The organism is Methylophaga thalassica MP, from assembly GCF_000214595.1.
Taxonomy (GTDB): domain Bacteria; phylum Pseudomonadota; class Gammaproteobacteria; order Nitrosococcales; family Methylophagaceae; genus Methylophaga; species Methylophaga thalassica.
In genome coordinates this window covers 459,717-690,402 of sequence record NZ_AFIG01000001.1, presented here as the reverse complement: position 1 = coordinate 690,402, position 230,686 = coordinate 459,717, and the positions used below count along the sequence as shown (strand labels likewise).

General features: G+C 44.1%; 217 protein-coding genes and 3 tRNA genes (1 of these 220 running past the window's edge). 101 read left to right on the top strand and 119 right to left on the bottom strand.

What is annotated here, in order from left to right:
• Positions 1-15: 15 nt before the first annotated feature.
• From MAMP_RS03265 to MAMP_RS03255, 3 genes are read right to left on the bottom strand one after another with little or no spacing between them, the layout of a single operon-like run.
• On the bottom strand, positions 16-678 hold the full coding sequence (locus MAMP_RS03265; RefSeq protein ID WP_007144561.1) for a lysophospholipid acyltransferase family protein: 663 nt from the start codon (positions 676-678) through the stop codon (positions 16-18).
• 4 nt (positions 679-682) lie between these two features.
• On the bottom strand, positions 683-1,306 hold the full coding sequence (locus tag MAMP_RS03260; protein WP_007144560.1) for an L-threonylcarbamoyladenylate synthase: 624 nt from the start codon (positions 1,304-1,306) through the stop codon (positions 683-685).
• Positions 1,307-1,335: 29 nt separating this feature from the next.
• Positions 1,336-2,169 carry a PHP domain-containing protein gene (locus MAMP_RS03255; RefSeq protein WP_007144559.1) on the bottom strand — a complete coding sequence of 278 codons (834 nt, stop codon included), beginning with the start codon at positions 2,167-2,169 and terminating at the stop codon, positions 1,336-1,338.
• A gap of 53 nt (positions 2,170-2,222) precedes the next feature.
• On the opposite strand from MAMP_RS03255, the gene MAMP_RS03250 reads away from it, so the two are divergent.
• The 4 genes from MAMP_RS03250 to MAMP_RS03235 are packed head-to-tail and all read left to right on the top strand — an operon-like array spanning position 2,223 to position 5,607.
• Positions 2,223-2,801: a septation protein A gene (locus MAMP_RS03250; RefSeq protein ID WP_007144558.1), complete on the top strand. Its 579-nt coding sequence runs from the start codon at positions 2,223-2,225 to the stop codon at positions 2,799-2,801.
• A 13-nt stretch (positions 2,802-2,814) separates the two neighbouring features.
• Positions 2,815-3,114, top strand: a complete 300-nt coding sequence (locus MAMP_RS03245; RefSeq protein ID WP_007144557.1) for a YciI family protein — start codon at positions 2,815-2,817, stop codon at positions 3,112-3,114.
• A complete protein-coding gene (locus MAMP_RS03240; protein WP_007144556.1) occupies positions 3,111-3,380 on the top strand; it encodes a BolA family protein in 270 nt (89 codons plus the stop codon). Before MAMP_RS03245 ends, MAMP_RS03240 begins: the two co-directional genes overlap by 4 nt.
• 7 nt (positions 3,381-3,387) lie before the next feature.
• Positions 3,388-5,607, top strand: coding sequence for a PilZ domain-containing protein (locus tag MAMP_RS03235; protein WP_007144555.1), 2,220 nt, complete (start codon positions 3,388-3,390; stop codon positions 5,605-5,607).
• On the opposite strand, the gene MAMP_RS03230 is transcribed toward MAMP_RS03235, so the two are convergent.
• From MAMP_RS03230 to MAMP_RS03190, 9 genes are all read right to left on the bottom strand, one after another.
• The gene (locus tag MAMP_RS03230; RefSeq protein WP_007144554.1) at positions 5,581-6,729 is read right to left on the bottom strand and encodes an alpha-hydroxy acid oxidase; all 1,149 of its coding nucleotides are present in this window, start codon (positions 6,727-6,729) and stop codon (positions 5,581-5,583) included. The two genes, MAMP_RS03235 and MAMP_RS03230, sit on opposite strands and share 27 nt — an antisense overlap.
• Before the next feature lie 21 nt (positions 6,730-6,750).
• Positions 6,751-7,431 (bottom strand): Fe2+-dependent dioxygenase, encoded by a 681-nt coding sequence (locus tag MAMP_RS03225; RefSeq protein ID WP_007144553.1) that lies wholly within the window; start codon positions 7,429-7,431, stop codon positions 6,751-6,753.
• An 81-nt stretch (positions 7,432-7,512) separates the two neighbouring features.
• Positions 7,513-9,777, bottom strand: coding sequence for a TonB-dependent receptor (locus tag MAMP_RS03220; RefSeq protein WP_007144552.1), 2,265 nt, complete (start codon positions 9,775-9,777; stop codon positions 7,513-7,515).
• Between the two features lie 289 nt (positions 9,778-10,066).
• A complete protein-coding gene (gene pmbA / locus MAMP_RS03215) occupies positions 10,067-11,401 on the bottom strand; it encodes a metalloprotease PmbA (protein WP_007144551.1) in 1,335 nt (444 codons plus the stop codon).
• Positions 11,402-11,459: 58 nt separating this feature from the next.
• Positions 11,460-12,218 (bottom strand): HesA/MoeB/ThiF family protein, encoded by a 759-nt coding sequence (locus MAMP_RS03210; RefSeq protein ID WP_007144550.1) that lies wholly within the window; start codon positions 12,216-12,218, stop codon positions 11,460-11,462.
• A 31-nt stretch (positions 12,219-12,249) separates the two neighbouring features.
• Complete coding sequence (gene prmC, locus MAMP_RS03205) at positions 12,250-13,086, bottom strand: peptide chain release factor N(5)-glutamine methyltransferase (protein ID WP_007144549.1); 837 nt, start codon at positions 13,084-13,086, stop codon at positions 12,250-12,252.
• A complete protein-coding gene (locus tag MAMP_RS03200) occupies positions 13,086-14,081 on the bottom strand; it encodes a response regulator (RefSeq protein ID WP_007144548.1) in 996 nt (331 codons plus the stop codon). Before MAMP_RS03200 ends, prmC begins: the two co-directional genes overlap by 1 nt.
• An 18-nt stretch (positions 14,082-14,099) precedes the next feature.
• Entirely contained in the window at positions 14,100-14,411 is a 312-nt protein-coding gene (locus tag MAMP_RS03195; protein ID WP_007144547.1) for a DUF3301 domain-containing protein, read from the bottom strand.
• On the bottom strand, positions 14,408-15,130 hold the full coding sequence (locus MAMP_RS03190) for a 16S rRNA (uracil(1498)-N(3))-methyltransferase (protein ID WP_007144546.1): 723 nt from the start codon (positions 15,128-15,130) through the stop codon (positions 14,408-14,410). The genes MAMP_RS03195 and MAMP_RS03190 overlap by 4 nt, the downstream gene beginning before the upstream one ends.
• Before the next feature lie 103 nt (positions 15,131-15,233).
• Here MAMP_RS03190 and MAMP_RS03185 point away from each other — a divergent pair, with 103 nt between their 5' ends.
• The 8 genes from MAMP_RS03185 to MAMP_RS03150 all read left to right on the top strand — a co-directional run bounded on the left by MAMP_RS03185 (position 15,234) and on the right by MAMP_RS03150 (position 23,878).
• Entirely contained in the window at positions 15,234-16,031 is a 798-nt protein-coding gene (locus MAMP_RS03185; RefSeq protein ID WP_007144545.1) for an inositol monophosphatase family protein, read from the top strand.
• Complete coding sequence (gene pgeF / locus MAMP_RS03180) at positions 16,024-16,773, top strand: peptidoglycan editing factor PgeF (protein ID WP_007144544.1); 750 nt, start codon at positions 16,024-16,026, stop codon at positions 16,771-16,773. The genes MAMP_RS03185 and pgeF overlap by 8 nt, the downstream gene beginning before the upstream one ends.
• Positions 16,774-16,812: 39 nt before the next feature.
• Entirely contained in the window at positions 16,813-17,625 is an 813-nt protein-coding gene (locus tag MAMP_RS03175; protein WP_007144543.1) for a ZIP family metal transporter, read from the top strand.
• Positions 17,626-17,627: 2 nt separating this feature from the next.
• Positions 17,628-18,659, top strand: a complete 1,032-nt coding sequence (waaF, locus tag MAMP_RS03170) for a lipopolysaccharide heptosyltransferase II (protein ID WP_040576163.1) — start codon at positions 17,628-17,630, stop codon at positions 18,657-18,659.
• Positions 18,656-20,155 carry a hypothetical protein gene (locus MAMP_RS03165; RefSeq protein WP_007144541.1) on the top strand — a complete coding sequence of 500 codons (1,500 nt, stop codon included), beginning with the start codon at positions 18,656-18,658 and terminating at the stop codon, positions 20,153-20,155. Before waaF ends, MAMP_RS03165 begins: the two co-directional genes overlap by 4 nt.
• Entirely contained in the window at positions 20,145-21,263 is a 1,119-nt protein-coding gene (locus MAMP_RS03160) for a glycosyltransferase (RefSeq protein ID WP_007144540.1), read from the top strand. Before MAMP_RS03165 ends, MAMP_RS03160 begins: the two co-directional genes overlap by 11 nt.
• An 88-nt stretch (positions 21,264-21,351) precedes the next feature.
• Complete coding sequence (locus MAMP_RS03155) at positions 21,352-22,074, top strand: lipopolysaccharide kinase InaA family protein (protein WP_007144539.1); 723 nt, start codon at positions 21,352-21,354, stop codon at positions 22,072-22,074.
• 64 nt (positions 22,075-22,138) lie between these two features.
• Positions 22,139-23,878, top strand: coding sequence for a carbamoyltransferase family protein (locus MAMP_RS03150; protein ID WP_007144538.1), 1,740 nt, complete (start codon positions 22,139-22,141; stop codon positions 23,876-23,878).
• Here the strand turns inward: MAMP_RS03150 and MAMP_RS03145 are convergent.
• The 6 genes from MAMP_RS03145 to rfaP are packed head-to-tail and all read right to left on the bottom strand — an operon-like array spanning position 23,866 to position 29,885.
• Positions 23,866-24,894: a CgeB family protein gene (locus MAMP_RS03145; RefSeq protein WP_007144537.1), complete on the bottom strand. Its 1,029-nt coding sequence runs from the start codon at positions 24,892-24,894 to the stop codon at positions 23,866-23,868. The two genes, MAMP_RS03150 and MAMP_RS03145, sit on opposite strands and share 13 nt — an antisense overlap.
• Positions 24,895-24,918: 24 nt before the next feature.
• Entirely contained in the window at positions 24,919-25,518 is a 600-nt protein-coding gene (locus MAMP_RS03140; protein WP_007144536.1) for a YrbL family protein, read from the bottom strand.
• Positions 25,511-26,545 (bottom strand): UDP-glucose 4-epimerase GalE, encoded by a 1,035-nt coding sequence (gene galE / locus MAMP_RS03135; RefSeq protein WP_040576162.1) that lies wholly within the window; start codon positions 26,543-26,545, stop codon positions 25,511-25,513. Before galE ends, MAMP_RS03140 begins: the two co-directional genes overlap by 8 nt.
• Positions 26,463-27,680: a glycosyltransferase family 4 protein gene (locus MAMP_RS03130; RefSeq protein WP_083821441.1), complete on the bottom strand. Its 1,218-nt coding sequence runs from the start codon at positions 27,678-27,680 to the stop codon at positions 26,463-26,465. Before MAMP_RS03130 ends, galE begins: the two co-directional genes overlap by 83 nt.
• Positions 27,677-29,095, bottom strand: a complete 1,419-nt coding sequence (locus MAMP_RS03125; RefSeq protein WP_007144533.1) for a lipopolysaccharide kinase InaA family protein — start codon at positions 29,093-29,095, stop codon at positions 27,677-27,679. Before MAMP_RS03125 ends, MAMP_RS03130 begins: the two co-directional genes overlap by 4 nt.
• The gene (rfaP, locus tag MAMP_RS03120; protein ID WP_007144532.1) at positions 29,085-29,885 is read right to left on the bottom strand and encodes a lipopolysaccharide core heptose(I) kinase RfaP; all 801 of its coding nucleotides are present in this window, start codon (positions 29,883-29,885) and stop codon (positions 29,085-29,087) included. The genes MAMP_RS03125 and rfaP overlap by 11 nt, the downstream gene beginning before the upstream one ends.
• A gap of 128 nt (positions 29,886-30,013) precedes the next feature.
• Between rfaP and MAMP_RS03115 the strand changes: the two genes are divergently transcribed.
• Genes MAMP_RS03115 through MAMP_RS03105 form a run of 3 tightly spaced genes read left to right on the top strand, consistent with a single transcriptional unit; the run spans position 30,014 to position 32,570 of the window.
• The gene (locus MAMP_RS03115; protein ID WP_007144531.1) at positions 30,014-30,568 is read left to right on the top strand and encodes a D-sedoheptulose-7-phosphate isomerase; all 555 of its coding nucleotides are present in this window, start codon (positions 30,014-30,016) and stop codon (positions 30,566-30,568) included.
• A gap of 8 nt (positions 30,569-30,576) precedes the next feature.
• Positions 30,577-31,767, top strand: a complete 1,191-nt coding sequence (locus MAMP_RS03110) for an FAD-dependent oxidoreductase (RefSeq protein ID WP_007144530.1) — start codon at positions 30,577-30,579, stop codon at positions 31,765-31,767.
• Positions 31,767-32,570 carry an aldo/keto reductase gene (locus MAMP_RS03105; protein ID WP_007144529.1) on the top strand — a complete coding sequence of 268 codons (804 nt, stop codon included), beginning with the start codon at positions 31,767-31,769 and terminating at the stop codon, positions 32,568-32,570. Before MAMP_RS03110 ends, MAMP_RS03105 begins: the two co-directional genes overlap by 1 nt.
• Positions 32,571-32,573: 3 nt before the next feature.
• Here MAMP_RS03105 and MAMP_RS03100 read toward each other — a convergent pair whose 3' ends face one another.
• Genes MAMP_RS03100 through MAMP_RS03080 form a run of 5 tightly spaced genes read right to left on the bottom strand, consistent with a single transcriptional unit; the run spans position 32,574 to position 36,827 of the window.
• The gene (locus tag MAMP_RS03100; protein ID WP_040576161.1) at positions 32,574-32,984 is read right to left on the bottom strand and encodes a hypothetical protein; all 411 of its coding nucleotides are present in this window, start codon (positions 32,982-32,984) and stop codon (positions 32,574-32,576) included.
• A gap of 10 nt (positions 32,985-32,994) precedes the next feature.
• The gene (gene hldE, locus MAMP_RS03095) at positions 32,995-34,437 is read right to left on the bottom strand and encodes a bifunctional D-glycero-beta-D-manno-heptose-7-phosphate kinase/D-glycero-beta-D-manno-heptose 1-phosphate adenylyltransferase HldE (protein ID WP_007144527.1); all 1,443 of its coding nucleotides are present in this window, start codon (positions 34,435-34,437) and stop codon (positions 32,995-32,997) included.
• Positions 34,438-34,475: 38 nt separating this feature from the next.
• Positions 34,476-35,513, bottom strand: a complete 1,038-nt coding sequence (gene waaC / locus MAMP_RS03090) for a lipopolysaccharide heptosyltransferase I (protein WP_007144526.1) — start codon at positions 35,511-35,513, stop codon at positions 34,476-34,478.
• Positions 35,514-35,520: 7 nt separating this feature from the next.
• The gene (locus MAMP_RS03085; RefSeq protein ID WP_040576159.1) at positions 35,521-36,468 is read right to left on the bottom strand and encodes a homoserine kinase; all 948 of its coding nucleotides are present in this window, start codon (positions 36,466-36,468) and stop codon (positions 35,521-35,523) included.
• A 26-nt stretch (positions 36,469-36,494) separates the two neighbouring features.
• The gene (locus MAMP_RS03080) at positions 36,495-36,827 is read right to left on the bottom strand and encodes a DUF2782 domain-containing protein (RefSeq protein WP_007144524.1); all 333 of its coding nucleotides are present in this window, start codon (positions 36,825-36,827) and stop codon (positions 36,495-36,497) included.
• 95 nt (positions 36,828-36,922) lie between these two features.
• Here MAMP_RS03080 and polA point away from each other — a divergent pair, with 95 nt between their 5' ends.
• The gene (gene polA, locus MAMP_RS03075; protein WP_040576157.1) at positions 36,923-39,673 is read left to right on the top strand and encodes a DNA polymerase I; all 2,751 of its coding nucleotides are present in this window, start codon (positions 36,923-36,925) and stop codon (positions 39,671-39,673) included.
• Positions 39,674-40,281: 608 nt separating this feature from the next.
• On the opposite strand, the gene xerC is transcribed toward polA, so the two are convergent.
• Genes xerC through lptM form a run of 5 tightly spaced genes read right to left on the bottom strand, consistent with a single transcriptional unit; the run spans position 40,282 to position 44,107 of the window.
• Positions 40,282-41,193, bottom strand: coding sequence for a tyrosine recombinase XerC (xerC, locus tag MAMP_RS03070; protein ID WP_007144520.1), 912 nt, complete (start codon positions 41,191-41,193; stop codon positions 40,282-40,284).
• The gene (locus MAMP_RS03065; RefSeq protein WP_007144519.1) at positions 41,183-41,893 is read right to left on the bottom strand and encodes a DUF484 family protein; all 711 of its coding nucleotides are present in this window, start codon (positions 41,891-41,893) and stop codon (positions 41,183-41,185) included. The genes xerC and MAMP_RS03065 overlap by 11 nt, the downstream gene beginning before the upstream one ends.
• Positions 41,869-42,717: a diaminopimelate epimerase gene (dapF, locus tag MAMP_RS03060; protein WP_007144518.1), complete on the bottom strand. Its 849-nt coding sequence runs from the start codon at positions 42,715-42,717 to the stop codon at positions 41,869-41,871. The genes MAMP_RS03065 and dapF overlap by 25 nt, the downstream gene beginning before the upstream one ends.
• Positions 42,718-42,720: 3 nt before the next feature.
• The gene (gene lysA / locus MAMP_RS03055) at positions 42,721-43,971 is read right to left on the bottom strand and encodes a diaminopimelate decarboxylase (RefSeq protein ID WP_007144517.1); all 1,251 of its coding nucleotides are present in this window, start codon (positions 43,969-43,971) and stop codon (positions 42,721-42,723) included.
• Between the two features lie 7 nt (positions 43,972-43,978).
• Entirely contained in the window at positions 43,979-44,107 is a 129-nt protein-coding gene (lptM, locus tag MAMP_RS15835; protein ID WP_007144516.1) for an LPS translocon maturation chaperone LptM, read from the bottom strand.
• Positions 44,108-44,248: 141 nt separating this feature from the next.
• On the opposite strand from lptM, the gene pilB reads away from it, so the two are divergent.
• Genes pilB through MAMP_RS03025 form a run of 6 tightly spaced genes read left to right on the top strand, consistent with a single transcriptional unit; the run spans position 44,249 to position 49,720 of the window.
• Complete coding sequence (pilB, locus tag MAMP_RS03050) at positions 44,249-45,967, top strand: type IV-A pilus assembly ATPase PilB (protein WP_007144515.1); 1,719 nt, start codon at positions 44,249-44,251, stop codon at positions 45,965-45,967.
• Between the two features lie 3 nt (positions 45,968-45,970).
• A complete protein-coding gene (locus tag MAMP_RS03045) occupies positions 45,971-47,212 on the top strand; it encodes a type II secretion system F family protein (protein ID WP_007144514.1) in 1,242 nt (413 codons plus the stop codon).
• Between the two features lie 2 nt (positions 47,213-47,214).
• Positions 47,215-48,084 carry a prepilin peptidase gene (locus tag MAMP_RS03040; protein ID WP_007144513.1) on the top strand — a complete coding sequence of 290 codons (870 nt, stop codon included), beginning with the start codon at positions 47,215-47,217 and terminating at the stop codon, positions 48,082-48,084.
• Complete coding sequence (gene coaE, locus MAMP_RS03035; RefSeq protein ID WP_007144512.1) at positions 48,084-48,686, top strand: dephospho-CoA kinase; 603 nt, start codon at positions 48,084-48,086, stop codon at positions 48,684-48,686. The genes MAMP_RS03040 and coaE overlap by 1 nt, the downstream gene beginning before the upstream one ends.
• A gap of 27 nt (positions 48,687-48,713) precedes the next feature.
• Positions 48,714-49,526 carry a cell division protein ZapD gene (zapD, locus tag MAMP_RS03030; RefSeq protein WP_007144511.1) on the top strand — a complete coding sequence of 271 codons (813 nt, stop codon included), beginning with the start codon at positions 48,714-48,716 and terminating at the stop codon, positions 49,524-49,526.
• A gap of 2 nt (positions 49,527-49,528) precedes the next feature.
• Positions 49,529-49,720, top strand: coding sequence for a DNA gyrase inhibitor YacG (locus MAMP_RS03025; RefSeq protein WP_040576155.1), 192 nt, complete (start codon positions 49,529-49,531; stop codon positions 49,718-49,720).
• Between the two features lie 2 nt (positions 49,721-49,722).
• Here the strand turns inward: MAMP_RS03025 and nadA are convergent, their stop codons facing one another.
• From nadA to MAMP_RS02995, 6 genes are all read right to left on the bottom strand, one after another.
• Positions 49,723-50,799, bottom strand: coding sequence for a quinolinate synthase NadA (nadA, locus tag MAMP_RS03020; RefSeq protein WP_007144509.1), 1,077 nt, complete (start codon positions 50,797-50,799; stop codon positions 49,723-49,725).
• A 4-nt stretch (positions 50,800-50,803) separates the two neighbouring features.
• On the bottom strand, positions 50,804-51,211 hold the full coding sequence (gene mutT / locus MAMP_RS03015) for an 8-oxo-dGTP diphosphatase MutT (RefSeq protein WP_007144508.1): 408 nt from the start codon (positions 51,209-51,211) through the stop codon (positions 50,804-50,806).
• A gap of 6 nt (positions 51,212-51,217) precedes the next feature.
• On the bottom strand, positions 51,218-51,409 hold the full coding sequence (locus tag MAMP_RS03010) for a zinc-finger domain-containing protein (protein WP_007144507.1): 192 nt from the start codon (positions 51,407-51,409) through the stop codon (positions 51,218-51,220).
• A gap of 16 nt (positions 51,410-51,425) precedes the next feature.
• Positions 51,426-53,207 carry an aspartate--tRNA ligase gene (aspS, locus tag MAMP_RS03005; protein WP_007144506.1) on the bottom strand — a complete coding sequence of 594 codons (1,782 nt, stop codon included), beginning with the start codon at positions 53,205-53,207 and terminating at the stop codon, positions 51,426-51,428.
• Between the two features lie 71 nt (positions 53,208-53,278).
• On the bottom strand, positions 53,279-53,923 hold the full coding sequence (locus tag MAMP_RS03000; RefSeq protein WP_040576154.1) for a DUF502 domain-containing protein: 645 nt from the start codon (positions 53,921-53,923) through the stop codon (positions 53,279-53,281).
• A 23-nt stretch (positions 53,924-53,946) separates the two neighbouring features.
• The gene (locus tag MAMP_RS02995; protein WP_007144503.1) at positions 53,947-54,219 is read right to left on the bottom strand and encodes an FmdB family zinc ribbon protein; all 273 of its coding nucleotides are present in this window, start codon (positions 54,217-54,219) and stop codon (positions 53,947-53,949) included.
• Positions 54,220-54,377: 158 nt separating this feature from the next.
• Here MAMP_RS02995 and MAMP_RS02990 point away from each other — a divergent pair, with 158 nt between their 5' ends.
• The 7 genes from MAMP_RS02990 to MAMP_RS02960 all read left to right on the top strand — a co-directional run bounded on the left by MAMP_RS02990 (position 54,378) and on the right by MAMP_RS02960 (position 60,571).
• Entirely contained in the window at positions 54,378-56,147 is a 1,770-nt protein-coding gene (locus tag MAMP_RS02990; protein ID WP_007144502.1) for an ABCB family ABC transporter ATP-binding protein/permease, read from the top strand.
• Positions 56,148-56,347: 200 nt separating this feature from the next.
• Positions 56,348-56,791, top strand: a complete 444-nt coding sequence (locus tag MAMP_RS02985; RefSeq protein WP_007144501.1) for a plastocyanin/azurin family copper-binding protein — start codon at positions 56,348-56,350, stop codon at positions 56,789-56,791.
• Between the two features lie 184 nt (positions 56,792-56,975).
• Positions 56,976-57,572: a ubiquinol-cytochrome c reductase iron-sulfur subunit gene (petA, locus tag MAMP_RS02980; protein WP_007144500.1), complete on the top strand. Its 597-nt coding sequence runs from the start codon at positions 56,976-56,978 to the stop codon at positions 57,570-57,572.
• Complete coding sequence (locus tag MAMP_RS02975; RefSeq protein WP_007144499.1) at positions 57,572-58,798, top strand: cytochrome b; 1,227 nt, start codon at positions 57,572-57,574, stop codon at positions 58,796-58,798. The genes petA and MAMP_RS02975 overlap by 1 nt, the downstream gene beginning before the upstream one ends.
• The gene (locus MAMP_RS02970) at positions 58,798-59,502 is read left to right on the top strand and encodes a cytochrome c1 (RefSeq protein ID WP_007144498.1); all 705 of its coding nucleotides are present in this window, start codon (positions 58,798-58,800) and stop codon (positions 59,500-59,502) included. Before MAMP_RS02975 ends, MAMP_RS02970 begins: the two co-directional genes overlap by 1 nt.
• A gap of 43 nt (positions 59,503-59,545) precedes the next feature.
• Positions 59,546-60,163: a glutathione S-transferase N-terminal domain-containing protein gene (locus tag MAMP_RS02965; protein ID WP_007144497.1), complete on the top strand. Its 618-nt coding sequence runs from the start codon at positions 59,546-59,548 to the stop codon at positions 60,161-60,163.
• A 3-nt stretch (positions 60,164-60,166) separates the two neighbouring features.
• The gene (locus tag MAMP_RS02960) at positions 60,167-60,571 is read left to right on the top strand and encodes a ClpXP protease specificity-enhancing factor (RefSeq protein WP_007144496.1); all 405 of its coding nucleotides are present in this window, start codon (positions 60,167-60,169) and stop codon (positions 60,569-60,571) included.
• A 1-nt stretch (position 60,572) separates the two neighbouring features.
• On the opposite strand, the gene MAMP_RS02955 is transcribed toward MAMP_RS02960, so the two are convergent.
• Genes MAMP_RS02955 through MAMP_RS02945 form a run of 3 tightly spaced genes read right to left on the bottom strand, consistent with a single transcriptional unit; the run spans position 60,573 to position 64,160 of the window.
• Entirely contained in the window at positions 60,573-61,949 is a 1,377-nt protein-coding gene (locus tag MAMP_RS02955; RefSeq protein ID WP_007144495.1) for a sigma-54-dependent transcriptional regulator, read from the bottom strand.
• 12 nt (positions 61,950-61,961) lie between these two features.
• Positions 61,962-63,419 (bottom strand): ATP-binding protein, encoded by a 1,458-nt coding sequence (locus MAMP_RS02950; RefSeq protein WP_007144494.1) that lies wholly within the window; start codon positions 63,417-63,419, stop codon positions 61,962-61,964.
• A 60-nt stretch (positions 63,420-63,479) separates the two neighbouring features.
• Positions 63,480-64,160 carry a hypothetical protein gene (locus MAMP_RS02945; protein WP_139031825.1) on the bottom strand — a complete coding sequence of 227 codons (681 nt, stop codon included), beginning with the start codon at positions 64,158-64,160 and terminating at the stop codon, positions 63,480-63,482.
• A gap of 76 nt (positions 64,161-64,236) precedes the next feature.
• On the opposite strand from MAMP_RS02945, the gene MAMP_RS02940 reads away from it, so the two are divergent.
• Complete coding sequence (locus tag MAMP_RS02940) at positions 64,237-64,704, top strand: DUF302 domain-containing protein (RefSeq protein WP_007144492.1); 468 nt, start codon at positions 64,237-64,239, stop codon at positions 64,702-64,704.
• 28 nt (positions 64,705-64,732) lie between these two features.
• Here the strand turns inward: MAMP_RS02940 and MAMP_RS02935 are convergent, their stop codons facing one another.
• The 3 genes from MAMP_RS02935 to gltX form a co-directional block, all read right to left on the bottom strand.
• Positions 64,733-65,614: a quinoprotein dehydrogenase-associated putative ABC transporter substrate-binding protein gene (locus MAMP_RS02935; protein WP_007144491.1), complete on the bottom strand. Its 882-nt coding sequence runs from the start codon at positions 65,612-65,614 to the stop codon at positions 64,733-64,735.
• Between the two features lie 139 nt (positions 65,615-65,753).
• Positions 65,754-67,532 (bottom strand): methanol/ethanol family PQQ-dependent dehydrogenase, encoded by a 1,779-nt coding sequence (locus MAMP_RS02930; protein WP_007144490.1) that lies wholly within the window; start codon positions 67,530-67,532, stop codon positions 65,754-65,756.
• A gap of 222 nt (positions 67,533-67,754) precedes the next feature.
• Positions 67,755-69,158, bottom strand: coding sequence for a glutamate--tRNA ligase (gltX, locus tag MAMP_RS02925; protein ID WP_007144489.1), 1,404 nt, complete (start codon positions 69,156-69,158; stop codon positions 67,755-67,757).
• A 255-nt stretch (positions 69,159-69,413) separates the two neighbouring features.
• Between gltX and MAMP_RS02920 the strand changes: the two genes are divergently transcribed.
• Positions 69,414-70,211, top strand: coding sequence for a quinoprotein dehydrogenase-associated SoxYZ-like carrier (locus MAMP_RS02920; RefSeq protein ID WP_007144488.1), 798 nt, complete (start codon positions 69,414-69,416; stop codon positions 70,209-70,211).
• Positions 70,212-70,265: 54 nt separating this feature from the next.
• Here the strand turns inward: MAMP_RS02920 and MAMP_RS02915 are convergent, their stop codons facing one another.
• On the bottom strand, positions 70,266-70,622 hold the full coding sequence (locus MAMP_RS02915; RefSeq protein WP_007144487.1) for a hypothetical protein: 357 nt from the start codon (positions 70,620-70,622) through the stop codon (positions 70,266-70,268).
• A 237-nt stretch (positions 70,623-70,859) separates the two neighbouring features.
• On the opposite strand from MAMP_RS02915, the gene MAMP_RS02910 reads away from it, so the two are divergent.
• From MAMP_RS02910 to htpX, 5 genes are read left to right on the top strand one after another with little or no spacing between them, the layout of a single operon-like run.
• On the top strand, positions 70,860-71,726 hold the full coding sequence (locus MAMP_RS02910; RefSeq protein ID WP_007144486.1) for an NAD(P)-dependent methylenetetrahydromethanopterin dehydrogenase: 867 nt from the start codon (positions 70,860-70,862) through the stop codon (positions 71,724-71,726).
• Entirely contained in the window at positions 71,723-72,757 is a 1,035-nt protein-coding gene (locus MAMP_RS02905; protein ID WP_007144485.1) for a beta-ribofuranosylaminobenzene 5'-phosphate synthase family protein, read from the top strand. Before MAMP_RS02910 ends, MAMP_RS02905 begins: the two co-directional genes overlap by 4 nt.
• Positions 72,758-72,812: 55 nt before the next feature.
• Complete coding sequence (locus MAMP_RS02900) at positions 72,813-73,718, top strand: NAD(P)-dependent methylenetetrahydromethanopterin dehydrogenase (protein WP_007144484.1); 906 nt, start codon at positions 72,813-72,815, stop codon at positions 73,716-73,718.
• Positions 73,719-73,730: 12 nt separating this feature from the next.
• Positions 73,731-74,846: an ATP-grasp domain-containing protein gene (locus tag MAMP_RS02895; protein WP_040576152.1), complete on the top strand. Its 1,116-nt coding sequence runs from the start codon at positions 73,731-73,733 to the stop codon at positions 74,844-74,846.
• 56 nt (positions 74,847-74,902) lie between these two features.
• Positions 74,903-75,784: a protease HtpX gene (gene htpX / locus MAMP_RS02890; RefSeq protein WP_007144482.1), complete on the top strand. Its 882-nt coding sequence runs from the start codon at positions 74,903-74,905 to the stop codon at positions 75,782-75,784.
• 40 nt (positions 75,785-75,824) lie between these two features.
• Here htpX and MAMP_RS02885 read toward each other — a convergent pair whose 3' ends face one another.
• From MAMP_RS02885 to glyQ, 5 genes are read right to left on the bottom strand one after another with little or no spacing between them, the layout of a single operon-like run.
• Complete coding sequence (locus tag MAMP_RS02885) at positions 75,825-77,906, bottom strand: EAL domain-containing protein (protein ID WP_007144481.1); 2,082 nt, start codon at positions 77,904-77,906, stop codon at positions 75,825-75,827.
• A 10-nt stretch (positions 77,907-77,916) separates the two neighbouring features.
• Entirely contained in the window at positions 77,917-78,660 is a 744-nt protein-coding gene (locus MAMP_RS02880; protein WP_007144480.1) for a lysophospholipid acyltransferase family protein, read from the bottom strand.
• A complete protein-coding gene (gene gmhB, locus MAMP_RS02875; RefSeq protein ID WP_007144479.1) occupies positions 78,657-79,199 on the bottom strand; it encodes a D-glycero-beta-D-manno-heptose 1,7-bisphosphate 7-phosphatase in 543 nt (180 codons plus the stop codon). Before gmhB ends, MAMP_RS02880 begins: the two co-directional genes overlap by 4 nt.
• An 11-nt stretch (positions 79,200-79,210) precedes the next feature.
• Entirely contained in the window at positions 79,211-81,292 is a 2,082-nt protein-coding gene (gene glyS / locus MAMP_RS02870) for a glycine--tRNA ligase subunit beta (protein WP_007144478.1), read from the bottom strand.
• Entirely contained in the window at positions 81,289-82,227 is a 939-nt protein-coding gene (glyQ, locus tag MAMP_RS02865; protein ID WP_007144477.1) for a glycine--tRNA ligase subunit alpha, read from the bottom strand. Before glyQ ends, glyS begins: the two co-directional genes overlap by 4 nt.
• Before the next feature lie 182 nt (positions 82,228-82,409).
• Between glyQ and gshB the strand changes: the two genes are divergently transcribed.
• The 3 genes from gshB to MAMP_RS02850 are packed head-to-tail and all read left to right on the top strand — an operon-like array spanning position 82,410 to position 85,434.
• A complete protein-coding gene (gshB, locus tag MAMP_RS02860; protein ID WP_007144476.1) occupies positions 82,410-83,357 on the top strand; it encodes a glutathione synthase in 948 nt (315 codons plus the stop codon).
• Entirely contained in the window at positions 83,354-84,409 is a 1,056-nt protein-coding gene (locus MAMP_RS02855; protein ID WP_007144475.1) for an FAD:protein FMN transferase, read from the top strand. The genes gshB and MAMP_RS02855 overlap by 4 nt, the downstream gene beginning before the upstream one ends.
• A 2-nt stretch (positions 84,410-84,411) precedes the next feature.
• Positions 84,412-85,434, top strand: coding sequence for an energy transducer TonB (locus tag MAMP_RS02850; protein WP_007144474.1), 1,023 nt, complete (start codon positions 84,412-84,414; stop codon positions 85,432-85,434).
• Positions 85,435-85,468: 34 nt separating this feature from the next.
• On the opposite strand, the gene MAMP_RS02845 is transcribed toward MAMP_RS02850, so the two are convergent.
• The 3 genes from MAMP_RS02845 to uvrA all read right to left on the bottom strand — a co-directional run bounded on the left by MAMP_RS02845 (position 85,469) and on the right by uvrA (position 89,497).
• Positions 85,469-85,903, bottom strand: coding sequence for a host attachment protein (locus MAMP_RS02845; RefSeq protein ID WP_007144473.1), 435 nt, complete (start codon positions 85,901-85,903; stop codon positions 85,469-85,471).
• Positions 85,904-86,054: 151 nt separating this feature from the next.
• Entirely contained in the window at positions 86,055-86,678 is a 624-nt protein-coding gene (locus tag MAMP_RS02840; protein ID WP_007144472.1) for a CYTH domain-containing protein, read from the bottom strand.
• The gene (uvrA, locus tag MAMP_RS02835) at positions 86,675-89,497 is read right to left on the bottom strand and encodes an excinuclease ABC subunit UvrA (protein ID WP_040576347.1); all 2,823 of its coding nucleotides are present in this window, start codon (positions 89,495-89,497) and stop codon (positions 86,675-86,677) included. Before uvrA ends, MAMP_RS02840 begins: the two co-directional genes overlap by 4 nt.
• A 74-nt stretch (positions 89,498-89,571) precedes the next feature.
• Here uvrA and MAMP_RS02830 point away from each other — a divergent pair, with 74 nt between their 5' ends.
• Positions 89,572-90,957 carry an MFS transporter gene (locus MAMP_RS02830; RefSeq protein ID WP_040576151.1) on the top strand — a complete coding sequence of 462 codons (1,386 nt, stop codon included), beginning with the start codon at positions 89,572-89,574 and terminating at the stop codon, positions 90,955-90,957.
• A 12-nt stretch (positions 90,958-90,969) separates the two neighbouring features.
• On the opposite strand, the gene MAMP_RS16600 is transcribed toward MAMP_RS02830, so the two are convergent.
• Both MAMP_RS16600 and MAMP_RS02825 read right to left on the bottom strand, forming a co-directional pair.
• Complete coding sequence (locus MAMP_RS16600; RefSeq protein ID WP_406564504.1) at positions 90,970-91,266, bottom strand: MFS transporter; 297 nt, start codon at positions 91,264-91,266, stop codon at positions 90,970-90,972.
• A gap of 22 nt (positions 91,267-91,288) precedes the next feature.
• Positions 91,289-92,113: an MFS transporter gene (locus tag MAMP_RS02825; protein WP_007144468.1), complete on the bottom strand. Its 825-nt coding sequence runs from the start codon at positions 92,111-92,113 to the stop codon at positions 91,289-91,291.
• A gap of 74 nt (positions 92,114-92,187) precedes the next feature.
• Between MAMP_RS02825 and MAMP_RS02820 the strand changes: the two genes are divergently transcribed.
• Both MAMP_RS02820 and MAMP_RS02815 read left to right on the top strand, forming a co-directional pair.
• Positions 92,188-92,937 (top strand): IclR family transcriptional regulator, encoded by a 750-nt coding sequence (locus MAMP_RS02820; protein ID WP_007144467.1) that lies wholly within the window; start codon positions 92,188-92,190, stop codon positions 92,935-92,937.
• A 258-nt stretch (positions 92,938-93,195) separates the two neighbouring features.
• Complete coding sequence (locus MAMP_RS02815; RefSeq protein WP_007144466.1) at positions 93,196-93,708, top strand: single-stranded DNA-binding protein; 513 nt, start codon at positions 93,196-93,198, stop codon at positions 93,706-93,708.
• A gap of 70 nt (positions 93,709-93,778) precedes the next feature.
• Here the strand turns inward: MAMP_RS02815 and MAMP_RS02810 are convergent, their stop codons facing one another.
• A complete protein-coding gene (locus MAMP_RS02810) occupies positions 93,779-94,696 on the bottom strand; it encodes a histone deacetylase family protein (protein WP_007144465.1) in 918 nt (305 codons plus the stop codon).
• A gap of 68 nt (positions 94,697-94,764) precedes the next feature.
• Between MAMP_RS02810 and MAMP_RS02805 the strand changes: the two genes are divergently transcribed.
• Together MAMP_RS02805 and ppnN are read left to right on the top strand one after the other, a co-directional pair.
• On the top strand, positions 94,765-97,443 hold the full coding sequence (locus MAMP_RS02805) for a bifunctional acetate--CoA ligase family protein/GNAT family N-acetyltransferase (RefSeq protein WP_007144464.1): 2,679 nt from the start codon (positions 94,765-94,767) through the stop codon (positions 97,441-97,443).
• 89 nt (positions 97,444-97,532) lie between these two features.
• Positions 97,533-98,891 (top strand): nucleotide 5'-monophosphate nucleosidase PpnN, encoded by a 1,359-nt coding sequence (ppnN, locus tag MAMP_RS02800; RefSeq protein ID WP_007144463.1) that lies wholly within the window; start codon positions 97,533-97,535, stop codon positions 98,889-98,891.
• Positions 98,892-99,056: 165 nt separating this feature from the next.
• On the opposite strand, the gene MAMP_RS02795 is transcribed toward ppnN, so the two are convergent.
• Positions 99,057-100,601: an AmpG family muropeptide MFS transporter gene (locus MAMP_RS02795; protein ID WP_237701189.1), complete on the bottom strand. Its 1,545-nt coding sequence runs from the start codon at positions 100,599-100,601 to the stop codon at positions 99,057-99,059.
• Positions 100,602-100,765: 164 nt separating this feature from the next.
• Here MAMP_RS02795 and dinB point away from each other — a divergent pair, with 164 nt between their 5' ends.
• Positions 100,766-101,854 carry a DNA polymerase IV gene (gene dinB, locus MAMP_RS02790; RefSeq protein WP_007144461.1) on the top strand — a complete coding sequence of 363 codons (1,089 nt, stop codon included), beginning with the start codon at positions 100,766-100,768 and terminating at the stop codon, positions 101,852-101,854.
• 99 nt (positions 101,855-101,953) lie between these two features.
• On the opposite strand, the gene MAMP_RS02785 is transcribed toward dinB, so the two are convergent.
• Positions 101,954-102,301: a cupin domain-containing protein gene (locus MAMP_RS02785; RefSeq protein ID WP_007144460.1), complete on the bottom strand. Its 348-nt coding sequence runs from the start codon at positions 102,299-102,301 to the stop codon at positions 101,954-101,956.
• A 178-nt stretch (positions 102,302-102,479) separates the two neighbouring features.
• Here MAMP_RS02785 and recQ point away from each other — a divergent pair, with 178 nt between their 5' ends.
• Complete coding sequence (gene recQ / locus MAMP_RS02780) at positions 102,480-104,606, top strand: DNA helicase RecQ (RefSeq protein ID WP_007144459.1); 2,127 nt, start codon at positions 102,480-102,482, stop codon at positions 104,604-104,606.
• Between the two features lie 13 nt (positions 104,607-104,619).
• On the opposite strand, the gene MAMP_RS16010 is transcribed toward recQ, so the two are convergent.
• Together MAMP_RS16010 and MAMP_RS02775 are read right to left on the bottom strand one after the other, a co-directional pair.
• Positions 104,620-104,796 carry a DUF6435 family protein gene (locus MAMP_RS16010; RefSeq protein WP_007144458.1) on the bottom strand — a complete coding sequence of 59 codons (177 nt, stop codon included), beginning with the start codon at positions 104,794-104,796 and terminating at the stop codon, positions 104,620-104,622.
• A gap of 60 nt (positions 104,797-104,856) precedes the next feature.
• Positions 104,857-105,636, bottom strand: a complete 780-nt coding sequence (locus MAMP_RS02775; RefSeq protein ID WP_007144457.1) for an exodeoxyribonuclease III — start codon at positions 105,634-105,636, stop codon at positions 104,857-104,859.
• Positions 105,637-105,769: 133 nt separating this feature from the next.
• On the opposite strand from MAMP_RS02775, the gene rpsT reads away from it, so the two are divergent.
• Positions 105,770-106,030, top strand: coding sequence for a 30S ribosomal protein S20 (gene rpsT / locus MAMP_RS02770; RefSeq protein WP_007144456.1), 261 nt, complete (start codon positions 105,770-105,772; stop codon positions 106,028-106,030).
• Positions 106,031-106,107: 77 nt separating this feature from the next.
• Here the strand turns inward: rpsT and proB are convergent, their stop codons facing one another.
• The 4 genes from proB to rplU form a co-directional block, all read right to left on the bottom strand.
• Positions 106,108-107,238, bottom strand: coding sequence for a glutamate 5-kinase (gene proB / locus MAMP_RS02765; RefSeq protein ID WP_007144455.1), 1,131 nt, complete (start codon positions 107,236-107,238; stop codon positions 106,108-106,110).
• 6 nt (positions 107,239-107,244) lie between these two features.
• Entirely contained in the window at positions 107,245-108,309 is a 1,065-nt protein-coding gene (cgtA, locus tag MAMP_RS02760) for an Obg family GTPase CgtA (protein WP_007144454.1), read from the bottom strand.
• 119 nt (positions 108,310-108,428) lie between these two features.
• Positions 108,429-108,686 carry a 50S ribosomal protein L27 gene (gene rpmA / locus MAMP_RS02755; protein WP_007144453.1) on the bottom strand — a complete coding sequence of 86 codons (258 nt, stop codon included), beginning with the start codon at positions 108,684-108,686 and terminating at the stop codon, positions 108,429-108,431.
• A gap of 23 nt (positions 108,687-108,709) precedes the next feature.
• Positions 108,710-109,021, bottom strand: coding sequence for a 50S ribosomal protein L21 (rplU, locus tag MAMP_RS02750; RefSeq protein WP_007144452.1), 312 nt, complete (start codon positions 109,019-109,021; stop codon positions 108,710-108,712).
• A 168-nt stretch (positions 109,022-109,189) separates the two neighbouring features.
• Between rplU and ispB the strand changes: the two genes are divergently transcribed.
• The 8 genes from ispB (at position 109,190) to MAMP_RS02710 (ending at position 115,970) form a co-directional block, all read left to right on the top strand.
• Positions 109,190-110,158 carry an octaprenyl diphosphate synthase gene (gene ispB / locus MAMP_RS02745; protein ID WP_040576147.1) on the top strand — a complete coding sequence of 323 codons (969 nt, stop codon included), beginning with the start codon at positions 109,190-109,192 and terminating at the stop codon, positions 110,156-110,158.
• Between the two features lie 93 nt (positions 110,159-110,251).
• Positions 110,252-111,334 (top strand): HD domain-containing phosphohydrolase, encoded by a 1,083-nt coding sequence (locus MAMP_RS02740; protein WP_007144450.1) that lies wholly within the window; start codon positions 110,252-110,254, stop codon positions 111,332-111,334.
• Positions 111,335-111,388: 54 nt separating this feature from the next.
• Positions 111,389-111,691 carry a (2Fe-2S) ferredoxin domain-containing protein gene (locus MAMP_RS02735; RefSeq protein ID WP_007144449.1) on the top strand — a complete coding sequence of 101 codons (303 nt, stop codon included), beginning with the start codon at positions 111,389-111,391 and terminating at the stop codon, positions 111,689-111,691.
• On the top strand, positions 111,688-112,533 hold the full coding sequence (gene hpnD, locus MAMP_RS02730; RefSeq protein WP_007144448.1) for a presqualene diphosphate synthase HpnD: 846 nt from the start codon (positions 111,688-111,690) through the stop codon (positions 112,531-112,533). Before MAMP_RS02735 ends, hpnD begins: the two co-directional genes overlap by 4 nt.
• On the top strand, positions 112,533-113,807 hold the full coding sequence (gene hpnE / locus MAMP_RS02725; RefSeq protein WP_007144447.1) for a hydroxysqualene dehydroxylase HpnE: 1,275 nt from the start codon (positions 112,533-112,535) through the stop codon (positions 113,805-113,807). Before hpnD ends, hpnE begins: the two co-directional genes overlap by 1 nt.
• A gap of 57 nt (positions 113,808-113,864) precedes the next feature.
• Positions 113,865-114,221: a hypothetical protein gene (locus MAMP_RS02720; RefSeq protein WP_007144446.1), complete on the top strand. Its 357-nt coding sequence runs from the start codon at positions 113,865-113,867 to the stop codon at positions 114,219-114,221.
• A 33-nt stretch (positions 114,222-114,254) separates the two neighbouring features.
• Positions 114,255-114,944: an SDR family NAD(P)-dependent oxidoreductase gene (locus MAMP_RS02715; protein WP_007144445.1), complete on the top strand. Its 690-nt coding sequence runs from the start codon at positions 114,255-114,257 to the stop codon at positions 114,942-114,944.
• Between the two features lie 108 nt (positions 114,945-115,052).
• Complete coding sequence (locus MAMP_RS02710; RefSeq protein ID WP_007144444.1) at positions 115,053-115,970, top strand: GGDEF domain-containing protein; 918 nt, start codon at positions 115,053-115,055, stop codon at positions 115,968-115,970.
• A 28-nt stretch (positions 115,971-115,998) separates the two neighbouring features.
• On the opposite strand, the gene rluB is transcribed toward MAMP_RS02710, so the two are convergent.
• The 12 genes from rluB to MAMP_RS02650 all read right to left on the bottom strand — a co-directional run bounded on the left by rluB (position 115,999) and on the right by MAMP_RS02650 (position 128,511).
• Entirely contained in the window at positions 115,999-116,898 is a 900-nt protein-coding gene (rluB, locus tag MAMP_RS02705) for a 23S rRNA pseudouridine(2605) synthase RluB (RefSeq protein WP_007144443.1), read from the bottom strand.
• Positions 116,899-116,919: 21 nt separating this feature from the next.
• Positions 116,920-118,137 carry a tryptophan--tRNA ligase gene (locus MAMP_RS02700; RefSeq protein ID WP_007144442.1) on the bottom strand — a complete coding sequence of 406 codons (1,218 nt, stop codon included), beginning with the start codon at positions 118,135-118,137 and terminating at the stop codon, positions 116,920-116,922.
• A gap of 31 nt (positions 118,138-118,168) precedes the next feature.
• Complete coding sequence (locus tag MAMP_RS02695; protein ID WP_007144441.1) at positions 118,169-118,846, bottom strand: site-2 protease family protein; 678 nt, start codon at positions 118,844-118,846, stop codon at positions 118,169-118,171.
• Positions 118,839-120,110: a serine--tRNA ligase gene (serS, locus tag MAMP_RS02690; RefSeq protein WP_007144440.1), complete on the bottom strand. Its 1,272-nt coding sequence runs from the start codon at positions 120,108-120,110 to the stop codon at positions 118,839-118,841. The genes MAMP_RS02695 and serS overlap by 8 nt, the downstream gene beginning before the upstream one ends.
• A gap of 4 nt (positions 120,111-120,114) precedes the next feature.
• Positions 120,115-120,417, bottom strand: coding sequence for a DUF190 domain-containing protein (locus tag MAMP_RS02685; RefSeq protein WP_007144439.1), 303 nt, complete (start codon positions 120,415-120,417; stop codon positions 120,115-120,117).
• Entirely contained in the window at positions 120,414-120,779 is a 366-nt protein-coding gene (crcB, locus tag MAMP_RS02680) for a fluoride efflux transporter CrcB (protein ID WP_007144438.1), read from the bottom strand. Before crcB ends, MAMP_RS02685 begins: the two co-directional genes overlap by 4 nt.
• Before the next feature lie 148 nt (positions 120,780-120,927).
• Positions 120,928-121,968, bottom strand: coding sequence for a class II fructose-bisphosphate aldolase (gene fba, locus MAMP_RS02675; RefSeq protein ID WP_007144437.1), 1,041 nt, complete (start codon positions 121,966-121,968; stop codon positions 120,928-120,930).
• Positions 121,969-122,003: 35 nt separating this feature from the next.
• Positions 122,004-123,458 carry a pyruvate kinase gene (gene pyk, locus MAMP_RS02670; protein WP_007144436.1) on the bottom strand — a complete coding sequence of 485 codons (1,455 nt, stop codon included), beginning with the start codon at positions 123,456-123,458 and terminating at the stop codon, positions 122,004-122,006.
• Positions 123,459-123,469: 11 nt separating this feature from the next.
• Complete coding sequence (locus MAMP_RS02665) at positions 123,470-124,657, bottom strand: phosphoglycerate kinase (protein ID WP_007144435.1); 1,188 nt, start codon at positions 124,655-124,657, stop codon at positions 123,470-123,472.
• A 131-nt stretch (positions 124,658-124,788) separates the two neighbouring features.
• Positions 124,789-125,787 carry a type I glyceraldehyde-3-phosphate dehydrogenase gene (gap, locus tag MAMP_RS02660; RefSeq protein WP_007144434.1) on the bottom strand — a complete coding sequence of 333 codons (999 nt, stop codon included), beginning with the start codon at positions 125,785-125,787 and terminating at the stop codon, positions 124,789-124,791.
• Positions 125,788-125,941: 154 nt separating this feature from the next.
• Complete coding sequence (gene tkt / locus MAMP_RS02655) at positions 125,942-127,930, bottom strand: transketolase (RefSeq protein WP_007144433.1); 1,989 nt, start codon at positions 127,928-127,930, stop codon at positions 125,942-125,944.
• A gap of 26 nt (positions 127,931-127,956) precedes the next feature.
• Positions 127,957-128,511: a thioredoxin family protein gene (locus MAMP_RS02650; RefSeq protein ID WP_007144432.1), complete on the bottom strand. Its 555-nt coding sequence runs from the start codon at positions 128,509-128,511 to the stop codon at positions 127,957-127,959.
• 374 nt (positions 128,512-128,885) lie between these two features.
• On the opposite strand from MAMP_RS02650, the gene mrcB reads away from it, so the two are divergent.
• Positions 128,886-131,240, top strand: coding sequence for a penicillin-binding protein 1B (gene mrcB, locus MAMP_RS02645; RefSeq protein WP_007144430.1), 2,355 nt, complete (start codon positions 128,886-128,888; stop codon positions 131,238-131,240).
• A gap of 12 nt (positions 131,241-131,252) precedes the next feature.
• Positions 131,253-131,807 (top strand): tetratricopeptide repeat protein, encoded by a 555-nt coding sequence (locus MAMP_RS02640; protein WP_007144429.1) that lies wholly within the window; start codon positions 131,253-131,255, stop codon positions 131,805-131,807.
• Here the strand turns inward: MAMP_RS02640 and MAMP_RS02635 are convergent.
• The 11 genes from MAMP_RS02635 to MAMP_RS02585 form a co-directional block, all read right to left on the bottom strand.
• Positions 131,804-135,337 (bottom strand): transporter substrate-binding domain-containing protein, encoded by a 3,534-nt coding sequence (locus MAMP_RS02635; protein ID WP_007144428.1) that lies wholly within the window; start codon positions 135,335-135,337, stop codon positions 131,804-131,806. The genes MAMP_RS02640 and MAMP_RS02635 overlap by 4 nt on opposite strands.
• An 11-nt stretch (positions 135,338-135,348) precedes the next feature.
• Positions 135,349-136,398: an HD domain-containing phosphohydrolase gene (locus MAMP_RS02630; protein WP_007144427.1), complete on the bottom strand. Its 1,050-nt coding sequence runs from the start codon at positions 136,396-136,398 to the stop codon at positions 135,349-135,351.
• Positions 136,399-136,537: 139 nt separating this feature from the next.
• Positions 136,538-137,344, bottom strand: coding sequence for a 4-hydroxy-tetrahydrodipicolinate reductase (dapB, locus tag MAMP_RS02625; protein WP_007144426.1), 807 nt, complete (start codon positions 137,342-137,344; stop codon positions 136,538-136,540).
• A gap of 44 nt (positions 137,345-137,388) precedes the next feature.
• Entirely contained in the window at positions 137,389-138,501 is a 1,113-nt protein-coding gene (gene dnaJ, locus MAMP_RS02620) for a molecular chaperone DnaJ (RefSeq protein WP_007144425.1), read from the bottom strand.
• 90 nt (positions 138,502-138,591) lie between these two features.
• Positions 138,592-140,511, bottom strand: a complete 1,920-nt coding sequence (gene dnaK, locus MAMP_RS02615) for a molecular chaperone DnaK (RefSeq protein WP_007144424.1) — start codon at positions 140,509-140,511, stop codon at positions 138,592-138,594.
• A gap of 99 nt (positions 140,512-140,610) precedes the next feature.
• Positions 140,611-141,150: a nucleotide exchange factor GrpE gene (gene grpE / locus MAMP_RS02610; RefSeq protein ID WP_007144423.1), complete on the bottom strand. Its 540-nt coding sequence runs from the start codon at positions 141,148-141,150 to the stop codon at positions 140,611-140,613.
• A gap of 674 nt (positions 141,151-141,824) precedes the next feature.
• Complete coding sequence (locus MAMP_RS02605; protein WP_040576145.1) at positions 141,825-142,214, bottom strand: hypothetical protein; 390 nt, start codon at positions 142,212-142,214, stop codon at positions 141,825-141,827.
• Positions 142,215-142,297: 83 nt separating this feature from the next.
• The gene (locus tag MAMP_RS02600) at positions 142,298-142,702 is read right to left on the bottom strand and encodes a hypothetical protein (protein ID WP_007144421.1); all 405 of its coding nucleotides are present in this window, start codon (positions 142,700-142,702) and stop codon (positions 142,298-142,300) included.
• 19 nt (positions 142,703-142,721) lie between these two features.
• Positions 142,722-143,465 carry a DNA polymerase III subunit epsilon gene (gene dnaQ / locus MAMP_RS02595; protein WP_007144420.1) on the bottom strand — a complete coding sequence of 248 codons (744 nt, stop codon included), beginning with the start codon at positions 143,463-143,465 and terminating at the stop codon, positions 142,722-142,724.
• Positions 143,466-143,474: 9 nt separating this feature from the next.
• Complete coding sequence (gene rnhA, locus MAMP_RS02590) at positions 143,475-143,918, bottom strand: ribonuclease HI (protein ID WP_007144419.1); 444 nt, start codon at positions 143,916-143,918, stop codon at positions 143,475-143,477.
• The gene (locus MAMP_RS02585) at positions 143,905-144,636 is read right to left on the bottom strand and encodes a class I SAM-dependent methyltransferase (protein WP_007144418.1); all 732 of its coding nucleotides are present in this window, start codon (positions 144,634-144,636) and stop codon (positions 143,905-143,907) included. The genes rnhA and MAMP_RS02585 overlap by 14 nt, the downstream gene beginning before the upstream one ends.
• 26 nt (positions 144,637-144,662) lie before the next feature.
• Between MAMP_RS02585 and gloB the strand changes: the two genes are divergently transcribed.
• On the top strand, positions 144,663-145,433 hold the full coding sequence (gene gloB / locus MAMP_RS02580) for a hydroxyacylglutathione hydrolase (protein WP_007144417.1): 771 nt from the start codon (positions 144,663-144,665) through the stop codon (positions 145,431-145,433).
• Here the strand turns inward: gloB and MAMP_RS02575 are convergent.
• From MAMP_RS02575 to MAMP_RS02555, 5 genes are all read right to left on the bottom strand, one after another.
• Positions 145,430-146,251, bottom strand: coding sequence for a mechanosensitive ion channel family protein (locus MAMP_RS02575; protein ID WP_007144416.1), 822 nt, complete (start codon positions 146,249-146,251; stop codon positions 145,430-145,432). The two genes, gloB and MAMP_RS02575, sit on opposite strands and share 4 nt — an antisense overlap.
• A 1-nt stretch (position 146,252) precedes the next feature.
• Entirely contained in the window at positions 146,253-147,275 is a 1,023-nt protein-coding gene (locus MAMP_RS02570; protein WP_007144415.1) for a quinone-dependent dihydroorotate dehydrogenase, read from the bottom strand.
• Positions 147,276-148,076 carry a DUF2797 domain-containing protein gene (locus tag MAMP_RS02565; protein WP_040576343.1) on the bottom strand — a complete coding sequence of 267 codons (801 nt, stop codon included), beginning with the start codon at positions 148,074-148,076 and terminating at the stop codon, positions 147,276-147,278.
• Positions 148,077-148,171: 95 nt separating this feature from the next.
• Positions 148,172-149,032, bottom strand: a complete 861-nt coding sequence (locus MAMP_RS02560; RefSeq protein ID WP_007144413.1) for a mechanosensitive ion channel family protein — start codon at positions 149,030-149,032, stop codon at positions 148,172-148,174.
• 18 nt (positions 149,033-149,050) lie between these two features.
• Positions 149,051-149,848, bottom strand: coding sequence for a hypothetical protein (locus MAMP_RS02555; protein WP_007144412.1), 798 nt, complete (start codon positions 149,846-149,848; stop codon positions 149,051-149,053).
• Positions 149,849-149,928: 80 nt separating this feature from the next.
• Here MAMP_RS02555 and MAMP_RS02550 point away from each other — a divergent pair, with 80 nt between their 5' ends.
• From MAMP_RS02550 to MAMP_RS02540, 3 genes are all read left to right on the top strand, one after another.
• Complete coding sequence (locus MAMP_RS02550) at positions 149,929-151,509, top strand: lytic transglycosylase (protein WP_237701188.1); 1,581 nt, start codon at positions 149,929-149,931, stop codon at positions 151,507-151,509.
• A 6-nt stretch (positions 151,510-151,515) separates the two neighbouring features.
• Positions 151,516-151,995 carry a tRNA (uridine(34)/cytosine(34)/5-carboxymethylaminomethyluridine(34)-2'-O)-methyltransferase TrmL gene (gene trmL, locus MAMP_RS02545; RefSeq protein ID WP_007144410.1) on the top strand — a complete coding sequence of 160 codons (480 nt, stop codon included), beginning with the start codon at positions 151,516-151,518 and terminating at the stop codon, positions 151,993-151,995.
• Between the two features lie 249 nt (positions 151,996-152,244).
• Positions 152,245-156,516, top strand: coding sequence for an EAL domain-containing protein (locus MAMP_RS02540; RefSeq protein ID WP_083821435.1), 4,272 nt, complete (start codon positions 152,245-152,247; stop codon positions 156,514-156,516).
• Here the strand turns inward: MAMP_RS02540 and MAMP_RS02535 are convergent.
• The 3 genes from MAMP_RS02535 to MAMP_RS02525 are packed head-to-tail and all read right to left on the bottom strand — an operon-like array spanning position 156,503 to position 158,332.
• A complete protein-coding gene (locus tag MAMP_RS02535) occupies positions 156,503-157,450 on the bottom strand; it encodes a YncE family protein (protein ID WP_007144408.1) in 948 nt (315 codons plus the stop codon). The two genes, MAMP_RS02540 and MAMP_RS02535, sit on opposite strands and share 14 nt — an antisense overlap.
• Complete coding sequence (locus MAMP_RS02530; protein WP_007144407.1) at positions 157,451-157,972, bottom strand: SRPBCC family protein; 522 nt, start codon at positions 157,970-157,972, stop codon at positions 157,451-157,453.
• A 39-nt stretch (positions 157,973-158,011) separates the two neighbouring features.
• The gene (locus MAMP_RS02525; RefSeq protein ID WP_007144406.1) at positions 158,012-158,332 is read right to left on the bottom strand and encodes a hypothetical protein; all 321 of its coding nucleotides are present in this window, start codon (positions 158,330-158,332) and stop codon (positions 158,012-158,014) included.
• 196 nt (positions 158,333-158,528) lie between these two features.
• Here MAMP_RS02525 and MAMP_RS02520 point away from each other — a divergent pair, with 196 nt between their 5' ends.
• The 12 genes from MAMP_RS02520 (at position 158,529) to MAMP_RS02465 (ending at position 169,617) form a co-directional block, all read left to right on the top strand.
• Positions 158,529-159,515, top strand: a complete 987-nt coding sequence (locus tag MAMP_RS02520) for a sensor histidine kinase (protein WP_007144405.1) — start codon at positions 158,529-158,531, stop codon at positions 159,513-159,515.
• Positions 159,516-159,525: 10 nt separating this feature from the next.
• Positions 159,526-160,170 carry a response regulator transcription factor gene (locus MAMP_RS02515; RefSeq protein ID WP_007144404.1) on the top strand — a complete coding sequence of 215 codons (645 nt, stop codon included), beginning with the start codon at positions 159,526-159,528 and terminating at the stop codon, positions 160,168-160,170.
• A 274-nt stretch (positions 160,171-160,444) separates the two neighbouring features.
• Positions 160,445-162,328: a methanol/ethanol family PQQ-dependent dehydrogenase gene (locus MAMP_RS02510; RefSeq protein ID WP_007144403.1), complete on the top strand. Its 1,884-nt coding sequence runs from the start codon at positions 160,445-160,447 to the stop codon at positions 162,326-162,328.
• Positions 162,329-162,423: 95 nt separating this feature from the next.
• Positions 162,424-163,269: a methanol oxidation system protein MoxJ gene (moxJ, locus tag MAMP_RS02505; protein ID WP_007144402.1), complete on the top strand. Its 846-nt coding sequence runs from the start codon at positions 162,424-162,426 to the stop codon at positions 163,267-163,269.
• A 45-nt stretch (positions 163,270-163,314) separates the two neighbouring features.
• Positions 163,315-163,899 carry a cytochrome c(L), periplasmic gene (gene moxG / locus MAMP_RS02500; RefSeq protein ID WP_007144401.1) on the top strand — a complete coding sequence of 195 codons (585 nt, stop codon included), beginning with the start codon at positions 163,315-163,317 and terminating at the stop codon, positions 163,897-163,899.
• A gap of 72 nt (positions 163,900-163,971) precedes the next feature.
• The gene (locus tag MAMP_RS02495; RefSeq protein WP_007144400.1) at positions 163,972-164,244 is read left to right on the top strand and encodes a methanol dehydrogenase; all 273 of its coding nucleotides are present in this window, start codon (positions 163,972-163,974) and stop codon (positions 164,242-164,244) included.
• 68 nt (positions 164,245-164,312) lie between these two features.
• Complete coding sequence (locus tag MAMP_RS02490; protein ID WP_007144399.1) at positions 164,313-165,347, top strand: AAA family ATPase; 1,035 nt, start codon at positions 164,313-164,315, stop codon at positions 165,345-165,347.
• Complete coding sequence (locus MAMP_RS02485; RefSeq protein WP_007144398.1) at positions 165,344-166,150, top strand: DUF58 domain-containing protein; 807 nt, start codon at positions 165,344-165,346, stop codon at positions 166,148-166,150. Before MAMP_RS02490 ends, MAMP_RS02485 begins: the two co-directional genes overlap by 4 nt.
• 10 nt (positions 166,151-166,160) lie before the next feature.
• The gene (locus MAMP_RS02480; protein ID WP_007144397.1) at positions 166,161-167,102 is read left to right on the top strand and encodes a hypothetical protein; all 942 of its coding nucleotides are present in this window, start codon (positions 166,161-166,163) and stop codon (positions 167,100-167,102) included.
• The gene (locus tag MAMP_RS02475; protein WP_007144396.1) at positions 167,099-168,079 is read left to right on the top strand and encodes a vWA domain-containing protein; all 981 of its coding nucleotides are present in this window, start codon (positions 167,099-167,101) and stop codon (positions 168,077-168,079) included. The genes MAMP_RS02480 and MAMP_RS02475 overlap by 4 nt, the downstream gene beginning before the upstream one ends.
• A complete protein-coding gene (locus MAMP_RS02470) occupies positions 168,076-168,645 on the top strand; it encodes a hypothetical protein (RefSeq protein ID WP_007144395.1) in 570 nt (189 codons plus the stop codon). Before MAMP_RS02475 ends, MAMP_RS02470 begins: the two co-directional genes overlap by 4 nt.
• A gap of 9 nt (positions 168,646-168,654) precedes the next feature.
• Positions 168,655-169,617 carry a vWA domain-containing protein gene (locus MAMP_RS02465; RefSeq protein ID WP_007144394.1) on the top strand — a complete coding sequence of 321 codons (963 nt, stop codon included), beginning with the start codon at positions 168,655-168,657 and terminating at the stop codon, positions 169,615-169,617.
• 64 nt (positions 169,618-169,681) lie between these two features.
• On the opposite strand, the gene MAMP_RS02460 is transcribed toward MAMP_RS02465, so the two are convergent.
• Complete coding sequence (locus MAMP_RS02460) at positions 169,682-170,077, bottom strand: winged helix-turn-helix transcriptional regulator (protein WP_007144393.1); 396 nt, start codon at positions 170,075-170,077, stop codon at positions 169,682-169,684.
• A gap of 127 nt (positions 170,078-170,204) precedes the next feature.
• Here MAMP_RS02460 and MAMP_RS02455 point away from each other — a divergent pair, with 127 nt between their 5' ends.
• Together MAMP_RS02455 and MAMP_RS02450 are read left to right on the top strand one after the other, a co-directional pair.
• Positions 170,205-170,816 carry an NAD(P)-dependent oxidoreductase gene (locus tag MAMP_RS02455; protein ID WP_007144392.1) on the top strand — a complete coding sequence of 204 codons (612 nt, stop codon included), beginning with the start codon at positions 170,205-170,207 and terminating at the stop codon, positions 170,814-170,816.
• Positions 170,817-170,836: 20 nt separating this feature from the next.
• Positions 170,837-171,316 (top strand): nuclear transport factor 2 family protein, encoded by a 480-nt coding sequence (locus tag MAMP_RS02450; RefSeq protein ID WP_007144391.1) that lies wholly within the window; start codon positions 170,837-170,839, stop codon positions 171,314-171,316.
• A gap of 132 nt (positions 171,317-171,448) precedes the next feature.
• Here MAMP_RS02450 and MAMP_RS02445 read toward each other — a convergent pair.
• The 10 genes from MAMP_RS02445 to MAMP_RS02400 form a co-directional block, all read right to left on the bottom strand.
• Positions 171,449-171,525, bottom strand: a tRNA-Met gene (locus tag MAMP_RS02445).
• A 58-nt stretch (positions 171,526-171,583) separates the two neighbouring features.
• Positions 171,584-172,633 (bottom strand): phospholipase A, encoded by a 1,050-nt coding sequence (locus tag MAMP_RS02440; protein WP_007144390.1) that lies wholly within the window; start codon positions 172,631-172,633, stop codon positions 171,584-171,586.
• 53 nt (positions 172,634-172,686) lie between these two features.
• A complete protein-coding gene (ychF, locus tag MAMP_RS02435; RefSeq protein WP_007144389.1) occupies positions 172,687-173,778 on the bottom strand; it encodes a redox-regulated ATPase YchF in 1,092 nt (363 codons plus the stop codon).
• Between the two features lie 8 nt (positions 173,779-173,786).
• Positions 173,787-174,359: an aminoacyl-tRNA hydrolase gene (gene pth / locus MAMP_RS02430; RefSeq protein ID WP_007144388.1), complete on the bottom strand. Its 573-nt coding sequence runs from the start codon at positions 174,357-174,359 to the stop codon at positions 173,787-173,789.
• A gap of 7 nt (positions 174,360-174,366) precedes the next feature.
• Positions 174,367-175,038: a 50S ribosomal protein L25/general stress protein Ctc gene (locus tag MAMP_RS02425; RefSeq protein WP_040576141.1), complete on the bottom strand. Its 672-nt coding sequence runs from the start codon at positions 175,036-175,038 to the stop codon at positions 174,367-174,369.
• A 108-nt stretch (positions 175,039-175,146) separates the two neighbouring features.
• Positions 175,147-176,082 carry a ribose-phosphate diphosphokinase gene (locus MAMP_RS02420; protein ID WP_177207333.1) on the bottom strand — a complete coding sequence of 312 codons (936 nt, stop codon included), beginning with the start codon at positions 176,080-176,082 and terminating at the stop codon, positions 175,147-175,149.
• 90 nt (positions 176,083-176,172) lie between these two features.
• A tRNA-Gln gene (locus tag MAMP_RS02415) sits at positions 176,173-176,247 on the bottom strand.
• A 41-nt stretch (positions 176,248-176,288) separates the two neighbouring features.
• Positions 176,289-177,128 (bottom strand): 4-(cytidine 5'-diphospho)-2-C-methyl-D-erythritol kinase, encoded by an 840-nt coding sequence (gene ispE, locus MAMP_RS02410; protein ID WP_007144385.1) that lies wholly within the window; start codon positions 177,126-177,128, stop codon positions 176,289-176,291.
• On the bottom strand, positions 177,125-177,724 hold the full coding sequence (lolB, locus tag MAMP_RS02405; protein ID WP_007144384.1) for a lipoprotein insertase outer membrane protein LolB: 600 nt from the start codon (positions 177,722-177,724) through the stop codon (positions 177,125-177,127). The genes ispE and lolB overlap by 4 nt, the downstream gene beginning before the upstream one ends.
• Positions 177,721-179,625, bottom strand: a complete 1,905-nt coding sequence (locus MAMP_RS02400; protein ID WP_007144382.1) for a tetratricopeptide repeat protein — start codon at positions 179,623-179,625, stop codon at positions 177,721-177,723. Before MAMP_RS02400 ends, lolB begins: the two co-directional genes overlap by 4 nt.
• On the opposite strand from MAMP_RS02400, the gene hemA reads away from it, so the two are divergent.
• On the top strand, positions 179,620-180,879 hold the full coding sequence (gene hemA / locus MAMP_RS02395; protein ID WP_007144383.1) for a glutamyl-tRNA reductase: 1,260 nt from the start codon (positions 179,620-179,622) through the stop codon (positions 180,877-180,879). The genes MAMP_RS02400 and hemA overlap by 6 nt on opposite strands.
• Entirely contained in the window at positions 180,876-181,964 is a 1,089-nt protein-coding gene (gene prfA / locus MAMP_RS02390; protein ID WP_007144381.1) for a peptide chain release factor 1, read from the top strand. Before hemA ends, prfA begins: the two co-directional genes overlap by 4 nt.
• Here the strand turns inward: prfA and hemF are convergent.
• The 3 genes from hemF to purD form a co-directional block, all read right to left on the bottom strand.
• Positions 181,961-182,869: an oxygen-dependent coproporphyrinogen oxidase gene (gene hemF / locus MAMP_RS02385; protein ID WP_007144380.1), complete on the bottom strand. Its 909-nt coding sequence runs from the start codon at positions 182,867-182,869 to the stop codon at positions 181,961-181,963. The genes prfA and hemF overlap by 4 nt on opposite strands.
• Positions 182,866-183,417 carry a Sua5/YciO/YrdC/YwlC family protein gene (locus MAMP_RS02380; RefSeq protein ID WP_007144379.1) on the bottom strand — a complete coding sequence of 184 codons (552 nt, stop codon included), beginning with the start codon at positions 183,415-183,417 and terminating at the stop codon, positions 182,866-182,868. Before MAMP_RS02380 ends, hemF begins: the two co-directional genes overlap by 4 nt.
• Before the next feature lie 101 nt (positions 183,418-183,518).
• Positions 183,519-184,805: a phosphoribosylamine--glycine ligase gene (purD, locus tag MAMP_RS02375; protein ID WP_007144378.1), complete on the bottom strand. Its 1,287-nt coding sequence runs from the start codon at positions 184,803-184,805 to the stop codon at positions 183,519-183,521.
• A gap of 224 nt (positions 184,806-185,029) precedes the next feature.
• On the opposite strand from purD, the gene hemN reads away from it, so the two are divergent.
• From hemN to MAMP_RS02350, 5 genes are all read left to right on the top strand, one after another.
• Positions 185,030-186,409 (top strand): oxygen-independent coproporphyrinogen III oxidase, encoded by a 1,380-nt coding sequence (gene hemN / locus MAMP_RS02370; protein ID WP_007144376.1) that lies wholly within the window; start codon positions 185,030-185,032, stop codon positions 186,407-186,409.
• A gap of 5 nt (positions 186,410-186,414) precedes the next feature.
• A complete protein-coding gene (locus MAMP_RS02365; RefSeq protein ID WP_007144375.1) occupies positions 186,415-188,148 on the top strand; it encodes a chloride channel protein in 1,734 nt (577 codons plus the stop codon).
• A 52-nt stretch (positions 188,149-188,200) separates the two neighbouring features.
• Positions 188,201-188,288: transfer RNA gene (locus MAMP_RS02360), tRNA-Leu, on the top strand.
• A gap of 62 nt (positions 188,289-188,350) precedes the next feature.
• The gene (locus MAMP_RS02355) at positions 188,351-189,178 is read left to right on the top strand and encodes a DNA-methyltransferase (RefSeq protein ID WP_202796101.1); all 828 of its coding nucleotides are present in this window, start codon (positions 188,351-188,353) and stop codon (positions 189,176-189,178) included.
• Positions 189,179-189,190: 12 nt separating this feature from the next.
• Entirely contained in the window at positions 189,191-190,060 is an 870-nt protein-coding gene (locus MAMP_RS02350) for a DNA adenine methylase (protein ID WP_007144372.1), read from the top strand.
• Here the strand turns inward: MAMP_RS02350 and MAMP_RS02345 are convergent.
• Both MAMP_RS02345 and MAMP_RS02340 read right to left on the bottom strand, forming a co-directional pair.
• Positions 190,050-192,062, bottom strand: coding sequence for a hypothetical protein (locus tag MAMP_RS02345; protein WP_007144371.1), 2,013 nt, complete (start codon positions 192,060-192,062; stop codon positions 190,050-190,052). The two genes, MAMP_RS02350 and MAMP_RS02345, sit on opposite strands and share 11 nt — an antisense overlap.
• A gap of 151 nt (positions 192,063-192,213) precedes the next feature.
• Entirely contained in the window at positions 192,214-192,432 is a 219-nt protein-coding gene (locus MAMP_RS02340) for a hypothetical protein (RefSeq protein ID WP_007144370.1), read from the bottom strand.
• A 111-nt stretch (positions 192,433-192,543) separates the two neighbouring features.
• On the opposite strand from MAMP_RS02340, the gene MAMP_RS15605 reads away from it, so the two are divergent.
• From MAMP_RS15605 to MAMP_RS02320, 4 genes are all read left to right on the top strand, one after another.
• Positions 192,544-193,041 carry a hypothetical protein gene (locus tag MAMP_RS15605; protein ID WP_007144369.1) on the top strand — a complete coding sequence of 166 codons (498 nt, stop codon included), beginning with the start codon at positions 192,544-192,546 and terminating at the stop codon, positions 193,039-193,041.
• Positions 193,042-193,461: 420 nt separating this feature from the next.
• The gene (locus MAMP_RS16500; RefSeq protein WP_007144367.1) at positions 193,462-193,590 is read left to right on the top strand and encodes a hypothetical protein; all 129 of its coding nucleotides are present in this window, start codon (positions 193,462-193,464) and stop codon (positions 193,588-193,590) included.
• Between the two features lie 199 nt (positions 193,591-193,789).
• The gene (locus tag MAMP_RS02325) at positions 193,790-194,026 is read left to right on the top strand and encodes a hypothetical protein (protein WP_007144366.1); all 237 of its coding nucleotides are present in this window, start codon (positions 193,790-193,792) and stop codon (positions 194,024-194,026) included.
• Positions 194,027-194,118: 92 nt separating this feature from the next.
• Positions 194,119-195,285 (top strand): site-specific integrase, encoded by a 1,167-nt coding sequence (locus MAMP_RS02320; RefSeq protein WP_007144365.1) that lies wholly within the window; start codon positions 194,119-194,121, stop codon positions 195,283-195,285.
• Positions 195,286-195,717: 432 nt separating this feature from the next.
• Here MAMP_RS02320 and MAMP_RS02315 read toward each other — a convergent pair whose 3' ends face one another.
• Positions 195,718-198,234 (bottom strand): DUF5906 domain-containing protein, encoded by a 2,517-nt coding sequence (locus MAMP_RS02315; protein ID WP_007144364.1) that lies wholly within the window; start codon positions 198,232-198,234, stop codon positions 195,718-195,720.
• A 305-nt stretch (positions 198,235-198,539) separates the two neighbouring features.
• Between MAMP_RS02315 and MAMP_RS02310 the strand changes: the two genes are divergently transcribed.
• Positions 198,540-198,848, top strand: a complete 309-nt coding sequence (locus tag MAMP_RS02310; protein ID WP_007144363.1) for a hypothetical protein — start codon at positions 198,540-198,542, stop codon at positions 198,846-198,848.
• A 358-nt stretch (positions 198,849-199,206) separates the two neighbouring features.
• On the opposite strand, the gene MAMP_RS02305 is transcribed toward MAMP_RS02310, so the two are convergent.
• On the bottom strand, positions 199,207-200,838 hold the full coding sequence (locus MAMP_RS02305) for a methyl-accepting chemotaxis protein (protein WP_007144362.1): 1,632 nt from the start codon (positions 200,836-200,838) through the stop codon (positions 199,207-199,209).
• Positions 200,839-201,094: 256 nt separating this feature from the next.
• Here MAMP_RS02305 and MAMP_RS02300 point away from each other — a divergent pair, with 256 nt between their 5' ends.
• From MAMP_RS02300 to MAMP_RS02290, 3 genes are all read left to right on the top strand, one after another.
• Positions 201,095-202,510 carry a hypothetical protein gene (locus MAMP_RS02300; RefSeq protein ID WP_007144361.1) on the top strand — a complete coding sequence of 472 codons (1,416 nt, stop codon included), beginning with the start codon at positions 201,095-201,097 and terminating at the stop codon, positions 202,508-202,510.
• A gap of 142 nt (positions 202,511-202,652) precedes the next feature.
• Complete coding sequence (locus MAMP_RS02295; RefSeq protein WP_139031823.1) at positions 202,653-203,021, top strand: SH3 domain-containing protein; 369 nt, start codon at positions 202,653-202,655, stop codon at positions 203,019-203,021.
• 301 nt (positions 203,022-203,322) lie between these two features.
• Entirely contained in the window at positions 203,323-205,008 is a 1,686-nt protein-coding gene (locus tag MAMP_RS02290; RefSeq protein ID WP_007144359.1) for a protein adenylyltransferase SelO, read from the top strand.
• 89 nt (positions 205,009-205,097) lie between these two features.
• Here MAMP_RS02290 and MAMP_RS02285 read toward each other — a convergent pair whose 3' ends face one another.
• The 4 genes from MAMP_RS02285 to MAMP_RS02270 form a co-directional block, all read right to left on the bottom strand.
• Positions 205,098-208,931, bottom strand: coding sequence for a hypothetical protein (locus MAMP_RS02285; RefSeq protein WP_007144358.1), 3,834 nt, complete (start codon positions 208,929-208,931; stop codon positions 205,098-205,100).
• A gap of 193 nt (positions 208,932-209,124) precedes the next feature.
• Positions 209,125-210,984, bottom strand: coding sequence for a M48 family metalloprotease (locus MAMP_RS02280; RefSeq protein WP_007144357.1), 1,860 nt, complete (start codon positions 210,982-210,984; stop codon positions 209,125-209,127).
• 96 nt (positions 210,985-211,080) lie between these two features.
• Positions 211,081-212,190 (bottom strand): Fic family protein, encoded by a 1,110-nt coding sequence (locus MAMP_RS02275; protein WP_007144356.1) that lies wholly within the window; start codon positions 212,188-212,190, stop codon positions 211,081-211,083.
• A gap of 203 nt (positions 212,191-212,393) precedes the next feature.
• Entirely contained in the window at positions 212,394-212,711 is a 318-nt protein-coding gene (locus tag MAMP_RS02270; RefSeq protein ID WP_007144355.1) for an HPF/RaiA family ribosome-associated protein, read from the bottom strand.
• A gap of 182 nt (positions 212,712-212,893) precedes the next feature.
• Between MAMP_RS02270 and MAMP_RS02265 the strand changes: the two genes are divergently transcribed.
• From MAMP_RS02265 to MAMP_RS02225, 10 genes are all read left to right on the top strand, one after another.
• Positions 212,894-214,210 carry a PQQ-dependent sugar dehydrogenase gene (locus MAMP_RS02265; protein ID WP_007144354.1) on the top strand — a complete coding sequence of 439 codons (1,317 nt, stop codon included), beginning with the start codon at positions 212,894-212,896 and terminating at the stop codon, positions 214,208-214,210.
• 137 nt (positions 214,211-214,347) lie between these two features.
• Positions 214,348-214,989, top strand: a complete 642-nt coding sequence (locus MAMP_RS02260) for a hypothetical protein (protein ID WP_007144353.1) — start codon at positions 214,348-214,350, stop codon at positions 214,987-214,989.
• Positions 214,979-216,214 carry a hypothetical protein gene (locus tag MAMP_RS02255; protein ID WP_007144352.1) on the top strand — a complete coding sequence of 412 codons (1,236 nt, stop codon included), beginning with the start codon at positions 214,979-214,981 and terminating at the stop codon, positions 216,212-216,214. The genes MAMP_RS02260 and MAMP_RS02255 overlap by 11 nt, the downstream gene beginning before the upstream one ends.
• Before the next feature lie 8 nt (positions 216,215-216,222).
• A complete protein-coding gene (locus MAMP_RS02250) occupies positions 216,223-217,668 on the top strand; it encodes a coiled-coil domain-containing protein (RefSeq protein ID WP_007144351.1) in 1,446 nt (481 codons plus the stop codon).
• On the top strand, positions 217,655-219,661 hold the full coding sequence (locus MAMP_RS02245; protein ID WP_007144350.1) for an SUMF1/EgtB/PvdO family nonheme iron enzyme: 2,007 nt from the start codon (positions 217,655-217,657) through the stop codon (positions 219,659-219,661). Before MAMP_RS02250 ends, MAMP_RS02245 begins: the two co-directional genes overlap by 14 nt.
• A gap of 1 nt (position 219,662) precedes the next feature.
• The gene (locus MAMP_RS16235) at positions 219,663-219,803 is read left to right on the top strand and encodes a hypothetical protein (RefSeq protein ID WP_007144349.1); all 141 of its coding nucleotides are present in this window, start codon (positions 219,663-219,665) and stop codon (positions 219,801-219,803) included.
• 3 nt (positions 219,804-219,806) lie between these two features.
• Positions 219,807-220,586, top strand: coding sequence for a MotA/TolQ/ExbB proton channel family protein (locus tag MAMP_RS02240; protein WP_007144348.1), 780 nt, complete (start codon positions 219,807-219,809; stop codon positions 220,584-220,586).
• 6 nt (positions 220,587-220,592) lie between these two features.
• Positions 220,593-221,654: a vWA domain-containing protein gene (locus MAMP_RS02235; protein ID WP_007144347.1), complete on the top strand. Its 1,062-nt coding sequence runs from the start codon at positions 220,593-220,595 to the stop codon at positions 221,652-221,654.
• Complete coding sequence (locus MAMP_RS02230) at positions 221,651-222,604, top strand: hypothetical protein (RefSeq protein WP_007144346.1); 954 nt, start codon at positions 221,651-221,653, stop codon at positions 222,602-222,604. Before MAMP_RS02235 ends, MAMP_RS02230 begins: the two co-directional genes overlap by 4 nt.
• A gap of 923 nt (positions 222,605-223,527) precedes the next feature.
• Complete coding sequence (locus MAMP_RS02225) at positions 223,528-223,932, top strand: GFA family protein (protein ID WP_007144345.1); 405 nt, start codon at positions 223,528-223,530, stop codon at positions 223,930-223,932.
• A 53-nt stretch (positions 223,933-223,985) separates the two neighbouring features.
• Here MAMP_RS02225 and fliB read toward each other — a convergent pair whose 3' ends face one another.
• Positions 223,986-225,206, bottom strand: a complete 1,221-nt coding sequence (gene fliB, locus MAMP_RS02220) for a flagellin lysine-N-methylase (protein ID WP_007144344.1) — start codon at positions 225,204-225,206, stop codon at positions 223,986-223,988.
• 316 nt (positions 225,207-225,522) lie between these two features.
• Between fliB and MAMP_RS02215 the strand changes: the two genes are divergently transcribed.
• Positions 225,523-225,870 (top strand): hypothetical protein, encoded by a 348-nt coding sequence (locus MAMP_RS02215; protein ID WP_007144343.1) that lies wholly within the window; start codon positions 225,523-225,525, stop codon positions 225,868-225,870.
• Positions 225,871-225,875: 5 nt separating this feature from the next.
• Here the strand turns inward: MAMP_RS02215 and MAMP_RS02210 are convergent, their stop codons facing one another.
• The 5 genes in view from MAMP_RS02210 to MAMP_RS02190 are tightly spaced (at most 44 nt apart) and all read right to left on the bottom strand, a layout consistent with a single transcriptional unit that may run on beyond the window.
• The gene (locus MAMP_RS02210; protein WP_007144342.1) at positions 225,876-226,436 is read right to left on the bottom strand and encodes a PqiC family protein; all 561 of its coding nucleotides are present in this window, start codon (positions 226,434-226,436) and stop codon (positions 225,876-225,878) included.
• Between the two features lie 15 nt (positions 226,437-226,451).
• Positions 226,452-228,122, bottom strand: a complete 1,671-nt coding sequence (gene pqiB / locus MAMP_RS02205) for an intermembrane transport protein PqiB (RefSeq protein ID WP_007144341.1) — start codon at positions 228,120-228,122, stop codon at positions 226,452-226,454.
• Positions 228,119-229,429, bottom strand: coding sequence for a paraquat-inducible protein A (locus MAMP_RS02200; RefSeq protein WP_007144340.1), 1,311 nt, complete (start codon positions 229,427-229,429; stop codon positions 228,119-228,121). Before MAMP_RS02200 ends, pqiB begins: the two co-directional genes overlap by 4 nt.
• A 44-nt stretch (positions 229,430-229,473) precedes the next feature.
• Positions 229,474-230,673, bottom strand: a complete 1,200-nt coding sequence (locus MAMP_RS02195) for a BaiN/RdsA family NAD(P)/FAD-dependent oxidoreductase (RefSeq protein ID WP_007144339.1) — start codon at positions 230,671-230,673, stop codon at positions 229,474-229,476.
• A gap of 3 nt (positions 230,674-230,676) precedes the next feature.
• Positions 230,677-230,686 carry the 3' end of a YehS family protein gene (locus tag MAMP_RS02190; RefSeq protein ID WP_007144338.1) on the bottom strand. The gene runs 503 nt beyond the window's last position, so 10 of the gene's 513 nt are visible here — the last part of the coding sequence; its start codon lies off the right edge, out of view; it ends in the stop codon at positions 230,677-230,679.

The window sequence follows — 230,686 nt, the reverse complement described above, 5'->3', positions numbered from 1 at the left end:
TAAAAATCAAGAGAGCTAATGCGGATGTTTTTGCAACGTTTCGATATAGCTTGTTAATTGAGCTTTAAGCTCATCGATTTCCTGCAAAGGTGATAAAGGTTTGCCAACACGGATCTGAACATGGCTGGGAACAAAGGGCGCGAGTAACACCTGTCCTTGCGCTGTAATCCCATCCAATCGCACCGGATAAATTGGTGTTTTTGTCCATATTGCCAAGCGAATGACACCTGCTTTTATTGGTCTTGGTGGGTCGGTATCTAAATGAATTTTGCCATGCGGAAATAAGGCGATGATTTCTCCCTGCTCCAAAGCGCGTCTCGCTGCACGAAGTGCTTGTTCTGCCCGGCCTTGGCGATCAACAGGAATACAACCAGCGGCTTTGAAAATCCAGTGAAGTACAGGTCGATGATATTCTTCAGCCGCAATTAAAAACCGTAATGGCCGGCGACTAGCCGCAATTAATAATAGGGGATCGAGGCCAGAAACATGATTAGCAGCAACAATCGCGGGACCGTGTTCTGGCAAGGGTAAAATCAGGCCGGGATGGCGATGTAACACTTTACATAGAATACGAGTAAGACCATCCAGCCAATTCACATAAATACCACCCCAGTCAGCGCGTGACTGAGATAGACAGATAGCAAAAAAGACCAATAAGAGAATAAGCGTTAGCCACATCTGCTTAACTCTCGAATGGGGTTGTATCTCCCATACCATATCGGGTGACTTCAGGTAAGTCATCGACAAATTCAACCACGGTGGTTGGCTCGGCACCGCAGGCACCGCCATCAATAATTAAATCCACCTGTTTACCAATGGCATCGACAATATCTTCGGCATCCGTCATGGGCATATCATCGCCCGGCAAAATCAGGGTTGAACTCATTAACGGTTCATTCAGTTCTTCCAGCAGTGCCAACGCAATCGTGTGTTCCGGAATGCGTAAACCAATGGTTTTACGTTTGGGATGCTGTAACTTGCGAGGCACTTCTTTGGTGGCCGGTAAAACAAAGGTATATGGCCCTGGCGTATAGGCTTTTAATAAACGAAACACCGCATTATTGAATTTGGCATAGGTCGAGAGTTCTGATAAATCACGACACACCAAGGTGAAGTTATGATCGGCATCTAACTGACGGATTCGACGCAGACGTTCCATTGCATCGTTATCACCAATCTGACAGCCCAATGCATAACCTGAATCCGTTGGATACACAATCAGCCCACCACGCCGAATAATTTCGCAAGCCTGTTTGATCAGTCTTACCTGAGGGTTGTCTGGATGTATTTGAAAAAACTGGCTCATATAAAATCACACTTCTAAAGATTGAGGGCTCAATTCACCCATGTCGACCAGATGGGTGTCACATTTGGCGGCAACGCCGTCATTTTACCTAGTTCAGTATAGCTATTATCCGGGCTATGGAAGTCTGAACCTGCTGAAGCTAACAAATCAAACTCGGTTGCCAACCTTGCCATTGTTCTGACTTCCTCTGGATGCTGCGCACCAGAGGCAACCTCGATTCCTGAACCACCCAATGCTTTGAATTCTGCCACGAGTTTCCGGCGTTTTGTTGCGGTCATTTTGTAACGTGCAGGGTGAGCAATAACGGCCTGCCCGCCCGCGCCGGTAATCCAGTTGACGGTATCTTCAAGACTGGCCCAATGCCCCGTGACATAACCTGGTTTATTACGAACCAGAAAACGCTTAAAGACATCTTTCATATCTTTTGCGTAGCCTTTTTCAACTAAAAAGCGGGCAAAATGCACCCGGCCAAGCATCGTTTCAGAGGCATACTGGCTGGCGCCTTCATAAGCACCAGGAATGCCGGCTTTATCTAATCGAGTCGCAATATCTATCGCACGCTGACGGCGATAATCTCGCAATGCTGATAAACCTTGTTGCAAAACTTCATTATCGATATCTATCTGCAGTCCCACGATATGCACTGTGGCACCATGCCAGCTGACGGAAATTTCCACGCCGGGAATCAAAACCACATCCTGCAACTGAGCCTCTGCCATCGCCTGTCTTATGCCCTCTGTTCCATCATGGTCGGTCAACGCAAGGTGCGTGACGCCCTGTTGTTTAGCGCGAGCCACTAAGGTTTCGGGCGACAGCGAGCCATCAGAGGCAGTGGAATGAGTATGTAAGTCAAACTGAGTCATAAGTAGTATTTTACGATAGAATGCAGTCATCCTGCTTGAAGTGAAAAAACGAAATGAAATTATTCTTCGATTTCCTCCCCATCGTATTATTTTTTGTGGCTTATAAGTTTGGCGGCGGAGACTACACATTTAATGGTGTTACCTACCAATTAGAAGGCATTTATGTCGCCACAGCAGTCATGATTGTGGTGAGCTTATTACAGGTATGTATTTCCTGGTTGCTGTTCAGAAAAGTGGAACGTGCGCATTTAATTACCCTGGTCTTAGTTTTGGTATTGGGTGGGCTGACATTGTGGTTACACAATCCAGATTTTATTAAGTGGAAACCGACAGCGGTCAACTGGTTATTCGCATTAGTCTTTATTGGCGCTTATCTGTTCACGGATAAATCCCTTTTAGAACGAATGATGGCGGATCATATTCAACTCCCTCCCAAAATATGGACTCGTTTAAATCTGGCCTGGGTCGCATTTTTTGTCTTATCCGGCTTGGTTAACCTTTATGTCGCTTTCAATTTTGATGAAGCCACCTGGGTGAACTTCAAATTATTCGGCATGCTGGGGCTGACCGTTGTTTTTGTTGTGGCGCAGTCAATTTACCTGGCAAAACATGCTGTAGAAGTGAAAAAATAGGAATTGTGAAACTATGTTATACGCCATTATCAGCGAAGATCATCCAGACAGTCTGAGCAAACGTCTTGCTGCCAGACCTGCTCATTTAGAACGTCTTCAGGCTTTACAGGATCAAGGGCGTTTAGTGCTGGCAGGTCCTCATCCTGCTGTTGACAGTGAAACACCCGGCGATGCTGGCTTTAGTGGCAGTCTGGTCGTGGCTGAGTTTGATAGTCTGGAACAAGCACAAATATGGGCGGCAGATGATCCCTATATTGATGCCGAGGTCTACGCTAAAGTCACCGTTAAACCCTTTAAAAAAGTCTTACCATGAGCACCATTGACGAAATCAAAACTGCACTGCAAGCACTCTCCCCTGAAGTCATTGAAATTGAGGATGACAGTGATAAACACGCAGGTCATGCCGGCAACACGGGTGGTGGTCACTATAACCTGCTGATTGTCAGTGACGCTTTTACTGGCTTATCCCTCATCAAGCGTCATCGCCTCGTTTTTGAACACGTGGATACACTGATGAAGTCAAAAATTCATGCCTTAAGCATTCAGGCAAAAACCCCTGCCGAATACCAGCCTCAGTAATACTGTCATGGCTGAAAGTGCTGATCTCAAGCAAAAAAACCAAGCCTTTTTGCAAGGATTAGAGAAACAGCGTCTAAATAAAGACTGTCTGCGAATCATTGATTTAAGAGGTAAAGTCAGCGGTGAATGTCAGGCATACGAGTTTGGTGGTCGTCGCCACTATCTTGATGACAGAGCTTATCTGCTGGTTAAACAGCTGATGAATCGCACTCAGGGGCGCTACACAGTAGCTGTCTACGAAGCTGTATTGAAGACCATCAAACAACTAGAGCAAACAAATACACTCGAAGAATCAGTAGAAACGAATAAACCAACCATTCAACGTCTGATATTGGATGAAAATTTCTCCCGCACAGAACAACGACTCAACTTCAGTACGCCGGTCAAACTTCGTATCGCCGATGTTTTATACAGCGGCCACACCGTCAATATCTCCTTAACGGCGATACGGGTCACGTTAAAACGCAGTTACACATTGCACAAGGGTGACTCAGTCAGTGTTGAGTTCAGTGAACTATCAGAAAAACACCGACTGTCATTCCTCTCTGCTCAGCGCTACATCATATTAAAGCTGGAGCACGATGAAGCCTATTCAACACTGATCCTGACCCAGGAAAATACCGACACTGAATTTACTCAGTGGATGTCTGGGTTCATTGAGCAGCAAGCCAAGCAACGGCATATTGATACCGAGTATGAGGTACTCAATTTACAGAAAGCCTTTTATCGGCGCCTTTGGGTCAATCACCTTGCGTACCCGGTATTATGGCAAGTACAACATGCTGACTACCCAGATTATCAGGCTATTTTTTGCGGTGTAGAAGCAGAATGGCAGACACAACAATGGCAAACCAGCCTGAGCACGCTGATTGAAAGTCTGCCGGCACCCGATCAAAAACAACAAGAAAAACTACTGATTTTGATGGGTAAAAAACAGGTATGTTTCTCGCCATTAAAATCAGAAAAGCAAGTCATTGCGTTACTCCACAATGCCGCAATCAATCATCAACAGCTGTTCCTGATGCTCAGAAGTCCGATCCAGATTGACGAAATCTTGTCTACGACCTCAATAAGCGCTTTAAAAGAAGAGATGCCAGGCCATGCTCAACAGTTAGCCAATAATCTGAATCGCCCACAATACGCCATTCGTTTGATTGATTTACAACAATCACTTACACCGTATATTGCTGATGCCCAAAAAGGAATCGCAGCTCAACCCGAATGCTATGACATTCCTATATGGGAATTAAATGACTTACCGACACCTTATGCGTTGAGTCATATCATTAAACGTCAGGTTCAGCGCTATCAAATTCGCACCCCAGTTGCCATTCATATCAATGAACAACAATGGGAAACCACCAGCATTGATGTTTCAAGTCATGGTTTATCTGTCACGTTGCCACTCAGTATTGAGGTAAGTCTGGATAAAGTGGTTTATGTGGACTTCCCTCGTTGGCAAAGCCAGACTAAAAAAGTCAGTTTGCAACGCATCCCGTATCAACTTAAGAATAAGAAACGTTGGAAAAATCGTTATCAACTCGGCTTTGAACGTATTCATGAACACTGTTCCTCGAGTCAGGACCAGTTTTTTAACCACGTTATTGCCAGCAACCAGCAACAATTGAAGCAAAATCAGGATGATCTCCTTCAAGGCCATGAAAGTCGCTTGTTCATACCTTCCCTTCTCGACACAGCAGAATCGATTCCTTTATTTTTAGGTGCTGATGAATCAGGCCAAAGACGCATCTATATCGTTGGCTGCACTGAACTCAACAATGCGCATCAGCAATCGGATAACTTTTGGTTATCGATGGAAGTTCACCTGGCAGAACTTCATGAGCAAGTTAAAAACTTTCAAGCAAAAGAGGGAGAATCGCTCAATACAGCGCTATATGGATTCGGAAATAGCCAGGATCAATGGCAATGGATGTTTGATCACCAATTTATTGCACAACACGATAAAGATCGGTTTCTACAGCGGGCACTCACCGCTAAGCAATTTTATGCCTTTCAATGTTATATCAGCCCAATCAGTCGTCGGGAAGCCGACAAACAAACTGATCTGTTACCACAACTGAATCAACAGCGTAGTAAACAAGCCCATCGTATAAAACATATTCGCCAGCAGCTCAGTGAATTATTCGCTATCGCTGAACTGACTGACATTACACCGTTAATTCAGCTAGTGTATGCAAACTCATCTGCTTCGGAGCACATCCCATAAATAATCAGGGCTAAGCGCAGCAACAGAATCACAGCCCAGTTGTGCCATAGTCATTTCTAACTCGGCACGATACAAATGTATCAGATGAGCCACACCCAGGCTGCCTGCAACCGCAAGCGCATATAATTGCGGGCGTCCCAATAATACGGCATCAGCGCCTAATGCCAGTGCTTTAGCAATATCATTACCAGAGCGAATACCACTGTCGACAATCAGTGGCATTGCATCGTTACCTAATGCCTTTTTAATGTCTGGCAAAACACTTAGGGGGGAGACCGCATCCACCAATACCCGACTGCCATGATTTGAGATCACCACCGCATCAGCGCCTTTTTGTTGAGCCGTTAAAACATCAATCGGGGCTAAAAGTCCCTTAACGATCACAGGCAGTGAGGTCTGTTGTTTTATCCAATCCAGTGTTGCCCAATCGGTTTCTTGTTGGGCCAGGCTGGATTGAAACACAATGTGTTTATCCAGCACATGACTGGTGTATTTTTCCTGAGAATCTGACACTAAATTAACAGCAGTCACGCCCTCAGGTAATTGAAATTCTGAACGCTTGTATTGGGCATCCACGGTCCAGACGATAGCTTGATAGCCCGCCTTAACGGCGCGTTCAATCAGTTGTTTGTTTTGCTCAATATCCGCTTGCCAATACAGTTGAAACCATAACGGGGCAGCTTCAATCTGCATTTCTGCTGCAGTGGCATAAAAGGTCTCAGCAATATCTTCCAATCGTCTGCTGGCTAAAGAGCTGACTACCAAGCCTGTTTGTAATGCTGCTGCAGCTTGCGCCATCGCCAACTCGCCCTGCGGATGCACTAAACCATGATAAGCAATAGGTGCAAGCAACATCGGATAGGCATGTAACTGACCTAATAAATGACTTTCAGCACTGCCCTGATGAATAGGCTTTAATCGACGAGGCAACCATTGCCAGCGTTCAAATGCCTGTCGGTTTATTTGGTCCTGACTGGGTTTATCAGCGCCTTCCTGAATATAAGCCCAAATATCATCGGCAATAAAGTCTTTTGCCAGGATTTCATAATCAACCGCACGACTGATACTGGTCGGAATAGCCGATAACGCGGCTTGCAGAATATGCTTAGTTTGCTCAGCCATAGGGGATTGTTCCATTCAACTTTATGTCTGTGACCAGTGACGTAACAGATTATGATAAAGATGGGTTAACGAGGCGATCGACTCACTTTCAGGATGATCCATGATCAAAGTCTGGATGTTTTGATCAAGCTCGTACAACATCTGTCTCTGTTCACTGCTTGCCACCAAACTTTGCGACCAGAAAAAAGCGGCCAGGCGGATACCTTCTGTAACAGGTTCAACCCGGTGCATACTATTTGCCGGATAGACAATAGCATCCCCAGCTGCGAGCTTAACGCGTTCCTCACCATAACTATGCTGAATAACCAACTCACCGCCTTCATATTGCTCAGGCTCACTAAAGAAGACCGTGGTAGACACATCACTGCGTAATTTAATACTTGAATTAGGCAGGGTTAATAAAGCGTTATCAACATGATTGCCATAGGCGCCGCCACTTTCGTACCGATTAAACAAGGGCGGTAATACTTTCGCCGGTAAGACGGCAGACATAAAATGAGGATGAGCCCCCAAGCGGTCAAGAATCAGATCGCCAATCTGTTGAGCAACCTGACTGTCTCGACTTAACTGCAAATTAGTTTTCACATTGATGGCAACATGCCCCGCCGTCTGTCGCCCATCATTCCATGTCTCTTGCATCAGCGCCTGCCGACATTTTTCAGCTTCCTCTGAACTCAACAGACCTTTGATAGGAATAAGCATAATAAGTGACACCCTTATAGCAAAAAAGCTTTGCCATCATGATGATGGCAAAGCTATAGAGAGTATAACTAAATGTGGCGTTTAAAAATCGAGTTTCAAGGTAGCCACCGCAGATCGACCCGCAGCGATCGTTGCATAATGTGAAGCATAAGCTGATGTGTAATATTCTTTATCAAATAAATTAAAGATATTCAGCTGCACAGACACATCATTATTGATCACATAGTTTGCCATGGCATCATAACGCGCATAGCCTGCGACACCTTTTTCAATTAATACACTTGTATCACTTCCATAAGTATAGCCACCAACCACATCACTTTGTGCGTATAAACCAAGTCCAGCATTAAATTTTGGTGTGAACTGATAGTTAGTCCATAAGGTAAAGCTATGTCGTGGCGTATTAGGAGCGGCTTCCCCTTCACCTGCATTGGGACCACGTCTTCCAAGCCCTAGATTCTCTTGCTCACTATCCATATAGGTATACCCAGCGAACACATCCCATTTTGATGTTAATCGACCATTAGCGCTGAATTCAAACCCATCTATGTTTTTTTTGCCTGCCATCTCAGCATTACCTTCATCATTGGTGATTCTGAAGTTATCAATTTCACTTCTAAAAATGGCAAATGTTGTTGATAATTGCTCATTAAAGAAATTCCATTTTGTTCCAATTTCATACGATTTGGTTTTCTCAGGTTCTAACTGTGCCGTAATATCTGAATCCGCCGCATTAGACTCTCTACCTTGGCCTAGAAATGAATTACCAGGCGTCGTTGCTGTTGAGTATGATGTATAAATGCTGCCATTGTCTGCTGGCTTGAAAACAAGACCAATTTGATAATTCCACAGATTATCCTTACTCGTCACATCAGCGACACCAGGTGCAGATTGATAACTAGAATCATAATGATCATAACGAATCCCTCCGTTAACTAACCATTGTGGAGTGAGCTCTAAGGTGTCAAACACATAAGCAGACATAGTTTTTGTCTCATAGTGTCGTGGGTCACCATAGGTATAATCAAATAACCAAGGGTCATTCGGTGACGGATTGCTCAGGCTAGTACAGGTATAACTACTGGCAGCCCCCGCCCCATTAGGACAGCTATTGTCGCCTGGCTGGATGGCTGTCGACTGGATCTCTGATCGTTCACGCGAAAGCTCCACGCCTGATGAATAATTATGTTTAATGAAACTGGTTTCAAACTTACCGGTTAGCTCAGTCAAGTTTTGCACCGTTTCAGTTTCACTATAGCGCGCATTACCTCTACGCCAGACTAATCCGTTGGCGACATTACCCTTGCTATCATCAGGCTGTGTCCAAATGTAATCCTGCTTTGACTTTGAGTAACGCAACGTGTTCTTTATGCTTGTGTTTGAATTGATATCGTGTTCGATAATGCCAGTCAGTTGATCAGTTTCTTCATCACGATCATCACGTTGTGTTAAACCATACCAGTTATTTCTATCGCCGCCAGTTGTCGGACGAAGTGAGTGTGTTCCAGAAGTAAGCGTTCCACTTGCGACTTCATAAGGAATACCACCATCTGGAATATCATTTGTTTTTAAGTGATACCAAGCAAGGGTGACCCGTGTTGGTGAATCCATACCTAATGTAATAGATGGTGCAACACCCCAACGTTTATTTTCAGGGCCATCTCTGCCCGGTACATCTTCAGTCAGCCCCATTGCATTCAGACGAACAGCAACACCGTTATCAAAATATTGGTTCATATCTACCGTAGTTCGCAAATGTTCATCGGTTCCTAGACCCACTTCAGCATGTCTAAAGTCTTCCGATTTAGGCAATTTGGTAGTGATATTGATGCTACCGCCAGCGCCGGCACGACCACTAAACGCAGAATCGGCCCCTTTAATGACTTCAATTTGTTCTGTATTGAATGTTTCACGCGAACCTGCCGCAATGTCACGTAGCCCATCAACTGAAACACTATTCTGACTATCTACACCACGAATAAAGGGGCGATCTCCCAAAGGATTCCCCCCTTCTGCCGCACCAAAGGTAATTCCAGGAACAGTTCGAAGCGCATCTTGCAAGCTGGTAGACCCTGTATCACTAATTATTGCTTGCGGGATAACGTTAACTGTTTTAGGTGTATCAACCAACGGAGCGGTGAATTTATTTGAGGATGAATATTCGGTATTGAACTGGTTTTCTTTCTTACCTACAACACTAATACTATCTAGATCAATTTCGTTATCAGTAACACTATTATCAGCCATAACAACCGGTGTAAGTGGTAGTGATAATAAAAAAGCGGTGATCGTAGGATGAACCGATTTATTTAATACAGGACGTCGTGAGGGGAATTTATTTTTCATATTGCTCGTATTTAGTAAAGATAAACCAAACGCGTTGTCACGCCAGAAGGAACGAAACTTTACCTTTAACTAAATCTAAATGCAACACATTCTCAATTAGATTTAAAATCTTTTCCTGTTATTAGCAAATAACAGCAGCTCTTTTACACATGATGTTTATTGACAACAGTTAGCTTTAAGCTAGACAAACACCCGTCGTTGTTTAACATTAGAACTGCATATTAGCTGCGTTAAATTATCAGTGATACGGAATTGGGCCTTAATCTCTATTGAGAGCTTGCAATTCCATTTAAGAGGCAGCAATCATCATTTTTTCGAGCAACACTGAACCACAACGGGTATTGCCTCGTATATCCACATCACTGCCTACGTCCACAATCCCCATAAACATGTCTTGCAAGTTACTGGCGATGGTAAATTCATCAACCGGATATTGGATTTGACCGTTCTCAACCCAAAACCCCGCTGCACCTTGTGAATAGTCACCATTCACAATATTGACGCCCATGCCCATGGTTTCCGTGACGATAATGCCCTTATCCATCTGCTTTATCAGCGCCGCTAAATCAGCATCAGTACTGCTATCAATGGTTAAATTATGTACACCACCCGCATTTCCGGTTGTTTGCATGCCTAAGCGTCGGGCAGCATAACTGTCGAGCACATAGCCTTGCAGTACACCATCCAATATGATGTCACGGTTTTGTGTCGCCACGCCTTCACCATCAAAACTGGCACTGCCTAATGCTTTAAGAATATGCGGTTGCTCATGCACATGAATAAATTCAGGAAAAATTTGCTCGCCTTTTTTGTCCAGCAAAAAAGAAGCTTTACGGTATAAAGCACCACCACGGATAGCAGAGATTAACTGGCCAAATAAAGAAGGGGCCATTTGCGCAGTAAAAATCACCGGATAACTTCCGGTTTTCACTTCACCGGCACCTAATCTTGATAACGTCCGTTCAGCGGCCTTTAAACCAATCGACTCGGCACTAGCCAGATCGTTAGCATCGCGTTTAATGTCATACCAATAATCACGCTGCATGCCTCGCTCATCTTGAGCAATCAGCGTCGCAGACAGACTATGACGACTGCTTTGTGTTGCTCCGATAAAACCATGACTGTTTGCATAAACACGTTGTCCACTATGACTGGAAACGGTGGCGCCTTCTGAGTTTGAAATCCGACTATCGCTATCAAGACCGGCCTGTTCGCACAATGTCGCTATATCAATGGCTTTATCCACATCAATTGCCCAGGGGTGATAAAGCGATAATTCCGGAAACGCTGTGGCCATTAAATTTGCATCGGCAAGCCCTGCCGCTTCATCCGCCTGAGTATGTTTAGCAATATTACAAGCCGCTTTGACTGCTTCAGCAATAGCCGCTTCACTTAAGTCAGATGTGCTGGATGAGGCTTTGCTGTGTCCGAAATACACCGTGATGCCCAAGCCAGTATCGTTATTGTGCTCCAGCGTTTCGACTTCACGTTGGCGGACCGTGACCGATAATCCTTCACTATGGCTGATGCCCACTTCAGCAGCACTGGCCCCCTGCTTTTTGGCTTCAGTTAATGCCATTTCAGCGGCACGTTCTAATTCAACGGTGTTTGTCATTTGACTCATCTGTGTTCAAATCCTCGACTTATTTGTCTTTCTCAATGGTTTGAGATGCCTTATCGGCTTATATTCTGTGGTGACTATCGGAGCAAACCGGGCAGCTTGGATCTGGCCTGAGTTTTATTTCTCGCCAACTCATGGAAAGCCCATCCAGCAGTAATAAACGCCCCGTTAAAGGTGTCCCAATTTTTGCCAGTAGTTTTAATGTTTCCGCGGCCTGCGTTCCGCCAATCATCGCGAGCATAGGGGCAAACACACCACTCTCAGAGCAGGTTTCCTGTAATTCGCCTTTGTCTTCATACAAGCAGCGGTAGCATGGTGAATCAGCCTGTCGTGGATCATAGACTGTCACTTGTCCGTCAAAACGAATCGCTGCTCCTGATACCAGGGGAATCTTGTTTTCCCTGCTGACTTCGTTTAAGAAAAAACGTGTCTCAAAATTATCGGTACAGTCTACGATCACATCGACATCCCTAGATGCCGCCAGCATAGCGGGTTTATCCAGTCGTTTATCGATCATATCAATCCTGATATCAGGATTTAAGGCATGTAATTGTTCTGCCGCCGATTCAACTTTTTTTCGACCGATATTTTGATGGGTGTGAACAATCTGTCTTTGCAGATTAGCTAATTCCACCACATCATCATCAACTAAAGTTAAATGACCCACACCAGAGCCCGCTAAATACATGGAAACAGGCGCGCCTAGCCCACCTAACCCAATGATCATCACATGGCCGTCCAGCAGACGCTGCTGCCCTTCAATATCCATTTGCGACAATAAAATATGGCGACTGTAGCGTAATAATTGTTCGTCATTCATCAGTGATTAGACTCAATAGCGTAGTGCAGCATTATAACGTGAGTTGGCCCATCACGGCCCGGTCGTTTCCGCCAAAATCCTGGTGTGCTGAAATATGAGAAAAGCCCGCGGCGGAAAAAAGCTGTTGCACAGCCACAGACTGATCATAACCATGTTCCACCAGCAACCAGCCATTTGGACGCAAACAGTTTGCCGCCTGCTGGGTAATAAGTCGTATATCGTCCAACCCGTCCGGGCCAGAAATGAGCGCAGAAAGAGGTTCAAATCGCACATCACCTTGCTGCAAATGCGGATCATCCGCTTCGATATAGGGTGGATTTGATATCACCATATCAAATTGATTTTGCTGACAGGCCGTCAGCCAGAAAGCCTGCATAAAATGCACGTTATCTAATTTGTGTTTACGTGCATTTGCCTGAGCTAATTGCACTGCAGGCAGATGAAAGTCCGTGGCAAACATGGTGATATCCGGCCGCTCATCTGCGATGGATAAAGCAATGGCCCCGCTGCCTGTACCCAGATCAATAATTTTCATGCCGGCTTCTACTTTCGCCAAGGCCAGTGCGACTAATAATTCAGTATCCGGCCGAGGAATCAGTGTTGAATCATTTACGTCAAGCTCCAACGACCAGAACCCTCGCGAGCCCGTGATGTGGGCTATCGGTTCACCGTTCTTTCGGCGCTCAATAAATTGTTTAAATTGTTGCCATTGGCTTTCTGTGAGATCGCTTTCGGCATCCAGTAATAATCGTGTTGGAGAACAGTCCAGAAGATGACACAGAAGATACTGTATATCGATATCTGGACTGATTGAACTGCGTAAACAGGCACGGCCATAGGCCTGAGCTTCACGTATAGAGGGCAACATTAAATAAACACAAACAACAAGGCTAATATTGCTATAACGCCGGTTCCGATACTGATATTACGCTGCATGGTCAGTTGTGCATGAAGCTGAGCCCATTGTTCTTGATGACTGTTATCAAACTCCTGCTTCATCGCCGTCACTTGATTGCGGATAAGCGGCAGGATTTTTTCATTGACTAAGCGTTCCAGACTTTTTGCGACCAATGGATTTAAATCATGCTTAAGCTGCCTTAACACCGACTCACGCACGATATTTTGTTGTTTATCCAACCATTTCCCAGCATGCTGATCCAGAGCCCGATCAATACTCGAACTCAAATCCATATCTTTAAGCGCCTGTTGTAAAACTGGTTCAGCCGTTATCGTAACCAGCTCATTCAATTGCACTGACAGTGATTGTTTCAGATCAGAAAACTGTTGTTGCGTCAGTTCTTTCACCAACTGAGTAATCTCAGCTGCCCCTAATTGAGATTCCGTTGTAGTCTTTTCCGGCAGTTGGATTTGTTGCAAACGCATATCAAGATCGTTCATCAACTCAGCTTTAAGCGAAGTCACTATGGCCTCAATATCAAGCTGTTGTGGTTCGACTCCTGAAGGGCTCATCTCCGGTAACTCTATTGTTCTGAGCTCAATCTCATCTAATATGGCGGCCACCTTATCTGCCTCAGGTGGCTTACTCAACACAGCAGAGGCACCGGCATCAAAGGCTTTTTTCTGATCGGCTTCGGTTTCATTACCGGTACAAATAACGACCGGAATCCGTCCCCATTGTGAATGCTGTTTTAGCTGAGCAGTGGCTGTGAGTCCATCCATTGCTGCCATCATCACATCCATAAAAATGAGATCAGGCAGTTTGTCGGTAGTTTGCAGCCAGTGCATGGCTTCTTCAGCACTCCCCAGTTCAATACTGTTGAAGCTGTGGTCACGTAATAGCTTACTCAACGTCATTCTGGCAACGCGAGAATCATCCACCACCAATGCCGTAAATTTAGACATGTTTATCCTCTGATGTGATTAACCGACCCGAAACGCATCCATGCTAATCGACTCCACTTTTTTCCCCATCATAATGACTTCCCCCCGATAGCGCTGCTGCATATCGCTGGCAAATTCAAAAAAATAATAACGCTGTAACTGTATTCGTCCTTGGCGGTTACGTTTAAAACGGATTTTACACCAGAACACCGTATCATTTAAGAAGGCGACTCCGGTATTGGCACAATAAGATTTTGCGGCTATCGTAGCCCGCTCAGCCACGCCACGACTGTCCCACCAAAACCAGGCGAGGCTACCGAGAATAATCAGTAGTAAACCACTATCATTCATCCCAGATCACCCCATAATGTTTGTGCAACAGCTAAAGCTGCCACCGCAGCTGTTTCTGTGCGAAGAATACGAGGACCAAACTGTACTGCTTGATAGCCGGCGTTTTTTGCCATCTCAATTTCAGTATCTGACAAACCACCCTCTGGCCCAATTAACATGGTCAGGGACGCCGGTTTGCTCAATTCAGAAAATCCTTTTTGTGCCAAAGGATCCAACACTAAGTTCAACTCATCTTTATAGTCAGCAAGCACTGTTGAATAGGTTTGAACGGCCGTTAACTCAGGCAGGAAACTGCGTCCAGACTGCTCACAGGCACTGACCATAACGCCTGTCCAGTGATTAAAACGCTTATCAGCACGATCACCACTTAACTGCACATTACAACGTTCGGTAATCACCGGAACAATCTTTTTCACACCCAGTTCCACCGCTTTCTGAATGGCAAAATCCATGCGTTCACCACGAGAAATGCCTTGTAGCAGGGTAATGTCTAGTGGTGATTCTTTCTGCGTTTCTACAAGCTGACCAAGACAAACGCGTGACTGTCGTTTTTCAACAAGAGTTAATTCTGCCTCATACTCCATACCCTGCCCGTTAAACAAACGGATATTTGCTCCAGGTTTCAGACGCAGTACCTGAACAGCATGACGATGCACGTCATCAGGCAAGACAAATTCTGATTCAGAAGATGACAATATTTCAGTATAAAATCGGGGCATTCGCATGGTGTTGAAGTCAAAAAGCTACTAAAGTGACTAGCAGTTTACAGATTGTCATCGATAGATTGAATCAAATTCCTTTTTTCGCTGTTATACTCAAGACATGAATATAGACCGGCAACAAATTCAGCAACTTGTCAGGGACGTGGCCTCCACAACCCTTTTGCCCTATATCAATAATGTCAGCCGTGACTATAAAAAGGACGGTAGTATCGTCACAGCCGCGGATAGTGCGGTGCAAAGCTCATTAACAAAACAGCTTGCTGAGTTGCATCCTGATATCGCTTTGCTCGGCGAAGAAATGTCTACTGAACAGCAGCAACAACTATTTGATTCCGGCAAACCAATCTGGTGTCTTGATCCTGTGGACGGTACCAGCAACTTTGCTTCAGGTTTACCGTTTTACTCCATCTCACTGGCCCTGATTGAACAAGGTGAAGTGACCTTTGCCATGGTATTGGATCCCTCTCGTAATGAGAGTTTCACCGCTATTCGCGGTCAGGGCGCTTGGCTGAATGATGAACCACTGCGTCTGACCTCACCTAATCTTAGCCTCGACAACACCATCGCGTTTGTCGACTTTAAGCGTTTACCCCCAGCCTTAGCCTCTAAAATCGTGGCAGATCGCCCTTTTGCCTCGCAGCGAAATCTGGGCTCTATCGCGTTGGAGTTATGCTGGTTGGCGGCTGGCCGTGGACATATTTATCTGCATGGTAGTCAGCAAATCTGGGACTATGCCGCCGGCGACTTAATTTTAGAAGAAGCAGGTGGTTTTGCTTCTACTCTGTATGGCGCTCCTTCGTTTCGTTACACCTTACAGCCACGTTCATCATGTGCCGCCATTGATGAACACTTATTTCAGGTTTGGCAAAGCTACTTACTGGATGCGGTGAATGGTTAGAAAAACGCTGGAATTTATTACGCCAGACTGGACCATGCCCGACCATATTCAGGCATACACAACAACCAGAAAGGGCGGTATCAGCCCTAGCCCATACGATAGCTTTAATATTGCCAATCACGTTAACGATACGCCTGAGAATGTGGAAAAAAACCGCGCGGCACTTAACTCTGCCCTAAAACTGCCAGCCTCCCCGCTATGGCTGCAACAAACACACAGCACTCAGGTAATTAATAGTCAGGATTGGCAGGAAGGCATCGAAGCGGATGCGATTTACTCAAATCAAACCAATCACGTCTGCGCGATTATGACCGCTGACTGTCTACCATTATTGCTCAGTAATGCATCTGGTACTGAAATTGCCGCAGTCCATGCCGGCTGGCGAGGTTTAGCCGATGGCATTATTGAAAAAACCTTAGCGCAATTTGATGCTGCCGCAGAACATATTTATGCCTGGTTGGGGCCTGCCATCGGTCCGGAAAAATTCGAAGTGGGTTTAGATGTCTATGAGGCATTTATCAGTCACGATCCGATGGCTGAAGTCGCTTTTCAGCAAAGCGATGACAGTCATTTCTTGGCCGATATCTATCAACTCGCCCGCCTGAGATTGAGACAGCATGGTGTCTCGCAATTATTCGGTGGCAATTATTGTACGATGACTGACGCTTCCCGTTTTTTCTCCTATCGACGGGATGGAGAGACTGGTCGTATGGTTTCGCTTATCTGGATCAGCAATAAATAAGGTATCATTAGCGGCTTAATTCAGCCTTGTTGGATCATTATGGAATTACTCATCTGGATCATTGTTTTTAGTCTGGTAGGCGGACTTTTGAGCGTTGTTGTGGCTTCATCGTTTTTATTATTGCCTGAAAAACATCGCACACTGGCCGTGCCACACCTTGTTAGTTTTGCGATAGGCGCGATGCTCGGCGCTTCTTTCTTGGGTTTAATTCCACATGCTATTGAGCATGAGTATGCCATTGATGCGCATGCTATCGGTTTAACATTACTTCTCGGTTTACTCAGTTTTTTTGCACTAGAGAAAATGGTGTTATGGCGACACTGTCATACTCATCATGGTCATGAACATATTCCTGAACTGGACAGACCTGATCATCATGGTGGTCATCACCATAATCACAAGCATAAATCGGCTGGCCCGTTAATTCTGATTGGCGATACGATACATAACTTTGTGGATGGTATCTTAATCACCGCAGCGTTTCTGACTGACGTACATCTTGGGGTGGTCACCGCCTTAGCTATTGCAGCTCATGAAATCCCACAAGAATTGGGCGACTTTGTCATTTTATTACACAGTGGATTTAGCCGAAAAAAAGCCCTCTATTACAATATCTTGTCGAGTTTAGGTACATTAGCCGGCGCGTTAATTGGTTACTTTGCGTTATCCGGTATGCAGCATTTCCTGCCTTATGTTCTGCTGGTTGCCGCATCCAGCTTCATTTATGTGGCTGTTGCCGATTTAATTCCTGGCCTGCACGAAAAGGTCAAACCTATTGAATCTTTACAGCAAATCAGTTTGATTGCTCTCGGTGTCGTGTTTATTTATATCGCTCATAGCACATTACATTAGTCATGTCGGGAAGGAACCCCAATAAAAAGATCTTAATTGTCGGCCCATCTTGGGTGGGTGACATGGTCATGGCGCAATCACTTTTTATTGCGTTAAAGCAACAAGATCCAGCGGTTATCATCGATGTCCTCGCGATGGACTGGACACGACCATTGTTGCAGCGTATGCCTGAAGTTAACAACGCCATCAGTATGCCAATATCTCATGGTATCTTTGCTTGGAAAATGCGTAGAGAATTAGGTCTCTCTCTGCGTGATAAACATTACGATCAGGCGATTGTTTTACCCAACTCATGGAAATCAGCGCTTATTCCCTGGTTTGCCAAAATCCCTGTAAGAACGGGTTGGCGTGGCGAATATCGTTATGGCTTACTGAATGATGCCCGAAAACTGGACAAAAAAGCTTTACCGATGATGGTTCAGCGCTTTGTTGCTTTGGCACATCCAGCATCACAGTCACAGATAAAACCGACTTATCAAGCACCGTTGATGATTGGTGAGCCCCCAAATGAAGTCATTAATCCTAAACGCCAGTCTGTTCAGCAAAAACGACTTATCCTTTGTCCTGGTGCAGAATTTGGGCCAGCCAAACAATGGCCGACATCGCATTATGCAGCGCTAGCAGACTCTTTTCTTACGTCAGGATGGCAAGTATTAATTCTTGGCTCCAAGGCGGATATCAGCACGGCAGACGAAATCGTCAGTCTTTGTCGGGATAAGTCTGATAATTTAATCAGCCTTGCTGGTCAGACACAGTTAGAAGAAGCCATAGACTTATTAGGCACTGCAGATTACGTTGTTTCCAATGATTCAGGCTTAATGCATATTGCTGCGGCGTTACAGGTGCCATTAGTAGTAGTTTATGGTCCAACATCACCCGCATTCACTCCCCCCTTAGCCAACAACGCTAATATCATCCAGATTGATATAGACTGTAGCCCATGCTTTAAACGCACCTGCCCTCTGGGGCATCATAACTGTATGAAACAACTTTCTGTTGAAACTGTTATTGAACAAATAAAAACAACAAAATGAAATCGCTAAACTCGTTTTTTTCAGAACTTAATAATAACCAGTTACGCTTATTTACGGCGTTATTTAGTCTTCTACTTTCCATATTGGCATTCACCAATGATCAGCTAATCAACAGTGATGGTGTTTTGTACATGAATATGGCAAAAGCCTATATTGACGGGGGACTTACAGCCACAGCATCAATGTATGACTGGCCGTTTTTTTCCATGTTGATTGCAAAGTTTCATCAATTTAGCGGTTTCAAACTGGAGTTTAGCGGTCAGCTAATCAATAGCCTGCTTTTTGTCGTTTTCACCGATGCACTTTTTCTTATCGCCAGCAAGCTACTCACAACCCAGCGATACGTCTTTATTGCGGCGTTGCTCATTCTGTGCTTTTCCACCTTAAATGACTATCGCAGTTATATTATTCGAGATATTGGTTATTGGGCTTTTATATCTATATCCATGTATCGAACCATTATTTTTCTGGAAAAACCCAGCTGGTTAAATGGCTTTTACTGGCAATTATCCAACTTGTTAGCCATGTTATTTCGTGTTGAAGCTATCACTATTATTCTGGCAACACCTCTCTTCATCCTCTTCCAACTAGGTGTTAAAGAGGGCTCAAAAGCCAGTGTCAAGCTTTGTTCATTCTTCCTGTTCGCTGGAGTAATAAGTGCTGTCACCTTTACCCAACAGCAAGGACTAATGAATGCATTTGGTAAAGTCCTTAGCGTGACGCAATTTCTAGACTACTCAGCCATTACTGATGAATTTCATACTAAAACAGCCATTCTCGGTAATGAATTATTGAATCAGTATTCTGAAAGATACAGCGGGATGATTTTGGCTTCAGGCCTAGTTTATATGTTACTGGCAAAAATCATTACTGGCTTATCACCTCTTAATCTTATTTTATTTGTCTTCGCGAGACTTCAGCACAAAAAGAGCTCATCTGATGCTAAGACTCGGCGTTTTTTACTTTTTTTCGTCGGTATAAACGTCGTCATTTTGCTTTCCTTCCTATTTAAACATTACTTCATGAGTACGCGTTATGCTGTCATGCTAATCACTGCTCTGATGTTACTAATGCTACCATCCATGTGCAGACTAATAGATGAGTACTGGCAAGCAAAAAATAAAGTTGCGCTTGTATTAATTTCGCTATTGCTTCTAGCCAGTCTGATTGATTCATGCACGACGAGTGTAACCAAAGGCTATATAAAAGAAACGGCGATCTGGGCAAGCCAACATTTGCCAGAAAATAGCCGAGTTCTCACCAATGATATTTTTATTGATTTTTATTTCCATGAAAATGAGCCAAAGACGCAGTTAAACCTTGATAGAACTCTGCAAACTAACAACCAGTTCGATTATTTTATTACTGTCGAGAAGCGTTCTCATGCAGAGAGGAAAAAGCATTATGCCAACTGGAATTTGATTCCCATTCATCACACTGAGAATGCTAGAGGTGATAAAGCTGTCGTATATAAGGTAGTGAACATTGACAACTAAGCCTCGCCATATACTGCAGCTATGTCATAGCTATGATCCTCCTTTTGATGATTGCGCGCGGCAATACGCATCATTATTCAAAGACTCTAGTTTCCAGGTCACTACTGTCTTTTTAACAGGCTCTCCTCAAGCTGACTTATTAAAAAAAACACTTTCTGATGAAGTCATTTTTCTTGAAAGCCCAAAGCATAAGCTCAAAGGTCTTAAGTTATCATTACTAAACCGTGTTAAGGCAATATCTAAACAAAAACAATACGAACTTTGTATTGCACACAGAACAAAACCCACTTATTTGGCCCTCATTGCCACACAACTTCCTGTAGTGAGTATTCACCATGCATTTGGTGACTTTGACCGTTTAGGAAGAAGGCTTTTTACAAAGCTATTCACATCTCGCTTATTGCTGATTGGAGTATCTAAGGCTGTATCAGAGGATATAAAGCAGCACCTACCAAACTTCCCTACAGATAGAATCGAAACTTTATACAATAGAGTTGATGTAGAAAATTCAAGAAAAGAACTATTTGATAGAACTCAAGCCAGAGAAATACTAGGTATTGCTCCTGAATCTTATGTTATTGGTAATGTAGGCAGATTACATCCTGATAAAGACCAGAAAACACTCATTCAGGCATTCGCCAAGGCAAAGAGCTCTTTGCCAAGTAATGCCTTATTAATCATTATTGGGAAGGGCAAACTTCAACAACAACTTCATGATCTGGCTCACTCACTTAATGTAGAAGAAAACGTCAAATTCATTGGATATATCAAAGATGCGAAGCGTTATTTTACAGCCTTCGATATTTTTGTATTGACCTCTGACAAAGAACCTTTTGGTATGGTCGTGTTGGAAGCAATGGTTGCAAACATTGCAGTAATTTGCAGTGATTGTGGTGGAGCAAGGGAAATTGTAGAAAATTCTGGACTTTTGTTTCCTTTCGCATCTTCTGAAAAGTTAGCCGAGCTCCTGATTCATACAGCCAATAATAAAGATTCGGTTTATAACCATCAGGCATCGAGTACAAAATTACAGACTTACTTTTCTGATGAAGCTGGGAAGAAATCATTTTGGAATTTAGAGCAAATACAGAAAATACTGTTACCTTGACTACTGTATTTATGATAATTAATTGGTATTTAAGAATAGTAGAATATAGTGCATAACAAACAGCTCCAATTAATCAGGTCGTATAAAAATGGCAAAAATAAAACAAGAAAACAGATATGACTTTGAGACGATATGGCAACTGGATACAGACTGGTTCGAACCGCCAAATCATAGACGCGGCGGCTGGAGTGGCGTGGTTAAATATGTATTGAAAACAGCAAATGGCGCGGTTGATGTGTTCATCAAACGTCAGGAGAATCACCGCACTAAAACATGGTGTCATCCACTAAAAGGCATTCATACCTTTCAAAAGGAATATAACAATATTCTCAGGCTGACAGCAAAACATATTCCGACACTCGAGCCCGTCTATTTTTCATGTGACAAGTCAAGGGCGATACTAGTAACAAAAGAACTGACTGGTTACCAATCTCTGGAAAACATTTCTCCTTTAAGTCTATCAAGTGTATCTCGTAAACAGTTGCTGAAAGCAGTCGCCCATGTGTTAGCAGATATGCATCAGGCACATTTTCAGCATAACTCACTTTATCCCAAACATATTTTTGCCAAGCCAATCAGCAGTGGTTGGGATATAAAAATAATCGATTTGGAGAAAATGAAACGTACATTGTTCGTACGGCAATCGATGATGAGGGATCTGGGCACATTAGAACGTCATGCTAATCAAGACTGGTCGAAGAAAGATCGCGTTTTCTTTTTACAGCAGTACTTCAACGAGCAACCGTTATCTAAAAAAACCAGACAACTTATACAGAAGCTTGCTAAGCCCAAAAAAGCAAAACGTCATTAGTCGTGTTGGCCGACTGCATGCGATATACTTACACACTGTTTAACTCAAAGACATATATCACATCATGATCGTTTTAGGTTTGTCTGGCGCGGTAAATCACGACGCCTCCGCTGCTTTGTATATTGATGGAAAGCTTGTAGCTGCTGCTGAAGAGGAACGCTTCCTACGTGACAAGCATGCCAAAGGAAAAATGCCCTACGAGGCAACTAAATTTTGTTTGGAACAGGCTGGTATTCGTCCCGATCAGATTGATATTGTGGCCTTCCCTTATGCCGAGATTGGCCTGAAATCACCCGCCCGCTGGCATTATGCTAAACGTCATTGGTATGCTCCAGACCGAGCACTTACCGCCTTATTCAGTGGCAATCGTCGATATTGGCGTAATCACCGAAATGTGATGAAGTTATTAGACGATCTAGGTATCGGTGCGAAACGCGTTAAATTTGTTCCCGTTGAACATCATTTAGCTCATGCCAGCAGTGCTTACCATCTAAGCGGTTTCAAAGAAAAAACAGCCATTATCGGTATCGATGGTAAGGGTGAATATGCCACCACGTTCTTTGGTTATGGTGAAAATGGCAAGATTCATAAAGTCAAAGAATTCTATGATCCGGATTCGCTTGGTGGGGTTTATGGAGCACTGACTGAATACCTTGGTTTTGAAATGCTGGATGGCGAGTTCAAAGTGATGGGTATGGCCCCTTACGGTGATCCTAAACGTTTCGATTTTTCACGCTTGATTGACTACAAAGACGGTGAATTCAAAGTCAATACAAAACTAGTGAACGTTGTAGGTACCCGCCGTTTCAAAAAGAACGGCAAAGGTTACTTTTTCAGCCCTGAATTAATTGAATGGCTCGGGCCAATGCGTGAAGGTGATGAAAAAGACGAGCCTTACATCGACTATGCCGCCAGTATCCAAGATCTGTTAGAAAAGACAGCCTTAAAACTCATTGATTTTTATCTCGGTGACATTATTAAAGAGACCGGCAAAATTGCTTATGCAGGCGGTGTTGCATTAAACGTCAAACTGAATCAACGTATTATCGCCATGCCTGGCGTTAAAGAACTGTTTGTACAACCGGCTGCAAGTGATGCGGGTACGGCCATTGGTGCGGCCAGCTATGCTTCACAATTAGCGGGGGTACCAGTAGAAAAAATGGAACATGTCTACTTAGGACCTGCGTATACAACAGAACAATGTATTGAAGCATGTGAGCAATACGAGCAGCCAGTCAAATGGCAACGAATGACTAATGTTACTGCAGAAACAGCCAAAATTCTGGCTGATGGTAATCCGGTTTCCTGGTTTCAGGGACATATGGAGTTCGGACCTCGCGCTTTAGGTAACCGCAGTATTCTCGGCTCACCCAGCCATCCTGGGGTTGCTGATAGAATTAATGCCCAAATCAAATACCGTGAACGCTGGCGTCCATTCTGTCCGAGTATGCTAGATACAATCGCACCAGAAATACTACAGACGGATCACCCTAGTCCGTATATGACATTTACGTTTGATGTGGCAGAAAGCTGGAAATCACGCATTCCAGAAGTCGTACATGAAGATGGAACAGCCCGTGCTCAGATTGTTACAAAGGCCACCAACCCTCGTTATTACTCACTGCTTCAGGAAATGGAGAAGCTTACCGGTAATGGCGTGGTTTTAAACACCTCTCTGAATCGTCGTGGGGAGCCAATGGTATGCAGCCCCACAGATGCATTAAATATGTTCTTTGGCTCAGACTTAGAATACTTAGTCATGGAAGATATCTTAATTACTAAAGATGATCATCAACCCATATAACTCAACATATGCTGGGTACGTTTATCCCAAGTGAACTGTTGACGTATTTTCTGTTGTCCCCGTTTAGCTATGGCTAAACGGGCTTCATCATTACTTAAATAATAAGCGACTTTCTCTACCAGTTCTTTTGAACCCTTGAATGTTTCAATTTCCAGACCGATGTCGAATAACTCGGCAACTTCATCACAGTAATCTGTCAGCACAAAACACCCTGCAGCCATTGCTTCAAAAATCCTCAGATTAACTCCCGTTTCAGCCGCATAAAATGGTCCTCTAGTGATATTTAATACTATCTTTGACCCCATTAGATGCTGATGTAAAGCCTCTCCCCACACAGGTTTATCATCTATTTTTTCTTGCAGTTTCTTGGATAAGATGGCTTCGTTACGCCCCCAACGAGCACCTTTTATCGAGACATAATCAACAATATGCTCCAGCATAAAACAACGTCTAAGATCGGCACTGCCAACAAATAACACTTCATGCTGAAACTTTCCTGATTGCCGTTCAATAAGGTTAGCCCCAAAAGGTGAAAATATCGCATCGATATCCATGCGATTGAAAAACTCTGTCACTACTTTTGAGAATGAAAAGACTCGGTCATAAATACGCACCTCATTCTCAATAAAATATATAAACTCTCGACGTTTTGTGTAGAGGTTACAGCTATCAGTATCGTACAAATAGAGTTCTATATTTCTAGATTTTGCAATATCTTTAAGCTGTTCGGGATTAATAAAACGATACACAAAACCTATAACAAAAATAACTTCAGGTTTCACCTCATCAAGCACTGTTAAAAACGACGATAAGGCTTTTTTGGGTAAGTAATAAAAACTCTTCTTCTCTGAAAATTTTCGTTTTACTTTTGCCAGAGCTGAGCGAGGCTTATATAAATTGATCTGTTTTAGTTTCGCTAAATCATAATATTCTGAATTGTCGATACAAGCATGAATGTCTCGGCCAAGGGTAGCCCCACCAATTCCATCCAGAATTAAGATTTTTTTCTCAGTCACGTACCAATGTCCCTATCTTGATTTTTATATATTGGAAATAATTTTCTTCGTGTTCGATTGGTTAGTAAACTTCTTTGATAATAAACCTTTAAACTTTCCCCATTTCCGTTCAATTTTCTTTCTGCCGAAAAAACGAACATAACTACTAATCGGTACGATGTCCGAGTTACCTATATTATCGATAATCAAAAATCTCACGCCGTCGTTTCGCAACTGCAAAACCATATTTTTAGGCTTAAGCGTCATGGTAATAATATTCTGCTCTAGCAAGTCCCACTTCAATTTAATCAGCGCCTGACCAATGGATTCGACTAACTCTGGTGTCGAGCTCAGATTATCCAGATAAAACGCCAAAGTTTTGGACACTTGCCCATCATCATCACGAATTAAATCGAAGACAGCGCCAGGCCCCATATTCGTTTCTTCGTTACCGTAAAACTGCGGTAAGCTGATCCAATCAATATTTCGGCGCTGCAGGAACCGATAATAAGCCTGTTCTCGACGAGTCTCTTCCTCACCCCGTAAAACAACGACCTTCACACATTTTGAATCATCGTCAGGATGGACATGGACTTCTCTATGTAATCCTTTTCCGACTAATGTAGCGGCCGATAATTCAAGCATCGCCATATCCATTAGGGTTTTGACTTTGCCAGCGCCAGGCATCCGTCACCATATCATCCAGTGTTTTCTCAGCGGTCCATCCCAATAGTGATTTTGCTAAGGCCGGATCGGCATAATTAATTGCCACATCTCCCGCACGGCGGTCGACAATTTTATAATTCACTTGCTTGCCCGATGCCTGTTCAAAAGCAGCGATCACTTCAAGTACGCTGTATCCCTGCCCCGTGCCCAGATTCACCGCTTTACAGCAGGGTGCTGTCGCATCCGATTCCAGCCAGTTCAGCGCCTCAAGGTGTCCCCGAGCCAAATCCATCACATGAATATAGTCTCGAACACCTGTGCCATCAACGGTGTCATAGTCGCCTCCAAAAACGGATAAGCACTCTCTTTTACCAATGGCTGTTTGCGTGACATAAGGCATCAGATTATTTGGAATAGCACTGGGATCTTCACCAATAAGACCAGACTCGTGTGCACCAGCTGGGTTAAAGTAACGTAATAACACCACACTAAGTTGATCTGGCGTCGCCTTGACCATATCTGCCAGAATTTCTTCTATCATCAGTTTGGTACGGCCATAAGGATTCGTTGCCGAAGTCGGAAACGTTTCATTTACGGGCATTGAAGCAGGATCGCCATAGACGGTGGCTGATGAACTGAATACAAAATTTTTCACAGAAAATTGCTGCATCACCTCTAATAAAACAAAGGTGGCATCCAGATTATTTTGGTAATACATCAAAGGAAAAGCACAGGACTCACCCACGGCTTTTAATCCTGCCAGATGAATGACGGCATCAATAGGATGGCTATTAAAAATACCTTGTAAAGCCGCTTTATCCCGACAATCTGCTTTGTAAAAGGCGATTTTTTTCCCTGTAATCTGGCCGACCCTATCAATCGCTACAGAGGAGCTATTACTAAGATTATCCACGACCACGACTTCAAAGCCCGCTTCCAATAACACTACACAAATATGCGAACCAATATATCCTGCACCGCCGGTAACCAAGACCGTTGTTGTCATTGTTTTTTCCTTTTTGTTTTGCCTGTGACCTAATCACTGCGGCTGCCTGTTGCGGCATACTGTACAAATCTTCCGTCGCAGCATAGTGCAAAGCGTGCTCAGACCATTGTTGTAATTTATGTTTATCTAACATTTCAACAAGATCTAAGGCTGTTTGCTGTGCACTATCGGCATTCTTAATAACCAGACCGGCATCGGCCCTAATCACATGTTTGGTATAACCACATACATCGGAAACTAAGCTTGGCAGACCTGCTACCATGGCTTCCAGGATCACCGTCCCCGTATTTTCCTTTCTGGCAGGATGAATTAACAAGTCAGCCGCCAGCAAAAAGCGTGGAATATCAGAGCGCCCACCAAGAAACTTCACTTGCTTATCAATACCGTATTGCTGGGCCTGACGCTGTAAATAACGGTTATCGCCATCGCCGATAATCATCAGTTTAGTTTGTTGTTTAATGGCATCCGGTAAATTTGCCAAGGCGGCTATTGCCCGGTCAACACCTTTTGTTTTAAAGCCCGTGCCTACCATCAACAGTAACCACTCATCAGCCGAGATATTAAACTCATCTCTCACCTGCTGGCGAATAAGCTCTGTATTTTGTGGCCGTTTTCTATCACGGTCAATCCCTGGAGGTAAGCTGACTAAACGATCTTTTGGTGTGCCGTAATGATCTTCGAACAGTGTTTGTTGCACATCGGAAATCATCATAGATACGGTATTCGACTGTTTGCCAAAAACGGCTTCTTCACAGGCTTTATAAAACTTCACACGCCCTGAAAACTGTAATAGCCCGTGCAAAGGATGAGACCTTATCCGGTCAATATAACAAGGGTCTGCGGCATAATAGACATCAAGCTCAGGCATTTTATTAAAACCAATCACCAGGTCATAAGCACCCTGATGTAATTGTGGTAATACCTGATCTATATACGATTGCAACCTGGCATGGTTGCTCCACCCATGAGTCTCAATAATCTGCACATTAAATGGCTTAGGCACTTCCCCTTGCCACTCCATAACATAAACATCGACCGTATCATCGGCTTGCAGACAGCAGCGCATGATGTTCATGAAATCACGGGCGAGCCCGCCAAAAGGAAAATACTTATACAAACAGACAGCGTATTTCATAAACGTATTTTTTGTCTTTGTAGCATCACTCTGAAAAAAGCCTCCAGCTCAGGATTCTCCCAGTTTTTCAGGAAGCGTTTTTTATCTTGCACGTTAGCCATGACTGCCTGTTTTTTATTGGTATATTCTCGCATGGCATCTAAATCGATTAGCCAGACTTTGCCTTGTGTATCCAATAACAAATTTTGTGCTTTCATATCGCCATGACCCAACTGCGCTATTTCAAGGCCAGCGAAAATGTTTTGAATCTGATGCACTTCAGACTCGATAGGCATTCGCTGTTGATAGACATCCAACAACTCCTCAGCCTCCCGATATTCACTAATAAAATAAGCTATACGTCTCAATGGACCAAAGCGCTGCTCAATAAAAGCGAGAGGCATTGTTGTCGGAATGCCCATAAACATCAGTAAGTTTGCATTACGCCAGGATATAGCAGCTCGGCTTGGTCGCCAGCAACGGCTAAGTGCATGACCAAGACTTTTAATATTGTAACGTTTAATCACAACATCAAGGCCGCCCATCTGAGTGCGTATCACCGTAGCGGTATTACCGGCCTTTAATATCTGTGCATCAGTGAATAATGCTTCAATATCGTCAACTGACTGAATCTGACTTTGTTGCCAGAATTCACGTTTGGCAGCGACCTGCCAGCGAAAGTTCTGTTGATAAAAGGTCATCGTGCATGGGCGAAAGCACTTCTTAAGATACTGTGACTTTCTTTTTTGCCAAACCTTTTCCAGCCTTGTTGTAAACTGCTGCTGTTCATCCTCAGTGTATTCCCAGCCACGACCGTGATAATACATCTCGATCAGTGGTTTTAGTGTCATGTGTTCCTGTAGTGAGAATTGAGCAATGAGTCGCGCCAGATTGGTTAAACTGGTGTCCTTATCAAGTGCCTTGCCATCGTTTGATTGTTTAACAGAACCCAGGTCAAGCAGCACAAGTTGATGACCATTGAGTAATAGATTATCAAGATGAATATCGTCTTGATAAAGCCCATCCAGATGCAGAGTCAACATTAACGTTGATAACAATTTCAAACGTTCTGGAGATGAATCACCAAGCTGAAAACGCTGACTGTTTTCAATAAATTGATATATCAGTGCAGAACCATGAGCTTCCTTAACCGTCGCTAATAATGCCGGCGTGTTTACCTCACTATCTTTTACCGCATTAATACCCTGAATTTCTCGCTGAAAGTCTTTCTGCGCTTTGCCTTCACTCGCGAAAAGTTTAATGATTACAGCCTTTCCAGCACTGTCTAATGCCTTAATCACTAAACGGCGCCCAGGCAAATCACGAAGAACCTGCTGGCATTGAAACGTTTGCTGCTGCAGCTGTAACTCAAAATACAGCTCAGGCCGAGTTACAGGATTGATGATGGCATTGATAACTGACATTTTATTCAGCATATAAGGTATCTGCCCGCTGTTTAACCTGCTGCCACAAATCAGCCTGTTGGGTTAATGCCTCACGCAAAGGTAGCTGAGTGTAAGTTTTGATAAACCGAAATAAATCACGTTGTGTCAGCGGCACGGCATAAGCCGAGAAGTATAAGCTACCCAGATCTTTTATTTGCCAGCGACGCGGGACTTTTTGTCGGATCTGAGCACGGTGAAGATCGATAAGATAGATTGGCATTGTTGGCTGATAAATATTCGTCTCAGCAAATGACTTATCCAACAAAAAATGACAAAGATAAAAATCCCGATGGTTCATGCCATTTTTATGCATAGTCCCTGCGATATGGGCCAACTTCTGAATTAACTGGTATTTACTTGTGAATGATGGCGGCGTATTTCGCCACTGTTGGCCCAGATATTCCAGACTCATCGTGTCGGTTAAATCATCGGTAATCACAAATGAATGACGCTTCGCCGGATTCCAGCCTTTTTCACCGTAACCGGCTAGGGTCATTGTATCCAGATCATGAGACTGTAAAAACTGCACCGCCTGCCATTCATTACGGGCACTGATGATCGGCAAACGTAATGACAGCAGGTTCTTTACAATTTCAGCCCAGCCAACGCCCTGATGATATTTAAGAAAATAGCTGCGCTGCCCTACCTCAAAACGTAATGTTCGCCGCCCCTCTTTATCACGAAAAATCTCACCCGGCATGGTCTGTAACCAGATAAATATGGCTTTATCCTGCCAGGCGTCAGCTAATTCTTCACGTAGATAGAGAGTGTATGTTTTCATTCAGTTTTATGATGTGATTCAGTCAAACTCAGTTATGGCTTAAAACCGCCAGTCAGTCTGAATTTTGTTAAACTGTCGATGTCAAAAAGTGAGATGTTATCATCACTACACCAGTTTAAGGGGAAGCCGTGTCATTTAAAGCCACCATCACACGCCATCAGGCGATGATCGAAAGTCTGTTTGCACTTGAACCACAAGTCACAGCACTTGCTGCTCGTATTGCAAGCTGTGTGAAACAAGGCAATAAAATTCTGTTCTTTGGCAATGGTGGCAGCGCGTCTGATGCGCAACATTTAGCTGCCGAATTTGTGGTTCGTTATCACAAAGATCGTCGTCCCTATGGTGCCATCGCCTTAACAACAGATACGTCTATTCTGACTGCTCACAGTAACGATTATCAGTTTGATACCGTATTTGATCGCCAAATTGCTGCTTTAGGCCGTCCGGGTGATATTGCGATTGGTTTATCCACATCCGGTAATAGCGGTAATGTCATTAACGGTATTAAAACCGCAAAAGAAATGGGCATTTGGAGCTGTGCGTTTACTGGTGAAGGTGGCGGGCAATTAGCTGAAATAGCTGATGAATGTATTGCCGTCCCAGTCAAAGAAACGGCACGCGTACAGGAAGGACATATTCTGATCGGTCACTGGCTGTGTGAAACCCTCGACGAAACAGACTAAATTTATTCATGACGCAAACCACACTTAACACCGATGTTGTCATTATCGGCGCAGGTATTGCTGGCCTGTGGCTTCATCATCGCCTTAACGATATGGGTATTCACGCCATCTTGCTGGAACACGGACACATTGGCCAAGGACAAACTCTCAGCTCACAGGGCATTATTCATGGTGGCAGTAAATATGCCCTTAATGGTGTGTTATCCAAAGCCGCGCAGGTCATTAGCACCATGCCTGCCCGTTGGAAAAGCGCATTAAATGGTGAAGGTGATATTGATCTCCGCTCAGTGAGAAAACTGGCGGATCATCAATTGTTATGGTCTAAAGACAAGCTGTCCTCAAAAATGGTGTCGTTTTTTGCCAGCAAAGCTTTAAGTAGTCGGATGCAACGGGTAGAGAAACGCGAGGCACCGGCATTATTTCAGGATACCGGCTTTAAAGGCACGCTCTATCAGCTTGATGAGCCTGTGTTAGATATTCCAAGTCTGCTAACAAAGATCACTGAAAAGTGGCACTCACGTATGCTTTTAGTACCTAAAGACCGTCAATATCATTGGCAGCGCACAGGGCAAAAAGTAGAAACGGTTCAGATTGGTGATATGACAATCCATGCAAAGCAGTTTGTTTTGACCGCAGGCGAAGGCAATGAAGCCCTGCTGCAATCATTAGGTATCAAACAGCCTGCGATGCAACGTCGCCCCTTGCAGATGGTGTTATGCAAAAGTCATGACTCAACTCAGCCATTACCAACGATCTATGCTCATAGCCTGGGAAGTGGTTCCAAGCCGATAGCAACGATTTCCAGCCATAAAACACAACAAGGCGAGACCGTATGGTACATCGGCGGTAATATTGCCGAAGAAGGTGTCGGTAAATCCCGGAATGATTTGATTGCTGAAGCGCAGCAACTACTCAACAATATTCTGCCCTGGTTTAAACTCCCAGATCTGGATTGGGCAACACATGCCGTTAACCGGGCTGAGCCCAAACAATCCAGTCTGACTCGGCCGGATAATGCCTTTATTGATTCACAACAGAATATTCATATTTGCTGGCCAACCAAATTAGCCTTGGCACCTGATTTAGCCGATCAGGTACTGAAAGCGATTAATGTCGACTCCATAGAAAAACAGACATACGACAATCCTGACTTTCCTCATCCAGAAATCGCTAAACCGTTATGGGACAGAGCATTCTGATGACCTATTTAGAACGAAGAAATCCGATAGCGGATACTGGACTAAGCGTATCCCCACTGGGGATGGGCACCGTTAAAATCGGTCGTGATAAAGCAGTGAAATATCCTGATGGTTTTCAGATTCCTGATGATGAACAAGTGATGACATTACTTGAACAAGCCTGGGAATCCGGCATCAATCTGATTGACACGGCACCGGCTTATGGACGCAGTGAACAACGTCTCGGACAGTTATTAAAAAAAGTCCGGCGCGAGTGGATCATTGCCACCAAAGCCGGTGAATATTTTGATGCAGAAACAGGTGAATCGCATTATGACTTCACCCCTGAATCACTGATGAAAAGCATTGAAAACAGTTTAAAAACCCTGCAGCGAGATGAATTAGATATTGTATTGATTCACTCTGATGGCAATGATGAACAGATTATTCGTCATCATGGTGCGCTGGAAGTCTTAGCTGACTTAAAACAACGCGGCTGGATTCGCGCCAGTGGCATGTCGACTAAGACCGTCACAGGCGGTCTATTAACGTTGGAACAGTCCGATATCGCCATGGTGATGCATAATCTGCAATATCAGGAAGAACGGTCGGTGATTGAACAAGCCGCCAAACTTAATAAAGGCATTTTTATTAAAAAGGCTTTGGGCAGCGGTCATCTTGCAAAAAATTCAGCCGATGATAATGTTCAGGCAAACTTCGACTTTATCTTTAATGAACCAGCAGTCAGTAGTGTGATTATCGGTACGATTAACCCTGACCATCTGCGTGACAATGTACATAAAGCTATTAAGGCTTTAATTTAAATATTAAACCCAAAGTCTAAGACTAAAAATAACTCTGTAATTAGGCCTTAATTGACGACATTCTCTTTGCCACTGTGTATAGACCTGGTTCATGGTTTCAGTAGCGTTTAATGACTTATAGTTGTGGATATATTCATTAATTTCTTGGAATAATCGAGCCACTGAATCTGCAGATTTTGGATGTTTCATTGCATACAAATCTGATGATAAAGCTGACAACTCAGTGATATCTTTTTTTATGAAAAACTTAATTTCATGGCTTTCTTGAATGAAATCTATACCAAGTATGATTTTCTTTACTTGATTTCTTATCTCCTCAAATTTAGCCATTCTTGAAACTACTATTCCAGAGTGAATTCCTGCGAGGACACCGACTATGATGCTTATAAAAATATTCAGTACTAAGTCATTCATAGGACATATATCACTTGCCTGATATTTTATTCACTATAGCCGTCGTTGAGCAGTTTTCCACCAGCCCCATCACTTTGACTTCACCGCCGTAAGCTTCAACGATTTCCCAGCCAACGACACCTTGTTTGTCGTAGTCGCCCCCTTTCACCAGAATGTCTGGTTGAATCAGGCGCAATAACTCTTCTGGTGTATCACCGGGGAAACAGGTCACCCAGTCCACATCCGCCAGTCCGGCAAGCACCGTTAAGCGTCTGTCTGCAGTATTAATTGGGCGGCCTTCACCCTTTAATTTTGTAACTGATTCATCGGTATTAATAGCAACAATCAGGCGGTCACCCAATGCTCTGGCCTGCTGTAGATAAGTCACATGTCCGGCATGCAAAATATCAAAACAGCCATTGGTAAATACGACTTTCTCACCACGTTTTTTGGCTTGTTCTACCGCCATTTTTAACTGTTCGACCGTGACCGCACCACCAATACAGTGATCCGTGTTGTTAATGCCCTGATGACGTTCATATTCCTGACGCAGCTCAGGTTCACTGACCGTAGAGGTTCCTAGTTTTGTGACAACAATACTGGCAGCCACATTAGCTAATGTCACCGCCTGCTCAAGGCTTACACCAGCCGCTAATGCCGTGGCTAATGTTGAAATCACGGTATCGCCTGCACCTGTGACGTCGGCGACCTCTTTGGCGATAGCGGGTAAGTGGAATTCCGGCTGTTCCGCCTGAACCAGCGTCATACCATGTTCACTACGAGTAATCAGAATCGCTTTAATATTCAGTGTTTTAATCAGCGTCTGCGCTTTACTGATAAGATCCTGTTCTGATTCTACTGCACCGACAACCGCTTCAAATTCACTCATATTCGGTGTAATCAGATCGGCGCCACGATATTTAGTAAAGTCATCGCCTTTAGGATCAACCAGTACGGTAATTTGCTTGTTTCTGGCTTTTTCAATCCAGTACTGAGGGTGAGCTAAGGTGCCCTTGTTATAGTCTGACAGGACAATCACTTTCGCATTGTCAGTGACATGCTCTGCTAAGTGCTCCATATCCTGAGCCACTTGTTCAGTAAAGCGTTTTTCAAAGTCGAGACGAATCAGTTGTTGATGACTGCTAATAACTCGCGATTTGATAATTGTGCAGGCATGAGCGGCTTGATGGAACAGACAATTCACACCCACCGCATGAAGTTTTTGTTTGAGAACATTGGCGGCTTCATCGGCACCGGTAATGCCCGTAATATTGCATTGCGCACCAAGCGAAGCAATATTCATGGCTACGTTAGCCGCGCCGCCCGGCACATCTTCCAAGCGGTCCACATTCACTACCGGCACCGGGGCTTCAGGTGAAATACGGCTAGCTTTGCCATAGTAAAAACGATCGAGCATCAAGTCACCAATAACAGCAATGCGAGCTTGATGGAATTCAGGAAAATCAAATTTCATAATGCGGTTTTATCACGCCAGAATAGAAGTCAGAGGCGTTATTGTGCTTGTAAAACGGCAGCGAGTCTATTCCAGACTTGGTCTGGTTGCATCTCAGCCATACACACCGGCATACCGGATTTCGCCTCTGGCAAAGGGCAACGACGTTTATAACAAGGTGAACACGACATTCCTGTAATCAAGTGTTGCTGATTATGACCGGCGGTACCAATCAGATGGGTATCTGTTGAGCCATATAAGGTAATCGCCGGTTTATCCATCATCGCGGCCATATGCGCAAGACCAGTATCGCTACAGAGAGCCGCTTTTGCGCCTTGCATAATAGCCACGACATTATCAAGTGGTAACCGGGGCAAGGTATAAGCATGGTCACTCACAGCGGCAATCTGCAATGCACGTTGATACTCTTCATCATTCCCTGATGGAATCACCACAGAATACCCAGCCTCAACGGCTTTTAATGTGAGCGCCTGCCAATGTTGCACTGGCCATAATTTAGTTAACCAGCTCGCATTGTGAACCAGCATCACATACTTTTTGGGTAACTCAAATGCTAATTGCGGCAACTGGCAATGCGCTAAATCCACACCGTAGTCTGGCTCAGTGTCAGGCTGCGGATAATCAAGGGCTTTCGCCATGATCTGACGCATACGCTCAACCGCGTGTTGGTTAGGATTCACATTGATTTTATGACGGTAGGCTAGATAAGCTGGCTTCTCACGACAACTGTATTTATCCAGACCCGCAACAGGGCCCTTTCTTAACAGGCTGACCAACGCACTTTTCAGATTGTTTTGCATATCAATCACAAGGTCATAGTCATCGAGATTTAATGCTTTATAAAAATGTCCAATCTCGCCATTGAACAAATGACCGAACCAATTCTGACGCCAGCGCCGATGTGATGTGGTGATGACACGTTTTACACGAGGATGCCACTGCGGTACGGCGGCAAAAGCACTATCAACCACCCAATCAAATTCAATATCTGGGAATACTTGAGCGGCATCAGTGAGCGCCGGCAGAGCATGCATCAGATCGCCCATTGAAGTCAGTTTAATTATCAGAACGCGCATCAGCTGTTTAGTTAAAATCCAGCGTTAGAGGATGCTCACGGTGATACTTGAGAATGGATAAAAACGCATCCGGGTTTTTAATTTGAGTCAGCTCACCTTCACGGGGAAAGAGTTGATCCTGTAATCGAGACAGCCAGAAACGCAGTGCTGCTGCCCGACAAACCATATTCCAGTTAGCCTGCTCAGATTCTGTTAATGCCCTTTTCTGCAGGTAGTGTGTCATAAGCGACTGATAACGTGTGGCTTCGGGTAAACCATCCTCACCGACACACCAGTCATTAACGGCAACAGCCAAGTCATAAAGTAAATATTCATCACTGGCAAAGTAAAAGTCGATAATGCCACTTAGTTTGTTACCTTCAAATAAAGCATTGTCACGAAACAAGTCTGAATGCGTAACCCCTTCAGGGAGACCTAACGTCGCATAACCTTGCTGATGAGCAAGTTCATTTTCCAATATGCTCGTTCTTTCATCATCCAACTGAGGCAATAGCTGTTGTGCCGTTTGCTGCCGCCACTCAGGGCCGCGTTCAGAAGGCCGTCGTGATTGAAACGACTGTCCAACTAAATGCATATCAGCCATCACAGCACCAATTTGTGCGCATTGTTCAATGGTGGCGGTGGCATTGACACCTCTACCAGGTAATCGCACAACTAAAGCCGCGGGTTTACCGCACAATTTTTTGAGATAATGCCCCTGACTATCCGCTTCAGGATGGGCAGAAGGAATGTCGTTCATGTAGAAAAACGTCATCACATCTAGAAAATACGCTAACTCACCAAAGGTGTGTTGCTCAAATAAAGTGAGCACATACTCACCTTTGCTTGTGGTGACAAAATAATTGGTATTCTCGATGCCGTCACTGATGCCCTGATAGGACACCAATTCTCCGACCGAATAATCACTTAGAAACGCGACTAAATCGTCGCGCTCGACTTCAGTATAAACTGACATTAAAAGAACTCAGATAAATAAACGACTTACCACTCCAATAGAATCCAGTTTGGCACGGCACCAGAGTCCAGCTCAAAGCTTTTTGTCTCCAGAGAACCGTCACCATCAGAATCCATCAAGTAATAAGGTTTGCCGATAGATGGCGTGACTTTAATCATATAAAGTTGACCGTTCATACGATATTCTTCAACCGTACGGTCATCTTCCTGAATAATATTAATATCGGGCTCCATGCTTTCACCGCTTTGTAATGGCTCAGGAATCACAGGTGGTTTTTCCATCACTGATTTTTCATCTGCCCAAACTTGGGTTGTCATTACCAGGGTAACTGCGCATACAATAGCGAATTTGTTAAACATGTGGATGCTCCGTGTCATTTGGCACTAAAGATAGCATTTCCGCTGCTTGGAGAAAAGCAGTCTGTTCCCTATTATCCAATTGGTCGTTATAACTTATGAGTCAATCTGCCCCTTTCGTTCTGGTCGACGGTTCTTCTTACCTTTATCGCGCATTTCATGCCATGTTCAAAGCCGATCTCCGAAACTCCGCCGGTGAACCAACTGGGGCTGTCAGAGGCGTGACCGCAATGTTACGTCGATTACTGGCCGATTATCCCAATAGTCCAATTGCCGTCATCTTTGATGCGAAAGGCAAAACCTTCCGTGATGAACTTTTTGCTGAATATAAGGCGCAGCGTCCGCCGATGCCGGATGGCTTACGTTCGCAAGTGCAGCCTGTACACGACATTATTAAAGCGATGGGCCTGCCACTACTGGTCATTGATGGGGTCGAGGCAGATGATGTCATTGGCACATTTGCACGTCAGGCCACTGAAAAAGGCCTGGATGTTGTGATCAGTACGGGTGACAAAGATATGGCGCAGTTGGTTAACCAGCATGTCACACTGGTGAATACCATGACAGAAACCGTGCTAGATATCGAAGGTGTGAAAGAAAAGTTTGGTCTGCCACCAGAACTGATTATCGACTTTCTGGCATTAATGGGCGACAAGGTGGATAACATTCCCGGTGTGCCCGGTGTCGGTGAAAAAACGGCATTGAGTCTGTTACAAAACCTAGGCAGCCTGAAAGATATTTACGCCAATCTGGAAGCGGTTCGTGAGCTTGATTTTCGCGGTGCGAAAAAAATGCCGGAAAAACTGGCTGAAAATAAAGAAATGGCTGATCTAAGTTATCAACTCGCCACAATAAAATGTGATGTTGAATTAGATATTCATCTTGAAGACATTAAAAATCAGCCTCAAGACACTGAAGCACTGCTTGAATTGTTTAAAAAACTGGAATTCCGCAGTTGGATAAGCGAATTACAATCGTCTGAAAGTGCCTCCATATCAGGTAACGATGCTATCGCAGAAGCAAGTAAAAACACCACTGAGCAACATTACGAAACGATTCTTGAACAACAGCAATGGCAGGCCTGGTTAGACAAACTGCAAAAAGCCGATTTATTTGCTTTTGATACGGAAACCACCAGTCTTGATTATCTTGATGCCAGAATTGTCGGTGTGTCGTTTGCCGTGAAAGCAGGTGAAGCCGCTTATTTACCGTTAAAACATGACTATCCAGGCGCACCAGACCAATTGGACTTTGATGAAATTATGCATGATCTCAAACCCTTACTCGAAAGCCCTAAGCACCTCAAAGTCGGCCAAAATCTGAAATACGATCGACATGTTTTACTCAACCATGGCATTGACCTGCAAGGGATTGCTCATGACACCATGCTCGAGTCCTACGTGCTTGATAGTACGGCCACACGACATGATATGGATTCCTTAGCGCAAAAATATCTGGGCCGAGACACCATTCACTTTGAAGACATTGCCGGCAAGGGTAAAAAACAGCTTACCTTCAATGAAATTGGCATAGAACAAGCGTCGCCATATGCGGCTGAAGATGCTGATATCACCTTACAACTCCATCAGACACTCTGGCCAAAAATTGAAAAGATTCCTTCTCTCGCCAAGGTCTATAAAGAGCTGGAAATGCCATTATTGCCAGTATTGAATACACTTGAACGTAATGGCGTCAATATTGATATCTGGATGCTGCAACAACAAAGCGACAATATGGCCAGACAAATTGCCGATCTCGAAGAACAGGCATACACCGTTGCTGGTCAGAAATTTAATCTGGGTTCACCAAAACAATTGCAGGAAATTCTTTACGAGAAACAGCAATTACCCGTGAAAAAGAAAACGCCTAAAGGTCAGCCATCAACGGCAGAGGAAGTCTTACAAGAATTAGCAGATGAAGGTTATGAACTGCCACAAATCATTATGCAATACCGTGGACTCAGCAAACTGAAATCCACTTATACCGACAAGCTGCCATTGCAGGTCAATAAATCCAGTGGGCGAGTACACACTTCGTATCATCAGGCCGTCACCGCTACTGGACGATTATCCTCATCGGATCCCAATTTACAGAATATTCCTATTCGTAGTGAGAATGGTCGCCGCATTCGTGAAGCCTTTGTTGCTTCTGATAGTTATGTTTTATTGGCAGCGGATTATTCACAAATTGAACTGCGAATTATGGCGCACTTATCAGGTGATAAAAGCTTACTCAATGCCTTTGCCAATGGTGAAGACATTCACCGCCATACCGCTTCAGAAATATTTGGCGTCGCATTAGAAGAAGTCACCAGCGATCAACGTCGCAGCGCTAAAGCCATTAATTTTGGCCTGATTTATGGCATGTCAGCTCACGGCCTTTCCCGTCAACTCGGCATCGAGCGTCATCAGGCTGCGGACTATATGAATGTGTATTTTGAACGTTACCCCGGTGTTCGTCAGTATATGGATAACACCCGCCAGCAGGCCAAAGATCAGGGTTATGTTGAAACCATCTTTGGACGCCGTCTGTACCTACCAGAAATTAACTCCAGTAATGGTATGCGCCGCCAATATGCCGAACGTACAGCGATTAATGCCCCGATGCAGGGTAGCGCTGCTGACATCATCAAACGCGCCATGATTGATATCCATACTTGGTTATCTAACGCCGATACTGGCATCAAAATGATCATGCAAGTACACGATGAGTTAGTGTTTGAAGTACCGAAAGACCAGCTTGATATGGCAAAAAACACTATCGAAGACTTTATGATTAAGGCTGCAGAATTAAAAGTGCCGCTGGAAGTCGGGATTGGTGTGGGTGATAACTGGGAGCAGGCACATTAAGTTTTATTTGCCTAATTAAAGCTCTTCTAGTTTTCGCCTTAATGGCGAGTCAGGGAAATGTTTGCCCATTTCCCTAACAACCCTAGGGCACTCCACAGTGCTGGCCTGCGGCTTCACTCGTCATAACATTGATTCAGGCGGTCGGCTAAAACTCGCTACGCTCACAAATTTGTCTGGAACAAATTTGGACGCCGATGGCGCCCAAAGGGTGAGTGGCATGGATGCCACGAATCAAACACTAGCCTCCCTCAGACCTGAATAAATGTCACTCCTCGTCAGCACAAACGGGGGATTAGAAAAGCCCCATTTTCCCGTCTATTGCCGCTAAAAATTCGCTGTATTTTATGGATTAAGTGGGCACGTGTTTGAGCGCAGCGAGTTGGTGTCCACGCCATAAAATGCAGTGAATTTTTAGAGAAAAGGCAATATCGGGTGCCCTTTTGTTTGGTTCGTTTATTTTGGGCATGCAAAATAAATGAATGCCTTGCGGCAGCGATATCAATGTAAATGTACGGCGATTAACTCAAAATAATATTACTAGTCAGCAACTGATGTTAAATTGGATTTTATTTATAAAGTCAGACTTAGACGATAAATAGTGATTATATTTAGGAGTCTGAACGCTTTTTCGCTCGCGGATGAGCCGAATCATACACCTTAGCAAGATGCTGAAAATCCACATGAGTATAAATCTGTGTCGTACTGATATCGGCATGCCCGAGCAACTCCTGCACCGCACGTAAATCACCACTGGCTTCAAGCATATGCGAAGCAAAAGCATGTCTTAATCTGTGTGGGTGAACACGATCAGAAATCCCTTGTTTTTTACCCCAGTAGCTCAATCGTTTTTGGATGGAACGTACCCCTAAACGTCGTCCTTGTTGGGTAATAAACACGGCTGGCTGGTCAAAAAAACCCAGCTGATCGCGTTTATCTAACCAGTCCTTCAGTGCTGCCAAGGCTTTGCCACCGAAAGGACAGACACGGTCTTTATTCCCCTTACCGGTGACATGAACCAAATGATCACCAAAATCGATATCTCGTAATTCCAGTGCAGCCAGCTCGGCTAAACGTAAGCCTGAGGAATAAAACAATTCCATTATGGCTCTGTCTCTTGCTGCGACAAAGGTATCGGGACGTGTGTTGTCCAGTAAGGCATTCATCTGATCAACATCCAATGTTGATGGCAATCTTTTTTCACTTTTTGGGGCTTGAACCGCTTTAGCCGGATTACTCTCAGCCAAACCAAATTTGATAAGAAATTGATAAAAGGAACGTATCGAAGACAACATTCGCTGGATGGTCCGGCCAGACAGTCCTTTTCTATGCAAAAAAGCAATGAACTGTCTGAGCTGACTGGATTTAAGCACGGTCCAGTCTGAGATGTTTTGTTGCTCGACATATTCAGCAAGCTGGAGCAAGTCCCGGCGATAGTTACTCACCGTATGCTCCGACAGACGACGCTGCAACGACAAATTGTCGAGAAAATCGTCTATCGGATTGATTATCTCATTGCGCATGCTGTTGGTGAGTATGTTGTCTAATCACTCGCATCACCACTTCACCTAAAAAACTCAGATAATCGGTGGCCATATCCGCGTGAAACCGGTTAGCATCAACACTGCCAATGGCCAATAAGCCCGCACAAGGTTGATGCCCTAAAGGCAGGCAGGCAACAGAGTTAATTGCCTCTGCGCGCTCATCAAACAATAGCCCTTTCTGTGCTTTTGTCAGTCGACCACACACGGGTTCCTGTTTGGTAAACAAATTATCAAAAATACGTAGTTTTTTATCATCAGCATGAAGCTGTGACACATTTGCTGCAACCTGAGGCAAATCAAGTTTGTGCTGCCCCTGATAAAACAGTCTTAGCGCAACATCATCCGCTGCAAACTCCTGTTTTAGCTCGGTCTGGATTAAGTTAATCAGATCGGCCAAATCCACCGCATCCATGACACTTAAACATAAATTATGTACACGCTTTTCTAGCGCAGCATTACTGTGTGCATTGTCTATCAGAGCATGTAACTGCTCATTTAACTGTTGGTTTTTCTCTTGTAAACGTTGAGTTTGTCTCTGGGCAAGGGAAATCGTCCCTTCCGGAGAGCTGTTAAGGTTCAGCGACTCTAGCAGATGAGGCTGCTCAAGAAACAGATCGGGGTGGGCCTCTAAATACTGTTCAATCTGTTCCAGTGTTAAATCTGTTGTAGTGTCGACCACGCAATTTCTCCGTCAAATACATGCTCTGCAGGGCCGGTCATCCATACAGAGGCATTTTCATCTGGCCAGCTAATGTGCAACTGCCCTCCTGGTAAAGAGACAGTCACATCTCTGGCTAATAATCCTCGGCGAATCCCCGTTACGACTGCGGCACAAGCCCCTGTACCACAAGCTGTCGTTTCACCCGAACCACGCTCAAAAACACGCAACCGAATCGTTTCTGAGTTCACAAGTTGCATGAAGCCAACATTCACACGTTCTGGAAAACGTGTATGAGACTCCATGGCAGGACCTATTTTTTCTACCGCAGCAGTGTCGACATTGTCCACCAGCATCACTGCGTGCGGATTACCCATTGAGACGCTGGCAATTTCGACTTTATCGTAATCCGGGACATCGATCAGGTAGGTAAGCGCTTCTGATTCAGCAATAAACGGCACTTTTTCCGGTGCAAAAACGGGTTTACCCATATCAACGCTGACCAGTCCATCAGTCTGGATTGTCGGATAAATGATGCCTGAAGCGGTCTCTACAGCAATGGTATCTTTGGTTGTTAAACCATAATCACGGACATAGCGAGCAAAACAACGCGCACCATTTCCACATTGTGAAACTTCACCACCATCCGCATTAAAAATCCGGTAACGAAAATCCACATCTGATGATGATGCTTTTTCAACCAGCAAAAGCTGGTCACAACCGATACCAAAATGCCTATCCGCCATAAAACGAATCTGCTCAGTGGTCAGTTCTACTTTTTGCTGTATGGCATTAATCACAATGAAATCATTGCCTAAACCATGCATTTTGCTGAATTTCAACATCATTTATGCCTGTATAACATGCTCGCCAGCGAATAGATCATTAATCGTTTCACGTTCTCTAACAAGGTGAACCTTATCACCCTCTACCATCACTTCTGCGGCTCGTGGACGAGAGTTGTAATTTGAACTCATGGCAAAACCATAAGCCCCCGCCGAACGAATAGCTAATAAATCGCCCTGATCAATCGCCAGCTCACGATCTTTACCCAAAAAGTCACCTGTTTCACAGATAGGACCTACTATGTCATAGCTGACCACTTCTGTATGAGAATGTTGTTTGACTGTTTGGATATTTTGCCATGATTGATAAAGTGCAGGACGTAACAAATCATTCATAGCCGCATCAACAATCGCAAAACATTTCGCTTCTGTTGGCTTAATAAATTCTACTTTTGTTAATAAAATGCCTGCATTGCCAGCAATTGCACGTCCTGGCTCCAATAGAATCTCCAGCTCACGGTCCTTTAATAACGGTGCCAGCGCTTGTGCATATTCTGCAGGTGTAGGTGGTGTCTCATCGCGATAATGGATACCCAATCCGCCCCCAATATCCAGATGTTTAATCTCAATACCATCTTCAGCAAGTTCATCAATCAACGATAAAACACGCTCTAATGCATCCACAAAAGGCGAAACAGAAGTCAGTTGCGAACCGATATGACAATCCACCGCAACCACATTCAAATGCGGCATGGCTTGCGTAGAACGATATACCTCACGTGCATCTTCAATAGCGATACCAAATTTATTTTCTTTCAGTCCTGTTGAAATATAAGGATGCGTTTGTGCATCGACATCAGGATTGACTCGAATTGACACAGGTGCTTTTTTGCCTAGACGACCAGCCACTGCATTAATACGATCAAGTTCAGGAATCGATTCTACGTTGAAGCAACGTATACCGTGTTGCAATGCATATTCAATTTCCTGCTCCGTTTTGCCGACACCAGAAAATACGGTTTTCGCGGGATCACCGCCAGCAGCTAGCACTCTCGCTAATTCCCCCATGGAGACAATATCGAAACCAGAGCCTTGTTTTGCCAGCACATTTAACACAGCAAGGTTAGAGTTTGCTTTCACGGCATAACAGACAAGGTGAGGATAGGCCGAAAAAGCCTCATCAAAGGCCTTCCAGTGGTTTTCCACAGCGGTACGAGAATAAATATAGACTGGCGTGCCATATTGCTCCGCAATTTTATCAACCGGCACATTCTCTGCGTGCAAGGTGCCCGCCTGATAATCAAAATAGTTCATTATTACCTTACCCTGCCGCGATTAAATTAGTCTGGCCTTCCGGCAAGTAAAGATCACCTTTTTGTCCACAGCCCGTGACGGCCATCAGTACACAAACCAGCAACGCCAGTCTGGTCCAGCAAGAAATTGCTCGCATTTTATTTCCTCAAAAAATTTATTCGGCAGTATATAACGTCGCAGACTTATTCGTCTTGAATCTGAAAACTAGAATTTCTTGTTTAAGTTACATACTATTAGGGTTCCTAGATCAGCTTATGTTAAGGAATCACAAATAGTCATGGCAAATATGGCAGCCCCCATGAGACTCAGTGGCCTCGCTCGACGACTGGTTAATGAAGGTCTTTTAACTGAAGAGCAAGCACTGCATGCCCAGTCCGCAGCCAAAGAAGCCAAGCAGCCTTTCGTTACGTATCTGGTTAATCACAAAATTCTCGCTAGTGCCGACATTGCGGCAATTGCCTCCCAGGAATTTGGTGTTCCGCTCTTCGATATTGACGCAATGAACCTGGATCTTGCGGCGACCTCATTAATTCAAGAAAAATTAATTCGCCAGCATAACGCTTTACCATTGTTTCAGCGCGGCAAACGTTTATATGTCGCCGTTTCAGATCCCACTAATTTGCAGGCCTTGGACGAATTCCAATTCAATACGGCCATGAACACCTTCCCGGTTTTGGTCGATGAACAAAAACTCTCCAACATTATCGAAAAGGCATTAGATAAAACCAACGAAAAACTGGATAACTTTGATGACGAAGAGCTCGATGATATCGATCTTGGTCCAGACGAAGATGACAGCAAAAATGACCAGCTCAATGACAAAAACGTTGATGACACCCCGGTCGTTCGTTTTATAAACGGCATTTTAACCAATGCTATCAAATCGGGCGCATCCGATATTCACTTTGAACCTTATGAACAAAAATACCGGGTCCGGGTCCGAATCGATGGCATGCTTCACGAAATGAAAACAGCGCCTGTAGCCCTCGGTGGCCGTATTGCTGCTCGCTTAAAAGTATTATCACGCTTGAATATCGCAGAGCGCCGTGTCCCACAAGATGGTCGTATGCGATTGAAAATGTCAAAAAACAAAGCCATCGATTTTCGTGTGAACACCTGTCCAACGTTGTTTGGTGAAAAAATCGTATTGCGTATTTTGGATCCCACCAGTGCACAGTTGGGTATTGATGCTCTGGGTTATGAAGAAAACCAAAAGAAAACCTTTCTGGAAATCATGCACAAACCCTACGGCATGGTTCTCGTTACCGGGCCGACAGGTAGTGGTAAAACTGTCTCGCTTTATACTGCATTGAATATTCTCAATACCGGTGATCGTAATATCTCTACCGCTGAAGATCCGGCTGAAATTAGTTTGCCTGGCATTAATCAGGTTAACGTTCACCCAGCGATAGGACTGACATTCTCTGAAGCGTTACGTGCTTTTTTACGCCAGGATCCCGATGTCATCATGGTCGGTGAGATTCGTGATTTGGAAACAGCAGAAATTGCCATCAAAGCGGCACAGACCGGACATATGGTTTTTTCAACCCTGCATACCAATGACGCACCACAATCTTTAACGCGATTGATGAATATGGGTGTACCGGCATTTAATATCGCCTCTGCTGTCTCCCTTATCATTGCACAGCGTTTAGCAAGGAGACTGTGCTCAAAATGCAAAGCACCGGATACACTTCCAAACGAAGCGCTGTTGGCTGAAGGATTCACACAAGCGCAAATTGATGCTGGTGTCACAGTTTATAAAGCGGTGGGATGCGATAGTTGTACCGAAGGGTACAAAGGCCGTGTCGGTATCTACCAGGTGATGCCGGTATCCGATGCGATGGGTCGCATCATCATGGAAGGCGGGAATGCAATTCAGTTGGCGGATCAGGCAGAAAAAGAAGGTATTGACGATCTTCGTAAGTCTGGGCTCAAAAAAGTCGCAGCAGGCTTAACCAGTCTCGAAGAAGTCAATCGGGTAATCAAGGAGTAAGATGTGGCACAAGCACAAGCGGCTAAGGCAAAAAAAGTCAAAGTACCCGATATCTTCCTCTGGCAGGGAACGGACAAACAGGGCCGGAAAGTCAAAGGCCAAATCAGTGCAGAAAACCTGAATCAGGCCAAAGTCGATTTACGACGCCAAGGAATAACCCCGTTAAAAGTCCGTAAAAAACCCAAAGATCTTTTCGCTCCCAGAAAACCGAAAATCAAGCCTTCCGATATTGCCGTTTTCAGTCGTATGCTTGCTACCATGATGTCGTCTGGCGTGCCATTAATGCAGTCACTGCAAATTATCGGCGAAGGCCATGAAAATAGTAGTATGCAAGAAATGATTCTGGCGATAAAAGCTGACGTTGAATCAGGTACTAGCTTAGCTGAATCCTTATCTAAATTTCCTCATCACTTTGATGATTTATACGTCAATCTGATTAATGCTGGCGAGCAATCAGGTGCATTAGAAACACTCTTGCATGAAATTGCCGCCTACCAAGAGAAAACCGAAGCATTAAAAGCAAAAATTAAAAAAGCACTCGTCTACCCTTCGGCGATTATCGTCGTTGCGTTTATTGTCACAGCCATCTTGATGATCTTTGTTATTCCACAATTTGAGTCTTTATTCAAAGGCTTTGGTGCTGACTTGCCGGGTCTGACAAAATTAGTGATTCGGGTATCCGAAGTCTTTCAGGAAAAATGGTGGTTAATCTTCGGCATATTGATTGCGGCGGTTTACGGCGCCATGGAGTCACGCAAGCGTTCACGTAAAGTTCAACACTTTTTAGACAGGATGCTACTTAAAATCCCTGTGGTCGGTGAAATCATGAGAAAAGCGGCCATTGCCCGTTTTGCCAGAACATTCTCCACCATGTTCAAAGCAGGTGTTCCGATGGTCGAAGCGATGACATCTGTAGCGGGTGCGACCGGTAATGTGGTCTTCGGTGAAGCAACACTGATTATGCGGGATGACGTTTCTACAGGCACACAATTGAATAAAGCGATGATTGATGTCGAGTTATTCCCCAATATGGTTGTGCAAATGGTAGCTATCGGTGAAGAGTCAGGTTCACTTGATGCCATGTTGGCCAAAGTCGCTGAATTCTATGAAAGTGAAGTCGATGACGCGGTAGATAATATGACTGCCTTATTAGAGCCACTCATCATGGTCTTCTTAGGTGGTATCGTGGGTACACTGGTCATCGCCATGTATCTGCCAATATTCAAACTCGGCGCAGCGATCTAAATATGTCGCTTATCGATTACCTGGCAACATCGCCAGTTGCATGGATCATCATTGCCGGCATTCTTGGCCTGCTCGTTGGCAGTTTTTTAAACGTGGTTATTTACCGTCTGCCTATCATCCTGGAGCGTGAGTGGACTGAACAATGTGCAGAACTAGGTGACCAAGCAAGCCCTCCCGAAGCGGTATTTACGCTTTCAAGGCCTCGGTCTGCATGTCCGCATTGTGGACATGCCATTACGGCACTGGAAAATATTCCAGTGATCAGTTATCTATTTCTTGCAGGCAAATGCAAAGCTTGCCGAACCCCGATTTCAATACGCTATCCTATTATTGAAGCTCTATCAGCTCTGATGTCAGTCATTATTGCCTGGCACTTTGGTTTTGGCTGGAGTGCAGTTGGTGCGCTGCTACTTAGTTGGGCATTAATAGCATTAACGTTTATTGATGTTGATCACCAACTGTTACCTGACAAAATCACGCTACCGCTTATCTGGCTAGGTTTGGCTTTTAATCTTTCTGGTGTCTATACAGATCTTCATAGCAGTGTAATTGGGGCGATTGCCGGTTATTTATCACTGTGGAGCATCTATCACCTATTTAAACTGGTGACTGGTAAAGAGGGTATGGGTTATGGTGACTTTAAGCTTCTCGCCGCACTGGGCGCCTGGATGGGCTGGCAAGCACTCCCTATGATTGTCTTATTATCATCATTTGTTGGAGCGTTAATCGGCATCACACTGGTTCTGCTAAAACAGCATCAACGTGAGATTCCTATCCCCTTCGGCCCCTATCTTGCCATTGCAGGGTGGATAGCACTCGTCTGGGGAGAAGTCATAAACCGTGCTTACCTGCATTGGTCAGGTCTCGTTTAATGGTGTTTAAGGTTGGCCTCACTGGTGGTGTTGCCAGTGGCAAATCTACTGTCACTTCACTATTTCATGATAAATACCACATCGACATTATTGATGCCGATCGTATTGCTCATACACTTTTAACAATAGATTCAGACTGCTACAGCGAAGTTGTCGAGGCTTTTGGTGAGTCAGTTTTGTTGGATAATAGAGAAATTAACCGACGCTATTTACGCGAACGTATCTTCCACAATGATAATGATAAACAACGTCTCGAAAAAATATTACACCCGGCTATTCGCCAGCAATTATTCACTCAAGCGGCAAGCTCTACATCTGCTTACTGCATAATGTCTGTGCCGCTACTGATTGAAGTAGGCATCTATAAAGAAGTAGACCGCGTCTGTGTGATTGATGTCAGCCTTGAGAAGCAGCTAGAAAGATTACAAATGCGTGATAATATCTCTATGGAAACAGCTCAAGCGATGATTAAGAGTCAGTGTGACCGCCAACTCCGCTTGCAACACGCAGATGATATTATCAATAATAACGACTCTGTAGATTCTTTAGCACATCAAGTTGCTCAATTGCATGAACTCTACTTAAAGTTTGCTGACAAATGACATTAAGTTGCTTGCCAGCAAAGAGTCATGGACAATAAACCTATCCATTCATCGTTAAAAAATAGACCCGTGTCAGATTCGATAATTTTTGAACAACCACTCAATGAACGAATTCGAACCTTCCTGAGGTTAGAATTTCTATTTAAACGTGTTGATTCTGCATTAATGGGCCAATCCGAGATGCATCATCGCGATGCTTTGGATGGAATATTAAGCATGCTCAGTGTCTTTGAGCGCAGCGATATGAAACAAGAATTGATGAAAGAAATTGAGCGGTTGATTGCTAATTTATCAGCGCTGGAAAATACTCCAGGTGTTGATAGAGAGGCATTGGATGCATTGCTTTCTGATTTGGATCAAAGCTTGGATGCTTTGCACGTACAAAAATCAGGGTTAGGTCAACCGTTACGTGATAACGAATTCCTCTACAGCATTCGGCAGCGTTCCAGTATTCCTGGCGGCACCTGTGAATTCGACTTACCCTCTTACCACTTCTGGTTGCAGCATACGCTTGCCGAAACACGCAGTGAACAACTTCGGCTGTGGTTAAATGAATTTATTTCCGTCAGAAATGCTGTAGAACTAAGCCTTCGACTTATTCGTGGTAGTGTGGGTTTTAAAGATGAAGTAGCAGAAGCGGGATTCTATCAACGCAGCCTGGATTCAAATCAACCTTATCAACTTATCCGTGTTGAAATCCCTCGTGACAAGGCCTTCTTCCCGGAGGTGAGTGGTGGTAAACACCGATTTACCGTTCGCTTTATGTTATTTGATATCCAGCAGCGGCCACAGCAATCGTTTGAAACCATCCCTTTTAAACTTAGCTGTTGTGCAATGTAATTATGGTAACCACTGTTAACTGTCCACAATGCGGAACATTAGTGCCATGGCAAAAAGATCAAGTATGGAAACCTTTTTGTAGCGAGCGCTGTAAACTAATTGATCTCGGTGAATGGGCTTCTGAAGGACATCGTATTCCTGGGCCACCAGTTCACTCACCTTTAGATGATAACGACGAATCCGATTATCACTAAGACTAAGCGTCACCGGCTGTGAGAATACCTTTTTCATAAGAAAAGTTAAGCATCCGGTTCAACGGAATTAGCGCTTTTTGACGAATATCCTCATCTACTTCAATCGTATTATTCATCTCGACTAATGTTTTGTGTAAGTTCACAAGGGTATTCATTGCCATCCATGGACAATGGGCACAGCTTTTACAGGTCGCACTTTTGCCCCCTGTCGGCGCGGGTATTAGACGTTTATCAGGCACAGCCTGGCTCATTTTATAGAACAAACCATAATCTGTTGCGATGATTAAAGTATCGGCTTTAGAAGCTTTACCTGCCGCAATAATTTGTTTTGTCGAACCAACAAAGTCTGCCTTGGCAATCACCGCCTCAGGCGACTCCGGATGAACTAAAACCTCAGCATCAGGATATTTCGCCATAAGCTGTTCCAGTTCGTACAACTTAAACTCATCGTGTACAACACAATGCCCTTGCCATAACAGCATATCGGCATCAGTTTTATTTTTGATGTACTGACCCAAATGACGATCTGGCCCCCAAATAATCTTTTTGCCTTCCGCTTTTAAGGCGTCAATAATCTGAATAGCATTACTGGAGGTGACAATCCAATCAGCACGCGCTTTTACTTCAACACTCGTGTTAGCGTAAACCACAACAACACGATCAGGATGCTGATCACAAAACTCGCTAAAGGCGTCAATCGGACAGCCAAGATCAAGTGAGCATTCGGCTTCCAGTGTTGGCATGATAACCGTCTTTTCCGGGCTCAATATTTTCGCGGTTTCCCCCATAAAACGAACGCCACAAACCACTAGTGTTTCAGCAGGATGCTTAGCTCCAAAATTCGCCATATCCAGTGAGTCAGAAACATACCCGCCTGTTTGTTCTGCTAGAGCCTGTAGCTCATCATCAACATAATAATGAGCGATCATAACGGCATTCTTTTCTTCTAACAGACGTTTTATTTTCTCAATATAGTCCGCTTTTTCCTCTTCAGACAGCCAAGGCGTTGGGGCAACATTATCAATGATTGAGTCAATCTTTGATTGAAGTGATTGTGGAATGGCTTCTGCTAAACTCATAATTCTAAAATGCCTGTATGGTATTCAATTGCTGTTGTATTGATTCAACGATGGCCTTATTGGCAGCCGGGAATTCATATTGATGTAAGGTAGAAATATCTACCCATTGGGTAATTTGACCTTCCTGACCTATTGGCGTTCCATCAAAAGCATCCGTCCACCACACATCCAATAAAACAGTTCTATCACCATAATCATGGCTAATAGTAATGAGTGGTTTTGCTGTATGAACTTCAATCGCCAGCTCTTCTTTAATTTCTCTTTTTAAGGCCTGAAAAGTACTTTCTCCTGCCTCGACCTTACCGCCGGGAAACTCCCATAAATTACCTTGATGCTGCTCGGGCTTGCGTAAGGCGATAAATACTTGCTGTTTCTGAACAATAACTCCTACAGCGACATGTATTTGACTCATTTAATCCTAACCACTCAGTGTGAAAAGCGCCCCACAATAAGGGCAGGCCACTTCACCTTTTGTTTCGATATCTAAATAAACCCGGGGATGCGCATTCCACACCGCCATGTCCGGCATTGGACAGCTTAGCGGCAGATCTTTAGGGTGAACCCAATAATGTTTTTCTGTGCATGATTTATCATTACTTTGCTCACCCATAAGATCTCCTTAACGACTACTCAGCCTGAGGATTTTTTCTCAACCTAATATTCAGTTCTTTCAATAATGCATCATCAATAGGACTTGGCGCATCCGTTAATAAACAGCTTGCTGATTGTGTTTTTGGAAATGCCATCACATCACGTATTGAGGCAGCTCCGGTCATCAACATCACTAAACGATCCAGACCAAATGCTAGGCCACCATGAGGGGGACAGCCGTATTTCAATGCATTTAACAAAAAGCCGAATTTATCCTGCGCTTCTTCTTCGTTAATGCCAAGTAATTCAAATACTTTTTGCTGAATATCGGTCTTGTGAATACGCATAGAACCACCACCCAGCTCTGTACCATTTAAGACCATGTCATACGCTCGTGACAGACATTTCTCAGGATCAGAGTCCAACAGTGCCAAATCTGATTCGCGGGGAGCGGTAAACGGATGATGAAGCGCATGCCACCGCGCTGATTTCTCGTCCCATTCGAACATTGGGAAAGCAACAACCCATAAAGGTTTCCAGCCACGTTCAACCATGTCTAAGTCATGCCCCAGTTTCACACGAAGTGCACCGAGAGACTCATTAACGATCGTCGCTTTATCAGCGCCAAAGAAAACCAAATCGCCAGTTTTTGCTTCTACACGTTGCATAATGGCACTGATAACTTCATCAGGTAGGAATTTCAGAATCGGTGACTGCAAACCTTCACGTCCCGCATCAATATCATTCACCTTGATATACGCTAATCCCTTCGCACCATAGATTCCTACATACTTGGTGTAGTCATCAATTTCTTTACGACTCAGATTATTACCACCGGGTACTTTTAGAGCTGCGACACGACCGCGTGGATCATTAGCTGGTGAAGAGAAGACTTTAAAGTCAACCTCACCCATTAAATCGCTGACATCGACTAATTCAAGAGAGATACGGAGATCCGGTTTATCACTACCGAAACGATCCATGGCTTCAGCATAGGTCATTCTCGGGAATGGATTCGGTAAGGCTTCTTCCAATACATTGGCAAAAAGACCACGAATCATTTCTTCCATCATATTCATGAAATCTTCTTCTTCAACAAAAGAAGTTTCAATATCAATCTGAGTAAATTCAGGTTGTCGGTCAGCACGCAAATCTTCATCACGGAAGCAACGAACAACCTGATAATAACGGTCCATGCCGGACATCATCAATAATTGTTTGAATAGCTGTGGTGATTGCGGCAAAGCAAAAAATTCACCCTGATGGGTACGACTTGGTACCAGATAATCACGTGCTCCTTCTGGCGTGGCTTTCGTCAAAATAGGCGTTTCAATATCTAAGAAGCCGTTTGAATCCAGAAAGTGGCGTAACTGACGGGTAATCTGTGAACGGAAACGCAAACGTTGCTGCATTTCTGGACGGCGCAAATCAATGTAACGATAACGCAGGCGGATATCTTCGTTCACATCCAACAGCTCATTCAGCGGGAAAGGCGGTGTTTCTGATGCATTCAGAATTTCCAGCTTTTTCGCAATAATCTCAATCTTGCCACTACGCAAATCGGCATTGTCACTACCGGCAGGTCTAAGCTGAACAAGCCCTTCAATTTTTAAGACATATTCACTTCTGACACGTTCAGCTACAGCAAAACACTCAGCATCTTCAGGGTTACAAACAACTTGAACTAATCCCTCGCGATCTCGTAAGTCAATAAAAATAACTCCACCGTGATCTCGTCGACGGTGCATCCAGCCAACAATAGAAACTGACTGACCTTCGAGGGTTTCATTTACCTCGCCGCAATAATGGCTACGCATAATAACTTCCAATCTTTAAATTTTTATAGTTTGCAATTGAGTTCTGAAAAATAGAATTCGAACCCTTAATTTTACGCTTGTTCAGGCTTTTTCTGCTGAGCCTGTTGTTTCAATAATTGTTCTTTTTCCCAATCAGGCACAACGACCCCCATTGAGATAATCATTTTTAAGCCTTGTTCGACACTCATCTCCAACTCAATCACATCCTCTTTTGGCAACATGAGCACAAAGCCGGAGGTTGGATTAGGCGTTGTTGGTATAAAAACACTGATCACTTCGGATCGTGTTTTTTCTTGTACCTCACCGAGCTGATCTGACGTCATAAAAGCGAGACTCCAAGCCCCTTTTCTTGGATATTCCACCAAAAGTACACGGCGAAATGACTGTCCATCTGTCGCTAATACGGCTTCTAAAATTTGCTTGATACCCGCATAGAGTGTTCTGACCAGAGGAATCCTTGATAACAAGGATTCCCAGGCATTCACTAACCGTCGCCCTAACAGATTGGCAACAATCATACCCGTTGCTAATACCAATACAACCGCTAATAACACTCCCAGCCCGGGGATATGGATACCTAAGAAATTATCCGGTTGATAAGCATCGGGTAGTAGTAATAATGTTTGATCAAGAAATCCAACGATAGCGCGGATAACAAGGAATGTAATGCCCAACGGCATCCAGACTAACAATCCCGCTATCAGATATTTACGCATTTATGACTTAGGTTCAAACATGATTAATGGCAGCCACAACCGGTACCGCATGCGGCTGCATTAGTCTTTTTTCCGCTATCGCTCGTTCCTGTATCTGCTAAATTACGTTTACTGCCTGTTTTAAAATCAGTTTCATACCAGCCATCACCCTTCAAACGAAACCCTGACGCCGATACCAATTTGCGTAACTGCGCTTCTTGACAGGCTGGACAATCAACCAATGGTTCATCACTAATTTTTTGCAATGCTTCAAATTCATGACCACACGCATCACAGCGATATTCATAAAGTGGCATTATTCCTTCCTCATACGATAAAACAAATATTGGAGACCACTTTTATAGTGTCTCGAAAGCCGCATTTCAAGAGTTAAACCCATTAATTATAACTAAAAATCTTTATTGCCGCCGTGCTCACTTACATCATCGCTAATTTAATGCGCTAAACTATACTAATGACATCCAAAAACGATTGGCAGGCAATACGCCGACTTATTCCTTTTATAAAAAAATTTAAAGGCCGTGTATTACTTGCACTCAGCCTGCTCACCCTAGCAAAGCTGGCTAACGTTGCAGTCCCCCTGACACTTAAACATGCTATTGATGCTTTAGATCCCCAGCATCAGAATATCATCTATCTGCCCGTGATGATGTTAGTAGCTTACGGACTTCTGAGACTGGCTAGCAGTGCATTTAGTGAACTTCGAGATGCGCTATTCGCCAAAGTCATTTTTCGCTCTGTTCGTAGAATCGCCTCACAGATACTGGCTCATTTACACGAGTTATCACTTCAATTTCATTTGCAGAGACAAACCGGTGGTATCTCACGCGATATAGAACGCGGTAGTCGCGGCATCAGTTTTCTGATGAACTTCATGATATTCAATATCTTACCTACATTGGTAGAAATTGGATTAGTCACTGCAATATTACTCATTAATTACGACAGTATTTTTGCGATTATCACCACCAGTACAATTCTCATATATATCTTTTATACCCTCATTATCACTGAGTGGCGGATGCGCTATCGCAGGCGCATGAATGAAATGGATTCTCAAGCGAATAATCAAGCGATAGACAGTCTGATTAATTACGAAACCGTTAAATATTTTAATAATGAGGAACTGGAGGTTTCGCAATACGATAAAAAATTAGCGTCGTGGGAAAAATCTGCCATCCATAACCAGACGTCACTGTCCGTTTTGAATATTGGTCAGGGTGTTATCATTTCTGCTGGCTTGACCGCACTCATGCTACTTGCGGGACAAGGAGTAGTTGATGGTCAGTTATCACTCGGCGATCTTGTACTGATTAATGCTTATCTTCTCCAGCTTTATATGCCTCTGGGTTTTTTAGGGTTTGTCTACAGAGAAATTCGTCATTCACTGGCCGATATGGAACGCATGTTTCATTTACTCGAACAACAAAAAGAAATTTCTGATAATGACGATGCAAAGGATATTGATATAAGTTTGGGAGAGGTCAAGTTTGTAAATGTCGGTTTTTCATACCACCCGGATAGAGTCATTCTGAAAAACATTAGTTTCACCGCGAAAGCAGGGCAAAAACTCGCCATTGTAGGACCAAGTGGTTCCGGAAAATCTACCATTATCAGGCTGCTTTATCGTTTTTATGATCCACAAATGGGTCATATAGAAATCGATAATCAAGATATCAAACACGTGACCCAAAACAGCCTGCGAAAACACATTGGCATAGTGCCTCAAGACACCGTTTTATTTAACGATACGATTTACCACAATATTGCTTATGGCAAACCATCTGCCAACACTGAAGCTGTGACTGCAGCAGCGAAACAAGCCAATCTTCATGACTTCATTCAACAATTACCTGATGGCTATAACACTATCGTTGGCGAACGAGGTTTGAAATTATCGGGTGGCGAAAAACAACGGCTTGCCATTGCTCGTACCCTTCTGAAAAATCCCAAAGTGTTATGCTTTGATGAAGCCACTTCAGCACTGGACAGTCATTCTGAACAACGTATTGGCAAGGAAATCATCAATATTAGCCTGAATAAGACGACTTTGGTTATTGCTCACAGGCTGTCCACTATCATCGACGCAAATCAGATTTTGGTGATGGACAAAGGTGAGATTATAGAGCAAGGCACTCATCAACAATTACTAGCCCAAAACGGTGTCTATGCTTCCATGTGGCAGCTACAGCAAAGTCATACAGAAACAAATAACGTTGTATAAGTGAGTTATTTGACGCAAACCACTCACTTTTTTGGACTTTATGACAAAAGTCAGGTTAGTATGTCGCGCGGTTCTAGCCGACTTAAATCAATATATACCAAAGAGATAACTATTTTATCCGTTCAGTTTCGGTTCAGTTTGGTTGTGCCAAACTTGCATCGCACTGGGTCAAATAACCTAAGAAAACAAGAGGATTAATAATGAAATATGGTAAATCACTTATTGCTGCTACTTTAACTGCAGCGACTTTGATGTCAACTTCAGTAATGGCTGAAAACCACACAGTAACAGCCCAAGTGACATCATTCAAACCAATGGTTATTCAAATTCAACCAGGTGATACAGTTTCTTTCGAAAACATGAACGGTCACATCACCAACACTAAATTTGTTGAAGCTGATGGTGAACATGAGTACATCCCAGAAGGCGCAACAGGTTGGACTTCACAAATGGGTGAAAACTTCACAACACAACCTTTAACAGTAGAAGGTGTTTACTTATACAAATGTGACCCGCATTGGGGTGCTGGTATGGGTGGTGTCGTTATCGTTGGTAAACCAACTAACTTAGAAGCTATCGAAGCCACTAAACCTAAAGGCGCTCTGAAACGTCTGGTGAAAAAAGCCGCAAAAGCTGCTAAATAAGTTCGATTAAAATCGTTCCAAGATGAAAAGCCCGCCTAATTCTAGGCGGGCTTTTTTGATCCTTTGCTTCCAGTACTATGATAATATTTATGAGTTTTGTAGTTAACCGCAGCATTGAACAATAATAATTCATGCGGTTAATAGGGAATTTTAAGATTTTCAGAAAGCTGGGAGGACTCCGTCAATGAGTCACAATGTCGATACAGGCAAAAGGCGATTTCTAACCGCAGCTGCCAGTGTTGTTGGTGGGGCTGGTGCAGTCGCCGTTGCCGTACCATTTGTTTCATCCATGCTACCTAGTGCAAAAGCTCAAGCTGCTGGCGCACCTGTTGAAGTGGATATTAGTAAATTAGAAAAAGGGCAATTACTGACCGTTGAGTGGCAAGGAAAACCCGTCTGGATTTTCAGACGCAGCGAGGAAACAATTGAAACGCTTGTTTCATTAGACGATAGACTCGTTGACCCTCGTAGTGAAATGGCCAGCCAACAACCATCATACTGTCAAAATGAAGCTCGCTCTATCCGTGACGAATTGATGGTACTTGTCGGTATTTGTACCCATTTGGGCTGCTCACCTACATACAGGCCCGAATTAGCACCGGAAGATCTTGGAAAAGATTGGAAAGGCGGCTTCTTTTGCCCGTGTCACGGTTCGCGATATGATTTAGCTGGCCGTGTCTTTCAAAATATGCCTGCTCCTAAGAATATGCTGGTACCTCCTTATCATTTCCAGGGTGATAACGTCGTTATCGTTGGTGAAAGTTCAGAAGGAGCTGCATAATGTTTTCCGGATTTATGAATTGGGTTGATGCCCGTTTTCCCGCATCTAAAATGTGGAGAGAACATCTTTCTGAATATTACGCACCGAAGAATTTCAATTTCTGGTATTTCTTTGGGTCTTTAGCCTTATTGGTTTTGGTCATACAAATTGTCACTGGAATATTCCTGACAATGAACTACAAACCTGATGCGGCACTAGCTTTTGCTTCCGTTGAATACATCATGCGTGATGTTCCATGGGGCTGGTTAATCCGCTATATGCATTCCACTGGCGCTTCTGCTTTTTTCATCGTCGTCTATTTGCATATGTTCCGGGGTTTAATTTACGGTTCTTATAAACAACCACGCGAGCTCGTGTGGCTGTTTGGTATGTTGATATATCTCGTATTGATGGCGGAAGCCTTTATGGGTTATCTGCTGCCGTGGGGACAAATGTCTTACTGGGGTGCTCAGGTTATTATTTCACTGTTCGGCGCTATTCCCTTCATTGGCGAACAACTCGCTTTATGGATTCGTGGTGACTTCGTTGTAGCTGATGCAACTCTGAATCGTTTCTTCGCTTTCCATGTTATTGCTTTACCAATCGTGTTACTGGGACTGGTTGTTGCCCACATCATTGCCTTGCATGAAGTTGGTTCTAATAATCCTGATGGCGTTGAAATTAAGAAACTTAAGAATAAAGAAGGCAAACCATTAGACGGTATTCCATTCCATCCTTACTATACGGTGAAAGATATTGTTGGCGTTATTGTCTTCTTATTTATCTTTTCGTTGGTGTTGTTCTATATGCCAGAAATGGGTGGTTGGTTCTTGGAACATGCTAACTTCATTCCAGCGGATCCGTTGAAAACACCAGAGCATATTGCCCCTGTCTGGTATTTCACGCCTTTCTATGCAATTTTAAGAGCGGTGCCAAGCATCAATGCATCAGCATTCCCTGGCGTTGTTGCCATGGGCTTATCCATCGTGTTCTTATTTTTGTTACCTTGGTTAGATAGAAGCCCAGTAAAATCAATTCGTTACCGTGGCCCTTATTTCAAGATTGCATTAACCTTGTTTATTATCAGCTTCTTAGTTTTAGGCTTTTTAGGCACACAACCTGCCACAGAGCTTTACACGCTGATTGCTCAAATTTCGTCAGTTATCTATTTTGCATTTTTCATCTTTATGCCGTTCTACACGAAATTTGATAAAGATAAACCTGTACCAGAAAGGGTAACAAGCTAATGAAACATTTAATTTTTACTGTTTTCCTCAGCCTGTTTTCGGTACAGGCTATGGCTGCCGGGGGTGGTGTCCATTTGGATCACACAGACATTGATATCACCGATCAAGCGTCTTTACAGCGTGGTGCAAAAACATTTGTTAACTATTGCCTGAGTTGTCACCAAGCTGCATACATGCGCTACAACCGTATGGCAAAAGATCTTGGTTTAACAGATGATCAGGTTAAAGATAATCTGATGTTTGCCTCTGACAAAATTGGCGACACAATGACTATTGCAATGCGTCCGGAAGATGCAAAGAAATGGTTTGGCGTGACGCCTCCTGATTTATCGGTTATTGCTCGTTCCAGAGGTACCGATTGGCTATATACCTATCTGAGAACATTCTATCTTGACTCTTCTCGCCCAGTGGGTACCAATAATCTCGCATTTAAAGATGTTGGTATGCCTCATGTTCTTTGGGAGCAACAAGGTTATCAAACAAAGGATCCAGAGACAGGCGAATTAATTGCTCTAGAAAATGCACCGTTATCAACGCATGAGTACAACCAATTAGTGCATGATCTGGTTAACTTTCTTGCCTATATGAGTGAGCCATCTAAACTACAAAGAATGGCTCTTGCAAAATGGGTTCTGCTCTACCTGATAGTGTTTTTCTTGATTGCTTATCCACTTAAAAAAGCCTTCTGGAAAGATATACATTGATCATTATTTGGCATAGCGAAGACATGATAGGATTTGATAAAAAATGAATAGTACTCGCCGTTCTAAAATGACGGTTTTCTCAGATCCTATTTGTCCCTTTAGTCATCAGGTTCGCATTATTCTTCAGGAAAAAGATATTGATGCGAATATTGAAACCTTAATTGATGGCGCTTGGCCGGAAGAGGTCGCGATTGCCAATCCTTATGGAATTGGTCCCACCTTATTTGATCGTGATTTAGTGTTATTCAACGCGAGTGTGATAGCTGAATATCTGGATGAACGTTTCCCTCATCCACCACTGATGCCTGTCGACCCTGTAGCAAAGGCAAAAACACGGCTGATGCTCTACCGAATAGACAGAGACTGGTACTCACACTGGAATGTTATTTCAGGACGCGAAAAAGGTAACGTCAGTAAAGCACGTAAAACGATTCAGGAAGATTTAACGGTGCTTGCGCCATTATTTGAAGACTCAGCGTTTTTTATGAGTGATGAGTTTTCTGTGTTGGACTGCACGCTAGCCCCTCTATTATGGCGTCTTCCGGCATTAAAAATAAAATTACCAGCAAGTGCCAGTGCTGTAGAAAAATATGCACAGAAGATTTTCCGAAGAGACAGTTTCCAACAGAGTTTAACGGCAGCAGAAAAGGCAATGCGATAAATTATGACTTCACAAAAGCCATATCTTATTCGAGCCATACATGAATGGTTACTAGATAATGCTTCTACTCCTTATCTACTGGTCAATACTGACCACGAGGGTGTACAAGTTCCTACTGACTTCGTACGCGATAGTCGTATCGTCTTGAATATCGCACCTGATGCAGTTCGGGATTTAAATATTAGTAATGATTGGCTGAGTTTCTCAGCGAGATTTGCCGGCAAACCAATGGATATATTTATCCCCATCATTGCTGTTCAGGCTATTTACAGCAAAGAAAATAACGAAGGCATGTTCTTTCCGGAAGAAGATATACCAACGCCACCGCCTCCACCAAAAACTGAACCCACGACTCAAAATAACACTAATAAATCAGGAAACCGTCCCAGTTTAAAAGTCGTCAAATAAACTATAATTGATATTTTTCCATGCGATATCGCATGGCCATTCTTGTCAATCCTAGCTCACGTGCAGCACGAGATACATTACCCGCGGTTCGCTCCAGTGCTTTTTCCAGCAGATACTTCTCGACCTGTTCAAGCGTCATATGTCCCAATACTTCGACAGGATCAAGCTGTTGAGATGTTGTGATTGTTGTCTGCATGATCAATTGTGATACATCAATCAAGCCATCGGCAGACATCATCACTGCACGTTCAACAACATGTTGTAACTCTCGGATATTGCCTGGCCAATCATAGTCTTGTAGTGCACTGACAGCCGTTTCTGTAAAAACGGGAGGTTTCAAACCATAACGTCTTGCAACCATCTCAACAAAATGCGCCGCTAATGGTGCGATGTCAATTTTTCGCTCCCGTAACGGCGGCATCTGAAGTTGAATCACGTTTAAACGGAAATAAAGATCTGAACGAAACTCGCCATCAGCGACCATTTGAGGTAAGTCACGATTTGTTGCTGCGATGAAATGTGCATTAACCGCCCTTTCTTGTGTTGCCCCAATTCGTCTTATCTGACGGCGTTCTAGCACATTCAATAACTTTGATTGCAATTCAAGTGGTAGTTCACCTACTTCATCTAAGAAAAGTGTCCCATCTTCGGCCACTTCAATTAAGCCTGCTTTTGCCTGATGTGCATTGGTAAATGCACCGCGCTCATAACCAAATAGTTCAGCTTCGATTAAATCTTTGGGTAAGGCTGCACAATCAACGTGGACAAAAGGCTTGTCTCGCCATTTACCTGACTGATGATAATAGCGTGCAAGCACATCTTTGCCTGTTCCAGTTTCACCATTGATGAGAATGACAGGATATTCAGTCTGAGCGCGGTCAACCAACTGAATGACGCGTTCCATTTGTTGCTTGATAGCCTGCATGGCGTTACTTTGGCCGACCATTACCACAGGTTCTGAACCATGCGTCTCCCGTACATGCGAGTAGTCAAGCTGTTGACTTAGCTTTTGTGTTTGGATCACCTTATTGACTGTGAGTACTAACTCATCCAAATCAACAGGTTTCTTCAAATAATCTGTCGCACCTAACTTCATGGCTCGAACAGCATCTTCTAATTCACCATAGGCGGTCATCATAACCACTGGTATAACATGCCAAGTTTGATGCTCTCTTAACACCTGTAAGAAGTCCAGACCACTGGCATCTGGTAATCTTACATCCAGCAGAATAATGTCTGGTAAAGTTTTTTCCAACACCATGTATGCATCAGAAATGGTTTCAGCAATTGTTGGCGTATGACCCTCTCGCTGCAGACGCTTCATAACAGATTTTGCAAAAAGCGTTTCGTCTTCAATTAATAAAATATTCAATATCAATTTTACTTTACCTTAGGTAATTTTTGGCAGTCTGATAATCACGCATGTTCCATGAACACCATTAGCGTAATAAAAGAGTTCGCCCTGATGTTGTTTCACAACTTTAAGTGTAAAGGGTATGCCCAGACCAAAACTAAGCCGTTTAGTATCATCCCTACCAACAGCATTTTCATCTAACGGATCAAAGTTCATTCCTTTTCCCTGGTCACGAATACTTAATTCAATTTGGTCTGAACTCTCTTTATATTCCAGTCTTAACTTTGACGAAATTGGTGAGGCTTCAATGGCATTCTGTATAAGATTGAATATAGCTTGTTCCATTAAATTAATATCAATCAAAACCTGTGTAGGCTGCAACTCCCATCCTTTCCGTTCGATGTATATCGATTTATCCTTGAGTTGTAAATCCATCATAGCCAAGGTATTGTCTGCCACCTCTGTCAGAGGTTTCTGAGTGAAATGAGCACTTATTGGATGCAGATACGTTAATAATGAAGTCACCCAGCGTTCAAGGCGATCTACAGCGATAATAATATCTTTTAATGCTTCCTGAATTTCAGGCTCTGGATTTTCATCTAATGTGACTTGGGCTGCTGCACGAATACTGGCCAATGGGTTTCTAATGTTGTGAGCAACCAAGGGAACCAACTCGCCCAAAGCGGCTTGTTTTTTTGCTTCAATCAATCGGTCACGATTGACAATAATCTCACTGGCCATCATGTTAATGGCATCAGACAGTCGAATTAACTCATCTACCCCACCACCTTTAATCTCATGATTCAATTCCCCTTTGCTTATCCGCCTTGCGCCTTGCATCACTCTAGCAAGAGGTTTTATGACATTATTATTCACAAAACGCCGTGATAGTAATAATAGCGTTAATGCTAATAAGATCGGGATGGGTACAAGTATGAATAACTGCGACATCCACTTCTGTCGATCATGGGTCAATGCTTGCTGTTTTTTATTGAGTAGACTCTCAAATTGGCTGAAAGCATCTTCGAGTTTTTTAAAGGTATATTTCTCCAGTTGTAGATTCAGCAATTCTTTTTGTTGCTCAGATGGTTGCATGACTCTTAACAGAGTATGCGTTTCATCATGGAACCGTTGATAAGCCAGTTCGATATCAATCACTGCCTGAAACTCGTTTTGTTGTTCAGCTTCCTGCTTTAAGTCTTGGATAAACCCTGTAATTCTATCTGTATATTGTTCATACTCTTCAGGGGCGTCCGTATCCGCAAGAAAGTTCGCATCAAATACTTCTTTCAATTGTCGGTATAACTCACCACGAATGTTTTGCATGTGATTATTCATCGAAGTCAATCGTAAAGACTCTTCAGAACTTTTTTGCCATGCAAAAGCCCAGACGATTCCGACACTGGCAGTCACAAGAATAATAATCAAGAAACTTAGCTCATGTAACAAAAGTGAGCCTTGAATACTTCGGCGAAAGCGGGAAAATAGTTTCATATAAAAAAACGGGCCTTTTCAGCCCGTTTTATGCTGTCCAAGATCAAGTAAATTATTTTTTTACTCGGGCTTATAGCTTTCAAATGTAATACTTTCATCGACTAATGCAGCCTGTCCTTCATGCCATGTATCACCATCTGGCACAATAGTTCTAACTTCATAAATCTCACCTGGGATATCTTCTGAAAGGGTGAAAATATAATATTTGCTGGCATATAGCTTATAACGTGCATTTTTAGGATCGTTAATATATGGCTGGACAATATATTGTGTACCTTTTACCTTTTTACCGTTGTAGTCAATATCGACCTGTTTTTTCTCAGCGCCAGCGGCTAATGCCCAACGAAGTTTGCGTTGGAAATAACGCCATTCGCCGCCTGTCAGGCGTTTCATTTCATGTACATCAAACTCTAAGAAAAGCACAAAAACGCCATTTCCACGCTGGTTTTCCATGGGTTCATAAGGACGTTTATACTGGTTGGTGAAAAAATCAAAAGATAGGTCACTACGACCAGTATTACGGATATTTGATACGTGTACTTTTATTGTGTCTTCACGGGAATCTTCAACGAAGCTTTCTTTTTTATATTTATAGGTTAATGTGCCTGGCTGTGTAATATTTTTTAAATGAGCTTTATCAAATAATTCATTATTTACTTCTGAGAATCCAGGCTCAGCAAAGGCATTACTGAAAAGCACCATAAGCCATCCAGACATCAATACCATTAACAATTTTTTCACTTTGAACCTCTCTCTTTTTTACTTTGATTTTATAGTGTTATTCTAAACAATCATTCATTAAATATAGCTTTAAAACATGAAAATATTTTCCTCAGGCATTGTCAGCTACACTCTTATTATTCTTACATTTCTCTTCTTTACAGCCTGTCAGCAGCAGACTGAAAACAGACTATATGAAAAAGAAAGTCCGTATTCTTTTGAAGATACCTTATTAAACTTAGATATTGCTATTTCAGAACAAAATTACCGCATCATTCATCGAAGTCACATTGGCCAAGCCATTCGAGATCGTGGTGATACGGATTTTCCATTAGCGACGATTACTAATTTTTGTAACATCACTTATGCCAAAGAAATGATGGAAATCAATCCCCAGCTCATCAATGAAATGCCCTGTAATATCAGTGTACGTCAGTCCAACTCTGGTCAGGTTATTATCAGTACCGAATTAATGGATGAAACTTCTCACAACACTAAACAACAGGTATTTGCAAAAAAAATTAATCACAATTTAAAAACAATTATCGGGGCAACGATTGAATAGTCACCCCGATAAAATGTTCAGCTAAATATTAATCGTCATCATCCTTGCGAACCCGCTTTTTAGGATAAGGATTAACGTTATCCAATGACGGCAAATGATATTGCGCCATGATGGCATCAATCTCATCTTTATTTTCTGTCAGGAATTGGTTTAATAGCGCATTCCATTTTTTGTCTTGATAACGCGTTCCCATACTAAAGCTGAACACATAGGCCTCACCCAGCTCATTTAGAGGCTGAACAACCATTGGCACATCTGACTCACTAGCATAGTAACCAGCAATGGGCCCCCACAATAACGCAACATCGATATTACCTTTGGCGAGCTCATCACTAATAATACGTCCAGCATTCACTCGAGCATCACCAGGCATCATTTGGAAATATTGAATTTGATCAGCTAAACCGAGGTCTAATAGCGCTTTTGTTGTTACACCACGATCAAAGATACCGATACGTAATGGTTTACCATCTTTTTTTGCCGTGACAATATCTTTCATCTGATGAAGCTCATAGCCTTCTCCTTTGCGGTAGACCATTGCTTCAATTGAACTCCAATAGGGTTTAGTCGGTTTTAAGAAATCTGTATGTTCAGGAATACTCATTGCGACATCGCAATAAAACAATCCTGTCTCAGGATCTACTTTTTTAATTGTGTTACGTGAAAAGCCGATACGTTGCGGGAAATAATAATATTCAACGGGTAACCCCAATTCTTTGCCTAATAACTCTGCGATCTTATTATCAAAGCCTTCACCTTCTTTATTTGAATAAGGCAGGTTGTAACCGTCAGCACAAACGCGCACGGCTTTTTGTCCAGGGAGGGGTTTTAAATCACCAGCAGCAAATGCTGTGGTTGTACCCAGAAGGACTCCCATAATAACTAGTGTCCAACGCTGTATTTTGGTCATTCTCTCTTCCTTTTTTTGATTATGAAAAACTTTCGACCATAAAGCTAACATATTTGTTTCAAAAAAAAGACCCGACATCAAAAGATGCCGGGCCTTTTATTCAGATTAAGATTACGGAGTAATCTATATCATCTGGGTCTTACAGGCTGAATACACTCAGAACACCACCCAGGTTAGTCCAGCTAGACAGTGATTTGTATGCACCGACTGCGCCAAGACCATCTGTGTCATTTTCTAAGCTTGGAATCGCCATACCGATACCAGCCCAACCACCGACACCAGACAGTACAGAAATATACTGTTTACCGTCATGTTTGTAGGTGTTGACGTTACCGATAACGCCTGATGGAGTTTTGAATCTCCACAGCTCACGACCTGTTTGCGCATCAACGGCTTTCAGGTAACCTTCTAATGTACCGTAGAAGACGACGTCAGAAGCGGTAGCTAAGGCACCAGACCAGACTGAGAAACGTTCTGGGTTTGACCATACGATCTTACCTTCACGTGAATCCCAAGCGATGAAGTTACCTAAGTGTGTACCACCTGGTGCTGGGAACATGCTTAATGTTGCACCAACGTATGGTTGACCTGCTACGTATTCCACTTCAAATGGTTCATAGTCCATACAAACGTGGTTTGTTGGGACATAGTGTAAACCAGTACGTGGAGAGTACGCTGAAGGCTGTTGGTCTTTAGAACCTAAGGCCGCAGGACAAATACCTGTTGTGTTAACGTCTTCACCGTTACGTGCAGTAGAGTATTTCGCTACACGATCATGTAAACCAGTTTTCAGGTTCACACCGTTTGACCAGTTAACCGCTGGATCATATTTTTCAGCCACTAACAGTTCACCAGTGACGCGGTCCATGGTGTAACCAAAACCGTTACGGTCAAAGTGGACAGCGGTTTTACGCATTTTGCCTTGCAGTTTTTGATCAACAAGTACAACTTCGTTAACACCATCATAATCCCACTCATCGTATGGTGTCATTTGGTAAACCCATTTCGCCATACCGGTGTCTAAGTCACGACCCCATAGAGACATTGACCATTTGTTGTCACCAGGACGTTGAACCGGGTTCCAAGTTGATGGGTTACCGTTACCGTAGTAGAACATGTTCAGATCAGGATCGTATGAATACCAACCCCATGTTGTACCACCACCAATTTTCCATTGGTCACCTTGCCAAGTTTTCAAAGATGAATCTTTGCCAACTGGTTTCAGCATAGACATGGTTTTGCTTGGATCAACTAACATTTCTTCATCAGGACCCGTGCTGTACGCTTTGTATTTAACGTTACCATCTAAGTCATAGGCTTGAACGTAACCACGTACACCAAACTCACCACCTGAAATACCGACGATGACTTTATCTTTGAATACGTGAGCTGCTGCAGTGCTAGTCGCACCACGTTTTGGATCATCACGTTTGTCAGACCAAACTACGCTACCGTCAGCGGCATTCAGAGCAACTAATGTTGTATCCGCTTGGTTCAGGAAGATTTTTCCATCGCCATAGCTTAAACCACGGTTAACCGTGTCACAGCACATAACAGGCACTGTTTCATCGTAGTTTTGTTTGGGTTCATATTTCCATTTGATCGCACCGTCGTTGTTTAAGTCCAACGCATAAACGATGTTTGGAAATGGTGTGTGAACGTACATAGTACCGTCGATAACCAAAGCGTTACCTTCGTGACCACGTAAAACACCGGTTGAGAAAGACCATGCCATGTTTAAATCTTTAACATTGTCTTTGTTGATTTGTGTTAATTCAGAGTAACGTGTATTCGCATAGTTACCTGCTGGCATAACCCAGTTGTTTTCATCTTTTTGCATTTCCAATAATTCATCAGCTACTGCCAGACCTGGAACAGCTAATGTCATCATTGCGATTGATAAAGTTTTCAGCTTCATAAAGTTTTCCTCTTTATTGCTTTCTAGTTATGTACGACACGAAAATTGTTCAGTGTTGAACCTCATGCGTAGGGCAACAATAATCTTGAAGAAAACGTTAGTCAAGCATATTTCCCATCTTTTTTATGATATTTTACTTATAACTTTCGGGAATTTTTTCCCGAAAGCATAAGTGAATGAAATTTATATATTTTTTAGTTAGTACAGGTTTTTAGTCCTGTTTCAGCCCTGATTAATAATCCAGTCAATAGCTAGTCCGATTGCTTCCAATGTGCGCTCACGACCCAGTAATTCGAGTGTCACATCCAGGGAAGGTGACACTGTATTTCCTGTGATAGCCACCCTGATTGGCTGGGCAACTTTCCCCATACCTACTTCATGCTTTTCGGCACAGACTTTTATTTCTGTATGGATGGGTTCTGCAAGCCAATCTGTAATTTGTGATAAGCGTGTTTTCATATCTTGCAACAAAGGTAAGCTCGTCTGGTTCAGGTTTTTCTTTGCTGCCTTCTCATCATAGCTGCTGACTTTTTCATAGAAGAAAATACTGCTATCAGCCATTTCGACAAGCGTTTTTGCACGTTCCTGATAGAGCTCAGCAATTTGCTCAAGCGTAGGCCCTGCAGACAAGTCGACTGACCGTTGCTCCATATGCCAAGCCAAATGTTTTGCAATATGGGATGCAGGACTATTTTTGATATATTGCTGGTTCAACCACAGTAGCTTCTCAGTATTAAAACTAGAAGCTGCTCTGTTAACATCCTCAATATCAAAAAACTCGATCATTTCTTGTATCGAAAACACTTCCTGATCACCATGTGACCAACCCAGTCTCACTAAATAGTTTAATAATGCTTCTGGTAGATAACCTTGATCGCGATAACTCATGACACCTACCGCGCCGTGGCGTTTTGACAATCTGGCACCATCATCACCAAGGATCATCGGCACATGAGCAAACTTCGGTGGTTCAGCACCAAGAGCGTTGAAGATATTAATTTGTCTGGGTGAATTATTGAGATGATCGTCACCACGTATTACATGGGTCATCTGCATATCCATATCGTCGACAACGACAGTTAAGTTATACGTGGGGGTGCCATCAGGACGTGCAATAATCAAATCATCCAGCTCAGCATTTTTAAATTCGACATCACCTCTAATCATATCTTTCACCACAACACTGCCGGATGTTGGATTTTTGAAACGAATAACAGGGTCAATGCCAGGTTTAGGTGCTGTTAAATGTCTGCAACGCCCGTCATAGCGAGGCTTTTCTTTGTTGGCGCGTTGCTTTTCACGCATATCTTCCAATTCATCTTTAGAACAATAGCAATAATAAGCATCACCTTGATCCATCAGCTGCTGAATGATTTCTTTATAACGATCGAAACGTTGAGTTTGATAAAAAGGCCCTTCATCATAATCGAGCCCCAACCAGGACATACCATCGAGAATCGCTTGTACAGATTCATCCGTCGAACGTTCAAGATCGGTATCTTCAATGCGAAGTACAAATCGACCACCATGTTTACGGGCGTAAAGCCATGAAAACAAGGCTGTTCTCGCCCCACCAACATGTAGATAACCTGTTGGACTTGGTGCAAAACGGGTACGTATAGTCATGTTAGAAACTCTCAACTGGATTGATTCAATAAAGGCCGATATTGTACCAGTTGAAAGCCCATATATCGCGATTCTGATCAATGGACGAATATTTACAGAACCACTGCGCCCTAATGCTTTTATGGAAACGAAGATATCTAGTTTTAACCAGGTAATTTCGTGATATCAGCCGACACAAGCAGAACAAGGAACTTTTCCCATACATAACTTCTCAAAAATCTTACAATAACAATAACGACTTATTGGGAGAGAAAAATGTTTAGTCGATTATCAACAATAACACTAGTGGGTTTGGCCTTACTTATAAGTAGTTACTCGATCATGGCAGCTACGCCGGAAGAACCCGTATGGCCTGCGCTTAAACAAACTTACTTTGGTGACAAAACAATACAAGATGATGCAAATGATGTATTAGTTTTGGAAGCACCAAAACGTGCTGAAGACGCAGCCATTGTTCCAATCACGATAAAATCATTAAAACCACAAACAAAAGATAACTACATAGAAAACATATACGTATTTATCGATAACAACCCGATGCCTTACTCGGCAAAGTTCCACCTTTCCCCGAACCTAGGTAGCGTGGATTTATCAACTCGAATGCGGGTTGATCAATATACCTATGTTCGCGCTGTCGCCGAAATGAACGACGGCAGTTTATATATGGTGTCGCGCTTTGTGAAAGCCTCTGGTGGCTGTAGTGCTCCTGCTGGCAAAGATGCCGCCGCCGCATTAGCACGTTTAGGCAAAATGCAGCTAAGAATGCGTCAACCAACCATCGGTGAACCGGTTCAGGCGCAGATGATCATCAGTCATCCCAACTACAACGGACTACAATTTGATCAAAAGGCACGTAAATACATACCGGCACATTATGTGGATAAAATTGATATCAGCTATAACGGTCAACCCTTAATAAGTGTTGATGCTGGAATATCTATCAGTGAAGATCCAAGTCTTCGATTCACATTCACACCTGAAGAACATGGAAAATTAGAAGCGAAAGTACGTGATACTCAATCAGAAGAGTTTGAAATAGAAAAAGACATTTAACCGAACCACAAATAAAAAAGGCCGCTTAAGCGGCCTTTTTTATTTGAACATTTATTAATTGTGAATACGACACTCTTTATAAGCTGTTTCATTCACTTGTTCGAAAAGTTTTAAACCTTTCTTAAGGCCTTTGTCGTCTCTGAACTCCGCCCCTTTATCAGCAGGTAGGTTCTTGTACATAAAGCCAGCACTAATATCTTCAAACTCTTTTTCGGAAAAGGCTTCTGCCATTTTATCCGCCACACAAGAACATTTATGAACACCTTCATAAACATTCATTTTAGGATTAGCTTCCATACAATCCATCACAAAATGTACACGGGTTACCGTAGAAAAATCATTGGACATTGCCATTGTTGGCAGTAACGCCAAACCTGTAGCAAACAACGTAGCAGCTCCAGCAATCTTCATTCATTCTCTCCTATAAATTATTATTCATCAGTTTGGATGAGTTGTGACTCAGCCTTATAGTATTAAGTTCCACTTATCCTGATTTTGATACAGAATTAGGTAGATATATTACATGAATTCTTCACCATCTTCCGCCATCGCAGATAGACGAAAAACGCTTTATTTTCACACAAGAGCAACATCAGGTAGAATTTCTTATTGATTCAGACACTATTAATACAGGCGGGAGATAGCCAAATGAAAAAATTGTTATTGCACTTGGATACCGATCCAGTTGCCAGCACCTTCGACCAAGCAGTCGCTTATGATGCTGGAGTCGATAACATTATTGCTCATGGCGGCGCGACACGTGACAATGTCACACCACATGTCCACGGCATGATTTTTACTCGTGGCGGTAAAAACTTAAAAAATAGCGCGATTTTCATCGGTGGCTCAAATGTCCCTGCCAGCGATCTGGTTGGTAAAGCAGTTAAAAAAGCGTTTTTTGGTCCAGTCAGCGTATCGGTTATGCTTGATCCTAACGGCTCAAATACCACTGCCGCGGCTATCGCCCGAAAAGTGCTAACAGATTACGATGTGAAAGATAAAAACGTTGTTATTTTAGGTTCAGGCCCTGTTGGCCAACGTACTGCACTTTATATGCTGAGAGAAGGTGCAAAAAAAGTGACTTTAACGTGCCGCAGCATGGAAAGAAGTAAAGCGACCGTCAAAGAAATGAAAGAACATTACGGTGTTGAGGTTCTTCCAGGTGAAACACGCAGTGATGAAGCGGTTAAACGTGTCTTATCTGATGCTCATGTTGTGATTGCTGCTGGCCCGGCGGGTGTCTGTGTTGTGCCGGAAATGGCACTGGAAAACAATACCTCTATTGAAGTTGTTGCTGATGTTAACGCTGTACCTCCCCTCGGTGTGGCAGGTATGGAAGTTATGGATAATGGCACAGAGAAAAATGGCATGCGTTACTACGGCGCAATTGCCATTGGTAACTTCAAAATGAAAGTCCACCGTGGCGCTATCGCTTCACTTTTTGAAAGTAATGATGCCTTTTTGGATGAAACCACGATTTACGACATTGCCTGCAAGATTGATAACGAACAGTGAAACAACAAACTGCTGAAGCTGAAAGCCTGACGGCAATGTCATCTGTTACCGTTCAGGCTCCGGCCAGGCTCCATCTGGGATTTCTTGATTTAAATGCTGAAATTGGTCGCAAGTTCGGTAGTATCGGCGTGGCGATCAATAGCCATCACACCATCATTCAAATATCCCCCGCTGAGAACTTCCTTATTCAAGGTAAAGACCTGACGGATAATTTGAAACTGAAAATCAGACAAATTTGCGAACGTTTTTATGAAAGTATCGGTAGTCAGATTCCTTCCGCAAACCGATGCATCAATATTTGTGTAAAACAAACCATTCCTGAGCACTCAGGTCTGGGGTCTGGGACACAACTGGCCTTAACTGTAGGTACGGCCCTTGCCAAATTTCATGGTATATCAATCTCCACACCCTCTATCGCGAAGCAGCTAGGTAGGGGGAAACGCTCAGGTATCGGCATTGCTACTTTTGATCATGGCGGGTTTGTGATTGATGGTGGATTAAAACCAAACCAGACTGTACCTCCTATTCTGGCTCATATGGATTATCCGGCAGACTGGAAAATAGTATTGGTTATGGATCCTCATCATCAAGGTATACATGGCACTGCCGAGGTACAAGCGTTCCATGAACTACCTATTTTCCCTCAAGAAAATGCACGATTAATTAGCCATTTGACATTGATGTGCTTGTTACCTGCACTCATAGAGAAGTCTTGTGATGACTTTGGCAAAGCAGTCACCGATATTCAAGCTTTAATTGGTGATCATTTTGCAAAAGCACAGGGTGGAAGATATACCAGCAAGCGAGTTGAATCTTGCTTATTAGAAGCACAAAGATTAGGTCATTCAGGAGTAGCACAGAGCTCATGGGGACCAACTGGCTGTATCTTTGTCGAAAATGAGGCTAAGGCAAAACAATTAATCGAGCATCTTACCCAGTTTGCCAAAACCACTTTTTCGGATGGTAACGCCCCCATCTTTATTCAGACATCTGCTGATAATCATGGTGCAGTTATTGAATCCTCTATGTAAGTGTGGCTATTATCACAACTCCAGCCGTAATTTGATTTTATTATAAGGATTAATTATGTCCAAACGTTCGATTATTCACATGCTCAATCCAATGAAGCATAACAGCCCTTTTGACATTAACATGGCGTTAGACGCTGGTTACGATGTACTCATTCCATACTCTCATGTTGAGTTGAGTGAAGTCGCAGGATTAACTCAAGATGCCATATTTTCCCGTGGCCCTTCTGGCGTGAAAAAAACAGGAATGTTCATTGGTGGCCGTGATATCGGATTAGCCATGGACATGCTGGATTCAGCCAAAAAATCGATGGTGCCACCATTTGAAATTTCAGTATTTGCAGATCCAAGTGGTGCATTTACCACTGCAGCAGCTTTGGTTGCTTGTGTCGAACGTGAACTAAAAAGCAAATTTCAGCAAGAATTAAAAGGGGCTAAAGCCGTTGTATTTGGTGGAACAGGTCCAGTAGGTATTGCCACAGCAGTCATTGCTGCACTCCAAGGTGCTGAAACTGCGATTGTTGATCACTTTTCTATTGATACAGCACTTGAATTTGCAGCAGAAGCTAAAAAACGTTACGGCGTCGATTTACGTGGAACAACGGCAGCATCTGATGCTGACAAGGCTCGTCTATTATCTGATGCAGATATCGTTTTCTGTGCGGCAAAAGCCGGTGTTCAAGTGTTAAATGCTTCTGTACTTCGTGATGCGACAAAACTCAAAGTCGCTGGTGATGTCAATGCGGTTTCACCTCTGGGTATTGAAGGCGTTAAATTAATGGACTTTGGTGCACCTCTGACTCATGCTACGAATTCACCTGATGCAGTAGGGATTGGTGCCTTGGCTATTGGTGATATTAAATACAAATTACAGCAAGCTTTACTGAGAGAAACCCTAGAATCAGAAAAACCTGTATATCTTGATTTCCGTAATGCTTTTGAAGGTGCGCGTAAACTGGTTTAACACAGTCAGGCTATGCCACAAGGGCAGTTACCTTTACTCATATTTGCGCAAACTGCTCGATTTATTGCACAGTCCGCGGCCCAACTCGGTTACCAGACCTGGGTTGCGGACTGTTTTGCAGATACAGATACCCAGCGCGTTTCCGATCGATTACTTCGCTTACCTTCGTTAGATAAACTCACAATAGCCCCCTTGCTCTCATCGCTTGATTCTCTGAGCCAACAGCAGCCGTGTATGTTGATTTGTGGCGCTGGAATCGAACGTTTTTACCCTGTTCTGGAACAGTTACCCCCTCATATTCAACCATTAGGCAATACCTTCCATACTTTTGAACAACTACGCTCAGCTGATCAGTTTTTTCCATTACTCGACAGACTAGGTATTCCTTATCCTGAAACTCACCTCATCAGCCCTCCAGACAAAAATAAAAGGCGCTGGCTCAGTAAGGATATGAAGAGTTGTGGGGGAACACATATTAAACACACCAATCTTTACTCTGATGAACAGGTGATTTTCCAGGAATATATCGAAGGTAAATCTGCTTCAGTAAGCTTTATTGCTGATGGAAAGGCTGCTTCAGTCCTTGGTTTTAATGAACAGATTCATGACAAACACACCTTCACCATACAACAGCTTACTAACCAGATTGCTCTCAATCCATCTTCACAACAAAAAGTAAGCACAGCGTTACAGCAACTCATTACAGCAACGGGTTTTAAAGGGTTTGGCAGTCTCGATTTTCTAATCGATGAGGCAGACAATATCTACATTCTTGAATTGAATCCAAGGCTATCTGCCTCAGCAGAACTCTATTCCAACTCAGGTGATATTTTACGCAGACATATTCAGGCTTGTATGAGCACCCAAGCAGATAATCTAGCTTATCAAGACATACAAAAACATAGCATAAGAACATTATCTTACTTGTTTGCTGATAAAAATTATCGTGTTCGTGAAAAAGCAAACTGGCCACCTCAGGCTCACGATATTCCTTCTGACCAGCAGATGATTCATTCAGGTCAACCTATCTGTACATTAATCATCGATACTGAGTTCGAACATGCATACCAGAATATTCGTCATCAACTGGAAACTGAGATAGTGAAAAATTGTCTTTATCCTGCTTGAAAATAGCAGGGACTCTACCCATATTAACCATGATTCATTAAGACAGGATTGAATGCATGAAACGCATATTACTTTTTCTTGGCACCAATATAGCTGTACTCGCCGTATTAAGCATTACAATGAGATTGCTGGGCATTGACAGTCTATTGGATGAGCAAGGTGCAGGCCTTGATATGAATGCCTTGATTATCTATGCAGCCGTTATTGGTTTCAGTGGCTCCATCATTTCGCTGCTTATCTCAAAATGGACAGCTAAACATCTGACAGGCGCCCAGGTCATTGAGCAACCTAAAAATGACACAGAACGCTGGCTGGTCAATACCGTTAAACGCTTAGCACAACAAGCGAATATTGGTATGCCAGAAGTCGCTATCTACAACTCTCCACAACCGAATGCCTTCGCAACCGGTGCGAACAAAAATAATGCACTTGTTGCCGTAAGCACAGGTCTTATGCAATCCATGACTCAGGATGAAGTAGAAGCCGTACTGGCTCATGAAGTAAGCCATATCACTAACGGGGATATGGTGACAATGGCCTTAATTCAAGGTGTCGTGAACACCTTTGTTATTGTTTTATCTCGCGTCATTGGTCATCTCGTCGATAGAACCGTATTTAAGGTAGAACGTGGCCATGGCCCGGCATTCTGGATCACTTCAATTATTGCCGAGCTAGTGCTTGGTATTCTGGCGAGTATCATCGTGATGTGGTTCAGCCGTCAGCGTGAATTCAGAGCTGATGCCGGTGCTGCAAGTCTGGTCGGCGCTCCCAAGATGGTGGCCGCACTGCAACGTTTAGCAGGCACATCAACCGAACCATTACCTGATCAGCTTCACGCTATGGGCATCTCCGGAGGCAAAGGCGGCGGTCTGTCAGCATTATTTATGACGCATCCACCGTTAGAAGAGCGCATCAACGCCTTACGTGGAAACCGATAATGATCAATAAAAAAGCCGGGCAAGCCCGGCTTTTTTTACGTTAAAGCTCGTCATCTTCAAAGTTATAGTTCATCTCTGCTGACGGTTCATGAATATAATAGCCTTGGGCATAATCTACGCCTAAACGCCACAATAGAGCTAGACTATTAGCATCAGATACAAACTCAGCGATCGAGCGTTTACCCGCTTCTTTTGTCATCTCAATAATCGCTTTAACAGCCGCCTGATTTTCAGCATCATGTGCCATATTTTCGACAAACGTGCCGTTGATCTTTAAATAATCGACATTAAACGCTTTCAGACTATTGGAGAAATCGATGCCGGAGCCGAAATGTTCCAGACCAAACTCACAGCCTAAACTCTGTAAACGCTCGATAACATGACTCACTTGCTCAACATTATCAATCGCCATTGTCTCACTTACTTCAAAAATGAGAGACCGAGCTGTCAGCTGTTGAGCGGATAATGACGCAGACAACCAATCAACAAAAGCTTCTTCATGCAGACTTTGTTCAGATAACTTGATAAAGAAGCGTGTTTTAGGAAACCGTTGACGATGAATGGTTAATGCTTTTAAGGCACTGCGAATCACCCATTTATCAATTTCTGTCATCATTTTTAACTGAACGGCATGATGAATAAATTTATCCGCTGCAATAAATTCATCATTCACCTGAAGTCGGAGCAAGACCTCATAAAATTCCTGTTCTTCGCCATGTAAACTCACAATAGGTTGATAAAACAAAGTGAACTTATCTTCCTGCAGTGCTGTTTGCAGCTGTTTGTGCCAGACTTCGCTCGACTGTTGTTCAATTTCACTGCTTTGAGCATGAAAACGCATCACCTGATTACCACCCGCATGCTGTGCTTTCATCGCCGCTCTATCTGCATTTTCCAATACAGCCTCAGCCGTTAGCTGACTTTCATTGATTCGGGCGATACCAACACTACAGTGTAAATCAATCGTTTTACCCGCCACATGCGACACATAATCATCAATGGTTCTGCGGAAAGATTCAGCTCGCTCATCAATATAGGCGTCATCATGATGAGGAACAATTATCGTAAAGACCTGATCACCGTAATGACCAATAACTTCATGTTCAGCAAGATTATTCTGTAACAAGTCAGACACACTTTTTAGAATAACTTCACTGGTACCTAATCCCACTTTTTCTTTAATGGATAAAAAGTCATCCAATGTCAGATATAAAAGCTGTGCATCTCCTTCTCCCTCTGCAGCACGGCGAACCGTTTTTTCCAACTCATCAATAAAGCGGCTACGGTTGTATAAGCCGGTGAGCTGGTCATGCTCATCAATAAGCGTGACCACAGGCGCTGTTTGCTCATTGATTACCGTGTCATCACGAATTACAACCTGCGTGCAATCCTCGCCTTCTACCCGGGCATGACTGAACTGAATTTCTGCTTTAAACGTAACACCCTCAGCTGTAAGACCATTACCCATTAGGGTTACCGGGGGCGCATCAGGTTGTTCCGTAAATTGCCTGAACACGGCTTTAAACTTAGGATGATCATCTGCACTAAATAAATCCAGAATAGGTAATCCGGCAACATCTTCAGATTCGTGATAACCAAATAAGTTTAAGTAGGCCTGGTTAACATAAATATGCATTCCTTCATGCATATAAGCGACAGCATCTCTGGAGCTATCTAAAAGCGTTTTGGAGCGCTTCTCACTCTCTCTGAGCGCTCGTTCATTACGTCGTGCCAGACGTCTTATGAAAAGATTATCAATCTCACGATTAATCACAAATTGCAGGCGCTGTTTATCCTCAAACAACACAATATCTTTCGCGTTTGTTGTGAAATAGTCAGCTTCATGTGTTTTATCATCGGTAATGATGATACAGGGCAAATCTTTATCTAAATGTTGAATCAGATTGAGGATATCCATCGGCTGGACATCAGCGACATGCTCGCGGCATAAGATGAGTTCCCAATTCTGGGCTGATAACAATTTTTCAATCGCGGCAGGCTTATCTTCCCTTGTCGCCCGCACAGCATGACCAGCACTACGCAGCACATTGACAATCACGTCTGCATCCGTCAAAGAACTATCAATAATTAGTACTCGTAAAATGCCTTCTGCTCTCGCCACAGTCGCCACCTTATTGTTCTTTCTTTTTATCCAGAAGCATCGGTTTCTTCCCTTCCAGTTTGGTCTGTTGCAGTTCCATCCAGTCAAACAACTGTTGATTTAACTCGGCTGCAGAGAGGCTATCAGTAGCCATCTTTTTGCCTATCGTCATTTTTATCACACCGGGGTATTTCAAAAACCCATGTTTAGGCCATGATTTACCGGCATCATGACACACCGGAATAACAGGATATCCGGTTTCTTTTGCAAGTCTGGCACCGCCAATACCAAAGCGACCAATATAACCTTTCGCTATTCTTGTGCCTTCAGGAAAAATAACCACCCAGGCACCAGTGCTTAACCGATCCAAGCCTTGTTCTATCACTTGATTCAGCGCTTTTCTCCCAGCTTTGCGGTCTATAGCAATAGGGTTTAGAGAAGCTAGCCCCCAACCAAAAAACGGAATCCAGAATAATTCACGTTTCAATACCCACACCTGAGGCGGAAAAACAGCCTGTAATGCCAGCGTTTCCCACGAGGATTGATGTTTACAAATAATCACAGCGGGCTTATCGCCTATATTTTGGCGACCTTCGACCTCAAGCTTTACCTGACAAATTTTGTCCAATAGCCAGATATTGGATTTCGCCCACTGGCTGACCACGGCATAACGCCATTTAAACGGTAATGGCCATAACAGAACGCCTAAACAGGAAAACAATACGGCTGTAACAGCATGTAAAATAAAGAAAATAGTGGAGCGAATATAGATCATTGCAGTTTGCGTTCTAATAGGGCCGTGGCGACACTCGCCAAATCTTCATAAACCTCAACACCATCCGGAATGCCTGCAGCCAGGGTTCGTTCACCTTTGCCGGTTTTGACCAGGATAGGTCGGGCTTGTGACAACATCGCTGCCTGAATATCACGTAAGGAATCCCCCACTGCAGGCACATTTTCCAGATTCACTCGTAAACGATGAGCTAAATCCACAAACGAACCGTTCTGAGGTTTACGACACTGACAGTCATCTTCCGGACCATGAGGACAAAACATAATCGCCTCAATTTTGCCGCCGACCTGAGCCAGCATCCGACGCATTTTGCTATGAATACGATTTAAGGTTTCCACATCAAATAAACCACGCGCGATACCCGACTGATTGGTAATCACCACCACCCGGTATCCCGCATAATTTAAGCGAGCAATCGCTTCGAGGCTGCCTTCAATCGGCTCCCATTCTGCCGGATTTTTTATAAAATCATCCGAATCATGATTAATGACGCCATCTCGGTCCAGAATAATCAGCGACATAATTGCTCCTGTTACTCCTGCAAGCAGGAAATATCGGCAACGCCCAGAAATAGTGCCCGGGTTTGATTGAGTAAGGCTAAGCGATTGTTTCTTACTGCCTCGTCATCAGACATTACCATGACTTGCTCAAAAAAAGCATCGATGGTTTCACGCATGCCGGCGAGATAATTTAAAACACCCGCATAATCAGAAGCTGAATAAAGTGGTTTCAACGCGTGTTGTGCAGCCACAACCTGATCGGCCAATGCTTTTTCGGCAGGTTCGGCTAATAAGTTTGTATCAACACTCAAGCCTTCCTGCTCAGCCTCATTTTTACGTAAGATATTACCAATACGTTTATTACCGGCGGCCAGAGACTCAGCTTGTTCCAGTTTTCTAAATTCAGCCACCGCCTTCATTCTCTGCATAAAGTCCAGAGGTTGCGTTGGTGATACTGCCAGCACTGACTCGTATTCATCGGCTTTAGCGCCTTGATCGATAACATAACCACGCAAACGGTCGTAAAAATACTGCATTACCTGCGTTGTCACCTCATCTTCAGTCAGGATATCAACAAAGTTATTTGCCGCTTCTGTGACTAAACGAGACAGATCAAGCGATAACTTATTTTCGATAATAATCCGCAGCACGCCTAAAGCAGCACGTCGTAAAGCAAACGGGTCTTTCACACCTGAAGGTGGCTGACCAATACCAAATAATCCCACTATGGTATCCAGCTTTTCAGCCAGACTGACAGCAATACCGGTAGCCGTTTGAGGCAAATCATCACCGGCAAAGCGTGGACGATATTGCTCATCCAGCGCTTCAGCGACATCGGCATGCTCACCATCCAATTGCGCGTAATAACGGCCCATAATGCCCTGTAGCTCAGGGAATTCACCAACCATCTCTGTAACAAGATCACATTTGGCTAATAAAGCAGCACGCTCTGCTAATTGAGCCTCACTACCCATCTGCTGGGCAATACTGGCGGCTAAGGCTGCAACACGCTGAGACTTGTCATAAACCGTTCCAAGCTTATTCTGGAACACGATGGTTTTTAATTGTTCCTGACGTTGTGCCAGTGGCAATTTACGATCGGTTTCCCAGAAAAACGCGGCATCGCTCAAGCGCGGCAAAATGACACGTTCATTGCCAGCAATCACTTGTGCCGGATCCTGACTGGCGATATTACAGATGGTGATGAAATGCGGTAATAAATCACCGTTTTTCGCCCGTACAGCAAAATATTTCTGATGACCTTCCATTGATGAAATCAACGCTTCAGCGGGTAACTCCAGAAAACGCGGGGCAAAGTTACCTGCCAGAGCTACTGGCCATTCCACTAATCCCGTCACTTCATCGAGCAGATCCGGATTAATCACAGCATCACCACCGAGGCTGGCCGCCAGTTCATTCACTTGTCCATGAATCGCCTGTTTTCTGGCTTCATAGTCGACCATTACGTGACCTTCGCTTTCCAGTTGTGGCGCATAGGTCATCGGTGTACTGATTCGGATAGGCTGTGGATGGTGGAAACGGTGACCGACCGTGAAGCGGTCTGAATTCACCCCTAACAAATTGACGGGAACAACATCATCGCCGAGCAATACCACCAACCAATGCACAGGTCGGACAAACTCACCCGGCAAGTCTCCCCAACGCATACGCTTGGGAATCGGTAAAGCGTTGAGTGACTGTTGAATAATGTCTGGCAGCAAACTGGCGGTTTCAGCGCCTTTTTGTTGTTGTTTAAAAATTAGCCATGCGCCTTTATCCGTCTGCATGGTTTCTAAGTCATCGACATCCACGCCACAAGAGCGAGCAAAGCCTTGTAGCGCTTTGGTCGGGTTACCATCTTCGTCAAATGCCGCCGTCACAGCCGGTCCACGGCGTTCTACTGTTAAATCGTCTTGCTGGGTTTGTAACTTCGAAATCACCAAGGCCAAACGTCTTGGGGTCGCGTAGGCACGAATTACATCAAAGCTTAACTCAGCACTTTTTAGCCCCTGCTCGACACCCTGTTGAAACGCCTGACTTAATTTCAGCAATGCTTTTGGTGGTAATTCTTCTGTACCTAATTCGATAAGCAGATCCTGATATGCCTGACTCATGATTGCACCTCCTTATCTGCTGACTGAACCATTGGGAAACCTAATGACTCACGTCTGTCGTAATACGCCTGAGCAACGGCTCTGGCCAAAGTACGGACACGGAGGATAAATCGCTGTCTTTCTGTCACGGAAATGGCTTTTCTTGCATCTAGTAAATTAAATGTGTGTGACGCTTTGAGTACCAACTCATAGGCAGGCAGAGGTAAACCTGCTTCTATCATGCGCTGACTTTCGCGTTCACAGGTATCGAATGTGGTGAATAAACTTTCCACATCGGCATGTTCGAAGTTGTAGGTCGACATTTCGACTTCGTTTTGGTGGAACACGTCACCGTAGGTGACTTTCCCCATAGGACCATCGGCCCAGATTAAGTCATAGACACTGCTCACGCCTTGCAGGTACATAGCAATACGTTCCAGACCATAGGTAATTTCGCCGGTAACGGGGCGACATTCCAGTCCGCCAACCTGTTGGAAATAGGTGAACTGTGTAACTTCCATACCGTTCAACCAGACTTCCCAGCCTAGTCCCCAGGCACCTAGCGTGGGTGATTCCCAGTTGTCTTCGACAAAACGTACATCATGGATAGCGGTATCCAACCCCAGCATTTCCAGCGAACCTAAATACAGCTCCTGAATGTTGATAGGTGATGGTTTTAACACAACCTGAAACTGATAATAGTGCTGTAATCGGTTCGGGTTTTCACCATAACGGCCATCGGTCGGACGACGTGAAGGCTGAACATAAGCAGCACTCCATGGCTCCGGACCAATTGCGCGCAAAAATGTGGCTGGATGGAATGTCCCCGCACCCACTTCCATATCGTATGGTTGGAGAAGCACACAGCCCTGCTCAGCCCAGTACTGTTGCAGCCTGAGGATCAGTTCCTGAAAGGTTCTTGGCGTTTCCGCCTTCATCACCGCTGTCTTAGTCATTAGCTCGATTTCACAATCCAAAGTCAAAACATACGGGATTATAGCGAATACCGAGCTGACTGTAGAGGTCGACAACAGATAAATCTGTTAGCACAAAGCCTAAGCACATATTTTCCTCGTCACTCCATCGCCGCCATTCAGGTACAATTCACCCCCTGAGTCAGGTAATCATGAGAGTGACTATGCAACGAACCATTGGCATCGTTATGGATCCGATCGATCGGATTAATACCAAAAAAGACAGCAGTCTCGCGATGATGCTGGCTGCGCAGCAGCGTGACTGGCAGATTTTGTATATGGAACAGCAAGATCTTTTTCTGTCAGAGGGCAAGGTGTTTGCTGAAATGCGCAGTCTTTGTGTGTTCGATGATCCAGAGCACTGGTTTGAACTGGGTGAAAAAGTCACCCGTCCTATCACCGATGTAGATGCGATTCTGATGCGCAAAGATCCGCCGTTTGATATGGAATATATCTACAGCACTTACTTGCTGGAACAAGCACAGGCTGCTGGCGTACTTATCATCAATGATCCGCAAAGCCTGCGTGATGCGAATGAAAAACTGTTTACCGCCTGGTTCCCACAATGCTGTCCTCCGACCTTGGTAACACGCCAAAAACATCTGATAAAAGCCTTCCAGCAAACACATGGCGATATTATCCTTAAGCCGCTTGATGGCATGGGTGGCGCGTCTATATTCCGCATCAATCAAGGCGATCCCAATTTCTCAGTTATCGTCGAAACGCTCTCAGAACATGGGCGACGTTCGGTGATGGCGCAAAAGTATTTGCCGGCTATCAAAGACGGCGACAAACGCATTTTGCTTATTAACGGTGAGCCCGTGCCTTACGCACTGGCCCGCATCCCAGCTGAAGGTGAAACTCGTGGCAACCTTGCTGCAGGAGGACGCGCTGAAGGCAGGCCATTGACCGACAGGGATCGTTGGATCTGCGAGCAGGTCGGCCCCAAACTCCGCGAAAAAGGCTTAATTTTTGTCGGGCTCGACGTGATTGGTGATTATCTGACCGAAATAAATGTCACTAGTCCGACCTGTATCCGTGAACTTGATCGACAATTTGGCATCAATATTGGTGCCGATCTTATGACTGCAATAGACAAACTTCTACCATGAAACTGATACCCCTTTTATTTATCTTAACGACCTTATTACTCACAGCTTGCGGCGAACAGGAAGAAGCTGCTCGCCAGGCAAAATTTTACGCCTTCGGCACTGAAATTGATGTCAGCCTTTACGGTGTGGATGCTGACACTGCCGAGAAAACAGTGACCGATCTGGAAGACTCCTTCGATAACATTAATGAAACCTGGCATGCATGGAAACCCAGCACCTTAACCCGTATCAATAAAGCAATTGCAAACGGCGAACCAGTCGAAATCAAACCAGAAGTGGCCACAGTTATTGAAGAGGCAGCGACCTATGCCAAGGAAAGTCATAACCTGTTTAATCCGGCTGCCGGTAAATTATTTGAACTTTGGGGTTACCATCGTGATGACTGGTTTGAGTCACGTCCACCACCAGCTCAAGATAAAATCGATGCCTGGTTAAAAGCGGCCCCCACCATGGACGATATCCATATTAAGGATAATATTCTGACCAGTGATAATTCGATGGTAAAACTGGGCTTCGGTGGTTTTGCCAAAGGCACTGCGGTTGATGCCGCCATTGATGCCCTGAGAAAACAAGGCGTGAATAATGCCATTATCAATATTGGGGGTGATTTACGCGCTATCGGTAAACACGGCAACCGCCCCTGGGTCATTGGTATCCGCCATCCAAGAAAAGAAGCTGCCATGATCGCCTCTGTAGCCGTATCCGGTGACGAAAGTGTATTTACTTCCGGTGACTATGAACGTTTCTTTACCTATGAGGGCAAACGCTACCCTCATATTCTGGATCCAAGAACCGGTTACCCCGCACGCGATAATATTTCTGCGACAGTGATTCACCAGCAAGCCGCCCGTGCTGATGCCGCAGCGACAGCATTAATTGTGGCCGGTAAAGACTGGCCGGAAATTGCCGCCTCAATGGGTATTAAGGAAGTGATGATTGTTCGTGCCGATGGTCAAGTTGAAATGACCCCGTCCATGCAGAAAAAAATTCATTTTACTGACAAATCAACTCAACCGATTTTACGTGAAATAGGCTCAACAACGACTCCATAGCTATGGCAACCAGCGCATCATCAGATCGACTCATTTTTACTCTGCTGTTTTCAGTCATCCTGCATCTGGTGATTGTGCTGGGTGTGAGCTTTGATGTGTTTTCTAAGCCCACCAACGCACCAGCGAACAATCTTGATATCACGCTGGTGAAACAACAAGACAAAATCAAGCCAGAAGAAGCGGACTTTCTGGCTCAGGCAAATAATGAAGGCGGGGGGGAACTTGATACGCCTACCCCAGTGCCTACAAAAGACATACTTGTACCGCTAACTGAAGACCAACCTTCGGCACCACCGCCAGTGCAAAAAACAGAAACGGTTACCGAGACGGAAACCGTCGCCGTACAACCACCAGCACCAGAACCAACACCGCCAGAGCCAAAGGTGGTCGAGCCGAAACCTGAGGTGCAAAAACCCAAACCTCAGCCCAAGGCAAAGCCTGTGCCGAAACCAGAGAAGCCAGTGAAAAAGCTCACTCAGGAAAAAGCGGAACGCAAGGTAGAAAAAACAGAGACAGCGGAAATCGCTGCTGAAACTGAGGCAGAACCTGAAGAAGTGGCTAAGCCCGAAATTTCTGCCCGTGATTTGATGATGCAGGCCAGAAGTGAAATAAGTGAGCTTCAGGAAAAACTCGATAAAAGCACCAAGGCCTTAAGTGAAAGGCCTAAAAAGCGACGCATTTCAGCCTCGACCAAAGAGTTTGCTGCCGCCGCCTATATGAAAGCCTGGGAAATGAAAGTCGAGCGCATCGGTAATATGAACTACCCTCAGGAAGCCAGGCAAAAAGGCCTGAGTGGCAGTCTGATGCTATCTGTAGATATTAATCCGGATGGCAGTGTACCGGCGGGTGGCATCGTCGTATCACGTTCATCAGGACATAAAGTTTTGGATGATGCTGCCGTCAAAATCGTGCGACTGGGTGCGCCTTATGCCGCCATTCCCAAAGATGTGCTGAAAAATAACGATATGCTGACCGTGATTCGTACCTGGAAGTTTGAAACCGGTCGCGGTTTATCAACAAGATAAAAAAAGCCGGTAACGATCGCTACCGGCTTGAATTTTAGTGAAATAAATACTGGCGAATTTCTTGTTCGCTTTTATTGATAAAGTTTTTATTGATGGTTTGACTGATATATTTCTGTGTCACTTCACCCATTTGCTGCTTGAGTGCCCCCAGAAAACTGGGTGGGGAAATCAAAACCAGGTCGTTGACATCACCGGTTCGGCGAGCGCTTTCCAGACGTTCACTTAGGTCATGGGCAAACATCTGCATTTCGTGCTTTTTAGGTTCTGTTCTGGATTCCATGGCGTGACGCCCTCCAGCACCATAACTATCAAAACCCCGTCCAGGCTCATCAGATACTAAATCCTGATTATGTGCCCGACTGGCAGTGTTGACCATGTCATCGATTTCCTTGAGTGGACTAGTCCGACTCTCTACAGAAAAAATCCGAGCACGACTGCTCTCGGCGACAACGATCCACTTTTTCTTCATAGTCGATTCTCCTTCTCGCTTGGGGAAACAAGCAACACAGAGCAATAAGCGGGAAATCACCCTGCATCATCATTAACTTGATAGAAGCAATGGTTCGACTATAACAGACAAGATCGCCTTTGTCTGTTACTTAACATTTCTAAACAATTCTTTACTTATCAGTACCTTGCGACAAGCCATATCCCAGACCCGCTTTACTGATATTGCTGTATTCAAGCGGGAGAGCGGCCTTGAGCTGATCGGCTAATTTTTGGCAAATGTCTATTTGCCCCTGCTTTAATTCCAACTCGATTTCATGAATCGGCGTTTGTTTATCACCCGCTCTGACTTCGCCCCGGTCATAAGCCAGTTCAACCACGGTGTCAGCCTCTAACCTCAACAACCAAACATCACGTTCAAACTCTGTGGTGAATACTGGCTGGATAGCATTCCATATCTGCTCCTGCTCCAGTAATGGCGCAATAGCGGTTTCAGCCAGACGCTCAATATCAAATTCCGGAGCCGCTAATTCATGCTCCCACTCTTGACGTTCATGCAAACCAGAACTAGCTTTTCCACTGCATTTCACCGTTTGCAGCCACTGTTCACCGATTTGACGCAATCTCAGACCCACACCAAATTTCATCAAGGCTTTATCAGCCGTATCAAAATAGGTGCTCAATAAATGCTGCTGATACACATCTTGGATCAAACGTTTTTTGAGCCAGTCTATTTCATGTAACAGAAGAGACTCAGCCTGGGTGACCTGAAGTTTTATTTCTTGTTCTAGACTCATAAGCTCAGTAAGGGTTTTAAATATTTACCGGTGTAAGAAGACGGATGTTCCGCCACCTCTTCTGGGGTACCGACAGCCAGCACTTCACCGCCACGCGCACCGCCCTCAGGTCCCATATCAATAATCCAGTCTGCGGTTTTGATGACATCCAGATTATGCTCAATCACCACAATGGTATTGCCGCGGTCTCTCAGGCTATGCAGGACTTTCAGTAGCTGTTCAATATCGAAAAAGTGTAAGCCAGTGGTTGGTTCATCCAATACATACAGCGTTTTACCGGTATCACGTTTGGATAACTCTTTGGCTAATTTGACACGCTGCGCCTCACCGCCGGACAAGGTGGTCGCATTTTGTCCCAGTTTGATATATGTCAGGCCAACATCAATCAGTGTCTGTAACTTTTTGGCGACGACCGGGATGTTTTCGAAAAAGACGTTGGCTTCTTCGATGGTCATATCCAGCACTTCGGTAATCGTTTTGCCTTTGTAACGAATATCCAATGTTTCGCGGTTATAGCGCTCGCCTTTACACACATCACATGGCACATAAATATCAGGCAGGAAGTGCATCTCCACTTTAATCAGACCATCGCCCTGACACGCTTCACAACGGCCACCTTTAACATTAAAACTAAAGCGACCAGGACCATAACCACGTGAACGTGCCTCTGGTGTGCCAGCGAATAACTCACGAATCGGGGTAAATAATCCGGTATAAGTGGCCGGGTTTGAACGAGGCGTACGGCCAATCGGACTTTGGTTAATCGCCACCACTTTATCAAGCTGCTCTAAGCCAATAATTTCAGAATGCGGTGCGGGTTCTTCAGAGTTACCGTTTAAATTTTTGGCGGTCAGTTTTAATAAGGTTTCATTGATCAGCGTTGATTTACCCGAGCCAGACACACCGGTAACACAGGTCATCAGACCAATCGGCACATCAATATCCACATTTTTCAGATTATTGCCACAGGCACCTCTTAAACCAATCACACGACCCGCATGAGGTTGTTGACGTTTCGCCGGCACCTCAATTTTTCTGCGTCCTGACAGATACTGCCCGGTCAGTGACTCTTCACTTTTCATGATTTCTTCAGGCGTGCCCTGTGCCACAATTTGTCCACCGTGCACACCGGCGCCCGGACCAATATCCAGCACAAAATCTGCCATGCGGATCGCGTCTTCATCATGCTCGACCACGATGACTGTATTACCCAGATCGCGTAGTCGGGTTAAGGTTTCCAGCAGACGGTCATTATCGCGCTGATGCAGACCAATTGAAGGTTCATCCAAAATGTACATGACCCCCACCAGACCAGCACCAATCTGACTGGCTAAACGAATTCGCTGAGCTTCACCACCAGATAAAGTTTCTGCACTACGTGCCAGATTCAGATAATCAAGGCCGACATTGACCAAAAAGCTGAGACGCGCCGAAATTTCAGTGACAATTTTTTCTGCAATTTCACCGCGTTTACCCGGTAAGGTGAGTGTTTCAAAGAAAGTACTCACTTCGCCAATCGGCATCGCCGTAACTTCAGGTAATGTAATTTCATTGACAAATACATTACGCGAAGCCAACGTCAATCTCGCCCCATGACACTCTGGACAAGCCCGAATGGAATGGAACTTAGCCAGATCTTCACGAACGCTGTTTGATTCTGTTTCATGATAACGGCGCTGCATATTCGGAATGACACCCTCAAACGGATGTTTGCGGCTCACTGTCTTACCGCGGTCCCCCATGTAGTTGAAGGCGATCTGTGTTTTGCCGCTACCATACAGAATGACTTCACGCACATCATCGGACAATTCCTGAAAGGGTGTCTCCAGATCAAATTTATAATGTTCCGCCAGCGATAACATCAGTTGGTAGTAATAAGCATTACGACGGTCCCAGCCACGAATCGCTCCTGCCGCCAGACTTAATTCGGGATGAGTCACCACACGCACAGGATCAATAAACTGCTTCACACCCAAACCATCACAGGTCGGACAGGCACCAGCAGGATTGTTAAACGAGAACATGCGCGGCTCTAATTCGGAAATCGAATAACCACATTCTGGACAAGCAAAGCGTGCTGAGAACAAAGTCTCATCAGATTCATCATCCATTGATACCACTTTAGCAACGCCATCAGCCATAGCCAGCGCGGTTTCAAATGATTCTGCCAAACGTTGCTGAATATCCGCGCGTACTTTAAAACGATCTACTACGGCTTCAATCGTGTGTTTTTTGCGCAATTCTAATTCGGGCGGATCATCAAGCTCGATAACCTGACCATTTACTCGCGCACGAACGAAGCCTTTAATACGTAGCTCTTCCAGCACATCACGGTGCTCGCCTTTGCGGTCCTGAATCACCGGCGCAATCAACATCAAACGTTTACCTTCAGGCATCTCCAGCACCGCATCGACCATTTGACTGACCGTTTGCGCCGCCAATGGCTGATGATGAGTAGGACATCTTGGCTCGCCAGCACGAGCAAATAACAATCTCAAATAGTCATAAATCTCGGTAATGGTACCCACCGTTGAGCGCGGATTATGCGACGTGGATTTTTGCTCGATTGATATCGCAGGAGACAGGCCTTCAATATGATCCACATCCGGCTTTTCCATCATAGATAAGAACTGTCTGGCGTATGCTGACAAGGATTCTACATATCGACGCTGTCCTTCTGCGTATAATGTGTCGAAGGCAAGCGAGGATTTTCCCGAACCAGACAAGCCAGTGATAACAATCAGAGCATCTCTAGGCAGGTCCAGGTCAATATTTTTAAGATTATGGGTACGAGCCCCACGAATGCTTATATTTTTCATCCCGGGAACGCTTATATTTTTCATCAGGATTCCGTAGTAAAATCAAACGGATCAATATACTCTGTCCGACTACCATGACGCAAAAACAAACTACAACAAACTCATTGACCTCGCTGGAAAAGCGGAGCATTTCAGGGCTTTCGTTGATATTTGCCTTGAGAATGCTGGGCTTATTCATGATCTTGCCGGTTTTTTCGATATCGGCACATCAATACACGGGCAGTACCCCCATGCTCATCGGTATTGCGATTGGCGCATACGGACTGACTCAGGCGCTACTGCAAATTCCATTTGGCATGTTATCCGACAAGATTGGCCGTAAGCGCGTTATCACTATCGGCTTACTTTTATTTGCGGCCGGCAGTGTGATTGCTGCAATGGCACACTCTATTGAGATGGTTATTGTCGGACGCCTATTGCAGGGTAGTGGAGCCATCGCCGCCGCAATCATGGCTTTAACAGCAGACCTTACCCGCGATGAACAGCGTACCAAAGCGATGGCCAGTATCGGTATTAGTATCGGTCTATCATTCTCTGTCGCACTGGCAACCGGTCCTATTCTCGAACATTGGGTTGGTTTATCAGGTATTTTCTGGGCGACAGCGTTGCTCGCCATCGCCGGTATCGGTATTTTGCACTTATGGGTACCTACCCCTAAACGTTTGATGATGCATACCGATCTTGGACCTGTCCCCAAGCAATTTGGCAAAGTGTTTGGCAACAAACAAATCATGCGTTTAGTGCTGAGCATTATGTTGCTGCATTTACTGCTTACCACCAGCTTTTTCGCTTTACCTCATGCTTTACAGGATGTGGCTGGACTGGATAAAAGCCAGCATGCTATGGCTTATATGCCAGTGCTGCTTTTAGCTTTTTTCACAATGGTGCCATTTATCATCATCGCTGAAAAAAAACGCAAAATGAAACCCGTTTTCATCGGTGCCATTGCCGTGATAGGCCTGGCTGAGCTGGGTTGGGCATTTTTTGCTCACTCATTAACCGCGATCCTAATCTGTCTTTGGTTGTTTTTTTCTGCGTTCAATATTCTCGAGGCCAGCCTGCCATCGATGATGTCAAAGCTCAGTCCGTTGGAAAATAAAGGGACAGCGATGGGGGTTTACTCCAGTGCCCAATTTGTAGGTGCATTTATTGGTGGCGCTATGGGCGGTACGCTTTATGGCATCTTCGGTCTGGAAGGGATTTTTGTCGCCAGTGTCGTACTGGTCGTCATTTGGTTGTTACTGGTTTTCCCTATGCAGGCACCGAAACATTACAGCAGTAAGATCATTCATCTGAGTGAGGCGACCATGAATAATTCCACTGACTTCATTCAACAATTAACAGCCATCTACGGTGTAAAAGAAGCTGTCATGGTGCCGGAAGAGCAAGTGGCTTACGTCAAATATTCGCCCGATGAAATTAATATGGAAGAACTGGAAGCCTTTGCTTCACGGCATTAAGGAGTGCAAAAATCAGGCTCGAAATCGCAGCCCTCTCATTGCTATTAATGTGATGGCGGTGATAAATGCTAGAAAAGTTGTACAAAAATACAACGCCAAGTGGTCGTCAATCATTTCTGCCAACACTGATGACAGAAACTGACCTGAAAATATCGCCATGGATAAATAGGCTAATTGTGTATTCCTAATGCTGGAATCACTCAATTCTATAGTGATGTGATTTACCAACGGTATTGATAAACCAAATCCCATCCCCATAGCAATCGCCGCTAGAATAAGAGTGAACCAAGAATTGGTGAAGGCAAACAATATCTGGGCAATACCGTATAGACTATAAGCAGCAATCAGCGTCGACTTCCTGCAAACGTTCAACTACCTTTGGCATAAAAAAAGCGCCTATCACGGCCATAAATGAAATAAAAGCCAGATAAAATCCTGCTGTAGTCTCACTGACACCCGATTGATGCAGTTGTACAGGCAGGGTAATGGTGGTGATGAAAAAGATCAGCATGGATATCAAAGCCAGTGCTAACACCCAACGTTGCTCTCGGCTCACTCTTACTTCGGCAGTATCTGTTTGTGTTTTCTCAAGACCTGTCATCGCTGGCACATACAACACCACCATGACTAAGATGAGCCAGGCAATAGCGTAAAGATAAAATGGCCAGAACCATGCCTGTGCGGTTAACAGTCCGGCTAAAGCAAGAAAGATGACACCACCTACCTCTATCGACATGCCTTGTTTTGCGATCATCTGTAACCTTTCTTGCCCTTGATAAAAGTGGGCAATTAATGCGGTACCAGATGCCATAACCACCGCAGTGGCAGCGCCGAGTAATAGGCGGTCAACATGAATGAATAAGGAATCTTTGAACAAAAAACCTGCCATACCGATTAGCCCATAGAGAGCCAAACCGACACAAAGCGCGTTGTAAGCCCCGACTTTTTGCATCAATTTTCCTGCAGCTGGGCCAAACAGGATCACCCCTAGCGATGGCATGGTAATCAACCAGCCAGGATCAGAAGAAATTCCGAGCTGAGTAGCAATCAACGGTAAGCCTGGCAGCAGAATACATCCCACCATGATGGTAAGCGAGGATACTGCGAGTAATGTGATATCGGTTAACCGGTTTGCTTGTCTTGAGTTTTTATCCACTATACGGTCACTTTATTTCATATATCGGTGATAGTCATATGTTAGACTCCCTGTGTCAATAAATGGATAAAATCATGGTCGATCAAAGCAAACACAATCATAGTCAGGTTATTTCGCGTGCCGCCACGATACTCAAAGCATTACAACACTATCCACAAGGAATCAGCATCACAGCATTAGCCAAACGCGTTGAGTTACCACGATCTACTGTTCATCGTTTGGTGTCATCTTTAGAACAAGCGTCTTTGGTAATTCACACTCGTCAGGGTATACAACTTGGTGCGGCCTTATTACAGATGACGCATACTGCGCACACTGACTTCATCAGCGTCGCCAAACCCCACATCGATACATTGGCCAGACGAACAAGAGAAACCGTAGATGTCTGCGTGTTTCGGGGGCAATACTCCTTATCCATCGATCAAATAGCCAGTGATCAGGAACTTCGCGTCATGTCCCCGGTGGGGACAGCCTTCCCTGTTTACACATCGGCTCATGGCAAAGCGATACTGGCAACGCTCAGTAATGAAGAAGTCAAAACCGTCATTGGTGACAAATGGATACAGCGCACAGAGTCCAGCCACGTATCCTATGACACGCTCTTTCGTGACCTGGATTTGATTCGTAAAAATGGCTGGGCAGTTGATATTGAAGAACATGCTGAAGGTGTTTGCGCTGTAGGTGTCAGCATTCAATCCTCGCTTGCAGAGCGTTATGCTATTGCAGTCGCATTACCCGTAATTCGTTTCAACAAAAACATGACAGAAGTGACTTCAGCATTGCTACAGTGTCAAGCTGAAGTTGAAGAAGTACTCAAGCGCTAAAGCAGATTATCCTTATCTCTTCCAAACACCCCACCTAAGACAACGCATCACACTGGACCTTCTATTTTGATATTGGGAATGTGTGACTGAGATGATATTATCCCTGCTCATTAGCAATCCTTTTTCTGCCTGCAATAGTGTGGTTGATGGTAGAAACGCTTTTAACTATTTTTTTAACACTGAGACAGTCATTTGACTGATGTTCAGCAGCAACATCAGCACAGATTTGACGGTCCCCATTAAACCAAGGAACAAGCCATGTCAGTAAATAAGGTCATTCTGGTCGGACGACTCGGCGCAGAGCCTGAAAGCCGCGCCTTTCCAAACGGTGGTTCAATTTGTAATTTACGAATTGCCACATCAGAAAGCTGGAAAGACAGACAAACCGGTGAACGTCAGGAACGCACCGAATGGCACCGAGTCGTCTTACGAAACAAACTGGGGGAGATTGCTCAGCAATATCTGCACAAAGGCTCACAGGTTTATATCGAAGGTCGGATTCAAACGCGTAAATGGCAAAATCAGCAGGGACAAGACCAATACACGACGGAAATCGTGGGTAATGAAATGACCATGCTGGACAGTCGTGGTGCCGGCGGTGGTGCCAACCAGGGCGGTGGCAGTAATTACAGTGGTGGTGATACCTCGTTTGACCAACGTCCACAACAACAATCTGGCGGTTACAATGCACCACAACCTGCCTCATCATCTGCAGGCCCTGATTATGGTGGGGGCGGCGATGATTATTACGATGATGATATTCCGTTCTAGGAATCTCTGAAAGATCACAAAAAAGCTCTGTTTTACAGGGCTTTTTTATTATCTTAAAGTCAGATAGCACTCATAACAAAGCATCAATATGACTGGCCACACTGCGGCCTAATGCTGACATGACATAACCGCCTTCAAGCGTTGAAACTATCCGGCCCTGGGCAAATTTATCCGCTATTTTTTTCACTTCACTTGTCACCCAGGCAAAATCATCTTCCACTAAATCCAGATCCGACATATCGTCTTCCCGATGCCCATCGAATCCAGCTGAGATAAAAATCATTTCTGGTTGAAATGCTTCCAGCTCTGGTAGCCATTGTTCTTCAATAAGTTGGCGAAATTGCTCACCACTGGTGCCAGCAGGCAGACCAATATTGATCATATTGTCGTGTTTACCCGGTTCACCGGTATCAGGATAAAAAGGATGCTGAAAACTACTGCATAACAGTATCTGCTGATTGCCTCTAAAAATATCTTCTGTGCCATTACCATGGTGTGCATCAAAGTCGATAATGGCCACTCGCTGCAATCCATATTCAGCTATCGCATGAGCGACACCTACAGCGACGTTATTGAATATACAAAAGCCCATCGCCTTGTTATGTTCTGCGTGATGACCGGGCGGTCTGACACAACAAAAGGCCGTATTCGCGTCTTGGCTCATCACTAAATCAACCGCTTTTACTACAGCCCCGGCTCCACGCTGTGCCGCCGTTAATGACGCTGACACCATCAATGTATCGGCATCCAGCCAAACACGTTCATTCTCTTGCAACTTCTGAAAGATATCACTGACATAATCAGCATCATGAACACGAAATAATTGCTGTAAGGTGACCATCGGCGCGTCATAAAAATGCATAACCATTTCCAGGCCGCTGGCGATAAGACGATCGTGAATGGCAGCAAGTCTTTCTGCCGTGTCCGGGTGATATGATGTCGTTTCGTGCAGGGCACAGTCAGCATGAGAAATAAACGCGATAGTCATAACGACACCTTAAACAACCGTAATAAAGTTTTTGTAAGCTAATCGTATCAGGAAAATGGACCAGTGATATGACCACACATTTTTTAGACCGCCTGTTTTCACCCCGTTCAATCGCGGTATTTGGTGCCAGTCAGACGACGGATGCGGTGGGCAGACGCGTATTTGATAATTTGGTGGATACCGATTTTTCCGGACCAGTCTTTGCAGTAAATCCAAAATATGATCGTATCAATGATCATATTTGCTACCCGAATCTGGAAGCGATTAATGAATCTATCGATTTGGCTGTTATCGCCACACCGGCCACCACCATAGAAGCCATTATTCATCAATGTGGTCACGCAGGTGTGAAAGCGGCCATCATTATTTCAGCCGGTTTTAGTGAAGGACAGGGACAAGGACTGAAACTGGAACATGCGGTGGTGAAAGCCGCAAAGCAATACAATATTCATATTCTAGGCCCGAATTGTCTGGGTCTTATCCGGCCTAGTATTGGCCTGAATGCCACGTTCAGCAAAAACACCGCTGCGCCGGGGCAATTAGCCTTAATTTCACAATCTGGTGCTTTATGTACAGCCATTTTGGATTGGGCCGCAGCCAATGAAGTGGGCTTCTCCGCCATTATCTCTCTGGGCAATGCCGCCGATATCGACTTTGGCGATCTGCTCGATTTCCTGGCTCAGGACCACAAGACCCAAAGCATTCTGCTGTATGTCGAAGGCATACGTGATGCACGCCGTTTTATGAGCGGTTTACGTATCGCTTCTCGTATGAAACCTGTGGTCGTGATCAAGGCGGGTCGTCATCAAGCTGGATCACAAGCCGCTTTAACGCATACAGGTGCGATGATGGGGGGAGATGACGTCTTTAATGCCGCAATTCAGCGAGCAGGTGTGGTCAGAGCCGATACCATCCAGCAGCTTTTTGCTGCGGCTGAATTATTAGCCACACAATGCCGTGTTCATGGCAGACGTTTAGCGATTGTTACTAACGGTGGTGGTCTTGGCGTCATGGCCACTGATCGGGCCATTGATTTAGGTATTGAATTAGCCAGTCTGTCAGATGACACCATTGCCAGTCTGGATAAGGTATTACCAGCCCACTGGTCACGTAGTAATCCTATCGATGTGCTGGGTGATGCCGCACCAGAACGTTATAAAGCAGCGGTCAATGCCTGTTTGCAGGATGAAGGCATTGATGGCGTGTTAGTCATGTTATCGCCCCAAGCCATGACTGACCCCGATGCTTGTGCGCAGGCTGTCATAGATGCACAGCAGACCAGTTCTAAACCTGTTCTGGCTTGCTGGATGGGACAACAACTTATCGCCAGTGCAGATCGTTTGTTTGCTCGTCATCATGTGCCGTGTTTTTCTGATCCGGAATCGTCAGTGGAAGCCTTCGCCTGCCTGGCCCGTTTTTATGAAAATCAGCAGCTGCTGATGCAGGTTCCCGGCCCTTTATCATCACATAGTGAACCGGATATTGAAGGCGCCCGACTGATTATTGAAAGTGTCTTGGCTGAAAATAGACAAGCGCTAACAACTGCCGAATCCCGAGCCATGTTGCATGCCTTTGATATCCCGGTGAGCTTGAGCATTCAATGTCATAGTGCCAATGAAGCTTTAGTCGCCGCAGAAAGTTTTGGTTATCCGGTAGCGATGAAAATCAATGATCGCCATATCCAGCATAAAACGGATGTCGGCGGGGTACGCTTAAATATCAATAATGCAGCGGCGGTCAGACTGGTTTACAAAGAACTGTTGGAAGCTGTGCGTAAAAAAGTGCCAGATATAAAATCGTTCAGCGTCAGTATCGAACCGATGTATACCGATCCCTTTGGCAGAGAATGTCTGGTCGGCGCCAATCGTGATCCGGTGTTTGGCACCACCATTGTGTTTGGTGCCGGTGGTGTAAAAGTGGAAGTGCTTCAGGATACCGCTATCGCCCTGCCACCGTTAAACACCTTCCTGGCGGATAAGCTGATTAATCAAACCAAAATCGCAGCAATGCTCGGTGAATTCCGTGATATGCCTGCGGTAAACCGTGATGCCTTAATACAAGTGTTATTGCGTGTATCTGAAATGGTCTGTGAATTACCAGAAATTGAATCGCTGGATATCAATCCGCTGGTTGTCGACGAGCGTGGCGTGTTGGCATTAGATGTCAGAATTATGGTGGCAAATCATGTCAAAAAGATTAATCGTTATGATCATATGGCCATTCACCCCTACCCTACCCATTTGACCAGACAAGAACAGTTAGCCGATGGCACGGATATTATTATCCGACCAATACGACCTGAAGATGCACTGATAGAACAAGTCTTTTTCCGAAAGCTTTCTACCGAATCTCGCTACTTTCGCTTTATGCAGGAACTCAACGAATTATCGCAGGATATGTTGATACGCTTTACTCAGCTTGATTACAGTCGCGAACTGGCTCTGATGGCGGTGACCATGGAAGAAGAGGAAGAAATTGAAGTCGGTGTCGCCCGTTACAGCATGAACCCGGATGGCAGCAGCTGTGAATTTGCTTTGGTCGTCGCCGATGAGTGGCAGCATAAAGGGATTGGCACACGACTGATGAATGCGTTAATTTCCAGTGCTCGCCAGCAAGGTTTCAGCCTGATGGAAGGCGAAATCCTGACCAGTAATCAACCCATGCAGCGGCTGGTAGAGAGTTTAGGGTTTACGGTCACGGCCAGCCTGGAAGAGCCCTCAATCAGGTTAGCTTCCATGCATTTGTAGTGCCGCTGAGCAAAAATTATCTGAAAACCATTGATTGTTATTAACAAGAGTGGGAGCATCAATTAGTAACCACCAAAGAAGGCGTGTGAATGAAAAAAATCCCTTATACGACTGTTCGTCCGATTCGTAGTCTTAACCTGTTATCACAGGAAGAAATCATCAAACTCAGCTCACCCAGCGCTGAGCTGCATCAACTGTTTCGTGAATGTGCTCTGGCCATTCTGAATACTGACAGCCATGAAGATGATGCTGAAGAAATTCAGCAGCTCTATGGGGACTTTGATATCCGCCTGAAATCACAACCGCGAGGTGTGATGCTGGAAATCTTTAATGCACCCGCTCAGTCCTTTGTGGACGGCACCCTGATTCGCGGTATTCAGGAGCATTTATCTTCGGTATTGCGCGATATTGTCTACACTGACTTTAAAATTCTGGCAGAAGAAACCAATAGCTCGGCAAAAATCACCGATAAAGTGTTTCGCATTTTGCGTAATGCCAATATGGTCAGACCGAATGTGTCACCTAATCTGGTAGTGTGCTGGGGTGGTCACTCTATTCCACGTGAAGAATATGACTATGCCAAACATGTCGGATATGAGTTTGGTTTGAGAGGACTGGATATCATCACCGGCTGCGGTATTGGTGCGATGAAAGGCCCTATGAAAGGGGCTGCAGTGGGTCATGCTAAACAGCAAATCACCCATGGTCGTTATATCGGCATTAGCGAACCAGGCATCATTGCTTCAGAATCGCCCAATGCCATCGTCAATGAGCTGGTTATCATGCCCGACATCGAAAAACGCCTGGAAGCCTTTGTGCGTCTGGGTCACGTTATCGTGGTATTCCCAGGTGGTGTCGGTACCGTCGAAGAAATCTTCTATTTACTCAGTATCCTGCTGCATCCGGAAAATAAATATGGCATTCCATTAATTTTTGCTGGGCCAGAATCCTGTCGGGACTACTTCAACACGCTGGACGCCTTCCTCAAACAGTGTCTGGGTGAAGAAATTAGTGACTTATATGAAATCGTGATTGGTGAGCCAGAAACCGTTGGCTATAAAGTCAAACAGGCGATGACCGAAGTCCATGAAAATCGCAGAGAAACTGAAGAAGCCTATTACTACAACTGGCAGTTACATATCGACCCTATGCTGCAGCAGCCATTTATTCCTACTCATGAAAATATGGCCGCTTTGAATTTAGATCCATCATTGCCCAAACATCTGCTTGCCAGCCAGATCCGCTCAGCATTTTCAGGCATTGTAGCCGGCAATGTGAAAAGTTTTGGTATTAAAGAAGTGGCGAAGCATGGGCCTTATCTGTTGAAGGGTGATCCTGACATCATGCAAGCCATTGATAATCTGCTCCATATTTTTGTCAAACAGCAACGAATGAAGCTAGGCCAGGGAGAAGGGATGTATCAACCTTGTTATAAATTGGTGGGCTAACTTTTACCCGATAATGACAAATAATGTTACATAAACCACTTCAGAAGCAGGGGCACAGATAGCTGGTGATTGCACTTTTCCATGACCAGTCATCAGTGTCCTTGGCCTGAATGAATTAGCCACCCAAGCAATATGTCACTATCCTTGAGAATTATTTAAGGATAGTTATTGAGGATGGGTGAGATTAAATCGTTTACGGGCCAGTGCAATCAGTAATAACACAGGTAGCCCCATAAGTGCCGTCATCAAAAAGAAATTTTCAAACCCAATAGACTCCACCATAGAACCAGAGTAACCGCCTAGCACTTTGGGGATTAAGGTCATCAATGAGCTGAAAATGGCATACTGCACAGCAGTAAAAGAGATATTGGTTAAACTGGACAAAAAGGCAATAAAGGCGGCATTAGCCAGGCCACCAGATAAATTATCGGCGGTAATCACCACATACAGCATCGTAATATCATGACCGCTTTGCACCAGCAGCATAAACAACAAATTGGTAATGGCAGATAACACCGCCCCCAGCATCAATATTGGCATCACGCCATAACGTAACACCAGAACCCCACCATAAAAGGCGCCGAAAATGGTCATAAACACACCAAAGGTTTTCACCACGGTGGCAATTTCATTTTTGGTAAAGCCAAGGCTTTGATAAAGCGGATTAGCCACTACGCCCAGGACAATATCTGAGATTCGGTACAGACCCACCAAGGCTAATAATAACCAAGCCAAAGACCAGCCATAGCGTGTAAAGAAATCCTGAATAGGCGCGATGTAGCTGTGAGTCACACTTTGTTTATCGATAAACTTTATTTGTGTCATCAACAGCGCCACCAGCGCAGCAGCAACCCCGGCAAATACCAATCTGATTAACTCGATAAAAACAGACACCAGTTGCGCATTACTCAGAAGTAAAGCCAGTTTTTGTTTCGCCAGCGCGGTTAAGTCTGCTGTCAAAGCAAAGCTACAAATAAATGCACTCACCGCCAGCAAAAAGGTAATAAAAAATCGCACATGATGGCGACGATTGATCAAAGCTGATGCTTGTTGTTGCTTGGGTTCATCAATGATTAATGTGGTCAAAATGCCAACTAAAAATAAACTGGCCATTGCCCAATAGGTTAACTGCCAGGCCTCAAAATTATAATGCTCTATGCTGGTGCCAAAATAACTGGCCAGAAATAAGGCGCCGCCACCTGCCAACAGCATGCCAATGCGATATCCGGCGATGTAACTCGCAGACATCATCGCTTGCAGTTCAGCATTGGCTGACTCAATACGGTAAGCATCGGTCACGATATCCTGTGTGGCCGACGAAAACCCCAGACACACAGCGGCGACGCCCATCCATACCAGGGAGTTTTGAGCAGGGTCCACCATCGCCATAAAAATAATGGAGCCCATCACCATGCACTGCGCCAATAATAACCAGGCACGCCGACGTCCTAGCCAACGGGTTAATAAGGGTAAAGGCATCACGTCGACTAATGGTGCCCAAACGAATTTGAATGAGTACCCCAGCGCCGCCCAACTGAAATAAGTGATTTCACTTTTAGCGATGCCGACTTCGCCAAGCCATAGACTCAAGGTGGAAAAAATCAGTAATAACGGCAGGCCCGCCATGATGCCAAAGACAAGCATCGTCAACACCCGCGGGTGCATAAATGCTTGTAAACTCTCCTGCCATGAACGTAGTCGTGCTATCAAAATCGGTCTCAGATCGCGTTGAATCAGCTAAAGTAACATTGAAGTATATCTGGTTCCACTTTTGTTCATAGCGATACAGACGACTAGAAAATATTGCTGTTCATCATGCAGTCAACGATAATGAGAAAATTAAGAGAACACACTTCTGATATTCTTGCTACCTCATGGCTAAACAACGCAAAATAATTCACGTCGATATGGATGCTTTTTTTGCTTCTGTTGAACAACGTGATCATCCCGAATATAAAGGAAAACCGCTGATCGTCGGCGGCCAGCCTAACAGCCGGGGCGTGGTCGCGGCCTGTAGCTATGAAGCCAGAAAGTACGGCATTCACTCGGCTATGCCCTGCTCGCGCGCCTATCGTTTATGCTCACATGCCTTATTTGTGCCGCCACGCTTTGATGCTTACCGTGAAGTCTCCAATCAAATCCGTGACATTTTCTGGCGTTATGCCACTGAAGTTGAGCCGTTATCTCTTGATGAAGCGTATTTAGATGTCACCTACACCGAGGCTTTTAATGGTTCGGCCACCTTGATTGCCCAGGCCATTAAACGTGAGATTTTGCAGGAAACCCGACTCACCGCCTCGGCGGGTGTTTCCTATAATAAATTCCTCGCCAAAATTGCCTCTGATATGGACAAACCCAATGGGCTCTATGTCATCAGACCCGAACAAGGCGAAGCCTTTGTCGCCGCTCTTCCAGTGGGTAAGTTTCATGGCATTGGTCCCGCCACGGAAACCAAAATGCATAATCTCGGCATCCATACTGGCAAGGACCTACGTGAGAAATCATTAACAGAACTGACTGAGCGTTTCGGCAAAGCGGGTCAGTATTACTACAACATTGCCCGAGCTATCGACGAACGCCCGGTTCGCAGTCAACGCATTCGTAAATCACTGGGCAAAGAAACCACCTTTGCTGAAGATATTCACTCTATCCCGGAATTAACCGCCAAACTGCTTGATCTGGCTGAACGCGTTTTTGAAAGCCTGGTTAAACAAAACCTGAAAGCGCGCACCATCACCGTCAAAGTGAAATATGCTGACTTTCAACAAGTCACCCGTGCCCACAGCACCGAGCACATTATTCAACTAACAGACTTAAAACAGATCATTCCGCTATTGCTTGAAAAAACAGAAGCTGGAATCAAACCTCTGAGATTGGTGGGATTAAGTATGAGTGGGTTTGATGTGCCGGTAGTACAGACTCATCAACCACAGTTAGACTTAGCGTTAAATGATGAGTTTTAAAAATAAAACGATCCATAGTTTGGATTGAGGAAGAAACCCGAAATGAACTTAGTTATGATCATTGAGCTTCAACCTTCAACCCAAGCACTATTGATATAATTAAAGAGCTGCCTTGATACGATTTTTCAGAATTTTATAACGGCTAAACGCACATTTCACGAAGTTACCATCTTTATGTTTAAAGCGTTTTTTTAGTGCTTTTTTCACTTCCCATGTGCCTTTATAACCGTTAGGGAAGACAACTAAGTCACCCGCTTTAAATATGGTCGCAGGGCCACCATCATTTGGCGTCATCACACACTCCCCTTCTACAATGTATGCCACTTCAGTGGTCACAAATGACCAGGGAAATACGGATACTTCTTTTTCCCATGTTGGCCAATGTTCAACCCCCATTTTCTTTAATTGTGCTTCGCTGGGATTACTGTCCACGGTAATGTCTTTCATTTGAATTCCTAAAATTTAAGTTTTGCCCAAACAATAAACATTTGGGATGAGATGGGGATTTCGCCTTATCTATTTTGCCTGTCTTTCAGTGATAAACCGAATTTACCGTTCATCTCTGATGTTAGAGTCAGGGCATATTTGCCATAATGCCCCTTTGCTTTAACCACTGAATTTATTTATGCAGACTCAAGGACAACCCGCACTGGACGTGCTACAGAACATTTTTGGTTACAATGGCTTTCGACATAATCAACACGATATCGTTGAGCATGTTATCCAGGGTGGTGATGCCCTGGTATTGATGCCAACTGGCGGCGGTAAATCACTTTGTTATCAGATTCCGGCACTGATACGACCAGGCACCGGCATTGTGGTTTCACCGTTGATTGCTTTAATGCAGGATCAGGTGGTGGCATTAAACGAGTTGGGTGTGAAAGCGGCCTTTCTTAACTCAAGTTTGTCAGCCTCAGAAGCCTATAGCGTTGAGCAACAACTTGAAGACGGGTTGATTGATGTATTGTATATCGCCCCAGAGCGTTTACTGAATGAGCGCACCATATCGCTATTGAGTCGTGTAACCATTTCCTTATTTGCAATAGATGAAGCGCATTGTGTATCGCAGTGGGGCCATGACTTTCGACCAGAGTATCAACGGCTTCGACAACTACATGAACGCTTTCCTAATGTGCCTCGTATTGCTCTGACAGCCACGGCCGATAAACGCACACGTCAGGAAATCATTGAACAACTCAATCTACAGCAAGCCAATGTTTATCTGAATAGTTTTGACCGACACAATATTTTTTATGCGATTACCGAGGCAAGCCATGCCAAACAACAGCTGTGGCAGTTTATCGAGGAACACCACGCCAATGATGCCGGCATTGTTTATTGTCTGTCGCGAAAGAAAGTCGAGGCCATTGCTGAATGGCTTCAGGAACAAGGTCGGGTTGCGTTGCCCTATCATGCAGGCTTATCCAACGAGGTAAGAGCAAAACACCAACAACGGTTTTTACGTGAAGAAGCGGTGATTATTGTCGCTACCATCGCCTTTGGCATGGGCATTGATAAACCGGATGTGCGTTTTGTCGCTCACCTGAACTTACCGAAAAATATTGAGGCCTATTATCAGGAAACCGGCCGTGCTGGCCGTGATGGTTTACCGGCTAATGCCTGGATGGCTTATGGCCTGCAGGATGTCATTACGCTGAGGCAGTTTATGCAGGACTCCAATGCGCCGGATATGATCAAACGGGTTGAACAACATAAATTGGATGCCATGCTCGGTTTATGTGAACTCATCACCTGTCGGCGTCAGGCCATCTTGGCCTATTTTGATGAGGAAGCACCTGAAAAATGTGGGCAATGTGATAATTGCCAAACACCTCCTGAAAGCTTTGATGCGACAGAAATGGCGCAAAAGGCCTTGTCTTGTGTTTATCGTACCGAACAACGATTCGGGGTGAATTATTTAATCGATGTGTTACTTGGTAGTGACGATGAACGTATTAAACAAAACCAGCATGACAAGTTAAGTACCTACGGCATCGGCTCTGAACTGAACGCCACTCAATGGCGCGGTATTTTCCGTCAGTTAATCGCCACGGGTTATCTCGATATTGATATTCAGCGTTATGGCGCATTACGGCTGACAGAAAAATGTCGACCAGTCCTCCGCGGCGAGCAAACATTATATTTAAGAAAACAGTCGCCTAAAAAATCAACAGCTAAAACCGGCAAAAAACAAACAGCTGTTCGCCCTCAAGATCAACGACTTTGGGAAGCATTGCGTCAATTACGCTCGGATATTGCCAAACAACATGGGGTGCCGCCTTACGTTATTTTCCATGATGCGACATTGTTAGAGATGTGTCGTTACCGACCTGCAGATATGGCGGCTATGCAACGTATTTCCGGCGTGGGCGAACAAAAACTCAACCATTACGGCCATGCGTTTTTAGAGGTCATTCAACAACATCCTTTGTCTGAGTTACTGAATAACGGCTTGAGTGACACGATTAATGACACGTTGTTATTACTGGAAAAAGGACATGAGATAGACAGCATTGCGAAACAGCGAGATTTAAAACTCAGTACAGTTTATAGCCATCTGGCTGAAGGCATTAATGCCGGGTTACTGGATGTAAAAGACGTACTGGACCTGGAAGATGCTGAGCTGAACACGATCATGCTGACGATTGATTCATTAGGAGATGAATCTCAGAGCCTGAAAGCGATTTATCAGGCCCTGGATGAAGCTTATGATTATGGTGTGATTCGTTGCGTTCTGGCATCCATGTATTAATGACAACGTGCTTTCAGGCTTTGTCTGACTGCACTTGCTGTAATTGTTTCAATATCGCCTCTGCCTCCTGAGTCAGTGAAGCAAACAGCCGTATATCGCCATTACGTTGTGCATGTAATGCCTGTTCACGCTTTTGTTTTAATTGCTTTTTTAACTTTTTCTCAGGATCAGACTTAAATAATGACCACATACATAACTCTCTGTTAGGTTAAATAAGTCAGAGAGTTATGGCGTGATAAAGTTCATTTGTTTATTTTGGTAACGCGTAGTCATAGTCAATAATTAACGGTGCATGATCCGAAAAAGACTCATCGCGATAGATTTCTGTGGCTTTGACTTTACCTTTCATGCCCGGCGTTAAGATATGGTAATCAATACGCCATCCCACATTATTGGCTCTGGCCTGGCCTCGGTTTGACCACCAGGTGTATTGATGTTCTTCCTGCGGTAACTCTCGAAACGCATCAATAAAACCCATTTCATCAAACAGTTTATCCAACCAGGCGCGCTCTTCAGGTAAGAAACCAGAGTTTTTCAGATTGCCTTTCCAGTTACGAATGTCTTCATTTTTATGCGCAATATTCCAATCACCACAAATCAATACATCGCGACCCGAGTCTTTCATGTCCTGCATTTTATTTTCAAAAAAATCCATGCAGCGATATTTGGCAATTTGTCGCTCTTCTTTTGATGAACCTGAAGGCATATACAGCGAAATCACGCTCAAATTACCAAAACGGGCTTCGATATAACGACCTTCCGCATCAAACTCCTCATTACCCATACCCACAATCACTTCATCGGGCTCTGCTTTACAATACAGCGCCACACCGCTGTAACCCTTTTTCTCTGCATCATGGTAATAACAGTGATATCCTTGTGGCCTGAAAATATCATCTTCAAGTTGATGCACTTGAGCTTTGGTTTCCTGAATACAGACAACATCTGCATTTTGCTTGGGTAGCCAGTCAAAAAAACCTTTACGGGCGGCGGCTCGAATACCGTTCACATTGGCTGTGATTATGCGCATGGGTCATCCTATTGAAAAATAATCACATAATACCATTTACAAATCAGATTAAAATCCGGATAATGTCGGGCTCATCTGTAAATACAGATAGCTAGGTTTAGCTACAGATAAATGAATTTTTAGGAGAAGCACTTTGGCAAATTCGGCACAAGCAAGAAAACGCGCGCGTCAAGCAGAAGTACACCGTCAGCGTAACGCCAGCCAACGTTCAGCGATGCGTACAACGATTAAAGCACTGAGAAAAGCAATCGCAGCTGGTGATAAAGAACGAGCTGTTGCTGCTTTCAAAGTTGCAGCGCCTGCATTAGATCGTATGGCGGGAAAAGGCATTATTCACAAGAATACTGCTGCTCGTGGTAAAAGCCGTTTGAACAACGCTGTTCGCGCAATGTAATTTAAAGTTTCGACTTTATAAAAAAACCGACTTAATGTCGGTTTTTTTATGCCTGCGATTTTTATTATTCTCTTGAATTAGCTGGTTAACACCAGATTATCGCGGTGAATAAGTTCAGGTTCACCGACATAACCCAGGATAGATTCAATTTCACTGCTGGGTTTGCCTTTAATCAGATGCGCCTCATCAGCATTATAATTCGCTAACCCTCTGGCGATTTCTTTACCATTTACATCACGACAAATCACCAATTCACCACGTGTAAACTTGCCTTCAACATGGGTCACTCCAACAGGCAATAAACTGCGCCCTTGTTCTCTCAACACAGCCACAGCACCATCATCCAACACTAATTGCCCTTTGGCGATTAAATGACCCACCAGCCACTGCTGTCTGGCAGTAATCGGCTTATTGTCTGGCCAAAGTAATGTACCCACGGCATGCCCTGCTGCCAAGTAACGAAGATTGTCGGGATGTTTACCAGATAAAATAACCGTATAGGCACCTGAACGGGCCGCACGGCGTGCTGCCAATAATTTGGTGGTCATACCACCACGGCCCAGTTCACCTTTGCTATCACCCGCCATTTGATCAAGCGCTGCGTTACTGGCAGCTGAGGCAGCAATCATGCGGGCATCAGGATTGGTTCTGGGATCGGAGTCAAACAAGCCGTCCTGATCCGTCAAGATAACTAACACATCGGCCTCAACCAGGTTGGCAGTCATGGCTGCTAGTGTGTCGTTATCGCCAAAACGAATTTCTTCGGTAGCAATGGTATCGTTCTCATTAACCACGGGCAGAATATCTAATTCCAGCAACGTTTGCAGTGCACTACGTGCATTAAGATGACGGCCACGGTCTGATAAATCAGAGTGAGTTAATAAGATTTGAGCGGTGTGAATGCCATGCTTACCGCATTCTGTGGCATAGGCGTTGACCAACTCCATCTGACCAACACTGGCAGCCGCTTGCAGACGATGAATTTCGTGTGGACGTCTTTTCCAACCCAGTTTCTGCATACCCGCAGCAACTGATCCAGACGTGACTAATACTACTTCTTTTCCCTGACGTCTTAGTTCGGCTATTTCAGCACTTAACCAACGTATGCGATCCGTATCAAGACCTTCACCAATACGAGTTAATAAAGCACTGCCAATTTTGATAACCCAGCGCTTGGTATTCAATAATTGCTGATGTGGTTCTGTCACTGAGGTTTATTCCTGAGCATCATCCTGTGAATTATCTGTGGTTTCGTCTTTTTCACTGGCACGAACACTTTCCAGATAATTCATGACTTCATTGACCAGCGCATCGCAACCTTCGCCAGTCTGACCACTAATGTAAAACACTTTGCCTTTCCATTGCAGTCGATCCAGCACTTCTTGACAGAGATCGTCGCGAATATCTTCGGGTACCAGATCCATTTTATTCAAAACTAACCACTGATCCTGACTGCCTAAAGCTTCACTATAGTTTTCCAGTTCACGGTTGATGATCTGCACACTTTCTACCGGGTCCTGTTTCACATCAACCGGCGCCATATCAACAAGATGTAACAGTAAGCGCGTACGGGTCAGATGTTTCAGAAACTGGATACCTAGACCGGCGCCGTCTGCCGCACCTTCAACCAAACCGGGAATGTCGGCAATCACAAAACTGCGCACATCTTTTAAAGTCACGACACCCAAGTTTGGATAAAGCGTGGTGAATGGATAATTTGCCACTTTGGGTTGCGCAGCTGACACCTGGCTGATAAATGTTGATTTACCAGCGTTTGGTAAACCCAACAGTCCCACATCTGCTAATAGTTTCATTTCAAGCCGTAAAGTGCGTTCTTCACCGGGAGTACCATCGCTGGTTTGACGAGGTGCACGGTTAATGCTCGATTTATAACGCGCATTACCCAAACCATGCCAGCCGCCTTTTGCGACTAATAACTTATCGCCATCTTTGGTCAGGTCACCAATGAGTTCATCGGTATCATCATCCCAGGCTTCTGTGCCAATAGGGACTTTGATAATCAGATCTTCACCACGCGCACCACTGCACAAACGACCACGACCATGCTCACCACGCTCGGCTTTAAAATTACGCTGATAACGAAAGTCGATCAGTGTATTGACCTGGGAATCGGCCAACAAATAGACATCGCCACCATCGCCACCATCACCGCCATCGGGGCCACCAAAAGGAATGAATTTTTCACGGCGAAAACTCAAACAGCCATTACCACCGGCTCCGGCACTGATTTTAATTTTCGCTTCATCCACAAATTTCATTGTCGCTTCCCGACCTTAATCTCATGTTCTTTCTGACTATAAACCTATATGCCAGAAACAAAAAACCCCGCATCAGCGGGGCTTTGTGCTGTTTGCCCCATACGGGCTAACAAATATTCTTAGTCAGCAACAACACTGACGAAAGTACGGTTTTGAGGACCTTTGGTCTCAAATAATACTTTACCTTCAGCTGTCGCAAATAAAGTATGGTCTTTACCGATACCTACGTTACGACCTGCATGGTAACGTGTACCACGCTGACGAACTAAAATGTTACCACCAGACACTAATTCACCACCGTAGCGTTTTACACCAAGGCGTTTAGACTCTGAATCACGTCCGTTACGAGTACTACCACCAGCTTTCTTGTGAGCCATTTCTTAAACCTCTTTTCCGATTCTTAGGCTGAGATGCCTGTGATTTCGATTTCAGTATATGCTTGACGATGACCCATCTGTTTTTGATGGTGCTTACGACGTTTGAATTTGACGATTTTTACTTTATCGCCACGGCCGTTAGCTGCCACTTTCGCAGTCACTTTAGCACCGTCAAGGTAAGGTGCACCAACTTTGATGTCTTCACCTTCGCCAACTAACAGAACTTTATCAAGCTCAACCGTATCACCGGCTTCAGCAGTCAATTTTTCAATGCGGAGCTTTTCGCCCTCTTTAACTCGGTATTGTTTACCGCCAGTCGCGACAATAGCGTACATCGCTGTCTCCAAAGTATAATAGTGTTAATGCGGGTTACCCCACAAAAGACCGGCAATTGTATCTCCTTTCTTCAAGGAGATCAAATTCATATTGAAATATTTGCGCAGTATTCTCGCTCATGAGAAAGTACGCGTTTAAATCACACATTATAGGCAGATTACGGTTCCGTGGATATCCAATCCATCTATTCTCTAATTCAAGATGACATGAAAGCTGTAGACGAGTTGATCCAACAACGCTTACAGTCTGATGTTGCCCTCATTAATCAACTTGGCTTTTATATTATCAACAGTGGTGGTAAGCGGCTTCGCCCGGCGATAGCTATTCTGGCTGCACGTGCATGTGGCTATGAGGGGAGTCAACATATCAACCTCGCTACCATTATTGAGTTCATTCACACCGCAACGTTATTACATGATGATGTGGTAGATAACTCTGATATGCGCCGGGGTCAGGAAACAGCTAATACACTCTGGGGCAATGAAGCAAGTGTACTGGTGGGAGATTTCCTCTACACCCGCTCTTTTGAAATGATGGTAGAAATTGAGTCTATGCGCTTAATGCAAATTCTCTCTCATACCACGAATGTCATTGCGGAAGGCGAGGTACTGCAGTTATTGAACTGTCATGATGCCGATACCACCGAAGCGCGTTACCTTGAAGTGATTCATCATAAAACCGCCAAGCTGTTTGAAGCTGCTGGCCAGTTAGGTGCCGTCATCTCAGGCTCTGATAACGCTACTGAAATGGCTATGGCTAACTACGCTATGCATTTGGGTAGTGCTTTTCAGCTGGTCGATGACTTACTTGATTACAGTCAATCCAGCGAGACTATTGGTAAAAATATTGGTGATGACCTTGCTGAAGGCAAACCTACATTACCTCTGATCTATGCGATGCAACATGGTAATGCTGAACAATCAGCCATTATTCGTGAAGCCATCGAACAAGGCCAGCGAGACAGGATTACTGACATTATTGAGATCATTCAGAACACAGGCGCGATAGATTACACAGCCAGAGCCGCTGAAAAGGAAGTGATGCAAGCGAAACAAGCTCTGGATATACTTGCTGGAAGCCCGTATAAACAAGCTTTATTATCGTTAGCCGACTTTGCTATTCAGCGAAATTATTAATGTAATGGTCCGACTCACACCTTAAGGTCATCAAATGAAAAGCATCGCTGGTTACATGGTTAATTCAGTCATGATATGCAAAGGATGCACATAATGATTTCAGATAAGGACATTTTAAACGCCAGAATTCTTATTGTTGATGACCAATTGATCAACATTAAATTACTGGAAAAAATGCTGAGACAGGCCGGATTTACCTCTCTGTATTCCACAAATCTAGGCGCTGAAGTCAAACAACGCTATTTTGAATACGAAATTGATCTCATCCTGCTAGATATCCGTATGCCGGATATGGATGGTTTTCAGGTAATGGAAACACTGCAAACAGCGATACAGGATGATTATCTTCCAATACTGGTAATCACCGCCGAACTCACTCAGGAAATACGGAAAAAATCTCTCTGCTCCGGCGCAAAAGATTTTATAACTAAGCCGTTTGATCAGACAGAAGTCATCCAACGTATCAGAAATATGTTGGAAGTCCGCCTACTGCATAAGCAAGTATTGACGCAGAATGAAACGCTAGAACAACAGGTCAAGATCCGAACTCAACAACTTGAGCAAAGCCGTCTTGAAATTATTAAACGCTTAGGTCGGGCGGCAGAATACAAAGATAACGAAACCGGTAATCATATTCTGAGGATGAGCCACTTTGCCCATATGTTGGCACTCGCCGTCGGACTCAGTGATAAGTTTGCTGCTGATATATTAACCGCAGCGCCGATGCATGATATCGGTAAAATTGGCATTCCAGATCACATTCTACTGAAACCGGGTTCGCTTAATCCTGATGAGTGGGAGATCATGAAAACCCATGTCAAAATTGGCGCAGACCTACTAGCTGATACAGATGTGCCATTGCTCAAGCTGGCGAGTAATATTGCCCTGACTCACCATGAAAAATGGGACGGTTCTGGATACCCAAATGGTTTAAAAGGGGAAGCTATCCCCATCGAAGGTCGTATTTGTGCAATATGTGACGTTTTTGATGCTTTAACGTCTGAGCGCCCTTACAAAAAGGCATGGCCGGTTGAGCAAGCGGTTGATTATCTGCTCACTCAAAAAGGACAACATTTTGATCCTGAGTTAGTCGATCATTTCTTAGCGATTATCGAACAGGTTCTTCACTACCGTTCTCGCTATCCAGATACAGCGTATGAAGCATCAGATCAGTAATAATTTTGTTTAAATGCTTTTTAGTTATTTCAAGGTTCGCTATTCTTAGTCACTATGGCTCAAATATATAAATATCATTTATTTTTCTGTACGCATCAGCGTGATGATGGCAGTGCAAATTGTGGAGAGCATGGTTCACAGTCTCTGCGTGATTACGCCAAACAGCGTGTTAAAGAATTAAAAATAAAAAAAGTGCGTGTCAATAATGCTGGCTGCCTTAACCGCTGTAAGCTGGGACCGATGTTAGTGATTTATCCTGAAGGCACTTGGTACCACTATGAAACAGAAGCAGATATTGACGAAATTATTGAGTCACATCTGTTAAACGACACGATTGTGGAACGTTTGGTCAAATGACGCCGGATCAATACTGCCGCGACAAAGCAGCTAAAAGTGGTTCCAGTTTTTATTACAGTTTCATGTTTTTACCACCACAAAAGCGACAGGCCATCACCGCCTTGTATGCGTTTTGCCGTGAAGTGGATGATGCAGTAGATGAAATAGCCGATCCGCAAGTTGCTGCACAGACCTTAAGCTGGTGGCGAAGTGAGGTTGAGAATATATTTAACCAGACAGCCACTCATCCTGTTGGTAAAGCTCTGGAAGAAGCAATAAAGCATTTCGAACTTCATCAAGAATATTTTCTTGAAATTATTGATGGCATGGAAATGGATCTATTCCAGCATCGATATGACGCTTTTAAACATCTGGCTTTATATTGCCATCGTGTCGCCAGCGTGGTCGGGTTACTTGCTGCAGAAATTTTTGGTTATCAAAACCGTCAAACACTGAAATATGCCGAAAAACTGGGTTTGGCTTTCCAATTAACCAATATTATTCGTGACGTTCGTGAAGATGCCGAACGTGGCCGCATCTATCTCCCCGCAGAGGATATGGCTCGATTTAAGGTAAGTGAAGAAGATATTCTGGCACTAAAACAAACAGCAGAATTAACAGCACTACTGGCGTTTGAAACCGAACGTGCTCGTTCCTTCTATCAAGAAGCCAAAACGCTATTACCCAAAGAAGATCGATACTCACAACGTACGGGCTTAATCATGTCTGCTATTTATGAGGCGACGTTAGACGAAATTGAAAAAGATCAGTTTCAGGTGATGAAACAGCGCATTTCACTGACACCATTGAAAAAACTCTGGTTAGCCTGGCGCACGTCCAGAGCAGAAAAAAAACATCCATAATGACCACGCTGATTGTTGGTGGTGGCTGGAGTGGACTTGCTGCCGCTGTTCGTTTGTTAGAACAGGGCGAATCGATTCACCTGGTGGAATCTGCAAAGCAATTGGGAGGACGAGCCCGAAATGTTGTCTGGAACGCACAGACCATAGACAACGGTCAACATTTATTCATTGGTGCCTATGAACGCACCTTAAAATTATTGCAAGACCTGGGTGCTGATGAGTCCAGATTGTTTCAGCGGCTTCCGCTAAATATAACCATCCATCATCCAAATTTTGGCGATCTAAAACTCGCTGACACGCCACATCTACCCTGGCCGCTATCTCTGGCAATAAAGACTTGGCAACTCAATGGTTTTGCTGTTTTTGTCCAGATCTTTCGTCTAATCTTCAATGCCCGTTCACAAAAAAAGTCAGACGATATATCCGTAAAAGCATGGCTAGAACAACAAAAACAAAGTCGACGATTGATTGAGCAATTATGGGAGCCACTATGTCTTGCTACGATGAATACGCCCCTCTCCGAAGCATCGGCTAATCTTTTTGCTCATGTCTTGTTAGAGACTTTTAGGCAACGTGACTACGCTGATTTTTTGATTCCGCAAGTACCATTAGGCGATACCCTACCAGCCTATGCTGAACGATATATTCAGCAACAAGGCGGACAAATTTCCCTGAAAACGCGTATTAAGTCACTCGTTATCCATAACAATAAAGTCACTGCGGCTTTGACAGATAATGGACAAACCATTGAAGCGGACAATATTATTATTGCTACTGGACCACACACTAGCCAACAACTGTTAGGAAAATATTGGGGAGCTAAGGACGCAAGCTCTCATCCTATTGTCACGGTCTATCTGCAATGCGCATCTGATATCCATCTTCGATCACCTATGTTGGGACTCAGCGGGACAACAAGCCAATGGATATTCGATAGAGGTGATGGCCTGTTGGCGGTTGTTATCAGTGGACCAGGCTCACATCTGAAGCTGACTAATGAACAGCTTATCGAGCACGTTGTTAATGAATTACTAGACACAAATATAGTACAGCCCTCTGAATTTATTCGCGGTTACGTTATCCGAGAAAAACGGGCAACATTCAGAAGTACTGTGGGTGTTTGCTCAGATCGTCCGACAACTTGCTCTCCAGTGGATGGGCTCTATTTAGCAGGTGATATAATTAACAATCTTTATCCTGCTACACTAGAAGGTGCAGTGATAAATGGTGAAAAAGCTGCCGAATTGATAATGAAAATCAACACGGTTAGCTAAGCGATTAATCACTTGCTATACTTTGTGGCTCAATATTTATAACAATAAGGGAATGCTATGCTGAAACAGTTCAAATTACTTTTTATCGCGTTATTTCTAGGCACATTCATTGTTGCCTGTAGTGATGACAACAGTGCTCAGACAGACTCTAAAGATACATCTGCCGCACCTGCAGAGATGACCAGTGAAGACACCACTGACACAACAGGTGCTGTAGAAGATGAAACAGACACGATTGCAGGAATGACGAAAGAAGAAGCTATCGCTAAGTGGGGTGAGCCTGATGTCACTCAAACACATACAATTGATGCATTAACTGTTGATCATCTTGAATGGCATAAAAAAGACGGTATTACATCGGTACAATTCCATAACGGTGTCGCACAATTTAGTCAATTTGTACCTGCCGAATAAATCTTGATGCAAGCATATACTGAGGACAGCCAATTGGCTGAACAAATCATTCTTATCACCGGTGCCGCTCAAGGCATCGGTGCCTCAGTAGCTAAAGCCTGTGCATATGCAGGTGCTACAGTTATCTTACATGATAAACAAGTTCCGCAGCTTGAAGCTGTTTATGATGAAATTGTTGAACAAACTGGCATCATTCCAGCTATCTATCCGCTCGACCTCAAAGGGGCAACTGTTGATGACTACAAACAACTTGCCCAGACTATTTCAGAAAGTTTTGGTAAATTGGATGCCTTAATTCACTGCGCTGCTTCACTCGGACAATTAGCCCCAGTGATGAATCAAGATCCTAAAACATGGGCAGAAACCCTGCACATCAACCTGACAGCCGCTTACCTACTCACCCAAGCCTGTCTACCATTATTAAAACAACAAGCAAGCCATTTAATTTTCACTACTGATGCCCACAAGCATACCGCTTATTGGGGTGCCTACGGTATTAGTAAGGCCGCAGTTGAAGCACTTGCTGAACAATTAAAAGATGAACTGGAAGCAGAAGGCAAAGTGATCGTCAGCACCATTGATCCTGGTGAAGTCAGAACGGCGCTTTATGCTCGCGCTTATCCAGCCCGAAACCCAGAACATCTGAATTTGCCAGATGATGTCGCTTATCAATATATCGCAAAACTTCAATTAGAAACCAACTCTCCAGTATCGGTTGATTAAACGTCAAAACCCTGACACTAACATCCAACCCATTGATTCATATATAATTTTAAATATTGGCACACTTATAGCAGGTTATATTCATAACTTGAATAAGGAAGTGCTCCAATGGAACACCCATCAATATCAAACAAGCATAAACTAAGCCTGGTAGAAGGGTCTAAACCAGCAATAGATTACACTCAGACCAAAACAGCGGAAGACATACACCGTCAACTTCCTTACACGCTGCAAACCAGCCTTATTTTGGAAGACATGCTTCAATTATTTCAGCATGAAGTGAATGCTGTTTTCCCTGAGTGTAGCTTTCATTATCAAAACCCTAGTATGAAAGTCGATATCAACTCGGCGGAAAAATCTCACCACCGCTGCCATTATAAACTTGAAATGAATGGTGATTATCTGGGTGATCTTAGCTTTACGCAAAGCAAAAAGTTTTCTCAAGCAGATATTATTTTTCTAGAAGATTTACTCAGCCTGCTTGTTTACCCTTTACGTAACTGCCTGCTTTATAAAAAAGCGCTCGCCTCTGCACTACTGGATGACTTAACCAGTTTGGGTAATCGGGCTGCTTATGAAAAAAGTTTGCACAGGGAAATCGACAGAGCAAAAAGACACAATATACCTCTGTCACTCGTCCTTATTGACATTGATAACTTCAAAATTATCAATGACAACTTTGGTCATATGACCGGTGATAGAGCACTTAAAATTTTGGCAGATATGATTAACCAGAATTTGCGTGGTAGTGACTTGGCATTCAGATTTGGTGGTGAAGAATTTGTTCTGCTACTAACGGATACTAGCATTCACGACGCTCAAGTTGCAGCTGAAAGAATCCGTGAATCGGTTGCACAAATATTATCTCATGATGGAACAAACAGCTTCGGTTTCACCATCAGCTTAGGCGTAGCCCAACTTGATATGAATGAAGAAGGCTATCACCTGTTTGAACGGGCTGATATGGCACTTTATGAAGCCAAACACATGGGTAAGAATATAACTGTCTGCGCCAAGAAACCCTAATCTTTAATAGACAGCAGACAGTATAAAATCAATGGCCTCGAATACGAGGTCTTCTTTTAGGCATGGGCTCATCCTGATCCCGGCTTTGTTCTTTTTTATTGGTACTATATTCTTTTCTTGTACGTGTTTTCTTGGGTCGTTCCTGCTTAACAGCCGGTTTCTTGCGTCCACCTGTAACGTTACTGACTGGCTTCATCCCAGCCTGTTCATAAAGATAATCTAGGTCTGAACCTTCCAGCTTTGTCCAGTGTCCCATACGCAGATTATTAGGAATAATGATCGGTCCATAACGCACCCGCATCAAACGGCTGACCTGTACACCCTGGCTTTCCCACAAGCGACGTACTTCACGGTTACGACCTTCCTGGATAACCACGTGGTACCATTTATTGGCTCCTTCACCGCCAGATTCCTGAATATCTGCAAACTTAGCTTCACCATCTTCTAGCATGACGCCATCACGTAGCGTCTGCATCATTTCAGATGTCACTTCGCCTAAGACACGAACCGCATATTCGCGATCCATTTCATGCGATGGATGCATTAAACGATTTGCCAATTCACCATCTGTGGTCAGGATGATTAAACCACTGGTGTTTAAGTCAAGCCGTCCCACACTGACCCAACGGCCCTGCTCTGGAATAGGTAACGACTGAAAGATAGTACGACGGCCTTCAGGGTCCTTACGCGTGCACACTTCACCAACAGGCTTGTTATAGAGAATGACCTGTTTAGCCGGTTCCTGCCATAAACGTTTCGGAGAAAGCGGTTTATTATCCAGCTTTAAACGATCGCCTTCACTGATCTGATCTCCTAAACTTGCCAACTCACCATTACGAGTGACACGTCCTTCTTTAATCCAGGTTTCTACCTGGCGACGAGAGCCATACCCTGCTCTTGCTAATACTTTTTGAATACGTTCAGCCATAAAAACGCGTCAGCAACCCTTTTATTTATAGTTTAAACCCATTGATGAACGGACTTCCGCCAAGGTTTCCTGTGCCACTTCACGCGCGGCAGCATTACCATCATCAATAATACGGCGGACATCTTCTGGGTGTTGGCTAAAATCCAACGCCCGTTCACGAATCGGTCTCAGTTCAGCACTAACAGCATCAATCAACGGACCTTTACAATCCAGACAACCAATACTGGCACTGCGACAACCTTCTTGTACCCACTGTTTCTGATCTTCTGAAGCGTAAACCTCATGCAACTGCCATACAGGGCAGCGATCGGGCTCACCAGGATCAGTACGTCGAACACGGTTGGTGTCCGTTGGCATACGCTTAATTTTCTCTGCCAGGCTATCATCAGGCTCACGCAGCGAGATTGTATTTCCGTATGACTTGGACATTTTTTGACCATCCAGGCCTGGCATTTTAGATGCCGGTGTTAATAAGGCTTTTGGCTCGGGCAAAATCACTTTACCTGCACCTTCCAGATAGCCGAATAAGCGCTCCATATCACCCAGCGCTAAATTTTGTTGATTTTTAAGCAACTCACGCGCGGTGGCTAGAGCATCCGCATCACCTTGCTCTTGGTATGACTTACGCAAAGTATTGTAGAGCTTTGCGTTTTTCTTACCCATTTTTTTAATCGCGGCTTCGGCTTTTTCTTCAAAGTCCTTCTCACGACCATAGATATGATTAAAACGACGAGCGACTTCACGTGTTAACTCGACATGAGCGACCTGATCTTCACCCACAGGCACCTGACCCGCACGATAAATCAAAATATCGGCACTTTGTAATAAGGGATAGCCTAAAAAACCGTAAGTCGATAAATCTTTTTCTTTTAGTTTTTCTTGTTGATCTTTGTATGTTGGTACACGCTCTAGCCAGGAAAGCGGTGTAATCATCGACAATAATAAGTGTAATTCAGCGTGCTCAGGTACTTTTGACTGTAAAAACAGCGATGCCGTCGAAGGTTCAATACCGGCAGCGAGCCAGTCAATCACCATCTCCCAAACACTGCCTTCGATGACACTGCTCTCTTCATAATGAGTCGTCAATGCATGCCAGTCTGCGACAAAGAAGAAGCAGTCAAATTCGTGCTGTAATTTAATCCAGTTTTTTAGAACGCCATGATAATGACCTAAATGCAATTGCCCTGTTGGACGCATGCCTGAAACAATGCGACGGGACTGTATAGCAACCGTATCCAAAATGTTCTCCTGATAAGCCTTAATTAGCTAACTATAAAATACTGAATATTTGTGCTGGTAAATGAAAGACAGACACCAGCAAACCTAGCATAGCACTGACCAATGGCCATAAAATCAAATTCAAAATGCCGAAATAAAGCAGTCCGAGCAAGATAAAGAAACCATAAGGCTCTATCCTGCTGAACTTATATGCCATCGGTCCTGGTAGCCAGCTTGATAACACACGACTGCCGTCCAGAGGCGGAATAGGCAGTAAGTTAAGCATCATTAACATCGTATTAATCAAAACACCAGCGACGCCCATAAACATCATAGGTTGACCCAGGGTAATATCGGCATGAATAAGCATTAAACCCAGCTTGGCAACGATCGCCCAGATAATCGCCATAATAAAGTTGGCAGCAGGACCAGCAGCAGCCACCCACGCCATATCTCGTTTGGGCTGATGCAGATTCTGATAGCTCACCGGTACCGGTTTCGCCCAGCCAAATACAAAGCCGCCCAGTAATAATAATAAGCCGGGCACAAGTACTGTGCCGATAGGGTCGATATGTTTAAAGGGGTTTAGCGTGAGCCTACCCAACATTTGTGCTGTTCTATCACCTAACTTTAATGCAACCCAGCCATGCGCAACTTCATGCACAGTAATGGCAAATAAAACAGGTATCGCCCAGATAATAATTTTCTGGACCAAACTAAATTCAAACACGAATGCTGTCCTGACCGCCCATATATGGACGTAACGCCTCTGGAATTAACACCGAACCATCTGCCTGTTGATGATTTTCCATCAACGCTAACAGCGTACGGCCAACGGCCAGTCCTGAACCATTGAGCGTGTGAACTAACTCAGGTTTTCCAGTAGCAGGATTACGCCAGCGGGCCTGTAAACGACGTGCCTGGAAATCACCAAAATTACTGCAAGATGAAATTTCTCTGTAGGTTTGCTGGCTTGGTAACCAAACTTCAAGATCATAGGTTTTTGTAGATGAAAACCCTAAATCACCCGTACACAAATTCACCTTACGATATGGCAAATCTAATAACTGCAATACTTTTTCAGCATGTGCTGTTAATTCTTCATGCGCGGCAGCAGAGTCCTCTGGACGGACGATTTGTACCAACTCAACCTTTTCAAACTGGTGCTGACGGATAAGACCACGTACATCGCGACCATAAGAGCCGGCTTCACTTCGGAAACACGGTGTATGTGCCACAAACTTCAGCGGCAACGATGCATCTTCAGTAATCGTATCGCGGACAATATTAGTCACTGGCACTTCAGCTGTTGGAATCAGATAAAACTCACCATCGTTCACTTTAAACAGATCTTCTTCGAATTTTGGTAACTGTCCTGTTCCTCTTAAAGAGTCAGCATTCACTAAATAAGGAACATAGGTTTCCGTGTAACCATGCTGTTCACTGTGTAAGTCCAGCATAAACTGGGTCAGCGCACGCTGTAACTTAGCCAAAGGACCTGACAAAGTGACAAAACGGGCAGCACTGATTTTTGCTGCGGTATCAAAGTCCATACCTAAAGCAGCACCTAGATCGACATGATCTTTTGGTTCAAAATCAAATTGACGCGGTTCACCCCAACGTAAAATTTCCTGGTTCTCGCTCTCATCTTTACCGGCCGGAACATCAGCCTGAGGAAGATTAGGAATACCCATGGCGATGTCTTGCAACTGGGTCAACACATCATTTAATCTTGACTCAGCCGCTTTATGACGGTCAGCTAAATCTTCGATTTCTTTCAGTAAGGGGGTAATATCTTCACCCGCCGCTTTGGCTTTACCAATATTTTTAGAACGGCTATTTCTTTCTGTTTGTAATTCCTGAGCATCCAGTTGTGCCTGTTTACGCTCTTCTTCAAGCTTAGCCAACAATGCAACATCTAAATCAAAGCCTCTACGGGCTAGTTGCTCAGCAACCTGTTCAGTCTCATTTCTTAATAACTTCGGATCTAACATTCTTTTATTTTCCAGATTGTGCAGTCCAGCTCACAATATGATCCGGCTTAACCATACTTTCCAGCTGTGTAATAATTTTTTCCACTTTATGTGGAACATCAAAAAACTCGATCACCAATGGTAATTCAGGTGATAAATCCAATAGTGACGCTTTATGCAACTTTTGTTCAGCACCAAAACCAGCAATGCCACGAAACACGGTAAAGCCTTTAATATCTAATGTTTCAAGTAAGTCTATAACGCGATTACTATGATCCCGCCCCTCAGCAAGGTATACACGAACCATCGTGACTTCGAACCGACTCATAACTGTCTCCCCAGGCTTAGACCTATCCATGTAGCCGTGAGACAGAGCAAAACGCTAAGAAATACATTTAGCATGGCTCTCGTGACATCACCGGCTTCCAGCAGAGCAATAGTTTCCATAGAAAATGTCGAAAACGCGCCAAGTAAGCCGATTAAAATGGCAGAGCGCCATTCTGCCATACCCAACTCTCTCTCGATAAAGATGATAAACAGAAATCCCATCAGTAAAGAACCGAGCACATTAACAGCCAATGTGCCGTAGGGAAAGTCACGCCCTAAAACACGATAGATGCCGTTGGAAACAACAAACCTGAGTACGGCACCTACTGCACCGCCGGCGGCAATCGCAATTATTTGATGCACGAACGATATTCTCTGCTAAAAAACAGGTAGTTTACCGTATTCTGGCACAAGGCTCGCAACTGATTGTTTAATGAGGAAAATAACATTCAATCATAGATAAGTCTGAGTAGCTGAAAATCACTGACAAACAAACTGTTATCGACCCAAACTAATATCTTTCAACCATTTTAGCTAATGAAACAGGTATGATCTTTCTGGCATGTCCTGCGCTACCAAATGCCTGATAACGCGCTTCACAAATCGTTTGCATCGCCTGCGTCGCTGCTTTGAAAAATTTCCGTGGATCAAATTCCGCTTTATTCTTCTCATCAGTCAAAAACTGACGAATAGCACCCGTTGAGGCCATGCGTAAATCGGTATCAATGTTGACCTTACGTACACCATATTGAATGCCTTCAACAATTTCTTCTACAGGCACCCCATAGGTTTGGCCGATATCACCACCATGTGTATTGATAATTTTCAACCAATCCTGCGGTACTGAACTCGAACCATGCATCACAAAATGGGTATCAGGCAGTTTTTGTTGCAAGGTTTTTAAGTGGCTAATCGCCAGCACATCACCTGTTGGTGGTTGTGTAAATTTATAGGCGCCATGACTGGTGCCTATAGCAACGGCTAAGGCATCAACCTGCGTTAAATTCACGAACTCCACTGCCTCATCGGGATCGGTCAATAGTTGACTATGATCTAAGGCTGATTCTGCACCATGACCATCTTCTTCCCCCATCATACCGGTCTCTAAAGAGCCCAGGCAGCCTAACTCCCCTTCCACGGAAACACCACATGCATGAGCAATGTCACTAACGTTTTTTGTCACCTGCACGTTATAGTCAAAATCAGACGGTGTTTTCATGTCTTCTCGTAATGATCCATCCATCATCACCGAAGTAAATCCTGACTGAATCGAACGAATGCAGATAGCCGGGCTAGCGCCATGATCCTGATGTAAAACCACTGGAATATGAGGATATTCTTCAATAGCTGCGAGGACCATATGCCGTAAAAATGGCTCACCAGCGTATTTTCTGGCACCAGCACTGGCCTGCATGATCACAGGGCTATCTACCTTGTCTGCTGCCTGCATAATGGCATGTACTTGCTCCATATTACTGACATTGAATGCCGGAACAGCAAAATCATGTTCAGCTGCATAGTCTAATAATTGTCGCAACGTAATCAGGGCCATAAAGCCTCCTGTAAAGAAAAAATCATGTTCCGTATTCAGTCTATCTGTCTGGGTTCAGCCATATCACCGACTTTGACAATTTTCATAGCATTGGTACTGCCCTGAATTTCAAGATCGCCTTTAGTAATAATGACGATATCACCATCTGACACAACACCACGACGGACAAGCTCATCTACCATCTCTTTATTCATCAGCGCATGGTCATGATGTTCTACATCAAACTTAAGTGGATAAACCCCTCTGTATAAGGTCACTTTCCGTGCTGTTTTTTCATGGGGTGTGAGTGCAAAGATAGGAATACCCGAACTAATTCTGGACATCCACAATGTGGTTGCACCTGAGTCCGTCAATGCAGCAATCGCTTTTACATCCAGATGGTTGGCAGTATACATGGCAGCCATAGCGATGGCCTCATCCATCCGTTCAAAATGCGAGTCTATCCGGTGTCGCGAGACCCGTATTTCACGTTCCAGCTCTGCTTGCAGACAAACACGGTCAACGGCCGCTATGGTTTTTATCGGATTTTTACCAATCGCCGTTTCCCCAGATAGCATCACAGCATCAGTGCCATCCAGCACGGCATTGGCCACATCAAACACTTCAGCCCGGGTCGGAATCGGATTCATGATCATTGATTCCATCATCTGGGTGGCTGTAATGGTCAGGCAGTTCTTTTTACGAGCCAGCCCAATGATACGTTTTTGAATAGGCGGTAATGCCGCATCCCCCATCTCCACGCCCAAATCGCCACGTGCGACCATAATCGCATCGGTAGCTGAGATGATCTCATCAATAGCTTCTACCGCTTCTGCACGTTCAATTTTTGCCACAATGGCACCATAACCGCCAGCATCGCGTAATAACTGCCTTGCCTGATGGATATCATCTGCCGAACGAGGGAATGACACAGCGAGATAGTCTGCCTGCATGCTGGCAGCCGTTTTAATATCCTGTTTATCTTTATCGGTAAGGGCTTTGGCAGATAGTCCACCACCAATACGGTTAATGCCTTTGTTATTGGAGAGAACACCACCGAAACTTACCGTCGTATAGATTTTATGCGTATCGACTTTATCCACACGCAATACAATCCTGCCATCATCAAGGAGCAAGGTGTCTTTCGCTTTGACATCACGTGGAAGCGCTTTATAGTCAATGCCCACTTGCTGTTCATCACCCTCGTCTCTACCAAGCTGGGCATCCAGAATGAAGTACGCGCCTTCTTCAAGCACAACCGAGCCTTGTTTAAAGCGGGAGATACGAATTTTGGGTCCCTGAAGGTCAGCCAGAATACCAACTTGTTTATTTTGCAAACGAGCACGTTCTCTGACCAGCTCTGCCAACGCAATGTGAGTGTCAGGCTCACCATGAGAGAAGTTAAGCCTGACCACATTCATGCCGGCTGCGATCATCGCATCCAATACTTGCGGGCTTTGTGTGGCCGGCCCTAAAGTCGCAACAATTTTTGTTCGTCTTATGGCCGTCACATGAAACTCCTTTATGCTTGTGCGGCGCGTTGCTCCAAAATATCTACAGCCGGTAATTTTTTACCTTCAAGAAACTCGAGAAATGCGCCACCACCCGTTGAAATATAAGAAATGTCATCACAAATTTTATATTTAGACACTGCCGCTAATGTATCACCACCACCAGCAATAGAAAATGCATCAGACTCAGCAATCGCCATCGCGACTTCTTTCGTGCCTTCGCCAAACTGATTAAATTCAAACACGCCGACCGGACCATTCCAGACAATCGTACCAGCGTTTTTTAAAATTTCTGTTAAAGCGGCGGCCGATTTTGGACCAATATCAAAAATCATGTCATCGGCAACGATATCAGTCACTTTTTTGACTTCAGCTTCCGCATTTTCAGCAAAATGCTTACCACATACGACATCAACTGGTACCGGAATATCCCCACCACGAGCCTGAGCTTCCGCTCTTAGTTTTTTACAGGTATCAATTAGGTCTTCTTCATAAAGCGAATTACCGACTTGGTGACCCTCTGCCGCAATAAAAGTGTTGGCTATCCCACCACCGACAATCAGTTGATCCACTTTTTTAGATAACGATTCCAGCACCGTCAACTTGGTGGATACCTTTGAGCCACCTACAATCGCGACTAGCGGCCTTGCCGGGTTATCCAATGCTTTCGCCAATGCTTCTAATTCTGTTGCCAATAGTGGACCGGCACATGCAATCGGTGCGTATTTCGCTACGCCATGCGTCGACGCCTGAGCACGATGAGCTGTGCCAAAGGCATCCATTACAAACACATCACACAACTTGGCCATACGACGAGATAACGCATCATCGTTGGCTTTTTCACCGATGTTAAAACGCACGTTTTCACACAAGACGACTTCACCCGCTTCAACGGGTATAAATTCTGGTTCTAGCCAGTTTTGCTCAAGTCTGACCGGTTGTTCCAATAAGGCTGATAAATAATTAGCAACAGGGGCCAGCGAGTACTGATGCTCATACTCACCTTCAGTTGGTCTGCCAAGATGCGACATGATCATGACCTTTGCACCTGCTTTTAATGCCATTTCTATAGTGGGCAATGAAGCATGAATACGGGTGCCATCAGCAACAACACCTTTTTTCAGTGGCACATTAAGATCTTGGCGAATCAGTACACGCTTACCCGCCAAATCCAGATCAGCCATCTTGATTACAGACATGATGATTTTCCTCGTGAATAATTAAATTTGTGATCTCCATCACAAAGTATAACGTTCTAAATTAGTTTGACCATAAAAAAAGGCTTCCTGAATCCAGAAAGCCTTAACGTTTTTATTGATAAATGAATGAATTAACTACCAACGTGCTGTACAAGACGCATCATATTGCAGGTATAGCCATATTCATTGTCATACCACGCAACCACTTTAACAAACGTCTTATCCAATGCGATTCCAGCACCGGCATCAAAGTTTGAAGGGGCTGTGTTACCACGAAAATCCGTTGATACCACGCTTTCTTCCGTATAACCCAGTACATCTTTTAACTCTGATGTAGAAGCGGCTTTCATCGCTGCGCAGATATCTTCATATGTTGCATCTTTGTCTAACTCAACCGTCAGATCAACCACCGAAACATCCGATATCGGCACGCGGAAAGCCATACCGGTTAACTTGCCATTCAAATCAGGTAAGACTTTACCAACCGCTTTCGCCGCACCGGTAGATGATGGAATAATATTTTCCAAAATGCCGCGACCACCACGCCAATCTTTCATTGAAGGGCCATCCACGGTTTTTTGTGTTGCGGTGGCAGCATGTACCGTAGTCATCAATCCGCGTTTGATACCAAAGCTGTCATGCAAGACTTTAGCGACAGGCGCTAATGCATTGGTCGTGCATGATGCGGCAGAAACAATCGCCTGACCGTCGTAATATTTATGATTCACACCATAGACAAACATTGGTGTGTGATCTTTTGAAGGCGCAGACTGCACCACTTTTTTGGCGCCAGCATCGATGTGCGCCTGACAGCTTTCTTCGGTCAGGAAAAAGCCCGTACATTCGATAACCAAATCCGCACCGACTTCATCCCATTTCAAATCTGCAGGGTTACGCTCAGCTGTAATGCGGATAGTTTTGCCATTCACCACCAGATTGCCATCTCTGACTTCCACTTCACCATGGAAGCGGCCATGCACAGAATCGTATTTGAGCATATAAGCCAGATATTCGGGATCTAACAAATCATTGATAGCTACCACTTCAATATCTGTAAAATCTTTGATGGCTGCACGAAATGCCATGCGACCAATGCGGCCAAAACCGTTAATACCGACTCTAATCGTCATGCTTAATCCCCTATCACTATATCCGTCTGTCTAAGAACTGAAATCTCAGTCTGAAATCTCACTTATTAGACTTTCGAGCTTTAGAGAGAGAAAAACCAGTGAGCAAATGCCCACTGGTTCAACTCAATTACTACTTAATTTAAATCAGCAATCATTACAGCACTGATTTAACTGTCTTAACAACATTTTCAACTGTGAAGCCGAAGTGTTTCATCAATACACCACCTGGTGCAGATTCACCAAATGTATCGATACCAACAACACCACCTTCCAGGCCAACATATTTGCGCCAGAAATCAGTCACACCCGCTTCAACAGATACACGTTTAACACCAGGTGTTAACACGCTGTCTTTGTAAGCTTGGTCTTGACGATCAAACACATTAGTTGAAGGCATAGAAACAACGCGTGCTTTCACACCGTCAGCTTTCAGTTCTTCTTGTGCTTTAACCGCTAAGTCAACTTCAGAACCTGTCGCGATGATGATGACATCAGCTGCGCCACCTTCTGCTTCAGACAATACATAAGCACCTTTACGGATAGCTTCGAAGTCAGCAGTGTCATGTTTACGGCCTGGGATACCTTGACGGCTTAATACTAAGCTTGAAGGACCATCTTTACGTTCAACGGCAGCAACCCAAGCCACAGCAACTTCAGTTTCATCAGAAGGACGCCATACATCCATGTTAGGAATGTAACGCAGACCTGCTGTGTTTTCGATTGGTTGGTGAGTAGGACCGTCTTCACCCTGACCGATAGAGTCATGAGTCAAGATAGCGATTGTGCGTTGCTTCATCAATGCCGCCATACGTAAAGCAGACTTAGCATAGTCAGAGAACATGTGGAACGTACCACCGTAAGGCAGTAAACCACCGTGCAGAGCCATACCATTCATGATGGCATACATACCAAACTCACGAACACCGTATGAAATGTAGTTACCTGGCTCTTTACCAGAAACATGTTTGAAGCTTGAGCAGCTTGTCAGGTTAGAACCTGTTAAGTCAGCAGAACCACCGATAAATTCTGGTAATTCAGGCGCTAAAGCAGTGATAACGTTTTGTGATGCTTTACGTGAAGCAACGCTTTCTGCTTTATCGTTGAAATCAGCGATCATTTTATCTGTGAATTGTTTCCAGTCAGCGGGTAATTCACCTGCCATGCGGCGTTTAAATTCAGCAGCTAATTCTGGGTATTCAGCAGCATAAGCGTCGAACTTTTTGTTCCATTCAGCTTCAGCAGCGTCACCTTTTGCTTTTGCATCCCAACCTGCATAAACGTCTTCAGGAATAACAAAAGGTTCGTAGTCCCAACCTAACTCTTTACGAGTTAATGCAACTTCTTCTTCACCTAATGCAGCACCGTGGCAATCATGGCTAGCTGATTTGTTTGGTGAACCGAAACCGATGATGGTTTTACAGCAGATCAGTGAAGGTTTGTCAGTGACTTTTTTCGCTGCTTCAATAGCTGCGTTGATCGCATCAGCGTCATGACCATCAACTGATTGAACGTGCCAGCCGTAAGCTTCGAAACGTTTAGCAGTGTCATCTGTGTACCAGCCATCAATGTGACCATCGATAGAGATATTGTTGTCATCCCAGAATGCGATCAGGTTACCCAGACCCCATGTACCCGCAAGCGCACATGCTTCATGAGAAACACCTTCCATCAAACAACCGTCGCCCATGAATACATAGGTGTGGTGGTTAACGATGTCATGACCTGGTTTGTTAAATTGGTCAGCCATCAGTTTTTCAGCCATCGCAAAACCAACACCGTTGGTGATACCTTGACCTAATGGACCTGTTGTTGTTTCAACACCTGGTGCATAACCGTATTCAGGGTGACCCGCACATTGTGAATGTAATTGACGGAATGTTTTGATTGAATCCATTGGCAAGTCATAACCTGACAAGTGCAACAATGAATAAATCAACATAGAACCGTGACCATTAGATAGGATGAAACGGTCACGATCAGCCCAATTTGGGTTATTTGGGTTGTGTTTTAAATGGTCATTCCATAACACTTCGGCAATATCTGCCATACCCATAGGCGCGCCGGGGTGACCCGAGTTCGCCTTTTGTACTGCGTCCATGCTCAGCGCACGGATTGCATTAGCTAAATGTCTACGTGTAGCCATTATCTACATTCTCCTATTAAAAAAAATTAAGCTGCCCGCCATTTGATCGAGCAACCCATACTAGGTATTTGATTTTCTGGGCCGTGGCCTGTTTCTGCCACTTGTTTCATTGCTTCAAACAAATCTCGTCTGACATCAGATGCCGCTGCTTGTTTTTTACTGGCATCTAAACGACCGCGATATTGTAGTTGCAAATCACCGTTATAACCAAAAAAATCGGGCGTGCAGACTGCACCATAAGCCTGGGCAACCTGTTGTGTTTCGTCATACAAATAAGGAAATGAAAACTGCTGCTGTTCAGCAACGCGTTTCATATTATCGAAAGCATCTTCTGGATAGTCATTCACATCATTAGACATAATGGCGACAGAGTTAACGCCCAACTCTTTCAGCGCATTCGTATCACGGACAAGTCGATCCATGATCGCTTGTACGTACGGACAATGGTTACAAATGAACATCACTAATAGTCCATTTTCACCACGACACTCATCTAATGTCCAAATTTTACCGTCTGTTCCTGGCAGAGAAAAATCCACAGCAGGCAAACCAAATTCACAGACTGGTGTCTCTAAAGCCATAAACGCTCGCTACAGTTGTACTTTTGTCGTTTCAGGTGAAAAACTACGCATGAAACTCTTTTGGAGTTCTGCATATTACCAGACAAATTGCATAATGCGAAATCAAGCTGTTAGCGCTTTTTAGGCGTGCCTGTTTTGACGAACTGTAAAAAAAGTAATGACTTAGAGCACAAGCGTATCGGTTTCCATTGCCCTGATTTATCTACAAACAGGATCAGACCTCTGACAATTTTCACTGCTGCGCGTTTTAACGATTCGTTTCCGCTGAACGCCGCATATTAAGGAGGACTGTTATCACTTAATGCCAACATCATGTTTTAATGTTGTTATTGAATTACCGCCTGAACAGGCTCGTATCCTAAGCTGAGAATCTCATGGCTCAAAAGAAAACGCCCGCTAAAAAACGTACACGCTCAAAAAAAACAAGCTCCCGAAGAAAAAAACAAACTGGTTTCATCAGTCGCTCAAGCTTACTCAAGATCGCTTTTACGATCCTCGTTCTGCTCGGTTTGTTAACGCTGTTTCTTGATGCTCAAATCCGTAGCCAGTTTGAAGGCAAACGTTGGGCGGTTCCTGCCAAGGTGTATGCACGTCCACTGGAACTATATGCGGGTGCGCCAATATCGATTGCTGACTTAAAAATCGAGCTGAGAGGCTTGGGTTATCAGTTTACCAACAAAGCCGCCCAACCGGGGCAAGCCGCATTTTCGACATCAAAAGCCATTATTGCAACTCGGGGATTCCGCTTCAGTGACGGTATGGAGCCGGCAAGAAAACTGATTCTCGATTTTGATGGCCAAGGCCTAACACAATTGAGAGATTACCAGGGGCAGGATGTGCCGTTGGTTCGGCTTGAACCCGTACTCATCGGTGGTATCTATCCCTTAAATAACGAAGATCGGGATCTTATCCAGCTGAAAGATGCGCCGCCGATGCTGACCGAAGCCTTGATCGCGATAGAAGACCGGGATTTTTATCAGCACCACGGTATATCGCCTAAAGGCATTGCTCGTGCGATGGTTGCTAATATTAAAGCCGGTGGTTTTGTGCAAGGTGGCAGTACGTTAACTCAGCAATTGATCAAAAACTTTTATCTGACCTCGGATCGCAGCCTTGTCAGAAAACTCCTCGAAATTCCCATGGCTTTGTTATTAGAACTTCATTATGGCAAAGATGAAATTCTCGAAGCTTATTTAAATGAGGTCTATCTGGGACAGGATGGCTCCCGAGCCATTCATGGTTTTGGTTTAGGAGCACATTACTTTTTTGCTCAACCCCTACAAGAACTGAAATTGCATCAGTTAGCGCTACTGGCTGGACTAGTTAAGGGGCCCTCTTATTATGATCCAAGACGTCACCCTGAACGAGCGAAAAAAAGACGTAACCTGGTATTACAAGTGTTGTTTGAGCAAGGGAAAATCACCCAGCAACAATATCAGCAAGCTATCAATGCGGATCTTGATGTCGTCAAAAAAGGTACCTTATTAAAAGAAGCCTACCCGGCGTTTCTGGATTTAGTAAAACGACAACTTCGTCGTGACTACCGTGATGAAGATCTGAATTCCGAAGGTTTACGTGTTTACACCAGCCTGGATCCCATCACTCAAAGCCATGCTGAAACGTCACTCAAACAAACCATCAGCACTTTGCAACAAAGCTATGGCGCCAAACTGAAACCATTGCAGGGCAGTATGGTAGTCACGGATCCACAAACGGGTGAAGTACTTGCGGTTATTGGTGATAAAAACACCCGTTACAAAGGATTTAACCGCGCATTAGACTCGCTTCGCCCAATCGGCTCCCTAGTAAAACCCGCAGTGTATTTAACCGCATTAGAGCATGGCAAAACGCTGGCCAGTATTGTTGATGACTCAAGCTTGACGATGAAACTGCCTAATGGGCAAACATGGAAACCACAAAACTTCAGCAAACAATCACACCAACAGGTCATGCTGATTGATGCCTTAGCCCATTCTTATAATATTGCAACTGTTCGCCTTGGTATGGAGGTTGGCTTAAAAGAAGTGATTAACACATTAAATCGGCTGGGTATTAAACGTCAGTTAGATGCTTACCCCTCTCTTTTACTTGGCGCACAAGGACTATCCCCCCTCGAAGTAGCGACCATGTATCAAACGATTGCTGCCAATGGTTTCCAGACACCTGTACGAGCGATTCGCACGGTGACAGATAGTCAGGGCGAAGCATTATCCAGCTATCCATTCCAGCTACGTCAAACTATTGATGCTGATGATGTTTATCTAATTCAAACCGCCATGCAGGAAGTCACTCACAGCGGTACTGCTGCCAGCATTTATTCCGTATTACCGAGCAGTATCAATACTGCCGGAAAGACAGGAACCACCGATGACCAGCGCGACAGTTGGTTTGCAGGATTTAGTAACAATCGTTTAGCCGTCGTCTGGCTAGGCCTGGATGATAATTCACCCTTACCGTTTACCGGTTCCGGTGGTGCACTCAGAGTCTGGAAGAGCTTTATGAAAACTCAGCCGCTTGAATCATTTGAGGCACCGTTACCAGACGATATAAAATGGCTATGGATAAACGCTGAAACCGGTTTACTGTCTGCTGAAAACTGCGAAGGTGCAAGGCTGCTACCCTTTATTTCTGGATCAGAACCGACTGAAGCATCCGAATGTATGACAAAACCAGATGAATCATCTAACCCAGTGACACGTTCATTGAACTGGATCAAAGACTGGTTCTAATAAGGTATAACAATGACAAATTATGTATCACGTTTTTTTGTAACGGGGCTTATGCTAAGTGTGCTTGCTGCCTGTACAACATCGCCTTATCAACCCTCACAACCACCAGTTGATGATCGTAGTAACCTGCCTCCTCAACAGCCAACGCCTGAAACTCATGCCTATCCGCCTGTGGAAGAAGCCATTCCTGGACAATCTATCCCTTCACACCAAGCGCCACCACCGCAAGCTCAGTTGCCACAAAAACAAAACCCTGCTGTTATTGCTTTACTGGACAGGGCTGAGCAAGCAAGAGTCAGTGGAGACTTAAGAAGTGCGCAGAATAACTTACAACGAGCACAACGAATTGCCCCAAGGGATCCTAAAGTCTATTACTCTTTAGCTCAGACGCATATGAGTCTGGAAGATTATGACTTAGCAGAACAAGTCGCCTTAAAGGGCGTGTCGTTATCCTCAGGTAATCAAGTTCTTCTGAAACGTTTCTGGCAGTTGATCACCGAAATCAGATTACGGGCTGGCGACGTCTCCGGAGCAGAAGTAGCTAAACTGAGAGCCCAGAAATACTAATCAGACTGACTTAAGCGCTTATATAGGAAGGGATAATCGGACAATAAGTCGGTCATGCCCTGAATATCGAATACTTCTACTTTATCCAGAAGTTGCTGGGCATAATTGGCTAAAGGTGTGAATTTCTCTTTATCTGCGACTTGGTTCAGGTCCGAAGCAAAACGTTTAATTTCACTCATATTATTGCTTTCTTTGACCATCTTCCAAATCGGCATTTTGCTCTCCATAAAGCCGAGAATAGTCGGTAATACACTAATTTCATGTTTCGATAAGACGGGCATCTGATCATTAGCGTGAGCCATGTCTGAATCACTAGGCTGTTCATGCACTAAGAATTCGGCCAGCTTATGGTAGAGTTCGGCCTTTTTGACTGGCTTACGGATATGCGCATCAAAATGCTCTGATTTGAGACGATCAAAATCATCCTTCATCACAGAGGCTGTGAGCGCAATGACCGGGATATCAAATTCTGCCTTAATTTTTTCTGCCGCCTGATAACCATCCATCACGGGCATACGTAAATCCATCAACACTAAATCAATAGGATGATGTTTCATCGCTTCAACCCCTTCTTTACCATTTTCGGCCTCAATAATTTTCAGTGCAGAAGTAGAGAAACTCTCAGCTACCAAGCGCCGGTTATCTTCAATATCATCAACCACAAGAATGGTTGCCGGAGCAAAAACCGGCAATGTCGGCTCGCTGTAATTATTCAATGTTGTTTCAGCAGCAATCGCTGCCACAACGACATTATCCAAGTGCACAGTAAATATCGACCCTTTGCCCAATTGACTCTTGACGGTAAGCGTCCCACCCATCAGTTTAATGAGACGACTGCAAATCGATAATCCCAACCCCGTGCCACCAAACTTGGCGGTATCCTGACCTACTGTTTGATTAAAGTCTTCAAAAATTCGGTCTAGTTGATCTTCTGGAATACCAAGACCGGTATCTTCCACATCGATACGCAGCCCTAATTTACTGCCGATATTATTTTTATTATCGACACGTGCCCGCATGGTTATTCGCCCTGACTCAGTAAATTTAACGGCGTTTCCTAATAAGTTGAGCAATACCTGGCGCAGTCGAACCACGTCTAACATCAGACTTTGTGGAATTTCTGCATCTACTTCTAATACCAGCTCTACGCCTTTATTTCTCAAAGGCACACTGAAAATATGGGATAACTCTTCAAATAAGACGTGCGGGTTTGTCGCTGCGTAATTAATCTCTAATTTTCCCGCCTCAATTTTGGATAAATCGAGAATATCATTTATTAATAACATTAAATCATTGCCGGCAGACTGAATGGTTTTTACATAGGATTTTATCTTGTTGTCTTTGACCTGCTCATAAAGCAGTTCGGTAAACCCAATAATGGCATTCATAGGTGTACGAATTTCATGACTCATATTGGCCAGAAACTCAGATTTAGTGCGATTAGCGACCTCGGCTTTTTCTTTCGCCTCCAGCAACTGTGCTTCCATCTCCAGCCTGTCCGTGAGATCCACCGCAATACCCAACAAGGCATCTTGATTCTGATATTTGATGGGCATGATAGACACCATCATTGAGCGTTCTTCACCATCCAGTTTTTTAAACTGGACGATTTTCTGATCGACAAACCCTTTTGTTCTTATATCTTCCAGAACATCCTCACGCTGACTTGGATTGGCGTAAAAATCGAGAATATTAAATCGCTCCAATTCATCTATTTGTAGGTTGTAATCTAATAAGGCTTGCGGGTTACCAGTAATAATCTGGCCATCATAGCGTGTCACCGAAATTTGCAAGGGAAGATGATCTATCAATGTTTTTGTCTGTGCTTCGGCCGCTTCCCGCAAACGAATCTGAGCAGCGAGCTTTCTATTCCAATATAAAATCCATGCTACTACTACCAGAAATACTGCAATAACCTTCAAAACAAGACTGTAATCAACGATCGTTGCGTATTTATCTTTTCCCCATTCATCCAGAATACGTTGTTTCTCTGTAAGCGAAATCGCATTAAATGTGCGATTAAAAAGACTCACCATAGGCTGATATGCCTCACTAAAGCCGAATGCAAGAGAGGTTTTAAACCCGGTTTCACCCACTATCCTGATATTATTAATCCCCATCTCTGCAATGTGATAGCTGGCTTGTGCCAATGTTGCGACCAATGCATCTACTTTTCCCGTAGACACAGCTGTTAGGCCATCCTGAATGCTCATGACTTCGATGAAGTTAATTTCGGGATACTGGTTACGAATATTATTCACATAACCATATTCATGAATGACCGCAATTTTTTTCTTTTTTATGGAAGAAAGACTTTCGACATAGACATTGTCATCACGCATCACGACAACAATCGGACTATTTAAATACGGCCTGGTGAAAGTAAGAAACTGACCCAGAGTGGAATCACTGGTTTCTGAAATCATATCGACTTTACCAGACTTAATCAGATCAATAGATTCAGTCCAACTGGACGTTGGAACATACTCAATCGTGATACCCAGCTTCTTTTCTATCAAATGCAAATATTCAGCAACAATACCAATATAGTTGCCATCTTTATCAAATGCTTCGTAGGGCAACCAATTTGGATCACCCGTAAAGCGAATTGTTTTATGTTCGTTTAACCAGGCTTGTTCAGTCGGTGACAGGATAATATTTTTGGAAACGCCTTCTGCGATAATATTTCGTTTGAACCACTTGTCATCAATACTACGTTTTTGCACAGCAGAGATAGCCAGCAAACCTTTATCAATAATGGATAACAACACTGGCTCAGATTTCTGCGTAGCCATATAGAGATTCTCACTCCCTAAATAGCGTGTTGACTGTAAGGGTTCGATATTCAGGATCCCTTGTCTATCCAGCTTGTAACTTAAGACTGCATAGTAGTCATACAATAAGTCGGCTTTGCCATTTAAAACCAGCTCAATAGCCTCATCTGCTGTGTTGGTTTCAACAATATTGAGTTCAGGGAAATAACGTTTAATCGTACTGATGCGAGAGTCATCTCTCGGTAAAGCGACCCGTAAATTATCCAGAGAGTTTTTGTCATCCAGCTTGATATCACTGCGAATAAAAAAATACTCTACTGCTTCGTGATAGGGACTGGAAAAAGCCATATATGAAGACTTTTCCTGTGTCATAAATACGGCGGGTAGTAAATCAATTTCTCCCGCCACAAACTGTTTAAGGTGATCGCGCCAAGTACCCGTCTCCTCATATTTGAATTTCAAACCGGTTAACGATGAAATAATATTAAGGTAGTCTCTAGCTATACCCTGATACTGGCCTTTCGAATCAATAAAATCGTAGGGTGGCCACTCAGCGCCTCCACCGACAATCACTACTGGATGTGTTTCTATCCAGTCAATTTCTTCCTGCGTTAGTAATACTGGTGTCTGATACTGTGTTTTAACCGTTTCGTTATCCGCCATAACAGTCGAGCTAAACAAAGTAACGACCACATTTAATAACAGAAAGAACAAAGTGATAAACATCATTCTTTTTGTTATTAAATCATCATTCATCTTATATGCTTCTATTTCACTATTTCAGCAAACTTATCAAGATTCTGTATCATCAAGTCCACTAATTCAGGATCAAAGTGAAGACCTCGCTGTTCTTTAATGAACTCAATAGCCTCATTCACAGACCAGGCAGGTTTATAACAACGTTGATGGGTTAAGGCATCAAACACATCCGCTAATGCCACGATACGACCATATATGTGGATATCATCGCCCTTTAGCGCTCTCGGATAGCCACTGCCATCCCATTTTTCATGATGTTGATGAGCAATAATCGCCGCTGATTTAATTAATTTACGTTTGGAACCAGACAATAATTTATAGGCATTAGTGGTATGCGATTTCATGATCTCAAACTCTTCCGGCGTATATTTCCCTGGCTTATGAAGAATCTCATGAGGCACTGTCATCTTACCGATATCGTGCATCGGTGAAGCATGATAAAGGGTATCTGCATCCATATCCGTTAATGTCGGATGAAGTTTTGCCAATAATGCTGAGATTTCTGCTACACGACGTATGTGTTTGCCTGTTTCATCTGATGTCGATTCCATCAGCTCAGTTAAAAACCAGATTAATTCTTTTTGGCTGTTTTCTAATTCAGATAATAATCGAGCCTGGGCGAAACGGGATTTTGTCTCAAGGTCAATATTTTGTTGTTCGAGCCACTTTTTGGTTTGGTATAGCTGGATATGGGTTCTGACACGTGCTAACAGCTCAGCAGCATGAAACGGTTTGGTCACATAATCGACCCCGTCAGCCTGAAATGCCTTGGCAATCGAGTCAACATCGGCTTTGGCCGTGAGGAATATGATAGGAATATCCTGATATTGTGAGCTAGCCTTTATGCGTTTACAGGTTTCATAACCATCGATACCAGGCATCATTATATCGAGCAGAATAAGGTCAAAATCAGCATCATCACTATTGAGAATTGATAATGCTTTTTCGCCACTATTGGCAAAAGAAAACTCATAACTGTCTTCTCTCAGCAAATTCATAGCGACCTGAATATTGTCAGGGACATCGTCAACTATGAGAATCTGAGCATGTGGTGCCATCAATCCAACCTGTTAATGCGTTGGTTCGATTATATAAGTAAGTTAAGAGAAAAGTACAATACCCTGCATGAAGCAGGGTATTGGTAAAGAAATTTAGAGATCAGAAGCAGAGCTCTAACAGAAAATTGTCAGTCGGAATTTAAGATAAACCTAAGACATCCTGCATATCAAATAACCCATTTTGCTTCTGCATTAGCCAGCTAGATGCACGCATGGCACCGAATGCAAAAGTCATACGACTGGAAGCTTTATGGGTAATTTCAACCCGTTCACCTTCGGCGGCAAACATAACTGTATGGTCACCCACAATATCGCCTGCGCGAACCGTGGCAAACCCAATCGTATTTCTGTCACGTTCTCCGGTACGTCCTTCACGACCATAAACAGCACACTGTTTAAGATCACGACCTAAAGCATCGGCAACCACTTCACCCATACGCAATGCGGTGCCCGATGGCGCATCAACTTTATGGCGGTGATGTGCTTCAACAATTTCAATGTCGACATCGTCACCTAAGACACGTGCGGCAATATCCAATAATTTTAATGACAGGTTCACCCCAACACTCATATTGGGTGCCAAAATGGTCGCTATTTGCTTTGCCGCATCTTCGATCGCTTGTTTTTGGTCTGCATCAAAGCCGGTTGTACCGATAACAGGTCGACATTGGTGAGCAACACAAGCAGGTAATAAAGCCATCGTGACTTCAGGCAAAGTAAAATCAATAATGATGTCGGAGTCTTTCGTGGCTTGTTCGATATCTGAGCTAATTGCAATACCCAGTTTACCTACGCCTGCAACTTCACCTGCATCAGCGCCTATTAGCGAGGAATCGGCCCGATCTATCGCCGCACTGAGTTCTAAACCTTCAGTCTGTTCAACTGCCTGAATCAGGCAACGCCCCATTCTGCCAGCAGCGCCATTAATCGCAATCTTAGTGGCCATAATTATTCCTTTTTCATTTCGCCTGATGATGTCTACACATCATATTATTCAAAAAAACGTTTTACCGCATCCAGCCAGGAGCTATGTTTCGGGTTGTGCTTTTCACCGCCCCCTTTCAGATCGCCCTCAAACTCTTGCAGTAATTCTTTCTGTTTTTTTGATAACTTCACGGGGGTTTCAATAATAACCCGACATAAAAGATCGCCGGTTGCGCCACCACGAACTGACTGCACACCTTTACCTTTCAGGCGGAATTGCTGGCCAGTTTGCGTGCCTTCTGGAATCTTCAGATTGGCTTTGCCTTCCAAGGTCGGTACTTCCACTTCACCGCCCAATGCCGCAGTGACAAAACTCAATGGCACATCGCAAAATAAATTTGTACCATCACGAGTGAAGACATCATGTCGGCTGACTGACACTTCCACATACAAATCACCAGCAGGGGCACCGTGAGTACCCGCTTCACCTTCACCCGCCAGACGGATACGGTCGCCTGTATCGACACCAGCAGGGACTTTCACTTGCAGTGTTTTTTCTTCCTGAACCAGCCCCTCACCATGACAGTCTGGGCAAGGCTCTTTAATCATTTTACCTGTGCCCCGACAATGAGGACACGGCTGTTGCATGGTGAAGAATCCTTGCTGAATACGTACCTGACCATGACCACCACAGGTGGTACAGGTAACAGGCTGTGTGCCTTTCTTGGCACCACTGCCATCACAGGTGTTACATTCAACATTGACCGGAATACGTATCTTCGCCGTGGTTCCGGCAACGGCATCTTCCAATGACAAATCAAGACGGTATCTTAAATCAGCACCGCGATAAGCCTGCTGTCGGCCACCGCCACCACCGCCGAAAATATCATTAAATACATCACCAAAAATATCGCTGAAGCCGCCACTACTTCTGAATCCTCCACCCATGGATTGATCCACACCCTCATGACCAAACTGATCATAGGCAGCACGTTTTTGACTATCAGATAAAATTTCGTAGGCTTCTTTGGCTTCCTTAAACTTGGACTCAGCTTCAGCATCATCGGGATTTCTGTCCGGATGATATTTCATCGCCATGCGACGATAGGCTTTTTTGATTTCAGCTTCAGTCGCCGTGCGTGATAATTCTAAAACTTCGTAATAGTCTCTTTTGGCCATTATTCTTTTTCCCAACTACCTAAAACGACAAAACAGGCGCCGGAAATTCCTGACGCCTGTTTGCCATGCTCAACATAATCTCGTTAAAGATTATTTTTTGTTGTCGTCGTCAACTTCTTCAAACTCAGCGTCAACGACGTCATCACCTGCTTTTGCATCATCGGCTTGGCCTGCATCAGCACCGGCTTCTGCATTTTCTGCATAAGCACGTTCTGCTAACTTGCCAGCGACTTCACTTAAAGCGGTTGTTTTTGCTTCAATGTCGTCTTTGTCTTCGCCTTTAATCGCTTCTTGTAAAGCGGCGATCGCTGATTCAATTTTTGCTTTTTCATCAGCTTCAACTTTATCACCTAAATCTTTAAGTGATTTTTCTGTGCCGTGAATTAATGCATCAGCTTGGTTACGTGCAGTCACTAGTTCATGGAATTTACGATCTTCATCCGCATGCGCTTCTGCATCTTTCACCATTTTCTCAACTTCTTCATCAGATAAGCCACTAGACGCTTTAATCACGATAGATTGTTTTTTGCCTGTCGCTTTATCTGCTGCTGATACGTTAAGAATACCGTTAGCATCAATATCAAATGTCACTTCGATTTGCGGTGTACCACGTGGAGCAGGAGGAATATCTGCCAAGTCAAAACGACCCAGTGATTTATTCGCTGATGCCATTTCACGCTCACCTTGAAGCACATGAATGGTTACCGCGGGTTGATTGTCCTCTGCTGTTGAGAACACTTGATTCGCTTTTGTTGGAATCGTGGTGTTTTTCTCAACCAGTTTAGTCATCACACCACCCATGGTTTCAATACCCAGGCTCAGTGGCGTGACGTCAAGTAACAATACGTCTTTAACATCACCTGAAAGCACCGCTGCCTGGATAGCAGCACCCACTGCAACCGCTTCGTCAGGGTTCACATCACGACGAGGCTCTTTACCAAACATTTCTTTAACCGCTTCCTGCACTTTAGGCATGCGGGTTTGACCACCGACTAAAATCACATCGTTGATTTCAGATGTAGATAGGCCGGCATCTTTCAGTGCCATTTTGCAAGGCTCCATGCTGCGTGAAATCAGGTCTTCAACCAATGATTCCAACTTAGCACGAGTTAAACGCATTTCCATGTGTTTAGGACCTGATGCATCCGCTGTTATGTAAGGCAGGTTAATATCTGTTTGCTGGCTTGAAGACAGTTCGATCTTCGCTTTTTCAGCCGCATCTTTCAGACGTTGCAGAGCCAATGGATCTTTTGCCAGGTCAACACCTTGATCTTTTTTGAACTCAGCCACTAAATAATCAATGATGCGTTGGTCGAAATCTTCACCACCTAAGAAGGTATCACCATTAGTGGCTAATACTTCAAATTGGTGTTCGCCTTCAATATCCGCAATCTCAATGATTGATACGTCGAATGTACCACCACCTAGGTCATAAACAACAACGGTAGAATCGCCGCGTTTTTTATCCATGCCGTATGCCAGTGCAGCAGCGGTTGGTTCGTTGATAATACGTTTAACTTCAAGACCGGCAATTTTACCCGCATCTTTGGTTGCCTGACGTTGTGAGTCGTTGAAGTAAGCAGGTACAGTGACCACCGCTTCTGTGACAGGTTCACCCAGAAATTCTTCAGCGGTTTTCTTCATTTTCATCAGAACACGTGCTGAAATTTCAGGTGGCGCCATTTTTTTATCGTTAACAGACACCCAGGCATCGCCATTGTCTGCTTCAACGATTTTGTAGGGCACCATATCGATGTCACGCTGAACGACATCTTCTTTAAACTTACGGCCAATCAAACGTTTGATACCGTACAGTGTATTGTTTGGATTAGTGACCGCCTGACGTTTTGCAGACTGACCAACTAAGACTTCGTCATCTTTTGTAAAAGCAATGATTGATGGCGTAGTGCGATCGCCTTCGCTGTTTTCGATAACGCGTGCTTTGCCATCTTCCATCACTGCGACACAGGAATTTGTTGTTCCTAAGTCAATACCAATAATTTTTCCCATTTTTATACTCCATCAATCTTGTATCTTGCTGGCTATTTAAGCCGCCTTCGGATAAGTAATTGGGGGATAAAATTAAAATTTCAAGCCCCGAATGTATTTTTATTGAGAGACCACAACCATTGCCGGTCGAAGTAAACGGCCATTGAAGCTATAACCTTTCTGCATCACGCTAATGACATGGTTGGCTTCAATGCCATCGGCAGGTTGCATAGACACAGCCTGGTGTAACTCAGGGTCAAACGGTTGGCCCACAGGATCAACCTGTTCCAAACCAAGCTTGCCAATATTATCGAGTAACATTTTCATGGTCATACTCATACCATCGCGAACTGCATCTAGCGTCGCTGATTCTGACTTAGCCGCATTTAAGCCAAGTTCAAGGCTGTCACAAATGGGTAAAAGCTCATTCACAAACTTATCTAAAGCGTGTTTATGGGCATTTTCCAGGTCCCGAGCATGACGGCGACGAACATTTTCCAGATCAGCACGAGCTAATAACACCTGGTTCCAGTTTTCTTCTGCTTGTTTTTGTGCTTCTTCCAACAACTGCTCTGTTGTTTTTTCTGTTTCTGATGATGCCTCAGTTTCAGCTTGCTCACTCGCTTCTACTTCTGGCTTTTCAATTTCTTCATTGCTCATGATGATGTATTCCGCTTTGCTTCTAACAGAACGTCAATCTGGGGGTAAAAAATTTGATTTCAAGGAAAACTTTGGAATTTATTGATTTTTTTGTGATTACTTGTATTCAAAGCGTTATTTGATTATTTAAGCTTCGAAGTTTCCGGCTAAATCCGAGTTCATTTATTTTGCTTGTCCAAAAATAAATGCACGCCTCAATGGCAACGTAAAAAAACAAACCATCATCAATACACGAAGGTTTATTTTAGATTTATAAGTCTTTAGTTTCGCCTTGCTGGCGAGTCAGGGAAATGCTTGCCCATTTCCCTAACAACCCTAGGGCACCCCACCGTGCTGGCCTGCGGCTCCACTCGTCATAACATTGATTCAGGCGGTCGGCTAAAACTCGCTACGCTCAAACACTAGCCTCCCTCAGACCTGAATAAATGTCATTCCTCGTCAGCACAAACGGGGAAAGAGAGAATTCTTTTCTTCCCGTCTATTGCCGCTAAAAATTGGCTTCATTTTATGGGTTAAGTGGGCACGTGTTTGAGCGTAGCGAGTTGGTGTCCACGCCATAAAATGAAGTTAATTTTTAGATATAAGGCAATATCGGGTGCCCTTTTGTTTGGTTCGTTTATTTTGGGCAAACAAAATAAATGAACGCCCCAGCGGCAGCGTCTGAAGTTGTAGTTTTATGTATTTTCTATATCAGACGTATGAATATGAAGTTTTACTTCAGGCGTTCTATCTCCAACTCTTCGGCCATCTAATAAGCTTGATACAAACCAATCTTCAACAAACCCTAGATATAATTTTCTTTTTTGTATTAATTCAACAATATCTTGCTGACTTAGTATATTTTCAAACCCTAAAAATGCAGCTTTCGAATCATAAAATAGACCAATATTTCCATGAGACGACCACATACTGAGGACCGACCAGATCCGAGACAATAAATGTATATCTTTATCTACGTCATTCCAATCGATTTTTGGGGAAAGCTCATTGTGAGCAACAGTTTTATTACGAAAGAACAATGCTTTTGAATTTTTATTATTAAAATGACCTACGCTTTTATTCATTTTTTCTTCAATGAAGAAAAACTCACCTTCACCAAGTAACTCAGATCTTGAAATATAGCTTTTTACATCATCCCATAAATTTCTTAATGTATTACTCTACGATCTTTACTAACAAGTTTGCCAAGAATAGAAAAAACAGCGTATGTAGCCCCATTCATCCACTGACTATAAAAGATATATTTACTAAATAGCTCTTTAGTTGCGTTGACCGACTGCAATGCAAAAATTGATGCTCTCCACTCAACTAAATCAAGAAATAATTGATCTAGACCTTGAGGATATTCTCCATCTTGATATTTAGAACTATTCAACCAGTGCTCAAGCTCAGTTATTTTTTTCGACCAATACTCTTTTTCTTCATCGTTTGGCTCAATCTCGCGAAAATTTTTAAAGTCATCAAGTTTTTGAAGCAATTGCTCATGACTTAAATATCCAGTCATCATGCTTAATGTATAACTTTTTGCTTCTTTTTCACTGAAAAAGTCCATAACTAAAAAGTCTTAAAGACTATGATTCTCTCAACCAAACACATTCCCCACCACTACTTTTCTGCACTTTCTCTAGCATTGCTTCATGCGCAGCAAGTTCTTCCTCCGAGGCTCGGATGACTTTGAGGTTTCTGGACTTCACAGTCGCAATCACTTCTTCAGCTTCGCTTCCTGATGGGGTTGAGGTTACCGTTTCCTCTTCATTAGCGGCCAGCAACATACTAACCTGGCCACCGGTCATCGCTAAATAAACGTCCGCTAAAATCTCAGCATCCAGTAAGGCTCCATGTAACTCACGGTTGGAGTTATCGACGTCATAACGTTTACATAAGGCATCGAGATTGTTTTTCTGGCCCGGATGTTTGTCCCTGGCCATTTTTAAAGTATCTAATACTGTGCAAAGCGAATTAACCCGGCGATTTTCGCCGCTCAATTTTTTGAGCTCGTGATCAATAAAGCCAACGTCGAACGGGGCGTTATGAATAATTAACTCGGCACCTTCAATGAATTGCAAAAAATCTTCAGCGATATCTTCAAAGCTGGGTTTATCCGCTAAAAATTCATTGGTGATACCGTGAACCTCAATCGCACCAGCATCAATCTCACGATGAGGATTAATATATTGATGAAATGTTTGCCCAGTGAGGCGGCGGTTAACCATTTCCACACAGCCAATCTCAATAATTCGATGATCTTCAGCGGTGCTGATACCGGTGGTTTCGGTATCCAGAATCACTTGTCGTTTAACAACATTTTCTGCCATGGTGTCCTCTTATTTCTTAGCGGCTATTTGTTCTCTGGCGGCAACAGCTAATTGATCCGCGCGTTCGTTTTCAACATGTCCCTGATGGCCTCTCACCCATTCCCATTTTACCTGATGAGGCGCTACTGCTTTATCAAGGCGCTGCCAGAGTTCAACATTCTTCACTGGTTTTTTTACTGCTGTTTTCCAATTTTTGGCTTTCCAGCCTGTTAACCATTCGGTCATGCCTTTAATGACATACTGTGAATCCGTGGTAATGGTGACCTGACATGGGCGCTTTAATGCTTCAAGTCCGGCGATTACGGCCATCATTTCCATTTGATTATTCGTGGTATTTTTTTCGGCACCGGACAGTTCTTTTTCTTGTCCCTTTGCTCGTAATATCACGCCCCAACCACCTGGGCCGGGATTGCCACTACAGGCACCATCAGTAAATAACTCAACGTGGTCCATCTGTTCCTTCTCTTGTTATCGGCTTATTCACTAAGCCGGCTGACGGAAATAAATTCGGTTGACGCCAGCGTTGTTTAAGCGGGTTGAGCGGGATCGTTCTTTTGCATGCCACCACAATCGCCACGCCGCCAAAACATGGCCATAAACGTTTTCCCCAGCGCTCTAAAAAACGGCACCTATTTAACCAACTCATCCGGCTAAAAGGCGGTCTGAACATGACTTTATGATGTTCAACCACTTCAAAATTTAATAGTGCCAACCAATCCCTGATACGGGTTTGGGTAAAAAAATGACCATGCCAGGGCGCATTGTCCTGCCATGAAAACAGGCGGCGCAGCCCCCATAAACTCCAGGGATTGAAACTACATAAAATGACTCGACCATCGGCGCCAAGAACTCTTTCCGTTTCCCGCAATACCTGATGCGGGTCATGGGCATACTCCAACACATGCAAAAGTAATAAATTATCTATACTGTGAGACTTGAAAGGCAGCGACTCAGCGCTGGCATTTAGATCTCCCGTTGGGCCCACAATACTTGTTTTAATGGCTCGATTCGACGGTGGAAACAAAGAATAATGACCACCTAATTGAACATAAAAATAGCCGACTAGAGGATGATTGAGAGATGTCAGGATATCCTGCTCATGTTGGATGAGCATCTCTCCCAATGGACTATGCCACCATTGATTCAGTCGTCGTTGTTTGTTCTCATTCATACTGTGAGCCCATTAAAGGAGAAATCATGCTGAATGTGCACAGAATTCCCGCATTTGAAGACAATTATATCTGGCTTATTCAAGCGCAAGGTACGAATAAAGTCATTGCCGTTGATCCAGGTGATGCGACGCCCGTTTTAAAAACCTTAAAAGCCAAAGATCTGGACCTTATTGCTATATTGATTACTCACCACCATGCCGATCATACTGCGGGCATTGTTGAGTTAACAAAAGACGTCGCCATTCCCGTTTATGGTCCTGCCAATGAAAACATAAATGGGGTGACTCATCCACAAACTGGCAGAGACACCATTGCTATCGACCCCGCATTTCCTGAATTTACTGTTTTAAATACACCAGGCCATACTCCCGGTCACATTAGCTATTTGGCTGAAGGAAAACTGTTCTGCGGTGATACACTATTTGCAGCTGGCAGCGGACGCTTATTAGGTGGCACCGCAGAGCAATTACATTCCTCACTCAGCCATCTGGCAACCTTGCCTGCCACAACAAAAATCTATTGTGCTCATGAATACACATTAGCCAATTTACGTTTTGCTAAAGCAGTTGAGCCAGATAATGCCTTGCTGATACAACGCTTTGAACAAACAAAAAAAGCTCGCCAGCAGCAACAAGCTACCGTTCCTTCATTGATGCAAGATGAGCTGGACACCAACCCTTTCCTGCGTTGTGAGTTAGACAGTATAAAAAAGGCGACCGAATCCTTTTCCGGTCGCCCTCTCGCAGATAGTCAGGCTGTTTTTACAGCATTAAGAGCATGGAAAGATGTGTTTTAAGCGGCCTTTTCATCTTCTTTATCAAGATTATTAAAGTGAATGTCCATTTGTGGGTATGGAATAGAGATACCGTTTTCATCAAACGCTAATTTGATAGTTTCAATCAATTCCGAACGGACCGCCCAGTAATCATCGGCAGCAACCCATGGACGCACATCAAAATTCACACTACTGTCCGCTAATTCAGACACACGAATAACAGGAGCAGGATCTGCCATGACTTTCTCATGTCCGGTGACAATATCAGTCAGTAATTTTTTCGCTTTAAGCAGATCATCGTCATAACCGATACCAAACACCATATCGATGCGTCGGGTATCTTTTGCTGAATAGTTAGTGATGGTATCGCCATAAATCAAACCATTGGGGACGATAACTTCACGGTTATCACCCGTCTTCATAATGGTATTGAAAATAGTGATTGTCTCAATGACACCTGCGGTACCTCCAGCTTCAACAAAATCACCAATTTTGAAGGGTCTGAAAAGGATAAGCATCACGCCGGCAGCAAAGTTTTGTAGTGAGTCTTTTAAAGCCAGCCCAATCGCCAAACCTGCTGCACCCAGCACAGCGATCATCGAGGTGGTATCGACACCCAGTTGGTCTAAAGCCGCAATGAGTACGAATAACAATAAAATGGCGTTGGCAATGGTGCTAAAGAAATTAATCAGAATAGGATCAAGGTTTGCTCTGACCATCAGTTTGCGTGACATTTTTACCAGCCACTTGACTACTATACGACCGACAAAAACAATGATCGCAGCATAGAGAATATTGATCAGCCAGAATACAACAATACTTCCGGTTGCAGTTTCCATGTTAGTTCCTCTTTGATATGGATTGAATCACTTCTCGAATAAGCGTGGGGCCTTGATAAATTAGGCCACTATAAATTTGTACAAGGGATGCACCCGCATCCAACTTGGCTAACGCTTGTTGAGCAGACATGATTCCACCGGCAGCGATGATAGGCAAGTCATCATCAAGTGCTTCGCGGAAAAGTCTGACAATTTCCGTTGATTTTTCAAAAACAGGTGCACCGCTCAAACCGCCCGCCTCATCAGCATTCTGCAGACCTGCTACCGCCTCACGATCCATCGTCGTGTTGGTGGCAATCACCGCATCAATTTTATGTTTATTGAATGCCTGCGCCAGTTGCGACACTTCATCAGTTGTCAGATCTGGCGCAACCTTCACGGCCATCGGTACATATTTGTTATGTTGTCCTGCTAAATCAGCTTGTGCCTTTTTTAAGGCTGATAACAAGCTGTCCAGAGACTCGCCAAACTGAAGCGTGCGAAGCCCTGGCGTATTTGGTGATGAAATATTGATAGTGACATAGTCAGCGTGAGGATAAACCTTATTAAGACCTATTAAATAGTCATCGACCGCTTTCTCAACAGGGGTATCAAAGTTTTTACCGATATTAATACCAATTAAGGTTTTTGTATCCGCTGCTTGTACTTGCTGAATAAGATGATCAACGCCCAGGTTGTTAAAACCCATTCGATTGATAATGCCCTGTGCTTCAGGAATACGAAATAATCGCGGTTTAGGATTACCCGGTTGTGGTCGTGGTGTGACTGTACCAATCTCAACAAAGCCAAACCCGAGTGCCGACATCGCTTCAATGTGATCACCATTTTTATCCAGCCCGGCGGCAAGCCCGACGGCATTCGGAAACGTCAGACCCATCACGCGAACTGGCGTCATTTTCATCTTGCGAGTCATCAGCCATGACGCACCGGTCATTTCCAACCAATCAAGACCAACTAAACCAAGATGATGGGCCTTCTCGGCATCAAGACGAAACATCAGATCTCGCATAATGCGGTAAAACATTTATACCTCCACTTCGATGTGATAACCGCTAAATTTGCGGAGATTAATAACACCGTTATCTAAAATCAGATACTGGCCTTTAATGCCATCCAACCGTCCTTCAACAGTTGCCGTTTTATCAAAATTAAATGAACTGACTTTTTTCGGATAGGCATTCACCGGGTATTCAATCGTTTGCACAGGCTCAGCTGTTAATACTTGAATAGCTGACTCGCCAAACTGTTGTTGCAGTAAGCTTATTTCACTCTCACACAAGGCTAATAATCGATCTCTTTCCGCAGCCAAATCAAGCGGTTCTGCTTCGCCTTTTAACATTTTCCGCCAGTCAGTTCGGTCAGATACATGCTGTTTAAACATCACCTCAACCAAGCCCGATTGATAACGGCTTTTTACCCGAAAAATAGGTACAGCTTGAGTGGCGCCCTGATCAATCCACCGTGTTGGAATCTGATTGATACGAGTGATACCGACTTTTAAACCAGAACTGTTTGCCAGATACACAATATGGTCTTGCATACATACCGCCTCACCCCACTCCGGTTCACGGCAGGTGCCCTGATCATAGTGGCAAAGCTCTGGCTTCATAAAACACAAATCACATTGTGCTAACTTCTGCGAACAGGGAAAACAAAAGCCACCACTGAAACTTTTTTTCGTTAGACGATCGCAATTCAGACAATGGATTTCACCCTGATAGTGTAAGGAAATCGGCTGACCGATCACCTCATTTAAAGCGAATACTTGCTCATCGAGCTTTATTGCATAATGTGCTTGCGTGTTGTTAGTCAGGCTGACCTGCATTTTGGACAATTGTCCGCTGAGCTTTGCCACTGAGTCTCCCTTTAATCTGAGTTTTTCTGCTGATCTTATCGTAGATAGGCTGTGGCCGACAGCCGCTATTCTTTGTTGTCCATATTTGGCTTTGGTTCATTATCTCTTACCAAACGAATCGGAAAAGGTTCTGTTACAGAACCGGTATATAGGGAACGATGTGGAAAAGGAATTTCTATCGATTCAGCGTCAAACGCTTCTTTGATTTCTTCATGAATACTGTTTTTGAGTTCAATAAAACTCTCACGCTTCACCCATACCGAAAACTGCATATTCAGCGATGAGTCGCCAAAACCCAGAAACACAAATTTTGGTTTGGGCTCATCAAGGCAAAGTGGATTGGCCTCCGCCACTTTCTCCAGGACTTTTCTGACCGCCTTGATATCTTCTTTCAGCGCAACAGCAATACTTAAATCAATTCGTCTGATAGGAAAACGCGTCAACGTTGTGACTTCTGACTTAATCAATGTTTCGTTTGGAATGCGCACAAACAAATTATCAAAGGTACGCAATTTCACCGATAACAAATCGATAGAAAGTACTTCACCGGTGGTCTCCCCCACCTTGATTAAGTCACCGACAGAAAAAGGACGCTCAGCGACTAAAAATAAACCACTGATAATATTGGAGGCCGATGTTTGCGAAGCAAAACCAATAGCAACGGATAATACACCGGCAGCACCAATTAAAACGCCCAGGTTGAAGCCGATCGCATTTAAGCCCATCACAATAAACACCAGCAAAATCAAATACGACGCCACGCGCGCCATCAAAAGCTGTTGATGGGTATCAAAACGGTTTTTACTCCATTGACGAACACCTCGACTAGCCATCTTGGCCAGAACCAGCCCGACAATAAAATAAATCAGTGCTTCCGATGCAGAGATAAACCATTCTGCATTGAGACTGTTAAACCATTCCGTCATAACTTTTCACTCAACTAATTAACCAAATAAGGCTGAAATGGCCTTGGTAATTTTGCTACGCCCAATATCTTCTCTCGCAGGACACACCAGCTCAAGCTCGCTGAGTGCTAGTCCACCACTTATCACATCGTCCAAACTCAAAATCGCATCATCCTGATTACGCCTGACCAGCGTTATACGTGGCGTCCAGAATTGTCCTTGTTTATCGGCATATAAACTTAAATTAGGTGCCGGTACACTGATTTTATCCAGCGTTAACATTTGATCAGACTGATTCTGAATCCGTACCTCAATCGCGGCTCTCGCCTTGTTATTGGCAATGGGCTTTACATCCAACTGCTCACTCACTTGCGAGGCATAACTCAACACCCCTTCACGCGTGTTAGGACCAAACCAGGAGTCACAGACTTTTACCGTTGGGATATCTAATAATGTCTGATCGGATTCACCAGTCGCTATCTTCAACCATAAAGGTAGACACACAAATAAAGTGACTTCCTGAAACGGCAATAAACTTACCGAAACCACTGGCCGACACACTACAGGACGATCGGCTAACGCTGGCTGAATCACCATTTTCTCTGGAAGTTGAGCAAAAACAAACCGTTGCTCATGTTTAGGTGATGACTCAAAGGGACAGTTTTCATTTCTTAATGAAGGCTCAAATTGGTTTATATTTTGTTGCCATTCATAACCTGCCCACCATTGATGAGGTGCAGAACGAAGCCCAAGACGGACATCTGCACATCGCATAACCCATTGTGTTTCCTGGGGAAAATCAAAAACACCCCACCAGTTATTTAGCTGTTCAACCATCAGTAATTGCAACTTTTATAAATTATTCGGAGACAGGTAGAAAATCCTTGCTTATAATAGCGCGAATGTTTACTCGAAATATGATAAGAATAGCACTCGTATCGGTATTTACGTTACTTGTCGCTTCCTGTAGCAGCACCCCCGAAAAAGTCGCGGGGGCCTCGGCATCGCCGTCTGTTACGTATTCTAAAGCGAAGCAAAAGCAGAAACATACTCCCTGGGAACAAGCATATAACGAATCCCTAGAAGAAAACGAAAACCCTCTATCCTCAGAAAACCCACCAATTACACTTCCTCCCCAAGACCCAACCGATGTTTGGGAACGCATTCGAAACGGCTTTGTCATCTCTGATTATAAGACGCTTGAGCCAGATACAGAACGTCAACTTCGCTGGTTTATTGATCATCAGGATTATGTCGCCAGGGTGGTGGAAAGAGCTAGACCTTACCTGTTTTACATTGTTGAAGAAGTCAAAAAACGTAATATGCCGATGGAAGTCGCCTTATTACCTGTTGTCGAAAGTGGCTTTAAACCCATGGCTTATTCGCCCAGCCATGCGGCAGGGTTATGGCAGTTTATTCCAGGCACTGGTGAACTTTATGGCCTGGAGCAGAACTGGTGGTATGACGGCAGACGTGACGTAGTTAAGTCAACACAAGCGGCACTTGATTATCTTGAAAAACTTCATAACGACTTTGGTGACTGGCAACTCGCTTTTGCTGCTTATAATTGTGGTGAAGGCACAGTCGGACGTGCTATTAAAAAGAATCAGGAACAGGGTAAACCGACTGATTTTTGGTCGCTCGATCTCCCCAAAGAAACGTCTGCTTACGTACCTCGCTTAATGGCTGTCAGCCACATGGTGAAATACCCTGAACGTTACGAACTAGAATTAAGCCCTATCGATAACAAACCGTTCTTTGGTCAGGTTAATGTTGGTTCACAGATCGATTTAGCGATGGCCGCCAAGATGGCAGGCATCAGCGAAAAACAGCTACACCAATTAAACCCGGCATTTAATCGCTGGGCAACAGCACCACAAGGCAACCATAAATTAGTACTGCCGCTGGAAAAAATTCCTACTTTTAAAACCGCCTTAGCAAAAATGCCTGCTTCACAGCGAGTGCAATGGGCACGTCATGAAATTAAACGTGGTGAATCTTTAAGTATTATTGCCAGAAACTACGACACCACAGTCGATGTTATAAAACAAGCCAATAAACTCGGCACGACTCAAATCCGTGCAGGAAGAAATCTACTGATTCCGGTCGCCTCACATGACATCAGTAAATTGGCTTTGAATAAAGCACAGAAGAGTGTGTCACCTGAGAATGTCAAAAAAACGACTTATGTTGTGAAAGCGGGTGACACTTGGTGGGATATTGCCCGAAAAAATAACACCGATGTAAAAACGCTGACTCAACAGAATAATAAATCGGCCAAAGACATCCTGCGTGCAGGCGAAAAACTTGTCATCACTAGTGCTGCTGCAGATATCAGAAAGTCGGTCAGTTACACTATCAAAGATGGTGACTCACTCTGGGCAATCTCACGTAAATTTAATGTCAGTGTTGCTGATGTGAAAGAATGGAATGGCCTCAGTGATCGCTCAACTTTACAGCCAGGTCAGAGCTTAAAACTGTATATAGACGAAACCTGATCCGCTGTGCTGCATGTTGCTCTCTATGAGCCCGAGATTCCTCCCAACACGGGCAATATAATTCGCTTATGCGCTAATGCTGGTGCAGGCCTACACTTAATTGAACCGCTAGGCTTTGCTATTGATGATAAACGCCTACGCCGCGCTGGACTGGATTATCATGAGTTCGCTGATGTCCTTGTGCATAAGAACTTCGATGAGTTCTTAGCATGGAGCGGCAGCAGACGAATTTTTGCCTGCACGACAAAAGCCAGACAACATCATCATCAAGCCAGCTATCAAGATGAAGACATTCTGTTATTTGGCCCGGAATCACGCGGCTTGCCTGAAGACGTCCTCAATCAACTGAATGATAGGCAAAAAATACGCATACCGATGCTGCCTGACAGTCGAAGCCTTAATCTATCTAATGCAACGGCCATCATCTTGTACCAAGCATGGCAACAACTGGATTTTGCCGGTGCCAAGCAGTTTGATAACAACTAAATAGTGATTCGCTAAACCCGCTTGTTGTGAAATATTGGTTTTTAGAGCCAATAAAAAAATAGAAGATGCGAGTGTCACACAAAGCTTCAGGATATCGCCGCTATTCTTATTCGACTTGATTGGGTTATCATCTAAGCATCAACACATCATCTAAATCTTTGTGTGTAAACGCTAGGGAAAGCTATAAACAGAGATGTTTACCCTCTATACAATTCATTGAGCATTATTCATGGGTGTAAATCACTAGAAATGATAAGCCATCGATTTTTTTGTGTATGTCTTCTTAACCTTTTATTGAGCCTGTCGCTACCCAGCTACGCTCAACTGGAAGCGACAAATGAAGACCTACCTCTGGAAAAAGTCAGTTTACAACTGAAATGGAAATATCAATATCAGTTTGCTGGCTACATCGCTGCCGTAGAAAAAGGATTTTATACAGAGGAAGGCCTGGATGTTGAATTACGTCCTCGTCAACCTGACATTAATGTTGTCAATGAGGTCGTCAGCGGAAAAGCGGATTACGGTATCGGTGGTATCGGGATCCTCGCTGAATACGCGAATGGTTCACCGATAAAAGCCTTAGCCGCGGTATTCCAGCATGATGCTTTAGTCTTTATGTCACGCTCAGAATCCGGAATTGTCAGTCCTTATGAAATGGCTGGAAAGCGTGTCATGTTTGACGCCAGCAATGGTAATGACGCCATCTTAAGAACCCTGCTGAATGATGCAGAAATCCAGCTGAAAGATATCAATATCATCCCTCAGAAAATGGGCATTGATAGCCTTATCAATAATGAAGTTGATGTCATTTCTGGTTACATCAGCGATCAACCCTATGAGTTTTTGCAGAAAAAAATCCCTATAAACATCATCAACCCGCGTAATTATGGTTTTGATTTTTACGGCGATATTTTATTTACCAGCGATGACGAACTGAAAAAATATCCAGGCCGAGCCCAACGCATGCTGAAAGCCTCGTTAAAAGGCTGGCACTATGCGCTCGAGCATAGTGAAGAGATGATTAATATCATCAAGCAGAAATATGGTGCTGAACAAAGCCTGTCGCGACTTAGATTTGAAGCAAGAGAGACAAAAAAACTAATATTGGCCGATCTAATACCGTTAGGCAGTATTGAGCCTGGTCGCCTGAAACGCATTGCCGATATTTATGCACAGCTGGGGGTCGCCCCTGCTCTGCCAGAAAAAACCCTTAATCACTTCATTCATCAACCCAGCACCATGTTATCTCTCACTGAAGATGAACAGGCATGGCTACAGGCTCATCCCGTTATTAAAGTCGGTGTAGACAAAGACTTCGCTCCCTATGAGTGGATCAACAAGGATGGTGAGTATGTTGGTCTGGCTGCTGAATATATCAATTTGCTGGAAGAACGATTGGGCGTGAAATTCGACATCATCTCTAATCGAAGCTGGGATGAACTGATGACTATGGCTCAAAACGATGAAATCGACATGCTGGCCTGTCTGAATGAAACCACCGAACGTAAGGAATACTTAACGTTTACCGATCCGTATATTCAAAATCCTGTGGTTATCATTAATACGGATATCAATGGCTACATTGGTTCATTAAAAAATCTGGCTGGTAAAACAGTCGCATTAGAAAAAGGTAACTTTAGTAACGCGCTGCTGAGCGATGAGTACCCTGAAATTACTTTGCTGTTCACTGACACACCTCGACAAGCATTGGAAAAAGTAGCTAGAGGCGAGGCAGATGCTTATATAGGAGATGCAGCCTATGCCAATTATCAAATAAAAAACAGCGACCTCATTAATCTTCAATTTGCCGGACAAACGCAAGCCAGAGCGGCATACCGCATGGGTATAGTCAAAAATGAACCAGAACTATTAAGCATCATAAATAAAGTGCTGAGTCAGCTATCTGAGCAAGAAAAGAAAGAAATTGAGTCTCAGTGGCTGGGTATTAAAATCGACTCCGGACCACAACTAAAAACACTGATACAGTTTGGTTCTGGCATCCTGCTGTTGTTTCTATTGTTTAGCTACTGGATTTACCGGCTGCGCCAGTCACGACGAGCCCTTCAGGAAAGTGAGGGACGTTTAAGTGATGTTTTGAACACCTCACCCGTGCCAGAAATCATTATCGATAATCACGGTAAAATTACTTACCTTAATCAAGCGTTCATTACCTCTTTCGGCTATGACCTCAGCGATATTCCAACATTAGATGATTGGTTACTCAGGACCTTCCCCAAAGTAGAAACTCGTGAACGATTTATCACACAAGCTGATATCGCGTTTAACAAACAATACGTTTCTTTCAATTTTGAATCTATTGAAACCGATCTCATCTGTAAAGACGGGCAACGACGCTCTGTCATTGCCAATGCCCGTAAAGTGACCAGTGACACGATACCAGATACATTAATTATTCTTTACGATATTACTGAGCGAAAACGTGCAGAAGAAAAATTAAAACTGTCCGGCAGGGTCTTTACACAAGCACACGAGGGAATTCTCATCACCGACGCGGACGGCCTCATCGTCGATGTAAACCCGGCATTCTCTGAGATAACGGGCTACAGCAGGGAAGAAATATTACATCAGAATCCCTCAATATTACGTTCTGATAAACATGACGCCTTATATTTTGAAGAGATGTGGAATGAACTCCGCCAGCAAGGCCACTGGCAAGGCGAGATATGGAATAAACGCAAAGATGGTCAACTCTATGCTGAGTTACTCACTATTTCTACATTGGTCGATGATTATGGTGAGACCATACATTATCTCGGCATGTTCTCCGACATTACCCAAAGCAAAGAGCAACAGCATGCCCTGGAAATGATGGCGCACTATGATGTACTGACGCAATTGCCTAACAGAACATTATTTGCCGACAGGTTCAAGCAAGCCATCGCCCATAGTAATCGCAATAAGAGTCTGCTTGCTGTGGTCTTTTTAGATTTAGATGGCTTCAAACCTGTTAATGATACCTATGGACATGAAGCGGGGGACCAGTTACTGATTGAAGTCTCTGCCCGTATTCAATCCTGTATCAGGCAAGACGATACCGCATCCCGACTCGGTGGTGATGAATTTGCTTTATTACTCAATGATGTCAGTTCAGCAGAGCACTGTGAAACACTGATAAATCGTATCCGACATGCTATTGAACTGCCCTATCATATTGATGGTAATAGCATCAGTTGCAGTGCGAGTATTGGTATCACCCTTTACCCTCTGGACAATGCCGATGCCGACACCTTGTTACGCCATGCCGACCAGGCAATGTATCAGGCAAAAGTATCTGGCCGCCAACGTCATCATATGTTTGATACGCAACAAGACGAGCAAATGTCTGAACAGCAGAATCAATTTAAGTCGATCGAAGATGCTTTGATATCGGATCAACTTGTGCTGTTCTACCAACCCAAGGTGAATATGCGCTCAGGCGACATCATTGGCGCTGAAGCATTAATCCGCTGGCAACATCCTAAACGGGGCTTGATCACACCAGCTCACTTTTTACCTGTTGTTCAAGGCAGTTATCTGGAAATAAACATAGGAAACTGGGTCATTGAGCGCGCCATCAAACAGCTAAACAACTGGATTGAACGTGGCTGGACAATGGAAATGAGCATTAATATTTCATCACGTCATCTGCAATGGCAAGGTTTGTTTGACCATCTGGACCGTGTTCTAGCCAAGTATCCCAATGTACCTTCTTATCTCATTCAATTAGAAGTTCTGGAAAGTAGTGTTTTAACCGATATTAACAATATCTCTTCTATCATCGAAACCTGCCGCCACACGCTTGGCCTTAAGATTTCACTGGATGATTTTGGCACCGGCTATTCCTCACTGACACATTTACGTCATCTTCCTGTAGATACCGTCAAGATAGATCAAAGTTTTGTACGTGATCTGATTGACGATCCCAATGACTATACGATTATTGATGGCGTTATTGGTCTGACAGACGCTTTCCATCATCAGGTCATCGCTGAAGGTGTAGAAACAACTGAGCATGGCATGATGTTGCTGGCGATGGGCTGCGATTTAGCGCAAGGTTATGCGATCGCGTATCCAATGTCGGCTGATGACTGCAATCAATGGTTCACTGATTACCAACCAAATAAGCAATGGATCGATCTGGCTAATCGTCAGCTTAATGCGGAACAGACCTTACTGGAATTAATGACGCTGCAGATCAATTATTGGCTAAACCGTGTGATTGCCAATCTAGAGTCGAGTCCTGACACTATTACTCATTGGCCACTGATGAATCATAAGAAATGTCACTTCAGTTTATGGCTGGAGCAAGCCAAGAAACAGAATTTGTTTGATAGAGTATGGATAGAGTCGATGAAACTGGCTTATACAGAGCTTTATCATAATGCCAATAGTCTGAAATATCAGTATCAGGAAGACCAGCATCCTATTAATGATGCTGGTATTGCTGAACTGAAAGCCCACTTTAAAACCATTGAATTACTGCTGGATGCCAAAAAAACAACAATAATTAGTTACCAATAAAACGGCCCAGACTTCTTGGGCCATCAGGCATAGCAATCTGCTTGATAACTTTCTGGGATTTAGTATCAATCACTGACAAGCTATTACTAAACCAATTAGTCACGTAAGCATATTGACTATCTTCGGTAAAAGACACACTTTCAGGCATTTCGCCCACATCAATTTTTGCCACTCTTTCTAAACGTTTTGTATCAAAAACCCAGACATCATTCGTGCCTTGGTTCGCCACATATAACCACTGATTGTCTGGCGTTACAGCGATACCATACGGTGCCGTACCGGCTTCAAGTGTTTTGATCACCTTGTAATCATCACCATTGATGACCGTCACCGTATTGTCCTGAATTGCTGTGACATAGATACGTCTGCCATCAGGACTCACGGTAACAGCATAAGGTGCTTTACCGGTCTTCACTTCAGCGTACTGACGCGGTGTGTCGGCATCCAGCACGGTTAGTGTGTCACTATTACGATTAGCGACATAGATACGCCTTGCTTCACTATCGATGGCCAAGCCAGCAGGATTTTTACCCACAGATAAAATATCAACGACTAATTTTGTCTCCGGGTTAATCACAACAACGGCATTGCGCTCCCAGTCAGAGACAAAAACCTGATGTTTACCTGAGGGATCCACAGCAACAGCAAAAGGTTGCCCACCCGTTCTGATTTCACCCAGTTTCTTATTGGTTTGCGTATCAATCATGGTCACAACACCCATTTCCGGATGGGTGACGAATAATTGATGACGCTGATTGTCTAAAGAGACACCTACCGGTCCTGTTGCGACATCAACCGCAGTCATGATTTCCTGTTTTTCAATATCAACAACCGTGACCTTACTGGCTGCCTGACTACTGATGTAGGCATGTTGCGCTGCTAGTGGCATAGCCACTAGCAATAAACTCAATGAGAGACCTAAACGCAACTTCACTTATTTCTTCCCTTCAAGTGATTCTTTCAGGCTGGCCATACCTGTTTTGGCAAACGCTTCCATGGCTTTGACTGCTGATTCATCATTGTATTGTTCAGGTGGGAAATTGCCGGTATCCGCACGATAAAAGCGGCCCTTCCAACTCATTTCCGTACCATCATTCACCTTGCTTAATTCAATACTGACTGTATAAAAGCTCACTGGAAAAGCTTCAATATTCTCTTCTAATAAACGATAACTCAGATAATGTTTCGCATCGTCTTTCTCATCCAGGCTATCAGTAATTTCACCCTTGCCTTTTAACTTGAGAACTCGCGTGCCTTCTTCGGGCGATGTCACTGACTCAACCATGGGATGCCAATCGGCTATGCCATTAAAATCTGAGACTTTTTCCCAAACCTTATCAATCGGTGCAGCAATCACCACTTTTTCATCGATTTTTTGTGGTGTCGGTCCATGAGCGAAAGCAAGGCTGGTGACGAATAATTGACTTGCCATCAAGGCGGTTGCCCATAATTTCATTAAGTGTTCCTCTTTAATTTAAGTGTCGTAAATAGGATGTTATTTAGGGTTGCGATTGGTATGTCCCAATGTCTCAACATGGCCATTAACAATGCCGAACTGGGTATAGCGATAAATTTTGTCAGAGTGTGCTTGCTGCACAAGATCACGATAAATCCAGAACTCAATCGTGCCACTGGCGTTTTCTTTCTTAGCGATGCTGTCAGGCTCACCCAACTCTGTTCTGATAAATTCGGGGGTTTTTCCGGTGAAGTGTTTGAGGAATGCCATTTCCTCATAGGTTTTGTGTGTGGTGGAATCCGCCAGGCTTATTCCGGGGAAAAAAAGTAGTACTGAAAGCAGTAGTGGCAAGAGTTTCATGTTCTTCCTCAAAGTGAATAGAAAACTTGACCATCGTACTGAGCATTGTGCCGATACCGTTAGAGACATGTCCTTGTATTTCATCAGGACCTTTTCATCTATGTCTGCGTGATTTGCTCCCCATCTCATCTTAGGCTATGGGTAAATCGCTGCCTCTGCTTCATACTTTTCTTTTTTAATGACGTATGAATACATTATGGAAGGCCTGCAGCAGCTCAAGCATCACACTGATAATAATCAGCGTAAACACAGTATTAAACGCGACGTCGTCTGGATTACCATCTCGTCACTTATTACTTATCTTGTCGCATCGTATTTGGATCTGGCAGAGCGTTATATCGATTGGACTGCTCTGGGCGAGTTCTATCAGCTTGATGAGATTATTTTTGTATTACTGGTTTTTTGTGCGGGCCTTATCTGGTTTAGCACCCGACGTATTTCAGAGTTATCACTGTCGCTCAAACACAATTTGGCGATGCAGGCAGAATTAAGCCAAAACAATAAAAAAATACGCCAGCTACTCAACGATAAACAGTCCTTAGTCCAACGAATAGCCTTGGTCAGAGAGTCTGAACGCGATCATCTCGCCTCTGAACTTCACGATATCTTTGGTCAACACCTTGCTGCAATGGATGCCAACCTGACTGTCGCCTTAAACCAAACCGACGACCCCACTCTCCAGCCTATCCTCGAATCTGTCATGGACAGTACAACAGTGCTTCGCTCAATTACCCGTAATAAATTACGTCATCTAAAGCCACCGAGCCTTGACAGTATCGGCCTTAAAGGCGCTGTTCGTGAGCTGGTTTCTGAATGGAAACAAGCCTTCCAGGGTAGAGAACATCTCTCACTGGAGATACAGGATCATGAAATACCCAAAGCAGTTGCACTGTCGATATATCGAGGCCTACAGGAAGGGCTGACGAATATTAGCCGTCACGCCAATGCCGATCAGGTTTTTATCTATTTGCATCAATTCCGTGAACCTGGCAATGCCTGTATTCAATTAAAGCTGGAAGATGACGGTCAGGGCTTCAACAGCAATATAGAAGCCCAACAAGGCCTTGGACTTATCAGTATTCGTGAACGTTGTGAGGCTTTAGACGGCGAATTTTATATTGCATCTCGTCAGCCTCAGGGAACCTGCTTAACGATTACGATTCCTTATGACCCAATTATTTGAGTAAACCATCATGTCTAAAACGACTATATTATTGATTGATGATCACGCCATTTTACGAGATGGCTACCAACATTTATTGAACTCTTCAGGGTTTGACGTCATCGGTCAGGCCAGTAATTCAGAAGAAGGTTACCGGCTCTATGTCAGTCATAAACCGGATGTTTGTATCATTGATATCAGCATGCCTGGTGCCGGTGGCCTTGAATGTATTCGCCGCATAACATCCCGTGATCCACAAGCTAAAATTCTTGTTTGCACCATGCACGATGATTCCACGCTGGCTATGCGAGCGATGGATATGGGAGCGCGCGGTTATATCACTAAATCCTGTCCATCATCCGTATTGATTGAAGCCGTTAAAACGATAGCCAGTCGTGGCCACTATCTCAGTACAGAGATTGCTCGCGCCATTGCCATGGAAAAACTGATTCATGCTGATCAGAAAGTGCACTCGTTATCACATCAGGAATTTGCCGTATTTCGCATGGTGGCAGAAGGAAAAAGTATCAATGAAATGGCTGATAACTTAGCTCTGGCGCCTAAAACAGTATCCAATTACAAAACCAATATGATGCGAAAATTAGGCACTAATAATCTGGCCGAAATTATTTTCCTGGCACAAAAAACCGGCCTGATCACTACACCGCCTAGTTAATGGTGGCTAGTGAAAAAGTTCATTATGTTTTTACACATAGCTCCCATAGAGAAAAACATAAACAACAAATAAATTATTGATATATAAAAATAAAAAACTTAAACAACATAGCTTCACCAGCGAATTAAGGATAACTTCCCTGAACCTTTCAGGTGTCGCTCTCTATCCCCTGTCACAGCAAAGATAAGAAGATGACCTTTGTGCTCAGCCGTGTTTTTTACAGCTGATACACAAAGTCAGCATTGACTGACTCTCAAAACAAATAGGAGGATATATGAGAGAAATGCATCATAGCCGGTGGTCAAAAATCGGTACTGCGCTTGCTGTCTCATCCGCACTCGGATTGATGTCAGGCATGTCAGTTGCAAATGATAAGTTAGTAGAACTGTCTAAAAGCAATGAAAACTGGGTAATGCAAGGGAAAGATTTCTCAGGCACCCACTACAGTACTGCCAAACAAATTAACAAAGACAACGTTAAAAAACTGCGTCCATCATGGTCATTCTCAACAGGTGTACTAAACGGTCATGAAGGTGCACCGCTTGTTGTGAACGGCACTATGTACATTCACACACCTTTCCCGAACAACACTTTTGCTATCGATCTGGATGAGCCAGGTGTGATCAAATGGGAACACAAACCAAAACAAGATCCAGCTGCACGTGCTGTTGCCTGTTGTGACGTTGTTAACCGTGGTCTAGCTTACTGGCCAGGGGATGACAAAGCGCCAGCGATGATCGTGAAAAGCTTACTGGATGGTCACGTTGTCGCATTAAATGCTGAAACAGGTGAAGAATACTGGAAAGTAGAAAATGGTGATATCAGCGTTGGTCAAACAGAAACAGCTGCACCATTTGTTGCTAAAGACTTGGTTATCCAAGGTTCTTCTGGTGCTGAATTAGGTGTTCGTGGTTATGTCACCGCATACGATATTCACACAGGTGAAATGGTATGGCGTTGGTATGCAACGGGTCCTGATGCAGATGTGGGTCTGGATAAAGACTTCAACAAACATAACCCTCACTATGGTCAAAAAGGTCTGGGTACATCTACCTGGGAAGACAACGCATGGAAAATCGGTGGTGGTACTAACTGGGGTTGGTATGCCTACGATCCACAATTAGACATGTTCTACTATGGTTCAGGTAACCCTGCTCCCTGGAACGAAACGATGCGTCCTGGTGATAACAAATGGACGATGACTATCTGGGGTCGTGATCTGGAAACCGGTTTAGCTAAATTCGGTTACCAAAAAACACCTCATGATGAATGGGATTACGCGGGCGTTAACGTCATGATGCTTTCTGAGCAAAAAGACAAAAATGGCAAAATGCGTAAATTGCTGACTCACCCTGACCGTAACGGCATCATCTACACACTGGATCGTGAAACAGGTGACTTAGTGTCTGCTAACAAAATGGATGACACGGCAAACTGGGTGAAAAAAGTCGATCTGGAAACAGGTTTACCAATTCGTGACCCTGAATATGGAACACGTATGGGACACCGTTCACGTGATGTATGTCCATCAGCAATGGGCTTCCATAACCAAGGTTTCGATTCTTACGATCCTAAACGTGAATTGTTCTACTTAGGTATTAACCACCTATGTATGGATTGGGAACCGTTCATGTTGCCATATCGTGCAGGTCAGTTCTTCGTTGGTGCCAACGTATGGACATACCCTGGTCCTAAAGGTGATCGTCAAAACGGAATCGGTTCAGGCCAAGTTAAAGCCTACAACGCGATTACGGGTGAGTTCGCCTGGGAAAAAATGGAGAAATTCTCTGTTTGGGGTGGTACGACTGCAACTGAAGGCGGCTTAGTGTTCTACGGAACATTAGATGGCTTCATCAAAGCACGCGACGCTGATACAGGTAAATTACTGTGGAAATTCAAACTGCCTTCAGGTGTTATCGGTCATCCAATGACTTACACACATAAAGGTACACAGTATGTTGCTATCAACTACGGTGTCGGTGGTTGGCCTGCAGTAGGTCTGGTATTTGACCTAAATGACCCATCAGCTGGTTTAGGTGCAGTAGGTGCCTTTAAAGAACTGGCTAAAAACACTCAAATGGGTGGTGGTGTCATGGTCTTCTCACTTGATGGTAAGAGCCCATATGACGACGTGAGCTTAGGTGAATACGGCATGTAAGCAGTCGCTTACAGGTCAATAACTTAAGACTTATTTCGTTAGAAACCTGGCCAGCAACCATAGGGTTGCTGGCCTCCATCAAAGAGACCAACACGATGAAACGAAACATGAAACAAGCCAAATCAGGTCGGATGTTACCTTCTTTTTTGGCACTCCTATTAGGCAGTGGCTTAGCCTTTAATGCACAAGCCAATACCAGCACGCTCAAAGTGTGTGCAGCCAGTGATGAAATGCCTTATTCAAATAAGCAGCAGGAAGGCTTTGAGAATCAACTGGCAAAAATTCTAGCGGATACCATGGATCGGGAACTAGAGTTCGTCTGGTCCGACAAAGCAGCTATTTTTCTTGTTACTGAAAAACTGCTTAAAAACCAATGTGATGTCGTCATGGGCGTAGACAAAGGTGACCCTCGTGTCGCGACCAGTGACCCTTACTATAAATCGGGTTATGCCTTTATCTACCCAGCAGACAAAGGACTGGATATTAAAAACTGGCAAAGTCCTGCTCTGAAGGACATGTCTAAATTTGCCATCGTTCCAGGTAGTCCTTCAGAAGTGATGCTGCGTGAAATTGATAAATATGAAGGCAACTTCAATTACACCATGTCATTAATCGGTTTTAAGTCACGCCGTAACCAGTATGTACGTTACGCACCCGATTTACTGGTGTCAGAAGTCGTTTCAGGCAAAGCAGATATCGCTCACATCTGGGCACCAGAAGCTGCCCGCTATGTTAAGTCAGCCTCTGTACCACTAAAAATGGTGGTATCTGAAGAAATTGCGCCGACTCGTGATGGGGAAGGTGTAAGACAACAGTTTGAACAATCGATCGCCGTGCGCAGTGACGATCAGGAACTGTTGAAAGAAATCAATACAGCGCTGCATAAAGCTGATCCCAAGATCAAAGCCGTATTGAAAGACGAAGGCATCCCTCTTTTATAACTCAAATAAAAATACTCTTTGTTACTACAGGAAATTTTTTAAATCATGACTATCAAAACATTTTTGCCAAAGAAGATTCGAGGAATCGCACTGCTTACTGTCTCGGTACTCTCCGTGGTAATGATTCCTGTCGCTCAATCTCAATTGGTTTTCAGAAATACAGTCACAGGTGATGTGCTGGACTTATCTTTTGGCAAGAAAGGTGAAAAAACAGAAGCTGTAGAGCATTTCCTTAATACCGGTGAAAACCTCTACAACACCGATGATGAAGCCATCAAGGCAGGTGAAAGCCTGTTTATGACAGCTTGCTCTGGTTGCCATGGTCATCATGCTGAAGGCAAGTTAGGACCAGCATTAGGAGATGATTATTACACCTATCCTAAAAACGCTAACGATAAAGGCCTCTTCGAAACCATTTATGGTGGTGCCCGTAGCATGATGGGGCCACAGTACAACAACCTCACTAAAGATGAAATCTTGCACATCATGGCCTGGGTAAGAAGTGTTTATTGGGGTTCAGCAGATAAAGCAGACTGGTTGACTGAAGAGCAGAAAGCTAACTTTAAACCAGCAGAAGTGCCAGAAGACTTCAAAGAAGCTATGGATAACTTTAATAAAACTCATCATTAATTAATGGGTGGCATGTTGCCATAGTGGCAGCATGCCAATTCATTATGTCGTCGCAAAAATAAGGAGAGAAATATGAAACTAAAAACAATCGCTGTTGCTTGTTCAGCTCTGATGATGTTGTCAGGTGCAAGTGCAGTTATGGCTTACGATGGTACTAAATGCAAAGCCGCTGGTGATTGCTGGGAAGCCAAACCAGGTTTCCCTGACAAAATCAAAGGTTCTAAGTACGATCCAAAACACAGTGAAAAAGAACTGAACAAACAAGATGCTGCGTTAAAAGCAATGGAAAAACGCAATGCAGAACGTGTTGAACAGTTCAAAAAAACAGGTAAATGGGTTTATTAATCCATTACTGAAGCTGACCGGCCTAATTCTCAGGCCGGTCTTTTCTTTTTCTTCCATGTGAAACCGCTATGAACCAGCTATCTAAAACATCAACGATAGCGATGTCAGATTGGCATGCGCTTATTGCTAAGATGGAATCCAGCATCAACAGCACCATCCTGGGTCAAGAACACATTGTCAGATTGATGACCATTGCAACGCTCTCCAGAGGACATATCCTGCTTGAAGGTGATGTAGGTGTCGGTAAAACCACCTTGCTGAAAACTGTAGCCGAATGTCTGGGTGGTAACTTTGAACGTATTGAGGGCACCATTGATCTGATGCCGCATGACCTCGTCTATTACACCTATATTGCTGAAAATGGTAAACCAGGTGTCAGTTCAGGGCCGGTTCTGAAACATGGAGATGAACTCTCTATCTTCTTTTTCAATGAGATTAACCGGGCACGTCCACAGGTCCACTCTCTGTTATTGAGAATCATGGCCGAACGTAGCGTGCATGCTTTCAACCAAACACACTTTTTCCCTCATTTACAGGTGTTTGCTGATCGTAATCGTATTGAAAAGGATGAAACCTTTGAGCTGCCTGCCGCAGCACGTGATCGCTTTATGATGGAGCTGCATGTTGAGCAGCCAAAATCTGAAGTGCAATTGAAAGACCTGATGTTTAATCCACGTTACCATGATGCCGACAAACTGGTGGATTCAGCGGATAAAGCCATCGTGCCATTCCAGCAATTGAATGATGTTGCTGCCGCCATTCAGGAGCATGTCCACACTAGTGAAAAAGTGCAAGACTACGGCTATCACTTGTGTCGTGCGCTACGTGAACCTGCTGAATATGGCATTCAGATCACCGATGTCGATACAAGCAATATGTTACGTGGTGGTATGGGACCACGCGGGATCAGTTATCTTGCCCGTGGCGCCAGAGTCAATGCCTGGCTCAATGGCCGTGATGCATTAGTGCCAGAAGATTTTCATATGATTATCCGGCAAATCGCCAAGCATCGACTCTTTTTAAACCCCGTTTATGACTACAACCGTGATGAGATTGTTGAATCACTCATCACTGCCGCATTGAATACCATTCAATCACCATGAACCAGACGTTTGATTACAAAACCACTGGCCTGGTCAGTGGCTTAATGCTGGGCTCACATAAAAGTCGGCAACGAGGTACAGGCGCTGACTTTTATAAAAAATCATTATTTTTGGATGAACCCGATACATCAAGGCTGGACCTGAATGCCAGCCTGACCGATCCTTTTGAGTCTCTGCATGTCAAAAGTTACAGACAACGTAGCAAAATCGATGTGTTATTACTTATCGATGGTTCATCCTCAATGCTGTATGACGAAAAATCGGCATTACTGCATGAAGTCTATGAGAGTACTAAGGCCTCAGTTGAAGCCGCTAATGACCGTTTTTCCTGCTATCTACTCAAGGAAAAACTAATAAAGCTCGATGATATCGATGCCCTAACAACCGAGTTTACGAGGCTTAGCCCCGAGTCCAATCATGCGGAAGCTACCCAACAGGTTTTCCCCGTGTTACCAGGCAAACCTGCACTCATATTTTTAGTCTCAGACTTTCACTGGCCGGAAACACAATTACAGTCATTGATGACCGTTTTATCAGCGCATTTAGTTGTACCCATAGTGTTATGGCAATCCAAAGAGTATCTCGACTTCCCGTTATGGCGATTTGTTGAGCTGACCGATCTTGAAACGGGTGTCAGCTCTCTAGTGTTTATCACCCGCGATCAGAAACAAAAAATTCAGCAACAATATGAAGATCGGAGAGCCTACCTCACACAACAATTCCGCCGCTTTAATCAACAGCCTTTTTGGTTGATTGATCACTATGACGCCAAACAAATGAGTCGATACTTTTCGATGCAGTAGGAACCCCTTTATGAAGCTTATTAACACCATTTCACTGCTTTTGAGCTTATTTCTGCTGTCTGCTGCCTGTTACGCGGAACCGGTTCTGCCTGCTCAGCTTATCAAAATGGACCAGGGGCGAAATTATGGCCTGATGGTGGGTGATGTTATCGAACACCGCTATCTGATTGCCGTGGATGAAGGCTATTCCTTATCCCCATCCTCGTTACCAGTGGAAGGTGAACTCACATACTGGCTCGATCTGAATAGCGTGAGTATGACATCTGAGCAACAGGGTAAAAAGACCATCTACAATCTTACCCTCCGCTATCAAACATTTTACGCACCACTTGATGTTCGTACCTTGCTGATTCCTGAGCAACAGTTAGTGTTCACAGACAGTGCAAATCAGCGTGTAGAAATCACCTTACCCGACTGGCACTTCATCATGTCACCTATCAAAGAAATTACCGCGAGTGGTGTGGGTAATAATGACGGTAGTGATGGCTTCATGAAAGCGGATATCGCACCTAGAACACACTCACTTTCTCGTTATCAATCCCCCATTATCATCTACGCCAGTTTGTCGATTCTATGCTTGCTTATCTGGGCTGCTCTCGCAGGGTTATTGCCTAAGTTTGATACCTCACCTTTTCACACCGCACGGCGTCAAATCAAGCGTATAAATCGACATAAAAACATCACCGTTGATCAGATTCAACAAGGCTTGCAAGCCATGCATGATGCGTTTAATTCACGGGCATCTTATACCGTGTTTGCCTCACAAATTGATGATTTTATTCAGCAGCACCCACAATTTAATGAGAGCCGGACACAGATAGAAGATTTTTTTCAGCAATCCAGATGTGTGTTTTTCTTTGATGAAGCCCCCAAGCCAAACCTGCTGAACGATTGTATTCGTCTATGCGACAGACTCGCTGCCGCTGACAAAGTGGTTTCCGGTAAGTCATGAATCTCGCCTTTCATCTGCCATGGCTGCTGGTGTTATTACCACTCAGCTTATTACCTTTCTTCAGCAGCTTATTTGAGCGACATGCTACGCCCAGCAAACAGCTCATTAAACTTAATCCGCTGACGATCTGGCTAAACCGCTTAATTAAGCTTGCTGCTTCTCTGGCTATAGCCACAGTCATTATCGGACTCGCTGGTTTGCATAGTCTTGAGCAAATTGTGACTCGTACCGGACAAGGTGCCCATATCGTTTTTGTATTGGATCGCAGTGCCAGTATGAATGAAACCTTCGGCGGCCAGACACCGGATGAAAATGAGCAATCCAAAGCACAAGCAGCCCGGCGTTTACTCTCCGAATTTGTAAATCGCCGTCCCCATGATTTATTCGGAGTAGCCGGTTTTAGTACCCAGCCTTTTTACATCAGCCCGCTGACTGAACATAAAAGTGCAATTCAGGCAGCGATTAATAGCCTGGAGACACCAGGGTTAGCGTTTACTAACGTTGCAAAAGGTTTAGGCATGGGCTTGAGTTATTTCAAAGACCAGCCTCACACCGGATCACGTGTGATCGTTTTGGTTTCCGATGGCGCCGCCACTCTGGACCATCGTGCCCAGAAAACCCTACGTGAATGGTTTGAACGTTACCGGGTAAGTCTGTACTGGTTCTTCTTACGTACTGAAAACGGACAAGGCATCTTCAGTGAGCCCAAATCGCATCGCGATGATAACCCAAGAGTCATGCCTGAACGATATTTACATAAGTTTTTCAATACCTTATCAGTGCCATACCATGCATATGAAGTCGATACGGCAGAATCACTACAAGCCGCTTTGGCTGAGCTGGATGAACTGGAAAGCCTGCCATTAATTTATCAAGAAAAGCTTCCAAAACAGAGCCTCTCAGCATGGTGTTATGGCTTTGCTTTGTTTTTTGTTTTGTTACTTGTTGCAGTGAAATCTTTGGAGAAACGCTCATGATGTTGCGCCGTATTTATCTACAACATCTAACGCTGGCGATTAGCCTCGTTTTTCTTACCCTACTCGGCCTGCAAATAATAGAAAGGCAACATCAGCAAGACATCAACGATGCAATACGTTTGCTACAGTCACCACGCTTAGTGGAGGCTACTGAGATTGATCTGACAGAGCCCGAAGTACAGTTTGCCTATGCTCATCATTTGCAACAACGCGGTATGTTCGAGGATGCTGTCGATGCCTATGGCAAAGCCGAACGGATCAGCTCTCCAGCCATGTTAAAACTGGTTTACTACAATATGGGCAATCTCTATCTACAACAGGCGATTGAAACGGCTGAAAAAATGGGGATTGATCGTGCAACAGCTTTGGCTGATGTGGCAAAAGATCTCTATAAATCTGCATTAAAAAAAGATCCCGAGTTTTGGGCAGCCAAATATAATTTCGAAGCAGCACAACGATTATCCCGAGACTTGCCTCTCGGCGATCTACAAGAGTCTGGTGAAGTGCAGGAAAGCTCAGAAGAGCTGTGGTCAGCCATGCCTGGTTTTCCCTTAGGTCTGCCTTAGGTTGTTATGATGAAGCGTTTATATGCACTGATAGCTGCCGCCGTCTTATTACTGATAGCCATCGTTCTGCCTCCTTTACCCTTCACAGTAAAAAGCTATGACTTTGTGTTTGTGCTTGATATTACCCGTAGCATGAATGTGCAGGACTATTCTGATAAACACGGCGGTGCAATCAGTCGTTTAGAAAAAGCGAAAACCGCTATGCTGAATGCGGCCAGAAGCCTGCCATGTGGCTCAAAAGTAGGCTTAGCTGTATTTACCGAACGCGTACCTGCTTTACTCTATTCACCCATTGAGGTATGTAGTGATTACCCTGTTCTTGAGGCCAGTATTCATGCACTCGACTGGCGAATGGCCTGGGTAGCTGATAGTAATATCGGTCAGGCTTTATATAATACGCGTGAGCTGATGCTGAATGATGTGCTCGCTGGCAGTAAATTAGTCTTTTTTACCGATGGTCACGAAGCACCGCCCATCAATCCACGTTATGCTCCCGATTTCAGTTATCTGGATACTGAAGATCAAAAAGAAGATTGGAAGGCAGGCATGATTATTGGTGTCGGTGAACTGGGTCTGAGTAAAATTCCCAAGTTTGACGAGGATGGTGTACAGATAGGTTTCTATACTGCTGAAGATGTGCCTCATGCTTCACGCTTTGGCCTACCGGAGGATCCCAGCAAGGTCGAGGGATACATTCCACGTAATGGCCCATGGGGCACGGCCAAAGCCGTTGGCATCGAACACCTATCCAGCCTCAAACAAGACTATTTAATGGATCTGGCTCAACAAAACCATATGCTCTATCACCACTTGGAAAACAATAGGGATATGGCCAAGGCACTACAAAACACTGATTTTGCTTATGAGGCAACACAGCCCACGCAGTTTAATAAAATAGCGGCGGCATTAGCACTATTACTGCTTCTCTATTGCTATCAGCCTTTCAGACCTAAATGGCCTGCCAGAAAGTAAACACTTCTCCTGGCTACTCTAAATTACACCGATAAGATATTCCTATCTTTTGATTAATACCTATCTAGGCTTGTCCATCTTTTTTTGCTCTGTGCTGGCGTCGACTCTGACAAATCTGTGCATGATTGCTGTCAGCCCAGGCAATAAGGGCTTGCATAGGTTCAAGAAATGAATGGCCAAGAGGACTGAGTTTATATTCCACTTTCGGTGGCACCTCGGCATAGATCTTACGTTCAATAAACCCGTCCTGCTCTAATCGTTTTAAAGTGCGAGATAACATCTGTCGGGAGATATCACCAATTTCACGATGAAGTTCATTAAAGCGCAAAGTCGCCGGCGCTAATGTGGTTAGGATTAATAAACTCCACTGATCGCCGATTCTATCCAACACATCTCGTATCGGACAAGGATGGTCAAACTCAGTCTCTGTCTGCGTTTCGACAGAATTAGTCGTTGTCATGGTCACCTCCAAGTAACTTAGTACGCTGAAATTGACTTCTTGTCAGCTCAAGAAAAAGTATCTACGCTTAACTCAAAGGTCTACATTATAGACCTAATATTTATTAGATACTATTAGGAGGTTTATTATGTCAAACATTGCCATCATTGGCGCTTCTGGAGAAGTTGGTTCAAGAATAGTCAAAGAACTATCAAACAGACATCATCAGATTACGGCTATCTCACGTCATCCAGAAAACATTCCATCATTACCCGGCGTAACTGTATTAAAAGCCGATCTGCTTAACATCGATGACATTGTTCCACATCTTAGGGGGCATGACGTCGTGGTAAGCGCCGTAAAATTTAATGATACTGAAGCAAAACACATTATCGATGTGGTTAAAAAATCCGGCGTGCCGCGCTATTTAGTAGTTGGTGGTGCTGGCAGTCTGGAAGTAAAACCCGGACTTCGTCTCATCGACACACCTGAATTCCCAAAAGCCTATAAGGCTGAAGCAAACAAAGGGGCAGACTTTCTCGATGAAATACAAAAAGAAACGGAGCTTAACTGGACCTTCTTATCCCCATCAGCCCTGTTTGGCCCAGGTGAACGTACAGGTCAGTTCAGGCTGGGTAAAGACACTCTTCTCACCTCAGACAATGGCAGCCACATCTCATATGAAGATTATGCTGTGGCTCTGGTCGATGAGATTGAAACACCACAACACCCTCGCCAACGTTTTACTGTCGGTTATTAAAAAATATCAAGGAAATAATAATGAAAACACTATCACGAAAAGTCTTCCCGGTCCTGCTTAGCCTTGGTTTAGTATTATTCACCGCAAATGTGACTGCTGAACCAGCTAGCCATCGGGATCTGGCTAAAGAGGAAGCCAATCGTCAACTTGTTATCCACTTTTATAATCAGTTTTTTAACCAACATAAGGTTGAGCAAGCGGCAAAGGTTCTGGCTGAGGACTATATCCAACACAATCCTGATGTTCCTGATGGCAAAGCGCCTTTGCTTGACTACTTCGAGGGATATTTCAAAACACATCCACAATCCAGAGCAGATATTGTCAGAAGTGCGACAGATAATGATCTTGTGTTTCTGCATGTGCACTCTGTTGAAAATGCAGACGATCGTGGACAAGCGGTTGTTGATATTTTCCGCGTAGAAAATGGCGTAATAGTTGAACACTGGGATGTTATTCAAGCTGTGCCAGAAACCTCAGCCAACGACAATACTATGTTTTGAACCTGATGAGGTCATAGTTTGGGCTGATTTTAAGGCTCAACCTAACCACGCCATGTATACGTTGATTTCATCACTATACAAATTCACAGGCGAAAAAAAAGCCGGAGTAGAAACTCCGGCTTTTGAATCTGTTGGTGGCTATGGGTGGATTCGAACCACCGACCCCATCATTATGAGTGATGTGCTCTAACCAACTGAGCTACATAGCCACACGAAGCGCGAAATAATACGATATAAATGCTTAAGTTTCAAGTGAAATAATCATATTTATAACCAGTCACTCAACTGGATACCAAAGCCGATACTATTGGAGTGGGCATCATAGTCAATCAGGCTTTCTCCATAGCCATTAAACCATTGCACATAACCTTTCACACGGTCTGTCAGCGGGAAACTCCAGCCTAACTGAACAGCGCCATAGTTATCATCAAAATTCAGGTTATTCCGCAGCAGAATATCGAAGCTGTGATTATCCATTTTATAGACAGCGCCGAATTCAAAGTTACCCATATATTCTTCAATATCCGGATTATCGTCATCGCTGCTGCTATCCGGGATTCGCCACCATGGTTTAAATGAGTAGTACCAATCATTGTGCTCAAACACAAAGTCCGCATAAACCCGGTTCCAGCTACGTGATAACTCACCTGCCTGACCATTTGACTGGTGGACAATACCTGTACGAATAAGTGAATTTTTTATACCAAACAATTCATAATCGTTTTTGAATGATAACCAGGCTTCCGGTTCATGATCAGACTCACGGAAAGGCGAAGAACTGTGTTTATTAAACTGCTGCCAAAATGACCGGTTGGTATAAGCTACATAGGCATCAGCCCGACCATTGAAGAGATCGTAAGCCACTGGCAGCTTCAGGCTGATTTGGAACTTGGTTTCCCACGGCTGCAAATGAATATTGTCATTCGGATAGGCTGCTTCAAATGGCGCTTCATTCGGAGCAGACATATTATTACTTAAGATAATGTAATTCGGCTTATGCGGTAATAATACAAACGGGTTTTTGGCTTCTTTCTTTTCCAAAAATAAGCGTCGGGTAATCGCCGACTTGTCTTCTGTCTCTAAACCCGTACTGGTTACTTTAACGTCAACAGGCTCAGGATTGGGAGAGGCTTCCTCAATAGTGTTCTGGGTGATTGAGGAGTCACATAATTGTTTAATATCACCGACTGACATGGTGTCATCTGCTGTCGCCAGTTGAGTGAGCAAGCATTGATTTAACTTATCATCGGCATTGACCAGTGGTGTATAACCGATAGCTAACGATAAGAAGTAAAAGGAGAATGACGCCGTCTTCATAGCTTGCCTATGTCAGAAAGAAATAAGAACTCACGACATCATATCCCAGAATGCTAGACGTTGAAGCGGAAATGCATCACATCGCCATCTTTGATGACATATTCTTTGCCTTCCAGACGCCACTTACCGGCATCTTTCGCACCCTGTTCACCGTTGTACTGAACAAAATCGTCGTAGCTGATGACTTCTGCGCGGATAAAACCTTTCTGAAAGTCAGTGTGAATAACGCCAGCGCCTTCTGGTGCTGTCGCGCCTACTTTGACCGTCCATGCGCGGACTTCTTTTACACCGGCTGTAAAATAAGTATGTAAACCAAGCAATTCATAACCGGCACGGATAACACGATTCAAGCCCGGCTCGTCTTGTCCGATTTCACTTAGAAATTCGACTTTTTCATCATCTTCCAAGCCTGCGATTTCTGATTCAATCGCTGCGCAAATCGCGACGACATTAGCATTTTCTTGCTCAGCGAATTGTTTGACGGCATCTAAAGCAGCGTTATTCTCAAAGCCATCTTCAGAGACATTGGCAATATACATAGTGGGTTTGATCGTCAGCAGATGTAAGTCACGAATCAAAGCCAGCTGCTCTTTATCAAAGCCCATGGCACGAACAGGTTTGCCACTATCCAGTTCATCACGCATTTGTGTAAGTAGCTCTAATCTGGCTTTAGCCGTTTTGTCACCACTTTTGGCATCACGAGTCGTTTTGGTGATGGCTTTTTCAACACTTTCCAAGTCCGCAAGCGCTAACTCGGTATTAATCACTTCAATATCATCCAAAGGTGACACTTTACCGGCGACATGCACGATATTGTCATCTTCAAAACAACGTACTACGTGTGCAATCGCATCTGTCTCGCGAATATTGGCCAGAAATTTATTGCCCAGACCCTCACCTTTTGAGGCACCCGCCACCAGACCGGCGATATCGACAAATTCCATCGTGGTAGGTAAAACCCGTTCTGGATTTACTATAGCTGCCAGTTTATCCATACGTGGATCAGGTACGGGAACGATGCCGACATTAGGCTCAATAGTACAAAAAGGATAGTTCTGCGCATCGATACCGGCTTCAGTCAATGCATTAAACAAGGTTGATTTGCCAACATTAGGTAAACCGACGATACCGCACTTAAATCCCATGAGAAATCCTATTGTGAATGTAGCCAGTTCATAGCCTTATCCATATTTCCGGATAACACCTCTGGCAAAATACGTAAAACATTATCGATGGCTTGCTCGATCTGTTGGCGATCGGTCGGTGACGGTTTACTGAGAACATAATCAGAAACCAGCTTGCTATGACCAGGATGACCGATACCCAAACGACAGCGCAGAAATTGCTTGCCACCCGTCTGAGCAATAATATCCCTCAGTCCATTATGCCCGCCATGACCGCCATCGCGTTTCAGTTTAACGGTTCCGGGAGACAAATCTAATTCATCATGAATAACGAGAATATTCTCTAACGGAATTTTGAAGAAATTCGCTAACGGGGCAACAGACTGACCGCTTCTGTTCATAAAAGTCAGTGGTTTGAGCAAAAAAACTTTATGACCATCCAGAGAGCATTGAACCAGCTCCCCGTGATATCGGTTTTGAACAGTGAAGTTCACCCCGAGCTCACGAGCCAGCTGGTCCAAAAGCCAGAACCCGACGTTATGCCGGGTTCCTTCATACTGGGAGCCGGGATTACCTAAACCGGCAATGATCCAGCTCCCCATCTAAAGATTACTCTTCAGTTGCTTCTTCATCACCCTCTGCGTCTTCAGCTTCATCATCCACTGAATGTACGCGAGGCATATGAATATTGACCACTGCTTGGTCATAAGCAGAACGTTCACCTTCTTCAAGGTGCTCTTCCTGACCGTGTGACAACGCAGGTAAGCTAACGCCTTTAGGCAGAACAAGTTCTGATAAGTGAATAGCGTGATCTAATTCCAGCTTGCTGATATCTACCTCAATGAACTCTGGCAGATCAGCTGGTAAACAAGCAATTTCAACCTCAGTCATCACGTGAGAAACCACACCACCGGCTTTCACACCTACGGCTTTTTCTTCGCCGATGAAATGAAGAGGAACAGTCATTGTCATTTCATGTTTTGCATCAACACGCAGGAAATCAGCGTGAATGATTTTGTTGTCATTGGCAGGATGACGTTGCAGGTCTTTTAATACAACTTGCTCTTTTTTCTTGCCAATGTTCAGCGTCAGAATGTGAGCATAAAATGCTTCTTCAGCTAAATGACGAATGAATTGGTTGTGATCTAAAGCGATCGAAACTGGCTCTTTTTCAGCGCCATAAACAACAGCTGGTACTTTACCCGCATGACGAAGGCGGCGGCTCGCACCTTTCCCCTCATCAGTACGCGCTTCAGCTTGTACTTCAAATAAGTTTTCCATTTTTTTCTCCAAAAACAATGGACTTTTGCCCATCAAAAATGCCGCTTTTTAAGCGGCGTAAGCCTCCCCCGCGACCAGGTTCGGCACGTAAAAGTCAGCCGTAGCTAACTAATCCATATACAAGGAGCTGACTGACTCCTCGTTGCTAATTCTGTACATCGCTTCTGCCAGCATTTCTGCAATGCTTAACACGCGAATTTTTTCACATTCCTGCGCATGCGGCTGCAATGGAATGGTATCGGTTACCACTAGTTCATCCAGTACTGAGTTGCTGATATTTTTTATAGCTGGGCCCGATAAAACCGGATGTGTTGTGTAGGCGACCACACGGGTAGCGCCATGTTCTTTTAGTGCAGCAGAGGCCGCACATAATGTACCGGCAGTATCCACCATGTCATCAATCAACACACACACGCGACCATCCACATCACCAATGATATTCATCACTTTGGCTTCATTAGCGCGGGGACGACGTTTATCAATAATGGCTAATTCAACACCGAGATGTTTCGCTAAGGCACGCGCTCTGACTACACCACCCACGTCAGGCGAGACGACCACTAGGTCTTCGTATTTATGCTTCCAGATATCACCCAGTAACACCGGTGAGGCATAAACATTATCAACAGGGCAATCAAAAAAGCCCTGAATTTGATCAGCATGTAAATCGACGGTTAAAACGCGGTCTGCACCAACGCCAGTCAGCATATTCGCTACGACTTTCGCGGTAATCGCTACACGCGCTGAACGAGGACGACGATCTTGTCGTGAATAACCAAAATAAGGCACAACCAGCGTAATACGCTTTGCTGATGCACGACGGATGGCATCGGTCATCACCATCAATTCCATCAGGTGATCATTGGTTGGCATGCAGGTAGGTTGAACGATAAAGACGTCTTTACCACGTACGTTATCAAGGATTTCAACCATGATTTCGCCGTCACTGAATTTTTCCACCGTGGCTTTGCCAAGGGAAATATTGAGGAAATTGGCGATGCTTTGAGCCAGCTTACGATTGGCATTACCAGTGAATACCATCATACGGCTGTCGGCTGTTCGTTGTTGTAACTGGAGAAGTCGGTTTTGTGTCACGGTAGAGGCGCCGAGTTTTCTATCAAAAAAACAAAAGAGTGGCTGGGGTACCAGGATTCGAACCTGGGAATGCTGGGATCAAAACCCAGTGCCTTACCGCTTGGCGATACCCCAACTGACAAAACTCATTCTATCATCTTGCAGTCACATCTGGCTTATTTTTCTGCCAGTGCTCTTGCAGTGAGTGGCGACTGATTACAGCCTTTTGCCACAAAACCCTGCCAGTGTGAAGGCAGTTTATCTATTACGTCTTGTGCTTGTTGCTGACTTTGAAAATCAGCGAAAACACATGCTCCTGTACCAGTCATTCTCGGAGGCGCGTATTGTGCCAACCATTCCAGTGCATTTGCAACTGCCGGATAGTGTTTTATCACTACCGCTTCGCAGACGTTTCTGCCTTCCCCAGAAAGGAAGCGCGGTATTTTGATAGGTTCGCAGTCTCGTGTCAATTCCACCGATGAAAATATTTCTGCAGTAGACACATGACAATCAGGACAAATCACCGCAAACCAAGGTTCTATCGGGGATATTGGCGTTAAGTCTTCGCCGACGCCTTCTGCCCAGGCAGCGTGACCAGCGATAAAAATCGGCACATCTGCCCCCAAACTGAGTCCGATTTGCGCTAATTTTTGCTGTGACAAACCACATTGCCATAGCTTATTCAACGCGACTAATGTTGTAGCGGCATTTGAACTACCGCCTCCTAAACCGCCCCCCATGGGTAAGCGTTTTGTGACGGAAATATCCACCCCATGATGTGTTTCAGTGAAGGGTTTTAATAATGTTGCCGCTTTAACAATCAGATTATCTTCGCTGGGCACACCTGCAAATTCAGTTTGTAGATCGATTTTGCCTGAGTTATTGGTATCAAAAAACAGACTATCGCCAAAATCCAGAAACTGAAATGCGGTCTGAAGGTTGTGATACCCATCTTCCCGCCGTCCGGTGATGTGCAAAAATAAATTTAATTTTGCCGGCGCTGGCCATGCTTTCACTCAGCTCGACTCCAATCTGCAATCACTAATCGAATATTCAAATCAGGGTGTTTGATAAAAATTTTAGCGGGTACCACCAAGCCATTAAATGGCACATAGCGCAGGTATTCCACCTGCCAACCGGCTTGTTCTAAGGTTTTCAGACGCCCATTTTCATCCAGTTGATACTTATCTACTGCAGCATCTTTATAAGGCACGCCTCTCACCCAATCACGTAATGCACTCACCGGCAGAAGCCAGCCCAAGGTTTTGGCTAAAAGTTGCTCGGGGGTCTGCGCCGAATATTGCTCACCATTATCCAGCGTTAAGGTAACTTGTTGTGCATCACCCATTAACTCAGCCCCACCTTGGGAAAAAGGGCCTGATAATTTGATATCAAAACCATCACCTTGTTGTTGCCAAGTGATTCCCGCGTTCCAGCCTTCACGACCTTGGGTGATCGCCGTACGCCCGCGAAAACGCCAGTCTTTCAGTGACGCTATTTCTTGCTGTTGCTGTTGCCATTTTTGCTCTGGCGACTCAGTCGTTTTTGCTTGCCATAAAGGCGCACAGGCGGTCAGCAATAGACTCAGTGCTGCCAGCCAGACTAACCTCATAGGCCAAACCTGCGCATGGTTTCAATTAACAAGGTATTGTCAGGATCTTGCAACAGACCCTTATCCCAGATTTTTTTCGCTTCTTGTTTTTTGCCGCGCTGCCACAGTACTTCACCTAAATGGGCAATGAACTCCGGATCAGGATTGGCTTCCGTCGCTTCCCGCAGGTATTTTTCCGCTTTTTCTAAGTCACCCAGGCGATAATAAACCCAACCCAGACTGTCGAGGTAGAAAGGGTCACCTGGCTTAAGTTCTAAGGCACGTTGAATCAGCTTTAATGCTTCCTGATGACGATCAGTACGGTCCGTCAATGTATAACCCAGTGCATTTAATGCCTGAGAATTATTAGGATCATTGGCCAGAATCTGTCTTAAATCGGCTTCCAGCACATCCAGCTTATCCATCGACTCAGCAATCATCGCTCTGCTATAGAGCGCGTCTTCATTTTTTGGGTAATGCTTGATGGCTTTTGTTAATAAGTCAAAAGCCTCTTGTTTCATGCCGTGGTCGCGTAACAAACTGGCTTCGAATAAGTAATACTGCAGGGCTTTATTCGGTAATTGCTGTCTCAACTGTGCCAGATGTTCACGGGCTTTTTCGATGTCATCGCGACCCAGCAATAAATTAATGTAATGGGTCTGCGCCAAATCAAAACGACTGCTTTGCACCGGTACTGAGGCAAACCAAACCAGCGCGGCATCGACATTGGCATTCAATTCTTCAGCAATCCCCATAAAATACGCAGCCTGGTTGGTGGGATCGCCCAGTCTTAATAAATCACTGAAATACGATTTGGCTTTCTCGCCATCTTTTTCTTCCAGCGCTAACAAGCCAAGCGCAAAAAGCACATCCCGATTTTCGGGGTTATCCGCTTGAATGGATTCAAAAATAGTGCGTGCTTTGTCCAGTTGGCCGGCATCACCTAATAATTTGCCATAGGTAAAACGCAGTTCATCACTGGCATCAGCTTTTGCTGCAGGTTTGGCTAGCAGTTTCACACCTTCTTTGGTTTTGCCCAATCGCTGTAAGGTATCGGCTTTTAACACGAGATAGCTTTCATTCTCAGGATCGGCTTTTAATAAAGGATCAATTTCAGCCAGTGTTTCTGGGTATTGCTGATAGAAGAACGCTAAGCGAGCATAGGCATAATGTGCATCAGGATGGCCTTGCTTATACAGATCCAGCTTCTTCAATGTGGCAAGCGCTTCTTCCGGAGACGCCACTTCAGCCAGATTTTCTGTCGCTCTGGCTAAATAAATCTTTTGATTCTCTGGCGCTAAAGATAATGCTTTGTTTATAGCTTGAACCGCACCGTCATAATCTTTCTCCATCATCAAAAATGGCGCGCGCATCATATAGACATCAGCATTATTAGGATCCACTTCCAACCAGCGATCCAGAGCGTGATTAATTTTTTCTTCGTTTCGGGAAAGTGTCGCCACCTGTGCACTTCGGCCAGCTAGTTTAGGCGACTTGACCATATCCGCAGCACGCTCGTATAGCTCGACAGCGGCTCCGACTTCACCACGCTGACCCGCCACTTCCGCAGTAAGGATGTAGTACATCAGTTCAGGTGACATTGGCATAGTGACTTCGGGCTTTTTTTCCTCTTTCACTTCCGGTGCAGCTTTGACGACTTTTTGCGCCTCATCAACTGTAGCTTTACTTTGCTGTGCGGGGGTTGCAGCACAGGCAGTAATGAGTGAGGTAAGTCCGATCAGAGCAAAATATTTAGTATGTTGCCCTACATTCATCATGAATGATTTCGTTGAATCCATATTAAAACGACCTGAACGTTTGATTTTGATAGAATGGCGAATTGTTTTCACTAATAACAGACGATTGTAATAATGGCTGTAAAGTTTAACAGCATTTAATAACGACTTTTTCTTAATATGCATCTTGTCACCTATGGCATCAACCACAACACCGCTCCGGTTCATATCCGTGAGCTATTTGCGTTTGATGCGAGCATGCTTCCAGCAGCTTTATCCACTTTACATGAAGATGATTCCATACTTGAAGTCGTTATCTTGTCGACGTGCAATCGTACTGAAATCTACTGTTGTGTTGATGCAGAGTCTGACAACCAAATCCTCGCTTGGTTGCATCAGTATCATCAGCAGGAAGATGGCACTATCACCCCTTATCTGTATCACTACCAGCAAGCCGACGCTATTCGTCATTTGATGCGCGTGGCCTGTGGTCTGGATTCTATGGTGCTGGGCGAACCCCAGATTCTGGGTCAGCTAAAAGATGCTTATAGCCAATCACTCAATGCCAATACCCTTGGAAAATCTCTAGGTCGTTTGTTTCAACATGCTTTTGCAGTTGCCAAACAAGTCCGTACGGATACCGCGATCGGAAACAGTCCTGTTTCGGTAGCCTTTGCTGCCGTCAGTCTGGCGAAACAAATTTTTAGCGATCTGGCTGACTCTACCGCTTTATTAATTGGTGCAGGCGAAACCATTGAACTGGTTGCACGTCACCTCTATGACAATGGTATTAAACGGATCATCATCGCCAACCGCACGATTGAACGGGCACATAATCTCGCCACTCAGGTAGATGGTTACGCGATCAGTCTCAGTGAACTACCTGCACATCTGGCCGAAGCCGATATTGTGGTCAGCTCAACCGCCAGCCAACTGCCAATTCTTGGTAAAGGAGCTGTTGAAAGAGCCTTAAAAATCCGTAAACGTAAACCAATTTTCATGGTCGATATCGCCGTACCACGCGATATTGAAGCCGAAGTCGGATTATTGGATGATATATACCTTTATTGTGTTGATGATTTGAAAGAAATCATCGAAGAGAACTTACAATCTCGTCGTGATGCCGCCTTACAGGCTGAAGAAATTATCGATACACAAGTGGATCATTTTCAGGCCTGGCTCCGAACCCAAGATGCCGTTCCTGTAATTAGAGCCATACGTGACAATGCTGAAGAGATAAGTAAGCATTCACTGGAAAGAGCAATAAAACAACTTGAGCAAGGTATGCCTGCCGAACAGGCCATGACTGAGCTCGCACGTACATTGACCAACCGTTTACTGCATGAACCGAGTCGCCAGCTCCGTCAATCCGGATTTGATGAAGAAGGCCATTTACTCAGCGCAGCACGGCGTCTGTTTAATATCAAGGATCCCAAGTGAAAGATTCGATCAAACATAAATTAGAATCACTCGTTGATCGTCATGAAGAAATTAGTGGTCTGCTCGCTGATCCTGACACCATGGCCGATCAGAATAAATTCCGATCACTGTCGCAGGAATACGCTCAATTAGAGCCTGTTGTCAGCAATTTCAACGCATATCGCCGCACAATCAGCGCATTAGAAGATGCCAAGCAGATGCTGAATGAAGATGATGCTGACATGCGTGAAATGGCAAAAGAAGAAATTAATGCTGCAGAAGAAAAAATCGAAGAACTCGAATTAACCCTGCAAAAGTTATTACTGCCTAAAGATCCTAATGATCAACGCAATATTTACCTGGAAATTCGTGCCGGAACCGGTGGTGATGAAGCAGCGATTTTCTCGGGTGATTTATTCCGTATGTACACTAAATATGCTGAGTCTCGTCGCTGGAAAGTCGAAGTGATCAATGCGCAGGAAGGTGAACATGGCGGTTATAAAGAAGTCATCTGCCGCATTGTCGGTGAAGGGGCATATTCACGTCTGAAGTTTGAATCAGGTGCTCACCGTGTGCAACGAGTTCCGGAAACCGAATCACAAGGCCGCATTCATACGTCGGCCTGTACAGTGGCCATTCTGCCGGAAGCGGATGAAATTGATGAAGTCGATATCAACCCGGCCGATTTAAAAGTCGATACCTATCGCTCTCAAGGCGCCGGTGGTCAGCACGTTAACACCACCGATTCTGCGGTGCGTATTACTCACATTCCAACCGGTATCGTCGTCGAATGTCAGGAAGAGCGTTCGCAACATAAAAACCGAGCAAAAGCGATGTCGGTTTTACAAGCGCGCATTATGGCTGCGCAGGTAGAAAAACAGGCGGCCGAAGAAGCTCAAACACGTAAATCACTGGTGGGTTCAGGTGACCGAAGTGAACGTATCCGTACCTATAACTATCCTCAGGGACGTGTTACTGATCACCGTATCAATCTGACCTTATACAAACTGGTTGAGATCATGGAAGGTGAGCTGGAACAAGTGATTGAACCCCTGATCAACGAATATCAGGCGGATCAACTCGCCGCCTTATCCGGCGAGTCTTAAATCCAGTCGCGTGTCGGCAGAAAGTCCGTGTATAAACGGGCTTCTGCTGATCCGGCTTCCGGAATCCAGTGATAACGCCATTTCACCAGTGGTGGTAGCGACATCAAAATCGATTCGGTGCGGCCACCCGACTGTAATCCAAACAATGTGCCACGGTCATACACCAGATTAAACTCAACATAACGTCCACGACGGTATAACTGAAAGTCGCGTTCGCGTTCACCAAACTTGGTGCCCTTACGTTTCTGCACAATCGGGGCATAAGCCTTGATATAACTGTCGCCAACCGATTGCATAAAGGCAAAACAGCGATCAAAGTCCCATTCATTCAGATCATCAAAAAATAAACCACCGACGCCACGGCACTCATCACGATGCTTGAGATAAAAATACTCATCACACCATTTTTTAAAGCGTGGATACACATCCTCACCAAAAGGATCACAGGCGGCTTTAGCAGTGGTATGCCAATGAATCACATCTTCTTCATTGCCGTAATAAGGCGTTAAGTCATAGCCACCACCAAACCACCAGATAGGATCCTCACCGTCTTTTTCTGCAATAAAAAAGCGGACATTGGCGTGTGATGTTGGTACGTACGGATTATGAGGATGGATAACGAGTGACACCCCCATGGCGCGAAAGCTTCGACCCGCTAACTCAGGGCGGCTGGCTGTTGCCGAAGCCGGTAAATCATCTCCACTGACTTCAGAAAAATTAACACCACCTTGTTCAAAGACGGCACCATTAGTTAAAACTCGAGTACGACCACCACCGCCAGTTTCACGTTTCCAGTCATCAATTTCAAACGATGCTTTACCATCTATTAATTCAAGTTCATTGCAAATACTTTCTTGTAGACGAAGTAGGTATTCACGAACTGCATCAATATCCGGTGTACTCATCGTAAAATTTCTCCTGTTTGTGCATCTCTGATTTGGCTTGGTTTTTTGGCGCCGCCCAAACTACCTGCTAACACATAATCCAGCTCGGGCAATTGCCAGCGAACCTGATGCACATTCATCGCTGGTCGTAAGCCATTTAGGTTGGCACTGGTTGAGACAATCGCTCCACCAAAGGCTTCACATAAAGCACGGGTTTGTGGGTGCGCCGTCACTCGCACAGCAATGGTGTCATGTAATCCTGTTAGCAACATCGGCACTTCTTCACGTACTGGCAGTAACCATGTTACCGGGCCGGGCCAGGTTTTATTCAGTTCGGCTAACACCTTGGCATCAACGGGTTTAATAAAATCTTGTAACTGATTAAAGTCGGATGCGATGAGGATAAGCCCTTTATGCCAGGGACGTTGTTTCAGCTCTAATAAACGCAATAATGCTTCTTCATCCCAGGGATCGCAGCCCACACCAAACACCGCCTCTGTCGGGTAGCCGATAACGCCACCGGCATTCAGGGTTTTTACCGCTTCTCGTAATCGCCAAGTATTTGTCATGTTCTCGCCTCTATTCAGACCACAGTGATTGAATACCCTAATGTCACTCAATAAAAAGGGGTTAACCAGTAACCCCTTTTTTACCTTCTTAAGCCGTCAATTTAGCCCTGCTCACGTGCCACAGCGCGGTAGGCTATATCGGTACGGAAATACGCATCTTTCCACTTAATGTGATCCAATGCCTGATAAGCCGACTTTTGCGCTTCTGCCACGGTATTACCCAGTGCGGTGACACATAACACACGACCGCCAGCGGTGACCACATCATCACCTTGACTTGCAGTGCCAGCATGGAACACTTTGCTGCCATTTTTCTCAGCGTCGGCAATACCAGTAATCACGTCTCCTTTACGATAACTATCGGGATAACCACCTGCGGCCATCACGACACCGATAGCTGCACGAGGGTCCCACTCAGCTTCGACTTCATTCAAGCGTTTATCTAAAGCCGCTTCACATAAGGTGATAAGGTCAGATTGCAAACGCATCAAAATAGGCTGGGTTTCGGGATCACCAAAACGGCAGTTATATTCAACCACACGCGGCGCACCGGCTTCATCAATCATCAAACCGGCATACAAAAAGCCGGTGTAAGGACGACCATCAGCCGCCATGCCTTTCACAGTAGGCTCAATCACTTCGGCCATAATGCGTGTAAACACTTCATCGGTCACCACCGGAGCTGGAGAATATGCACCCATACCACCTGTGTTCGGGCCTTTATCACCATCATCACGTGCTTTGTGATCTTGCGAGGTCGCGAGTGGCAGAATATGTTCGCCATCGACCATCACGATAAAGCTGGCTTCTTCGCCGGTCATAAATTCTTCAATGACCACGCGGCTACCGGCGTCGCCAAAGGCATTACCAGACAGCATATCTTCTACCGCAGCAATGGCTTCGGCTTCGGTCATCGCCACAATCACGCCTTTACCCGCAGCTAAACCATCGGCTTTCACCACAATGGGTGCGCCCTGCTCTTGAATGTAGGCTTTGGCTTCATCAACCTGAGTAAATACTTGATAAGCCGCGGTTGGAATTTGATGACGAGCCAAAAAGTCTTTGGTGAAACTCTTTGAGGCTTCTAATTGTGCCGCCGCTTTTGATGGACCAAAACAACGTAAACCCGCTGCTTCAAACGCATCGACAACGCCCATGGTTAATGGCACTTCCGGCCCGACCACGGTGAGATCAATCGCATTGTCCTGAGCAAATTTCACCAGCCCGGCGATATCTTCGACTTTGATATCCACATTGCTGATATTGCTTTCACTGGCCGTGCCGGGATTACCGGGTGCGACAAAGACTTGAGAACATTTTGGAGATTGATTCAGTTTCCAGGCGAGAGCATGTTCGCGCCCACCGCTACCGATGACTAATACTTTCATAGATGATTGCCGGAGATGCTTAAAAAAGAGGCTAATAATACCGTAGATAACGGCTTTTCCAAACCACCAAAATCGATGATTTATATAGGCAAAGCGATTCTTTTTCTCCACTCATCAGTCCGTAGCCAGCGCCAGCTTTGATCCAGGTCAAGATCTGTTCGGATATTAAAACAACACAAATCCTCGCTGGTTATACTTTGCGCACATTATTTAGGAACAAAACCATGACTGATGCGATTGAATTTAATGCCGAATTAATCCGCCGTTACGACAAAGCTGGCCCGCGTTATACCTCTTACCCGACTGCGGTCGAATTTCATCATGGTTTTACTGCCGACACTTATGCTCAGCATATTGCCTTATCAAATCAGCGTGGCGGCCCGCTCTCTTTATATTTCCATGTGCCGTTCTGCGATACAGTTTGTTTCTATTGTGCCTGCAATAAAATCATCACCAAAAACCGCCAGCATGCTCAGCCTTACCTGGAAAATCTCTATGAAGAAATTCGCATGCAGGCTGAGTTGTTTGACACAAACCGTGTGGTAGAACAATTACACTGGGGCGGCGGCACACCGACGTTTTTAACGCATCAACAAATGCGTGAACTGATGGCGCAGACACGGAAATATTTCACCTTGGCGGATGATGACAAAGGCGAGTTTTCAATTGAAATTGATCCCCGCGAAGCGGATGACGCCACCATCAAACTGTTAAGAGAACTGGGTTTTAACCGCATCAGCCTCGGTTTGCAGGACTTCAATCCTAAAGTGCAGAAAGCCGTCAATCGGATTCAAACAGAAGAACAAACATTCTCCATTCTGGATGCCGCCCGTCGTGAAGGTTTTCGTAGCATCAGCCTGGATTTGATCTATGGCCTGCCACATCAGACCGTGGAAAGTTTTAGCGAAACCTTAGACAAAGTGATTGCTGCCAGCCCGGATCGTTTATCTGTGTTTAACTACGCACACATGCCTGAATTGTTTAAAACTCAGCGCCAAATCGCCACGGCCGATATCCCGCCACCACAAGTGAAGTTACAAATTCTGCATCGCACCATCGATAAACTGACCGCCGCCGGTTATGTATATATAGGTATGGACCACTTCGCCAAACCTGATGATGAACTCACACTGGCCCAACAAAACAAACAGCTCTATCGCAACTTCCAGGGTTACTCGACCCGCGCAGAGTGTGATCTGATTGGTTTGGGTGTGACCTCTATCGGCAAAGTCGGTGATGCCTATGTGCAAAATGTGAAAACACTGCCGGAATACGATGAAGCGATCAAAGCGGGAAAATTGCCGGTATTACGTGGTGTAGAGCTGGATGAGGATGATAAATGTCGTCGCGATATCATCACCCATCTTATCTGTGATTTTGCCTTGGACATACCCGCCATTGAAAAAGCCTATCAGATCAACTTCAACGACTATTTTGCAGATGCCATTGCCGACCTAGAACAATTTGCCCAAGACGGCCTGTTGCAGTATAAATGGGACTCTATAGAAGTCTTACCCGCTGGCCGCTTGTTAATACGTAATATCTGCATGGTGTTTGATAAATACAGTCAACAAGCAAGGCAGCGATTTTCCAAAGTTATATAGGGAATATGCTGGAAAAAATCCGACAGTACTTTATCTTTGGTCGATTAGGCGTAAAACTTTACGTACTTGCGGTCATCACCGGATTACTGTCGAGCCTGGCCATTATCCTGTTACGTCTCACCATTGATTTTGGTCAGATGGCTTTATTTCCCTCCGGCGAAGTCGAAAGTTACGACAGCTTACCGTGGTACTGGTTACTAGTACTGCCCATCATTGGCAGTCTGTTAATCGGATTGTTATTTCGTGGACTGGATGCAGAGCAGCGAAATACCGGTATCTTACATGTGATCGAACGGCTGTCTTCTTATGAAGGCAGGCTTCCCTGGCAAAATGCGGTTCGCCAATTTATCGGTACCAGTATCGCCATTATCACCGGCCACTCTGTTGGCCGTGAAGGTCCAGGGGTTCACCTGGGTGCCGCCAGCGGCAGTATACTCGCCAGTGGTTTAGAACTGCCAAATAACAGCGTGCGTATTCTGGTGGCCTCAGGCTCTGCCGCCGCCATTGCTGCCTCGTTTAATACCCCCATCGCTGGAGTGATCTTCGCGATGGAAGTCATCATGATGGAATACCATATCGCCAGCTTTATTCCGGTCATTCTGGCAGCCGTCACCGGCGCAGTAGTCTGCCGTCTGACATTTGGTGATGATACCGTTTTCGTCAATCTCGCTACCCAAATGCAATCATTATGGGAGCTGCCCTACATCATCTTTCTCGGCATTATTATTGGCTTTTTAGCTACATTGTCGCTCAAAAGTCTGAAACTATTTTCTGGCACATTCAGTAAACATCCGGCTTGGTTGCGTCCGACTTATGCCGGCATTTTAATGGGGATTTTCGGCATGGCCGTACCCGAAGTAATGGGTATGGGTTACGGCATTATTGGCAGTATTTCTGCTAATGAAATCGCGATTGGCAGCCTGGTCATTATTCTGATTCTTAAACTGTTGCTGTCTTCTGCCTGTGTTGGTTTTGGCATTCCCGCAGGTATGGTCGGCCCCACCATGGTAGTCGGTGCATGTGCCGGTGCCATTCTGGGTTATATCGGTAATTTAGTGTTACCGGAATATGCTTCGTCGATGACCTTTTATGCGGTTATCGGCATGTGCGCAATGATGTCGGCCACGCTCAAAGCCCCGCTCGCCGCCTTAATGGCCATGTTGGAATTAACCGGTAACCCGGAAATCATCCTGCCAGGTATGTTGGCGATTGTTTTCTCCAGTCTGATTATTCATGACTACTTCAAGCTCGATGCCTTGTTTGTCAGCATTCTTCGCTATCGTGGACTCGACTTTCAAAATGATCCGATCTCACAAGCCTTACGCAAAGTCAGTGTTGGGGCAGCCATGCAACGTAATTTTGTCACCTTAAATCAAGTGATCAACGCTCAAATGGCGATGCAAACGCTAAAAAACAGTCCTGAATGGATCATCATCACCCGTGATCGCATCCCGGTTGTGATGATGCCTGCCAGTGATCTGGCAAGAGCGGTCAGCGTCAAAGAGATGGGCGAAAACAGCGAAATCGACTTAATGCAGATTCCAGGCACACGTCGGGATGTACACAAAATTTCCTTACATACCAGTCTCTTCGAAGCGTATCAGGCCCTGAACGAACATCATGTAGAAGCCCTTTATGTCAGCCGTCAGAACGCCCCGATGATCGAACGGATTTACGGCATTCTGACTCGTGAAATGATCGAAGCCCACTACCAATTACCCAAATCTGTAACAAAATAGTAAAAATGGTAGTGAACAAATCGAAAATCTTCGTTATAATGTGCGGCTTGTTGCCCAGGTGGTGAAATTGGTAGACACAAGGGACTTAAAATCCCTCGCCCTAATCCGGCGTGCCGGTTCGATTCCGGCCCTGGGTACCATAAGAATATGAAAGCCTCAATGCGCCCAATCTCTGTGTCACAAAATAGGTTTACCGCGGCACGTGAAAAAAGAAAACATAAAAAGCTCAAATTCCAAAATTATCTTTGGCGACTGTCTTGAGCTTATGCAACAACTGCCAGATAACTCCTTTGACATTGCAATTGCTGATCCTCCCTACAATGTAAGTAAAGGCAATAAGTGGTCGTGGGATAGTAGTGCAAATGTTCCAGGTTTCGGAGGGAACTGGACCAAGTTCATGGCACAATGGGACGACATGTCATTGGGTCAATACATGGATTTCTCGATTGCTTGGATCTCTCAACTAAAGCGCATAATTAAGCCGACAGGTTCGATTTGGGTTCACGGCACCTACCACAATATTGGCCTGGTTAACTTTGTCCTTCAAATGCTCGAAGTCGAAATAATCAACGAAGTAATCTGGTACAAGAGAAACAGTTTTCCCAACCTATCTGGCAGAAGACTTACCGCCAGCCATGAGACAATCCTGTGGGCACACACTGGTTCATCAAAGTCTCGTAAATACAACTTTAATTACGAAAAATCGAAGGAGATGACATTCCCCGGAGATATGATGAAATTAGAGGGTAAACAAATGAGAACTGTTTGGGACATACCTAACAACAAACTTAAGTCTGAACTTGAGCATGGCAAGCATCCCACTCAGAAACCTCTTCGAGTGAGCAAACGGATCCTAGAAATTTCAGCAAAATCTAATGATAAAGTGCTCATACCATTTGCAGGTTCTGGCACTGAGTGCATCGCAGCTATGGAATTGGGGCTTGAATTCCTTGCCTATGAAAACGATCCTGAATACTTCGAACTAGCTCAAAGAAGGTTGAATTCTCATCAACCGATACTCAATTTTTGAGCACAGCACACAATGACAAGAAACGCTAGAGTCGTCAAAAATGTCCCCTCACTAATTAAATGGACAGGCTCAAAGAGATCTCAGGCCTATGCCATTTCTCAACTAGCTCCAAATTTTAACCGCTATATTGAGCCTTTCCTGGGGAGTGGTGCTATCTTGCACACAGCAGCCCACCCAGGCGCACTAGGTAATGACATTTATAAACCATTAATCGACCTGTGGTGTCTTGTGAGAGACAACCCTGAGGAACTAGTAAACGATTACAGCGTAAAGTGGCAACATCTAAACGAAGAGCTTTTGACAATTGACCATACAAAGCTCAACTCTACTAGAACAATCCCCGAGTACTATTATTCAATTAGAAAGAAATTTAATGAGTCTCCGAACGCTCTAGACTTAAACTTTCTCATGAGAACTTGCGTTAATGGAATTGTGCGCTTTAACGATAAAGGTGAATTCAATAATTCTTTCCACCTATCAAGGAAAGGTATGCAGCCTGAAAGATTTTCCAGTATCGTCCATGCCTGGAACCCATTACTAAATGGTGTCAGCTTCACAAACACTGACTACAAAGAGTGTTTAGCACAGGCAACAAAAGGAGATTTTGTGTATTTAGACCCTCCATATGCCGCCACAAAATCTAGATATGCAAGTTTATTGGAGCCTGAAGAACTGTTTTCAGAACTGGAACAGCTATCAATCAGAGGTGTAAATTGGGCATTGTCTTATGATGGCAAGCGAGGCGATACGGATCTTACCCAAGACTTGCCCAAAGAACTCTATACAAAACATCTCTACTTGAACAGCGGTAACTCAGCTGTAAAAAAAGTTTTAAGCGGTCCAATTGAGAATGTGCAAGAAGCTTTGTATATCAATTATTGATTCGCTCAATGCTGATTAAGTCTGACTCAACATTCACACTTATATAGTCTGATAGGGCCTCGCCCAACTCATTTTCAGTGTAAAGCCACAATTTACAGACTTTACCTATATCATCGAAATCAATAGCCATGATAAGGTCAGCACCAGCTTTTGAGTAAACCTCTTTCAATTTGTCCATATGCGTCATCTTAAAAGCTACTCCAGATGCCAGGGTGTAATGATCTAAATTCAATGAGTGTTCAGAGTGTTTCCAAACTGAGTCATTATGTGCTCGCTCAATACTAGCACTGCCTCGTAAAAGGTCGATCAGATACTGGTTTAATCTCGGCCCAATATTTTTTTCAACAGATCTGTATGTTTCCTTAGATTCGATTGAAAGGATGATTGGCCTTTCACCTTCTAGGAAAAATTCGAAAACATGATCTGGCCTTTTCCCTCCGACAGCACTAACCCTGGGTAATGAAATCCAACGATACTCTGAATTTGAGTCTGGACATAGGATTGATACACCGCTCCAATCACCGCCAGGAGGATTGCACATTCCCTCGAACACCTTACCAGAACAAAATTTTGTTAAGCTTAGGTGTATAGAAGTGTCAACGTCGTTTTCACCCAACCTAAGCGGTTCAGGTGTTACTAAAAATGAATTAAAAACAGGCGTTTCAAGTTCTGCCTCCCAATGGCTCCTTAAATAACCTTTTTCAGTGACATTATCAGTATAGGATTCCACTAAAACTGCGTCACTGGTTTCTAGTATTGCCTCCCATAATCCATTCTGCTTAGCCAACCCTGCGGGATCTGAAATGAATTTTGGCCATGTGCTAGCGGGAGCGGGACCATACACAATGGTCATTAGTGTGGCAGCCTCACCAACCAACATTCTCGCAAAAGGCGGCAACCCTCTGTCAGGTCGCGCATCATCCCCACCAGGTTTAAAGCCCATTACCCAACAAATTACCAAATTTTCTTTAGATTTTAACCAATGCTTAAAACAATCACTAACTTGAGGTATCAATTCCAATACTTCTTGAGCAAAACCATTCTTAGATTTTGAGGGAATCACACAAATTGGTAAGTCTTTAGCGGTGACCCCAAGACCATATTTACTGGCAATCTTCATAATTGCTTTTGCATTTTCTGTTAAAGCATCTATGGATGCTTTTTTTGACCATGTCATGCTGATATCTTCAGCGAGATATTCAATTGAACCGGATTTCCCCTGAACCCTCTTGTACAATTTCTGCCACTCGCATGATGTTAATGAATCGTTTCGTTTGGAAGACTTCGCTCTCTTTTCAACGAATGAAAGTACTTTTAAATTCAATTTCTCAAAAACATGATCACAAGCACCTGTGAATATGATCTCTCGAATCAGTTCCAGTAACTCGTCATCGGCAAAAACATCCTTATAGTAGTCCCTCGAGACGTCATCTGCTCCAGGAGCCGTTATGAATATTGGGAATACAGGAGTCTCACGTTCGAGAGAAAAACTAATATAGCTGAAAGGGACTGCAGGGTTTGGGAGCCTAGGCGCCTTTCTGTTCCTTTCTGTGTCTAGCTCGTAGCCTCCAAGTTCTGAAACATATAAGTAAGGTATTTTAGCCAGTCCAAAAGAATAGGCCCGCCCACTTCTTTGCCACGCCTGATTACCAGCCGGAAGAGCCCCGCAGAATTCGACTGCGAGAATGGGTATTTCCTCCCCACTTTCTACAGCCGTAACAATGACATCAGCCGCCTCTCGAAGAGTACCACCCATCTCTCTGACTGAATCTAAAATGTTATGGTCCCACCGACCAAAACCTGGAAAAAACCTCACTGCCAATGTTTTATCACCTATCTCAATATCAAACCTTGGACAAGTAATCGATTCTGAAGGCGGGTTAATGGATTTGGGATCGATACCCATGCTTTTTAAAATAAGCTCAAGTATTCGTTCACACTCGACAATATTATCGCCATGAATGTTTATTTGAGGGTGTCTGAGCGATTTGTCTGTGAACATACTTTCATCCTTGAAATAAGATGAAGAGTATTTACATAAACTGAATCGGTCAACCCCGCTCGAAATAGATGTTCTAATTTTAAAATTGCTAAAATTAGTTTGGTTGTGAAACTCTAACGTTAGCCTTAAAAAGAATAAGTGACTGATAGAGTTAAAGCACCTGTTTGATAAGGCTAAGAATATATTCAATATTGGAATCATCAGAAACGAGGATTTCATAATCTCCCGTTCCAAAATGTCCGATATTTGAAACGTCTTTTGCTATGCCTTTTTCATCCTTTAACGTACCAAATTTTGCTCCAATATAAATTTTCATCTTTTTCTTTTGGAGATCAAAGCAGACGATATTTTTATCTTTTTTCAGAGCCATCTTGTACTTCCCTGTCGTGATTCTTATTCAAAATAGAATCTATAATAGCAAGGTTCGTCAGCGCCAAAACACCCACCTTATATGAATACCCAACCATACTAAGGAGGCACCATGGCAAATTCACCATCCACATCACATTCGATTACATCACCTAACTCATCAGAACCTATCACCGTTAAATCATCTACCTGCAAAAGCCTCTCAGGCAAGTCCGACCTCACTTATCACATAGCATGCGATAGCGATAACGAGATTTACTTTCGTATAGCTGATAACTCTGGCAACGGCTTTTTTAGTTGTGAGTGGGTCAAACTCTCAGACATTGAGGCCGTATTTGATTCAATGAAAAAAGGTGAAGGGATTACTTCCTTTCATCTGGATAGTTTGTTTATCGGTAAGTCAGTCAATACACCGGCTTTTCTTCTTGCTGTGTTAAAGGCTGAAGGCTTGATTAAACCGCAACCGCTTAGACAGAGAGCACATGACCGTCTACCAAGTAAAGACTTTCAGGAACGTATCTTTGCTTTGGTAGATGCTGATGTGAATATTGATGCGGTTAAGAAGTCATCCAAAAATTCTTCAAAATCAACTCGACAACCCAAGTCATGACATCACATTAAATCAAATAAACCACAGCCAACTACTTCTGAAACCGTCCCAAGTTTTGTTGGCAGGGATCTCTAGTCCCTTACGTCACACGTCTTTAACCTCTTATATCCTTTGATTTCTAACGCTATTTTTCTCTAGCCAATTTTCTGTTTTTTCAATAGCGACCTTATATCGCCCTTTTGTGAACTTTTCTCTGCACATTACTTTGTTATACCTGCAACTCTGATTATTCAAGGAGGATTTATTGGTTTTATCCATCATCATTTTTTCTCTATTTATTGGCTTTTTCTTTCGTTCCCCTGAACTCTCCCTCATCACGTTTGTAGCGTTATTTCTTTACATATATCCCATCCCCACCGTTATCACACTGATTGTGATTGCTTTTATCTATTACTTTCATAAATCTTAAAGGAACTATTTATGCAATATCAAAACACTATCCTTGAAGCACTTGAGCTCATTATTGAACAAGAAGTATCTGATGAAATGTTATCTGATGCCCTATCTCAAACAGCACATTTTCTGGCGGGTATTTCTCTAGTTGATTAACGCAATTTAAGCATTATTAGAAGCGATTTTCTCATCACATCATCTCTTTATTAAGTATCCACCCTAACCAACTGATTCATCTTGGTTTTATCCAAAATTAAGTTATCCCGTTACATTAAAGCCGTGACTAATAGTCTTCAAGCTTAAAAAAGTCTGGCAATTTTCTCATCCATTTCCCATTAATTAGAGGAACAACACAATGAAAAAAAGTCGTGATATTACGGAGGCTTCTGCTCGTCTGGAAAAAGCTGTGGCTCACATCGCTGATGACAGTTATTCGCCTTTGCTGTTGTACCAGTGTTACGAAATGACAGCCATCTCGATATTGGACTCAGAGGCTCACCTTTATAACGAGGGGGAACTATCTGCTTTCCTGCTTGGCTATCTTGCAGCCAAACAGTATCAACTGGGTATTCAAGCTTCTGAACTCACCTGAACAGCAATCAAAAATCTACTTCAACCCGAGACGAGGCACTGGCGTGCTTCGTCTTTTTTCTCTCTTTTTTTTTCACTTTTGTGGGAGGCTTTATGGCTTCAGTAAAATTAACGCAGGCATTTATCGACAAACACCTAAAATGCATCAATAACAAACCGACGGAATTCACCGATGCACAGCTCCGCAATGGTTTATACGTCAAAGTCACACCTGCCAGTCCCGGCATTGGAACATACTATCTCAGATACAAAAACAACAGCGGCAAAACGGCACATCAGAAAATTGCTCGAACCACTGAAATTACACTTGCTGAGGCTCGCCATCGTGCAATGCAACTCAAATCAGAAATCGCCTCAGGTGTTGACTTACAGGAACAAGCAAAGCAGAAAACCGTGCCAACCCTTGGCGAGTTCTTCACTCAACATTATGCCCCCTATGCCAAGCCCCGTAAGCGCTCATGGAAAAAAGACGAATCGATGTTTCGTTTGAGGCTGAGTAATGAATTTGGTGACGTGCCATTATCAGATATTAGTCGACGTGAGGTGCAGCGTTTTCATACAAGACTATTAGAGGTCGATGGCCTATCTCCTGCGACATGCGATCATCATGTCAAACTTCTGCAAAGGCTATGCAGTCTCGCGGTGCAATGGGAAATCATGGATAGAAACCCTTTGTCTCGCATCCCGCTGTTCAAAGCCGATAATCAGGTTGAAAACTATCTCTCTGAGGATGAACTGAGACGTTTGCTTGATGTGCTTCATACTGACAAGAACAAAATGACCTGTAACGTGATGCTGTTTTTGTTATCAACAGGTGCGCGCTTGAATGAAGCTCTGAAGGCAACATGGGCCAATATCGATGTAACTAATCGTGTTTGGAAAATACCGGCCACCAATAGTAAGTCGAAGAAAGTGCGGTCTGTACCACTCAATCAGGCAGCGCTTGATGTGATTGCAAGCTTAGATACTCAAGACAATGCGTACCTGTTTGTTAATCCCAAGACAGGTAAACGTTTGGTGAGTATTCACACAGGCTGGCAGACATTACGAAAGAAAGCGGGGTTACCTCATCTTCGGATTCACGATTTACGGCATACCTTTGCCAGTATGCTCGTTAATAATGGCAGGACGCTGTATGAGGTTCAGCAAATCCTTGGTCACAGTGTACCTATAGTCACACAACGCTACAGTCACTTGAGTTCAAAAACGTTGCTATCAGCATCGGATGCAGCAGCAGAGGCGATTGCCAGAGCAAGATAAAAAATCAGACCAACGGTGAGACGTTTTGTCTCACCTCTGGCCTTATCCCTGACTTATTCATCCCAGTGATACCGTCGTATACACCCCCAGAAGCATCACTGACACGAGACTGCAGTGTCCTGCTACTCAGCGACCCGTTCACCCTTCTTTTCTTGTTAGTCCTAACATTCATGTCAGCGGCACGGATGGCACGGCAATCTGGGCACAACTTTTTTAAATTTGGCTTATGCGGCGTGTTTACTGAGAGCTTTTTCATGAGCACCAGAGGGAGAAATAAATTTTAAAATCACCCGTTCATCCGTACCAACATCCCCCCCAACCCAACGCTACCAACAGATTCTGCCGGTACGTATAGCTGTGCCATTAGCGTTCCTCCTGTTCCCCCCCCCCTCAAATTAACAGTTTGAAAAGACACGCTTAGGCCTTGATGCTTCAAAACTCTTCGAGTACAGCCAGCCTGTTTGCTTTAAGCTTATCCTCATCAGCACCTGCATCATTTACAACATCAGGCCACTCAATACTGCCACCGATAAATTGTTCAAACTCCTTTCGTGCTTGCTCTAAAGGTGGTACTGCCAATCCACGCTTTTTAGTTCTATCGATGCGCTTTTGCTGCTGTTGTGCGCTTGGGCAGAACTTGCCGAATGCCTGTATCACCTCTCGAGCAATCGGCTTTTTATACACTCTCCTACCCGATGTATTTTCAATTTCCTCAATCACATCCGCTGTGCTGATAAATTCTGGCCACTGATTACTATTCTCAGATTGCGTGACCGAAAGGCTTTGGCCAACCTCGATATAACCTTGCTCCAAACTGTCGTGCCACCATCTAGCGACATGGTCTAGGCTCAGTATTTTCTGCTCAACCAGCGCATATGTTGATGGTTTAGCTCTGACATTGAAGTTTGTAAGGTCAATATTTTCTAGCTCATACAGCAGCGCCTCCACACCACCATTAGTCATTTGTTCATTCAGCGCTGTCCAATATTCAGCATCATTTTTACGTTCATCTGATACACGAAGCACAAAATCTCGCCGGTCGTCCCTTTCCGTGTTTTTGAAATGATCTGCGTTAGTGGCAGCAAAGAAGCGATGAAAACTTTTCATCTGCCTTGCTGGCTGATGCTTCTCGTTGATGTAGACAGTGGGCTCAGTCACTAGTGATTTAAGTGCATCAGCGGCTCGTCTATCTCCAGAAAATAACGCTTCATCCATGAAAACCACAAATGACTGCTCGAGAGCGGCATTGAAGCTTCCTGTAATACTGTCCACATTGTGAACTTGAAGATAGCTAGCATTCCATATCTTTTGCAGAATACGTCCCAAGGTGCCTTTGCCAATTCCTTGACCTCCTAACAGAATTATCATGACACCGGGCTTTTCTTCTGGCCGCTGAACCATATGAGCGAAGTAATTAATTAAATATTGATAGTACTCATCATTTTTGTTGCAAACGATGTCATATAAAAAAGTCTTAATACGTGACCAACTTCCTTTTTCAGCAGCAATGGTTGGTCCAGCCCATAAATTTAAACAGTTTTCTGTCGTACCGACAGGGTTGAATTCAATACCATCAAAGCACGTTGTATTTGGGCTTGTATAAAATGTACTGACTAATTTCTTTGTTTCAGCCTGTTCACCAAATAATTCATATGCTTTACGAGTAATCAGTAACCCACCATCTACTCGATTAAACATATCCAGATGCTTACCTTTCTGCTTTAAAGCTTCTCTATCAACTACCCACACCTTTCCCGCCATTTTCATTAAGGCAAAATATTCCTGTATGACAGCAAGCTGTGGCAACTTCGCCAGATTACTATCCAACCAACCTTTTGACTTTGCATCATGAATTATTGTGGCAACAGTAACGGGCTCGCCAGAATAGCTTGGAGAGAGAAATCGTTGCCATAACACCTCAAATAACTCCTCTCCCGACTGACCATTTATGCCTTTAGTTTCCCATTTTCTGGATGGTTTATCCTGAAAGTCACCTCGACTCCATGCCATAGCTGTCAGTTTTATCTTATCTGCTTGTGCTGGATGCTCCCTGGCTAGCATAGCCAGTGGTGCTAGACGTTTCAATTTCCACTCTACTTCACTACAATCTGGATTTAGCACAGACAATGCTGACTTAATTCTTTCCAGCTCACTTTTTGATACCGTTTCAGCTCTAGTTATAGGTAACTGAACAACTTGAGAAGAGCACAATCGTTGGTAAGCCGACTCTATCGAAACCATCATCCTGTCGACATCAATCTTCTTTCCAGTCTCAGTTAACACTTCAACTGGTTTAGCTGGGTTATATTTGTAATTTAGCGTGGCTGGAATTCGCAAAAGGCTCGCAATATCAGCAGTACGACTATCATCAGCTTTGAGACTGAGATGTTCAGTTAGCGCTTTGAGCTTCTTCGCTGCTTCTTGCCATTTTTCACGCTTAATCTGTTCATCCATTAGCCAATAAACATGTAGACCGTTACCACTATTGATTATGTAGCTTGGATTCTGCAACTCTGCCTGTTTACAGAAATCTTCTAGTGCTTTTAATGCAGAATCGACGCATGTATAGCCTTTACCAGATTTTTCTTTCTCGAAACCACAATCAATATCCAGCCAGAAGCAGCAGGCACCGACAACATTATCCGCTTTGCGATTTTCACCAGCTTTAAACTCGGCTGGGGCAAAATAGATGTCTTTGCCCTGACGCAGGTATTTTTCAGCCGGATGAATATCTTTAGCAATGTTGGTTACAACTTCATGCCTGAAATCTCTTGCATGACGATCAGATACAGCCATCTGATGAACAAGATCTTTTGATTGCCAGCAGGCATTCATGAGTCTTTGTGCAGCACCCTCATTAGGTTGGGTACGAGTCGAAGTCGGGGGTAGCTTGCTGCTGTGTGGAGCGGTGAGATTGACTGGATTTATTTTTTTTATTGTTTTAGTCATTTCTGTACTCATTAAATTATTTCAAAGGTCAGTTTTAACTGACAAGAATGCATTTAATGAGAGATGCCATTATCGATACATCTTCCATATGCACACCATTGAGGTGAGCTCAAAAAATTGCTTTTTAATCCTAGGATTCACTTCTTAAGATTGCAAGCCAAAATCCTAGATAAATTTGCTAATCGTTGGCTAGTGGGCATCCGGGGCAATTAGGGATTTAGACTGGACACAGGGGACTTTTTTGCAACTCGCAAGAATGCGGAAAGCTGTACTATTCTATAAATCTATGCTGAGGACAGGACGTTATGAGTCAAAAACATGAATATGAATTTACTACAAAAACCCCATGGCTTGGCTTACCCAGAATCATCAACGTATACGAGAAACACCTAACGATTCACCGTAAGTTCTGGTTTTTCCCATGGGCTATTGAAACAATACCCTTCTCATCCATAACCAGCATCTATCATTCGCCACCTACAAAAAATTTACACGGGTACTTTAGATTCAAAGAATATGGCGAAACTGAAGATAGTGAAATCATCTGGTATGAAAATGATGATGGAGAGTTCATTAGTGAGATGCTTGAATTTATCACTCAGAGAATCACCTAAAAGTCGTAGCAAATCATTGATGAGCTCAACTTTTCTTCGCTTCTCCCGCGCCAATATCCTTTAATTTTCTTCAACTTACCAAAATCAGGCAAGCAAACTACGCAAAAAATATCTACATAGTCTCGATTGCAAGCTATTCATAAAAAGACATCAAAATAAACACTTTAACTTCTTTAGCTTAATGTACAATACTAAAGTACTAGGTTGTGCTTAAAATCCCTCGCCCTAATCCGGCGTGCCGGTTCGATTCCGGCCCTGGGTACCATAAGAATACGAAAGCCTCGATACTGCAAAGTCTCGAGGCTTTTTTATTTCTACAACATATTATTTTCTTTCACTGTTTCCCGGCACGATAAATCTAAGCTAGTTTAAAGCGACTGGCTAACTGACTTAAGTGCTGACTTTCATTACCCAAAGCTAAACAAGCTTGTTCGGTTGATTTCGCACTGTCAGCAATACGATCAGAAGCTTGGTATATAGTCGAAACACTCTCACTTAAATTTTTAACAACGGAAGTTTGCTGTTCCGTGGCAGTGGCAATCTGACTACTCATACCGGCAATTCTGTCGGAGACCTGCAATATATTGTCGAAAGAATTGCCCATATTACGAATCTGGCTGAGGCCTGAACGCATCTGTTCCTGACTGCTTTGCATCATATCCGCCGCTTGAGCCGCATTACGCTGAATTGAGGCAATCACATCGGCAATTTCCCCCAAAGATGACTTGGTTTTCGTCGCCAATTTACGCACTTCATCAGCCACCACCGCAAAACCTCTACCCGCTTCACCGGCTCTGGCAGCTTCAATAGCTGCATTTAAGGCAAGTAAGTTTGTCTGCTCTGTAATACCGCTAATCACTTCTGAAATAACACTGATATTGTGACTGTCATGTTGTAATTTAGTCACCACTTCAGAGGTATTACTTAACGCCGTCGCCATATCTTCCGTCTGCTGTATCGACTGCTGAATCATCTCGCCACTTTCCTGCGCTTCGTGGCTGGCTTTTTCGCTTTGCTGAGAAGCATCCACGGTACGTATCGCTACCTCTTCAAATCCCACCTGCATTTGCTCAGTCGCTGTGGCGATTTGAGAAATTTCGTTACGCTGTGTCGCCAGATTTAGCGTCGTTTCCTGCACTCTATTATTTAACTGTTCACTGGTCACTTCCAATGATTGCACACTGTCGTTGATTTCCTGGGCTAACTGCGCCAGACCACGCTGCATTTGATCAAAATAATAAGCTGCCGATCCCAACTCATCCTCAGCAAACTCTGAGAGCACTAAGTTTTTGCTCAAGTCTCCCTGCTCTACCGCCTGCATTTGTTGGATCAATTTATCGAGAGGCACGGTCACTTTACGGGTGATGAAGAAGATCATCAGCAACACAAAGGCCACAGAAATAATGCCTGTCACAGCACTCTGTATGACCAATGTCTGAATGTGTGCCGCCTCATTTTGTTTGATCTCAATCGCTTCAGCCTGCAAGTCATGTTGTAAATCGCTTAATAACTTAACAATCGCATTAAAAGGCGCCAGCATCGGACCCAGCATTTCTTGTCTTGCTTCATCAATTCGGCCTTGATCAATAAGCTCGATATACTTGTTCTGCATGGCAACATAGTCAGCTATTTGCTGCTGAAAACTTTCTATATTCTGGCGAATGACAGGCGTATCGGCTAAGGAAAGCATGTGCTTCATGGCTTCAGACATCTTCTGATTGTTGTAATCAATCGTCACCAATATCTTCTGGTGCTCGTCTGCATCATTGGTCAACCCATAATCTAAAGCAAAGCGACGATAAGTAACGGTGTAATAACGTAAATCAGAAATCGTGGTTAATAAGCTGACATTTCGATCCACCACAGAGACAAATTTATTTTGCAGATCATGAATAGCGAATAGTGGATAAATGCCCACTGCAATGATAATCGCTATTGATGCGCCGAATGCTAACTGCAGAGCCTTAGGTATAGAAAGTTTCTTAAACATGGCAATTCCCTTATATAGGCAATATGAGCGAAGGGCCGACGCTGACTCACACATTTGCCATGCCCCTGAAATTCAGCCACAGTTTAATTTAGAAGCAATAATTTAATACAACGATTATTTCCTGTTAATTTAATCGTTAAAACAGATTAATAAATTTGTTAACTGCTTCCAGTAAACACGCTGATTTATGCCTTTAAGCTCAAATTTGCTGTACCATTTTTTCCGATGTGATGGACCATAAGAGAACGACGTCTGAATGACCGCTTCACCCACTAAAATAAGCTGGCTTTTCCTAGCCCTGGCCGCCCTATTCATTTTGACAGTTCCTCAGGCCGAAGCAGGTTTGATCTCTGGTTTGGCAAAATTAGGCAAAAAAGTGGATGCGCCGGACACACATCACGCCTCATCTTTCCGGTTTGCTGATGAATTAGCTCATTACCCAGAAGGCAGTGTCGCTGAAATTAGCTTCAACCACAGCCAAAACCAGTGGATGGCAAGAACACCCGATGGCAAAAGCGTGCCTGTGCATCAATTCACTGAAAATGCGGTGGATGCAAACAAACAAGCCACCTTATTACTTTCTGAAAGCAATCTCCCCTACTCTCTGGATGCCTTTAATAAACTGCCCGCAGACGTTGCCATCAAACTCAAATCACGACATGGCAAAACCTATTCCTTAAGCACCAGCCCGACAACGACCAAACTGATTGATAACCATATCAGCGTCAACATTAGCGATATGTCTTCATTAAAAACGGCACTGTGGCAGTTACAGCGGCCGGTTACCTCGGCGAATATGCGCTTGATTCAATTAACCGATAGTCCTGATCTGACACTGCCCAAACAAAGCTACGGCTCAAAAATACCCGTGGATAAAGTCGGCACAAACCAGTTACTAAATGCACTCAAAACAATGCGGCAGCAAAGCTTTGTTATTTCAGCCAAGGTAGAGAATGGCTTTATCATTCAAGGTAAAGAAAAGATCGCTGTAATGGATTTGGAAAAAGTCGCTGCTGATAGAGATATCAGTCTGATCATTCTAGGCTCAGACAACCCCAAAAAGACCTTAGATCAATTGGCTAAAGACTGGCAAAAACGAAAAGATACCGGTAGTTTAACTTCATATACCGCTGGTGATTTTTATAATGCCTTCGCCCCCAAAAACTCCTCATCACCTGTGCCGGTAGAAATTGATTCATCAGGGAAATTACGTACCGCCCTGCATTTTGACCACAGCGCGCCTACTAAAGCCATCCAAACGCAAAGCAGCAGCATCGATCTCGCCTTAATGCCACTGCATGTTTTAACAAAATCCGTCATGCTATTTCAGCCCAATGAGGCTCGAGCGAAAGAACTGGATGATCGCATCCACCCAGCTATCGCGTCATGGGTTCATCTTTCATTAATCGCTTCATTAGTGATTGGCCTGGTCGCCTACAAAACATCCTGGTTCTTATACCTCAAACTCTGGGCCTCACCACTCAGAGTCCATTACCGTCACTGGTTTCCATTCACTCTCCGTTATCTGCTGCACCGGCTGAGTTTTGTTATTTTTTATCTGCCATTACTCGGCTTTATAAGTCCGCTCTATATATTGATAACCTGGACTTACAGAGTTATTCATTTTTTGCTAATTCGTCCCGCTTATTGGATTTTTAATAAATTTGGTTAATGTGATTGGCTTGCAAACCGGACTGTTAAGAAATGTAAGAGATTTTTTACAAAATTAGTTATTATCCGAAAAATACAAAAATAATCATTCTCAATAAGGATATATAACCATGTTCAAACAGGCCCTTCTTCTAGCAATTACAATGAGTTTGACTGCCATTACCCCCGTCGTACATGCAGACTTCATGGATGGTATTCGTGATCTGAAAAATGCAGTTTCTGATGTCAGCAGCAGTTCAAAAGAAGTCAGTTCTCTCGGCAAAACGATGGGGTTTGGTAATAATGAGTCAGAAGATACTAGCGGCGCTCTTGAAGCAGGTGATGTATTGGTTGCTAAAATCAACAAACTAAAAGTCTATAAAGATCCAAGCAAATCATCAGAGACCGTCTCGCTCGTTGATAAAACCAGCAGTCTGGTATTTATGGGTGAACAAGCAAACGGCTTTTATTTTGTCACCACAGATGACGGTGCTGAAGGCTGGGTCCAACAAGCACTAACAGCGAAACAGTAAGAGTAATTGCTCTTTCACCTCATACTGCGTAATTGCTTTATCGATATTTTTTACTATAAATATGGGTCAGCCTAATCCAGTTGGCTGACCCTTAATTTCCCGATTGCTTCCATTTCTTCCTGACTCGTCCTGCTTATTGGGTTTTGAGTAAATTCAGTTAAATGTTAACGTAGAACTTCACCTGATTAAGCCAGTCATACTGGTGACATCAAACACTCTGACACTATTGATAAGCCCCCGAATTATGACTTCAGAAGTCTCGACACTCGACGACCTTGCAACACTCACGAGCTATTCGCTCATGGACTCACTCAATTGTGATCCTGACGCGACGGTAAATGGCGATGATCATTATCCAAGACAAGTTTTCTCGGGGCATTATGTTCCGGTAAAACCTACGCCCATCGAAAACCCCGTTTATGTGACGCACAGTAAAACCTTTTTCGATGAACTGGGTTTCGCAGACAGCCTGGCGACCTCGGAAGACTTCATTCGACTGTTTTCCGGCGATCTCACTTATGTTCCAGAGCCTATCCGTAAAGTCGGTTGGGCGACGGGTTACGCCTTATCTATTTACGGTACGGAATACACTCAACAGTGTCCATTCCAAACCGGTAACGGCTACGGTGATGGTCGGGCAATTTCCGTACTAGAAGCGGTTATCAAAGGCCAACGCTGGGAAATGCAATTAAAAGGTGGTGGTCGAACACCCTACTGCCGGGGTGCAGATGGTCGGGCTGTTTTACGTTCTAGCATTAGAGAGTTTCTTGCTCAAGAGCATATGCACGCACTCGGTGTGCCCACATCACGTTCATTAAGTTTGTATGCCTCGACAACCGAACGGGTCAGACGGCCCTGGTATTCGGAGGGTTCAACAGCAGCTGAACCGGATATTGTTATCAATGAATCCGTTGCCATCTCAACACGAGTCGCCACCTCCTTTATTCGAGTGGGTCAACTTGAGCTATTTGCTCGTCGCGTTGTGAATCATGCACATGAAAATGCCATGGATGAGCTTGAAAAGATCGTCTTGCACGTAATCGATCGAGAATATGCTGACGTTATCGATAACAACCTGAATATCGAAACCAATGTCATTTCACTTGCCAAGGCGTTTCGTGAACGCCTCACCTCGCTTATTGCTAACTGGATACGTGTCGGTTATTGCCAAGGCAATTTCAACAGTGACAACTGCGCGGTCGGCGGTTTTACGCTGGACTATGGTCCTTTTGGCTTCTGTGAAGCGTTTGATCCTCTATACCAGCCATGGATCGGCGGTGGACGTCATTTCTCATTCTTTAACCAACCCGCTGCGGCAGCGCGTAACTTCGCTATGTTTTGTAAAGCATTACAGCCTCTGCTTAAGGGCGATCAACATTACCTATCAGAGCTTGAAGACGTTCAACAAGGTTTTGCTAACGTCATCCAGACACAATTAGAAAAGATGTGGGCAGCTAAACTCGGGCTTGAGGATTATAACGAGGCATTATTCAGCGAGCTCATCAGTCTCATGACGCTGACACCCGTTGATTACACCATTTTCTTTCGAGAGCTATCAGCGTTGCCAGACAAAATCGAGCCACTGAAAAAAAGCTTTTATGGTGAATTGAGTTCTTCTGAGAATGGCATTAACTCAACATCTCCAAACATTCAGGATATTGAGCAACATTGGTCAGCATGGCTTGATAAATGGCAAACGCTGGTAGGCATCAGTGACAATAACGATGCAAACTCTACCCGTTCCCGTGAAGCGATTTCCAGTCAAATGAAACAGGTCAATCCGAAATATATTTTGCGAGAGTGGCAGCTCGTTGCTGCTTATAAACAAGCAGCCGAAGGTGAATACACACTTCTTCGTGAGCTCCAGGAAGTGATGACACAACCCTACGCCGAACAATCAAAAGACATCGAGGAAAAATACTATCGGCTTATGCCAGCAGAGCTGAGTGATATCGGGGGAGTGTCACATTATAGTTGTTCGTCATGATCTGGAGTCAATAGGGGCACAGTGTGTGATTTTAAATTGGGATCGGGGTTGCTCAATAACATCAGACTGATGTGCGGCTTGATATTTCCTTACTCGAAAGTTTCATGTTCACGTTTATTGTCTCTTGCCTCACGCTCTCTTTCTTTAGCAATTTCTTTTTGTATTTGAAGAGCATATTTTTTTGCAAAATTAGCTACTTCACTATTTGAGTGGTTAAAAAGGTCATCAAATAAGTAAGCTCTTTTTGCAACTATGTCTGCTCTAGAACCACTCCATGATGTCGGCCATAATGAAAGCCACATATCCTCAAATAATTTGTCATATTCATTTATGTTTTCAATTATCCAGAGGACAAAAGGTCGCCATTCATGTTTTTCGGAATTTTCTTTTGTCTTAGATAGTGGAGCCGATTGAGTTAGAGCAGGCCAACGGTTTTCTAGATCACCTTTTAGCCATTCAGTAATGACTGAATCATCTAAAAATGCCAGAGGACTTTGTCGTCTGGCACTTGTGAGTGTATAAGATGTGACGATACCATCCTCATTCATGAATTTATTCAAGAACAATTCAGGTTGCAGCTTAGCTAATACACTAAAAAACTTTTCAAACTCATATGAGTTTCGCCAATAGTCTTTAAATGCATTAACAATATTATCGAAGATGGCAATGATGTAATTATCTGGTTCGTCGTTTAGACATGCCTTTGCGACTTCGGATAATCTGTAATCACCTATATGATCATGAGTATTTTTAACAAAAGAATATTGCGATAAAACTTTACGAGCAAAAGATAATAATGCCTTGGGATGCTCTCTTTTTTCTTCTTTATTGCTGAAAATCCTCATATGGAGTATTTCAAGGCAGACAATATTTCCATTTTCTTTGGAGTTAACTTTTTCGAGTAAGTCTAATAAATTTGCATCATTAATGTTCTCATGTGCTCCCCCCCAAGCAAGCTGTTTGTATTGAAAAATATCCGCTTTGTTTACATCTAAAGCTAGGTAAAGTCGAGTAAGTCCTTTTTCATCTAGAGGGAAAGCAATTTGGAACGTAGGAAACCATTCTCCTAACTCTTCATCACTAACCATTTGATCTAAAGCTTCGTCAAAAAATGTAGGTGAAGAGAGTCTATATCCACCTAAAAAACCAATTAAGAAGCTGATATGCCGCTTATCTTTAGGTAACTCTATATAACTCTTGTATAGTTTTTGCCAAACTTTATCTGGGGAATTGGTACTTTGTGCCAGCCCTTCAGCTAAAAAACCAACAGTATTTAAATTCGAACATAATAGTTCAGGTAATAACTCTGTGAATACGGTTTCATCATAACCGATCTGATTGCCTATATTTTCTATAAACTTACTGACACGTTTAGTGCTTGCATCATATGATTTCACTTCATCAAGAGAAGCATCTTCATTCGTATCAAAGTCAAAAAAATCAACATAGTTACCGCGTCGAGGATAAAGAAAAATCCGTGCATGCTCTATAAGTGTTTTAGGCCTTAAGGCATTCTCGAATTCTATAAATTGGGATGTTTTTTCTTCATCAAACCCCTTTAGATCAAAGCGGCGGATTGATTGACTGGCTGACCAGCCTTGGGGCCATGGAGCGGATGCGTTAATTTTTTTAGCTGCTTCTATTAAGAGAGTGTTCACACCAGCGTTAATCCACAGAGATCTTAATTGGGATGCTAAGCATTTTCGGACCTCTGTAGATATAGCCATGCCAGGTTCAGAAAACTCTATGCATAAATTTATATAGTGTTCAAACCAGAGAAATACGTCTTTATTTGTTTTTGGCTGATAACCAAAATCTCTTGAATGAGCACCGAAACTGAATTCGTAGTGCGAACTAAAGTGCCCAGACTCTAGGGCAGCACTTAACAACTCAACCCCTAGGGTTTGTTCATTTTCATTACTTGATACTAAGAGGCTTCGAATTATGTTACTCCGCTCTTCTGCTATTGCATGTGTTCCAGACAGATAAATGTAAAATAGTGATTTAAATAAGTCTCTAATCGAATTATTATTTTCACCTGGTTTTTCAGTGATTGCATATTTGCAGAGTAGTTCTGAGCAACGTTGAAAAAGCATGCGGTCATAAGCAATTAAACGAATTAATTTTGTAAAATCTCTACTGTGTTTATGCTCTCGACTTGTGAATTTATAGCCGTTATCGCTATGAGCAGCATGCTCAAAAAGTGCTAGTGTTTTTTGGGGTGATACGGGAGCAATATTTTTGAGTATCTCAAGACCTAGTGGATTTAGGTTGGTTACATGTTTTCCTATCCAGCCTTCAGGTTCTAGCCATTCATCTACAATGTTTTTGGCTGTTTCACAGTCATGTAGATAACCCAGGCGGCGACTAAAGGATTTGAGCAATCTTTCTGAACCGCAAGTTAAAAATTTATTGGTGAGCGGGCTTTTAGGAATTTGAGATATTGCTTTTATAGCTAACCTATTGGCAATCGCATGAGGTAACACCGCTCGCCACTTGCTGCGAGATTGAACTAGGTCGCGTTCTTTTAAAATAGTAACGGCTCTATATAATTCGTTGGCTGTTTTATTGAAGAATGAACCTAAAATAGATAGTTCTGACTTATTTGGGTCAATATCTTCACCATCAAATGAATACACTAGAGATAGTGCATACGCAGATGTCATTAATTCCTCATTTGGATGGTTTCGTTGATGAAAAAGTCGTTCAAACAAAGCTTCTTGCTTTAATTCTGATATGTTTTCACTTTTTCCAACTGTATTCGCTATAGCAATCGCTATACGGGCATTCCCTCCAGAAAAATTTGCAATGCTTCTCGCATTGACTTGTCCTATGTGAGGATAGCGTTGTTCTATCAGATTTGATATGAGTTCATCACTTGATGGTTCAAGCCTAAAAACATATGTTTCTTCCGGGAGGTGTTCTCTTACATCATATTCCACAGTCATGAGACTGAGCTTGCTTTCAGGGCGCTTACAGATTAGCGTAAGCTTGTCATGCAGCTCTTTTGAGCAATTGTCTACAATCAGGGTGGCATTATCACCTCTAGCGATAAGTTGTTCGGTAAATTGGATAGGTTCAGGGGTTGGTGAATCTGAAATGTCTGTATAGAGCACATTTGCCTGATTAAGTGCATGAGTACCGATCCTTTCATCAAACAGCGCCTGAGCCAGTCTTGTTTTTCCTACCCCAGACAGACCTGTTAACCTTACGGATGAATGTGGATGAGAGAGCTTTTCTCGAAGATGGTTAAGCCCCTCTATGACGGATGAGTTATCGCTTTTGGATGATGTGCCATCATGAAGCCGTAAATTGTCATCAAATAGGTATTCATCTTCAACACCATTGGGTGAGTTCGCCCAATTACCATATGGTTGCCAGCCCGAAAATGGTTTTCCAATTTTGTTTCGTACCCACAAAATCAGTGCTGGATGATTTCTCACCCAGCTAGCGACTCGGCTTCTATCATAGAAATCAATGAATAACTTATCTTTATCAGCTTCCCCTTTTAATGCTTCTAGCATGGCTGCTTTACGGCTTTGCAATGTGGAATCTGTTGTGGAATCTCCTGAGCTGATAATTAAATATGCCCCTTCTTTTGTGATAAGAGACTTAATAACATCTCTCAATCTTCCATTAGGCTTCATTTCTTTTAGAATTGCAGCTCTGGGCATTTTCGGCTTTTTAACCTGAATGCCAACAGATGGACAGGAGATATAGCTGTTTTGTGGAGCAACATCACTTTCAATCACAACATCAAGCCCGCCATCACTTGCATCTTGATGCCCACCATATGTGATTCCTGAAGTGGATAAGCCTGCTAAGCTATATTCCGCTTCACAGAGTAAACCGATTAAGTTTCTTAAATCAGCATCGTTAAGTGATGCAATGTCATCGCCAGTAATTTGAATTAAATTGTCCATCCTGCAGATTCATTCCTATGTGTGCATGGTCGTTAAGGAGTATCTAGGATCAGAGTAAAAAATAGCCTAATTTTTTCACTGTTGGGACTCTCAACCAGAAAAATAGATCTTGTTCTTACTGAAACACGAATCAAGGGGTCAGCCAACTTGATAATTAAACCAGAATAAAACTGATGTCCCCTTGACTCCTCTTTTAAAGTATCCGCTTTCCAATCGCCTTAATCTTCTTGCCAAATTCTTTCGAATCACCTTTGAGGCACACAACAAAAATGGGGAAATCCAAATTTAAAGCGTTTGCTAATTTCTGTGCTGCGTTATCTGTACGAGTAAAGATGCCCTTTGGTGAAAAGGCAATAATATAAACCGGTACAGTCGTATCCAGCTTTAAGACTTTTTCGGCTAACCAGACTGAACCAACATTTTTCTGAGACTTTAATCGCTTCTTCAGATTAGCAAGTGTTTCATCGCCAATTTCTGGCCACTTAAAGTGATCATCGATGGAGATATTTTCTCGCTCTTCATACACTTCTTGATGAAATTTATATGCATCGGCTGCGTCTTGCCACCACTTTTCAGCTTTGTCCTGCTCGCCGAGTTCTATGAGAAAGTTGTAACCTAAATTAGCCACTTCCGTTAATAAGTTTGGACTTCTAAAGGCCACTCTTAATTGTGAAAGACCCTCTGGACGATTGTTATTGAGCAAGTATTTACCAACATAATAAGCGGCACCAATACTGTCAGGATGTCTTTTTTGATAAAGGCTAAACAGAGAATAGGCCGCTTCAGCATCTTCAAACTCGTTCGTGTAGCTGGCGTATTCCCATAACTCATCATCGGTTAACTCATCAGGCTGTTTTGATTTGAAATCGACAATTGATGCTCTGGCATTTTGTACATAGTCATAGCGATTTTTCCAACCCTGACGATTATCCTCATACCACTTTTTATCGAAGTGAGTTAACACCGCTTGATAACGATCGCCCAACCAAACTTCAGCGGCATTACGTTTAACTGGCTCGGGTATAACAAATTCACTGGTCAAGGATCTCACACGGTCATTCAGGCTTGGATGGGTGTCTGAATAATGCGTTTTAACCTCTAATTCTTTTTCAATACGCTTTACAAATTCATCTCGTGCAATTGGGCTATGTTTTAAAAAATTAGCCAAATCTTTAAATGGAGTCTTCGGTGGGCTAGCGCTATCATCAGCGCTTTTGATCAATTTACTCCAGTAATCCTGCTCAATATAAGGCGCGGAAACATAAACATTAACTAAGGCTTTTGCAGCCGTTTCTGGTGATGTCAGCTCAGCTGAAATGTCATCTGCCTCGTATTCATTATTACGAGCAAGTGCAAATGAATAGGCGGAAAACTTTGGTGCATACCAATCAAAAAACGATCGCATCATTGAGGCACCAAATGAATCCGTATTTTCATACGAATTCATGATGCGGCTCCAGGTAATACGAACCCGATAAATCCAGCCTGAAAAACGACTATGATTACCTGATAAATGGCCAAACTCATGAGCAAGCACTGCACGCATCTCTGTGGGGGATAAAGCCAGTAACAGGGGAAGGCCTAAAATCAAGGTATTCTGCTGACCACCAAAAATGCCGTATTTAGGGCTTTGTACTACAGCCGCATTTAACTCATCCGTGACTAATACTTGATGAATTTTTAATGACTTCAACGATCGAGTTAACTGATCTATCTCGCTAAAAAGCGCTGGATACGAATTCTTTTCTAAGCGATAACCCGTAGGCGGTTCAAACTTCACCCACAACGCTTTAAGAAAAACCCAGATTGCCGCGAGAATCATAAAGATGAGTTTCTTCTTAAGTAATAGTAAGAAAATACTACTACTCAACAGCGCGATGCCAACCGTGCCGCCCACCAAAATAATCAACACAAACAGCACTGAAAAAATAACGACATAACCAAGCAATGCAAATAATGCTAATTGAAGCTTGTACTTACCCGGGCTCTTGAATGAATCTCGCTCAGCTTTTTGTACCAACTCAATAAACTGCTCTTCACTAAGACGTCCCATTTATCTAATTCCTTTTAGTTAATCATGTCGCGATTTTTGAATACTACAACAAAGCCAAGAATCAAGGGATCGTAATTTCTTTAATAGCACACCCCACTAATCTATCTCAGCTGTTAGCCTATAACTCGTACTCCGTCCACCGCCTGGGTTTTGTATAAAGAGTTGTCGCGTAACTAAATCTTGAATATCGCGTAATGCCGTGTCGTTTGAGCACTTAGCTAACTTGGCATATTTAGAGGTATTCATGTGTCCCTCAAAATCATCTTCAAGCATACGATTGATAATACGGCGCTGTCGTTCATTAACCGGGTTTTGGTTAACTCTATCCCATAATCTGGCTTTGAATAACACATTACTTAGCGTTTCATCTGCATTGGTAATAGCTCGGCCCAAACAATCTAAAAACCAGCTTAGCCATTCTGTGATATCAGGTGTTGCTCGTTGCTGTTTTTCAAGATGTGCGTAGTACTGTTTTCGTTCACTCTCAATTTGATTAGACAGACTATAAAACCGCTCGGGCATCTTATCTGCTCTCGCTAATGCCATATCGGCAATCGCTCGAGCAATTCGGCCATTGCCATCTTCAAAAGGGTGAATAGTCACAAACCAGAGATGAGCAATGCCAGCTTTTATAACGGGGTCGATATCAGCTTTACTCTCAAACCACTTTATAAACGTACCCATTTCTGCATTCACTTTTTCAGCGGCTGGCGCTTCAAAATGAATTTTTTCTTTTCCGATTGGACCTGAGACGACTTGCATAGGATCATTCTCAACTAAGCGCCAGTCGCCCACTGTGATGTGGTGCATACCGCTTCGCCCAGTCGGGAAAAGTGCGGCGTGCCAATCAAACAAACGTACTGTTGTTAAAGGTTTGGAGAAGCGTTGTGTCGCATCCAGCATCATTTCGACGATGCCCTCGACATCACGACTAGCTGGAATCAAACCGCCAATATCCATACCCAAGCGACGAGCAATGGAGGAACGTACTTCATCAGGATTTAGAGTATGACCCTCAATGGCTGAGGATTTCACCACATCATTAGTTAATGTTCTGAGGCTGGCTTCTCTTCTCAAGTCAAAGCCGATCGCTTCCATTCTGCCAAGTAAGCGGCCCTGCTGATGACGAATATCAGCTAGCTTAGCGGCCAGGATGTTTACATTCCACGAAAAGTCAGGCCAGTTCTTGTGTTGGTATATCCACATATTAATCACCGCAAATTATGCAGTGATAATAATCTTTATTCACCGCAAAAACAAATTATTTACCGCATTTTATGCGGTGATTAATCACGTTATTCACCGCAGATAAATAAATACTCGCTCACAAGAGATCCATGGGAATCAGAATAAAAAAGGCCAAACAAATCAAATTGTTTGGCCTTTTATGATGGATAGAAAATACGTTCTTAGTGTGATTTCATGCGTTCAATCGTGGTGGTGAGTACACGTTTGATTTTATCGGTGGCTCCGGTAAATGCTTGTTTGACAGAGGCGGCATCATGGGTGACCACATTGGGTTGATGACCTTCTATCCGAGCTTCAATCAGGCAGCGAATATCATCGGCTCCGCCACGGTTTTCACTGTTTTGATCGCTTAGGTGGACTTCGATGCGGGTGACGTGTTCATCGAAGCGTTTAAGAGCGTGTTGTAATTCCTCACGAATCGAATCAGTGAGCGTATCGTCACCTGGAATATGACGATCGGTATTTACCTGAATTTGCATGTTATCTCCTTGAAAGGTGAATAAACCGCTTTTTATGACAATGTGAATTATTAAAGAATTCCAAGGTCATTTTTTATTGACGATCACGTTGATCCATTTCAAGTAATCATCCTTTAACCCAAAGCAAGTCATTGGTAAGGTCAATATTGTTAGACTCAAATATTCATTCAAAGGAGCACACTATGCAGCACCTTTATAAAAACAGCGCCGCGATCAGTATTATCGCCCTTAGCCTGAGTGGCTGTGGCGATACATCTAAAATTGCATCACAAGCGGATTTTGGACCTGATCCTGTTTTAGTGGCACCCGAAACATCGCTTATCCCCACCCTAAATATTGCTCCCGCTGAGGGCTGGCCGATTGATGCCAAACCCACTGCTGCTGAAGGACTTATGGTCAATCGGTTTGCTGTGGATTTAGATCATCCTCGGTGGTTGTATGTCTTGCCCAACGGCGATGTATTAGTAGCTGAATCAAATGCACCAAAGAGTGAAAGTACAGATTGGAGTATTAGGTCCTGGATTACAGGTATGGTATTAGAAGATGCCGGTGCGGCAGTACCCAGTGCCGATAGAATTACCTTACTTCGTGACAACGATAATGATGGTGTCGCTGAAACACGGCATGTGTTTTTAGATAATCTACATTCTCCCTTTGGTATGGAACTGATTGGCAATGACTTTTATGTCGCCAATGCTGATGAGATTGTGCGATTCCCTTATAAAGAAGGACAGACTCAAATCACCGCTAAGCCAGAGCATGTGACAGATTTACCGGGAGGACCGATTAACCACCATTGGACCAAGAATATTATTGCAAATAAAGATGGCACAAAGCTTTATGCCACTGTGGGTTCAAACAGTAATGTCGGTGAAAACGGCATAGAAGCAGAAGAAAATCGTGCAGCCATTCTGGAAGTGAACCTGCAAACCGGTGAAAAACGTATATTTGCCTCAGGTTTACGCAACCCTAATGGACTGGCTTGGCAGCCACAGACCGGCGAGCTTTGGACCACGGTCAATGAACGTGACGAAATCGGTAGTGATCTGGTGCCGGATTATATGACCTCAGTGAAAGACGGTGCATTCTATGGCTGGCCTTATAGTTACTACGGACAACACGTAGATACCCGAGTGCAACCGCAACGACCTGAGTTAGTGAAAAAAGCTATCAAACCCGATTATGCATTGGGCGCTCATACTGCATCATTGGGCCTGACGTTTTATGAAGCAGATTTGCTGGCAGAGAAATATCATCATGGCGCGTTTATTGGTCAGCACGGTTCGTGGAACAGAAAACCATTAAGCGGTTATAAAGTGATTTTTGTACCGTTTAAGAATGGTAAGCCTGATGGCCTTCCTCAGGAAGTCTTAACCGGATTTGTCAATGAGGATGGTGATGCAAGAGGACGTCCGGTCGGTGTTGTGGTCGATAAAATGGGTGGCTTATTGGTGGCTGATGATGTCGGCAACACGATATGGCGTGTTAGCCCCGAATAACACTTAAGTCACTCACTGCTTGTAGCATTTTATTATCAGCTGAAGCACAGGTCAGGAAAGATCTGTGCTTTTTGCTGTCTTATCGTTTTAAGATAGCTATCATTAATCAATGAATATCTCGGGAGCGTTTTTCAACGATGAGAAAAAAGCCTATCTCTGTCTTTTTATTACTCACCATTGCGTCGGGTTCTATGCTCTATTCCGGGCTGAGTCAGGCGGATGAATCCGCAAGCAATACAACGGATTGTAAAAATGTGAGTGTGGATTATCTGGATAATCCCGCGTTGACCCGAGCAGAAAAACTGGCCCGTATGGAACAGGCGCTGAGTGATTCTCTCAATCGCTTTGAGTTATGTAATATCTCCATCTCATCCAATTCATCCTCAGCTAATAGTGGTAATGGCTCAGGTGCTGGCGCTGGCTCCGGTTCAGGTGGCGGCGGTGGTGACACCGGCAATGGAAGTTTAGCAGGTGGTGCCAGTGGTACCGAATCAGTAGCCAGTGACATGATGCAAGGCACAGAACAAGCGCCTTCTAACGAAGCTATGGCAGCGGCATCAGATACACAAGAATCAACTGAATCGGGTTCAGGTAAGATATCTGCCTCAGGCAGTGTCGCTGAGAATGGTAAGATTCCGGAAGATATTCCACCAGCGGATAATGATGATGCCATTGCTGCTCAGATCCGTGTCGCCGCCGAGGCAGAAACCGACCCAGAGATACGCAAAAAGCTCTGGGATGAATACAGAAAATATAAGGGTATGAACGTTGAACATTGATCGTTTTAGAAAACCATCCAAGTTTCTGGTCTACCTGCTGGTCATGCTGCATGTGCTGACGGGCTGTGCTACTACATCCGGATCAGGTGTGAATGTCGGACCGCGATCGTCTTCAAGCTTTAGTGAAGATATGTCGAAAACGGCTTACAGCGGCCCAAAAATGGACGTGGTTATTCCAGTGTTCTCACCCGGTCTTTCTGACAAAGCGGCCAATTATGAAAAAGAAGGTGTATGGCCGGAACTGCGTCGGGCTGAAGCAAATCGTTTCGCCTATAAACTTAAAAAAGCGCTCGATGATACTGGCAAGTTTGGTGCGGTTCGAGTCACACCTGATAAAACCGCTTCAGGTGATCTATATGTTTTAGGCAATATTGTTGAATCAAATGGCCTGGAAGTGGAATTTGATATGCAAGTGGTCGATGCCAGTGGCAAACAGTGGCTGGATGACAATATCGACTACGAGGTGGGAGATGGCTTTTACAAAAATCCCAGAAATACCGATAAGGATCCTTATGATCCGGCATTTGATAAAGCAGCGGCTGATATCGTCAAAGCCTTACTGAAACAAAAACCATCGGACTTAAGCACGGTAAAACACATTGCTGATTTACGCTTCGGTGCCAGCTTTAACGACAAAGCCTTTGATGAATATATGGATACCAGCTCCACGCCAATTAAACTTAAAGGCATGCCGAGTGAAGCGGATCCGCTTTATGAACGAGTGAAAGCGATTCGCGTTAAAGAACAATTATTTGTTGATAACCTGCAACCTAACTACGCCGCTTTTTCACAGAAAATGGATGACAGTTATCTGACCTGGCAAAAAGCCAGTGCGACAGAACTGAAACTTCAACAAGAAGCACAGAATAAAAGTCTGATGAAAATTGTGGGTGGCGCCTTATTAATTGCTGCGGCGGTGGCGGTAGGTTCAAATGGCAGCCGTTATGACAATAACTTGGGCAGGGATATGGTCACTATCGCCGGAGGGATTGGCGGTGCGGTGTTAATTACCAGTGGTATTACTTCGCGTGAAGAAGCCAAATTCCATCAGGATGCGATCAATGAGCTGGGCCAGTCACTGGATTTGGAAATGTCACCTCAAGTGATTGAGTTTGAAAATCAAAGCACCAAGTTGACCGGTAATATGGAACAGCAGTTTCAGCAATGGCGTGCCTTCATGGCACGTATGTATGAGCTTGAATCGACACCTGATAAAGCGCTTTAAACGCCGCCATGATCAACGAAGAAATACGCAGAGCCAAGCAGGCGAAACAACAGCGCCTGCTCATTGGCGTGATTATCGTGCTCTCACTTATTCTGGTAACAGGGCTAGTGTTGTTCAGCCTTAATAATGTTCGATTTAACAGTACACCATCAACTGAAGAAACACTGTCAGACACACAACCCGTACCACAAAAAGTCGAAGAACCGAAAAACGAAGAAGATATTGCTGCATTACGCCAAGCCTATCTGGATGCGTTTTCTTTTTATGAAAATACACTGAAACCGCAGCTGGAAAAAATCGATATTGATAGCTGGGATAAAACCCTCGCCGAGACCATAAAAAACCAGGAAAAAACCGCCGTTGATACCTTTGGCACCGGGCAATATGCCAAAGCGAAACAAGCCATTGATACGCTGACGCAAACCGCTGAGAAAACCCTGGCTGACAGCGAAGCGGCTTTTGAAAAAGCCATGCAGGAGGCGCAAAAGGCATATGACAATTATGATTATCAAACCGCCCGTCTGGCGATAGATAACGCGCTGATTCAAAAGGCAGATTCAGCAGATGCTCAGGCCTTGGCCAAAAAAATAGAAAACATCCCGCAAATAGTTGAGCTGAATGAAGCGATTCGTGTCGCTAAAAATGAAAACAATCCGAATAAAGAGCTGTCTCTGATTGAAGAATTACTGAAAATCGAACCCGATCGAGAAGAGATGAAACAGCGCGCCCAGGTGCTGCGCACACAGCTGGCCGAGTCACGTTTTAACCAGGCCATATCTCAAGCGTATCAAGCGATTGAACAGCAGCTGGTTGAAAAAGCCAGACAGGCACTGAGTCAGGCAGAAAAAATTTACCCTTCCCGACCTGAAAATAAAGAAGTGAAATCGGCATTAGCTCAACTGGAGTCACAATTGCGTTTCAACCAGCATATTGTCGCGGCTGAGAAGGCACAACAAGCCGATAACTGGGAAACTGCCAAACAGGAATTAAGCGCTGCCCTAAAAGAACGGCCAGCCAATAAAGACCTTATCGACCGCTTAAATCAGGCCAAACGGATTGTGGAGATCGACCAAAATATTCAGGGCTTATTGCAAAACCCTTATCGTCTAAGTAATCCAGCGGTAAAAGCTACGGCTGATATCAATGTGATTCAGGCCGAGTCTTTTGGTGCTCAGAGTCCATCTCTGGCGAAATCGGCTCAACACTTGAAGTCCACCATCAATGCCGTGAATACCCCGGTGAACGTGAATGTGATTTCCGATGGTAAAACCTTCGTCTCCGTTCGCGGGGTGGGGAAAGTGGGCGAAACGACAGGTAAAACGATTCAGCTCAAACCTGGCACCTACTCTTTTGAAGGCAAACGCGAGGGTTATCGCTCCAAGCTGATTGAGGTGCAGATCCCTTTGAACCGTAGCGATTATCAAGTCACCGTGATTGCCGATGAGCGAATTTAATCAGGCCATTGAGGCTGCTAAACGTCGACAGCGGCGTATGCTGTTATGGCTCAGCCTCGGTTTTATCGTTGTTGCCTGCATTGTTTTTGCGACACTCATTGCTTCGCGAGCGACACCCATTCAAGTCTTGCCTGAAGCCATCAGCACTGAAGCGAAGCTGAGCACCAACAGTGGCATCGCTCTGATACTGGATCATCATTTATATAGTTTGTCTGACACCGCTGAGGTAGAAGCCTCTGCGCCTGGCTACCAAACAGCAACACAGCTGATTTCTCAATCCGGCTTTGGCAAAGTAACACAAATCACCTTGCAGCCCTTACCTGCTGAAGTCATATTGAAAACCGGGTTGGAAGACAATAAAACCCGCTGGTATATCAATGACAAACTCACGACCGTGGCCAATACGTTTGAACAATCATTTGAGAATGGTGACTACACCATCAAGGCCAGTCACCCTTTTTATGAGCCTGTTACCCGGCAATATAGCTTAGCGCCCGCGCAGAAGATTGAAGAAACACTTAACTTAACCCCCATCATGGGTGAGTTATCACTGAGCAGCACACCCGCTCAGGCAGATGTTTCTATCGATGGAAAAGCACAGGGGCATACGCCTTTAACCTTATCCCTGCCCGGCGGCCCACATCAGCTCGACATCACTAAATCGGGGTTTGAGACCGTCACTGATTCTGTCGAGATCAATCAGACAAGCACACAGATAAACAGGCAATATCGACTGCAGGCAGAGCGTGCAAAGGTCAATCTCACCGCGTTACCTGAGGGCGGCACACTGACCGTCAATGGTATTGATACGCCATTACAAAATGTCATCAAAGTGGACGCCAATCAAAACAACGTACTGACTTACAAAAAACCAGGCTATTTCTCCCAGTCCAAGCGGGTTAATCTTAAGCAGGGCGAAACTAGCGAACTGCAGTTCAACTTAGAAAAAGAAATGGGCAAGGTGGTGATAGAGTCCACGCCCCAAGCGAATATCACCATTAATAATAAGCCTGTTGGACAAACGCCATTAAGCTTAACGCTGGATGCACTGCCACAGACTATCGGCTTTAGTCTGGACGGCTACCGAGCTGAAATTCGCACGATAACACCGACAGCAAAATCGACCAGCAGCGTCTCAGTGAATTTACTGACTGAAAAACAAGCCCGGCTGCAAGAAGCCCCCAGAAGCTATAAAACCCGTGCCGGCGGCGAGATGATGTTATTCACACCAAACGACACCATCATTATGGGCGCTGAACGCAGTGAGCCGGGACAACGGGCCAATGAGTTTATCCGCAAAGTCACCATTAACCGCCCATTTTATGCTGGGGTGCATGAAGTGACGAATGCTGCCTATGCCCAATTTGATAAAAGCCACAAAGGTAATCCGAACTTGCCGGTCACATCCGTGACCTGGTTAGATGCTGTACGTTACGCCAACTGGTTGAGTCAGCTTGAAGGCCTAACAGTGGTGTATAAGATCAATGGTAATCAGGTCACGCAAATCAATGATCAAGCTGATGGTTATCGATTACTGACCGAGGCCGAGTGGGAATGGTTAGCCAGAAAAGCCGGCCGCCCGGTTCAAACACTGTTTGTCTGGGGTAATGACAAAACCATTCCCCCTAAAGCAGTGAATATAGCGGATGAATCAGCTAAAGGCTCGGTGACACATTATGTGCCACGTTATAACGACGGTTATGCTGGCATGGCACCGGTGATGTCGATGAACAGAGAGTTATCAGGTTTATTTGATTTGGGCGGCAATGTCAGTGAATGGACACATGATAATTACTCACTTACTGTACCTAAACCGGGGCTTGTTTATACTCAGACGCTGGATAAATCAGCCGGTGATGAGCATGTTGTGAAAGGCGCTAACTGGCGTTCAGGCACACTCTCAAAATTAAGGGCGTCGTATCGGGATGGCGCCAGTCAGGGCCGCGATGACTTAGGTTTCCGGCTCGGACGTTATGTTTACGGAGGTCATTAATATGGCAACACTTAAAAAATCGTTGGTGATTGTATTATCCATTGCCCTGTTTCTGCTGGCGTTGATGATGGTGAAAAACGTTTATGCCGGCAAACCTATTATTAGTTTGAACTCTCCTGTTTCCTTTCCCGTGGATATCTAAACCATGAAAGATATGCTGAAAAGTTTTGCGGCATTACTGATTTCTATCGTTGTCGTGCATTTGTTTTACATTGGTTATGTTCGCCCAGAAGCAGCACAACTGATTGAGTTTGCCGTCAGTCAGGGACAAACTGCACCGCGCGATATTGCCGTGATTATCAAAGATTACGAGCAGGAAATCTGTTTTATTCTGATGCTGTGGGGCTGTTATCTGATCCTCAGTGCCTACCGAAATATTCTCAAAACCAAGTATTTGTTCAGCGTGGATCTGATTAAAGATGCCCATTCACAAGCTGAGGATACTGATGCAAAACATACTCTGGATGTGAATGCGATTATTCATCGGCTGGATACTGAAATCCCAGCGGACTGTATGCAATCACCGCTGGTGCGGACTTTACGCTCTTCTCTTTGGCGCTACAGCTCAACCAATAATGTGCAAAACCTGTCGGATGCGATCGAAAGCAACCTGGAAGCGTTAGCCGTCAAACAAGATTCTGAAAATACCATGATTCGTTATTTGATCTGGGCGATTCCTTCGATTGGTTTTATCGGTACCGTTCGCGGTATCGGTCAGGCTTTATCTCAGGCGGATAAAGCACTCGCAGGTGACATCTCGGGGATGACGGACAGTCTCGGTATTGCTTTTAACTCCACCTTAGTCGCCTTGCTGATCAGTATCTTTTTAATGTTTTTATTCCATCAGTTACAACGCCTGCAAGACAGCCAAATCGTCGATACGCAGGATTATTGTGATAAGTTTTTGCTTCGTCGCATTCGGTGATTTTCGTTGGCCCGTAAAAACCGACAAGCTGAAGGATTAAACCTCGCCTTTCTGGATATTATGTCCTGCGGTTTGGGCGCGGTGATTCTGGTTTTTATGCTGGTTAAACAGAATATTGAGTCATCGCCCTCAGAAACGGAGAACCTGAAAAAAGATATCAGCAGTCTGGAACAAGCGCGTGATGACGCCCAGAAAGGCTTGGATGAACTCACCTCGCAACTGAAAAAAGAGAATATCGACCTGTCCGCTTTAAGCCAGAGCCTGCAACAACAGCGAGCCGATCTCAACGATAAAAGCAGTGAAATTCAAACAGCACAGTCCAATCTCGACCAACTCAAGAAAAGTATTACCGAGATCAAAGTGCCGAAAAAAGAAGATCTGCTAGAAACACAGCAGGTCAACGAAGAAAACTATCTGCTCGGTCTGAAAATGGAAGGCAGTAAGATTGCGATCTTAGTCGATGTCAGTGCCTCGATGACCAATGAAAAACTGCTCGACATCATCAAAACCAAAAGTAGCTCTGATCAGGCAAAAGTCTCAGCCGCTAAATGGCAACGCACCAAGCGCGTGGTCGCCTGGCTATTAGCACGTGCGCCGAAAAACAGTCAGATTGCCGTTATCGCCTTTAGTGAAGACACTAAGCAGCTAGGCGGCACCGGCTGGATGTCCGCCAGCAGTGCCAGCGTGTCCGGCATTATGAGCAGTTTGAATCAAGTTATTCCTACCGGCGCGACGAATCTGCAGAAAGGGTTAAACACCGTTAACAAACTGTCACCCAGCGATATCTATGTCATCACCGATGGTTTGCCCACCAAAGGCGAATCCAACTATAAGAGTCTGAATCCGTTTTCTGGCTGTAGCTCCCTGACCAGTAATGCCAAAACCATTTCCGGTGAGTGTCGAAAACGGCTGTTCCGCCAGAGTATTAACGAAAGTGGTCTGACCCAGGCGAAAAAGAATGTGATCCTGCTGCCATTGGAAGGTGATCCGGAAGCAGCTTATGAGTATTGGGCCTGGGCATCCAGCTCGGATGGTTTATTAATCAGCCCGGCGAGTAACTGGCCATGAAGCATCGCGATAAAGGCATCGACATTTTCAGCCTGTCGTTTCTGGATATTATTTCCTGCGGCTTTGGTGCGGTGGTGATGCTGATTCTGATCTCCAAAACCGATGTCGACGCGGCACCCACTGCTGGCACAGAAGATGTCAGTGCGATGCTCTCGCAGTTAGTCACACTGCAAAATTCGGTCAGTCAGATTCAACAGGAAATGAATCAAAAACTTGAGGTTCTGTCGTCAATTTCTGAACAAAAACAATCAGCCGCTGCTGCCTCAAAAGCACTGCAGCAGCAATTAAAAGCATTAAATCAAAAACAAGCCGCCACGGCAGAAAGCATTGCTGGGCTGGGTTTAGTGGAAGAGCGTTTAAAACAAGCCTCATTAAAAACACCGCAAAAGCCCAATAAAACCCGCGATGAAGATGTCGGCGGGATTCCTGTTGATAGTGACTATGTGGTGTTTATCGTTGATACCTCAGGCAGTATGAAAAACATCTGGGGCAAAGTGTCTCAGGAAATCGTCAATGTGCTGAATATTCACCCACAAGTGAAAGGTTTTCAAATCCTTAATGATATGGGGCAGTCGCTGATTTCCGGCTACGATGGTCAATGGATGCCGGACACGCCAGCCAGACGAAAAAGCGTGATCGAATTGTTTAAAAAGTGGAATGCGGTCTCTAACTCAAGTCCGGTAGAAGGCTTAACCGCCGCTTTAAGAAAATATGCCAAGGCCAATATCACCACATCCATTTATGTGTTTGGTGATGATTACACCGGCTCCAGTTACGACCCAGTCATTGATGCCATTACTCAGCAAAACAAAAAGCTGCCCTCCGGCAGAAGGCTGGCAAAAATTCATGCCATTGGTTTTATCTCACCCGGTACAACCGACCGTTTCAGCGTGCTCATGCGTGAAATGACCAAACAAAATGATGGCACGTTTATCGCCCTGCCTCGTTGATGATTGAATCAAAGCAATCAACGCTTTGTAGCTTGGGCAGAGTGCCAGTTTCGCCTTAGGATATGCTTGCTCATTTTAAATGTAGGTTGGGTTGAACCTGTGAAACCCAACAAATGTTTTCTAGCTTAAGTTAGAGCATTGCCTCAAACACTATTCTATTTTTCACTTCACACGCTGCCGCTGGGGCGTTCATTTATTTTGTTTGCCCAAAATAAACGAACCAAACAAAAGGGCACCCGATATTGCCTTACATCTAAAAATTAACTTCATTTTATGGCGTGGACACCAACTCGCTACGCTCAAACACGTGCCCACTTAACCCATAAAATGAAGCCAATTTTTAGCGGCAATAGACGGGAAAATGGGGCTTTTTCTAATCCCCCGTTTGTGCTGATGAGGAATGACATTTATTCAGGTCTGAGGGAGGCTAGTGTTTGATTCGTGGCATCCATGCCACTCACCCTTTGGGCGCCATCGGCGTCCAAATTTGTTCCAGACAAATTTGTGAGCGTAGCGAGTTTTAGCCGACCGCCTGAATCAATGTTATGACGAGTGAAGCCGCAGGCCAGCACTGCGGGGTGCCCTAGGGTTGTTAGGGAAATGGGCAAACATTTCCCTGACTCGCCATTAAGGCGAAACTAGATTTTCAAAAAAGCTAGAGCTTAAGTTGAAGAACGTGATTCGATTAAATGAACGCCCAAGCGGCAGCGTGTGAAGTAGATAATTATCCATTAGATTGAATTTAAGCACGACCCCAGACAAGCATAGCTCAAACAAGCTTATCCGATAATGTCTATCCCATCGTTGGGTTTCGCTAGGGCTCTACCCAACCTACTTCACTACTTCACTCTCCCTAATGGTAGAGTGAGAAATATCAGCATGTGGTTGAAACAAAACGTGTCAGAAAAAACGAAGGAAAAGCTATGACGGAACATCAAGGCGCATGTTTATGTGGCAAAGTGACCTTTGAAATCAAAGGCGACTTTGAACATTTTTATCTCTGCCATTGCAGCCACTGTCGAAAAGATACGGGCTCAGCACATGCTTCCAATCTGTTCTCTCAATCCGCCAAACTGATCTGGCTGTCGGGGGAAGAAAACATCCGTACATACACCTTACCAGGCACCCGCCATACAAAAAGCTTTTGCAAAAACTGTGGTTCAGCCTTACCGCAGACACAAATGAACGACAGTTTATTAGTCGTACCTGCCGGTTGTTTAGACAGCAGCATAACTATTCAACCTGACGCTCATATTTTTATGAACAGCAAAGCTGAATGGGACAACACAGTAGATCAATTACCTCAATTTGAGCAGGGCCCAAGATAACATCCCTAGGTTGAGTTGAAACATGAAACCCAACAAACAGACCAACAATTAGATCATGGCTTAAGCAAAAGCATCATTGCGCCCAAAGAATTAAACTTCAAATCTTTTAATTTTTCTAACAACGAGGGTAGGTATTTAGTGTTGTGCGAGATAAACCGCTCATAGCTTTGTATTAATTGCAGAACATGGGCTGTATCAATATTCTGATGATAACTGGCTATTCCTATCAAAGTCGTTTGAATATTGGTAAAGCAGGTAATCAATCTAAGGTAACTATCAAATAAACCATGTTGGCTTGATACAGGGAAATCAGAATGGAACAAGTGAGAGATTAAGTAATTTTCCAGAAAATAGCCGCGTTCATGTAAAAACTGCTGATAATATTTTTCGTCCGCAATTTGATACTTCTCGAGTATCTTATCTACATCAAACTCATTGTAGTTAATATCCAAGCCCTCATTTAACCAGTCCAGGCATTCTGCCAAACGAGGATTAGCCGCTCTTGGATAATCTGTAAGCAACATCGTAAGAGAATATTCGAGCTTCAGGCGTGGATTTGAGTCGAATTGTCGATATGGTTTTAATAGTTCGTCTGGGTAGTCAAGCGCCTCAATGAACTCAACGATGGTCTGATTCATCAAAATATAGCTGTTTGTTTTTGAACCCGCATCAAGTTTATCTATGAAGAAACCTAAGAGAAATAAACGTTCATCCAGGGTGATTTGCCGCATTTGTATGATGTGGAATGAGACGGTCCTTATCGCTTCATAGGTTTCCTGGGCATTAGCTGGTAGATGTGCGCCTATTTTTAATTCAATTGATTGTAGTCTTTGGCCGTGAACACTAGCCATATCAATATCAATTAGTTGTACAGGGGCTTCAGGTAAAATAGCCAGGCGTGTGACTTCAGGGCAAGCTAAGCTTAGAGCTGAGTGTGACTGATTAAAAACTTTCGTTGGTCTGCGGGGAAAGACTGTGCAGGTATCGGACAAGTATGTTTCACCACATTTTTTATAAATATTACATAACTTGTCTTCATTCAGAAAAGGACAAGAACCATCATCATGTAGCTTGATCTTATACTCTGCGCCGGTGACCTTTTGTCTGTCTGGGCCGATATTATTAAGCACTTCTTTCCGGAATTTTTGATCTGAAATATTTTTATATTTTCGATATGTTTTTTTATCGATACTGACTTGCCAGCCGCTACAACAGGTATCCTCGCAATCAGAACCAATACACTCGAATTTATCGTAATAATCCAGAACCTTCATAAGGTAACCCCAAAAATAAATGCTACTAATTTGTACTGTACAGACTCATTTGAAAATATAAAACTTTAAGTCGCACCAAACACAGCTAATGGAATCGTCTCTGATAGTACCAATCTATACATTTCTATAGTGACTATTCATCTCATTCTTCAGAAACAGTTCGTAGGTGAGCTTGCAGTATAGGGCCTTGATAAAATGACTCCCTCTAAAATACAAAACATCGTTGGGTTGAAGCATAAAACCCAACATCAGACTGGAACAATTTAGATTGCGCACAAGTCATTATCTATAATCAATCTAACTCGATGAGGTCATGATGAAAGTCCACGCTCTTTTTCTTGCTGTTGTTAGCCTTTTCTTTACTTCACTTGTAAATGCTGAAGAGCAGAATTATCAGCAGTGCCTGTTCAACCCTGCTAATGAAACAGCGGCTGAGAAGGCGGGACAATCCACAGCAGTATTTTGTGCATCACGCCATTTTGATACGGCACCAACGGCTTTTCAGGCACAAGTGTTAAACCAGGATATCGAAGGGTTTAAACAACGTGATCCAAAGTTCAAAGCCTTTTACGACGGTATTCGTCAGCATAGTTCAAACGATATCTATACCGATCGGCAAATCATTTTGATGTTTATTGATAAACGCGAAGTGAATAAGGACTAACTGATTTAAGGTAATTGTTTCGCTATCTCAGCCGCTAAATTATCCAGATTTGTGGCTAAGGCTCGGATCAGCACCGGATAACCTTCTGCTGGCAGGTCTTGAGTCAGGCTGAATCGCTGTGTTTTGAGTGTTTCTCCAGCGGTATTCATCAATTGCCAATGACCACTGGTCACCGCTTTGCCATCGAAGCGTCCCTGAAATTGGTCAAATTCCAGCTGCAACTGATAGGTGCTTTGCTTGGCAAATGACGGCAGGTTCACAATCCGATAAGTTGACTGTGCCGCCTGTAGTCGGTCCCGTAAAGCGCGGCTCAATTGATCTGTTAACGGCTCAGCCCATTGATGGTATTGAGCAGAATGAATGGTGATGTCATCCAGTTGTAAAACGACCCCATTGTTGCTGAGAAAGTCAGCCAGAATAATCGGTTTAATAAAAACCGTTTTATCAGACACTACCGGCTCTGACGCCTGAGTCACAGGCAGAGTATAGAAATTTGTCTGCGTCACAGGCTGGCTGGCACAGGCGGTCAGCAATATGAATAACATCCCAATAAAAAATCGTTTCACAACAGACTCCTGAATTTATGGCTGAGCAGCAGGGGGTTGTGGGTCCGTCTGCTCGGTGCGATTAAAAATAAGTGCGTTGGGTTGTTCATTCAACGTCCGCACCAAGGGCTGTATGTCATTAATCAAACCTTCCAGACTCTTAATACTTTGCGATAAGTTCTGATATGCCGGTGCATCGGGTGACAATCCTTTCAGCGTTTCTCTTAATTCGGTCAGCGTCTGATTGACATTATCCGGTATGGTTTGTGTCTGAGGATTATTCACAAAGTTATCGATACTGACTGCCAGTTTTTGCACTTCTTGCAGCAACGCCTGAGAAGTTTTCAAGTTAGCATTTACTCCATCTAAAACAGGCTGTACATCGATACCATTTAACTTATCGAGTAAATTAGAGACTTTCATTTCCATCTGCGCGAGCTGTGATGACTTGGTCGGAATCACCTGTCGCTCTCTGAACATGGCGGTTTTAATCTCAGGCATGCCGGGTGTTTTGTCGATATTGATATCCACAAACATCGAACCGGTAAGTAAATTACCCGGTTTTAAAGTAGCGACCAGACCACGTTTAATCAGTCGATCAATACGCTCTTTCCACTCTTCAAGCAGACCATCATGGAAATCACCCAGCCGCTGAGGCTCGAGTCTGATAAGCACCGGAATAGCAAAACCATCCTTACCATTTCGCATTCTGGAGTTATATTCCCAGGGCACACTTTGTACTGTACCAATGCGCAGCCCCCTGAACTCTACAGGCGCACCTTCTGCCAAACCACGCACAGTATCCTTCACCATCAACACATATTCGATGTAGTGATCATAGCTCGCTTGTTGGGCTGCGGTCTGATTCGGGTATAGAGTGAACTCATCACCTGACTCCGCCGCTTTGTCATTTTCCATTTCCTGTAAAACACCAAAGCTGACACCACTGCTTAATAAGGTTTCAAGTGAGGCCAGGTTGATATTAAAGCCTTTCGAATCAAGGCTGATATTGACACCAGAAGAAGACCAGAAGCGGGTGCTTTTGGTGACCAACACATCATAGGGTGCTTCGATAAATAACTCATGGTGCATATGTTGATCACTGGCCGAGAACTCAGCTTTCTCCACCCGACCAACAATCTGGCCCTGATAACTGACCGGGTCACCGGGATTCAACGAAATTCCCAGAGGGCTGTCGAGACTGATACGAATTCCATCGCCGCTCAGTGACACCGGTGGTTGATCCAATACCTCAAAGTCACGCTTTTCCTGCTTTGACTTACCAGGTTCAAGTTGAATATACGCGCCGGACAGCACGGTATTTAAACCACTGATGCCTTCACGTCCAATACGCGGTTTTACAACCCAGAAACGTGTGTCCTCAACCAGGGTTGATGCTGCATCGGGGTCAATCCGGGCTTTGACCACAGCGTATTGCAAATCATCCGAAAGCTTCACTGATTCAACATGCCCAATTTCCACATTACGTGTTTTAATCAGCGTTTTGCCAGCAGCAATGCCCTCAGCATCACTCATCGTCAGATTAATCAGTGGCCCGGTGCTGAGATAATCATCCACAACCAACCAGGCACCGATTAATACCGCGACAATAGGAAGAATCCAAATCGGTGACCAGCTTGATGCTTTGCTGGCACGCGCAGTATCTAATTCGTCTGTTGTGTCAGTACTAGAGATATCTTCCGTCATACTTTCTTGCCCCGCATAGATCGTAACTCAGATTGAGGGTTATCCCAAATTAATCGTGAATCAAAGGTGATCGCTGCCAACATGGTTAGTACAACCACACTAGCGAAGGCCAGAGCGGCTGATCCGGGGGTGACAGAAATTAAGTCACCAGCATGAATCAAGGCCACCAGAATCGACACCACAAACACGTCTACCATAGACCATCGACCGATAAATTCGGTAATCCGATACAATTTCAAACGCGTCATTTGGCTTAGCTGATGAGCATTATTGACGGTCAGGCATAACCACGACAAGACGAGTAATTTGCCTATCGGCACCAAAATACTGGCAATAAAAATCACTAGTGCAATCGGCCAGGATCCATGTTGAATCAGATCAATCACTCCCCCCATGATGGTACTGTTTTTTTCCTGACCGAAGGTGGTGGTAGTCATAATGGGATAGACATTGGCTGGAATATACAGAATAGTTGCGGTGATGAGTAATGACATAGTTCGTTGCAGACTTTTAGGTGCACGTGCATGAAGAGGCTCGCCACAACGGATGCAATGATTATCGCCATTTTCATTAAGCGTATGAATCAAACCACAGGTCGGACAGCCCGTCAGCCCTTGTTCAGAGGCTCCTTGCCCGGTTCTGGTCTGCGCCGGCGCACGCGGTTCGCCAGCAATCGCAAACCACATCCAGTCGGCATCGATAGAACGTGTTGTCATCAATAATAAAAACGCAAAAACGGCGTAGGCCCAAAAGGCGATACCCAGCTGAATATCGGCCATGCCAGCAATTTTGAACAAGCTCACCAATGCACCGATAATAAACACATCAGCCATCATCCAGCTATCCAGATGTTTTAAGGTGCGCGCAATTTGCCGGTGTTTTATTTTTGGTTCTGAAAACAGCAAGACCAGTTGTAACCAGATCACTGAAAACAAATACAGCGCAGGAAGAATGATAATAGTCAGTGCCACCACAATGGCAACAATAGGCTGCTCAAAACTCAATAACATCGAAGCGGTTTGTTCGATTTCGATACTGTGGCCAATGCCTTTTATCGAAAAACTGACAAAGGGAAAGCTCACCGCGATCAATAATGCGATGACAGCACTGATGGCTAAAGCCAGACTGCGTTGGGCCGGACGGTAATGGCGTCTTACCAGAATATGTTGGCAACGTGGACACTGTGCGACTTCTCCGGCATGAAGTCGTGGTAAAGCAGACACCCAATCACATTCGTGACACGCCCGTAACCGACGTTGTCCGTTAATGTTCTTATCAAGCTTCTGTAGAGATACCGCTTGTTTCATGGCGTAATAACATCGCGTCTATTTGCTGCGTTAATCGATCCTGCTTACACATATTGCCCTGCACACCAACCACTTGACCATGCCCATTGGAAATTAAATCCGCCCAACCAGCCAGTCACATCCAGCACTTCACCTATAAAATATAAGTTTTCTGTGGTCTTGGCTTCAAAGGTCTTTGACGAAATGCCGTCCGTATCAACACCACCGCGGGTGACTTCCGCTGTGCGATAACCTTCTGTTCCGGAAGGCTTGATTGTCCAGTGGTGGAAAAACTGTGACAGCTTCTCTATTTCCTGATTTGATAACTGCTTGACCAATTTATCGCCTAAATCTGCAGCAATCAGTCCTAACCATGTCAACACAAATCGTTTCGGTAAATAATGCCCCAGCAGTGTTTTCAGCGTGGCTTTTTCTCCAGCCGTTTTCCATTGTTCAATTAACTCTGCCACTGATTGCGTTGGTAAGAAATCTATCGTGATCTCATCCGAACTGTACCAGTAGTTTGAGATCTGCAAAATGGCTGGCCCACTTAAGCCTCGATGCGTAAATAACAAGGCTTCATTAAAGGTTTGCTGACGACAAGTTACACTGATATCTATGGATACCCCGGCTAACTCCTGCGCCACGGTTAACCAGGCATCACTCAGCGTAAATGGCACTAACGCCGGTTCGGTCTCTTTCACTTTCAGGCCAAATTGTCTGGCAATTTTATAACCAAAGCCAGTGGCCCCCATTTTAGGAATAGACAAGCCACCCGTTGCAATCACCAGTGAATGACACTGGTACTCACCTCGCGGCGTATCGATGACAAACTGTTCATTGTCTTGTTTGCTGATGGCTGTAATGGCGGTATCAGTTTGAATGGTGACACCGCCCGTTTCACATTCTGCTAATAAAATATTCAGGATATCTCTGGCTTTATCATCACAGAATAATTCGCCCGCGCCTTTATCGTGGTAGGCCAGCTGGTAGCGCGAGACTAGCTCCAGAAAATCATACTGGGTGTAACGGCTTAATGCCGACTTACAAAAATGGGGGTTTGCCGACAGATAATTATCCGGCTCCATATACAGGTTGGTGAAATTACAACGACCACCGCCTGACATTAAGATTTTCTTACCCACCTTATTCGCATGATCTAACACTAATACCCGGCGTCCACGTTGACCGGCGGTAGCCGCACACATCAGACCTGCTGCACCGGCACCAATCACAATGCAGTCGAAGAATTGAGGACTCGTCAAAACTTACTTCTCT

What these genes read in the sequence shown, in the direction of transcription:
- MAMP_RS03265 (WP_007144561.1), bottom strand. Translation starts at nt 678, where the DNA reads ATGTGGCTAACGCTTATTCTCTTATTGGTCTTTTTTGCTATCTGTCTA.
- MAMP_RS03260 (WP_007144560.1), bottom strand. Translation starts at nt 1,306, where the DNA reads ATGAGCCAGTTTTTTCAAATACATCCAGACAACCCTCAGGTAAGACTG.
- MAMP_RS03255 (WP_007144559.1), bottom strand. Translation starts at nt 2,169, where the DNA reads ATGACTCAGTTTGACTTACATACTCATTCCACTGCCTCTGATGGCTCG.
- MAMP_RS03250 (WP_007144558.1), top strand. Translation starts at nt 2,223, where the DNA reads ATGAAATTATTCTTCGATTTCCTCCCCATCGTATTATTTTTTGTGGCT.
- MAMP_RS03245 (WP_007144557.1), top strand. Translation starts at nt 2,815, where the DNA reads ATGTTATACGCCATTATCAGCGAAGATCATCCAGACAGTCTGAGCAAA.
- MAMP_RS03240 (WP_007144556.1), top strand. Translation starts at nt 3,111, where the DNA reads ATGAGCACCATTGACGAAATCAAAACTGCACTGCAAGCACTCTCCCCT.
- MAMP_RS03235 (WP_007144555.1), top strand. Translation starts at nt 3,388, where the DNA reads ATGGCTGAAAGTGCTGATCTCAAGCAAAAAAACCAAGCCTTTTTGCAA.
- MAMP_RS03230 (WP_007144554.1), bottom strand. Translation starts at nt 6,729, where the DNA reads ATGGCTGAGCAAACTAAGCATATTCTGCAAGCCGCGTTATCGGCTATT.
- MAMP_RS03225 (WP_007144553.1), bottom strand. Translation starts at nt 7,431, where the DNA reads ATGCTTATTCCTATCAAAGGTCTGTTGAGTTCAGAGGAAGCTGAAAAA.
- MAMP_RS03220 (WP_007144552.1), bottom strand. Translation starts at nt 9,777, where the DNA reads ATGAAAAATAAATTCCCCTCACGACGTCCTGTATTAAATAAATCGGTT.
- pmbA (WP_007144551.1), bottom strand. Translation starts at nt 11,401, where the DNA reads ATGAGTCAAATGACAAACACCGTTGAATTAGAACGTGCCGCTGAAATG.
- MAMP_RS03210 (WP_007144550.1), bottom strand. Translation starts at nt 12,218, where the DNA reads ATGAATGACGAACAATTATTACGCTACAGTCGCCATATTTTATTGTCG.
- prmC (WP_007144549.1), bottom strand. Translation starts at nt 13,086, where the DNA reads ATGTTGCCCTCTATACGTGAAGCTCAGGCCTATGGCCGTGCCTGTTTA.
- MAMP_RS03200 (WP_007144548.1), bottom strand. Translation starts at nt 14,081, where the DNA reads ATGTCTAAATTTACGGCATTGGTGGTGGATGATTCTCGCGTTGCCAGA.
- MAMP_RS03195 (WP_007144547.1), bottom strand. Translation starts at nt 14,411, where the DNA reads ATGAATGATAGTGGTTTACTACTGATTATTCTCGGTAGCCTCGCCTGG.
- MAMP_RS03190 (WP_007144546.1), bottom strand. Translation starts at nt 15,130, where the DNA reads ATGCCCCGATTTTATACTGAAATATTGTCATCTTCTGAATCAGAATTT.
- MAMP_RS03185 (WP_007144545.1), top strand. Translation starts at nt 15,234, where the DNA reads ATGAATATAGACCGGCAACAAATTCAGCAACTTGTCAGGGACGTGGCC.
- pgeF (WP_007144544.1), top strand. Translation starts at nt 16,024, where the DNA reads ATGGTTAGAAAAACGCTGGAATTTATTACGCCAGACTGGACCATGCCC.
- MAMP_RS03175 (WP_007144543.1), top strand. Translation starts at nt 16,813, where the DNA reads ATGGAATTACTCATCTGGATCATTGTTTTTAGTCTGGTAGGCGGACTT.
- waaF (WP_040576163.1), top strand. Translation starts at nt 17,628, where the DNA reads ATGTCGGGAAGGAACCCCAATAAAAAGATCTTAATTGTCGGCCCATCT.
- MAMP_RS03165 (WP_007144541.1), top strand. Translation starts at nt 18,656, where the DNA reads ATGAAATCGCTAAACTCGTTTTTTTCAGAACTTAATAATAACCAGTTA.
- MAMP_RS03155 (WP_007144539.1), top strand. Translation starts at nt 21,352, where the DNA reads ATGGCAAAAATAAAACAAGAAAACAGATATGACTTTGAGACGATATGG.
- MAMP_RS03150 (WP_007144538.1), top strand. Translation starts at nt 22,139, where the DNA reads ATGATCGTTTTAGGTTTGTCTGGCGCGGTAAATCACGACGCCTCCGCT.
- MAMP_RS03140 (WP_007144536.1), bottom strand. Translation starts at nt 25,518, where the DNA reads ATGCTTGAATTATCGGCCGCTACATTAGTCGGAAAAGGATTACATAGA.
- galE (WP_040576162.1), bottom strand. Translation starts at nt 26,545, where the DNA reads ATGACAACAACGGTCTTGGTTACCGGCGGTGCAGGATATATTGGTTCG.
- MAMP_RS03130 (WP_083821441.1), bottom strand. Translation starts at nt 27,680, where the DNA reads ATGAAATACGCTGTCTGTTTGTATAAGTATTTTCCTTTTGGCGGGCTC.
- MAMP_RS03125 (WP_007144533.1), bottom strand. Translation starts at nt 29,095, where the DNA reads ATGCTGAATAAAATGTCAGTTATCAATGCCATCATCAATCCTGTAACT.
- rfaP (WP_007144532.1), bottom strand. Translation starts at nt 29,885, where the DNA reads ATGAAAACATACACTCTCTATCTACGTGAAGAATTAGCTGACGCCTGG.
- MAMP_RS03110 (WP_007144530.1), top strand. Translation starts at nt 30,577, where the DNA reads ATGACGCAAACCACACTTAACACCGATGTTGTCATTATCGGCGCAGGT.
- MAMP_RS03105 (WP_007144529.1), top strand. Translation starts at nt 31,767, where the DNA reads ATGACCTATTTAGAACGAAGAAATCCGATAGCGGATACTGGACTAAGC.
- MAMP_RS03100 (WP_040576161.1), bottom strand. Translation starts at nt 32,984, where the DNA reads ATGAATGACTTAGTACTGAATATTTTTATAAGCATCATAGTCGGTGTC.
- hldE (WP_007144527.1), bottom strand. Translation starts at nt 34,437, where the DNA reads ATGAAATTTGATTTTCCTGAATTCCATCAAGCTCGCATTGCTGTTATT.
- waaC (WP_007144526.1), bottom strand. Translation starts at nt 35,513, where the DNA reads ATGCGCGTTCTGATAATTAAACTGACTTCAATGGGCGATCTGATGCAT.
- MAMP_RS03085 (WP_040576159.1), bottom strand. Translation starts at nt 36,468, where the DNA reads ATGTCAGTTTATACTGAAGTCGAGCGCGACGATTTAGTCGCGTTTCTA.
- MAMP_RS03080 (WP_007144524.1), bottom strand. Translation starts at nt 36,827, where the DNA reads ATGTTTAACAAATTCGCTATTGTATGCGCAGTTACCCTGGTAATGACA.
- polA (WP_040576157.1), top strand. Translation starts at nt 36,923, where the DNA reads ATGAGTCAATCTGCCCCTTTCGTTCTGGTCGACGGTTCTTCTTACCTT.
- xerC (WP_007144520.1), bottom strand. Translation starts at nt 41,193, where the DNA reads ATGCGCAATGAGATAATCAATCCGATAGACGATTTTCTCGACAATTTG.
- dapF (WP_007144518.1), bottom strand. Translation starts at nt 42,717, where the DNA reads ATGTTGAAATTCAGCAAAATGCATGGTTTAGGCAATGATTTCATTGTG.
- lysA (WP_007144517.1), bottom strand. Translation starts at nt 43,971, where the DNA reads ATGAACTATTTTGATTATCAGGCGGGCACCTTGCACGCAGAGAATGTG.
- lptM (WP_007144516.1), bottom strand. Translation starts at nt 44,107, where the DNA reads ATGCGAGCAATTTCTTGCTGGACCAGACTGGCGTTGCTGGTTTGTGTA.
- pilB (WP_007144515.1), top strand. Translation starts at nt 44,249, where the DNA reads ATGGCAAATATGGCAGCCCCCATGAGACTCAGTGGCCTCGCTCGACGA.
- MAMP_RS03040 (WP_007144513.1), top strand. Translation starts at nt 47,215, where the DNA reads ATGTCGCTTATCGATTACCTGGCAACATCGCCAGTTGCATGGATCATC.
- coaE (WP_007144512.1), top strand. Translation starts at nt 48,084, where the DNA reads ATGGTGTTTAAGGTTGGCCTCACTGGTGGTGTTGCCAGTGGCAAATCT.
- zapD (WP_007144511.1), top strand. Translation starts at nt 48,714, where the DNA reads ATGGACAATAAACCTATCCATTCATCGTTAAAAAATAGACCCGTGTCA.
- MAMP_RS03025 (WP_040576155.1), top strand. Translation starts at nt 49,529, where the DNA reads ATGGTAACCACTGTTAACTGTCCACAATGCGGAACATTAGTGCCATGG.
- nadA (WP_007144509.1), bottom strand. Translation starts at nt 50,799, where the DNA reads ATGAGTTTAGCAGAAGCCATTCCACAATCACTTCAATCAAAGATTGAC.
- mutT (WP_007144508.1), bottom strand. Translation starts at nt 51,211, where the DNA reads ATGAGTCAAATACATGTCGCTGTAGGAGTTATTGTTCAGAAACAGCAA.
- MAMP_RS03010 (WP_007144507.1), bottom strand. Translation starts at nt 51,409, where the DNA reads ATGGGTGAGCAAAGTAATGATAAATCATGCACAGAAAAACATTATTGG.
- aspS (WP_007144506.1), bottom strand. Translation starts at nt 53,207, where the DNA reads ATGCGTAGCCATTATTGCGGCGAGGTAAATGAAACCCTCGAAGGTCAG.
- MAMP_RS03000 (WP_040576154.1), bottom strand. Translation starts at nt 53,923, where the DNA reads ATGCGTAAATATCTGATAGCGGGATTGTTAGTCTGGATGCCGTTGGGC.
- MAMP_RS02995 (WP_007144503.1), bottom strand. Translation starts at nt 54,219, where the DNA reads ATGCCACTTTATGAATATCGCTGTGATGCGTGTGGTCATGAATTTGAA.
- MAMP_RS02990 (WP_007144502.1), top strand. Translation starts at nt 54,378, where the DNA reads ATGACATCCAAAAACGATTGGCAGGCAATACGCCGACTTATTCCTTTT.
- MAMP_RS02985 (WP_007144501.1), top strand. Translation starts at nt 56,348, where the DNA reads ATGAAATATGGTAAATCACTTATTGCTGCTACTTTAACTGCAGCGACT.
- petA (WP_007144500.1), top strand. Translation starts at nt 56,976, where the DNA reads ATGAGTCACAATGTCGATACAGGCAAAAGGCGATTTCTAACCGCAGCT.
- MAMP_RS02975 (WP_007144499.1), top strand. Translation starts at nt 57,572, where the DNA reads ATGTTTTCCGGATTTATGAATTGGGTTGATGCCCGTTTTCCCGCATCT.
- MAMP_RS02970 (WP_007144498.1), top strand. Translation starts at nt 58,798, where the DNA reads ATGAAACATTTAATTTTTACTGTTTTCCTCAGCCTGTTTTCGGTACAG.
- MAMP_RS02965 (WP_007144497.1), top strand. Translation starts at nt 59,546, where the DNA reads ATGAATAGTACTCGCCGTTCTAAAATGACGGTTTTCTCAGATCCTATT.
- MAMP_RS02960 (WP_007144496.1), top strand. Translation starts at nt 60,167, where the DNA reads ATGACTTCACAAAAGCCATATCTTATTCGAGCCATACATGAATGGTTA.
- MAMP_RS02950 (WP_007144494.1), bottom strand. Translation starts at nt 63,419, where the DNA reads ATGAAACTATTTTCCCGCTTTCGCCGAAGTATTCAAGGCTCACTTTTG.
- MAMP_RS02940 (WP_007144492.1), top strand. Translation starts at nt 64,237, where the DNA reads ATGAAAATATTTTCCTCAGGCATTGTCAGCTACACTCTTATTATTCTT.
- MAMP_RS02935 (WP_007144491.1), bottom strand. Translation starts at nt 65,614, where the DNA reads ATGACCAAAATACAGCGTTGGACACTAGTTATTATGGGAGTCCTTCTG.
- MAMP_RS02930 (WP_007144490.1), bottom strand. Translation starts at nt 67,532, where the DNA reads ATGAAGCTGAAAACTTTATCAATCGCAATGATGACATTAGCTGTTCCA.
- gltX (WP_007144489.1), bottom strand. Translation starts at nt 69,158, where the DNA reads ATGACTATACGTACCCGTTTTGCACCAAGTCCAACAGGTTATCTACAT.
- MAMP_RS02920 (WP_007144488.1), top strand. Translation starts at nt 69,414, where the DNA reads ATGTTTAGTCGATTATCAACAATAACACTAGTGGGTTTGGCCTTACTT.
- MAMP_RS02915 (WP_007144487.1), bottom strand. Translation starts at nt 70,622, where the DNA reads ATGAAGATTGCTGGAGCTGCTACGTTGTTTGCTACAGGTTTGGCGTTA.
- MAMP_RS02910 (WP_007144486.1), top strand. Translation starts at nt 70,860, where the DNA reads ATGAAAAAATTGTTATTGCACTTGGATACCGATCCAGTTGCCAGCACC.
- MAMP_RS02900 (WP_007144484.1), top strand. Translation starts at nt 72,813, where the DNA reads ATGTCCAAACGTTCGATTATTCACATGCTCAATCCAATGAAGCATAAC.
- MAMP_RS02895 (WP_040576152.1), top strand. Translation starts at nt 73,731, where the DNA reads ATGCCACAAGGGCAGTTACCTTTACTCATATTTGCGCAAACTGCTCGA.
- htpX (WP_007144482.1), top strand. Translation starts at nt 74,903, where the DNA reads ATGAAACGCATATTACTTTTTCTTGGCACCAATATAGCTGTACTCGCC.
- MAMP_RS02880 (WP_007144480.1), bottom strand. Translation starts at nt 78,660, where the DNA reads ATGATCTATATTCGCTCCACTATTTTCTTTATTTTACATGCTGTTACA.
- gmhB (WP_007144479.1), bottom strand. Translation starts at nt 79,199, where the DNA reads ATGTCGCTGATTATTCTGGACCGAGATGGCGTCATTAATCATGATTCG.
- glyS (WP_007144478.1), bottom strand. Translation starts at nt 81,292, where the DNA reads ATGAGTCAGGCATATCAGGATCTGCTTATCGAATTAGGTACAGAAGAA.
- glyQ (WP_007144477.1), bottom strand. Translation starts at nt 82,227, where the DNA reads ATGACTAAGACAGCGGTGATGAAGGCGGAAACGCCAAGAACCTTTCAG.
- gshB (WP_007144476.1), top strand. Translation starts at nt 82,410, where the DNA reads ATGCAACGAACCATTGGCATCGTTATGGATCCGATCGATCGGATTAAT.
- MAMP_RS02855 (WP_007144475.1), top strand. Translation starts at nt 83,354, where the DNA reads ATGAAACTGATACCCCTTTTATTTATCTTAACGACCTTATTACTCACA.
- MAMP_RS02850 (WP_007144474.1), top strand. Translation starts at nt 84,412, where the DNA reads ATGGCAACCAGCGCATCATCAGATCGACTCATTTTTACTCTGCTGTTT.
- MAMP_RS02845 (WP_007144473.1), bottom strand. Translation starts at nt 85,903, where the DNA reads ATGAAGAAAAAGTGGATCGTTGTCGCCGAGAGCAGTCGTGCTCGGATT.
- MAMP_RS02840 (WP_007144472.1), bottom strand. Translation starts at nt 86,678, where the DNA reads ATGAGTCTAGAACAAGAAATAAAACTTCAGGTCACCCAGGCTGAGTCT.
- uvrA (WP_040576347.1), bottom strand. Translation starts at nt 89,497, where the DNA reads ATGAAAAATATAAGCATTCGTGGGGCTCGTACCCATAATCTTAAAAAT.
- MAMP_RS02830 (WP_040576151.1), top strand. Translation starts at nt 89,572, where the DNA reads ATGACGCAAAAACAAACTACAACAAACTCATTGACCTCGCTGGAAAAG.
- MAMP_RS02820 (WP_007144467.1), top strand. Translation starts at nt 92,188, where the DNA reads ATGGTCGATCAAAGCAAACACAATCATAGTCAGGTTATTTCGCGTGCC.
- MAMP_RS02815 (WP_007144466.1), top strand. Translation starts at nt 93,196, where the DNA reads ATGTCAGTAAATAAGGTCATTCTGGTCGGACGACTCGGCGCAGAGCCT.
- MAMP_RS02810 (WP_007144465.1), bottom strand. Translation starts at nt 94,696, where the DNA reads ATGACTATCGCGTTTATTTCTCATGCTGACTGTGCCCTGCACGAAACG.
- MAMP_RS02805 (WP_007144464.1), top strand. Translation starts at nt 94,765, where the DNA reads ATGACCACACATTTTTTAGACCGCCTGTTTTCACCCCGTTCAATCGCG.
- ppnN (WP_007144463.1), top strand. Translation starts at nt 97,533, where the DNA reads ATGAAAAAAATCCCTTATACGACTGTTCGTCCGATTCGTAGTCTTAAC.
- dinB (WP_007144461.1), top strand. Translation starts at nt 100,766, where the DNA reads ATGGCTAAACAACGCAAAATAATTCACGTCGATATGGATGCTTTTTTT.
- MAMP_RS02785 (WP_007144460.1), bottom strand. Translation starts at nt 102,301, where the DNA reads ATGAAAGACATTACCGTGGACAGTAATCCCAGCGAAGCACAATTAAAG.
- recQ (WP_007144459.1), top strand. Translation starts at nt 102,480, where the DNA reads ATGCAGACTCAAGGACAACCCGCACTGGACGTGCTACAGAACATTTTT.
- MAMP_RS16010 (WP_007144458.1), bottom strand. Translation starts at nt 104,796, where the DNA reads ATGTGGTCATTATTTAAGTCTGATCCTGAGAAAAAGTTAAAAAAGCAA.
- MAMP_RS02775 (WP_007144457.1), bottom strand. Translation starts at nt 105,636, where the DNA reads ATGCGCATAATCACAGCCAATGTGAACGGTATTCGAGCCGCCGCCCGT.
- cgtA (WP_007144454.1), bottom strand. Translation starts at nt 108,309, where the DNA reads ATGAAATTTGTGGATGAAGCGAAAATTAAAATCAGTGCCGGAGCCGGT.
- rpmA (WP_007144453.1), bottom strand. Translation starts at nt 108,686, where the DNA reads ATGGCTCACAAGAAAGCTGGTGGTAGTACTCGTAACGGACGTGATTCA.
- rplU (WP_007144452.1), bottom strand. Translation starts at nt 109,021, where the DNA reads ATGTACGCTATTGTCGCGACTGGCGGTAAACAATACCGAGTTAAAGAG.
- MAMP_RS02740 (WP_007144450.1), top strand. Translation starts at nt 110,252, where the DNA reads ATGATTTCAGATAAGGACATTTTAAACGCCAGAATTCTTATTGTTGAT.
- MAMP_RS02735 (WP_007144449.1), top strand. Translation starts at nt 111,389, where the DNA reads ATGGCTCAAATATATAAATATCATTTATTTTTCTGTACGCATCAGCGT.
- hpnD (WP_007144448.1), top strand. Translation starts at nt 111,688, where the DNA reads ATGACGCCGGATCAATACTGCCGCGACAAAGCAGCTAAAAGTGGTTCC.
- hpnE (WP_007144447.1), top strand. Translation starts at nt 112,533, where the DNA reads ATGACCACGCTGATTGTTGGTGGTGGCTGGAGTGGACTTGCTGCCGCT.
- MAMP_RS02720 (WP_007144446.1), top strand. Translation starts at nt 113,865, where the DNA reads ATGCTGAAACAGTTCAAATTACTTTTTATCGCGTTATTTCTAGGCACA.
- MAMP_RS02710 (WP_007144444.1), top strand. Translation starts at nt 115,053, where the DNA reads ATGGAACACCCATCAATATCAAACAAGCATAAACTAAGCCTGGTAGAA.
- rluB (WP_007144443.1), bottom strand. Translation starts at nt 116,898, where the DNA reads ATGGCTGAACGTATTCAAAAAGTATTAGCAAGAGCAGGGTATGGCTCT.
- serS (WP_007144440.1), bottom strand. Translation starts at nt 120,110, where the DNA reads ATGTTAGATCCGAAGTTATTAAGAAATGAGACTGAACAGGTTGCTGAG.
- MAMP_RS02685 (WP_007144439.1), bottom strand. Translation starts at nt 120,417, where the DNA reads ATGAGTCGGTTCGAAGTCACGATGGTTCGTGTATACCTTGCTGAGGGG.
- fba (WP_007144437.1), bottom strand. Translation starts at nt 121,968, where the DNA reads ATGGCCCTGATTACGTTGCGACAATTATTAGACTATGCAGCTGAACAT.
- MAMP_RS02665 (WP_007144435.1), bottom strand. Translation starts at nt 124,657, where the DNA reads ATGTCTGTAATCAAGATGGCTGATCTGGATTTGGCGGGTAAGCGTGTA.
- gap (WP_007144434.1), bottom strand. Translation starts at nt 125,787, where the DNA reads ATGACGATTAGAGTCGGTATTAACGGTTTTGGCCGCATTGGTCGCATG.
- tkt (WP_007144433.1), bottom strand. Translation starts at nt 127,930, where the DNA reads ATGGCTACACGTAGACATTTAGCTAATGCAATCCGTGCGCTGAGCATG.
- MAMP_RS02650 (WP_007144432.1), bottom strand. Translation starts at nt 128,511, where the DNA reads ATGGCTTTAGAGACACCAGTCTGTGAATTTGGTTTGCCTGCTGTGGAT.
- mrcB (WP_007144430.1), top strand. Translation starts at nt 128,886, where the DNA reads ATGGCTCAAAAGAAAACGCCCGCTAAAAAACGTACACGCTCAAAAAAA.
- MAMP_RS02640 (WP_007144429.1), top strand. Translation starts at nt 131,253, where the DNA reads ATGACAAATTATGTATCACGTTTTTTTGTAACGGGGCTTATGCTAAGT.
- MAMP_RS02635 (WP_007144428.1), bottom strand. Translation starts at nt 135,337, where the DNA reads ATGAATGATGATTTAATAACAAAAAGAATGATGTTTATCACTTTGTTC.
- MAMP_RS02630 (WP_007144427.1), bottom strand. Translation starts at nt 136,398, where the DNA reads ATGGCACCACATGCTCAGATTCTCATAGTTGACGATGTCCCTGACAAT.
- dapB (WP_007144426.1), bottom strand. Translation starts at nt 137,344, where the DNA reads ATGGCCACTAAGATTGCGATTAATGGCGCTGCTGGCAGAATGGGGCGT.
- dnaJ (WP_007144425.1), bottom strand. Translation starts at nt 138,501, where the DNA reads ATGGCCAAAAGAGACTATTACGAAGTTTTAGAATTATCACGCACGGCG.
- dnaK (WP_007144424.1), bottom strand. Translation starts at nt 140,511, where the DNA reads ATGGGAAAAATTATTGGTATTGACTTAGGAACAACAAATTCCTGTGTC.
- grpE (WP_007144423.1), bottom strand. Translation starts at nt 141,150, where the DNA reads ATGAGCAATGAAGAAATTGAAAAGCCAGAAGTAGAAGCGAGTGAGCAA.
- MAMP_RS02605 (WP_040576145.1), bottom strand. Translation starts at nt 142,214, where the DNA reads ATGAATAAAAGCGTAGGTCATTTTAATAATAAAAATTCAAAAGCATTG.
- MAMP_RS02600 (WP_007144421.1), bottom strand. Translation starts at nt 142,702, where the DNA reads ATGGACTTTTTCAGTGAAAAAGAAGCAAAAAGTTATACATTAAGCATG.
- dnaQ (WP_007144420.1), bottom strand. Translation starts at nt 143,465, where the DNA reads ATGGCAGAAAATGTTGTTAAACGACAAGTGATTCTGGATACCGAAACC.
- rnhA (WP_007144419.1), bottom strand. Translation starts at nt 143,918, where the DNA reads ATGGACCACGTTGAGTTATTTACTGATGGTGCCTGTAGTGGCAATCCC.
- MAMP_RS02585 (WP_007144418.1), bottom strand. Translation starts at nt 144,636, where the DNA reads ATGAATGAGAACAAACAACGACGACTGAATCAATGGTGGCATAGTCCA.
- gloB (WP_007144417.1), top strand. Translation starts at nt 144,663, where the DNA reads ATGCTGAATGTGCACAGAATTCCCGCATTTGAAGACAATTATATCTGG.
- MAMP_RS02575 (WP_007144416.1), bottom strand. Translation starts at nt 146,251, where the DNA reads ATGGAAACTGCAACCGGAAGTATTGTTGTATTCTGGCTGATCAATATT.
- MAMP_RS02570 (WP_007144415.1), bottom strand. Translation starts at nt 147,275, where the DNA reads ATGTTTTACCGCATTATGCGAGATCTGATGTTTCGTCTTGATGCCGAG.
- MAMP_RS02565 (WP_040576343.1), bottom strand. Translation starts at nt 148,076, where the DNA reads ATGCAGGTCAGCCTGACTAACAACACGCAAGCACATTATGCAATAAAG.
- MAMP_RS02560 (WP_007144413.1), bottom strand. Translation starts at nt 149,032, where the DNA reads ATGACGGAATGGTTTAACAGTCTCAATGCAGAATGGTTTATCTCTGCA.
- MAMP_RS02555 (WP_007144412.1), bottom strand. Translation starts at nt 149,848, where the DNA reads ATGGTTGAACAGCTAAATAACTGGTGGGGTGTTTTTGATTTTCCCCAG.
- MAMP_RS02550 (WP_237701188.1), top strand. Translation starts at nt 149,929, where the DNA reads ATGATAAGAATAGCACTCGTATCGGTATTTACGTTACTTGTCGCTTCC.
- MAMP_RS02540 (WP_083821435.1), top strand. Translation starts at nt 152,245, where the DNA reads ATGATAAGCCATCGATTTTTTTGTGTATGTCTTCTTAACCTTTTATTG.
- MAMP_RS02530 (WP_007144407.1), bottom strand. Translation starts at nt 157,972, where the DNA reads ATGAAATTATGGGCAACCGCCTTGATGGCAAGTCAATTATTCGTCACC.
- MAMP_RS02525 (WP_007144406.1), bottom strand. Translation starts at nt 158,332, where the DNA reads ATGAAACTCTTGCCACTACTGCTTTCAGTACTACTTTTTTTCCCCGGA.
- MAMP_RS02520 (WP_007144405.1), top strand. Translation starts at nt 158,529, where the DNA reads ATGGAAGGCCTGCAGCAGCTCAAGCATCACACTGATAATAATCAGCGT.
- MAMP_RS02515 (WP_007144404.1), top strand. Translation starts at nt 159,526, where the DNA reads ATGTCTAAAACGACTATATTATTGATTGATGATCACGCCATTTTACGA.
- MAMP_RS02510 (WP_007144403.1), top strand. Translation starts at nt 160,445, where the DNA reads ATGAGAGAAATGCATCATAGCCGGTGGTCAAAAATCGGTACTGCGCTT.
- moxJ (WP_007144402.1), top strand. Translation starts at nt 162,424, where the DNA reads ATGAAACGAAACATGAAACAAGCCAAATCAGGTCGGATGTTACCTTCT.
- moxG (WP_007144401.1), top strand. Translation starts at nt 163,315, where the DNA reads ATGACTATCAAAACATTTTTGCCAAAGAAGATTCGAGGAATCGCACTG.
- MAMP_RS02495 (WP_007144400.1), top strand. Translation starts at nt 163,972, where the DNA reads ATGAAACTAAAAACAATCGCTGTTGCTTGTTCAGCTCTGATGATGTTG.
- MAMP_RS02490 (WP_007144399.1), top strand. Translation starts at nt 164,313, where the DNA reads ATGAACCAGCTATCTAAAACATCAACGATAGCGATGTCAGATTGGCAT.
- MAMP_RS02485 (WP_007144398.1), top strand. Translation starts at nt 165,344, where the DNA reads ATGAACCAGACGTTTGATTACAAAACCACTGGCCTGGTCAGTGGCTTA.
- MAMP_RS02480 (WP_007144397.1), top strand. Translation starts at nt 166,161, where the DNA reads ATGAAGCTTATTAACACCATTTCACTGCTTTTGAGCTTATTTCTGCTG.
- MAMP_RS02475 (WP_007144396.1), top strand. Translation starts at nt 167,099, where the DNA reads ATGAATCTCGCCTTTCATCTGCCATGGCTGCTGGTGTTATTACCACTC.
- MAMP_RS02470 (WP_007144395.1), top strand. Translation starts at nt 168,076, where the DNA reads ATGATGTTGCGCCGTATTTATCTACAACATCTAACGCTGGCGATTAGC.
- MAMP_RS02465 (WP_007144394.1), top strand. Translation starts at nt 168,655, where the DNA reads ATGAAGCGTTTATATGCACTGATAGCTGCCGCCGTCTTATTACTGATA.
- MAMP_RS02460 (WP_007144393.1), bottom strand. Translation starts at nt 170,077, where the DNA reads ATGACAACGACTAATTCTGTCGAAACGCAGACAGAGACTGAGTTTGAC.
- MAMP_RS02455 (WP_007144392.1), top strand. Translation starts at nt 170,205, where the DNA reads ATGTCAAACATTGCCATCATTGGCGCTTCTGGAGAAGTTGGTTCAAGA.
- MAMP_RS02450 (WP_007144391.1), top strand. Translation starts at nt 170,837, where the DNA reads ATGAAAACACTATCACGAAAAGTCTTCCCGGTCCTGCTTAGCCTTGGT.
- MAMP_RS02440 (WP_007144390.1), bottom strand. Translation starts at nt 172,633, where the DNA reads ATGAAGACGGCGTCATTCTCCTTTTACTTCTTATCGTTAGCTATCGGT.
- ychF (WP_007144389.1), bottom strand. Translation starts at nt 173,778, where the DNA reads ATGGGATTTAAGTGCGGTATCGTCGGTTTACCTAATGTTGGCAAATCA.
- pth (WP_007144388.1), bottom strand. Translation starts at nt 174,359, where the DNA reads ATGGGGAGCTGGATCATTGCCGGTTTAGGTAATCCCGGCTCCCAGTAT.
- MAMP_RS02425 (WP_040576141.1), bottom strand. Translation starts at nt 175,038, where the DNA reads ATGGAAAACTTATTTGAAGTACAAGCTGAAGCGCGTACTGATGAGGGG.
- MAMP_RS02420 (WP_177207333.1), bottom strand. Translation starts at nt 176,082, where the DNA reads ATGATGGTATTCACTGGTAATGCCAATCGTAAGCTGGCTCAAAGCATC.
- lolB (WP_007144384.1), bottom strand. Translation starts at nt 177,724, where the DNA reads ATGAGGTTAGTCTGGCTGGCAGCACTGAGTCTATTGCTGACCGCCTGT.
- hemA (WP_007144383.1), top strand. Translation starts at nt 179,620, where the DNA reads ATGCATCTTGTCACCTATGGCATCAACCACAACACCGCTCCGGTTCAT.
- MAMP_RS02400 (WP_007144382.1), bottom strand. Translation starts at nt 179,625, where the DNA reads ATGCATATTAAGAAAAAGTCGTTATTAAATGCTGTTAAACTTTACAGC.
- hemF (WP_007144380.1), bottom strand. Translation starts at nt 182,869, where the DNA reads ATGAGTACACCGGATATTGATGCAGTTCGTGAATACCTACTTCGTCTA.
- MAMP_RS02380 (WP_007144379.1), bottom strand. Translation starts at nt 183,417, where the DNA reads ATGACAAATACTTGGCGATTACGAGAAGCGGTAAAAACCCTGAATGCC.
- purD (WP_007144378.1), bottom strand. Translation starts at nt 184,805, where the DNA reads ATGAAAGTATTAGTCATCGGTAGCGGTGGGCGCGAACATGCTCTCGCC.
- hemN (WP_007144376.1), top strand. Translation starts at nt 185,030, where the DNA reads ATGACTGATGCGATTGAATTTAATGCCGAATTAATCCGCCGTTACGAC.
- MAMP_RS02365 (WP_007144375.1), top strand. Translation starts at nt 186,415, where the DNA reads ATGCTGGAAAAAATCCGACAGTACTTTATCTTTGGTCGATTAGGCGTA.
- MAMP_RS02350 (WP_007144372.1), top strand. Translation starts at nt 189,191, where the DNA reads ATGACAAGAAACGCTAGAGTCGTCAAAAATGTCCCCTCACTAATTAAA.
- MAMP_RS02345 (WP_007144371.1), bottom strand. Translation starts at nt 192,062, where the DNA reads ATGTTCACAGACAAATCGCTCAGACACCCTCAAATAAACATTCATGGC.
- MAMP_RS02340 (WP_007144370.1), bottom strand. Translation starts at nt 192,432, where the DNA reads ATGGCTCTGAAAAAAGATAAAAATATCGTCTGCTTTGATCTCCAAAAG.
- MAMP_RS15605 (WP_007144369.1), top strand. Translation starts at nt 192,544, where the DNA reads ATGGCAAATTCACCATCCACATCACATTCGATTACATCACCTAACTCA.
- MAMP_RS16500 (WP_007144367.1), top strand. Translation starts at nt 193,462, where the DNA reads ATGCAATATCAAAACACTATCCTTGAAGCACTTGAGCTCATTATTGAA.
- MAMP_RS02325 (WP_007144366.1), top strand. Translation starts at nt 193,790, where the DNA reads ATGAAAAAAAGTCGTGATATTACGGAGGCTTCTGCTCGTCTGGAAAAA.
- MAMP_RS02320 (WP_007144365.1), top strand. Translation starts at nt 194,119, where the DNA reads ATGGCTTCAGTAAAATTAACGCAGGCATTTATCGACAAACACCTAAAA.
- MAMP_RS02315 (WP_007144364.1), bottom strand. Translation starts at nt 198,234, where the DNA reads ATGACTAAAACAATAAAAAAAATAAATCCAGTCAATCTCACCGCTCCA.
- MAMP_RS02310 (WP_007144363.1), top strand. Translation starts at nt 198,540, where the DNA reads ATGAGTCAAAAACATGAATATGAATTTACTACAAAAACCCCATGGCTT.
- MAMP_RS02305 (WP_007144362.1), bottom strand. Translation starts at nt 200,838, where the DNA reads ATGTTTAAGAAACTTTCTATACCTAAGGCTCTGCAGTTAGCATTCGGC.
- MAMP_RS02300 (WP_007144361.1), top strand. Translation starts at nt 201,095, where the DNA reads ATGACCGCTTCACCCACTAAAATAAGCTGGCTTTTCCTAGCCCTGGCC.
- MAMP_RS02295 (WP_139031823.1), top strand. Translation starts at nt 202,653, where the DNA reads ATGAGTTTGACTGCCATTACCCCCGTCGTACATGCAGACTTCATGGAT.
- MAMP_RS02290 (WP_007144359.1), top strand. Translation starts at nt 203,323, where the DNA reads ATGGACTCACTCAATTGTGATCCTGACGCGACGGTAAATGGCGATGAT.
- MAMP_RS02285 (WP_007144358.1), bottom strand. Translation starts at nt 208,931, where the DNA reads ATGGACAATTTAATTCAAATTACTGGCGATGACATTGCATCACTTAAC.
- MAMP_RS02280 (WP_007144357.1), bottom strand. Translation starts at nt 210,984, where the DNA reads ATGGGACGTCTTAGTGAAGAGCAGTTTATTGAGTTGGTACAAAAAGCT.
- MAMP_RS02275 (WP_007144356.1), bottom strand. Translation starts at nt 212,190, where the DNA reads ATGTGGATATACCAACACAAGAACTGGCCTGACTTTTCGTGGAATGTA.
- MAMP_RS02270 (WP_007144355.1), bottom strand. Translation starts at nt 212,711, where the DNA reads ATGCAAATTCAGGTAAATACCGATCGTCATATTCCAGGTGACGATACG.
- MAMP_RS02265 (WP_007144354.1), top strand. Translation starts at nt 212,894, where the DNA reads ATGCAGCACCTTTATAAAAACAGCGCCGCGATCAGTATTATCGCCCTT.
- MAMP_RS02260 (WP_007144353.1), top strand. Translation starts at nt 214,348, where the DNA reads ATGAGAAAAAAGCCTATCTCTGTCTTTTTATTACTCACCATTGCGTCG.
- MAMP_RS02250 (WP_007144351.1), top strand. Translation starts at nt 216,223, where the DNA reads ATGATCAACGAAGAAATACGCAGAGCCAAGCAGGCGAAACAACAGCGC.
- MAMP_RS02245 (WP_007144350.1), top strand. Translation starts at nt 217,655, where the DNA reads ATGAGCGAATTTAATCAGGCCATTGAGGCTGCTAAACGTCGACAGCGG.
- MAMP_RS16235 (WP_007144349.1), top strand. Translation starts at nt 219,663, where the DNA reads ATGGCAACACTTAAAAAATCGTTGGTGATTGTATTATCCATTGCCCTG.
- MAMP_RS02240 (WP_007144348.1), top strand. Translation starts at nt 219,807, where the DNA reads ATGAAAGATATGCTGAAAAGTTTTGCGGCATTACTGATTTCTATCGTT.
- MAMP_RS02230 (WP_007144346.1), top strand. Translation starts at nt 221,651, where the DNA reads ATGAAGCATCGCGATAAAGGCATCGACATTTTCAGCCTGTCGTTTCTG.
- MAMP_RS02225 (WP_007144345.1), top strand. Translation starts at nt 223,528, where the DNA reads ATGACGGAACATCAAGGCGCATGTTTATGTGGCAAAGTGACCTTTGAA.
- fliB (WP_007144344.1), bottom strand. Translation starts at nt 225,206, where the DNA reads ATGAAGGTTCTGGATTATTACGATAAATTCGAGTGTATTGGTTCTGAT.
- MAMP_RS02215 (WP_007144343.1), top strand. Translation starts at nt 225,523, where the DNA reads ATGAAAGTCCACGCTCTTTTTCTTGCTGTTGTTAGCCTTTTCTTTACT.
- pqiB (WP_007144341.1), bottom strand. Translation starts at nt 228,122, where the DNA reads ATGACGGAAGATATCTCTAGTACTGACACAACAGACGAATTAGATACT.
- MAMP_RS02200 (WP_007144340.1), bottom strand. Translation starts at nt 229,429, where the DNA reads ATGAAACAAGCGGTATCTCTACAGAAGCTTGATAAGAACATTAACGGA.